At 66.2% G+C, this 230,686-nt stretch carries 189 protein-coding genes, 1 tRNA gene, 5 pseudogenes and 1 riboswitch (2 of these 196 cut by a window edge); of the genes and pseudogenes, 74 read left to right on the top strand and 121 right to left on the bottom strand.

Annotated features, from left to right (window positions below; all coding sequences use genetic code 11):
- Both C0J29_RS15100 and C0J29_RS15095 read right to left on the bottom strand, forming a co-directional pair.
- A protein-coding gene (locus C0J29_RS15100) for an iron-containing alcohol dehydrogenase (protein WP_120792816.1) crosses the window boundary here: on the bottom strand, nt 1–211 show its beginning. 962 nt of this gene lie to the left of the window's left edge; 211 of the gene's 1,173 nt are visible here — the first part of the coding sequence; it begins with the start codon at nt 209–211; its stop codon lies beyond the left edge, outside the window.
- An 84-nt stretch (nt 212–295) separates the two neighbouring features.
- Nucleotides 296–544 (bottom strand): hypothetical protein, encoded by a 249-nt coding sequence (locus tag C0J29_RS15095; RefSeq protein ID WP_065049496.1) that lies wholly within the window; start codon nt 542–544, stop codon nt 296–298.
- 135 nt (nt 545–679) lie between these two features.
- On the opposite strand from C0J29_RS15095, the gene C0J29_RS15090 reads away from it, so the two are divergent.
- The gene (locus tag C0J29_RS15090; RefSeq protein ID WP_120792815.1) at nt 680–1,498 is read left to right on the top strand and encodes a sugar phosphate isomerase/epimerase family protein; all 819 of its coding nucleotides are present in this window, start codon (nt 680–682) and stop codon (nt 1,496–1,498) included.
- 3 nt (nt 1,499–1,501) lie between these two features.
- Here the strand turns inward: C0J29_RS15090 and C0J29_RS15085 are convergent, their stop codons facing one another.
- The 4 genes from C0J29_RS15085 to C0J29_RS32850 form a co-directional block, all read right to left on the bottom strand.
- Entirely contained in the window at nt 1,502–2,500 is a 999-nt protein-coding gene (locus C0J29_RS15085) for a Gfo/Idh/MocA family protein (RefSeq protein WP_120792814.1), read from the bottom strand.
- A 9-nt stretch (nt 2,501–2,509) separates the two neighbouring features.
- Entirely contained in the window at nt 2,510–3,724 is a 1,215-nt protein-coding gene (locus C0J29_RS15080) for an FAD-dependent oxidoreductase (RefSeq protein WP_120792813.1), read from the bottom strand.
- Between the two features lie 33 nt (nt 3,725–3,757).
- The gene (locus C0J29_RS15075; protein ID WP_120792812.1) at nt 3,758–5,716 is read right to left on the bottom strand and encodes a PPE family protein; all 1,959 of its coding nucleotides are present in this window, start codon (nt 5,714–5,716) and stop codon (nt 3,758–3,760) included.
- Between the two features lie 91 nt (nt 5,717–5,807).
- The gene (locus C0J29_RS32850; RefSeq protein ID WP_162951476.1) at nt 5,808–5,978 is read right to left on the bottom strand and encodes a hypothetical protein; all 171 of its coding nucleotides are present in this window, start codon (nt 5,976–5,978) and stop codon (nt 5,808–5,810) included.
- Between the two features lie 491 nt (nt 5,979–6,469).
- Here C0J29_RS32850 and C0J29_RS15070 point away from each other — a divergent pair, with 491 nt between their 5' ends.
- From C0J29_RS15070 to C0J29_RS15060, 3 genes are read left to right on the top strand one after another with little or no spacing between them, the layout of a single operon-like run.
- Entirely contained in the window at nt 6,470–7,105 is a 636-nt protein-coding gene (locus C0J29_RS15070) for a TetR/AcrR family transcriptional regulator (protein ID WP_082994329.1), read from the top strand.
- A complete protein-coding gene (fadD1, locus tag C0J29_RS15065; protein ID WP_120792811.1) occupies nt 7,102–8,694 on the top strand; it encodes a fatty-acid--CoA ligase FadD1 in 1,593 nt (530 codons plus the stop codon). Before C0J29_RS15070 ends, fadD1 begins: the two co-directional genes overlap by 4 nt.
- A gap of 48 nt (nt 8,695–8,742) precedes the next feature.
- Complete coding sequence (locus tag C0J29_RS15060; RefSeq protein ID WP_120794743.1) at nt 8,743–9,612, top strand: NYN domain-containing protein; 870 nt, start codon at nt 8,743–8,745, stop codon at nt 9,610–9,612.
- Here the strand turns inward: C0J29_RS15060 and C0J29_RS15055 are convergent.
- Genes C0J29_RS15055 through C0J29_RS15045 form a run of 3 tightly spaced genes read right to left on the bottom strand, consistent with a single transcriptional unit; the run spans nt 9,609 to nt 11,905 of the window.
- Nucleotides 9,609–10,280, bottom strand: a complete 672-nt coding sequence (locus C0J29_RS15055; protein ID WP_120792810.1) for a hypothetical protein — start codon at nt 10,278–10,280, stop codon at nt 9,609–9,611. The genes C0J29_RS15060 and C0J29_RS15055 overlap by 4 nt on opposite strands.
- A 23-nt stretch (nt 10,281–10,303) precedes the next feature.
- Nucleotides 10,304–11,101 carry an SDR family NAD(P)-dependent oxidoreductase gene (locus tag C0J29_RS15050; protein ID WP_065049482.1) on the bottom strand — a complete coding sequence of 266 codons (798 nt, stop codon included), beginning with the start codon at nt 11,099–11,101 and terminating at the stop codon, nt 10,304–10,306.
- 27 nt (nt 11,102–11,128) lie between these two features.
- A complete protein-coding gene (locus C0J29_RS15045) occupies nt 11,129–11,905 on the bottom strand; it encodes an alpha/beta fold hydrolase (protein ID WP_371872491.1) in 777 nt (258 codons plus the stop codon).
- A 446-nt stretch (nt 11,906–12,351) separates the two neighbouring features.
- On the opposite strand from C0J29_RS15045, the gene C0J29_RS15040 reads away from it, so the two are divergent.
- Nucleotides 12,352–13,134 (top strand): SDR family oxidoreductase, encoded by a 783-nt coding sequence (locus C0J29_RS15040; RefSeq protein ID WP_065049478.1) that lies wholly within the window; start codon nt 12,352–12,354, stop codon nt 13,132–13,134.
- Here C0J29_RS15040 and C0J29_RS15035 read toward each other — a convergent pair.
- Nucleotides 13,127–14,044, bottom strand: coding sequence for an alpha/beta hydrolase (locus C0J29_RS15035; protein WP_065049477.1), 918 nt, complete (start codon nt 14,042–14,044; stop codon nt 13,127–13,129). The genes C0J29_RS15040 and C0J29_RS15035 overlap by 8 nt on opposite strands.
- A gap of 130 nt (nt 14,045–14,174) precedes the next feature.
- Here C0J29_RS15035 and C0J29_RS15030 point away from each other — a divergent pair, with 130 nt between their 5' ends.
- Complete coding sequence (locus tag C0J29_RS15030) at nt 14,175–14,591, top strand: CBS domain-containing protein (RefSeq protein WP_065049475.1); 417 nt, start codon at nt 14,175–14,177, stop codon at nt 14,589–14,591.
- Here the strand turns inward: C0J29_RS15030 and C0J29_RS15025 are convergent.
- From C0J29_RS15025 to C0J29_RS15015, 3 genes are all read right to left on the bottom strand, one after another.
- Nucleotides 14,588–15,856, bottom strand: a complete 1,269-nt coding sequence (locus tag C0J29_RS15025) for an amidohydrolase family protein (RefSeq protein ID WP_120792808.1) — start codon at nt 15,854–15,856, stop codon at nt 14,588–14,590. The genes C0J29_RS15030 and C0J29_RS15025 overlap by 4 nt on opposite strands.
- A gap of 83 nt (nt 15,857–15,939) precedes the next feature.
- Complete coding sequence (locus C0J29_RS15020; protein ID WP_120792807.1) at nt 15,940–16,713, bottom strand: class II aldolase/adducin family protein; 774 nt, start codon at nt 16,711–16,713, stop codon at nt 15,940–15,942.
- The gene (locus C0J29_RS15015) at nt 16,710–18,317 is read right to left on the bottom strand and encodes a class I adenylate-forming enzyme family protein (protein ID WP_120792806.1); all 1,608 of its coding nucleotides are present in this window, start codon (nt 18,315–18,317) and stop codon (nt 16,710–16,712) included. Before C0J29_RS15015 ends, C0J29_RS15020 begins: the two co-directional genes overlap by 4 nt.
- A 170-nt stretch (nt 18,318–18,487) precedes the next feature.
- Here C0J29_RS15015 and C0J29_RS15010 point away from each other — a divergent pair, with 170 nt between their 5' ends.
- Together C0J29_RS15010 and C0J29_RS15005 are read left to right on the top strand one after the other, a co-directional pair.
- Nucleotides 18,488–19,378, top strand: coding sequence for a M48 family metallopeptidase (locus tag C0J29_RS15010; protein ID WP_120792805.1), 891 nt, complete (start codon nt 18,488–18,490; stop codon nt 19,376–19,378).
- A 12-nt stretch (nt 19,379–19,390) separates the two neighbouring features.
- Nucleotides 19,391–19,639, top strand: a complete 249-nt coding sequence (locus C0J29_RS15005; protein ID WP_156297494.1) for a hypothetical protein — start codon at nt 19,391–19,393, stop codon at nt 19,637–19,639.
- Here the strand turns inward: C0J29_RS15005 and C0J29_RS15000 are convergent.
- Nucleotides 19,594–22,176 (bottom strand): FHA domain-containing protein, encoded by a 2,583-nt coding sequence (locus tag C0J29_RS15000; protein WP_120792804.1) that lies wholly within the window; start codon nt 22,174–22,176, stop codon nt 19,594–19,596. The genes C0J29_RS15005 and C0J29_RS15000 overlap by 46 nt on opposite strands.
- Before the next feature lie 188 nt (nt 22,177–22,364).
- On the opposite strand from C0J29_RS15000, the gene C0J29_RS14995 reads away from it, so the two are divergent.
- Nucleotides 22,365–23,672, top strand: coding sequence for a DUF1254 domain-containing protein (locus tag C0J29_RS14995; protein ID WP_120792803.1), 1,308 nt, complete (start codon nt 22,365–22,367; stop codon nt 23,670–23,672).
- Nucleotides 23,673–23,716: 44 nt separating this feature from the next.
- Complete coding sequence (locus C0J29_RS14990) at nt 23,717–24,025, top strand: hypothetical protein (protein WP_371872397.1); 309 nt, start codon at nt 23,717–23,719, stop codon at nt 24,023–24,025.
- Between the two features lie 3 nt (nt 24,026–24,028).
- On the opposite strand, the gene C0J29_RS14985 is transcribed toward C0J29_RS14990, so the two are convergent.
- Nucleotides 24,029–25,417, bottom strand: coding sequence for a serine/threonine-protein kinase (locus C0J29_RS14985; protein WP_065049459.1), 1,389 nt, complete (start codon nt 25,415–25,417; stop codon nt 24,029–24,031).
- Nucleotides 25,418–25,519: 102 nt separating this feature from the next.
- Between C0J29_RS14985 and C0J29_RS14980 the strand changes: the two genes are divergently transcribed.
- From C0J29_RS14980 to uppS, 4 genes are all read left to right on the top strand, one after another.
- Nucleotides 25,520–25,720, top strand: a complete 201-nt coding sequence (locus C0J29_RS14980) for a hypothetical protein (RefSeq protein WP_065049457.1) — start codon at nt 25,520–25,522, stop codon at nt 25,718–25,720.
- A gap of 222 nt (nt 25,721–25,942) precedes the next feature.
- On the top strand, nt 25,943–26,107 hold the full coding sequence (locus C0J29_RS32845) for a hypothetical protein (protein ID WP_162951475.1): 165 nt from the start codon (nt 25,943–25,945) through the stop codon (nt 26,105–26,107).
- Nucleotides 26,108–26,178: 71 nt separating this feature from the next.
- On the top strand, nt 26,179–27,753 hold the full coding sequence (locus C0J29_RS14975) for an MFS transporter (RefSeq protein WP_120792801.1): 1,575 nt from the start codon (nt 26,179–26,181) through the stop codon (nt 27,751–27,753).
- Nucleotides 27,754–27,813: 60 nt separating this feature from the next.
- Complete coding sequence (gene uppS, locus C0J29_RS14970) at nt 27,814–28,554, top strand: polyprenyl diphosphate synthase (protein WP_065049453.1); 741 nt, start codon at nt 27,814–27,816, stop codon at nt 28,552–28,554.
- 11 nt (nt 28,555–28,565) lie between these two features.
- Here uppS and C0J29_RS14965 read toward each other — a convergent pair whose 3' ends face one another.
- The 5 genes from C0J29_RS14965 to C0J29_RS14945 form a co-directional block, all read right to left on the bottom strand.
- Nucleotides 28,566–29,597 (bottom strand): polyprenyl synthetase family protein, encoded by a 1,032-nt coding sequence (locus C0J29_RS14965; protein WP_242460440.1) that lies wholly within the window; start codon nt 29,595–29,597, stop codon nt 28,566–28,568.
- Between the two features lie 171 nt (nt 29,598–29,768).
- On the bottom strand, nt 29,769–31,967 hold the full coding sequence (locus C0J29_RS14960; protein WP_120792800.1) for a molybdopterin-dependent oxidoreductase: 2,199 nt from the start codon (nt 31,965–31,967) through the stop codon (nt 29,769–29,771).
- A 68-nt stretch (nt 31,968–32,035) separates the two neighbouring features.
- Nucleotides 32,036–32,542, bottom strand: coding sequence for an isoprenylcysteine carboxyl methyltransferase family protein (locus C0J29_RS14955; protein ID WP_120792799.1), 507 nt, complete (start codon nt 32,540–32,542; stop codon nt 32,036–32,038).
- 10 nt (nt 32,543–32,552) lie between these two features.
- A complete protein-coding gene (locus C0J29_RS14950; RefSeq protein ID WP_120792798.1) occupies nt 32,553–33,659 on the bottom strand; it encodes a type III polyketide synthase in 1,107 nt (368 codons plus the stop codon).
- A 177-nt stretch (nt 33,660–33,836) separates the two neighbouring features.
- Complete coding sequence (locus tag C0J29_RS14945; protein ID WP_065049449.1) at nt 33,837–34,676, bottom strand: SDR family oxidoreductase; 840 nt, start codon at nt 34,674–34,676, stop codon at nt 33,837–33,839.
- Nucleotides 34,677–34,962: 286 nt separating this feature from the next.
- Between C0J29_RS14945 and C0J29_RS14940 the strand changes: the two genes are divergently transcribed.
- The gene (locus C0J29_RS14940; RefSeq protein WP_065049447.1) at nt 34,963–36,060 is read left to right on the top strand and encodes a ferredoxin reductase; all 1,098 of its coding nucleotides are present in this window, start codon (nt 34,963–34,965) and stop codon (nt 36,058–36,060) included.
- 15 nt (nt 36,061–36,075) lie between these two features.
- Entirely contained in the window at nt 36,076–37,479 is a 1,404-nt protein-coding gene (locus C0J29_RS14935) for a fatty acid desaturase family protein (protein WP_120792797.1), read from the top strand.
- A 3-nt stretch (nt 37,480–37,482) separates the two neighbouring features.
- Here C0J29_RS14935 and C0J29_RS14930 read toward each other — a convergent pair whose 3' ends face one another.
- Entirely contained in the window at nt 37,483–39,102 is a 1,620-nt protein-coding gene (locus tag C0J29_RS14930) for an arylsulfatase (RefSeq protein ID WP_120794741.1), read from the bottom strand.
- 37 nt (nt 39,103–39,139) lie between these two features.
- On the opposite strand from C0J29_RS14930, the gene C0J29_RS14925 reads away from it, so the two are divergent.
- Entirely contained in the window at nt 39,140–39,976 is an 837-nt protein-coding gene (locus C0J29_RS14925) for an SDR family NAD(P)-dependent oxidoreductase (protein WP_371872395.1), read from the top strand.
- A 21-nt stretch (nt 39,977–39,997) separates the two neighbouring features.
- Here C0J29_RS14925 and C0J29_RS14920 read toward each other — a convergent pair whose 3' ends face one another.
- Nucleotides 39,998–41,509, bottom strand: coding sequence for a DUF4185 domain-containing protein (locus C0J29_RS14920; protein WP_065164446.1), 1,512 nt, complete (start codon nt 41,507–41,509; stop codon nt 39,998–40,000).
- Between the two features lie 267 nt (nt 41,510–41,776).
- Between C0J29_RS14920 and glgX the strand changes: the two genes are divergently transcribed.
- The 6 genes from glgX (at nt 41,777) to C0J29_RS14890 (ending at nt 47,963) form a co-directional block, all read left to right on the top strand.
- Nucleotides 41,777–43,987: a glycogen debranching protein GlgX gene (glgX, locus tag C0J29_RS14915; RefSeq protein WP_082978338.1), complete on the top strand. Its 2,211-nt coding sequence runs from the start codon at nt 41,777–41,779 to the stop codon at nt 43,985–43,987.
- Nucleotides 43,988–44,111: 124 nt separating this feature from the next.
- Entirely contained in the window at nt 44,112–44,888 is a 777-nt protein-coding gene (locus C0J29_RS14910) for a sensor domain-containing protein (protein WP_065049438.1), read from the top strand.
- Between the two features lie 186 nt (nt 44,889–45,074).
- A complete protein-coding gene (locus C0J29_RS14905; RefSeq protein WP_065049436.1) occupies nt 45,075–45,350 on the top strand; it encodes a DUF4235 domain-containing protein in 276 nt (91 codons plus the stop codon).
- 142 nt (nt 45,351–45,492) lie between these two features.
- Nucleotides 45,493–46,386, top strand: coding sequence for a DUF1295 domain-containing protein (locus tag C0J29_RS14900; protein WP_162951474.1), 894 nt, complete (start codon nt 45,493–45,495; stop codon nt 46,384–46,386).
- Nucleotides 46,383–47,507, top strand: coding sequence for an FAD-dependent oxidoreductase (locus tag C0J29_RS14895; RefSeq protein ID WP_120792794.1), 1,125 nt, complete (start codon nt 46,383–46,385; stop codon nt 47,505–47,507). Before C0J29_RS14900 ends, C0J29_RS14895 begins: the two co-directional genes overlap by 4 nt.
- A gap of 12 nt (nt 47,508–47,519) precedes the next feature.
- A complete protein-coding gene (locus C0J29_RS14890) occupies nt 47,520–47,963 on the top strand; it encodes a nuclear transport factor 2 family protein (RefSeq protein ID WP_120792793.1) in 444 nt (147 codons plus the stop codon).
- On the opposite strand, the gene C0J29_RS14885 is transcribed toward C0J29_RS14890, so the two are convergent.
- The 4 genes from C0J29_RS14885 to C0J29_RS14870 are packed head-to-tail and all read right to left on the bottom strand — an operon-like array spanning nt 47,902 to nt 54,025.
- Complete coding sequence (locus C0J29_RS14885; RefSeq protein ID WP_120792792.1) at nt 47,902–49,233, bottom strand: acyltransferase family protein; 1,332 nt, start codon at nt 49,231–49,233, stop codon at nt 47,902–47,904. The two genes, C0J29_RS14890 and C0J29_RS14885, sit on opposite strands and share 62 nt — an antisense overlap.
- A 57-nt stretch (nt 49,234–49,290) precedes the next feature.
- Entirely contained in the window at nt 49,291–51,651 is a 2,361-nt protein-coding gene (locus tag C0J29_RS14880; protein ID WP_370530914.1) for a Tex family protein, read from the bottom strand.
- Between the two features lie 54 nt (nt 51,652–51,705).
- Complete coding sequence (locus C0J29_RS14875; protein ID WP_065164452.1) at nt 51,706–52,185, bottom strand: SRPBCC family protein; 480 nt, start codon at nt 52,183–52,185, stop codon at nt 51,706–51,708.
- A gap of 4 nt (nt 52,186–52,189) precedes the next feature.
- Nucleotides 52,190–54,025, bottom strand: coding sequence for a serine/threonine protein kinase PknE (locus tag C0J29_RS14870; RefSeq protein ID WP_065164453.1), 1,836 nt, complete (start codon nt 54,023–54,025; stop codon nt 52,190–52,192).
- 270 nt (nt 54,026–54,295) lie between these two features.
- Here C0J29_RS14870 and C0J29_RS14865 point away from each other — a divergent pair, with 270 nt between their 5' ends.
- Nucleotides 54,296–55,729: a PPE family protein gene (locus C0J29_RS14865; RefSeq protein WP_065164454.1), complete on the top strand. Its 1,434-nt coding sequence runs from the start codon at nt 54,296–54,298 to the stop codon at nt 55,727–55,729.
- Nucleotides 55,730–55,796: 67 nt separating this feature from the next.
- Here the strand turns inward: C0J29_RS14865 and C0J29_RS14860 are convergent, their stop codons facing one another.
- Entirely contained in the window at nt 55,797–57,974 is a 2,178-nt protein-coding gene (locus C0J29_RS14860) for a glutamine synthetase III family protein (protein WP_120792790.1), read from the bottom strand.
- A 187-nt stretch (nt 57,975–58,161) separates the two neighbouring features.
- Here C0J29_RS14860 and C0J29_RS14855 point away from each other — a divergent pair, with 187 nt between their 5' ends.
- The 4 genes from C0J29_RS14855 to C0J29_RS14840 all read left to right on the top strand — a co-directional run bounded on the left by C0J29_RS14855 (nt 58,162) and on the right by C0J29_RS14840 (nt 62,199).
- On the top strand, nt 58,162–59,598 hold the full coding sequence (locus tag C0J29_RS14855; RefSeq protein WP_065049417.1) for a WS/DGAT/MGAT family O-acyltransferase: 1,437 nt from the start codon (nt 58,162–58,164) through the stop codon (nt 59,596–59,598).
- A 9-nt stretch (nt 59,599–59,607) separates the two neighbouring features.
- The gene (locus tag C0J29_RS14850; protein ID WP_277950721.1) at nt 59,608–60,873 is read left to right on the top strand and encodes an APC family permease; all 1,266 of its coding nucleotides are present in this window, start codon (nt 59,608–59,610) and stop codon (nt 60,871–60,873) included.
- A gap of 48 nt (nt 60,874–60,921) precedes the next feature.
- Complete coding sequence (locus C0J29_RS14845; RefSeq protein WP_065164458.1) at nt 60,922–61,665, top strand: VIT1/CCC1 transporter family protein; 744 nt, start codon at nt 60,922–60,924, stop codon at nt 61,663–61,665.
- Nucleotides 61,666–61,743: 78 nt separating this feature from the next.
- Nucleotides 61,744–62,199, top strand: coding sequence for a pyridoxamine 5'-phosphate oxidase family protein (locus C0J29_RS14840; RefSeq protein ID WP_065049733.1), 456 nt, complete (start codon nt 61,744–61,746; stop codon nt 62,197–62,199).
- Between the two features lie 9 nt (nt 62,200–62,208).
- Here C0J29_RS14840 and C0J29_RS14835 read toward each other — a convergent pair whose 3' ends face one another.
- The 5 genes from C0J29_RS14835 to C0J29_RS14815 form a co-directional block, all read right to left on the bottom strand.
- Nucleotides 62,209–64,143: a serine/threonine-protein kinase gene (locus C0J29_RS14835; RefSeq protein WP_242460439.1), complete on the bottom strand. Its 1,935-nt coding sequence runs from the start codon at nt 64,141–64,143 to the stop codon at nt 62,209–62,211.
- Nucleotides 64,144–64,273: 130 nt separating this feature from the next.
- On the bottom strand, nt 64,274–66,502 hold the full coding sequence (locus C0J29_RS14830; RefSeq protein ID WP_120792789.1) for an MMPL family transporter: 2,229 nt from the start codon (nt 66,500–66,502) through the stop codon (nt 64,274–64,276).
- A gap of 21 nt (nt 66,503–66,523) precedes the next feature.
- Complete coding sequence (locus C0J29_RS14825; protein ID WP_065164461.1) at nt 66,524–68,236, bottom strand: ABC transporter ATP-binding protein; 1,713 nt, start codon at nt 68,234–68,236, stop codon at nt 66,524–66,526.
- The gene (locus C0J29_RS14820; RefSeq protein ID WP_120792788.1) at nt 68,230–89,673 is read right to left on the bottom strand and encodes a non-ribosomal peptide synthase/polyketide synthase; all 21,444 of its coding nucleotides are present in this window, start codon (nt 89,671–89,673) and stop codon (nt 68,230–68,232) included. Before C0J29_RS14820 ends, C0J29_RS14825 begins: the two co-directional genes overlap by 7 nt.
- A gap of 30 nt (nt 89,674–89,703) precedes the next feature.
- Nucleotides 89,704–89,928 (bottom strand): MbtH family protein, encoded by a 225-nt coding sequence (locus C0J29_RS14815; RefSeq protein ID WP_065049403.1) that lies wholly within the window; start codon nt 89,926–89,928, stop codon nt 89,704–89,706.
- A 430-nt stretch (nt 89,929–90,358) separates the two neighbouring features.
- Here C0J29_RS14815 and C0J29_RS14810 point away from each other — a divergent pair, with 430 nt between their 5' ends.
- The 3 genes from C0J29_RS14810 to C0J29_RS14800 all read left to right on the top strand — a co-directional run bounded on the left by C0J29_RS14810 (nt 90,359) and on the right by C0J29_RS14800 (nt 93,803).
- The gene (locus C0J29_RS14810) at nt 90,359–91,375 is read left to right on the top strand and encodes a TIGR03617 family F420-dependent LLM class oxidoreductase (RefSeq protein ID WP_120792787.1); all 1,017 of its coding nucleotides are present in this window, start codon (nt 90,359–90,361) and stop codon (nt 91,373–91,375) included.
- A gap of 100 nt (nt 91,376–91,475) precedes the next feature.
- On the top strand, nt 91,476–93,032 hold the full coding sequence (locus tag C0J29_RS14805; protein ID WP_120792786.1) for a succinic semialdehyde dehydrogenase: 1,557 nt from the start codon (nt 91,476–91,478) through the stop codon (nt 93,030–93,032).
- 81 nt (nt 93,033–93,113) lie between these two features.
- Nucleotides 93,114–93,803, top strand: a complete 690-nt coding sequence (locus tag C0J29_RS14800) for a VldE C-terminal domain-containing protein (RefSeq protein ID WP_065164465.1) — start codon at nt 93,114–93,116, stop codon at nt 93,801–93,803.
- A 17-nt stretch (nt 93,804–93,820) separates the two neighbouring features.
- Here C0J29_RS14800 and C0J29_RS34775 read toward each other — a convergent pair whose 3' ends face one another.
- Nucleotides 93,821–95,821: a cellulose binding domain-containing protein gene (locus C0J29_RS34775; RefSeq protein WP_065164466.1), complete on the bottom strand. Its 2,001-nt coding sequence runs from the start codon at nt 95,819–95,821 to the stop codon at nt 93,821–93,823.
- Nucleotides 95,822–96,257: 436 nt separating this feature from the next.
- On the opposite strand from C0J29_RS34775, the gene C0J29_RS14775 reads away from it, so the two are divergent.
- Together C0J29_RS14775 and C0J29_RS14770 are read left to right on the top strand one after the other, a co-directional pair.
- On the top strand, nt 96,258–96,692 hold the full coding sequence (locus C0J29_RS14775; RefSeq protein ID WP_065164467.1) for a DUF4383 domain-containing protein: 435 nt from the start codon (nt 96,258–96,260) through the stop codon (nt 96,690–96,692).
- Nucleotides 96,693–96,729: 37 nt separating this feature from the next.
- The gene (locus C0J29_RS14770) at nt 96,730–97,647 is read left to right on the top strand and encodes an SGNH/GDSL hydrolase family protein (protein WP_082994334.1); all 918 of its coding nucleotides are present in this window, start codon (nt 96,730–96,732) and stop codon (nt 97,645–97,647) included.
- On the opposite strand, the gene C0J29_RS14765 is transcribed toward C0J29_RS14770, so the two are convergent.
- Together C0J29_RS14765 and C0J29_RS14760 are read right to left on the bottom strand one after the other, a co-directional pair.
- Nucleotides 97,610–98,179, bottom strand: coding sequence for a dihydrofolate reductase family protein (locus C0J29_RS14765; RefSeq protein WP_065164468.1), 570 nt, complete (start codon nt 98,177–98,179; stop codon nt 97,610–97,612). The two genes, C0J29_RS14770 and C0J29_RS14765, sit on opposite strands and share 38 nt — an antisense overlap.
- Nucleotides 98,180–98,209: 30 nt before the next feature.
- A complete protein-coding gene (locus tag C0J29_RS14760; RefSeq protein ID WP_065049389.1) occupies nt 98,210–99,001 on the bottom strand; it encodes a ParA family protein in 792 nt (263 codons plus the stop codon).
- A gap of 46 nt (nt 99,002–99,047) precedes the next feature.
- Here C0J29_RS14760 and C0J29_RS34770 point away from each other — a divergent pair.
- The 3 genes and pseudogenes from C0J29_RS34770 to C0J29_RS14745 form a co-directional block, all read left to right on the top strand.
- Nucleotides 99,048–99,181 (top strand): annotated as a pseudogene (locus C0J29_RS34770) (gamma-glutamyl-gamma-aminobutyrate hydrolase family protein); the annotation flags it as partial.
- Between the two features lie 134 nt (nt 99,182–99,315).
- Complete coding sequence (locus C0J29_RS33780) at nt 99,316–99,675, top strand: DUF3253 domain-containing protein (RefSeq protein ID WP_231513381.1); 360 nt, start codon at nt 99,316–99,318, stop codon at nt 99,673–99,675.
- A gap of 42 nt (nt 99,676–99,717) precedes the next feature.
- The gene (locus C0J29_RS14745) at nt 99,718–100,266 is read left to right on the top strand and encodes a thioredoxin family protein (RefSeq protein WP_065049387.1); all 549 of its coding nucleotides are present in this window, start codon (nt 99,718–99,720) and stop codon (nt 100,264–100,266) included.
- A 9-nt stretch (nt 100,267–100,275) separates the two neighbouring features.
- Here C0J29_RS14745 and C0J29_RS14740 read toward each other — a convergent pair whose 3' ends face one another.
- Nucleotides 100,276–101,154 carry a universal stress protein gene (locus C0J29_RS14740; protein ID WP_065049385.1) on the bottom strand — a complete coding sequence of 293 codons (879 nt, stop codon included), beginning with the start codon at nt 101,152–101,154 and terminating at the stop codon, nt 100,276–100,278.
- Between the two features lie 219 nt (nt 101,155–101,373).
- On the opposite strand from C0J29_RS14740, the gene C0J29_RS14735 reads away from it, so the two are divergent.
- Nucleotides 101,374–102,216 carry a universal stress protein gene (locus tag C0J29_RS14735; protein ID WP_174814843.1) on the top strand — a complete coding sequence of 281 codons (843 nt, stop codon included), beginning with the start codon at nt 101,374–101,376 and terminating at the stop codon, nt 102,214–102,216.
- An 11-nt stretch (nt 102,217–102,227) separates the two neighbouring features.
- On the opposite strand, the gene C0J29_RS14730 is transcribed toward C0J29_RS14735, so the two are convergent.
- From C0J29_RS14730 to C0J29_RS14690, 9 genes are all read right to left on the bottom strand, one after another.
- Complete coding sequence (locus C0J29_RS14730) at nt 102,228–103,877, bottom strand: sensor histidine kinase (protein WP_174814899.1); 1,650 nt, start codon at nt 103,875–103,877, stop codon at nt 102,228–102,230.
- Nucleotides 103,878–104,112: 235 nt separating this feature from the next.
- On the bottom strand, nt 104,113–104,775 hold the full coding sequence (locus C0J29_RS14725) for a response regulator transcription factor (protein WP_065164470.1): 663 nt from the start codon (nt 104,773–104,775) through the stop codon (nt 104,113–104,115).
- Nucleotides 104,776–104,942: 167 nt separating this feature from the next.
- A complete protein-coding gene (locus tag C0J29_RS14720; RefSeq protein ID WP_242460438.1) occupies nt 104,943–105,149 on the bottom strand; it encodes a hypothetical protein in 207 nt (68 codons plus the stop codon).
- Nucleotides 105,150–105,340: 191 nt separating this feature from the next.
- Entirely contained in the window at nt 105,341–106,159 is an 819-nt protein-coding gene (locus C0J29_RS14715) for a universal stress protein (RefSeq protein ID WP_065164472.1), read from the bottom strand.
- A 4-nt stretch (nt 106,160–106,163) separates the two neighbouring features.
- Complete coding sequence (locus C0J29_RS14710) at nt 106,164–106,946, bottom strand: universal stress protein (RefSeq protein ID WP_065164473.1); 783 nt, start codon at nt 106,944–106,946, stop codon at nt 106,164–106,166.
- Between the two features lies 1 nt (nt 106,947).
- A complete protein-coding gene (locus C0J29_RS14705; RefSeq protein ID WP_065164474.1) occupies nt 106,948–108,111 on the bottom strand; it encodes a site-2 protease family protein in 1,164 nt (387 codons plus the stop codon).
- Nucleotides 108,112–108,140: 29 nt separating this feature from the next.
- Nucleotides 108,141–108,779, bottom strand: a complete 639-nt coding sequence (locus tag C0J29_RS14700; protein WP_120794733.1) for an SRPBCC family protein — start codon at nt 108,777–108,779, stop codon at nt 108,141–108,143.
- Between the two features lie 101 nt (nt 108,780–108,880).
- Nucleotides 108,881–110,287, bottom strand: a complete 1,407-nt coding sequence (locus tag C0J29_RS14695) for a wax ester/triacylglycerol synthase family O-acyltransferase (RefSeq protein WP_065164475.1) — start codon at nt 110,285–110,287, stop codon at nt 108,881–108,883.
- A 14-nt stretch (nt 110,288–110,301) separates the two neighbouring features.
- Nucleotides 110,302–111,456, bottom strand: a complete 1,155-nt coding sequence (locus C0J29_RS14690) for an alpha/beta hydrolase family protein (RefSeq protein ID WP_120794732.1) — start codon at nt 111,454–111,456, stop codon at nt 110,302–110,304.
- 315 nt (nt 111,457–111,771) lie between these two features.
- Between C0J29_RS14690 and C0J29_RS14685 the strand changes: the two genes are divergently transcribed.
- The 3 genes and pseudogenes from C0J29_RS14685 to C0J29_RS14675 all read left to right on the top strand — a co-directional run.
- Nucleotides 111,772–113,628 carry an AMP-dependent synthetase/ligase gene (locus C0J29_RS14685; RefSeq protein ID WP_371872392.1) on the top strand — a complete coding sequence of 619 codons (1,857 nt, stop codon included), beginning with the start codon at nt 111,772–111,774 and terminating at the stop codon, nt 113,626–113,628.
- A gap of 109 nt (nt 113,629–113,737) precedes the next feature.
- Nucleotides 113,738–114,871, top strand: coding sequence for an Rv2629 family ribosome hibernation factor (locus C0J29_RS14680; protein ID WP_065164478.1), 1,134 nt, complete (start codon nt 113,738–113,740; stop codon nt 114,869–114,871).
- A gap of 151 nt (nt 114,872–115,022) precedes the next feature.
- Nucleotides 115,023–115,673 (top strand): annotated as a pseudogene (locus C0J29_RS14675) (dienelactone hydrolase family protein); the annotation flags it as partial.
- On the opposite strand, the gene C0J29_RS14670 reads toward C0J29_RS14675, so the two are convergent.
- The 8 genes from C0J29_RS14670 to C0J29_RS14635 all read right to left on the bottom strand — a co-directional run bounded on the left by C0J29_RS14670 (nt 115,670) and on the right by C0J29_RS14635 (nt 122,941).
- The gene (locus C0J29_RS14670) at nt 115,670–116,140 is read right to left on the bottom strand and encodes a hydrogenase maturation protease (protein WP_065164480.1); all 471 of its coding nucleotides are present in this window, start codon (nt 116,138–116,140) and stop codon (nt 115,670–115,672) included. The pseudogene C0J29_RS14675 and the gene C0J29_RS14670 overlap by 4 nt on opposite strands.
- Nucleotides 116,137–117,429: a Ni/Fe hydrogenase subunit alpha gene (locus C0J29_RS14665; RefSeq protein ID WP_065164481.1), complete on the bottom strand. Its 1,293-nt coding sequence runs from the start codon at nt 117,427–117,429 to the stop codon at nt 116,137–116,139. Before C0J29_RS14665 ends, C0J29_RS14670 begins: the two co-directional genes overlap by 4 nt.
- Nucleotides 117,426–118,184: an NADH-quinone oxidoreductase subunit B family protein gene (locus C0J29_RS14660; protein ID WP_120792782.1), complete on the bottom strand. Its 759-nt coding sequence runs from the start codon at nt 118,182–118,184 to the stop codon at nt 117,426–117,428. Before C0J29_RS14660 ends, C0J29_RS14665 begins: the two co-directional genes overlap by 4 nt.
- Nucleotides 118,185–119,036 (bottom strand): FAD/NAD(P)-binding protein, encoded by an 852-nt coding sequence (locus C0J29_RS14655; protein WP_120792781.1) that lies wholly within the window; start codon nt 119,034–119,036, stop codon nt 118,185–118,187.
- The gene (locus C0J29_RS14650; protein ID WP_120792780.1) at nt 119,029–120,153 is read right to left on the bottom strand and encodes a 4Fe-4S dicluster domain-containing protein; all 1,125 of its coding nucleotides are present in this window, start codon (nt 120,151–120,153) and stop codon (nt 119,029–119,031) included. The genes C0J29_RS14655 and C0J29_RS14650 overlap by 8 nt, the downstream gene beginning before the upstream one ends.
- A 64-nt stretch (nt 120,154–120,217) precedes the next feature.
- Entirely contained in the window at nt 120,218–121,210 is a 993-nt protein-coding gene (locus tag C0J29_RS14645) for an Acg family FMN-binding oxidoreductase (protein ID WP_120792779.1), read from the bottom strand.
- Between the two features lie 131 nt (nt 121,211–121,341).
- Nucleotides 121,342–121,635 carry a hypothetical protein gene (locus C0J29_RS14640; RefSeq protein ID WP_371872391.1) on the bottom strand — a complete coding sequence of 98 codons (294 nt, stop codon included), beginning with the start codon at nt 121,633–121,635 and terminating at the stop codon, nt 121,342–121,344.
- A 160-nt stretch (nt 121,636–121,795) separates the two neighbouring features.
- Nucleotides 121,796–122,941, bottom strand: a complete 1,146-nt coding sequence (locus C0J29_RS14635; RefSeq protein WP_120794730.1) for a cation:proton antiporter — start codon at nt 122,939–122,941, stop codon at nt 121,796–121,798.
- Nucleotides 122,942–123,158: 217 nt separating this feature from the next.
- Between C0J29_RS14635 and C0J29_RS14630 the strand changes: the two genes are divergently transcribed.
- The 3 genes from C0J29_RS14630 to C0J29_RS14620 all read left to right on the top strand — a co-directional run bounded on the left by C0J29_RS14630 (nt 123,159) and on the right by C0J29_RS14620 (nt 125,544).
- Nucleotides 123,159–124,310, top strand: coding sequence for a sensor domain-containing diguanylate cyclase (locus tag C0J29_RS14630; RefSeq protein ID WP_065164486.1), 1,152 nt, complete (start codon nt 123,159–123,161; stop codon nt 124,308–124,310).
- Nucleotides 124,311–124,377: 67 nt separating this feature from the next.
- Entirely contained in the window at nt 124,378–124,629 is a 252-nt protein-coding gene (locus C0J29_RS14625) for a hypothetical protein (RefSeq protein WP_065164487.1), read from the top strand.
- A gap of 111 nt (nt 124,630–124,740) precedes the next feature.
- Entirely contained in the window at nt 124,741–125,544 is an 804-nt protein-coding gene (locus tag C0J29_RS14620) for an enoyl-CoA hydratase/isomerase family protein (protein WP_120792778.1), read from the top strand.
- A 39-nt stretch (nt 125,545–125,583) separates the two neighbouring features.
- Here the strand turns inward: C0J29_RS14620 and C0J29_RS14615 are convergent, their stop codons facing one another.
- Nucleotides 125,584–125,895: a WhiB family transcriptional regulator gene (locus C0J29_RS14615; protein WP_242460643.1), complete on the bottom strand. Its 312-nt coding sequence runs from the start codon at nt 125,893–125,895 to the stop codon at nt 125,584–125,586.
- 446 nt (nt 125,896–126,341) lie between these two features.
- On the opposite strand from C0J29_RS14615, the gene C0J29_RS14610 reads away from it, so the two are divergent.
- Nucleotides 126,342–126,893 (top strand): MPT63 family protein, encoded by a 552-nt coding sequence (locus tag C0J29_RS14610; RefSeq protein ID WP_240743887.1) that lies wholly within the window; start codon nt 126,342–126,344, stop codon nt 126,891–126,893.
- 106 nt (nt 126,894–126,999) lie between these two features.
- Here C0J29_RS14610 and C0J29_RS14605 read toward each other — a convergent pair whose 3' ends face one another.
- Together C0J29_RS14605 and C0J29_RS14600 are read right to left on the bottom strand one after the other, a co-directional pair.
- On the bottom strand, nt 127,000–127,479 hold the full coding sequence (locus tag C0J29_RS14605; RefSeq protein ID WP_120792776.1) for a pyridoxamine 5'-phosphate oxidase family protein: 480 nt from the start codon (nt 127,477–127,479) through the stop codon (nt 127,000–127,002).
- A gap of 115 nt (nt 127,480–127,594) precedes the next feature.
- Nucleotides 127,595–128,101 carry a hypothetical protein gene (locus C0J29_RS14600; protein WP_133436109.1) on the bottom strand — a complete coding sequence of 169 codons (507 nt, stop codon included), beginning with the start codon at nt 128,099–128,101 and terminating at the stop codon, nt 127,595–127,597.
- A gap of 479 nt (nt 128,102–128,580) precedes the next feature.
- Here C0J29_RS14600 and C0J29_RS32840 point away from each other — a divergent pair, with 479 nt between their 5' ends.
- A complete protein-coding gene (locus C0J29_RS32840) occupies nt 128,581–128,739 on the top strand; it encodes a hypothetical protein (protein ID WP_162951473.1) in 159 nt (52 codons plus the stop codon).
- Between the two features lie 42 nt (nt 128,740–128,781).
- On the opposite strand, the gene C0J29_RS14595 is transcribed toward C0J29_RS32840, so the two are convergent.
- The 4 genes from C0J29_RS14595 to C0J29_RS14580 all read right to left on the bottom strand — a co-directional run bounded on the left by C0J29_RS14595 (nt 128,782) and on the right by C0J29_RS14580 (nt 134,467).
- The gene (locus C0J29_RS14595) at nt 128,782–129,573 is read right to left on the bottom strand and encodes an SDR family oxidoreductase (RefSeq protein ID WP_120792775.1); all 792 of its coding nucleotides are present in this window, start codon (nt 129,571–129,573) and stop codon (nt 128,782–128,784) included.
- Nucleotides 129,574–129,610: 37 nt separating this feature from the next.
- Nucleotides 129,611–130,312, bottom strand: a complete 702-nt coding sequence (locus C0J29_RS33775; RefSeq protein ID WP_231513392.1) for an LmeA family phospholipid-binding protein — start codon at nt 130,310–130,312, stop codon at nt 129,611–129,613.
- Between the two features lie 457 nt (nt 130,313–130,769).
- Entirely contained in the window at nt 130,770–132,437 is a 1,668-nt protein-coding gene (locus tag C0J29_RS14585; protein WP_120792774.1) for a PE domain-containing protein, read from the bottom strand.
- A 41-nt stretch (nt 132,438–132,478) separates the two neighbouring features.
- A complete protein-coding gene (locus C0J29_RS14580) occupies nt 132,479–134,467 on the bottom strand; it encodes a glycoside hydrolase family 64 protein (protein ID WP_120792773.1) in 1,989 nt (662 codons plus the stop codon).
- Nucleotides 134,468–134,756: 289 nt separating this feature from the next.
- On the opposite strand from C0J29_RS14580, the gene C0J29_RS14575 reads away from it, so the two are divergent.
- From C0J29_RS14575 to C0J29_RS14560, 4 genes are all read left to right on the top strand, one after another.
- A complete protein-coding gene (locus tag C0J29_RS14575; RefSeq protein WP_120792772.1) occupies nt 134,757–135,095 on the top strand; it encodes an ArsR/SmtB family transcription factor in 339 nt (112 codons plus the stop codon).
- Entirely contained in the window at nt 135,095–135,781 is a 687-nt protein-coding gene (locus C0J29_RS14570; RefSeq protein ID WP_162951472.1) for a cation efflux transmembrane domain-containing protein, read from the top strand. The genes C0J29_RS14575 and C0J29_RS14570 overlap by 1 nt, the downstream gene beginning before the upstream one ends.
- Before the next feature lie 12 nt (nt 135,782–135,793).
- Nucleotides 135,794–136,153: a DUF3703 domain-containing protein gene (locus C0J29_RS14565; protein ID WP_120792770.1), complete on the top strand. Its 360-nt coding sequence runs from the start codon at nt 135,794–135,796 to the stop codon at nt 136,151–136,153.
- Between the two features lie 189 nt (nt 136,154–136,342).
- Nucleotides 136,343–138,175 carry a PE family protein gene (locus C0J29_RS14560; protein ID WP_120794727.1) on the top strand — a complete coding sequence of 611 codons (1,833 nt, stop codon included), beginning with the start codon at nt 136,343–136,345 and terminating at the stop codon, nt 138,173–138,175.
- A 127-nt stretch (nt 138,176–138,302) separates the two neighbouring features.
- Here C0J29_RS14560 and C0J29_RS14555 read toward each other — a convergent pair whose 3' ends face one another.
- A complete protein-coding gene (locus C0J29_RS14555; RefSeq protein ID WP_162951471.1) occupies nt 138,303–139,820 on the bottom strand; it encodes a serine/threonine-protein kinase in 1,518 nt (505 codons plus the stop codon).
- 234 nt (nt 139,821–140,054) lie between these two features.
- Here C0J29_RS14555 and C0J29_RS14550 point away from each other — a divergent pair, with 234 nt between their 5' ends.
- Nucleotides 140,055–142,031: a serine/threonine-protein kinase gene (locus C0J29_RS14550; protein WP_120792768.1), complete on the top strand. Its 1,977-nt coding sequence runs from the start codon at nt 140,055–140,057 to the stop codon at nt 142,029–142,031.
- A gap of 238 nt (nt 142,032–142,269) precedes the next feature.
- Nucleotides 142,270–142,617, top strand: a complete 348-nt coding sequence (locus C0J29_RS33765; RefSeq protein WP_242460437.1) for a hypothetical protein — start codon at nt 142,270–142,272, stop codon at nt 142,615–142,617.
- Between the two features lie 1,216 nt (nt 142,618–143,833).
- On the opposite strand, the gene C0J29_RS14535 is transcribed toward C0J29_RS33765, so the two are convergent.
- Together C0J29_RS14535 and C0J29_RS14530 are read right to left on the bottom strand one after the other, a co-directional pair.
- Nucleotides 143,834–144,082, bottom strand: coding sequence for a hypothetical protein (locus C0J29_RS14535; protein ID WP_120792766.1), 249 nt, complete (start codon nt 144,080–144,082; stop codon nt 143,834–143,836).
- A gap of 349 nt (nt 144,083–144,431) precedes the next feature.
- Nucleotides 144,432–144,647, bottom strand: coding sequence for a hypothetical protein (locus C0J29_RS14530; RefSeq protein ID WP_120792765.1), 216 nt, complete (start codon nt 144,645–144,647; stop codon nt 144,432–144,434).
- 230 nt (nt 144,648–144,877) lie between these two features.
- Between C0J29_RS14530 and C0J29_RS14525 the strand changes: the two genes are divergently transcribed.
- Nucleotides 144,878–146,068 (top strand): IS481 family transposase, encoded by a 1,191-nt coding sequence (locus C0J29_RS14525; protein ID WP_120792764.1) that lies wholly within the window; start codon nt 144,878–144,880, stop codon nt 146,066–146,068.
- A gap of 537 nt (nt 146,069–146,605) precedes the next feature.
- On the opposite strand, the gene C0J29_RS14520 is transcribed toward C0J29_RS14525, so the two are convergent.
- On the bottom strand, nt 146,606–148,576 hold the full coding sequence (locus C0J29_RS14520) for a hypothetical protein (protein WP_162951470.1): 1,971 nt from the start codon (nt 148,574–148,576) through the stop codon (nt 146,606–146,608).
- 651 nt (nt 148,577–149,227) lie between these two features.
- Here C0J29_RS14520 and C0J29_RS14515 point away from each other — a divergent pair.
- A complete protein-coding gene (locus C0J29_RS14515) occupies nt 149,228–149,545 on the top strand; it encodes a DUF732 domain-containing protein (protein WP_162951469.1) in 318 nt (105 codons plus the stop codon).
- A gap of 70 nt (nt 149,546–149,615) precedes the next feature.
- Here C0J29_RS14515 and C0J29_RS32835 read toward each other — a convergent pair whose 3' ends face one another.
- Nucleotides 149,616–150,155 carry a hypothetical protein gene (locus tag C0J29_RS32835; RefSeq protein ID WP_162951468.1) on the bottom strand — a complete coding sequence of 180 codons (540 nt, stop codon included), beginning with the start codon at nt 150,153–150,155 and terminating at the stop codon, nt 149,616–149,618.
- An 81-nt stretch (nt 150,156–150,236) separates the two neighbouring features.
- On the opposite strand from C0J29_RS32835, the gene C0J29_RS14510 reads away from it, so the two are divergent.
- Complete coding sequence (locus C0J29_RS14510; RefSeq protein ID WP_162951467.1) at nt 150,237–151,040, top strand: tyrosine-type recombinase/integrase; 804 nt, start codon at nt 150,237–150,239, stop codon at nt 151,038–151,040.
- A gap of 451 nt (nt 151,041–151,491) precedes the next feature.
- On the top strand, nt 151,492–152,616 hold the full coding sequence (locus C0J29_RS14505) for an IS110 family RNA-guided transposase (RefSeq protein ID WP_242460642.1): 1,125 nt from the start codon (nt 151,492–151,494) through the stop codon (nt 152,614–152,616).
- Between the two features lie 19 nt (nt 152,617–152,635).
- On the opposite strand, the gene C0J29_RS32830 is transcribed toward C0J29_RS14505, so the two are convergent.
- Complete coding sequence (locus C0J29_RS32830) at nt 152,636–153,256, bottom strand: hypothetical protein (protein ID WP_162951466.1); 621 nt, start codon at nt 153,254–153,256, stop codon at nt 152,636–152,638.
- A 119-nt stretch (nt 153,257–153,375) separates the two neighbouring features.
- Between C0J29_RS32830 and C0J29_RS14500 the strand changes: the two genes are divergently transcribed.
- From C0J29_RS14500 to C0J29_RS33760, 3 genes are read left to right on the top strand one after another with little or no spacing between them, the layout of a single operon-like run.
- Nucleotides 153,376–153,705 (top strand): hypothetical protein, encoded by a 330-nt coding sequence (locus C0J29_RS14500; protein WP_120792760.1) that lies wholly within the window; start codon nt 153,376–153,378, stop codon nt 153,703–153,705.
- Between the two features lie 15 nt (nt 153,706–153,720).
- Nucleotides 153,721–156,021, top strand: a complete 2,301-nt coding sequence (locus C0J29_RS14495; RefSeq protein ID WP_120792759.1) for a Tox-REase-5 domain-containing protein — start codon at nt 153,721–153,723, stop codon at nt 156,019–156,021.
- A complete protein-coding gene (locus C0J29_RS33760; RefSeq protein WP_242460436.1) occupies nt 156,018–156,719 on the top strand; it encodes a hypothetical protein in 702 nt (233 codons plus the stop codon). Before C0J29_RS14495 ends, C0J29_RS33760 begins: the two co-directional genes overlap by 4 nt.
- Nucleotides 156,720–157,101: 382 nt before the next feature.
- Here the strand turns inward: C0J29_RS33760 and C0J29_RS14485 are convergent.
- From C0J29_RS14485 to C0J29_RS14435, 12 genes and pseudogenes are all read right to left on the bottom strand, one after another.
- Nucleotides 157,102–157,848 (bottom strand): annotated as a pseudogene (locus C0J29_RS14485) (DUF429 domain-containing protein); the annotation flags it as partial.
- An 85-nt stretch (nt 157,849–157,933) separates the two neighbouring features.
- Nucleotides 157,934–158,830, bottom strand: a complete 897-nt coding sequence (locus tag C0J29_RS32825; RefSeq protein WP_162951465.1) for a helix-turn-helix domain-containing protein — start codon at nt 158,828–158,830, stop codon at nt 157,934–157,936.
- A 158-nt stretch (nt 158,831–158,988) separates the two neighbouring features.
- Nucleotides 158,989–159,810, bottom strand: a complete 822-nt coding sequence (locus C0J29_RS14480; RefSeq protein WP_162951464.1) for a GIY-YIG nuclease family protein — start codon at nt 159,808–159,810, stop codon at nt 158,989–158,991.
- Nucleotides 159,810–160,544: a hypothetical protein gene (locus C0J29_RS14475; protein WP_120792755.1), complete on the bottom strand. Its 735-nt coding sequence runs from the start codon at nt 160,542–160,544 to the stop codon at nt 159,810–159,812. The genes C0J29_RS14480 and C0J29_RS14475 overlap by 1 nt, the downstream gene beginning before the upstream one ends.
- Nucleotides 160,541–163,669, bottom strand: coding sequence for a type I restriction endonuclease subunit R (locus tag C0J29_RS14470; protein WP_120792754.1), 3,129 nt, complete (start codon nt 163,667–163,669; stop codon nt 160,541–160,543). The genes C0J29_RS14475 and C0J29_RS14470 overlap by 4 nt, the downstream gene beginning before the upstream one ends.
- Entirely contained in the window at nt 163,666–164,562 is an 897-nt protein-coding gene (locus C0J29_RS14465) for a GIY-YIG nuclease family protein (RefSeq protein WP_242460435.1), read from the bottom strand. The genes C0J29_RS14470 and C0J29_RS14465 overlap by 4 nt, the downstream gene beginning before the upstream one ends.
- 2 nt (nt 164,563–164,564) lie before the next feature.
- The gene (locus tag C0J29_RS14460; protein ID WP_120792753.1) at nt 164,565–165,920 is read right to left on the bottom strand and encodes a restriction endonuclease subunit S; all 1,356 of its coding nucleotides are present in this window, start codon (nt 165,918–165,920) and stop codon (nt 164,565–164,567) included.
- Complete coding sequence (locus C0J29_RS14455) at nt 165,917–167,893, bottom strand: type I restriction-modification system subunit M (protein WP_120792752.1); 1,977 nt, start codon at nt 167,891–167,893, stop codon at nt 165,917–165,919. The genes C0J29_RS14460 and C0J29_RS14455 overlap by 4 nt, the downstream gene beginning before the upstream one ends.
- A gap of 890 nt (nt 167,894–168,783) precedes the next feature.
- Nucleotides 168,784–169,155 (bottom strand): hypothetical protein, encoded by a 372-nt coding sequence (locus C0J29_RS14450; RefSeq protein WP_120792751.1) that lies wholly within the window; start codon nt 169,153–169,155, stop codon nt 168,784–168,786.
- A gap of 150 nt (nt 169,156–169,305) precedes the next feature.
- Nucleotides 169,306–169,884, bottom strand: coding sequence for a recombinase family protein (locus tag C0J29_RS14445; protein WP_120792750.1), 579 nt, complete (start codon nt 169,882–169,884; stop codon nt 169,306–169,308).
- A 255-nt stretch (nt 169,885–170,139) separates the two neighbouring features.
- A complete protein-coding gene (locus C0J29_RS14440; RefSeq protein WP_120792749.1) occupies nt 170,140–170,661 on the bottom strand; it encodes a hypothetical protein in 522 nt (173 codons plus the stop codon).
- Nucleotides 170,658–171,176 carry a hypothetical protein gene (locus C0J29_RS14435; RefSeq protein ID WP_120794725.1) on the bottom strand — a complete coding sequence of 173 codons (519 nt, stop codon included), beginning with the start codon at nt 171,174–171,176 and terminating at the stop codon, nt 170,658–170,660. Before C0J29_RS14435 ends, C0J29_RS14440 begins: the two co-directional genes overlap by 4 nt.
- A gap of 280 nt (nt 171,177–171,456) precedes the next feature.
- Between C0J29_RS14435 and C0J29_RS14430 the strand changes: the two genes are divergently transcribed.
- Nucleotides 171,457–172,524 carry a CHAT domain-containing protein gene (locus tag C0J29_RS14430; protein WP_120792748.1) on the top strand — a complete coding sequence of 356 codons (1,068 nt, stop codon included), beginning with the start codon at nt 171,457–171,459 and terminating at the stop codon, nt 172,522–172,524.
- A gap of 189 nt (nt 172,525–172,713) precedes the next feature.
- Here C0J29_RS14430 and C0J29_RS14425 read toward each other — a convergent pair whose 3' ends face one another.
- From C0J29_RS14425 to C0J29_RS14415, 4 genes and pseudogenes are all read right to left on the bottom strand, one after another.
- Nucleotides 172,714–174,153 carry a serine/threonine-protein kinase gene (locus C0J29_RS14425; RefSeq protein ID WP_120792747.1) on the bottom strand — a complete coding sequence of 480 codons (1,440 nt, stop codon included), beginning with the start codon at nt 174,151–174,153 and terminating at the stop codon, nt 172,714–172,716.
- A 553-nt stretch (nt 174,154–174,706) separates the two neighbouring features.
- The gene (locus C0J29_RS33755) at nt 174,707–174,904 is read right to left on the bottom strand and encodes a hypothetical protein (RefSeq protein ID WP_242460434.1); all 198 of its coding nucleotides are present in this window, start codon (nt 174,902–174,904) and stop codon (nt 174,707–174,709) included.
- Nucleotides 174,905–174,949: 45 nt separating this feature from the next.
- A pseudogene (locus C0J29_RS34765) lies at nt 174,950–175,084 on the bottom strand (DUF2510 domain-containing protein); the annotation flags it as partial.
- Nucleotides 175,081–175,689, bottom strand: a complete 609-nt coding sequence (locus C0J29_RS14415) for a hypothetical protein (protein WP_120792745.1) — start codon at nt 175,687–175,689, stop codon at nt 175,081–175,083. The gene C0J29_RS14415 and the pseudogene C0J29_RS34765, both read right to left, overlap by 4 nt.
- 492 nt (nt 175,690–176,181) lie before the next feature.
- Here C0J29_RS14415 and C0J29_RS14410 point away from each other — a divergent pair, with 492 nt between their 5' ends.
- The 4 genes from C0J29_RS14410 (at nt 176,182) to C0J29_RS34655 (ending at nt 177,862) form a co-directional block, all read left to right on the top strand.
- Nucleotides 176,182–176,436 carry a helix-turn-helix domain-containing protein gene (locus C0J29_RS14410; RefSeq protein ID WP_120792744.1) on the top strand — a complete coding sequence of 85 codons (255 nt, stop codon included), beginning with the start codon at nt 176,182–176,184 and terminating at the stop codon, nt 176,434–176,436.
- A gap of 237 nt (nt 176,437–176,673) precedes the next feature.
- Nucleotides 176,674–176,892, top strand: coding sequence for a hypothetical protein (locus C0J29_RS14405; protein ID WP_242460433.1), 219 nt, complete (start codon nt 176,674–176,676; stop codon nt 176,890–176,892).
- A gap of 32 nt (nt 176,893–176,924) precedes the next feature.
- Nucleotides 176,925–177,281, top strand: a complete 357-nt coding sequence (locus C0J29_RS14400) for a DNA-binding protein (protein WP_242460432.1) — start codon at nt 176,925–176,927, stop codon at nt 177,279–177,281.
- Nucleotides 177,278–177,862, top strand: coding sequence for an excisionase family DNA-binding protein (locus tag C0J29_RS34655; protein WP_308494738.1), 585 nt, complete (start codon nt 177,278–177,280; stop codon nt 177,860–177,862). Before C0J29_RS14400 ends, C0J29_RS34655 begins: the two co-directional genes overlap by 4 nt.
- 98 nt (nt 177,863–177,960) lie before the next feature.
- Here the strand turns inward: C0J29_RS34655 and C0J29_RS32820 are convergent, their stop codons facing one another.
- The 22 genes from C0J29_RS32820 to C0J29_RS14290 all read right to left on the bottom strand — a co-directional run bounded on the left by C0J29_RS32820 (nt 177,961) and on the right by C0J29_RS14290 (nt 196,110).
- Nucleotides 177,961–178,218 carry a hypothetical protein gene (locus C0J29_RS32820; RefSeq protein WP_162951462.1) on the bottom strand — a complete coding sequence of 86 codons (258 nt, stop codon included), beginning with the start codon at nt 178,216–178,218 and terminating at the stop codon, nt 177,961–177,963.
- Nucleotides 178,163–178,408, bottom strand: coding sequence for a hypothetical protein (locus C0J29_RS14390; RefSeq protein WP_120792741.1), 246 nt, complete (start codon nt 178,406–178,408; stop codon nt 178,163–178,165). Before C0J29_RS14390 ends, C0J29_RS32820 begins: the two co-directional genes overlap by 56 nt.
- 777 nt (nt 178,409–179,185) lie before the next feature.
- Nucleotides 179,186–179,857 carry a hypothetical protein gene (locus C0J29_RS14385; protein WP_120792740.1) on the bottom strand — a complete coding sequence of 224 codons (672 nt, stop codon included), beginning with the start codon at nt 179,855–179,857 and terminating at the stop codon, nt 179,186–179,188.
- 145 nt (nt 179,858–180,002) lie between these two features.
- A complete protein-coding gene (locus tag C0J29_RS14380; RefSeq protein ID WP_120792739.1) occupies nt 180,003–180,206 on the bottom strand; it encodes a hypothetical protein in 204 nt (67 codons plus the stop codon).
- A 977-nt stretch (nt 180,207–181,183) separates the two neighbouring features.
- A complete protein-coding gene (locus C0J29_RS14375; protein WP_120792738.1) occupies nt 181,184–182,557 on the bottom strand; it encodes a helix-turn-helix domain-containing protein in 1,374 nt (457 codons plus the stop codon).
- A gap of 249 nt (nt 182,558–182,806) precedes the next feature.
- On the bottom strand, nt 182,807–182,989 hold the full coding sequence (locus tag C0J29_RS14370; RefSeq protein ID WP_120792737.1) for a helix-turn-helix transcriptional regulator: 183 nt from the start codon (nt 182,987–182,989) through the stop codon (nt 182,807–182,809).
- Between the two features lie 160 nt (nt 182,990–183,149).
- Complete coding sequence (locus tag C0J29_RS14365; protein ID WP_120792736.1) at nt 183,150–184,334, bottom strand: tyrosine-type recombinase/integrase; 1,185 nt, start codon at nt 184,332–184,334, stop codon at nt 183,150–183,152.
- A gap of 92 nt (nt 184,335–184,426) precedes the next feature.
- Nucleotides 184,427–184,500, bottom strand: a tRNA-Pro gene (locus C0J29_RS14360).
- Nucleotides 184,501–184,564: 64 nt separating this feature from the next.
- Nucleotides 184,565–185,032, bottom strand: coding sequence for a lipocalin-like domain-containing protein (locus C0J29_RS14355; protein WP_120792735.1), 468 nt, complete (start codon nt 185,030–185,032; stop codon nt 184,565–184,567).
- Between the two features lie 13 nt (nt 185,033–185,045).
- Entirely contained in the window at nt 185,046–185,816 is a 771-nt protein-coding gene (locus C0J29_RS14350) for an IclR family transcriptional regulator (protein ID WP_120792734.1), read from the bottom strand.
- Nucleotides 185,816–186,646, bottom strand: a complete 831-nt coding sequence (locus C0J29_RS14345; RefSeq protein WP_120792733.1) for a beta-keto acid cleavage family enzyme — start codon at nt 186,644–186,646, stop codon at nt 185,816–185,818. The genes C0J29_RS14350 and C0J29_RS14345 overlap by 1 nt, the downstream gene beginning before the upstream one ends.
- Entirely contained in the window at nt 186,643–186,993 is a 351-nt protein-coding gene (locus C0J29_RS14340) for a beta-D-galactosidase (protein WP_120792732.1), read from the bottom strand. Before C0J29_RS14340 ends, C0J29_RS14345 begins: the two co-directional genes overlap by 4 nt.
- A 2-nt stretch (nt 186,994–186,995) precedes the next feature.
- Nucleotides 186,996–187,826 (bottom strand): cyclase family protein, encoded by an 831-nt coding sequence (locus C0J29_RS14335; protein ID WP_120792731.1) that lies wholly within the window; start codon nt 187,824–187,826, stop codon nt 186,996–186,998.
- 2 nt (nt 187,827–187,828) lie between these two features.
- Nucleotides 187,829–188,737, bottom strand: coding sequence for a 3-hydroxyacyl-CoA dehydrogenase family protein (locus C0J29_RS14330; RefSeq protein WP_120792730.1), 909 nt, complete (start codon nt 188,735–188,737; stop codon nt 187,829–187,831).
- A complete protein-coding gene (locus C0J29_RS14325) occupies nt 188,731–189,531 on the bottom strand; it encodes an SDR family NAD(P)-dependent oxidoreductase (RefSeq protein ID WP_120792729.1) in 801 nt (266 codons plus the stop codon). Before C0J29_RS14325 ends, C0J29_RS14330 begins: the two co-directional genes overlap by 7 nt.
- Before the next feature lie 161 nt (nt 189,532–189,692).
- Complete coding sequence (der, locus tag C0J29_RS14320) at nt 189,693–191,093, bottom strand: ribosome biogenesis GTPase Der (RefSeq protein ID WP_065049266.1); 1,401 nt, start codon at nt 191,091–191,093, stop codon at nt 189,693–189,695.
- Nucleotides 191,090–191,764, bottom strand: a complete 675-nt coding sequence (gene cmk / locus C0J29_RS14315) for a (d)CMP kinase (protein WP_120792728.1) — start codon at nt 191,762–191,764, stop codon at nt 191,090–191,092. Before cmk ends, der begins: the two co-directional genes overlap by 4 nt.
- Nucleotides 191,765–191,769: 5 nt before the next feature.
- Nucleotides 191,770–192,522: a pseudouridine synthase gene (locus tag C0J29_RS14310; RefSeq protein ID WP_065164265.1), complete on the bottom strand. Its 753-nt coding sequence runs from the start codon at nt 192,520–192,522 to the stop codon at nt 191,770–191,772.
- A complete protein-coding gene (gene scpB, locus C0J29_RS14305; protein ID WP_065049260.1) occupies nt 192,522–193,217 on the bottom strand; it encodes an SMC-Scp complex subunit ScpB in 696 nt (231 codons plus the stop codon). The genes C0J29_RS14310 and scpB overlap by 1 nt, the downstream gene beginning before the upstream one ends.
- Nucleotides 193,218–194,030 (bottom strand): segregation/condensation protein A, encoded by an 813-nt coding sequence (locus C0J29_RS14300; RefSeq protein ID WP_120792727.1) that lies wholly within the window; start codon nt 194,028–194,030, stop codon nt 193,218–193,220.
- Nucleotides 194,027–194,890: a ParA family protein gene (locus C0J29_RS14295; protein WP_065049257.1), complete on the bottom strand. Its 864-nt coding sequence runs from the start codon at nt 194,888–194,890 to the stop codon at nt 194,027–194,029. The genes C0J29_RS14300 and C0J29_RS14295 overlap by 4 nt, the downstream gene beginning before the upstream one ends.
- Nucleotides 194,891–195,003: 113 nt before the next feature.
- Nucleotides 195,004–196,110: a spore photoproduct lyase family protein gene (locus C0J29_RS14290; protein WP_120792725.1), complete on the bottom strand. Its 1,107-nt coding sequence runs from the start codon at nt 196,108–196,110 to the stop codon at nt 195,004–195,006.
- Nucleotides 196,111–196,165: 55 nt separating this feature from the next.
- Here C0J29_RS14290 and C0J29_RS14285 point away from each other — a divergent pair, with 55 nt between their 5' ends.
- Nucleotides 196,166–196,918 (top strand): O-methyltransferase, encoded by a 753-nt coding sequence (locus tag C0J29_RS14285; protein ID WP_120794724.1) that lies wholly within the window; start codon nt 196,166–196,168, stop codon nt 196,916–196,918.
- Here C0J29_RS14285 and xerD read toward each other — a convergent pair.
- From xerD to C0J29_RS14230, 11 genes and pseudogenes are all read right to left on the bottom strand, one after another.
- Nucleotides 196,915–197,859, bottom strand: a complete 945-nt coding sequence (gene xerD, locus C0J29_RS14280; RefSeq protein WP_065049253.1) for a site-specific tyrosine recombinase XerD — start codon at nt 197,857–197,859, stop codon at nt 196,915–196,917. The genes C0J29_RS14285 and xerD overlap by 4 nt on opposite strands.
- On the bottom strand, nt 197,856–198,479 hold the full coding sequence (locus C0J29_RS14275; protein ID WP_120792724.1) for an NUDIX domain-containing protein: 624 nt from the start codon (nt 198,477–198,479) through the stop codon (nt 197,856–197,858). The genes xerD and C0J29_RS14275 overlap by 4 nt, the downstream gene beginning before the upstream one ends.
- Nucleotides 198,472–200,247, bottom strand: coding sequence for a CTP synthase (locus C0J29_RS14270; protein WP_120792723.1), 1,776 nt, complete (start codon nt 200,245–200,247; stop codon nt 198,472–198,474). Before C0J29_RS14270 ends, C0J29_RS14275 begins: the two co-directional genes overlap by 8 nt.
- A gap of 114 nt (nt 200,248–200,361) precedes the next feature.
- Nucleotides 200,362–201,306 (bottom strand): copper transporter, encoded by a 945-nt coding sequence (locus C0J29_RS14265; protein ID WP_120792722.1) that lies wholly within the window; start codon nt 201,304–201,306, stop codon nt 200,362–200,364.
- An 11-nt stretch (nt 201,307–201,317) separates the two neighbouring features.
- Nucleotides 201,318–202,499 (bottom strand): putative cytokinetic ring protein SteA, encoded by a 1,182-nt coding sequence (gene steA / locus C0J29_RS14260; RefSeq protein WP_065045496.1) that lies wholly within the window; start codon nt 202,497–202,499, stop codon nt 201,318–201,320.
- Between the two features lie 277 nt (nt 202,500–202,776).
- A complete protein-coding gene (gene recN / locus C0J29_RS14255; RefSeq protein ID WP_120792721.1) occupies nt 202,777–204,519 on the bottom strand; it encodes a DNA repair protein RecN in 1,743 nt (580 codons plus the stop codon).
- Nucleotides 204,520–204,522: 3 nt separating this feature from the next.
- Nucleotides 204,523–205,443 (bottom strand): NAD kinase, encoded by a 921-nt coding sequence (locus C0J29_RS14250; RefSeq protein ID WP_065045498.1) that lies wholly within the window; start codon nt 205,441–205,443, stop codon nt 204,523–204,525.
- Between the two features lie 173 nt (nt 205,444–205,616).
- A pseudogene (locus C0J29_RS14245) lies at nt 205,617–206,420 on the bottom strand (TlyA family RNA methyltransferase); the annotation flags it as partial.
- 8 nt (nt 206,421–206,428) lie between these two features.
- On the bottom strand, nt 206,429–206,605 hold the full coding sequence (locus tag C0J29_RS14240; RefSeq protein ID WP_120792719.1) for a hypothetical protein: 177 nt from the start codon (nt 206,603–206,605) through the stop codon (nt 206,429–206,431).
- A gap of 23 nt (nt 206,606–206,628) precedes the next feature.
- A complete protein-coding gene (locus tag C0J29_RS14235) occupies nt 206,629–207,663 on the bottom strand; it encodes an HAD-IIA family hydrolase (RefSeq protein ID WP_120792718.1) in 1,035 nt (344 codons plus the stop codon).
- Nucleotides 207,632–208,354 (bottom strand): tetratricopeptide repeat protein, encoded by a 723-nt coding sequence (locus C0J29_RS14230; RefSeq protein ID WP_371872490.1) that lies wholly within the window; start codon nt 208,352–208,354, stop codon nt 207,632–207,634. The genes C0J29_RS14235 and C0J29_RS14230 overlap by 32 nt, the downstream gene beginning before the upstream one ends.
- A gap of 194 nt (nt 208,355–208,548) precedes the next feature.
- Here C0J29_RS14230 and C0J29_RS34405 point away from each other — a divergent pair, with 194 nt between their 5' ends.
- From C0J29_RS34405 to C0J29_RS34400, 3 genes are all read left to right on the top strand, one after another.
- Nucleotides 208,549–211,089, top strand: coding sequence for a PE family protein (locus C0J29_RS34405; protein ID WP_277950719.1), 2,541 nt, complete (start codon nt 208,549–208,551; stop codon nt 211,087–211,089).
- Nucleotides 211,090–211,097: 8 nt separating this feature from the next.
- A complete protein-coding gene (locus tag C0J29_RS14205) occupies nt 211,098–212,993 on the top strand; it encodes a PE family protein (protein ID WP_167482736.1) in 1,896 nt (631 codons plus the stop codon).
- A gap of 218 nt (nt 212,994–213,211) precedes the next feature.
- Nucleotides 213,212–215,437: a PE family protein gene (locus C0J29_RS34400; RefSeq protein WP_120792716.1), complete on the top strand. Its 2,226-nt coding sequence runs from the start codon at nt 213,212–213,214 to the stop codon at nt 215,435–215,437.
- Between the two features lie 14 nt (nt 215,438–215,451).
- Here C0J29_RS34400 and C0J29_RS14195 read toward each other — a convergent pair whose 3' ends face one another.
- Complete coding sequence (locus C0J29_RS14195) at nt 215,452–215,802, bottom strand: DUF732 domain-containing protein (RefSeq protein WP_120792715.1); 351 nt, start codon at nt 215,800–215,802, stop codon at nt 215,452–215,454.
- A 463-nt stretch (nt 215,803–216,265) separates the two neighbouring features.
- On the opposite strand from C0J29_RS14195, the gene C0J29_RS14190 reads away from it, so the two are divergent.
- Nucleotides 216,266–217,516: a YcaO-like family protein gene (locus C0J29_RS14190; RefSeq protein WP_065044943.1), complete on the top strand. Its 1,251-nt coding sequence runs from the start codon at nt 216,266–216,268 to the stop codon at nt 217,514–217,516.
- A complete protein-coding gene (locus C0J29_RS14185) occupies nt 217,513–218,979 on the top strand; it encodes a TfuA-like protein (RefSeq protein WP_120792714.1) in 1,467 nt (488 codons plus the stop codon). The genes C0J29_RS14190 and C0J29_RS14185 overlap by 4 nt, the downstream gene beginning before the upstream one ends.
- Here the strand turns inward: C0J29_RS14185 and tyrS are convergent.
- Complete coding sequence (gene tyrS / locus C0J29_RS14180; RefSeq protein ID WP_120792713.1) at nt 218,976–220,256, bottom strand: tyrosine--tRNA ligase; 1,281 nt, start codon at nt 220,254–220,256, stop codon at nt 218,976–218,978. The genes C0J29_RS14185 and tyrS overlap by 4 nt on opposite strands.
- Before the next feature lie 106 nt (nt 220,257–220,362).
- Here tyrS and C0J29_RS14175 point away from each other — a divergent pair, with 106 nt between their 5' ends.
- Nucleotides 220,363–221,241: a bile acid:sodium symporter family protein gene (locus C0J29_RS14175; protein WP_065044946.1), complete on the top strand. Its 879-nt coding sequence runs from the start codon at nt 220,363–220,365 to the stop codon at nt 221,239–221,241.
- On the opposite strand, the gene C0J29_RS14170 is transcribed toward C0J29_RS14175, so the two are convergent.
- Entirely contained in the window at nt 221,238–221,849 is a 612-nt protein-coding gene (locus tag C0J29_RS14170) for a DNA-3-methyladenine glycosylase (RefSeq protein WP_120794723.1), read from the bottom strand. The genes C0J29_RS14175 and C0J29_RS14170 overlap by 4 nt on opposite strands.
- Before the next feature lie 57 nt (nt 221,850–221,906).
- Here C0J29_RS14170 and C0J29_RS14165 point away from each other — a divergent pair, with 57 nt between their 5' ends.
- From C0J29_RS14165 to C0J29_RS14155, 3 genes are read left to right on the top strand one after another with little or no spacing between them, the layout of a single operon-like run.
- Entirely contained in the window at nt 221,907–222,659 is a 753-nt protein-coding gene (locus C0J29_RS14165) for an ABC transporter ATP-binding protein (RefSeq protein WP_120792712.1), read from the top strand.
- A gap of 2 nt (nt 222,660–222,661) precedes the next feature.
- On the top strand, nt 222,662–223,411 hold the full coding sequence (locus C0J29_RS14160; protein WP_231513401.1) for an ABC transporter permease: 750 nt from the start codon (nt 222,662–222,664) through the stop codon (nt 223,409–223,411).
- Nucleotide 223,412: 1 nt separating this feature from the next.
- A complete protein-coding gene (locus C0J29_RS14155) occupies nt 223,413–224,021 on the top strand; it encodes a TetR/AcrR family transcriptional regulator (protein WP_065161857.1) in 609 nt (202 codons plus the stop codon).
- Here the strand turns inward: C0J29_RS14155 and C0J29_RS14150 are convergent.
- The 3 genes from C0J29_RS14150 to C0J29_RS14140 form a co-directional block, all read right to left on the bottom strand.
- A complete protein-coding gene (locus C0J29_RS14150) occupies nt 224,011–224,205 on the bottom strand; it encodes a Trm112 family protein (RefSeq protein ID WP_120794722.1) in 195 nt (64 codons plus the stop codon). The genes C0J29_RS14155 and C0J29_RS14150 overlap by 11 nt on opposite strands.
- Nucleotides 224,198–227,185, bottom strand: a complete 2,988-nt coding sequence (locus tag C0J29_RS14145) for an acyl-CoA synthetase (protein ID WP_120792711.1) — start codon at nt 227,183–227,185, stop codon at nt 224,198–224,200. Before C0J29_RS14145 ends, C0J29_RS14150 begins: the two co-directional genes overlap by 8 nt.
- Before the next feature lie 119 nt (nt 227,186–227,304).
- Nucleotides 227,305–228,966, bottom strand: a complete 1,662-nt coding sequence (locus C0J29_RS14140) for a PPE family protein (RefSeq protein WP_120792710.1) — start codon at nt 228,964–228,966, stop codon at nt 227,305–227,307.
- 111 nt (nt 228,967–229,077) lie between these two features.
- Nucleotides 229,078–229,264: riboswitch (cobalamin riboswitch) on the bottom strand.
- A 226-nt stretch (nt 229,265–229,490) separates the two neighbouring features.
- On the opposite strand from C0J29_RS14140, the gene C0J29_RS34395 reads away from it, so the two are divergent.
- Nucleotides 229,491–230,686 carry the beginning of a PE family protein gene (locus C0J29_RS34395; protein WP_120792709.1) on the top strand. The gene runs 1,954 nt beyond the window's last position, so the window shows 1,196 of its 3,150 coding nt (coding positions 1–1,196); the start codon lies at nt 229,491–229,493; its stop codon lies off the right edge, out of view.

Genomic DNA, 230,686 nt, shown 5'->3' with positions numbered 1-230,686 from the left:
TGCGGTCGAACAGTGCCGGCGTTTTCCCCGCCGCGCTCAGCAGGCTCATCACCCGCTGGGCGGCACCGCTAGCGGCGAGGAAGGGGTCCGTGACCACCAGCGGCCGGTGCAGTTGCAGCACGTCGATCAATGCGCCCAGCTGTTCCAGGGCACCGCCGCCGAGATGAATGTGCCGGGGAAACGCGGCGGATGTCGGCCTGGACCACGTCATGGACCACTCCCCTGTGCTCTGGGCCGCCCTGCGCGGCCGTAGCTGAAACACTACGGCCGCGATCAGGGCGTCTCAGTCAGTGCATCAGGTGCACGGGATGCCGTGCGGGCCGCCGATCCAGTGGCCCGGGGGCGACTGCCACGGGCAGTACTGCTTGATCTGCCCGGGTGCCGGCCGCCAGCCGTTGTCGTCAATTCTCGGAATGTTCGGCCCGGGAGGACCTGGAATGTTGGGCCCCGGCTTCGCTACCGCGGTGCCCGCGCCTGCTCCCAGAGCGCCGGCTGCGAGGGCGCCCGCCATCAAGGTCGTTCCGAGCAACTTTTTCATATCCATTACGTTCGCCTCCTCTTCTCAACCCGGATGGCGCCCCTTCGGCGCCTGAACAACAGGCTGAGGAATATCAGCAATGGTGTTAATACCCGATCTCCGCGAAATTCAATCGTCGCGCCTTGTAACCTGCGACACGACATGGATCAACTCGGCATCGGCTATCTCAGCGTGTTCGGGCTACCACCCGTGGAGTTCGTCGAGGTGGCGGCCGCACTCGAGTGCCGTTTCATCTCCCTGTTTCTCCGGGGAGGCCCGCTGCTGCCGCTGGGCTATCCGCCGTTTTCGCTGCAGAAAGACCATGCGCTGCGCGACTCGCTCGGTGCGGCATTGCGGCATCACGGCGTCACCATCACACTCGCCGACGGCTTTCTGGTGGTACCCGGCGGTGATGTACGCGGGTGTGCCGCCGATCTCGACGTCGTGGCCGAACTCGGCATTCCGCGGCTCAATGTGGTCAGCCTCGATAACGACCTCGGTCGCACTTTCGACGAGTTCGCGGTGCTCACTGAGCTTGCCGCAGAACGGGGCATCAGCACGGTGGTGGAACCCGTGCCGGGCCTCGCCGTCTCCGACGTGCCGACGGCGCTGGCCGCGGCGCGGCACGTCGGCCGGCCTGATTTCCAGCTGTTGATCGACACCATGCACGTGTCGCGCACCGGGTGCACTCCGGCCGATCTGGCGGGGATCGATTCCGGGCACATCGGTTACGCCCAGCTCAACGACACGACGCGCCGGCCGCGCAGCGCCGACTACCTGGAGGAGGCCATGTACGAGCGCTTGGCTCCCGGCGACGGCGAGTTACCGCTGCGCGACATCATCCGTGCGCTGCCGACCGGCCTGGTGATCGAACTGGAAGTGCCGCAGCGATCGCTGGCGCTGGCCGGCTTCAGCCCCGCCGACCGCTTGCGACCATGTGTGGAGGCGGCGCGGCGGGTGTTGACGGAGGCCGCCGGCTGAGCATCAGCTCGGCTGGCGCAACGGCAGCCCCGCGGCGCGGTAGATCGCGTCGATCACGGTCATGTTCTCGACGGCGTCCTGTGGCGTCGTCTTGACCGGCTCCCTGTGCGTCACCGCCGCCACGAACGCGTCGAGCTGGTAGGCATACGAGGGGCGGCGCCCGAAGCGTTCCACCCTGCGGCCGTCGGCAGATCTGACGGTCAGCCGGTGAAAAAGCTGCGGCACAACAGGATTGAGAACCCGAAGCTCCCCGTCGGTGCCCGTCACCGTGGCGCTCATCCGCAAGAGGTCCCTCGACCACATCGAGGTGCGGATCCGTCCGGTGTGCCCGTCGCCGAATTTCAACTCGGCCGTCATGGCACGGTCAACCCGGGGATCGCGCAGTTTGGCGTGTGCCGACACCACCTCCGGTGTGGAACCACCGAACGTGCGCACCATGTGCACCGCGTAGCAACCGGCGTCCATCGTCGCCCCACCGGCCAGCGAGTAGTCGTAGCGGATGTCGCCGAACTTCGGTAACGGGAAGCACATCGCCGCCTCGACGTGTCGCAGCGTGCCGAGTTCGCCGGAGGCGATGATCTGTTCGACGCGCAAGGCCAGCGGATGATAGCGATAGTGGAATGCCTCCATCACTACCCGATCCGATTGCGTTGCCAGGGAGGAGATTTCGCGCGCTTCCGCGGCGTTGGCGGTGAACGGCTTCTCGCACAGCACATGCTTGCCCGCGTCCAGTGCCGCCCGCGTCCACCGGCCGTGCAAGCCATTGGGCAACGGGTTGTAGACGGCGTCGATCTCGGGATCGGCGATCAGGTCGCGGTAACTGGGATGGACGCGGGCGATGCCGTGGTCAGCCGCAAACGTTGCTGCGCGCGCCATGTCGCGGGCCGCGACGGCGGCGACGACGACCGCGCTGTTCTGCTTGGCCGGTTTGATGAGGGCCCTCGGCGCGATGCGGGCCGCACCCAGGATGCCAATGCGCAACGGCGCCGGTACGTCAGACATCGCTCGACGCTAGCGGCGGGCGAATTCGGGCGCGTGCTCGGGTAATACACCGACCCCGATGAAGTATGCGGGCACCAGCGACAGCCACGGCAACCGCTCGAGCACCCGCAGCAGGGCCGTCGGCGGCGCGGGATCCCGGCCGCGGAGCAGCGGACCCAACAGTCCCCGGTGCAGCATCCGTTGCACGAATTGCGTTACCACAGTGGGAAATAGGCGGCGGCGGCGGACGGCTGCCAGATCCCGGTCGGTGACGTGGTGACGCTGTAGGGGTTCGGCGAGAATGGTCGCCGCCGCGACGGCGTCCTGAACCGCCAGATTGATGCCGACGCCTCCCATCGGGGACATGGCGTGCGCGGCGTCGCCGATGCACAGCAGCCCGTCGCAGTGCCAGCGACGCAACCGGTTCACCTTCACGTCGAGGTGCTTGACGTCGTCCATGGACGCCAACGCTCCGACCGATCGGGCGGCTTCCGGCACCAGCGCGGCGACTTCACTGCGGAATGTCTCGATCCCGCGGCTGCGCAACTGCGCGTCGGTGCCCTTCAACCCGATGTAGGCGATCTGGAAATAACCCTTGCGCGGAATCACGGCCAGCGCCTTGCCTGGGCCGGTGCGGGGCGCGAACGAGAACTCCGCATCGTCGTCGTTGGGCAGCTTGAACCACCAGACGTCGAACTTCACCGGATAGTCGCGGGTGCGCAGACCGGCGGCCTGCCGGGCGATCGACCACCGGCCGTCGCAGGCGACGGTGAGCTCGGCGCGCAGTTCGCCCGGGCCGTCGGCGTCTTGATAGCGAACCCCGGTGACCCGGCCGCTGTTGGTGAGCAGGCCGGTCACCTCCGTGTTCATCCGCAACGTGAAAGTCGGCTCGGCAGTGGCGGCTTCGGCCAGCAGGTTGAGGAGATCCCACTGGGGCACCATCGCGATGAACGGATGGGGTTGATTGAGTCGCTCAAAATCGACGTAGGTGACCGAGCGCCCATTCGATTCGAATGCCGCTTTGCGGACCTCGTTGAAGGGCAACCGGGAGAACTGCTCCCACAAGCCCAGCTCATCGAGGAGACGCATGGTGGAGCAGTGCACGGTGTCGCCACGAAAATCGCGCAGGAAGTCACCGTGCTTTTCCAGCAGTGTGACCTCCACCCCGGCGCGGGCCAGGAGCAGCCCGAGAACCATGCCGGCCGGGCCGCCCCCGATGATTGCGCACGTTGTCTTGTCTGCCATTTGCGGTCAAGCATAGGGTCTGCGCCATATTGATCAGGCGACCAGTGCTGACAGGTCGGCACCGATTTGTTGCGCGGCGGCCGCGAGGATCAGGATCTCCAGGGCTGCCGCCATGGTGGACAGCGTGATTCCCGCCGCGAGCGGATAGCCGACCGCATTGACCAGGCCCATCGGATGGCCTTGTAAGAATTCCCTGATTCCCTGCAGGAACAGATTGGTGGTGTAGGCCGGCGCCGTGGTCAACATGGCATTGCCCAGGTCGGCCGTCGGCAGCAGGATCTCGTAGCCCGCACCGGCCGCCGCCGAAATCGTGCCGGACACTGTGAGATTGGCGGCCTGGACACCCTGGATGGCGCCGTCGATGGAGATCGCGGAATTGGTGACGCCGCCGGATGGTGTGGAGCCGGCCAGCAGACTGGACACATCGAGTGGCGGGATGGCGAGATGGGTCATGCCGTAGCCGAAATCGGTGACACCCTGCTGCGTTCCGGCCGCCAGCGCCTGCATCACCGTCAGGGGATCGACGTCCGGGAACACCCCGAACGGGGTAGGCACGTTCGGGGCCGAGGTGGAATAGCCGTGATTCGGATCGCCGTAGCCGAGATTGACGATCACCCGCAGATCCGGCTGGATGAGGTCAGCGAGCGGATTGCCGAGGACGGGCAGTGCCCGCAACGGCTCCAACAGTGGCAGGTTCTTCGTCGGGATCATGTAATACTGCGTCATCGTCGGGCCCACCGTGTTGGTCAGCGGTACGGCCGCGTCGATTTGTTCCGGCGTCAGCATCAGGTAGTTCTGGTGCAGGTAGCCCATCCCGGCCAGAGCATTCAACGTCGACACGATGTTCAGCGGATAACGCGGGAAGTCGGCAACGCCGTCGTACTCGATGGTGTACACCCGCGCCGGATACAGATTGTCCGGTGTCGCACCCGGGCTGGTGACACCGAGGCTGGGAATGGCGATCCCCGGGAAACGCGCTGCAAGCCCGCCGTTGGGATTGCCGGGATCACCGACCAGGATGAATGAAACCTGTTCGGGTGTAGGCGGATTGATGGATGCCGCAAGCTTTGTCATCTCCAGTGCGGCGACGGAAGCGCTCTGGGAGTAGCCGAAAATCGAGACGTTGTCGCCGGCGGCGAGATGTGCCCGAATCGCGCTGTCCAGGATTTTCACACCTTGGGCCACCGACGCATCGAACGTGAGGCTCTTGACACCGACGACAGGGTAGAGACCCTCCGGGGTGAAGAGTGATCGCGGAATGGCGTCGGGGGCGATGTTGCGAATGAAGAGTTCGAAGGCGCGTTGCACGTACTTGGGCGACGGGGAAGGAATTCCGCTGCTGCCCATGACTTCTGCGATCGTCTGCGCCGCGGCGACACTGCCCGGGGTGCTCGTCACGGAATCCCTTGGTGTCGCGGAATCCCTAGGTGTCGCGGAATCCCATAGTGTCAGAACGCTCAGCAGGGTCTGCAGTCGCTGTTGCCACGGCGCCAATTCTGCGCACACCGCGTTGATTCCGGCGTGATACGCCGCCATCGCGGTCACGTCCTGAGCCCACATCTCGCCGTACCGGAATTCGGCGGCCGCTATCGCGGGTGCGTTCTGACCGAACAGGTTGCAGGCCGCCAGCCAGGTTGTCTCCGAACGGTTCGCCGCGACGAGCGTGGGATGAACAGCGGCGGCGAACGCGCTCTCGAACTCTGCCGCTGCGGTCCGTGCCAGACCCGCCGTCACCTCGGCGTGCGCGGCCGCGTTGCGCAACCAGCTGAGATAGGGCGCAGCGGCGCCCCTCATCAGCAGTGCTGCGGACCCCTGCCAGGAGCCGGTCACCAACTCGGTGATGGTCGACTCGAAGGATATTGCCGCGCAGTCTATTTCGCACGCCAATGCGTCCCAGGCGGTTGCTGCCGCGAGCAGCGGAGCCGGTCCCGCACCCAGGTAGAGCCGCGTGGAATTGACCTCCGGCGGGAGCGCCGAGAAGTTCGGCAACATCTGCTGTCCTCTTGGTAGCGGAGATAGCACGCACAGCCGCGCTCCCGCCCGAATCGCGTACGTCTCAGGCGGGAGCGCGGACCCGATGGCGCTAGCCGCCGATGTGCGACCAGCCGGCGGCGGGCTGACCGACGGGCACTGCCTGCGCTCCCGGGCCTCCGTCAAATTGCTTCGTGCATCCGGCGAGGGCCGCCGCAGCGAACAGTCCCGCCGCTACCGCAGCCAGCCCGCGGGCGACACCTTTGTTACGAATTCCCCTCATGATGGTTCCTTTCTCGGTTGGGTTTTCGCGAAGTAAAGCGTGACGATGATAACCACATCACATGATCGATCAGAGTTTTTCTGAGCTTTCATATTCATTGATTTTCAAACGCCATCCCAGCGCGGTCGCGGTCCCGCCCACCAGAGCTGATCAGTCATCCATTTGCGCTGAAATCGCCTGTAGGCCTTAGCAATACGTTATTACAAACCTGATCGCGCACGAGGCCATGAAGGCGTCCCCGAGACCGTCACAACAGTACATCTATTTGACGCAAGGGCGTGAATTTAATTGACATGAACCACGGTTCAAAGCCACGCAATTGTCACTGTAAATATGTTTGACAAGTGCAATTCTCGCGACCCGGAACGACGTCAATTCGCCCGGTCCCGGCGGGTCGAACTCCGGGCGCGGCGCGGATGGCATAACCTAGCGGCTGCAATGTTTCGCCGGTGACGGCAGCGCCGCCCGGATGAGTGATAGGTGGTTTTCTGATGATGTCCGGACGAGTTGCTCCGACTCGCCCCGCCCACGGCAACCAGGTCCGGGCCGAGCGCACCAGGGCACTGGTGATCGGCGTGACCGTCCAGATCGTGCTGAGCGAAGGCATCGGCGCGGCCAGCGGCCGGCACATCGCCGATGCCGCGGGCGTCACCTGGGGAGTGATCCAGTACCACTTCGGTGATCGCGACGGTCTGCTGATGGCAGTGGTCGAGCAGGGCTTCGACGAACTCCTGGACGCGCTGAATTCGCTTCCCGCGACGACCGCCGACACCACCACGCACGACAGAGTGGAGGCCGCCGTCACCGCGGCCTGGCAGGCGATGTCGAGCCCCACCGCGCGCGCTGCGACCGAAATCCTGATCGGCACCCGTGCCACTCGCGGCGAGCCCACCACCGATCACATCCGACGGCTCGGCAAGACGTTCAACACGCTGATCGCCGCCATCGATCGTGATCTGAGTCCGACCCAGAACGCCGCCATCGGTGAGCTGCTGCTGACGACACTGCGCGGCATGGTCGCCAACCAACTGGTGTTGCAACGGCCGGTCGACACCAGCAGGGAACGCAAGTTGCTCGCCGAAATCGTCAGCAGCTACCTCGACCGGGCAGGGGCGTCGGGCTCGTGAGCCAGACGGTGCAAGCGCTGCTGCGGCAGCGCCTGTCGGATTCCGGGATCGCCGTGAAATATGGTGATTTGCAATGGACTTGGAATGAATACCTCGCTCGGGCAGCGGCGCAGGCAGCGGCCCTGCTGGCCATCGCGGACAAGGACCGCCCGCTGCATGTCGGTTCGTTGCTGGGCAACACGCCCGACATGCTGACGCAGATGGCGGCGGCCGGCCTGGGTGGCTACGTCCTGTGCGGACTGAACACCACGCGGCGCGGCGAAGCGCTGGCGGCCGACATCCGGCGTGCGGACTGCCAGATCGTCGTCACCGACGCCGAGCACCGTGGGTTGCTGGACGGATTGGACCTGCCCGGCATTCGGATCCTCGACACCTCGACATCGCAGTGGGCCGAGCTGGTCGCAGGCGCCGGCCCGCTGGTCCCCCATCGTGAAGTCGAGATGATGGACCCCTTCATGATGATCTTCACCTCGGGCACGAGCGGAAATCCCAAGGCGGTGCGGGTGGCACACCTGATGCCGGCATTCGCCGGGCTCAACCTCGCCGAACGGTTCGCCCTGACCGAGCGCGACACCTGCTATGTGTCGATGCCGCTCTTTCACTCCAACGCGGTCGTCGCCGGGTGGGCGCCCGCGGTGGTCTCCGGAGCGTCGATCGTGCCGGCGAAGTTCTCGGCCGGCAATTTCCTGGGCGATGTCCGGCGGTACGGCGTCACGTACATGAACTACGTCGGCAAGCCGCTCGCCTACATCCTCGCCACTCCGGAACGCCACGACGATGCGGACAGCCCGTTGCGGGTGGCATTCGGCAACGAGGCCAATGAGAAGGACATCGAGGAGTTCGCGCGCCGTTTCGGTGTGCAGGTCGAGGATGGCTTCGGCTCCACCGAGAACGCCGTCATGGTGATCCGTGAACCCGGGACCCCGAGCGGTTCCATCGGCAAGGGCGCTCCCGGTGTTGCCGTCTACAACAGCGAGACCGTCACCGAATGCGATGTCGCCCGGTTCGATGAGCACGGTGCGCTGATCAACGCCGATGACGCCGTCGGTGAATTGGTGAACACGACCGGGTCGGGTCTGTTCACCGGTTACTACAACGATCCGCAGGCCAACGCCGAACGTATGCGGCACGGCATGTATTGGTCAGGCGATCTCGCCTTCAAGGACGAGCAGGGCTGGATCTATCTTGCCGGGCGCACCGCGGACTGGATGCGGGTCGACGGGGAAAACCTCGCGGCGGCTCCGATCGAGCGAATTCTGCTGCGGCACAAAGCAATCAATCGCGTCGCTGTGTATGCCGTCGCCGACGAACGGGTGGGCGACCAGATCATGGCGGCTGTCGTGCTGCACCAGGGGCAGGAATTCGACCCACAGTCGCTGGAATCGTTCCTCGATGCGCAGCCCGACCTCTCCCCCAAGGCGCGACCTCGATACATCCGCATCGCCGCGGATCTGCCCAGCACCGCGACGCACAAGGTGCTCAAGCGCCAGTTGATCGCCCAGGGCACCGCCGTCGGTGCGGGCGAAGAGTTGTGGGTGCGCGAAGAACGCGGTACCGCATACCACATCGAGTCTCAACCTGGCCGCTGACTGCCCGCGGAAGTTGGCGTGGACGACCGAATGCCGGACGATGTCCGGATGACCGACTCCAGCGCCTCCAGCGCGACCCGGGTGGCCGTGTACTTCGACTTCGACAACATCGTGATCTCGCGCTACGACCAGGTGCACGGCCGCAACACCTTCCAGCGGGACAAGGCCAAGGGCCTGGATAAGGAGAAACTACGGGCGGCGACCGTCGACATCGGCGCCATCATGGATTTCGCGTCCTCGTTCGGCACGCTGGTGCTGACCCGCGCATACGCCGACTGGTCGGCCGAGGTCAACGCCGCCTACCACGGTCAACTGGTCGGCCGTGCCGTCGACCTGGTGCAGTTGTTCCCGGCTGCCGCCTACGGCAAGAACGGCGCCGACATCCGGTTGGCCGTCGACGCGGTCGAGGACATGTTCCGGCTGCCCGACCTGACGCACGTGGTGATCGTTGGCGGCGACTCCGACTACATCGCGTTGGCGCAGCGGTGCAAACGTCTGGGCCGCTACGTCGTCGGTATCGGCGTGGCCGGAGCGAGCAGCCAGTCGTTGGCCGCTGCCTGCGACGAGTTCGTCACCTACGACGCGCTGCCCGGGATCTCCACCACCACCGCGAGCCCGGCGCCCAAGAAGCGCGCACGTCGCGCAAGTTCCGGCGAGCCGGACGAGGAGCCGCCCGCGCCGGACCCGCAGGTGGCGGCCACCGGTCTGCTCGAACGCGCGCTGCGCATCGGCCAGGAGAAGGACGACGTGGACTGGCTGCACAATTCGGTGGTCAAAGCCCAGATGAAGCGGATGAACCCGTCGTTCAGCGAAAAGTCCCTGGGATTCAAGTCTTTCAGCGACTTCCTGCGCTCGCGCAGTGATGTGGTCGAACTCGACGAAAGCACCACCACGCGAATGGTGCGCCTGAAGAATTAGCGGTCTATCTCTCCGAGGATGCCGCGCTCGATGCTGCTGCGGGTGTTGTCGGGCAGCACGATGAGGCCGTCCAGTTCGGCGCGCGCCAATTGATATGCGTGCTGGCGTTCCTGGGTCGTGGCGGCGGTGTCCGCCGCGATTCGCAGCAGGCTCTGCGCCCGCGCCAGCCGCTGCCGCTCCTGCTTGGAGAAGTCGCTGCTGCGCCTGCGCGTCGCCTCGGCTTCCGCGGCGTTGAACGCGGTCACGTAATCCTCGACGGCGTCCAGATATTCGCGGGCGGCCTCGCGATCGTCGAACAGATCCTCCGCCCGCAGCGGCCTGTGCAGGTCCGCTCGCAGCTTGGCGCGGTGGAAGCGGGTGGTCAGCGGGTCACGCATGTCGGTCATCACCGGGAAGTCCAACAGCCGGGTGGCATCGAGTTCGTACTCGAGCCAGCGCGCATCGGTCTTCTCGTGCGCTTCGAGCGCACGCTTGATGGCCTGCCAGTGCGCCGCCGGGTTTCCCGCCGCGGGTGCGCGGGTCGGCGCGCCGGATATCGCGTCCGGCGAATCAGCGTTCTCCCATCTCCGCCGGTTCATCGCCGAGATCGCCCTGATGCCCGCCGCGATCAGGCCGATCAGCGGCAAGGCCAGCAGCAGCAACTCGACCAACCGGAACAGGACGCCCACGACGCCAGGATGCCACTACTTTTTCAGCGTTTGTCGATCTGCCCGGCCGCGATCTGATCGGCCGCCTTCGCGGCGACACCCCCGGCCAGGCGGGACGCCACCTCGGGGGCGTTGGCCGCGAACCGCGCCAGGGCGCGCTGCCGCAGCGGCGCCACGGTGACCTCGCCGCGATTTCGCTCGATTGCGGTCACCACCGCGGCCCCCACCTGCTCGGGCGTCCCGGTGCCGATCAGCGGCGGTGCGGAAGCCCCGGAGTCGGCGAACATCCCGGCGCCGCCGATCGCCCCGGGGCTGACCACGGACACCCCGACACCGGCGGGACGCAGGTCGTCGCGCAGACACAGGGCGAAACCGCGCAGGCCGAACTTGGTCGCCGCGTAGAGCGACGCGCGTGCCGTCGCGGTCTTCCCGGAGATCGACGAGATGTAGACGAAGTGCCCGGAGCCCCGCTCGGTGAATGCCGGGATCAGCTCGCGGGTCATCTGCACCGGCACCTCGAGATTGACGCGTAACGCGCGGTCGACCTGCTCGGCGGTGAAGCTGTCGAGTTTGCCCGAGGCCGGCAGCGCCGCGTTGGCGACCAGTACGTCGATCGGGCCCGCCTCGGCCAGCAGCGCCGCGGCGGCGCCGGGCTGTGCGAGGTCGCTGACGATCGTACGGTGCCCGCTGCCCGACAGCGATGCCACCAACTCGTCGAGTTCCTGCCGCTTGCGGGAGCTGACGATCAGCCGCGCTCCCCGTTGCGCCAGCGCCTTGGCGATCGCTCTTCCCAGCCCGCCGGTCGCGCCGGTGAGCAGAACAGTCTTGCCGCTTAACTCCATGCGTTGACGGTAGTCGAACGGCTGCGATCAGGACGCGACCGCATGGCCGGGCAGCCCGTAGCGCGCGGCCCAGGTCTGGGCCGTCCACCCGGAACGGCGGTGCAGACCCATGGCGCGGTTGATGGCCGTGGTGACACAGTGCGGAGCATCCAGCAGGAGCATGTGCCCGGCAGCGGGCTGCTGCATGTACACCGCATCGGGGATGGCCGCGACAAGATCCTGGGCATGGGCATCCGGGATGGTGATGTCTGCCCCACCACTGACGACGACCGTCTTGGCGCTGATCGATGTCAAGCTTGCGTAGACGTCGTAGTCGCAGAGGTCGCGCAGGAAGGCGGTGGCGGTCAAGGGCGACACGGCACGGGTGGATTCGGTTGCCAGCGCGGCGAAGCCGGTGTGGGCGATGTCGCGGCTGGAATACCGGGCCAGCATTGCGTGCAGTGGGCGGATCAGCGAGCGGATGGTGCGCTCGGTCGCCCGGTGCGGCATGCGGGCCGCGAGATCGAACAACACGCGCGCGGTCGGGCTGGCCAGTACGCGGCCCAATCCGCGCTCGGAGATCCGCCCGGCCGCGGCCGCGACAAGGACGAGGCTCTCCGGTTCCACCGGCCGTTCGGGGCGGCTCAGGTAGGCCAGCGCGGTCATGCCGCCCAGCGAATGCCCCGCCAGCGTCACTGGCCCGCTGACCCGCAAGGTGGTGAGGACGTCGGCGAGATCGGCGGCCAGCCGCTCGGCGCGGTAGGTGTCGGTTGGGCCGCCGGTCGAGCGGCCGTGTCCGCGGTGGTCGTAGGAGATGATGCGCAGCGCACTGCCCCAGCGGTGCCGCAGCTGGCGGATCTAGATTGCCCAGCTGTCCTGAGTCAGGCAGAGTCCGTGCAGCAGAACTACGGTATGCAGCGGCTGACGCTGACCGTAATCGCGGACTGCAAGCCGCGCCCCGTCGCCGGCAATCACCGTCCGTTCGATACATTTCGGTTGCGGCACAATGGTATTCGAGTGAGGCACGGCGTACTCCTGACCGGTGTCGATGGCGGGCGGGTCGTCGCCTGCTCTGTGTTGCGCCTGAAGTTACGGGCCGGTGGCCGTCGGTGCGCGCTTGTGCGCGATAGCCACGCAACAAGCGATCTGCGGGTTGTGCGCATTCTGCGCGGCAACGCCATACGAGTCGGTGCGCATGTATGGTGATGCGGCGTTTTCGCGGGCACCGTGGTGTGCCACCATGACAGGGCGCCCAACCGTCAGGAGATTCAATGCCGAACCGATTGACCGACAAAGTCGCCCTCATCAGTGGCGGGGCCCGCGGCATGGGCGCGTCCCATGTTCGGGCGCTGGTCGCCGAAGGAGCCAGGGTCGTGTTCGGCGACATTCTGGACGACGAGGGCAAGGCGGTCGCCGCCGACGTCGGCGACGCGGCGCGTTATGTGCACCTCGACGTCACCGACCCCGCTCACTGGGACGCGGCGGTGCAGACCGCGCTGGCCGAGTTCGGCCGTCTCGACATTCTGGTGAACAACGCCGGCATCATCAACATCGGAACCTTCGAGGACTACCAGCTTTCCGAATGGCAGCGGATCCTCGACATCAACCTCACCGGCGTCTTTCTCGGCATCCGGTCGGTGGTCAAACCGATGAAGGAAGCCGGCCGGGGGTCGATCATCAACATCTCCTCGATCGAGGGGTTGGCCGGCACGATCGCCTGTCACGGTTACACCGCAACGAAATTCGCGGTCCGGGGGCTGACCAAGTCGGCCGCCCTGGAGCTGGGTCCGAGCGGGATCCGGGTCAACTCGATCCATCCGGGCCTGATCAGGACACCCATGACCGAATGGGTGCCCGAAGACATCTTCCAAACCGCGCTGGGGCGCATCGCCGAACCGCAGGAAGTCTCGAACCTGGTGATCTACCTCGCCAGTGATGAGTCCAGCTACTCAACCGGTTCGGAGTTCGTGGTCGACGGTGGCTGCGTCGCCGGTCTGGGCCACAAAGACTTCTCCGCGGTCGACACCGCCGAGCAGCCGGAATGGGTCACCTGAGCGCGTCGCGCAAATGCCGGCACTGACTGGCGAAGAACGACAACGAAATCGGCGCGTTCGGCGCGAGCAGGTCGAAGGCGTGGAAAGCGCCGGCGGCGATGTGTTCGTGCACGGGAACGCCCGCATCGCGCAGTCGCTGCGCGTACGAGACGCACTCCTGGTGGAACAGGTCGAGGGTTCCGACTCCGATCCAGGCGGGCGGCAGGCCGGACAGGTCGGCGCGCCGCGCCGGTACCGCCTCGCCGGGGTCCGCACCGGACAGATACCACTGCCAGGCCAGCTGATTGTCCCGCTCGCTCCACATAATGCGTTTGCGTCCATCGGGTTTCGCGCCGGTCCGGTCATCGAGCATCGGGTAGACCAGCAGCTGGAACACCGGCCTGACGTCGCCGCGGTCATGGGCGCGCTGCGCCAGTGCGGCCGCGAAGTAGCCGCCGGCGCTCGCGCCTCCGACCGCGATCCGCGCGGGGTCCACCCAGGATTGGCGCTGCAACCACAACAGCGCCGCGTAGCAGTCGTCCAGCGGGGCCGGGTAAGGATGCTCCGGTGCCAGGCGGTGCTCCACCGCGACCACCGCCGCGCCGGCCAGGTAGGAGAGTTTGCGGCAGTACCGGTCCTCTTGGGCCGCACTACCCATCACGGTTCCGCCGCCGTGGATCCACAGCAGCGCCGGCGCCCGGGACGGCAATCCGGCCGGCCGGTGCACCCGGACGGTGACGTTCTCGTCGACCGCGACGACCGGCACATCACGCTCGCGTCCGGTCACACCGGCCAGTCCCATCAGGGCGCGGGGAAATTTCAGGCCGCGATGCAGCCGGTATCCCCTGGGCAGGATCCGGGCGATCGAGCGAAGCCCGGGGTCGACCGCATGCCGGGACGTGAACGCGTCGGCGGGATACTGGTTGCTCATCGTCCCCGACCATACATTCACAGATAATCGTCGGCGGGCGCGGACGGGTCGGGCACCGACAACCAAGGGCACCAGTTTTAGGGACTGAAGTCACTAGAGACGGGCAGCGTGCCCTGACGAACATGGTGGCGTGACTGCCTTCTCTTCCGTTGGGAACTTACCGATTTCCACTGTGACCGGCGACCCCGTGGCGCGGGTGGCGGCCGACGCGAGCCTCGCCGACGCCGCGCGCGCTCTGGTGTCCGAGAACGTCGGTGCGATGGTCGTCGGCGACGAGGACAATCCGGGCGCCCTGGTGAGCGAACGTGACATCGTGCGCGCGGTGGCCGGCGGGATGGACCCCGAGTCCGTCCGGGCCATCGACGTCGCCAGCACCAAGTTGGTGTGGTGTGACGCCGACGCCACCATCGACGAAGTCGCGACCCGGATGATGGACCGCTACATCCGCCACATCCTGGTCGAACGCGACGGCGCGCTGGTGGGCATCGTCTCGGCCCGCGACGTTCTCGGCGTCTACTGCTCGGAAGCCGAACTCGACTTCAGTTAGAACGCGTCGGGATCCCGCTGCACGTCAGCGGGCACCGGGTGCTGGTAGAGCCGGGACGCGTTCTCCCAGGTGATTTTCCGGATCACGTCGTCCGGCAGTCCGCCGATCTCCTCGTGGATGGTCTGCTGGGTGTGCGGCCACGTCGAATCACAGTGCGGGTAGTCGGCTTCCAGCATGATGTTGTCCACGCCGATGCGTTCGTACTGCACGAACGACGATTTGTCCTCTACGGCGCAGAACCAGAAGTTGCGCTTGAAAACCTCTGCAGGGGTGAGTGATTCACCGAGTGCACGCCAGGTTCCGTACATCTCGTGATAGCTCAGCATATGATCCAGCCGGTCCAGTAGCCCTGCCACCCAACCGATCCCGCCTTCCGACAGGCAGATCTTGAGGCCGGGGAATCTGCTGGGCAGCCCCGAGTACAGCCAGTCCACGGCGGCCGAGATCGCGTAGGCGAAGAACAGCACACCGGGCACGTCGGGCGGCGCGTCGGGGGTCGTCGAGGGTGACGAGCCCGAGGAACCGATGTGCAGATTCACCACCGTGCCGGTCTCGGCGCACGCCGCCATCATCGGCTCCCAGTGGCCCGAGTGGATGCTCGGAAATCCCAGCATTGCCGGGTTTTCGCTGAATGTCATGGCGTGGAACCCGCGTTCGGCGTTCTCGTAGATCATCTTGGCGCCCAGCTCGGGATCCAGCAGCCAGGGCAACTGACAGGGGATGATCCGGCCCGGATAGGGCCCCGCCCACGCTTCCAGATGCCAGTCGTTCCACGCCCGCACCGAAGCCAGCGCCAGCTCCCGGTCCTTGGTCACCTGCTGTAGCCGCTGGCCGGCAAAGCCCGGCAGGAACGACGGGAAGTTCAGCGAGGAAAAGATGCCGTTGAGGTCCATGTCCTTGACCCGCGCGTGGATATCCCAGGCGCCCCTGCGCATTTCGTCGAATCGGACCGGTTCGAACCCGTACTCCGACACCGGCCGGCCCACCACGGCGTTGAAGCCGACATTGGGCAGCACCTGGCCGTCGTACACCCAGGTCTGTCCGCCTTCCGGGGTGTCCACCACGGTGGGCGCCCGGTCGGCGAACTTCCGCGGCAGGCGACCGGTGAAGGTGTCCGGGGGTTCGACGATGTGGTCGTCCACCGAGATGACGGTGTAGCGGCGGTCCGCTCGGGGGGGATCCGGTAACAGCGTGACCGTGCGCTGCTCACCGGTCTTGGCGGTGGTGAAGTTCAGGTCGGCGGCCAACTCGTCAATCGATTTCACACCGGTCTCCTTTCATCGCCGAGCAGTCGCAAACTCGCACGATATCCGGGCGATTTGTGCGATTTCGCGTCTGCTCGCGGGGATCAGGTGAGCACATCGGGATCGGCTTTGATCGTCATCCGCGCCGCACCCGCCCAGTAGACGTCCGCGGCGCGCTCGATCAGCGAGGCGCGCATGCCCACCATGTCCGACCACTTCATCTGCGACGGCGCGATGCCGGTCAGCAGGACGTCGTAGGCCATCCGGCACACCCGTTCGATGGACGCGGCCCGGTACACGGCCTCGGGCAGGTTGCGGCCGGTGGCGATGACGCCGTGGTTGGCCAGCACCGTCAGGTTGGCGCTGCCGATGTGGGCCACCAGATCTGCTGCGCGAGAGGGGGTATCGATCTCGCCGTCGTAGGCTTCGATGAAGCACATGTCGTCCAGGAACAGTGATCCGGTTTGATGCACCAGCTCGGGCAGCCGGCCCAGCGCCGCCAGCACGCACACGTAGTAGGGGTGGTTGTGGATGACCACCCGGGCGTCCTCGCGGACGCGGTGCAGTTCGGTGTGAATGTGGATGGCCGGGGTGACATCCCACCGACCGCGCACCACACGGGCATCGGCGTCCACCTCGCAGATATCGGACGCGATGAGTTCCTGCCACCACAACCCCCACGGATTGACCAGCATGTCGGTCTGGCCGTCACGCTGCCAGGTGATGTGTCCGGCCATGTTCTCGGCGAAGCCGATCGAGGCGAGATGGCGGAATGCCAGCGCGAGCGCCTGCTCGTCGGACAGGTCCACCCCGATCGGCGGCACCACCGACGGCGCCCACACCTCCAGCCCGCCACGCCGTCCCTGGGGAGAGTTCATAACCCGGCCTCCATCCTGGCTCGAAGATTCTGGCGGAGCTCACCTTTGGCGACCTTGCCACCCGACGAACGGGGCAGCTCGTCGACCACGATGAGCCGCTCGGGCAGTAGTTCCTTGGAAATCCCCAGCGCCAGAAGATGATCGACGAGTTCCGGCAGCTCAAGGGTGTGCGAGTCGACGAGTTCGGCGTAGAGGCAGACCTTTTCGCCGAATACCGGATCGGGCATCGCCACCGCGGCTGCCAGCGCCAGCGCGGGATGCGTCATGGCGGAGTCTTCGACCTGCGCGGCGCTGATGTTCTTGCCGCCCCGCACGATGAAGTCGGACGTGCGCCCGGTGACGCTGAGATAGCCGTCCGCGTCAATCTCGCAGATGTCACCCATCCGCATCCACCCGTCGCGGGTGAACAACCGGTCGTGGTCGATCCCGCCCAGATAGCCGAGGCTGGTGGCCGGACCGCGGCAGGCGGGCTGGCCGCGCCCGGTCCCGGTGACGTCGCGGTCGCCGTCGTAGAGCCGGACGTTCATCTCCGGGACGATCCGGCCACCGGTACGCAGCCGGTGGTGCAGCGAGTCCTCGAGGGTGGTGGCACTGAGCAACCCGGTTTCGTTGGACCCGTAGAACTGCAGGATCTTGGCTCCGGTGAGTTCCTCGAAAGCCGCGGCCGGCCGGTACGGCAGCGCCTCGCCGCCGGTGAACACCACCCGCAGCGAACTCAGGTCACACTCGCGCACCATCGGGTCGGCCATCAGCATCGTCAATTGCGTACTGACACAACACAATACGGTGACCTTGTGCCGTACGATCGCCGCACACGCCGCCGCGGTGGAGAACCGGCGCAGCAGCACCGTGGTGGCGCCCAGGTAGATCGGGGTGGTGTGACTGGTCCACAGCCCGAACCCGAACGGCATCGGTATGACCGGCAGAAAGACGTCGTCAGGGGTCAAAAGCCCGTTGGCGACGGCCTTCTGGTGAAAATAGTGCCACCGATTCTGGGTGTGCACGACGCACTTGGGCAGGCCCGTGGTCCCGGACGTGGAGTTGATCAGGAAGACGTCGTCGGGTCCGAGTGGTGACTCGACGCCCGGCGCCGTGGCCGGCACGTCGACGTCGAGCCGCAGCGCGGCACCGGCACGATTGAGTACCAGCACCGGAACCGGGAGCTTTGCCTCCGCGGCGACCGTGCGGCGTTGCTGATCGCTGATCAGGACCCGGGGTTCGGTGACCCCCAGCAGGTGGGCGACCTCGCGGGTGCCGGCGCGGGCGCCGATGCCGACGACGACGGCGCCGCAGCGCTCGACGGCGACGAACAGCACATGGATGGCGGCAGTGTCGCCGTGCCACACCGCAACCCGGTCACCGCGGCCGATCCCGTATCCGGCCAGCTGTCCGGCCAGCGCGGTCGCCGCGGCATCGAACTCCCGCCACGTCAGGGCGCCGTCGGGATGGTCGATATAGGCGGCCCGGTCCGGTGACTGTGCCGCATTGCGGCGAACGGCGTCGGACAGTGTCGAGTCCGTCCACCAGCCGGCGGCGCGGAACGCCGCCGCATCCCCGGCCGTGAATGCCGGCGACCGCGTGATGCTCAGCGCGCCGGCGGTCATTACCGAATGATAGGAAAGCCCACAGTGAGGCAGGTCACCGGCCGCCGGGTGCACGCCCCGCTGACCAGCACTCCAAGAATCTCCCAAGAACCTTCCAAGAGCCGGCACGGAACCTGATATCGCCCGAAATCCGCCGGGCACAGACCGATGTCAGGAGTCCAGGGACCGTCATGGCCATTGTCGATTCACCGACCCACTACCACCCGCACCCGCCGACCGGCTTCCGCGAGCAACCCCGGCGCCACCCCTGGGAGATCGGGCTGCTTGTTCTGGTCATCGCGTCCAGCGTCGTGCTGTACCTGATCGCCTGCGCGGTGGTGCTGTCCGGCAAGGTCAGCCTGTTGTGGCTGTCGGTGCTGGCCACGCCGGTGCTGCTGTTCCTCGGCCGCGGGCTGAACTACGGCCGCCAGCGCACCAACGGCGTCAAGATGTCTCCGACCCAATTTCCCGAGGGCTATTGGCTGGTCGTCGAGGCGGCGCAGCGTTTCGGGCTCGCCGAGGTGCCGGACGCGTACGTCGTGCTGGGCAACGGGCAGATCAACGCCTTCGCCAGCGGCCACGGGTACCGCCGCTACGTCGTGGTCTACAGCGACCTGTTCGAAATCGGTGGCCAGGCGCGCGACCCCGAGGCGCTGGCCTTCGTCATCGGCCACGAGGTCGGCCACATCGCGGCCGGTCACGCCTCCTACTGGCGTCAGCTCAGCCAGCTGGCCATGAAGATTCCGTTCCTGGGGCAGGCGCTGTCCCGGTCGATGGAGTACACCGCCGACAACTACGGCTACGCGTTCCGCCCGGAGGGCGCCCGCCGCGCGATCGGCGTGCTGAGCGCCGGCAAGTACCTGCTGCGCTGGGTCGATTTCGACGGCATGGCCGATCGGGCCGGTGCCGAAACCGGATTCTTCGTGTGGCTGGCCAACGCCCTGGCGTCTCACCCGGTGAACACGTGGCGCGCATCGGCCCTGCGCAACCGCGCCGTCGCGGGCGCGCTGTTCTTCCGGCCCCGGCAGCCGGTGGCGGCCCCGCAGTGGCCCGCACCCGCTCCCGCCCCCTGGCCCAGGTGAGTGCGCGCGGCGATGAAGACCAAGGTCGTCGTCCTGCTGACCGGCTGGGCCGTCGCGGTGGTGCTGCTACTGCACTACGTGATGCTCAGCCGGGCCGGCCTTCCGGTCGACTGGATGCTCTACCTCGGACTGCCGGTCACCGCGGCCGGCGTGCTGTTCGCGCTGATGCTGGCCAACGTGGGCGCCGGATGGGAGACCAAGACGGTCAGCGTCGGTCAGCCGCTCTTCAGACGGATCTTCCAGCGCACAAAGCCGAGATAGAAGATGCTCAGCACCACCAGCATCGCCATGTCGAAGGTCCACGCCCCGGCCGTGTGTTTCCAGTGCGAGTCTTTGGGGACCTGTGGAACCGGACAGAGTCTGGTCAGGTCGATCGTCGACGCCGACGTCGCGAAGCCCCATCGCGCCGGGGTGACCCACGACATCTGATCCAACCCGAGACGGTTGGTGACCGGGATCATGCCGCCGGAGAACACCAGCTGCGACATGACGGCCACCACCAGCAGCGGCATGATCTGCTCGCTGGTCTTGGCCAGCGACGACAGCACCAGCCCGAGCATGGCCGAGGCGACGGTCGTCGCCGCGATGTCGGCGTACAGCTCGAGCGCCGGGCTGCCCAGCACGACGGCGCTGGCCTTCGGGCCGGGCTTGCCGACTAGCGCGATCACGGTCACGATCGCCGACTGGATGAGCGCCAGGATGGTGTAGACGCACACCTTGGCCAGCAGGTATGCGGTGGTGGACAACCCCACCGCCTGTTCTCGCAGGAAGATCGCCCGCTCACCGATGAGGTCGCGGATGGTCAGCGCCGTCCCCATGAAGACCGCGCCGACGTTGAGCAGCACCAGGATCTGGGCCGGCTCGGTGGGCGCGTCACTGGTCAGCGGCGGGGCGTTGAACCCGACGTCGCCGGGCACCGACATGGACAGCGAACCCATGATGAACGGCAGTATCGCCAGGAAGATGAAATAGCCGCGGTCGGAGATGATCAGCCGCAACTGGCGTCGGGCGATCGTGGAGAACTGCCGGACCAGGCTGGTATGCGCCGCTTCGCCGAGCTCGGCGGGTTTCTCCGTCGGCGGTACCGGCGGCGGCGGCCCGGTCTGCGCCAGATAGCGGGCCTTGGCGCCGTCCGGGTCCTCGGCCACCGAGCTGAAGATGTCGGCCCAGTTGGTGGTTCCCATCGACGGGCCGATCTGGTTGGGCGGCCCACAGAACGCCGTCTTGCCGCCGGGCGCCAGCAGCAGCACCTGGTCACACACATCGAGATAGGTCAGCGAGTGCGTGACGACCAGCACCACACGCCCGGCGTCGGCCAGCTGCCGCAGCATGGTCATGACCTGGCGGTCCAGCGCCGGGTCCAGACCGGAGGTGGGCTCGTCCAGGATCAGCAGCGACGGCCCGGTGAGCAACTCCAGCGCCACCGAGGCGCGCTTGCGCTGACCACCCGACAGCTTGTCGACGCGCGTGTCGAGGTGCTTGGTCATCTCGAGTTCCTCGAGGACCCGGGCGACCACCTGCTCGCGGTCGTCCTTGGTGGTGTCGGGCGGCAGCCGCAGTTCGGCGGCGTACATCAGCGCCTGCCGTACCGTCAGCTGGCCGTGCACCACGTCGTCCTGCGGGACCATGCCGATCCTGCTGCGCAGCGAGGCGTACTCGGCGTGCACGTTGTGTCCCTCGAACGACACCGTGCCGCTGGTCGGCTGGGTGTATCCGGCGACCAGTTTGGCGAAGGTCGACTTACCCGCGCCCGACGGACCGATGACCGCGGTGAGCATGCCCGGCCGCGCGGTGATCGAGATGTTGTCCAGCAGCGTCTTGTTGCCCTCGATCGTCCAGGTCACCCCGCGGACGTCCAGACCACCGGTCCGGGTTTCCAGCAGGCTCTCTTCGCGACGTGACAGCGCACCGTTGGCGAAGACGAGGTCGATGTTGCCGATCGTGACCACGTCGCCGTCGCGCAGGATCGCCGATTCGACGCGGGTGCCGTTGACGAACGTGCCGTTGATGCTGCGGTTGTCCCGGATCTCGGTGCCGCCCGGCGACGGGATCAGGGTGGCGTGGTGGCGGGAGGCCAGCACTTCGGGGATGACGATGTCGTTGTCGTCGGCGCGACCGATCTTGACCGCACCCGGCGGGACGTCCCCAGCCTTCCCCGGCCGCAGGATCTTCATCATCGAGGTCCGGCCGCCCGACTGCGCCGTGGGACCGATCACCGGAGGCGGCTGCTGCTGCGCGGAGGACCGGTAGATCTGTGGCGACGGCTGCTGCATCGGCTGGGGACCCGACGGATACCGCGGCTGCGGGCCCGACTGCTGGCCCGGCGGGGCCGCGGGCATCCGCGCGGTCGACGGATGTTGTTGCGGCGGGACGCCCCAGTTGCCGCCGGTCGGTGGTTGCCCGCCCTGGGCGGGGATGGGTCCACTGGGCCGGGACGGAATCGACATTGCGGTGGTCGCCGGTGGGCGCCCGACCGAGCCCTGATTACGCCGGCCGACTTCGAAGTCGAGCGCCGGTCCGTCCGGGTTGCCGATGTTGACGCGCTGACCGTCCTGGATGTCGACGACCGGCACCCGGCGGTTGTTGACGTACAACCCGTTGAGGCTGCCGTTGTCGATGGCAACCCATCGACCCTGGTCGAAGCGCAGCAAGAGGTGCACGCGCGATATCAGGGGGTGCGCCACGCGGACGTCGGCGCGCAGATCGCGCCCGATCACCACGTCGTGGCCTGCTGCAAAGGTGCGTTCGGCTCCGTCATACCGCACGGTCAGCACCGGTGGGGCGGCTGTTTGGGTCATCGCAACCAACTTTATCGGCAGGGACGCCAACTAAAGAAGCCAGACGTCGTTTGTAACCGGGGTAGGTAACCGGGCGGGGCCCGGTCAGCCGCGCGCGGTGGCCCCCGAAGCCGCTGCGAACGCTGACATTTCGATCCGTTGAGCCCTATCCTTCAAGCCTCTGGCGTATCGGGCCCCAAGGAGAGAACTTGACCACCTTATCCGACGATCTGCGCACGTTGAGCTACGAAGCGTTCGTGTATTTCTACCCGCTGGTCACCATGGACGTGACCCGCTTGCAGGCGTTCAATTCGGCGCCCGGCTCGCGCCCCGGTTTCGGGCCGCCCAACCAGTTCTCCCACCTGCGGGAGTTCCCGCCGGCGGAGTTCCGTTCGGTGGTGCGGCCGAACTTCGACACCCTCTACTCGATCGCGTGGCTCGATCTGCGCAACGGCCCGGTCCGTCTGCACGCCGACGACACCGACGATCGCTTCTACATGCTGCCGATGCTGGACATGTGGTCGGATGTGTTCGCCAACCCCGGCAAACGAACCACCGGTACCGGAGCGCTGGACCTGGTGATCACCGGTCCGGATTACCGCGGGGACCTCCCCGCGTCGGCGACGGTCGTGGAAGCGCCGACCCCCTACGTCTGGCTGATCGGCCGGACCCAGACCAACGGGCCTGACGACTACCCGGCGGTACATAAGGTGCAGGACGGCTACCGGATCACCGAGCTCGGGCCGAAGGCTGAAGTCGAGCCCGACCTGGGCCACGACGTGACCACCGAACCGCTCAAGGTCGTCAACGGCATGACCGCCATCGACTATCTGACCTATGCCGTCGAGCTGCTGCGGGTCAACCCACCCCATGCGACCGACTTCTCCATCCTTTCCCGCCTGGCTCTGCTCGGCATCGAGCGGGGCAAGCCGTTCGACGCGAGCCGGTTCAGCGCGGACCAGGTCGCGCAGATCCAGCAGGGCAAAGACGATGCCCTCGCCGACATGCTGGCGGCCGGACCGAGGCTCGCGACCAGCGTCAACGGCTGGGTCAATCTCAGCGAGGGCATGGGGGTCTACGGCAACAACTACTTCCGTCGCGCGGTGGTGGCCTTGATCGGTCTGGGTGCCAACCCTCCCGAAGACGCGGTGTATCCGCTGCTGGCGTCCGACGCCGACGGGAATGCGGTCAGCGGCGACAACGACTACGTCGTTCATTTCGATGCGGACAAATTGCCGCCCGTGGACGCGTTCTGGTCGATCACCATGTACGACGCGGACGGATTCCAGGTCGCCAACGATCTGAACCGGTTCGCGATCGGCGACCGAGATCGACTGCACTACAACGACGACGGCTCGCTCGATATCTACATCCAGCACGAGGACCCCGGCCCGGAACGCCGGAACAACTGGCTACCCGCTCCCCGCGGCCCGGTCGGAGTGACGATGCGGCTCTACGCGCCCCGGCCTGAGGTCATCACCGGCGGCTGGTCGGCGCCGCCGGTTCGCCGGGTCTGATGCACCGCGCGAATATGATGAACGACCACCGGAAGGAGATCTGCATGGCTTCCTGGAAGCGGCCCGCAGGTGCGTTCGCCATCGCGGCGCTCGCCCTCACCGGCGCGCCCGAGATGTTCGACATCGGCCGCCCGCCCGGCAAGACGATGGCCGACGTGTGCGTCAACGCAGGGCGCCGCATTTCGGTCAGCGGCTGCACCAATATCGCCGACGCCGTCGCCCCCTATGCGCCGCCCCCGACGGACTATGCGCCGTTGCCGGAGGACTACCCGCCGCCCCCGCCGCCGCCGCCGCCGAACATCAACGTCTGCGCGAATGTGGGTCGGCGCGTCACCATCAGCGGGTGCGTTTAGCCGCTAGGGCCTGCCGTTGCCGCGGCGGATTTCCTGCAGGCACTGCAGCCGGGTCTGCCCGGTCTGCTCCATGCAGACCCGGACCGGTGTCTCCTGCTCGGTGGGCGGCGGGCTCTCGTTCGGTTCCAGGGTGGCGCTGACCGTCGGGCTGGCCGCGGTGCCTTCGGTCAGAGACCAGATGCTGGTGTTGGTTCCGGCGATCGTCGAGCAGTAGGCGGTCGCTCCGGTCTTGGTGGTACCCAGGCTGCCGAGCGGAAAGCAGTCCGCTCCGATGGCGACGACGGGGATCTCGGGCGCCGATGTCGTTGGCGGCGTGGCGCCGGCCCCGGTGGTCGAGGCCGGCTGCGCACTGGTCGCGGGCGGTTGCGGAGCGGGCGTCGCGTGCTCCTCCTTGTCGGCGCGCAGATACTCCCGAAGCCCGAACACCACCGCGACGACCAGCAGGACGGCGAGCAACGCCGGCACCAGGACGGCGGGCCGCATCAGCGAACGTCGCGGCGCTGAGGCGGCCACCGCCGGCAGGGACAGGCTGGTCTCGTCGGGATCTCCGGCGCCGCCCAGGTTGTGGCTCAGGGCCCGCGCGAAATCGATGCACCGCAGGTAGCGATCCTTGGGGTCTTTGGCCAGTGCCTTGGCGAAGACCGGATCCAGATTCGACAGTTCCGGGCTGCGCTCGCTGATGGCCGGCGGCGAAGCGCTCAGGTGCTGGCTGATCACCACCGCGGGATTGGTGTGCTGAAACGGCGGCGCACCGGTGAGCAGCTGGTATGCCGACGCGGCAAGCGCGTACTGGTCCGCTCTCCCGTCGAGGTCGTTGCCCATCAGCTGTTCCGGCGCCGCGTAGGCCACGGTGCCCACCGTCATGTTGGTCGCGGTCAGTCCCGTCGATTCGCCTACCAGACCGGCGATGCCGAAGTCGGCCAACAGAATTCGCCGGTCCGGCGAATCGGGCTGGGCGATCAGGATGTTCGCCGGCTTGACGTCGCGGTGCAGCAGCTTGTTCAGGTGGGCATAGTCGAGCGCTTCGGCGACCGCGGTGACGATGTCGACGACTTCCGCGCCGGGCATGCCGTTGGGGTACCGCTCCTCCAACAACTCCCCCGCGTCGGTGCCGTCGACGTAGTCCATGTCGATCCACAACTGGCCGTCGGACTCGCCGCGGTCATGCACCGCAACGATGTGCGGGTGCCACAGCGTGGCCGCGGTGTCGGCTTCGCGGTGGAACCGCTCCCGATATTCGCTGTCGGCCGACACATCGGCTTTGAGCACCTTCAGCGCGTCCTGGCGCGGCAGTCGGGGGTGCTTGGCCAGATAGACCTCACCCATGCCGCCGGATCCCAGCCGCTTGATGACGGTGTACCCGGCAAACGTCGATCCTTCGTCGAGCGCCATGGCCGCATAGTAGCCCGCAGGACGATTACGGAAACCGACCCTGGGGCTCTGCACCGGCCCAGCCGCCGGTTTCATCGGCCCGCACGGGGTAGTTTGGCGTCCATGTCCGAGCGCGACAACATATTCCCCGACGACGTGCCCATCGCCGACGCCGCTGAACAGCTGCGGCCCACGACGGATTTCCCAGACGATGACGAATACGAGGGCGGCCCCGCCGAGTTGCCGCTCGAGGCGAGCGCTGCGGACTGGCAGGAACAGCAGGAAACGGTGGTGATCGACGACGAGCCGGAGGACTCCGACTGAGTTGCCGTCGCGGTGCGCCGTGCGGGCCGTCAGCTAATGCACGGCTGTGCGGCGAATGTCGTCGACGAAGCTTGCCCAAAGGGTACGGACTGTAAATGGCCCGTCAATCTCTCGTAAATACCGCTCCGCCGACCTCGCGGATGAGGGCGGCAACGGCATAGATTCGAGAAGGCCGGTCGATCAGAGGGGCGCCCGGGCCAGTCCCCACCGTTAGGAGGCGTCATGCCGACAATCGAGACGCGACTCCGCCAGCAGCTACGCAACTACGCAGTCGAGTTGCGTCAAGTGGCCTACACCATGCCCAACGGGGTTGGCGAGCACGATCTACTCCGGTTGTCCGACCAGATGCGCGCCGCGGCCGATCAGGTGATCAGTAGAGGGGCTTAACTGCCCGCGCGGGGGGCCATGTCCTCGATCGCTTGAAGGACTTGAGGTTTCCCCACTAACTTGGCAAATCTATGCGTTTGCCTTTGCGCCACACCGATGTGCGCGTCCGCCCCGCTGTGGCGCTGGCCGTCATGTGCCTGAGCATTTTCATCGCCGGCATCGACATCACGGTCGTCAACGTCGCGCTCCCGTCGCTCGCACGCGACTTGCACGCCGACAACGCTGAGCTGCAGTGGATCGTCGACGCATACTCGCTGACCTCGGCCGGCTTTCTGCTGTCGGCCGGCAACCTGGGAGACCGGTACGGCAGACGCGGGCTGCTGTGCTGGGGGCTGGTGCTGTTCGCCGCGATGTCTGCGCTGTCGGCAACCGCCGGCTCACCGGCAGTGCTCATCGCGGCGCGTGCCGCGATGGGACTCGGTGCGGCCAGCATCTTTCCGACCACGCTGGCACTGATCACCAACATCTTCCGAGACCCGGGTCAGCGCGCCAAGGCGATCGGGGTGTGGTCGGCGATGGGAGGACTCGGAGTCGTCGTCGGGCCGATCGCGGGCGGGTGGCTGGTGCAGCACGTCTCGGTGGGCTCGATCTTCTGGATCAACGTGCCCATCGCCGCAGTCGCCATCGCCGGGACTCTGACGTCGGTGCCCACCTCGCGCGATCCCGCTCCCCCGCCCCTGGATGTCACCGGACTGGTCACCTCATCGCTGGGCGTGGCCACCCTCACCTACACGATCATCGAGGCGCCCAACGTCGGGTGGTCCAGCGCACGGACTTTCGGCGGTTTTGTCGCGGCGGCCCTCCTGCTCGCCGGTTTCATCTGGCGGGAGAGACACACCGCGCAGCCGATGCTGCGTCCGTCGATGTTCGCCGATCGGCGATTTTCGGGCGGCTGCCTGACTGTCTCGGCGGCCTACCTGGCGCTGTTCGGGTTCGTCTTCGTGATGGCGCAGTACCTGCAGTTCATCACCGGCTACTCCCCGTTCCAGGCCGGTGCCCGACTGCTGCCGGTCGCCTTCTCCATCGCCGCCGCCAGCATTTTCGCGCCTCGGATCGACGAACGCCTTGGCACTACCGCGGCCGTGGTGGTCGGGCTGCTGAGCTTCGCCGCTGCGATGGGGTGGTCGGCCACTTTCCAGGCCGACACGCCCTACTGGGCCATCGGATCGGCGATGGCCTTGTTCGGCGGCGGACTCGGACTCACGGTCGCGTGTGCGACCGACTCGATCATGGGCTCTCTGGACGTGGCTGCCGCCGGGGTCGGATCGGCGGTGGCCAGCGCGTCGCGGCAACTCGCCGGCAGCCTCGGCGTCGCAATCGTCGGCAGTGCCTTCGCGTCCGTTTACGCAACCTCGCTGGAAACCAATCCAGCTCTGTCCCAACTGGATCCAGGCCGGCGAGGCACGATGCGCCAGTCCATGGCCGCCGCCGATCAGGTGATCGCCCAACTGCCCGCCGGGCAGGCCGGCAGCGTGCGGCACGCGGTCGAAGCCGCTTTCCTGGATGGCTTGTGGGTGGGTTGCCTGGTGTGCGCCGCCGTCGCGGTGATCGCCGCCGCTGCGGTGGCCGCCGTCCTGCCCCGGCGGGCGTCCAGCCCCGAAGAACCTATTGCACGCCAACAGGTTTCGCCCACCCCGGACGGTTGAACCACAGGCTGTCTGTAACATCGCCCGGAAGATAACGCACCCGATCGGAAAGCCGGGGATATGGAGCAGCCTGACAACCAGCCGACCGGCTTGACGGCCGGACAGCTGCCGCGCACCGTGGCGATCTGTCCCGACGGCAACGCGCGCTGGGCGGCCAAGCGCGGACTTTCCACCATGGAAGGCCACTTCGCCGGCGGGGATGTCGCCTTCCGGCGCGTTCGGGACGCCTGCGAGCTCGGCATCGAGCAGCTCTCGCTGTTTGGTTTCTCGACCGAGAACTGGACTCGATCGGCGAGTGAAATCGCCGGTCTGATGGATGTTTTCGCCGCGACGTTCGATCGCGGCATCGTCGCACTGGCCCCACTCGGGATCCGCCTGAAGGTGGTGGGGTCGCGGAGCGGCCTGCCGCAGTCGGTGCTCGACGCGGTTGATCGCGCGGAGGAGGCCACGTCGAAGAACGATCGGATGGATCTGTTCGTCGCCATCAACTACGGCGGTCGGCAGGAAATGCTGGACGCCGCGCAGCGCTACAGCGGCGGGGGCGAGGACGCTTTTCGGCAGCTGCTCTACGCGCCGGGGATGCGCGACCCCGATCTGATCATCCGCACCGGCGGCGACCGCCGGCTGTCCAACGGCTTCCTCTGGCAGTCGGCCTACTCAGAACTGCTCTTCGTCGACGAGCCGTGGCCCGACTTCAGCCGGGAGCGCTTCGAGTCGGCGCTGGCAGAGTTCGGGCAGCGGGTGCGCACGTTGGGCAGCTCACACCGGCAGCTACCCGCACAGACCCCGAACAGTCTGTGACAGTTGACCTTTCAGCACACCCGCGCCGTGACCAACTCGGCCAGCGCCCGCAGTTCAGCCAGACCTACCGGATCCGGTTCGGCGGTCGCCAGTAGCGCCAGCGCCGCCGAGCAGTGCCGCGCGGCCTCATTCTCCGCCCAGGCCCGGCCGCCGGCGCGTTCCACCAGATCGGCCGCCAGCGCCAGCTCACGCTCGCCCAGGACGGTGCCGCTGCGATACAGCGTCGCCAATTCCGCGCCGGCCGCCGTGCCCGAGGACAGGGCGGCAACCACCGGGAAGGACTTCTTTCTCGACTTCAGGTCGGAGGCAACGGGTTTGCCGGTCAGCGATTCGTGTCCCCAGATGCCGAGCACATCGTCGACCAGTTGAAACGCGACGCCCAGGTGACGCCCGAAATCCCGATAAACGTTCGCCAGACACAGATCCTGCGTCACTGACAGCGCGCCGAGCTGGCATGCCACGCCCAGCAGTGCGCCGGTCTTCTTCTCGGCCATGCCGAGGCATTCCGGCAACGTCACGGCGGCACGGTTTTCGAAGGTCAGGTCGTCAGACTGGCCGGCACACAACTCGAGCATGCTCGCCCGCAGCGCCGCGCCGGCCGGTCCGTCGTTGACGAGATCGACCGCCAGCACGAACAGCGCGTCGCCGGTCAGCAGCGCGCGGGAGACGCCGAACGCGGTCCACGCGGTAGGACGGTGTCGCCGGGTCAGGTCGCCGTCCATGATGTCGTCGTGCAGCAGCGAGAAGTTGTGCACCAACTCCACCGCGGCCGCGGCGCCGGCTGCGGCTTCCACGGGTCCGCCCGCCGCACGCGCGCAGGCGAACGCCAGGGCCGGCCGCAACGACTTGCCGCCGCCGCCGGAGATTTCGTCACCGCCGGCGTTGCGCCATCCGAAGTGAAAATCCGCGACTTCGCGAAGTTCACCTGGAAGGGTTGCCAGCACATCGCGAAGCGCCGGTTCCACGAGCCGGCGGGCATCGCTGAGGATTTCTTCGATATCCGCGCTGCCGCAGCCAAGAGTCAGATCGATCGTGTCGCTCACCGTGTCTCCAATCCACGCCTACCGAGATCGCTGCGCGGTCAAGCCCGATTGGCCGGTGCAGGACTAAGACTGGCGGGAAGCTATCAGATCCGCGTCGGTCAGCGCGGAATATTGACGAAACCGTAACCGCGGAAAAGTCCGCTGCGGCCGAGGTTGTCGCGGACATCGAACTCAGCTGACCGTGACCGGTATTCCGTTGAGAACGCCATTGCCCGACGGCTCGTCGATCAACCTCGGCGGTGACAGCACATTGGTGTTGGCGCCGGGGGCGCCGTTGGCCACCGACAACCGGGTCCCGGGCTTGTCGTGACCCCAGCCATGCGGCATCGAGACCACACCCGGTCTGATCGCCTCGGTGATCTCGACGGGCACCTTGATCTCGCCGGACTCCGACTTCACCGTGACGATGTCGTCGTCGGTGACGCGGCAACGGGCCGCGTCCGCGGGGTGCATCAGCAAGGTGCAGCGATCCCTGCCTTTCATCAGCGCGGGCACGTTGTGCAGCCAGGAGTTGTTCGACCGCAGGTGCCGGCGGTTGACCAGGACCAGCGGTTCGGCCGGGCGTTCCAGCCGGGCGGCCAGTCGCGAGAGGTCGTCGAGCAGGTACTGCGGGGCCAGCCGGATCTTCTTGTCCGCGGTGCCGAGAATGCCGGGCAGCTGCGGCACCATCGGCCCGAAGTCGATTCCGTTCGGGTTGGCCTTGAGCAGGTCCAGGGTGAGGCCACCGGGGTTGTCACCGTAGCGATCACCGAAGGGTCCGGTGCGCAGGGTCAGGTCGAGCATCCGCTCCGGGCCGCCGTGCCGGTAGTCCTGACGGAGGACGGCGCCGTCGAGGCCCTGAGTGAATGCGAGGTAGTCGAAGAAGCCGTCGTCGATCGCGGCGACGTCGACATCCTCTGCGGGCGTGCCGGTGCACAATCCGGTGAGGCGGATCAAAATCTCCCATTCGTGTGGCCGCTCACCCGGGCCGAACACCGGTGCGGAGTAGTTGGCGAAGCTGCGAATCGCGAACTGCAGCACCAGGTCATCGTGGTGCGGCTGCTCGAGGGGCGACAGACCGGGCAGGATCACATCGGCGTGGCGCGTGGTCTCGTTGAGCCAATTGTCAACGGAGATCATCGCTTCCAGCATCGGCAGCGCCTCGTCAAGCTTGTCGCCGCCGGGCGAGGAGAGCACCGGGTTGCCGGCAATCGTGATCAGCGCCTTGAGCTGCCCCTCCCCCGGAGTCGCTATCTCTTCGACCATGCAGGAGACCGGAACCTGGCCGAGCACTTCCTTGGCGCCCCGCACCCGCGTCTGCCAACGGCCGAACTCCGGCGCGCCGTCCTCCAGGCCGGGCAGCGGCTGCGTGGTGATCGACCAGGCCGCCGGCCGCGGGAACATCGCGCCACCGGGAGTGTCGAAATGCCCGATCAGGATGTTGACGACGTCGACCAGCCAGCTGGCCAGGCTGCCGAATTCCTGATTGCACAGGCCGATGCGGCCGTAGACCACCGATCTTTCGGTGCCGGCCAATTCGCGGGCCAGCGCTCGAATGCGTTCTTCGTCGATGCCCGTGACGGCACTCACCCGGCTCGGCGGCCATTCCGCCGCGACGCGGCGCATCGTGTCCACGCCAGTCACGTGCGGTCCGGGCGCCACCAGGTCTTCGGCGAACAGGGTGTGGGTCACCGCCAGCAGCAACGCCGCGTCGGTGCCGGGCACGATCGGCAGCCACTCATCGGCATGGTCGGCGGTACGGGTGCGCACCGGGTCGATCACGATCACCTTGCCGCGCTTACAAATCGCGTCGATGAGCCCCATCACGTTCGGCGCCGCCAGCAGGGAGCCCTGTGATGCCGCTGGGTTGGCGCCCATGATCACCAGCAGGTCGGTGCGTTCGATATCGGGCACCGGGAAGTCCCACCAGCCGCCGTACATCAGGTGCGACGACAGATTCTTCGGCCACTGGTCGACCGTGCCGGGCGAATAGGTGACCGGTATGCCCGACATGCCCAGTAGCACGCCCGCATAACGGGCCAGCGAGAACGAATGGGCCAGTGGGTTGCCGGTGTAGGCCGTGACGGCGCCGATTCCGTACTGTTCGATCACCGGCGTCAGCAGTTCGGTACAGCGCCGGAACGCCGCGTCCCAGCTGACCTCCTGCCACTGCCCCTCGACCTTGATCAGTGGTTGCCGAATGCGGTCCGGGTCGTCGTGCAAAACTCCGAGGGCGGCGCCCTTGGGACAGATGTGCCCGTGGCTCCAGACGTCGTCGCGATTGCCGCGAATGCCGGCGACTCTGCCGTCCTGGACCTGAATCACCAAGCCGCACATGGCTTCACACAGCGGGCAGGTATGCAGGTAGCTGCCGTCTACGGGGCTGGTCACTCCATCACTGTATTACGCTACTGCTGGTATCAAAAGGGCTATAAAGGGCTGTAAAGTGCCAGGACGCGTTAGGCGTAGCCCAGGGCGGTGTTCTCGGCGCGAATCCGGACTCTGAGCACCGCGGCATTGGCGATGGTGAACACGATGGCGGTCAAGTAGGCCGAATGCACCAGCGGCAGCGCCGCCACCTCCGCCGCGACGGCGGTGTAGTTCGGGTGGCGAACCCATCGGTACATCCCGCCGGTCACCAGCGGCGCCCCGGGGACCACGGTTAGGCGTGGGTTCCAGTGTCTGCCGAGCGTCGCCACGCAGCGCCAGCGGACGACGGTGCTGAGCCCCACGACCGCGACCATGGGCCAGCCGAGCCATGCGATGAAGGGGCGATGCAGTGCCGCGACTTCGACCAGGCACGCGAGCAGCAGCAGCGCGTGCATGCCGACCATCACCGGGTAATGACCGCGGCCGAACTCCCTGCCGCCCTGGGCCGTTGACCATGCCGCGTTGCGGCGGGCGACCACGAGCTCGACCAGCCGTTCCAGGCCGACCGCGAGGATGAACGAGTAATACCAGTACATGAGTCCGCCCTCACCAGCGCAGCAGCAGCAGTTCGAAGCTGAAGCCGGGACCCATCGCCATCATGACGCCGTAGGAGCCCTCGGAGGGTGGCTGGACGACCGTCCGGCGCAGCACATCGAGGACCGACGCCGAGGAGATGTTGCCGTTCTCCCGCATCGAGTTCCGGCTGTGCGCCACGGCCGCCGGTGGCAGCCCCAGTGCCTCTTCGATGGAGTCGAGCACCTTGGGACCGCCGGGGTGGCACACCCATGCCGCGATGTCGGCGATGGACAAACCGTTCTCGGCGAGAAAGTCGTCGACCTCCCCGCGCAGGTAGTGGTCGGCCATTTGCGGGACCTCGCGGCCCATCACCAGTCCGAAGCCGTTGGAGCTGATATCCCAACCCATCACCCCGATGGTGTCCGGAATCACCCGGCTGCGCGTTGCCACGATCTGCGGATCGCGAATTGTGTTGCTGCCGCTGGTAGTACGTTCAGCCCCGGTGGCGACGACCGCCGCAGCACCGTCTCCGAACAAGCACACTCCGATCAGCGCGGGGATGGAGACGTCGTCGCGCTGCAGCGTCAGTGAACACAGCTCCACCGACAACAAGACCGCCACGTCGCCGGGAAAGCCGCGGAGGTAGTCGTGCAAGCGAGCCATTCCCGCCGCACCCGCCACGCAACCCAGCCCGAACAACGGAATTCGTTTGACATCGGGGCGCAGTCCCACCCGCGGAATCAGACGCGCATCGAGTGTCGGTACCGCCATCCCGGTACTGGAGACCACGATGATCGCGTCCACTTCGTGCGGTTCGATATCGGCTGTGGCCAGGGCCGAAAGTATCGCTCGCTCACCGATGTCCGTGGCTACCTCGATGTAGGCGTTGTTGGCTTCGGTGAAACCGCTGAGCTCCGGGTAACGGGACAGCGGCAGGGCAAGATTGCGCTCGTCGACTCCGGCCGTACGGGCGAATCGCATGAATTCCGGACCGGTCACCCGGGTGAGTTCTCGTGCGACTTCATCCTGATTGTGCCGGTGCGGCGGGAATGCCGTTGCGATACCGGCGATTCGAGGTGATCCTCGGTGATACCGTTCGGCCTTATCGGTTGATGTGGAATACGTTGTTACGGTCATAGCAAGGGCACGACCGGCGATGGTTGATTAGTTCATCGAATTGCCGTTACCTGAAACACATTTCGTTACGTTCGAATACACATGGGATTGGCAGACTTCTCCGAGGGCATTCACAGCGATCTGCGCTATAGCGTGGCACGACCGAAAAACGTTGTATTGCATTACCGTTCGCCGTGATCAGCGGACGGTGCCGCGCACCCGCTCTTCGTAGGCGGACCGCGTTACGGCATCCAGTGTCTGCAACACCCGCTTGCGGGTGAGGCGCCCGCGCACCGTTGCGACCAGCCGGTCTGGCATGGTGGCGGCAACGGTCTCGTAGACGCGCATCCAGCCGGGCACCGAGACGATGGCACGCCGGTGGCCGCACGATTGCACCACCGCGTCCGCGATGTCTTCCGGGTCGACGGTGGGCAGCACCCCACCGAGCTTGACCCCTGCGGTCAGTTCAGTGCGCACGGCGCAGGGCAGTACGACCGATACGCTGACTCCGGACCCGGCGATCTCGTCCCGCAGCGCTTCACTGAAGCCGACGACCGCGTGCTTGCTGGCGCAGTAGGTGGCCAATCCGGCTGCAGGGACCTCGCCCAGATAAGAACTGATGTTCACGATGTGGCCGCTGCCGCGGGCCAGCATGCCGGGCAGTGCGAGTTTGGTGCCGATCAGCACTCCCCGGGTATTGATGTCGAGGATCGCGTCGGTGATCGTGTCGTCCTCGTCGGCGAATCGGCCGGCCGGCATGATGCCCGCATTGTTGACCAACACCGCCAGGGGCGCGCCGGCCGCGTCAACGGTGTCGAGGAACGCGGCGAAGGATTGCCGGGAGCGGACGTCCAGACCCGTACCGTGCCCTCCGATCCCGGCGGCGGCCGCGGCGGCCAGGTCGGCGTCGAGGTCACCGATGAAGACGCGCGAGCCGGCTCGGGCAAACGCTTGTGCGGTGGCCAGCCCGATGCCGCGGGCGCCGCCGGTGATCGCCACCGCGGCATCCTCGAGCCGGATCGGGTTGCTCGTGCGCATTCGCTACTTGTATCGGTCGATCGTGAAGGTCACGGCGCGACACGCGGACGGGGCGCCGAAGAGATCACCGCAGAGTTCACCGCCGGCCTCGTTTGGCCGGGCGACGTTTAAACCCGACGAGGGGGGTAATGCTGATCACAGGTGTGGCTGTCGCGTGCCAACCGAGCTTCTTCTAGTGAACATGCGTTCGCCATTTGGACAATCAGTTACGGCCGTTTACTTGTTGCACAGCTGCATATCTAGCTGAGAATGTTTATTTGAGTGTACACGTGTGTACTGTTAAACCATGGCCGAACGCGGTGCGCAGCCTCAAGTCCCCCGTGGTCGCAGGTTGTTCCTGCGAGCGATACGCAATCTATTTAAGCCGTTGGAACCCGACGACTACCTCGAGATGATCAACCCACTCTGGACGACGAAAGAGTTGCGGGGGAAAGTCGAGCGGGTCGAGCAGCAGGGCTCGGAAGCGGCCAGTATTTTGATCCGGCCGGGGTACGAGTGGCCGGGGCACAAGCCCGGCCAATATGTCCGGCTGGGTCTAGTGATCGACGGCGTGTACCACTGGCGCGCGTACTCCCTGACCTCGGACCCGGAGCCAGCCGACGGCCTGATCAGCGTCACGCCAAAGAAGGTGGACAGCGGCGTGGTATCGCCGTACCTGGTAGAGAAGATTCAGCCCGGGGAGTTGGTTCGGCTCGGTGAGATCGAAGGTGTATTCACCCTTCCGGACCCATTACCGACCAAGATGCTCTTCATCAGCGCCGGCAGCGGCATCACGCCGATCATGAGCATGCTGCGCAGCCTCGACAGTCGCGACGAGATGCAGGACGTGCTCCACATTCACTCAGCCCGGACACGCGAGCAGGTCATGTTCTTGGACGTCCTCGAAGAACTGGACAAACGTCACGCCGGGATGACGCTCGACGTGCGCCTGACGGGAGACCGCGGCCGGCTCAAGCCGAGCGACCTCGATGAGGTGTGCCCGGATTGGCGCGAACGTGAAGCGTTCTGCTCGGGCCCGGAGGAAATGCTCGATGCGCTGATCGAACACTGGGAGAACAACGGCGATCCGGATCGCCTGCACTACGAACGCTTTCAGCCGAAGATCGGTGGTGACGCCGGGGCCGGAGAAGGTGGTGAAGTCTGCTTCCTCAAGAGCGACAAGACCACCGAATGCGACGGCGGCACATCCATTCTGGAGGCCGGCGAGAATGCCGGGCTGGAACTAGCCTTCGGATGCCGGATCGGCATCTGCCACACCTGCGTAGGAACGCTCAAATCAGGCAAATTGCGTGACCTGCGCTCTGGTGACGTCATAGAACCCACTGGGCAGGAAGTCCGGATCTGCATCAACAGCGCCGAAGGCGACGTCGAACTCGAACTTTAACCGAAAGGAACCACAGTGACTTCTACTTTGCAGCGCTCTGAAAGCCCATTCGCCCACCTGACCGAACAGGAGCGCGAAAAAATTGGGAAAGAGCTTGACGCCATTCACGACGAGGTGTTCGCCGACCTCGGCGAGCGGGACCGCCACTACATCAAAGCGGTTATTGCGGCACAGCGACAGATCGTGGTGGTCGGCCGGGTCCTGCTGCTTGCCTCACGATCGAGGACATCGTGGGTACTCGGCACCGCATGCCTTGGTATGGCCAAGATCCTGGAGAACATGGAGATCGGCCACAATGTGATGCACGGTCAGTGGGATTGGATGAACGATCCCGACATCCATTCCTCCAAGTGGGATTGGGACACCGCCTCAACCGCCGAGTCATGGAAGCATTCGCACAACTTCATCCATCACACCTACACGAACATCCGGGGCAAGGATAAGGATCTCGGCTACGAGATCATGCGGATCGATCCGAATCAGACATGGCACCCACGGTATCTCGGACAGTTCTTTTACAACGCCTTGCTGACGGTTCTGTTCGAGTGGGGTGTGGCCGTGCACGATATGGACATCGATGCCATTCGGGCCCGTGAGAAGCCGTGGTCGGAGGTCCGCAAGGACCTCAAAGGCATTGGCGTCAAGGCGCGTTCGCAGATCATCAAGGACTACATCGGGTGGCCGCTGATCAGTGCCGGCGCGTTCACGCTAGTGCAACTGGCATCGGGCGGACGCCTCGAACAGCCGGCAAAATCCCGCCTCGGCCGGCGGCTTCGCAGGATCTCGGACAAGGGCCGAATCGGAGCGACGGCAACGTTTTTCGATAAGACATTGTCCGGCGCGGAAAGCACCTATCTGCGGACCTTGGCCGCCGACGCGCTGGCAAATGTCATCCGCAATGTGTGGGCGCACGCCATCATCTTCTGCGGGCACTTCCCCGACCAGACCTACACCTTCAGCCAGGAGGAGGTCGAGGATGAAACCCGCGGAGAGTGGTATCTGCGTCAGTTGGTCGGGGCCGCCAACATCGACGGCAGCCCGCTGTTCCATGTGATCAGCGGCAATCTTGGTTATCAGGTGGAGCATCACCTGTACCCCGATATGCCGGCCAGCCGGTACTCCGAGATCGCGCCGAAGATCAAGGACATCTGCGAACGCTATGAGCTGCCCTACAACACCGGACGATTCTCGAAGCAGTGGTTCATGGTGCACCGCACCATCTTTCGGTTGGCTTTCCCTGGCGGGAAGCCGCGGCCGAAGCCGGGCCCGTACCGTGGCGAGAACCGGTCCGACCCTGAAACCCGGTCTAGCGAGGCAGCGAAATACCGCGAGCGGGTGCCGGCCGAACACCCTGACGCCGGCCCCGAGCACGAATCCAGCGGTGTGGAGGTCCAGCCGCCGCCACGCGGAAAAGACTGAGGCTCAGCCGAACAGCGACGGGTCGGCGTCGAACACCGAGATCGGCTCGACGATCACACCGTTGTCCTCGACGTAGCGATCCCACAGCTCGATCAGTTCGGCGAGCTTCTCGGGGTGGGCGGCGGCCAGATCGTCGATCTCGCCGGGATCGGCGGACAGGTCATAGAGTTGCCAGGTGCCGGTGCCGTGCGGCGCCGGCAGATGCAGGGCCTTCCAGTCGCCCTGCCGAATTGCGCGGCGGCCGAACAGCTCCCACCCGGTGCCGGTCTCGGCGTCGTGCACGCCGTCGGCGCCGGACAGGTACGCCACCATTGAGCGGCCGCGCATCGGCTCCACCTCGCGACCGCGCCAGCTGGTACCCGGGTGCTCGACGCCGGCCAGCTCCAGCACGGTGGGCGCGATGTCCATGGCCGTGGTGAAGGCGGTGCCGATTTCGCCTTGCCGCTCGAAGCCCGGCCAGGTGGCGAAGCCGACCACCCGGATCCCGCCTTCGGTGGTGAACGCCTTGTGCAGCCGCGAGGGCGCGGTGGCGGCTTGTGCCCAGCGGGGGCCATACCAGACGTAGGAGCTGGGGCGGCCGAGGTTGTCCAGGCTGTTATCGTAGTACTTCTCGATCTGTGCGGCGATCTGCGGGCCGCGCAGCGGCATCGCCTCCACGATCGCACCCTCAGCGCCGTTGTCCGACAGGAAGATCACCACGGTGTCGTCCAGCTCGCCGGTCTCGGCAAGGTAGTCGATGACCCGGCCGATGTTCCAGTCCATCCGGTCCACCATCCCGGCATAGACCTCCATGGTGCGCGCCGAACGTGCCCGTTCCTCGTCGGTCATGTCGTCCCACTCCGGGGCGCCGTCGGCCACCACCGGATGCGGCTGCACATCGGGTGGGCACAGCCCCAGCCGCTTCAGCGCGTCCAGCCGCTCCTCGCGCAGCACGTCCGGTCCGGCGTCGTAGCGACCGCAGTAGGCCGCGACGGATTCGTCGGGTGCCTGCAGCGGCCAGTGTGGCGCCTGGAACGGCAGATAGGCGAAGAAGGGTCGCTCGTCATCGGCGGAGCGTTCGCGCAGGAAACGCAGCAAGGTGTCGGTGTAGTGGTCCGAGGAGTAGAAGTCCTCACCGACGGTGACGAAGTGGTCGTCCTCGGTGTAAAGCGTTGGAATTGACAGTAATTCGGGCCCTCCGCTGCCCCCGACGGGGCCGTAGTGGCTGGCCCCGGCCGGCAGCAGGGCGAATGAGCGGTCGAAACCGCGGGCCCACGGCGATCTTTCGATGGTGGCGCCCAGATGCCATTTGCCCGACATCAGCGTCAGATACCCGGCCTCCCGCAACAATTCCGGCAACGCGACCACCCGGTCGTTCAAGTAGCCTTCGTAGCCCGGCGCACCCTGGAAGCCGGGGACGGCCACCTCCAGCATGGTGCCGATGCCCGCGACGTGGTGGTCGGTTCCGGTGAGCAGCATCGCCCGGGTGGGCGAGCAGGCCGGTGCCGAGTGGAAGTCGGTGAACCGGATGCCCTGATAGGCCAGCCGGTCCAGATTGGGGGTTTTGATCTCACCGCCGAAGGCGCCGATATCCGAGTAGCCGAGATCATCGGCAACAATCACCAGAAAGTTGGGTCGGGTCACCTGGAGCATCCTGTCAGCTTCGGCCCAAGATATGACCATGGCGTACGCAGATGGGTTGTTGGCCGGCCACGTCGCGGTGGTCACCGGTGGAGCCGGCGGGATCGGTGCGGCGACATCGCGGCTCTTCGCCCAGCACGGCGCCCGGGTGATCATCGCGGACATCGACGCCGAACGCGCGCACCGGACTGCCGATGAGATCGCCTCGTCCGGCGCGGCGGCGCAGGCGATGGTCGCCGACGTGCGGGAGGCCGACCAGGTCGGCGCGCTCGCGGATAGCGTCCGGGCGGCGTACGGCCGCCTCGACGTGCTGGTGAACAACGTCGGGCACTGGGTGCGGCACCCGGGCAGCTTCGCCGACACCGACCCCGGCCTGTGGGACGAGCTGTACCGGGTGAACCTGCACCACGTCTTCCTCGTCACCCGGGCTTTCCTGCCCATGATGGTCGAGCGGCGGGCCGGAGCGATCGTCAACGTCTCCTCCGTCGAGGGGCTGCGCGGCTACCCCGAGGACCCGGTCTACGCCGCCTTCAAGGCGGCCGTCATCCACTTCACCCGCAGCCTGGCGGTGCAGGTGGGCAAGGACGGGATCAGGGTCAACGCGATCGGTCCGGACGTCACCGAATCCCGGCAGGTGCCCTACTCGCAGTGGCTCTCCCCCGAGGAACAGAGCCAGTGGCCGCAGTGGGTTCCGGTCGGGCGGATGGGCCTGCCGGAGGACCAGGCCCGCGTCATCCTGTTCCTGGCGTCGGACCTCTCGGCATTCGTCACCGGCCACACCATCCCGACCGACGGCGGAACCGGTGCAGCGGGCGGGTGGTTCCGTTCATCGCGGCGCGCCGGGCGGGATTGGACGAATCGGCCTGTGGACCCCTAGCCGGGCCCATAGCTAAGCCCCTTAGCCAAGCGAGGTGTGCATCAACATCACGTCGTATGCCGACCACAGCGACAGGTTGAAGTACACGTCCTTGCCTGTCGTCCACGGGTGCATCATCGGTGCGTAGACACCGCCCGGCATCTGGAAATTGGACACCAGCAGGTGCTCCGGTCCGTAAGGGCCCTGCGGAGTGGGCGCGGTCCTGGCCACCACGTCGTTGGCGCCGTTGGTATACATCACCAGGTACTGCTTGAGATAGGTGTTGTACTGGGCGGACATCTCGGCGACCGGGCCCGGGATGACCGGGGTCGCCGCCGACGGCTTGTTGGGCACCCAGGAGTTCGAATCGCCGTTCCAGTACTCGTATTTGGTGAGGTCCGGAATGAAACGCGGCTGCACTCGCGACAGGTGCGCCGCGCCGCCACGCCCGTTCGGTGTGCCGAACGAGTACAGGTAGCCGTCGCTGCCCTTGAGATAGGCCCCCATCTGGAAGTTCTCGTTGCCCTCGACGTACGGAACCCGCGCGGCGTCGGGCCCGTTGGCGCGGATCGTGCCGGGATACACCGACCAGGTCTGGCCGTTGTCGGTGGACATCGCGACGCCGGAGTAGTTCGTCCACCATTCGCCGTCACGGCCCCAGTCCTTGATGGACATGAAGTTGATGTACTGGGTTTTGCCGACGGAGATGGCAGCGGTCGGAATGATTCCGGTTTCTTCCCTGGCGTATTTGATGCTGTTGATGACCTGGCGGGAGAAGCCCGGCTGCTGGGTCGGCGAGCCCGCGTACCTGTTGCTGGGGTCGCCGGTCGCCACGTGCAGGCCGTGCGACAGGTCCTGGTCGTTGCTGCGGAACAACACGTTGTAGCGCCACTGGTCGCCCTTGACCGCGCAGTAGCCGAACGTGTCACCGAAGGCCATGAGTACCTGATGGTTGGCGGGATCGCCGTTGTCCCAGAGGATTCCGAGGTCCGTTCCGGAGATGCCGAACCGTTCGAGGGTCTTGTTCGGGCCGTCCGGGCCGGTCACCCATTCGACCAGCGAGGTGTTGGAGCCGCCTAGTGCGCCGTCGGCTTCCGGTGCCCCGGCTGGTGGCGCCGGCGCCGGCGCCGGGTTGGGGGCCGGGACGGCGGCCCCCTCCGGGGCGGGCGCCAACTGACCCGCCGCCGGCTGCTGACCGGCGGCCGGCGGAGCGGGAACCGGTGGTGCCGGGTTGGCGCCCGGGACGAGCGCCTGCTGCTGCATCGGCGCGGAGTAACGCTGGCCCGGTTGCAGCACACGCTGCAACGGACCCAACCGCGGCAGCGGTGCGCGGTCATTGGCGCCGCGGGGCCGCTTGTTCATGGGGCCGAGCACCTTGCCGCCCGGGTTGGTCACGACGGCGTTCGCCGGCGGCGGGACGTTTGCTTCGGGCGCGCTGCAGGGCAACGCGTGCGCCTGCGGGCCGAGGCCGGGCACGAGGCTGACCGGAAGGATCAATCCGACAGCGGCCGTCGCTGCCAGCGATACCGAAACGAAGCGAGGAATCGCCGACATGTCACACCTTTCCAATGGCCGGACGCCGCATTGACGTCCGCATGGGTTGATGTGACGATAGTGAGCAATGGGGTTGTTGTGACCGCTGAGCAGTCAATAGGTATGCGTCCGTGACCGTGTCGCAACCCTCTCCGGAACTCCGAAAGCATTTTTCACTGAGCACGTTTCGGGCACCCGCGCAGACTGAGAGCGATCTCATGCTTAACCCGGCCCGGCAACGGATATACAGAGCGCGACCGCCGGTGTTCCAGTTCGGTCAATCCGTCAATGTCAGGAGGCACGGTGGTTAATGTCAGCGCTGAGCAGACCGCGGCACCGGGGGTCGCAGCCGAATCGGGCCACGCCGACGATCGGCCGGAGGTGTGGCCGGGCAAGGCCTACCCGCTGGGATCGAGCTACGACGGGTCCGGCACCAATTTCGCCGTGTTCAGCGAGGTGGCCGAGCGGGTCGAGTTGTGTCTCTTCGACGATGACGGCTCGGAGACCAGGATCGCGCTCCCTGAGGTGGACGGATTCGTCTGGCACGCGTTCCTGCCCAGCGTCCAGCCGGGTCAGCGGTACGGATTCCGGGTGCACGGCCCCTACGATCCCGCCAACGGCCACCGGTGCAACCCCAACAAGTTGCTGGTGGACCCGTACTCGAAGGCGATCGACGGGTCATTCCAGTGGGACCAGTCGTTGTTCAGCTACAACTTCGGCGAGCCGGACAGCCGCAATGACGACGACTCCGCGGCCAACATGCCCAAATCGGTGGTGATCAACCCATACTTCGACTGGGGCGTGGACCGCCCGCCCGGCCACGAGTACGCCGACAGCGTGATCTACGAGGCGCACGTCAAAGGCCTCACCCAGACCCATCCCGCCATCCCCGAACGGATTCGCGGCACTTACTCCGCGATCGCGCACCCGGCGATCATCGAGCACCTGACCAGTCTGGGCGTGACGGCGATCGAGCTGATGCCGGTCCACCACTTCGCCAACGACTCGACGCTCATCGAGAAGGGTCTGTCAAACTACTGGGGCTACAACACAATCGGGTTCTTCGCGCCCGACTTCAAGTACACCGCCAGCAACACACCCGGTGGCCAGGTCCAGGAGTTCAAGGCCATGGTGCGCGCGCTGCACGAGGCCAACATCGAGGTGATCCTCGACGTCGTCTACAACCACACCGCCGAAGGGAACCACATGGGCCCCACGTTGTCGATGCGCGGCATCGACAACGCCGCCTACTACCGGTTGGTCGACGACGACAAGCAGTACTACATGGACTACACCGGCACCGGCAACAGCCTCAACGTGGGCCATCCGCACACCTTGCAGCTGATCATGGATTCGCTGCGGTACTGGGTCACCGAGATGCATGTCGACGGATTCCGCTTCGACCTGGCCTCCACCCTGGCCCGCGAATTCTATGATGTCGACCGGCTGTCGGCGTTTTTCGAACTCGTGCAACAGGATCCGATCGTCAGCCAGGTCAAGCTGATCGCCGAACCATGGGATGTCGGCCCCGGCGGCTATCAGGTGGGCAATTTTCCGCCGCAATGGACCGAGTGGAACGGGAAGTTCCGCGACAGCATCCGCGACTTCTGGCGCGGCGAGGACGCCATCCTCAGCGAATTCGCCTCCCGGATCAGCGGATCGGCCGACCTGTACGAGCACACCGCCCGGCGGCCGGTGGCCTCGATCAACTTCGTCACCGCTCATGACGGATTCACGTTGCGGGACCTGGTGTCCTACAACGAGAAACACAACGAAGCCAACGGCGAGGACAACAACGACGGCGAGTCACACAACCGGTCCTGGAACTGCGGCGCCGAGGGCCCGACCGACGACCCGGAGATCAACACGCTGCGGGCCCGGCAGCAACGCAACTTCCTGGCGACAACGATTCTGTCGCAAGGGGTTCCGATGATCTGTCACGGCGACGAGCTGGGCCGCACCCAGAACGGCAACAACAACGGCTTCTGCCAGGACAGCGAGCTCACCTGGATCGACTGGGACAACGCCGACAGCGACCTGATCGAGTTCACCCGGGCGGTGACGGCCGTCCGGGCCGCGCACCCGGTCTTCCGCAGGCGGCGTTTCTTCACCGGTGCACCGGTCCGCATCCGCGGTTCCGAAGGTTTACCCGACATCTCCTGGTTCCGGCCCGACGGTTCGGAGATGAGCGACGAGGACTGGGATTCCGGCTTCGGCAAGTCGGTGGCGGTCTTCCTGAACGGTCTGGGGATCCCGGGCACGGATTCCCGGGGACAGCGCATCACCGACGACTCGTTCGTGTTGTGCTTCAACGCTCACCACGAGCCGATCGAATTCGTGCTTCCCCCTGACGAATTCGGACCCGGCTGGCGCCCCGTGCTGGACACCGCCGCCGGCACCGGCCAGGTGGAGAACGCCGACGCGCTGCCGCCGCAGGGCAAGGTCACGGTCGAGGGACGCGCGGTGGTGTTGTTGGAGCAGACCCAGCGCGAAGAGTAGCGGGCGCTGACGAACCTGTTCCCCCCGGCGCGTCCCGGCAGTATGCTCAGGCCGCCAAATGCGGCAGACGCGCCGGGGAGTCGCGGATTGCTTGCACACCAACGACAAGCAAGAAGGACAGGTTATGCGCTCCCTCACCGCAGCCGTCTCCGTTGCCGCCGCCGGATTACTCGTCGCCGCCTGTGGTGGCGACCACGACAGCGGCACCGCGTCATCATCATCGAGTTCAGCAAGCGGCTCGGCCGCCAGCTCGCAGTCGTCCAAGCCGCCCGTCGCCCAGGCGGCACTGACCAACCTGCTGCTCACTCCGTCGGAGATCGACGCCGCCTTGGGCACCATGGGAATGGCGATCAGAGACAAGTCCGACAAACTGGCGGACGACGGCAACAAGCAGTACCCGCAGGGCTGGAAGTGGCCCGCCGAGTGCCTGTATGCCTACGGCCCAGGCGAGAACCCGGTCTACGCCGGCAGTGGCTTCACCGGGGCGACCGGGCGGGACGACAGCGCCACACCGGCGACCCCGGGATCCAAGGACATGGACCCCGAGGCCGTGCAGTACCTGGTGGTGTTCCCATCCGCGACCGAGGCCAAGGCATTCTTCGACGCCTCGTCCAAGGCCTGGCCGGCCTGCGCGGATCGCTCCCTCGTCGTCCCGGCCGACCCCGGCGGCGCCGAAATCACCTGGAAGATCGGACAGGTCGGTTCAGCCAACGGCGTGCTCACCACCACCATCTCGGTCAGCACGACCGACAACGGCACCGCGGTGGGCGGGGCCTGCCAGCGGGCCCTGACCGTGCGGAACAACGTGGTGATCGACGTCAGCGGCTGCGGGCCCAAAGACCCGGGCGACGCCGGCGTCAAGCTGGCCACGCAGATCGCCGGCAAGGTCGACAAGCAGTAGGTATCGCTACGGGCAGCGGGATGTCCACGTGGAAGCTGCCGGGCCCCGTGACCGCCGACTGGCGGTGCCCGGCGGCGACCGCGGGTTGGCCTGGGAGCGCGGTTTCGCAGGCTTCGGGCGGAAGCGTTGGATGACGGGCGGATTGGGGAACACCGGTATCAACACCCGCACAAGCAAAGGACAGTCATGAGCGCAAAGTCCAAAGCCCTGTACCTGCCGCTGTCGATGGCCACCAGTGTCACCGGCGGTCTGCTGGCCGGCGCCGTATTCAGTCAGGTGTGGAAACGCTTCAGCGACGATGACCAGGCACCGCCCGACCCGAAAGACCTGAGCAACTCCACCCGCTCCGCCCTGATCGGCGCCGGCCTGCAGGGGCTGATATTCGGCGTCGTCAAAGCCGCGGTCGACCGGGCCGGCGCCCGGGGCTACCGAGCCGTCACCCACGAGTCCCCCGCACCCTGACGGGAGACTCCGTCATCGGTAGAACGTGTTACAGTTTTGCCTACCGTAGCCGGGAGCCCGGGCCAACCGGGCCATGCGCTGAAGGAGACCCGGATGACGTGTGCTCGCCGAAAAGCGCAGTGGCAGAAATGAACTCGGCTTCATGACGGCAGCGGTGAGCAAGGCGCGATCCCTGACACTAGTCACCCTGGCGTATGTGATCGCGATCGGCGTGGCCGCCGGCTGGCTGGCGTGGGGCCCGCACACCGGACACCTGTGGCTGGACACCCTGATCGCCGATGTCCTGGCCACCCTGGTGGTGTTCGTCTTCAGCCGGGTCTACCGCAATTCCAGCTTCTACGACGCGTACTGGAGCGTCATACCGCCGCTGCTGATGTTGTATTGGTGGAGTCAGGCCGGGCCGGGAGTCGACCAGCTGCGTTGCTGGTTGGTGTTCGTGGTGATTGCGGTGTGGGCGGTGCGGCTGACCGGAAACTGGGTCTACGGTTTTCCCGGCCTGCACCACGAGGACTGGCGCTACCCGATGTTCAAACAACGTGCGGGGCGTTGGGAATTGGTCGTCGACCTGGTTGCCATCCACCTGATCCCCACCCTGCAGGTGTTTGCGGGCATGCTGCCGGTATACGTCTGCGTCACCCGCCCCGGCGCGGATATCCGCTGGCTCACCCTCGTCGCGTTCGTGACCGGGTTGGCAGCGGTCGCCCTCGAATTCGTGGCCGACGGGCAGATGCACCGTTTTGTTCGCGAGGCACGCGCCGGTGCGGCGATGGACCGCGGACTGTGGAGCTGGTCGCGGCATCCGAACTACTTCGGCGAGTTCGGTTTCTGGTTCTCCCTGGCACTGTTCGGAGTGGCGGCTGCGCCGTCGTCTTGGTGGTGGTTGTTCCTCGGAGCGGCGGCGATGCTGGCCATGTTCCTCGGCGCCAGCATCCCGATGATGGAGACCCGCAGCCTGGAGCGGCGCCCGGAATATCAGCGCGTCATCGACCGGGTGTCGCGCTTCGTGCCCCGTCCACCGCGGAAGGTGGCCGCATGAGCCGCAAGCGGGTGGTGATCGCGGGTTTGGGCGATGTGGGCGTGCTGACCGCGATCCGGCTGGCCCCGCACTTCGAGGTGGTCGGGATTTCGGCCAAACCGGGGCTGGTCAGCGGCCAGGAACTCGGCGTCCGACTCGCTCGTCCGGACGATTGGGCGCGGGATTACTGGATTCCGTTCGACAGGTTCCGCAAGTTGGACCGGGTACGGACGGTGCAGGCCGAGCTGACCGGCGTCGACCTCGCCGGACGAAAGGTGTTCGGACGTGCTGAGGACGGCACGCCGGTCGCCGAGGCGTACGACGCCCTGGTCATCTCCACCGGTGTCAGCAACGGCTTCTGGCGGGAGCCCTCGCTGCGGTCCGCAGCTGAAATCGGCGCCGGCCTCTACGCGGCACACGAGCGGATGGCAACGGCCAGATCGGTGATCGTCATCGGCGGCGGCGCGGCGGCGGTCAGTAGCGCCGTCAACATCGCCACCACGTGGCCTGATAAGCAGGTCGATCTGTACTTCCCGGGGGACCGTCCGCTGCGCGAATACCATCCGCGGATCTGGAAGCGGGTCGCCCACCGGTTGGCCGATCTCGGCGTGGGCCTGCACCCGGGCCATCGGGCCGTGATCACCGACGATTTCGCCGGCGACGAGATCACCAGCGAGCCGGTGCGCTGGAGCACCGGACAGACGCCCGCGGTGGCCGACGCCGTGCTGTGGGCGATCGGCCGGGTGCGTCCTAACACCGACTGGCTGCCGCCGGAACTGCTCGATGAGGGCGGATTCGTCCGGGTGACGCGACAACTTCAGCTACCCGGCCACCCCGAGGTGTTCGCGGTCGGTGATGTGGCGGCGACCGATCCGCTGCGCAGCTCCGCGCGAAATCGCGGAGATGGGTTGGTAGCGCGCAACATTCGCGCCGTGTTCGACGACCGCCCGCTGCGTTCCTTCAAAGCGCCGGGGCGGCGCTGGGGGTCGCTGGTCGGAGTCCAGCGCGACGGGTTGGAGGTGTTCTTCCCGACCGGGCACGCCTTCCGGTTCCCGCTGTGGTCGGTCGAGCACGTGGTGATGCCGCTGATCGTGCGCTGGGGAATGTACCGCGGCATCCGCGAGAACCGCCCCTTCGGGTGAACCGCCGCGACCGTGGAGATCTGGGAACTCGTTGCGCGCGAACAGATTCGCAACACGTTGGCACGGTACAACTGGTCGGGTGACGCCGGCCGGGTCGACGACCTCGCCGCCACGTTCTGCGTCGACGGCCTGCTCGAGATACGCGGCGCACGGTCGCTGAGCGGCAGGTCCGAGATTGCCGGTTTCCTGCGCGGCGTGACGGCCGATGTGGCCACCACCGCCGGCGCGAACAACAGGCCCGTCGTCCGGCACATCCTGTCCAACGTGCTGTTCGTTGAGCTCACTGCCCAGCGGGCGCACGTCTGGTCGTACTTCACCGTGGTCACCCGGGTCGGGCTCGACCACCTCGGCCGCTACCGCGACGTGCTCGTTCCCGCCGAAGGCACTTGGCTGATCAAGCAGCGGACGGTGTCGACCGACTGGGCGGCACCGGCATCTCAGATGGCTCGCGACTGACTACCCGCGCGATCGCCGCCGCGGCCAGGAAGCCGGCCAGGGAGGCCCATCCGTCGGCACCGGCCAGACCGTTCTTGGCCATCAGCACCAGGGCGACCCCCGCGACGCAGATCAGCCCACCGGCGACCACCGACCTGCTGCCGGCGGCTCGGACCGGCGCGTCCCACCAGGGCAGGCGCCGGTGCTCGAGCGGTGAGAGCAACCGGAACAGCAGAGCCATGACGGCGGCGAACACCACCGCGCGCAGTGCGAGCAGGGCCCAGAATCCCGGGGCGTGCACGTCGTAGGCGTCCAGGCCGACGGCGTTCAGGCCGACGGCGGCGATGGCGATCGCGGGAATGTGCCACAGATAAAGCGTCATCGCTCCCCCGTTGCCCACGGCCACGGCGCGCCAGACCCGCGGACGCTGCGCCCAGCGGCGGATCGGCGCCGCCGCGGCCACGAACGCGCAGGACATCCAGGTGCAGTGCAGCGCCAGCAACAGCGTCGGCGGCGACACGTTGGACACCTGCTCCGCGCCGGTCACCACCAGCGAAACCTCGTATGTCCCGGCGAGCGCGAGCGCCACCTGCGCGGTGAGCGCCGACACCGCGACCACCAGTGCCGCCCGGACACTGATCAGCCCGCGAGCGTAGGCAACGCCGATCACCACCGGAATCAACCAGACGACAAGGAAATTGGCGACGCCGGATTCGGGCGTTCCCGCCGCGAAACGGATCTGGTCGAAGATCTCCGCGGCCGCGAGCAGACCCGCCACCGTCACCACGACCGCACGCCCCGACCGCAGCCGGGTCAGCGCCGGAACGAACGCAAGCACCACCAGGTAGACGCCGAGAAACCACAGCAGCGCCACACATTCGCGCCCGAGCCCATCGGCGGATTCGTCCCCGACGGTGACCCGCACCACCAACAGCGCTACCGTCCACGCGGCCAGATACCAGAACACCGGCCGGCACAGGCGCTGCGCCCGGGTGACAAGCCAGGAACCCCAGGCAGCGCCGGAATGCCAGCCGTAGGCGCCCGCGGCGCCGCCGGCCAGGAAGAACAGCGGCATCACCTGAACAACCCAGGTCACCGGCGCAATCGCGGGAATAGCGCCGAGCAGGTTGCCGATCCGGACGCCGCCGGAATCGATGGTGGCCAGCAACAGCGCGCAGTGGCCGAACATCACCACCACCAACGCGGTCAGTCGTGCGACGTCGACGGCGCGGTCGCGCTTGGGGTCGGATGCGAGCACAGCAGCATCAGGCAGGGAAGTAGCGAGGGGCATTCGTCCAGCATGCCCAGCCGGTGGTGCAGCCGGATGAGTAGTACTACGCGTCGGAGTTCACCGCCCGAGGCCGGCCCCGAAGCCGGCATCGCGCAGGGCCTGCGCCATCGAATTGCCCGCCGACTCGGGTGCCTTGCGTGCGGATTTTCGCGGTTGCTGCGAAATACGTTGCGCGGGAGCGCTTTTACCTCCGGCACGGGGCGCCGATTCCCGGCCTGGCCGCTTGTCGCGCTGCGGCTGGTCACCCAGACGCAGGCTCAGCCCGATGCGCTGACGTTCGACGTCGACCTCCATGACCTTCACTCGCACCACCTGACCGGAACGGACAACCTCGTGCGGGTCTGACACGTAGCGTTCGGCCATCGCGGAGATGTGCACCAGTCCGTCCTGGTGCACACCGACGTCCACGAAGGCGCCGAACGCCGCCACGTTGGTGACCACGCCTTCCAGCACCATGCCCGGCTTGAGGTCGGCGACCTTTTCGACCCCGGCCGCGAACGTCGCCGAGGTGAAGGCCGGTCGCGGGTCGCGACCCGGCTTTTCCAGTTCGCCGAGAATGTCGGTCACGGTGGGAATGCCGAACCTGTCGTCGGCGAAATCGGCGGGGCGAAGCCTGCGCAAGGCACGCTCGTCGCCGATGATCTCGGCCAGGGTGACACCCGAGCGGTCCAGGATCCGCCGGACCACCGGGTAGGCCTCCGGGTGCACACCCGAGGCGTCGAGCGGATCGTCGCCGCCGCGAATGCGCAGGAAGCCCGCACACTGCTCAAAAGCCTTGGGCCCCAACCGGGGAACGTCCAGCAAGGCGCGCCGGTTCGCGAACGGGCCGGTGTTGTCCCGGTGAGCGACGATGGCCTCGGCCAGCGATTCGGAGATGCCCGACACCCGCGCCAGCAGCGGCACCGAGGCGGTGTTGAGATCCACGCCGACGGCGTTGACCGCGTCCTCGACCACCGCGTCCAGACTGCGGGCGAGGATTCCGGGTGTCACGTCGTGCTGGTACTGCCCGACGCCGATGGACTTCGGCTCGATCTTCACCAGTTCCGCGAGCGGATCCTGCAGGCGCCGGGCGATCGACACCGCGCCCCGCAGGGTGACGTCGAGATCGGGCAGTTCGTGCGCCGCGTAGGCCGAAGCGGAATACACCGATGCGCCCGCCTCGCTCACCATCGCTTTCGCCGGAACCTGGGAGCCGCCGGCTGCCCGGATGTCCGCGATCAATTCGCTTGCCAGCGCATCGGTCTCACGCGAGGCCGTGCCGTTTCCCACCGCGATCAGCTCGACTTTGTGGCGGGCGACCAGCGCGGCGAGGGTCGCCTTGGCGGCAGCCCATTGCCGCTGTGGCTGGTGCGGATAGATGGCGCAGGTGTCCAGCACCTTGCCGGTGCGGTCGACCACCGCCACCTTGACGCCGGTGCGGAATCCGGGATCCAGTCCCAGCGTGGTGCGGGCCCCGGCGGGCGCGGCAAGCAGCAGGTCCTTGAGGTTCTTGGCGAACACCGCCACCGCCTCCTCTTCCGCTCGCTGGCGCAACCGCATGCGGGCATCGACCGTCGCGGAGAACATCAGCCTGGCCCGCCAGGCCAGGCTGACGGTCGTGGAGAGCCACCGTTGGGCCGGCTGCGGCGCACCCGACAGGTCAACATCGAGGGTCCGCGCGATCATGGCCTCGTAGAGGTCGTCCGGCCCGCCGTCGAAGCTGAACGCCAGCGCCTTCTCCTTCTCACCGCGCAGCACCGCCAACACCCGATGGGACGGCATGCTCCCCAGCGGCTCGGAAAAGTCGAAATAGTCGCGAAACTTCTGTGCCTCAGCGCTTTTCGCCGCCTCCTCGGACCACGGTGTGGTGCGCAGCGCGGCCCGTCCCCAGAACGTCTCCCGGATCGCGCCGACCAGTTCGGCGTCCTCGGCGGCCCGTTCGATCAGGATGTGCCGGGCGCCCTCCAGCGCGGCCGCGGCATCCGCGACATCCGGGAAGTCGTCACCGGCGAAGTCCGCCGCCACCGCTTCGGGCACCAGCGCCGGATCGCTGAGCAGCCGGTCTGCCAGCGGCTCCAATCCCGCCTCGCGGGCCGCCTGCGCTTTGGTGCGGCGCTTGGGCTTGTACGGCAGATAGATGTCTTCGACGCGGGCCTTGGTGTCCGCGGACAGCAGCGCGGCCTGCAACTCGTCGGTCAGCTTGCCCTGTTCGGCGATCGACGCGAGCACGGCGGACCGCCGTTCGTCGAGCTCCCGCAGGTACCGCAGCCGCTCCTCGAGAAGGCGCAGCTGCCCGTCGTCGAGGCTTCCGGTGGCCTCTTTGCGGTAGCGGGCGATGAACGGCACGGTGGCGCCCTCGTCGAGCAGCTTGACCGCGGCGATCACCTGGGGCAGCTCAACCGCCAGTTCCTCAGCGAGACGGGCGTTTACGGTTTTGATGGCGGCTGTCGGAGTCACGCGGAGGACCCTACCGAACACCTCCGACAGCGCCCGTCAACCGGGTCCGGCGCGCCCCCGTACGGTCCGGTCCAGGATGCCCAGCGTGGCGCGGAGCGCGCCTTCGGAGATGACCGGGAAAATGCCCGCGTCGCGCCACTGCTGGTCGATGTTCGACCAGTCGTAGAACGAGGTGACCACGGTGCCGTCCTCGGTGGGTTGCAGGCGATAGCCGTAGACGTGGCCGATCTGCGGGCGGATCTGTCCGAGGATGGTCCAGGCGATCAGCCGGTCCTGCTCGAACTCGGTGATCTCGACCGTCACGTCGTACTTTCCCAGTTGCGGAAAGTCGTTCAGCGACTCGCGGTCCATGTGGACCACGAACGTGTCGCCGACGGCCGTCACCGGATCGCCTTCGGCGTCCTGCAGCATCCCCGACGAGTCGATGGCGACGTGCCCGCGCGGATCACAGAGCAGCGCGAAGATATCCGCGGCGGGCGCGGCGATGGTGCGGTCGGTTTCAATGCGTTCGGTCATCGGCTCATCCGATCAGTTTCGTCAGCCAGTTGGGATTCTGCAGGTCCACGCCGCTGCTGCCGTCCCACACGAAGGGGGTGCCGTTGGCGTTGAACCCGGCCAGCGACGTGCTGGCGTTGTCTGCCTTGGTTTGGGCAGTACCGAGGTCGGCACCCGACTTGATGCAGTTTGTCGCGGTGCTGTTGGCCCCGACGGTCTGGGCCAGGTGCGCCAGTTCCGCATCGGTGCGGTCGGCGGGCGCGTTCTCCTGCGGCTGGAACTCACTGCCGAACAGGGCAGCGTAGAAGCCGGTGTAGACCTTCGGGTCATTCTGCGCCGCAACACAATACGATGCAGCGACGGCGCGGGTCGAGTAATTCTTGGTGTGTGACTGCTCGTCGAGGAAGTTCAGCAGGTGATAGCGCACCGCGAGCTTCTTGTTGTTCACCGCGGTGTCGATGTCGCTGGCATAGGACCTGATGAACGCACCGCACGGCGGGCAGATCGGTTCGTTGAAGACGTCGATCGTCGCGACGGCCGCCGAACTGCCGATGAACACGCCGTCATTGAGGACGTTGAGTTGCACCGCATCCGGAGCCGTCGGCGCCGTCGACGATTTGGACGGCGAGGCCGACCGCTTGGGGTGGGAGAACCCGATGATCACCCCGCCCGCGACCGCCACGATCACGGCGATCGCGAGCCCCGCCCACACGTAGGGCTTACGCAGCAGACCGGTCCCGCGCGGCGGCGGTGGTTGGCCCCATGGGGGCACCCCGGTGTTGCCGCCCGGCACCGCTCCCCAGCCGTGGGTACCGGCCCATTGCGCCGGCGCGGGACCGCCCTGCCCGGCGGGTTGCGTTCCCGGCTGCGGTGTCGGAGGTCCCGGCGGTGTCGGCCAGGGTGTTCCTTGCGACATCGCAGGCGGCGCGGTGGCCGGGAAACTTCCGGGCGTCTGACCCGCGAACTGGGGCGGCAGTTCCCCGACCTGGCTGCGTTCCAGGATGTCGGCGGCCCGGTCCTGGTCGGGCGTCGCCAGCGCCGCATAGGCCGCCGCCGACAGGTCTCCGCAGGTGGGATGACGGTCGGCCGGATCCTTGGCCATGCCCCGGGCGATGACGTCGTCGAGGGCCGCGGGAATTCCCGGCCGCGCCACGCTGGGCCGCGGCACGGGCTGGTTGAGATGCGAGCCCATCACGCTGAGCTGGTCGCCCCGGTAGGGCGGGCTGCCGGCCAGGCACTCGTACAACACACAGGCCAACGCGTAGATGTCGGCCCGGTAGGTCACTTCGGCCTCGCCGAAGCGCTCCGGGGCCATGTAGTACAGGGTCCCGACCGTGCTGCCGATCTGCGTGAGCTTCTCGTCGGACCCCGCGCTGGCGATGCCGAAATCGACCAGGTACGCGAAGTCGTCGGCACTGACCAGGATGTTTTCCGGTTTGACGTCGCGGTGGGTCACTCCGGCGGCGTGTGCTGCGTCCAGGGCGGCACCGATCTGGCGAATGACCGCCACGGCGCGCGGCGGGGTGAGGGGGCCGTAGCGCTTCAAGATGGCGGCCAGGTCTTTGCCGTCGATCAGGCGCATGTCCACATACAGCTGGCCGTCGATCTCGCCGTAATCGTGGATCGGCACGACGTGCGGCTCCTGCAAGCGTCCCGCGGTGCGGGCCTCGCGTTGCATCCGGGAGCGAAAGACCGGGTCCTGTGACAGCGATTGCGACATCAGCTTCAGGGCGACGACGCGCTCACGCACGGTGTCCTCGGCCTCGTACACGTCGCCCATGCCGCCGCGCCCGACCAGCCGCCGCAACCGGTACGGCCCGAACTGCGTCCCCACCCGCGAACCCTCGGAGGTGTCACCCATCGCCGACTATTCACCCGCCTTCCGCACAGCTATCCGACCCGAGGCGCCTTCGCGCCCCCGACCATGACCTGCGCCGGACACGAGTACGCGGTGGCGTGCCAGGCATAAGGCTAATGGTTTCCGCAAGGACCAGGCGTGCTTTGCCGGGCGAACGGGACACGTCCTAGGCAGTTGATGTGAAACCCAGATAGGGCACGCTAACTTTTGTTAGGTTACCCAATGCTAACTTCTGATTTCAGATGAGCGCGTTGGCTACCGAGGAGATACCCGATGACCGTATGGATGGCAGCACCGCCCGAAGTGCACTCCAGCCTGCTGTGCAGCGGTCCGGGACCCGGATCGGTGCTGGCCGCGGCATCGGGCTGGCAGGCGCTCAGCACCGAGTTCGCCGCGGTGGCAGCCGAGTTGACGGCGCTGCTCGCCTCGGTGCAGGGCGGTACGTGGGACGGCCCGACGGCATCGCGGTACGCGGCGGCCCACCTGCCGTATCTGGACTGGCTTACCCGCGCCGGCGTCAAGAGCGCGGAGGCAGCGGCGCAGCACGAAGCGGCCGCGGCCGCCTATACCGCCGCGCTGGCGGCCATGCCGACGCTTGCCGAACTGGCCGCTAACCATGCCCTGCACGGTGTGCTGGTCGCGACGAACTTCTTCGGCCTCAACACGATTCCGATCGCGCTCAACGAAGCGGACTACGTCCGCATGTGGATTCAGGCCGCGACGACAATGACCGTGTACCAGACGTTTTCGGCATCCGCGGTGGCGGCGGTGACGCCCACGGACGCGGCTCCGCCGATCGCCACCGCGGAACCGGCCAAATTCGCGCCCACCGATCCCATCGAAGAAGCGCTGGCCTGGTCCGAACACTTTTCGAGCATGTACCGGGTGCTGAAGGGACTTGTCACCAACCCGTTCGGGACGGTGCTGCAGATCATCACCGACTTCGCCACCAACCCGGCGGCGGCGATGACCACCTGGTTGCCGCTGATCTACGTGTTCGCCTACGCCGCGACATTCGCCCTGTTGGGATCGCCGATGTACGCCGTCGTCGCGGCACCCGGGTCCGCCGCGATCCCACTCGCTCTGGGCCTTTCGGCGCTGTGCGCCTTTCCGGCAATCGCGGCGGAAACCGGCGGCGAAGCGGCTGTCGCGGTCGCCGAAGGCGTGGTGCCCGTCGCCGGACTCCCGGTGACCGCGGCGGCACCGGCGGCACCGGCACCCGGCGCTGCCCCTGTCCCGCAGGCGTCGGGCGCGTCGGCCACGACCGGTGCCCCCCCGGCCACGCCCAGCCCTGGTGTCGCCTATCTCGTCGGCTCGGGTCCCGACTCCGGTCCGACGCTCGGACCCGTCCTGCACACCCGGGCGACCGCAAGCGCCCCTGCCGCACGGATCGCCGCGCCGTCCGCGGCTGCCACCGCAGGCAATGTCCGGCACCGCCGGCGACGCCGAGGCGACCTCGGCAGCCGTGGCTACCGTGACGAGTTTCTTTCCCTGGACGATCAGGCGGACCTTGTCGAGCCTCCAGCAGAACCGTCGGCCCAACCCTCGGGCGCGGGCGCCGGATCGCTCGGATTCACCGGCACCGCAACGGTTTCCGGCATCGATAATGCCAGCGGGTTGACCACGCTCGGCGGGAATTCCGGCACCGACGCGCCGACCGTCCCGATGATGCCCACCACGTGGGTTGACCCGGGTCGCCGGGCGTGAGAGCCGGGAATCACCAGTTCCGCTGTTGCGGCCGGCCCTCACGCCCGACGAGGTCTCTGCAATCTTGTCACAAGATGAAGAGCATCTCCTGGTAGGTGGGCAATGGCCAAAGGTCATCTGCCACAATGCCTTCCAGGGCATCAGCCGCGGCCCGCACCGCCTCCATCGCCGGAAGCAGCTCCTTCTGGGCGTGTGTAGCCTCATCCATTGCGGAGCTCGCCGAGTTGCCGGACAGCGCCGCCTTCAAGGTCGTCAACGCGGTTGTCAGGTCGGCCAGCGGAGCCGAAACCGCTTCCAGCGCAGCGGTGCTGGCTTCGACACCGGCTGCTTTCAAGGTGGCGACGTTCTGGGCGAGCTCGGTCTGGTAGCGCACGGCCGCTGGCAGAATGACGGTCGTGCCCATCTCCAGCGCCAGCTTCGCCTCCACTGCGATGGTCAGCGCGTACTGCTCCAGTCGCACCTCGTAGCGGCTGTGCAACTCACGCTCGTTGAAGACGCCGTACTTTTCGAAGACAGCCACCGCCTCCGGCTTGATCAGCTCCGGGATGGCGTCCAATGTTGTTTTGAGGTTGGGTAATCCGCGCTCGGCCGCCTCGATCTGCCAGTTCTCGGAATACCCGTCACCGTTGAACACAACGGCGCCGTGCTCGGTGATGACATCGGTGAGCAATTTCTGCACCGCGGCGTCGAAATCCTCCCCGTCGGAGACCGCCTGCTCGAGGATCGTCGCCATGTAGTCGAACGAGTCGGCCATGATCGTGTTCAGGATGATCATCGGCACGGCGACCGTCTGACCGGATCCCGGTGCCCGGAACTCAAAACGGTTGCCGGTGAACGCGAACGGGCTGGTGCGGTTGCGGTCGCCGGCATCGGTGGGTAGCGGCGGCAGGGTGTCGACGCCGATGATCATGGTGCCCTTGCCCTTTGACGACGTCGCCGCGCCCTTGGCGATCTGCTCGAACACGTCGGCGAGCTGCTCGCCGAGGAAGATCGAGATGATCGCGGGCGGCGCCTCGTTGGCGCCCAGGCGGTGATCGTTGGTGGCGGAGGCCACCGACACCCGCAGCAGTCCGGCGAACTTGTGCACGGCGCGGATCACCGCGGCGCAGAACACCAGGAACTGTGCGTTCTCGTGCGGAGTGTCACCCGGCACCAGCAGCGACCCCAGCTCGGAGTTGCCCACCGAGAAGTTGACGTGCTTGCCCGACCCGTTCACTCCGGCGAACGGCTTCTCGTGGAACAGGCACTCCATGCCGTGCTTCTTGGCGATCGTCTTGAAGATCGTCATCAGCAACTGCTGATGGTCGGAGGCGATGTTGGCCCGCTCGAACATGGGCGCCACCTCGAACTGGCCCGGGGCCACCTCGTTGTGCCGGGTCTTGGCCGGGATGCCGAGTTTGAACAGCTCCCGCTCGGTGTCCATCATGAAGCCCAGGACCCGCTCGGGCACCGCGCCGAAGTAGTGGTCGTCGAATTCCTGTCCCTTGGGCGGCTTGGCGCCGAACACGGTGCGCCCGGCGTTGATCAGGTCGGGCCGCGCCAGGAAGAAGTGCCGGTCGACCAGGAAGTACTCCTGTTCGGGACCGCAGAAGGACACGACCTTGTTCAGTTCCTGGTGCCCGAACAGCTTGAGGATGCGTTCGGCGTGGATGCCCATGGCCTGCTGGCTGCGCAGCAGCGGGGTCTTGTAGTCCAGCGCCTCTCCGGTCATGGAGACGAAAACGGTGGGGATGCAGAGCGTGTTGCCGTTCGGGTTTTCCAGGATGTAGGCCGGGCTGGTGACGTCCCAACCGGTGTAGCCGCGCGCCTCGAACGTGCTGCGCAACCCGCCCGACGGGAAGCTGGACGCGTCGGGCTCGCCCTGGATCAGCGTCTTGCCGGCGAACTCGGCCAGCGTCGCGCCGTCGGAGACGGGCTCCAGGAAACTGTCGTGCTTCTCCGCGGTCAGGCCGGTCATCGGGTAGAAGACGTGCGCGTAGTGGGTGGCGCCCTTCTCCAGCGCCCAGTCCTTCATCGCCACCGCGACCGTGTCGGCGACGGCGGGGTCGAGCGGAGCGCCCTTCTCGATAGTGGCCACGATCGACTTGAAGACCGATTTCGGCAGCCGCGCCTGCATCTCGGCCTTGGTGAAGACGTTGGAGCCGAAGATCTCGCCCGGAGCTTCACCCGGTACAAAACTGATCGCCGGGGGTACATATGCCTCGACATTGTTGATCGCCTGCAGGCGGACCGCGTTTCCGCTCAATGGAGTTCCTATCGCTTCACTACCCGGCCCAAAAGCCGGCTTCAAAGGGGGGTCCGTGGCTGATCGCTTGACGGACGCTAGACCGCCTCACCGTAGGTAGGTTCGATGGCAATCCTGTTACGCAGGCGTCAACGGTGGCGCAGCATTGGTTTCGAACGTGAGACGCGAAGCATGAAGGGGGCATGACGTGCAGCAGCTGAGTTGGAGCGACGACATGATGCTGCGGGCGGAAGGCCCCGCGACGCCGTTGCAGATTCAGATGCTGCTGATCTATGACCCGTCCACCGCGCCGGGCGGGAAAGTGACCTTCAAGGGCATCTTGGAGGAGCTGGACGCCAGGCTGCATCTGGCCGATGTCTTCCGCCGGCGTCTGACCGAGCTGCCGGGCGGCCTGCACATGCCGTACTGGGTGGAGGACCCGAACTTCGACCTCGAATACCACGTGCGCCACATCGGGCTGCCGCAACCCGGGGACTGGCGGCAGCTGTGCATTCAGGTCGCCCGGCTGCATGCCCGGCAGATCGACCTGCGCCGTCCGCCGTGGGAGATCACCGTCATCGAGGGACTGAACGCCGTGCCCGGCGTGCCGAAGGGTTCCTTCGCGATGGCGCTGAAACTGCATCACTGCGCCGTCGACGGGATGGCGAGCGTCCAGATGATCGCGGCGTTGCACGACCTGGCCGCCGACAGCCCGCGGCCGCCGGGCCCGGACCGGCCCTGGCGGCCGGCTCCGCTACCGTCGACGTCAGACCTGTTGTCCCGCACCGCAGTCAACGCGGCGCTGTACCCGGTGCGGGCCGGCAAGGTGGTGCTGTCGAGTGCACCGCAATTGGTCCGCGGCCTGGCCGCATTGCCGGTCAAGCTGGTCGGTGGTCTGGTGAGCAGCGTCGCCGACGGCAACCGGCCCGCTTTCCCACCCAAGACGCGCTTCAACGAGACGGTGTCGCCGCATCGTGTTTTCGAGGCCCGGTTTCACGACCTCGCCGACTTCAAGAAGATCAAGGCCCGGGTGCCCGGCGCGACCGTCAACGACGTCGCGCTCGCCTATGTCGGGGGTGCCTTGCGCCGGTACCTGGCCGGCCACGACGAGCTTCCTGAAGAGTCGCTCGTCGCGGCGTGCCCGATCTCGCTGCGCGAGGCCGGTGATACCAGCGGCAAGGGAAACATGCTGGCCGGACGGCTGCAGACGCTGGCAACCGACATCGCCGATCCGCTCGAACGGCTGGCCGCCATCGCCGAGTCGACCGCGCAGAGCCGGTCGGAAGCCGAGCAGACGACCAGGACGCAGATGCTCGAGCTGGTGGCGACATTGCCGACGGCGCTGCTCGGGGTCACCGCCAAAGCCGCCAGCGTGCTTCCCTTCTCGGGCCCGACCGTCGCCAACACCACCGTCACCAACGTGCCGGGCCCCACCCAGCCGATCTACTTCCGCGGCGCCCGGCTGCTGCGTGCCGCCGGACTCGGGCCACTGATCGGCGGTCTGAACCTGTGCCATGTGGTCGCCAGCTACAACGGGATTCTGTCGATCAGCGCCACGGCGGACCGCGACGCGCTGCCCGACCCGGCCCGCTACGCGCAGTGCATGGACGAAGCCTTCGAGGAGTTGCTTGCCGCAGCGGGATAGCGTGGCCGGGTGACGAGCGACGGCCCGCCTCCGAATCGGCTGCGACGCAGCCTGGGTGTCGGCGACGCGGTGGTGATCGGGCTCAGTTCGATGATCGGTGCCGGGATCTTCGCCGCGCTGGCGCCGGCCGCGCGGGCCGCGGGGGCCGGTCTGCTGATCGGGTTGGCGGCCGCCGGTGTGATCGCATACTGCAACGCCTCGTCGTCGGCGCGGTTGGCCGCGCTGTACCCCGCCTCCGGCGGTACCTACGTCTACGGACGTGAGCGGTTGGGCGAGTTCTGGGGATACCTCGCGGGCTGGGGTTTCGTCGTCGGCAAGACCGCCTCCTGCGCGGCGATGGCCCTGACCGTCGGGACTTACGCCTGGCCCGCCCACGCGCACATCGTGGCGGTGATGTCGGTGCTGGCCCTGACCGTCGTCAACTACCTCGGCGTCCAGAAGTCGACGTGGCTGGCGCGGAGCATCGTCGCGACCGTGTTACTCGTGCTGATGGCCGTCATCATCGCCGCGTTCGGATCCGGACCGCCCGATCTCGTCACGAATCTCACCACGCTGCAAGGTATTTCGGCAGGCGGCGTGCTGCAGTCGGCGGGGCTGCTGTTCTTCGCGTTCGCCGGCTACGCCCGCATCGCCACCCTGGGCGAGGAGGTTCGTGACCCGGCCCGCACCATCCCGCGGGCGATTCTGGTCGCACTGGCGGTCACGCTGGCGTTGTACGCCGCCGTGGCGGTCGCCGTGCTGGCAGTGCTGGGACCGCGGCGGGTCGCCGCGACGGCCACGCCCCTGGTGGATGCGGTGCGCGTGGCGGGCGCCGGCTGGCTGGTGCCGATCGTGGCCGTCGGTGCGGTACTCGCGGCCCTGGGGTCGCTGCTGTCGCTGCTGTTGGGGGTCTCGCGGACCGCCTTGGCGATGGCCCGCGACCGCCATCTTCCGCATCAGCTCGACGCGGTGCATCCGCGGTTCGCGGTGCCGCATCGGGCCGAGATTGCGGTCGGAGTGGTGGCCGCCGCGTTGGCGGCCGCGGTCGACCTGCGCGGCGCGATCGGATTCTCGTCATTCGCGGTGCTGGCCTACTACGCGATCGCCAACGCATCCGCCTTCACGCTGCGGCCCGGGGAAGGTGCGCTGCCCAAGGTCATTCCGGTGTTGGGGGCGCTGGGCTGCGTGGTGGTGGCCTTCGCGCTGCCGGCGACGTCGGTGATCGCAGGCACCGCGTTCCTCGCCGTGGGCGCGCTGGTGTTCTGGGTGCGGCGCCGGCCGCGCCGGGGTTGGTGAGCCTGCGCTTGCTGGCGGGACTCGCGCTGGTGCGGTTGGCTTTACCCCGTGGTTGACGAACAGCAGAGCCGACAAGAACGTCAGCAGGGGCATCATCCCTCCGAGCCGCACCGCGAAGGCGCGTCCGGCCGGTTGAACTGGCTGCGCGCCGCGGTGCTCGGCGCCAACGACGGCGTGGTCTCCGTCGCCGGCATCGTGGTCGGCGTTGCCGGGGCGACGGCAGCCCGCGGTCCGATCTTCACGGCCGGATTGGCGGGCCTGGTGGCCGGCGCGGTGTCGATGGCGTTGGGCGAGTACGTCTCGGTGTCCAGTCAGCGCGACAGTGAACGGGCGCTGCTGCACAAGGAGCGCCACGAACTGCGCGACACTCCCGAGGCGGAGTTGGCGGAGCTGACCGCCATCTACCAGGCCAAGGGCCTGTCGCCCGCGACCGCGGCGAGGGTGGCGAAGGAACTGACCGCCCATGACGCGTTCGCCGCGCACGCCGAGGCCGAATTGCAGATCAATCCCGAGGAGCTGACCAATCCGTGGCATGCCGCGGCGGCATCGGCCGGTTCTTTCATCGCTGGAGCGTTGCTCCCGCTGGTGGCGATACTGCTCCCCCCCGCCGCGTGGCGGGTGCCCGTGACGTTTGTCTCGGTATTGATCGCCTTGGCCGTGGCGGGTGCGCTCAGTGCCCGGATCGGCGGTAGCAGCGTGCGCCGCGCGGTGCTGCGCGTGGTCATCGGCGGGGCCGCGGGGCTGGCATTCACCTACGGCGTCGGGCACCTTTTCGGCACCGCGGTCACCTGACGCGTACGGCTTTTGGTCACCCGCAGAAGAGGACCTTTGGCAGGCGCGGTGGCGCGTCTCGTTCAATAGGCTGTGGGCATGACGTATGAGAGCCAGGACCACGTTGGCGGCACCATTCTGTCCGCGCACGAATGCTGGCAGCTGCTGGCGAGTATGACGTTGGGCCGCTTGGTCACCGCCGTCGACGGGCGTCCCGAGATCTTCCCGGTGAACTACGTCGTGCAGCGCAAGACCATCCTGTTCCGGACCGCGGGAGGCACCAAGTTGGTCAGCACCGCGATCAACAACAACGTGGTGTTCGAAGTGGACGATCACAATGTCGCCCAGGGCTGGAGCGTGATCGTCAAAGGCACCGCCCGTTCGGTGCGCAGCGACGACGACATCGCGGAGGCCGAACGCGCCCACCTGCTGCCGTGGACGGATTCCGAGAAGTCGCACTACGTCCGGGTGATACCGGAATCGGTGACCGGCCGGCGATTCCAGTTCAGCCCGCCGGCGCAGCAGCGCATCGCGTCGACTTCCGAGACCCGCTAGCTCGCTGCCTCAGTCGCCGGTGCGCGTGAGGGTCACCTGGACGTCGGTGCTGGGGCAGCCACCGCTGAGTTCCTCGTGGCCATTGCCGCTGAGTGTCATGATCGGGTCTTGCGGTGGCTGCGGAAGGGCAAAAGGCACAACGATTCTCACATGTGTGTTGCGGCCTCGCCCACATGTGCCGTCGAATTCGCGGTCATAGTTCCAGGTTCCGTCGGCGTAAACCAAAACCATGGCGGTGGCCGGCGCGGTGTGTAGCAGGCTCACGCACCGATCACCGGCGCGCAGGCAGTCGGTCCGGACAACGTAGTCGCCCTGATCTTTGAAACCGTTCGGCTGGACCGACAAAAGGTGATACCGGCCGCGCAGCGCTGCTGCCGGCGACGTCACCCGCGGCGGCAGGGCGGCCGGATCCGGCAGGCTGTTCACGTCGGCGTCTCCGGTGCGGGTGAAGGTCACCGTCCGCTTGTTCGCGCAACCTTTGGCCATCGTCTGGGTCGCCTCACCGGCCAGCGTGCCATCCGGCCGGGCCTGCAGCGTAAACGTCTCCCACACTTCACCTTCGGCTGTACCGCAGTTGGTCGAACCGACACTGACCGCCACCCACGTCCCATCCACCTGGTCGAATACGATCTGGGGCACCTGCATGGTCTCACCGCCGTACCGGGTCGCGGTTGCCACGCATCCGGCGGTACCGCATACCGATCGCACTGACCATGTTTCGCTGGTCGGCGGCACCGGCTTCTCAGCACGCTGGCCGTCGACGCCGGTTACCACCCCGAACTCGACCTGGTAGGAGCCGGTGAACGGCCCCGTGTTGGGTGCGGGGGTTGTGGTGGTGGGCGAGGATTGGGCGACCGGGGTCCTGGCCGCAGAGTTCGAGCGGTAGTGGGAGATCAGCTTCTCCCCCGCGATGATCCCGCCGCCGATGAGCAGTGCGATGCAGAACAGAGCGGCGGCCACGACGCGCGTGCGTCTGTTGCGACCGTCGGTGGTTCGCGGCAGAGCGGGCAGTGTGTCGCTCAGCGAGGGTTGCGTCGGGTACTGCAGGACCGGACCGCCCGGAAGCTCACCGGCGTAGGCGAAGCCGGGAGCCGGATGCCCGGCCAGGTGGTTGGCGAACTCTTGGCAGCTGCCGAATCGGTGCGCCGGGTCCTTCGCCATCGCGGTGGCGAAAACCCAGTCCAGCCCGGCCAACTCGGGACGCAACGCCCCGATCGCGGGCGGCGGGGCGCCGACGTGCCGACTGATCACCACCGCGGAATTGGCGTCGTCGTAGGGTGGTGCACCCGTCAGCAGATGAAATGCGGTGCAGGCCAACGCGTACTGATCGGCACGCCCGTCGACCGGCTCGCCCCGCAGTTGCTCGGGGGCGGAGTAGTTGACCGTCCCTACCGTCATGTTCGTGGAGGTGAGTCCGATCACGTCGTCGATGCGCCGCGCGATGCCGAAGTCGGCGAGGAAAACGCCCCGCGGTTGCGGGCCGTCGTCTTCCAGCAGAATGTTGGCCGGCTTGACGTCGCGGTGCAGCAGGCCCCGCTGATGGGCATGGTCCAGCGCCGAGGCCACCGCGCCGATGATGCGGACGACCTCAGCCAAAGGCATTCCGCCGCAGAATCTTCCGCGCAGCAGGCGGGCCGCGTCGGTCCCGGCGACATAGTCCATGGAGAGCCATAACTGGCCATCGTGCTCGCCCCGATCGTGGACCTGGACGATGTGCCGATGCGAGAGGTTGGCAGCCAACTCGGCTTCCCGCTCGAAGCGGGCGCGATACACCGGGTCGCCGCCCCACTGTGCCGGCAACACCTTGAGGGCATTCTCGCGCGGCAGCCGCGGGTGGGCCGCCAGGTATACCGTGCCCATACCACCGGCGCCCAGCACCCGGATGATCCGGAATCCGGCGAATATCTGCCCGGTCGTCAACGTCAGCGGGTGAGTGGTGTCCACGATGTCTTTCCTTCTGCGTTGCGGTTAAGCCCTGCCGGGGCCGCCCGATGGGCCGGCATACCTACCCTGCCGCGCAACGCTTGCCGCATCTTGTCGCAATTCTTGCGAAATTCTTGCGGCACAAACCGCCTCAACCAGTTTGCGGAGGTTCCTCGCTCAGCCCGAAACGCTCGTGCAGGCGAACCAATGGCTTCGGTGCCCACCAGTTGAACCTGCCCAGCACACGCATGAACGCCGGCACCAACAACATGCGGACCAGAGTGGCGTCGGCAACCACCGCGACCGTCAAGCCGAATCCGAACAGCCGCATGAACGAAACCTGCGCGGCCATCAGGGCGGAAAATGAGATCGTCATGATCAGCGCCGCGGCGGTGATCACCCGCGCGGTGTGCGCCAGGCCGAGCGCTACGCTCTCCTCATTGGCGCCCGGACCCTGATCGGATGACAGCCAGTACTCCCGGATCCGCGAGATCAGGAATACCTCATAATCCATCGACAGGCCGAAAGCGATGCAGAACAACAGAACCGGCAACTCGACACCCAGTGTGCCGGTGGCCGCCGTGCCCAGGCCGCCCAGGTGTCCCTCTTGGAAAACCCACACCAGCGCCCCGAACGCGGCGGTCAGCGACAACGTGTTCATGAACAGGGCTTTGACCGGCAACACCGCACTACCGGTCAACAGGAATACCAGCACCAGGGTGATCGCGGCGATGAGCGTCAGTACCACCGGTAGCCGGGATGCGATGGCGTGCACGCTGTCCCGATTGCTCTGCGCCACACCGGTGAGCCATGCGGGTCTGCCCTTCGGTGTGGGGACGGCATGCAGCCGGTCCAGCTGGGTGGTTGAGGCGCTGGTGTACAGCGGCGCGGTGGTGCCTACGGTCAGGAAGGCGCTGCCGTTCCTGATCCCGTAGGGCGCCGAGGGCGGGCCGAACCGTCGGCCGTCGACGAACGTGCCACCCAGCCAGCCCACCCATTTCACCTCGGGCACCCGCGAGAGCTCAGCCGCATACGAATCGAGTTCGGCGGCACTGAGATTGGCTGCGTCCGGCAGCACGACGGTGATATCGGGCACGCCCCGGTCCGGGAAGTCGTTGCGCAGCAGATCGCCCACCTGGCGGGCCGAGGCCGAGGTGGGCAGGATCCGGTCGTCCGCGAAACCCCACCTCGCACGGTGAAACGGTGAGCCCAACAGCAACAGCACGGCGATGATCGCGATCCCGATGGGCAGTGCGTGGCGCATCACGGTTTTGGCCCAGTCGTACCAGGTTCGCCGCTGCCGAGCTTGGCTGCGGCCGGCGCTGCCCCAGAAGATCCGGCGCAGCAACGGGCGCACATCCCAGGAATCCAGACGGCGGTCCAGCAGCACGATCGCCGCGGGCGTCACGGTGATCGCTGCGGCCGCGGCCAGTGCCACGACCGCTGATCCGGCGTAGGCGAAGGATTTCAGGAAGTACGGCGGGAAGAACACCATCGTCGACATGGCCAGCGCCACCGTCATCGCTGAGAACACCACGGTGCGGCCGGCCGTGGCCATGGTGCGGACCAGCGCATCCTCCCGAGTCTGGCCCGCTGCCAGCTCATCCCGGAATCGGCTGAGAATCAGCAGGGTGTAGTCCACTGCCAGCGCCATGCCCATCGCGACCGAAAGGTTGAGGGCGAAGATCGACACGTCGGTGAACAGCGCGATGGTGCGCAGGCAGGCGAGTGAACCCAGGATCGCGAAGATGCCGACGGCAACCGGCAGCGCCGCCGCGACCAGGCCGCCGAACACCCAGACCAGCACGACAAAGCTCAGCGGCAGCGCCACCGATTCCATCAGGAACAAGTCCTTTTGGGTCTGCGCGTTCACCTGCCAGGAGACGGCGGCGTCACCCCCGGCACGCAACGTGACCCCATCCCGGTCGTGGACGAGTTCGTCGGACAGTCGCATGGCGTTCTGCTGGGCCTTGCCTTCACCCCCGCCGACGGCAACCACGATCAGGCCCGTCTTTCCGTCCTTGCTGAAGAAGGCCGGTGCCGCTTCCGGCGGCGCGGTCCAACCCGACTGCACTTCGCGGACGTCCGGCGAATTCTTCAGCCGCCGAACAACATCGGTGCCGACCGCTTTGGCCTGCGGTCCGTTCGCGCCGCCCGGCGAGGTCACCGCGATCACCAATGTCGTGTCGCCCCGGTCGAATTTACGGGACAGCAGCTCGGTGGCCTTGGATGATTCCGCGCCGGGGTCGAGTCCTCCCCCGCCCGAAAGTTGCTTGACCACCGGAACTCCGAAGATTGCGGCGCCGACCATGACGAGCAGGGCCACGGAGACGATCCGCCGCGGGAACGCGATGGCAAGGCGACTGATCCGGTACAGCACGGCGATACCTTCCCCGGCTCCCTAGCGCCGCACGAGTTCGTGTTCGATCAATTCCCGGTAGACGGCCGTGCCCATCAGCTCGGTATGGGTTCCGGTGGCTTGAATGCGGCCCCCCTGCAGAACGAGGATCTGCCCGGCGGTGGTGACGGTGGACAGGCGGTGGGCGACGACGAGGATGCTGCGCCGGCCGCGCGCATGCAGCAGATTGGCCATGACGTCGTACTCGTTGGCGCGGTCGAGATGTGCGGTCGGTTCGTCCATCAGGATGAGCTGCGACCGGGACAGGAATGCTCTGGCCAGGGCCAGGCGCTGGCGTTGCCCACCGGACAGGCTGCGGCCCCGTTCCAGCACGGGGCTGTCGAGTTGGTCTGGGAGACGCGCGATTTCGTCGGCGATGTTCGCTTGCCGCAGGACGCGCCACAGGTTGTCGTCGGTGGCACCGGGATCGGCGATGAGCAGGTTGTCGCGAATGGTGCCGTGCAGCACCGGCGCGTCCTGCTCGAGGAGCCCGAGCCGACCACGCAGGTCCCGCAGCGCCATGGTGCGGATGTCCTGGCCCTCCCACCGAATCGTCCCGGCGTCCGGGTCGTGAAAACGGCACAGCAGCGCGAGAATCGTCGACTTTCCGGCGCCCGACGGGCCGATCAGCGCGGTGATCTGATCTCCGCGCAGCGTGAAGGAGACATCGTCGAGCACAGGTCCGCCGGAACCGTAGGAGAACGACACGTGGTCGAATTCGACCAGCGGCGTTTCATTTTGGCGCGGCGTCGACGGCACGGCCGCGGCGTCCGGCGACACCGGAGGGTCGCTTTCGGGGAGCTCACGCAGGGTGGCGACGAGGTGCTGGTAGGCACCCGCGGAGGTGCGGAAGGTGGCGAGTGCGGCGAAGCCGGCCGTGATCGGGAAGACCGCGTACATGGCGAAGGCGAACAGGCTGACGAAGTGGCCTACGGACAAGCCTCCGTCGGCCACCCGGCGCCCGTCGATGACCATGATGGTCAGAAATGAGACGGTGACGCCCAACCGGATTGCCCCGATGTTGATGGCCGTCGATGACGCCACCCGAACGCCGGCCCGATAGGCGGCCGCCGCACTGAGGCCGATGAAGCTGACTTCGCGCGCTTCGGCGCCGAACAGCTTGACCGTGCGGGCCGCGCCGAGCGCCCGGTCCAGGCCGGCCGTGTAATCACTCAGGGCCACTTGGCGATTCAGTGAGTCACGCTGGATCCAGGACAGGAACGGGCTACCGGCGCCGAACGCAACCGTCATGACCGCCACCACCACACACAGGGTGAGCGCGTCGATCGACAGCATGAAGGCGCCCGCACCGAGCAGCGTCAGCAATCCGAACGCGATGTCGCCTACGGCGCGGGGCATGTCGCGCAACTGGCCGGCGTCGCTGGTGCCGCGGGCCAGCAGGTCACCGGTGCGGACCCGGTCGAGCAGTCCGATCGGCAGGCGCACGACATGATCGGTGAAGTCGGCGCGCAACCGCAAGACGATCCGTTCACCGGTGCGGTCCAGCCGAAAGTGCCCCAGACCTTCCAGCGCGAGCTGACACAGCAGGACGGCGAGCAGCGCGAGCGCGGCACCCAGGTGCAATGCACCTGTCGTCGCGCGATCGACGAGCCGCCCGACCAGCAGCGGTTGCCAGAGGATGAGCGCCGTCGCGGCGCTGAGCAGTGACATGCTGACGGTCATCGAGACCCAGTGCGGGCGTAACAGAGTCAGCATGGCGGCGTTTCTCCGCCGAGCAGTCCGAGCAGGTGCAGATCGGTCGCGTACTTGACGATTACCGGCGCGGAGATGTGCGGTATATCCGGATTCTTCTTGTCGGGACCGATTTTGGCCTCCTGGACGGCCGCCCGGAATCGGTCGGTCGGCGCGTACGACCCGGTGGTCGGCGGGAGCGGCTGCACGGCTGAGGTATCGCGGGACGCCAGCAGCGGCAGCACGGAATGACGGCGCTGGGACTCCGGCAGGGTCTGCAGGGCTGCCTTTAATTGCCGCACCCACTCGCCGAAGTCGCTGATGCGCTGCAGCGGGTACCCCGCCTCGACCAGCCAGTCGACGTACTCGTCGAGTCCGATGCCGTCGTCGTGCGGATTCATGACGTGATAGGTCTGGAACCCGGCCACACCGGAACCGGCGACCTGGGCGCTCAGGGTGGTGATCGCCTCGGCGACGAAAGTCACCGGCAATCCGTCGAAGTGGGCACGTTGCCGGTTGCCCTCGTGATCGGTCCGGTAGAACGATGACGGTGCGATGCCGGTCGACACCACGCTCAGCACCATCCGGCTGAACATGTCCGACAGGTTGAGTTGTCCCGCATACGTGGTGTCCGCCAGCACCATGCCGCAGCGGAACACCGCGACGGGAAGCCCACACAGGTCGTGGGCCTCACGCAGCAGCACCTCGCCGGCCCACTTGCTGTTGCCGTAGCCGTTGGCCGGTTCGGCGGACAGGATACGGCCGGGGCTGACGGCGCGGATATCCGCATCTTCGGTGAATTCGGAAGGTTCGACTTGTCTTCCCACGTCGGCAGTCGACACGAAGGCGTAGGCCTTGAGTTTGGTGGTGAGCGCCAGCCGGATGAGTTCAGCGGTGCCAACGACATTGGGCCCGAACAGCTCGCTGTAGGGCAGGGCTCCGTTGACCACCGCTGCCGAATCCACAATCAGGTCAACGGTATCGGCCAGCCGCCGCCACGCGCTCCGGTCCAGTCCCAGATCGACCTGGTCTTTGTCCCCGGCCACGACTTCGAGGTGATCGGCCGCCAACTCCCGGTAGAGCCGCAGCAGATGTGGATCACCGCTGTCGAAGACCGCGTCCAGCCGCCGTCGGGCATCCTGGTCGGACTGTCCCCGCACCAGGCAGATCAGTTTGCCGTCTTTCAGCTCCAGCTGCTGCAGCCACTCCAGGACCAGGTATCGCCCGACGAATCCGGTGGCGCCGGTCAGCAGGACAGTCCGCACTTCGGTGCCCGCACCGGGCAGGCCCGGCGCCGCGGTCAGCGTCGGAGCCTCGATGAACTTGTCCAGAGTCAGGTCTCGCGCGTATATCTTGGCGCCGGCCCGGCCGTGCACGGCCGCGTAGCGAGGATCGGCGGCGGCGCCGTCGCCCACCGCTCGGCTCAGCCCTTCGACCGTCGGTGTTTCGAACAGGCTGCGCACCGACAGCCCGACGTTGAGCGCGTTGTTGATCGCCGCGATGACCCGCATCGCCGAGATGCTGTCCCCGCCCAGGTCGAAGAAGGATTCGTCGACGCCCACCCGGTGCAGGCCAAGCACTTCGGCGTAGCTGTCCGCCAGGATCTCTTCGACCTCGGTGGCGGGCGCGCGGTAACGCGACGTGTCGTGGTAGCTCGGCGCCGGGAGGGCGCGGGTGTCGAGCTTCCCGTTCGCCGTCAACGGGATCTCGTCGATGGTTACCACCGCGGCGGGCACCAGGTACGACGGCAGGCGGCCGGCCAGCTCCGCCCGGGCGCGCGCCGGATCCGCGGTTCCGGTCAGGTAAGCCACCAGGCGCCTGTCTCCGGGGCGGTCCTCGCGGACGGTCACCACCGCGTGGTCCACGCCGTCGAGGGCAGCCAGCGCCGCCTGCACTTCGCCGGGTTCGATGCGGTAACCACGGATCTTGACCTGCTCGTCGGCGCGGCCGACGTAACGCAACTGCCCGTCGGCGTCCCAGTGGGCCAGGTCCCCGGTGCGGTACATCCGGGTTCCGCTGCCGCCGAACGGGCATGCCACAAACCGCGACGCGGTCAGTCCCGGCCGGCGCCAATATCCCACGCCGAGCCCATGTCCGGCGATGTAGAGCTCGCCGACCACACCGGCGGGTACCGGACGCATCCGCTCATCCAGCACGAACAGCGCCGCTCCCGACACGGGTGTGCCGATCGGCGGCGCGCCCGCTCGCAGCGGCGCGCTCCTCGCCGCGTCGACCGTGGTCTCGGTCGGGCCGTAGGCGTTGATCAGTAACCGGTTTCCGGCCGCCCACCGATCCACCACCGCGGCCGGGCAGGCTTCGCCACCGACCACCAGCGCCATGTCCTCCAGACCCGCCGGCGAAAGCATCTGCGCCGCAGACGGACTCAAGTCGAGGACGCTGACCCGTTCGGCAACCAGCACGTCGTGGAAGTCGGCCGGGGAGGCCATCACGTCCTCGGGTATCACCACCAGCCGGCCGCCACGCAACAGCGCACCCCAGATTTCCCACACCGAGACGTCGAAGGCGTAGGAGTGGCACTGCGCCCACACCCCGGCCCGCGGCAGCGCGTCATCCAGCGATGCCGCCAGTTGAACGACGTTGTGATGAGTCACGGCAACGCCTTTGGGGACGCCGGTGGTGCCCGAGGTGTAGATGAGATAGGCGATGTCCTGCGCTGAGGGCACCGGCAGCGCGCTGATGGGATGCGCCGCGTTGTCGGGGTCATCGATGTCGACGCTGACGTCGACGACCGTGAGTTGGTAGCCCTCGAGTCTGCCGGCCAGGGCCGTGGTGGTGACGGCGGCGACCGGTGTCGCGTCGCGGATCATGAACCCGACGCGCGGATCCGGCAGTGCCGGGTCGATCGGCAGATACGCGGCGCCGGTCTTGAGCACCGCCGTTATCGCCACTATCGCTTCGGTGGATCGGCCGAGCAGCAGCGCGACGCAGGTGCCCCGCGCCGCACCGTATCCGGCCAGCCGGTGGGCCAACCGATTTGAGGCTGCATCAAGTTCGCGGTAGGTCATCGAGCGCCCGCCGCAGGTCACTGCGTCGGCTGCCGGTGTGCGCGCGACCTGGGCGGCCAGGGCCGCCGGGATCGACGTCTCGGTGACTGCGAGGTGGTTCAACACCGGATGATTGCCCCACGCGCCGAGCCGAATCCGCTCCGCCGCATCGAGCAGCGATACCGATGACACCCGCGCGCCGGGATCGGCGGTCATGGCCTCGAGCACGCGCCGCAATCGCTGCAGGAGAATGTCGATGCTTGCCGGGTCGAACACGTCGGTGCGGAATTCCACGGATCCGCCGAGTCCGGCCGGTTCGCTTCCCCCGGTGAAGCGCTCGGCCAGTGAGAACGCCAGATCCATTCGGGCGGTGCGGGTTTCGGCGGACAAGGGCTCAACTTGCAGGTTGCCGAGGGCAGCGGCCGGCAGCACATTGTTCTGCCAGGCCATCAGCACCTGAATCAGCGGGTGATGGGTCAGCGATCTGGCCGGGTTGAGCCGTTCCACCAGCAGCTCGAAGGGCACGTCCTGGTGGTCGTACGCGGCCAGGCTGCGCTCGCGCACCTGGCTCAGCAGTTCGCCGATTGTGGGGTCACCGTCGAGGTCGACACGCAACACCAGCGTGTTGACGAAGCATCCCACCAGGTCGTCCAGCGCTGGATCACTGCGGCCGGCGATCGGAAACCCGATAGCCACATCGGAACTCGCGCTGAGCTTGGCCAGCAGCACCGCCAGGGCCGCCTGCACCACCATGAACCCCGTCGCGTTGTGCGCCCGGGCCAGATCGCGCACCCGCCGGTGCAACTGTGCCGGCCAGTCCACCGTCACACTCGCGCCGCGGTAGTCGGCGACCGCCGAGTAGGGGCGGTCGGTGGGCAGCGTAACCCGTTCGGGCAGGCCGGCCAGCGCACTCTCCCAGAATTTCAGCTGTTCGCCCAGCCGGCTGCCGGGGTCCGCCGGGTCGCCGAGGCAATGTTGTTGCCACACTGTGTAATCGGCGTACTGCACCGGCAGCTCCGCCCATTGCGGAGGCTGGTTCACGCAGCGGGCCGCGTAGGCCAGTCCCAGGTCGCGGGCCAACGGCGCCACCGACCAGCCGTCCGCCGCGATATGGTGCACCACGATCGCGAGCACATTTTCTTCCGGCGCTACCGCGAAAAGCTGTGCCCTGATCGGGATCTCGGTGGCCAGATCGAACGCATGCCGTCCCGCGGTCGCGATGGCTTCGGTGAGCTGCCGGGCCGACCACTCCGTGGCGTCGACGATGCGCCAGCCCAGGTCGGCCTGGTCCACCGGCACGACCACCTGCCGCGGTCTTCCCCGCGACATCGCGAACACGGTACGCAGGCTCTCCTGCCGGGCGAGTACTTCAAAGAGGGCCGCACCCAGCGCGTCCGCGTCCAGCTTCCCGCGCATCCGCAGGGCCATCGGGATGTTGTACACCGCTGAGGGGCCGTGGAATTGATGCAGGAACCACAACCGGCTCTGCGCGAACGACAATGGAATCTCTGCAGGTCGCTCTACCGCGATCAGCGGATCCCGCCCGGCGCCGGCCGAACCGACGCGGGCCGCCAATTGGGCGACTGTCGGCGACTCGAACACCGCACGCACCGTCAGCCCGGCGTGCAGGGCGGTATTGATCGCAGCGACCAGGCGCATCGCCGACAGCGAATCCCCGCCCAGGTCGAAGAACGACTCCTCCACGCCGACCCGCGCCAGCCCCAGTACCTGAGCCTGAATGGCGGCCAGGATCTCCTCGAGCGGATTGGCGGGGGGACGAGAAACGCCTGCGCCGTAGTCCGGCACCGGGAGGGCGCGCGGGTCGAGTTTCCCGTTGACCGTCAGCGGCAACGCATCCACCACCACGAGCGCGGCCGGCACCATATAGGCCGGCAGCCGCTGACTCAGCGCGGACCGGATCGCAACGACGTCGATGGCATCGCGGTTGGACTCGGTGAGGTATCCGACCAGCCGTTTGTCGCCGGGACGGTCCTCGCGGACGATGACCGCCGCCTGCTCGACTCCGTCCAGCCCAGCCAGGGCGGCGCGGATCTCCCCCAATTCGATGCGGTAGCCGCGGATCTTGACCTGCTGATCCGCCCGCCCCACATACATCAGCTGCCCGTCAGCGCCCCACGACGCGAGGTCCCCGGTTCGGTACATGCGCGTCCCGGGAGCACCGAACGGACAAGCCAGGAACCGCGAGGCCGTCAACCCGGGCCGTCCCACATATCCGACCCCCAGGCCCGCGCCGGCAACATAGAGCTCACCCACCACGCCCGCGGGCACCGGGCGCAGCCAACCGTCGAGCACGAAGAACGCGAGATGGTCCAACGGCACACCGACCGGGCTGCCGGTGCCGATGAGATCCTCGGCCACGATCTCCCGGATGGAGGCGTGCACCGTCGTCTCGGTGATGCCGTACAGGTTCAGCAGGTGCGGAGATCCTGGGTTACTGTCCAGCCAGGCGCAAAGGCGCTGCGGCTCAAGCGCTTCCCCACCGAACACCACCGAATGCAGCTGTGAGCGCAGTCCCGGCCCGGGGTCGAGCGCATCGGCGGTCTGCAGCGCGTAGAACGCGGAGGGGGTCTGGCTCAAAACGCTGACCTGTTCAGCCACCAGCACGGCATGCAGTTCCTGCGGTGAACGGATCACGGAGTCGGGCACCACCACCAATCGCCCACCGCTGAGCAGCGCACCGAAGATTTCCCATACCGAGAAGTCGAAGGCCAGCGAATGGCACTGCGACCACACGGCTTGCGGTGGCACGCGGTCGTTCAACGACGCCAGCATCCTGATCACGCTGCGATGCGGTATGGCCACCCCTTTGGGAACTCCGGTAGTGCCGGAGGTGTAAATGACATAGGCGATGTCTTCGGGCTTCGGCACCGGCAACTTGGCGACCGGATCTTGGCCCGGGTGTGGGTGGTCGACATCGATCACCAGGCCGGCGAACTCCTCGATCCGCCCGGCCGTCCCACCAGAAGTGATCGTGGCCACCGGTGCGGCATCGGTCAGCATGAACCGGATTCGCGAAGCCGGCAGGCCCGGATCGATCGGCAGATACGTCGCTCCGGTCTTGAGCACCGCCAGAATCGCCGCGATCGCCCGCGGGGATCTCGGAAGGAGCAGCGCCACAACCTTTCCGGGGCCGACACCGTGTCCGGCCAGCAGCCACGCCAACCGATCCGCGACGTCGTCCAGTTCCCGATACGTCATCGAGTCGCCGCCGGCGCACACCGCTGTGGCCTCGGGGGTACGCGCAACCTGGTCAGCCCACAACTCCGGAATCGACGCTGCGTCAAATCCGGTTTCACTCAACGCTTCCCGGTTACCCCATTGGGCGAGCCGAGAATGCTCATCACCGTCGAGGGCGTCTGTCGTGAGCAACCGGCGCGTTGGGTCGGCCGTCATTGCGGCTAACAGGCGTTCGAACCGCCCGATCAGCGTGTCGACATCCTCGGCGGCGAATACGGCGGCGTCGAATTGCACCCGGAGCCCCAACTCGGAGCCCGGCAGTACCCGAATCGTCAACGGGTAGTGGGTGACGTCGCGGCTGCTGCCCTCCGTGATCCGCAAGTCGTGGGAACCGAGCACCGCGGCGGCGTTAAGCGGGTAGTTCTGGTACACGAAAAGCGTGTCGAACAGCACATTCTGACCGGTGATGCGATGAATTTCGCTGAGCGCCAGGTGCTGATGCTCGAGGGTGTCGTTCTGGGCGCGTTGCAGCCGGTCGACGAGTTCGACGGTGGTGGTGGCCGCGTCGGCGGTGGCGCGCACCGGCACTGTGTTGATCAGCAACCCGACCATGGCCTCCGCGCCGGCCATATCGGACGGCCTGCCGGAAACCGTAGTGCCGAAGACGACATCGTTGCTACCGGTCAGCCACATCAGCAGCTGCGCCCACGCGCCCTGCAGCACGATGTTGACGGTGGTGTGGCAGGACCGCGCCAGATCGCTGACCGCCCGGGTTATTTCGGCCGACAACGGGAACGACGCATCACCTCGCGGTCCCGCCTGGAGTTGACTCCGGGGAGCGACCACGGTCGGGACCTCGAAACCGGCCAGCTGCTGCTGCCAGACCGCGCGGGCGGCGGGGATGTCGCGATCGGCCAACCAGGTCACGAAACGGCGGTAGGACACGGGCGCACCGAGCGGCTGCCCGTAGTAGTCGGCGAAAATTTCTTTCAGCAGGATCGGTACCGACCAGCCGTCGAGGACGATGTGGTGGTTGGTCAGCACGAACCGGTGCTCCTGCGCCCCGGTGCGGATCAGCACCGCCCGGATGGACGGCGGGTCTGTGAAGTCGCACACCGCGGCGCGTTCGGCGGCGCAGACCGCATCGACCTCATTGGCCTGGAGTTCCAGGTATTGCCATGGCACTTGGGGATCGGCGGGGATGATCTGCATCGGTTCGTCGAATTCTTCGCTGAATCGTGCGCACAGGTGGGGATGCCGCGCCACCACCGTCTGCACCGCTGCGTGCAGGCGCTCGGGATCCAGGGAGCCGCTCAGCGTGAAGTCCAGTTGCACCGCGTAGACATCATCGAAGACGTCACCGTGTGCGGTGCCGGCGTGGAAGAGCAGGCCCCGCTGCAACGGGGTTAACGGCAACACGTCGGCGACGTGGTAGTGCCGCGCCAGCTCGTCGATCTGCTGCTGGCTCAACCGGGCGGGGGTGAGGTCCGACGGGGTGAGTCCGCCTCCACCGCCTTGCACGTGCGCGCACAGGCCGGTCAGTGCCTCGAACCACAACCGGCTCAGCCGGTTGATCTGCGCCGTGTCCAGAGCTGACGTCGCCCAGGTCCAATGTGCCTGCAGACGTGGTCCTTCGGCTGTGTCGAGGGTGCTGGCGTTTACCTCCACGGTATGCAGCATCGGCACGGACACACCGGTGGACGGCAACCGGCGCTGCACCGGCCGCCATCCGTCGCCGGCCGCGTTGAGTGCGGAAGTGCCAAGTCGGCCAAGGTAATTGAATCCGATGGCGGGATCCGGGCCGGAGAGTCCGGCGTCGGCGTTCAGGTAGCGCAGCACGCCGAAAGTCATCGGATGCGGCAGGGCGCGCAGTTGTTCCTTGCCCGCTTTGATCACCGAGCCCAGCTCGGACGTGCCGGCGACCACCCGCGCCCACTCGATCTCGGGCAGCGCCAGCGCGACCGGGTACTTGGTGGTGAACCACCCGACCGTCCGCGACAGGTCGATGTCCGCGGCGAGTTCGTCGTGGCGTCCGTGCCCCTCGACCGCGATCCCGACGGGCGCACCGGTGGCGTCGCAGAACTCCGCGCATGCCAGTCCGAAGGCGAGCAACAGGATGTCTTGTACGCCGGCATGAAACGCCGCCGGCACCGCACCGAGCAGCATCCGGGTGTGCTCGGCATCCAGCGTCAGCGACAGCTGACCGGCAGTGCCGAACGTGTCCACGTCCGGGCGCACCGCCGGCAACGCCGCTGGGACGGCGAGGACCCGCCGCCAGATGTCGGCCTGCTCAACCACGTCGGGCCGGCCCGCATACTCGGCCAGCAGGGAAGCCCACCGCCGGAACGAGGTGCCGTTCTCCGGCAACGCCACCGGCTGACCGTGAGTGTGCTGGGCCCACGCGGTGATGAAGTCGCTCAACAGGATTCGCCACGACACCCCATCCACCGCGAGGTGGTGAATGATCAAGACCAGCTGTCGGGCGCCGGTGACCCACAGCGCGCTCAGCATCACCCCTGCGGCCGGCCGCAGCCGCGACCGCGCCGCGGCGACCTCGTCATCGGACCATTCGGGCACGGCCCGCAGACACGTCGTCGCGTCCACCGAACCCGGCCCGGGGACCAGCAGCGACCATTGACTGGCGTCGTCGGTGACGAGCCGCGACCGCAGCATCGGGTGGTGGTCCAGCAGCGCCTGCAGCGCCGCCGCCACGTCAGCCTCGACCGTGCCGGCCGGACCTTGCAGCACCATCGCCTGGCTGAACTGGTCGATGCAGCCGCCAAGAGTTCGCAACGTCCACATGACCGGGGTGGCAGGGACCGTCCCGGCGCCGTCGTCGGGGACCACTCCGCCGCCGGCCTGGGTGGCCACCCTGGCCACACCGGCAACCGTTTGTTCGGCGAAGATATCGCGCGGCTTACAGACCACCCCCGCCGCGCGCGCCCGCGCCACCACCTGCATCGACAGGATGCTGTCGCCGCCCAGTTCGAAGAACGACTCGTCCACCCCGACCCGCTGCAACCCCAGCACCTCGGCGTAGATGCCGGCCAGGACTTCCTCGACGGCGCCGGTCGGCGCCCGGTAGCGTTGCCCGTCCTGAAACTCCGGCGCCGGCAGCGACTTTCGGTCCAGCTTGCCCGACGAGGTGAGCGGGAACTCGTCGAGCACCACGATGTGGGCCGGCACCATGTAGGCCGGCAGTCGCGCACTCAACCGCCGGCGCACCGCACTGATGGTGCGGGTTTTGTGCGGCTCGTTGGCGTAGGCCGTGCGCCGGTGGTTCTCGGCCGGAGGCCGGTAGACGTCGGTCAGCGGTGACCCGCCGGTCAGGAAAACGGCGTCGACGGTGCCGGGTTGCGCGCCCCAGGTGACCGCGACGCGGTATCCGGCGGCTGCGCCGAGGCGGTGCAGTTGTTCGGGATCGACACCGCCGGCGTCACCGTCGACCGGAGGCCCCGTCATGGCCTCGGGCAGCGGGAATCCCGCGGCGAGAGCACGCTCGGTGTGGACGTCGGCGGCAAGTCCGGCGCGCGGAATGCCGGTGACACGAACGGCGGCAGGACGATCGGACATCAACCGGGCACTCAACCCGGCGGCGTCACTCCACGACCAGGTGGACGTGCTGGCCAGCGACCGGACCGGAGCGGGAGCTTTGTGGACGAGGATGTCGTAGCGGTACCGGTTCAGTTCGTTGTCGGCCGATCCGCGTTTGACTTGGATGTCGAGCCCGCCCACCGAGTTGTTACCGGCTGCCCAGCTGGTGAAAAACTCTGGGGCGAGCAACAATTCGGATTCACTCACCATGGCGCGACGGACCCGGCGGCGGATCTCGCCGGCATCGGCGGTGGTATCGGTGAGCGCAACCGATGTCTGGAACGCGGCCTGCAGAGTGTGGTTGCGGATGTCGCCGAGGAACAGGGCACCGCCCGGTGCCAGCAGGTCCAGGGCGCTGTCGATGACCTCGGTCAGATATCCCACGTTCGGGAAGTACTGGATGATCGAGTTCAGGATGATGGTGTCGAAATGAGTGTGCGGTAGTCCCGAGGTGACGTGGGCGGGCTGAGCCAGCAACCGGACACGGTCCCGCCACGGGACCTGCGCCTGTTCCAGCGCGCGGGCGAGGTTGCCGATGGCGACCCGGGACAGGTCGGTGGCGACGTATTCGTCGCTGTGCGGTGCGATTTGGGACAGCAGCAGCCCCGAACCGGCGCCGATCTCCAGCACCCGTCGCGGTCGTAGGGCCAGGATCCGGTCCACCGTGGCCGAACGCCACTCCTGCATCTGCTCGAGGGGAATCGGATCTCCGGTGTAGCTGCTGTTCCAGCCGCGGAAATCCATGCCGAGGCTCGGCGCCGCAGCATCTTTGCCGGATGAGCTGCCCGATGAGCTGCCGTACAAGTCGTCGTAGAGGTGTTGCCACTGTTCGACGATGTCGGTGTCGTGGGCGGCGTCTCGATCGGCTTCGGGGCTGGGTGACAGGGTGACGTAGGCGACCAGCTGGGCGCCACCGGACGCGTTGTGCTGCGTGGTCGCAACCGCCTGGTCGATCTGCGGGCAGGCCAACAACGCGTTCTGGATCTCGCCGAGTTCGATGCGGTACCCGCGGAGCTTGACCTGCTCGTCGGCCCGCCCCTCATAGCGGAGCTGGCCGTCCTCGCCCCAGCACACCAGATCTCCGGTCCGGTACATCCGGGTCCCCGCCGGCCCGAACGGGCACGCCACGAACCGCGTCGCCGTCAACGGAGCCCTGCGCCAATACCCTACTGTCACAGCGCTACCGGCCACGTACAGCTCCCCCACCACACCCGGCGGGACCGGACGCAGCCAGCCGTCCAGCACGAAAAAGGCCAGATGGTTCAGGGGCACGCCGATAGGGCTGACGGTGCGCTCGACATCTGCGGCGACGATCTGGCGCACCGAGGCGTGCACCGTCGTCTCGGTGGTGCCGTACAGGTTCAACAGGCGCGGCGCCCCGGGGTGGGTCTTCAGCCAGGCCCGAAGACGTTGGGGTTCCAGCGCTTCCCCGGCGAACAACACGGTCTGCAGTTGCAGCGGCTGCCCCTGACCGTCGACGGCCTGCAGAGCATAGAACGCCGACGGGGTCTGACTCAGCACGCTGACCTGCTCGGCGGCCAGCAGCGCGTGGAATTCCTCGGGTGCGCGGGTGACCGGTTCGGGCACCACCACCAGGCGGCCGCCGGACAACAGTGCACCGAAGATCTCGCACACCGAAACGTCGAACGCCAGCGAATGCCATTGCGACCACACCCCGGCCGGACCCGTGCTGTCGCCAAGGGAGTCGAGCAGCTGTGTGACGTTGCGATGAGTAACGGCAACGCCTTTCGGAACACCGGTGGTACCCGAGGTGTAGATGAGGTAGGCGACATCGTCGGGAGCCGCGTCGGGAGCCGCGTCGGGGGCGACGACGGGGACGGCGACGGGCAGCGCGATGTCCGGCAGGGCGGCCGGGGTGTCGGCGATGTCGAGGACCGGCAGGTCATGCCCGGCGAGTCGGCCGGCCAGCGCGGCGGTGGTCACCGCGGCGACCGGGGCGGTGTCGTCGAGCATGAAAGCGATGCGGGCCTCTGGCAATGCCGGATCGATCGGCAGATAGGCCGCTCCGGTCTTCAGGATCGCCAGAATCGCCGCGACCGCCTGCGCCGAGCGCGGAAACAGCAGCGCCACCGACGTTCCCGGCCCGGCGCCGGCGCCGGCCAACCTGTGCGCGAGCCGGTTCGCGGTGTCGTCGAGTTCGCGGTAGGTCAGCGAATCGCCCTCAAAGCGCACCGCCACCGCCTCGGGCGTGCGCGCGACCTGAGCGGCCCACAACACCGGAATCGACGCCGACGCGGGCACGGCCCGACTCAGCGCCGGTTGATTGCCCCAGTGCGTGAGGCGCCGATGCTCACCGCCATCGAGCACATCCAGCGAAGACAACCGCCGGGCCGGGTCGGCCGCCATCGCCGTCAGGATCCGCTCGAAGCGCCCCGCCAACGCGTCGATGGCGGTGTCGTCGAACACCTCGGTGTCGAATTCGACGCGCAGTCCCAGTTCGGGCCCGGGTAGGGCCTGGATCGTCAGCGGGTAGTGGTTGTAGTCGTGTCTGGACATCTCGGTGATGTCCAGGCCCTCAGCGCCCGACAGCGTGGCGAGATCCATCGGGAAGTTCTGGTACACGAACAGGGTGTCGAACAGTATGTCGTGCCCGGTGATTCGGTGAATCTCGCTGAGCGCCAGATGCTGGTGCTCGATGGTGTCGTTGTGGGCGCCGTGCAGTTGGCTGAGTAGGTCTGCGGCGGTGGTGGCGGGAGTGAGGGTCGCGCGCACCGGCACCGTATTGATGAGCAGCCCGACCAGCGAGTCGGCACCGGCCACCTCGGCCGGGCGCCCGGAGACTGTGGTGCCGAAGGCGACGTCATGGTGACCGGTCAGGCAACTCAGCAGTTGCGAAAATGCGCCCTGCAGAACGATGTTGACGGTGGTATGGCAGGAGCGCGCTAACTCGTTGAGGGCCCGCGTGGTGGTGGCGGGTACCCGGAGCAGCGTCGCGCGCCGCGGACCGGGACCCGACCGGCCCGGCGTTCCGACCAGCGTGGGGGTGTCGAAGCCGCGCAGTGTCTGCCGCCAGGCTTCCTGGGCGGCCGCATCGTCTCGGTCAGTCAGCCAGGTCACGAAGCGCCGGTAGGGCACGGCCGCCGGCAGCCGCTGCCCGTGATAAGCGGCGAAGATCTCCCGCAGGATGATCGGCATCGACCAGCCGTCGACGACGATGTGGTGATTGGTCAGCACCAGCCGGTGCCGGTGCTCGCCGGTGCGAATCAACAGCGCCCGGAAGGCCGGTGGGCTCGTGAGGTCGCATACCGCGGCGCGCTCGGCGGCACACAGCTGCTGAATCTGCTCGTCGGTGTCTTCATCGGTGTCTTCATCGGTGTCTTCGTCGGCGTCAAAGTGCAGGTACTGCCACGGCAGCGCCGGGTCGGCCGGGATGAGCTGCACCGGCTCGTGGTCACAGAAACGGGCCGCCAGATTCGGGTGCCGGGTGAGCACGGTCTGCACGGCCGCACGCAGCCGCTCGGGGTCGAGGGCACCGGCGATCGCGAATTCCATTTGTACCGCGTATACGTCGCCACCGGTGGCGGCGGCGTGAAAGTGCAATCCCTGCTGCACGGCGGTCAGCGGCAGCACATCGACGATGGCGTACTGCGACTGCAGTTCGTCGAGCGGCTGCTGACTAAGCCGGGCCGGCACGATGTCCGACGGCGTCAACCCGCCCCCGCCGCCGCGCACCTGCGCGCAGATGCCGGCCAGTGCCTCAAACCACAACCGGCTCAACCGGTTTACCTGCTCCTGGTCGAGGGCCGACGGCGCCCACATCCAGTCCGCGTGTAATTGCGGGCCCGCCTCGGTGTCGACGGTGAAGGCGTTCACCTCGATGGTGTGCATCAGCGACAACGGCAGTCCCGCGTTGCTGTCGGCAACCCGGTTCCCGACGGTCCAGATCCGGCCGTCCGACTGCGCGGGGGCGCCCAGGCGACCGAGGTAGTTGAAGCCGATTGCCGGCTCGGCGCCGGGCATATCGACATCACCGTTGAGATAGCGCAACAGGCCGTAGGTGACCGGATGCGGCACAGTGCGCAGTTGCTCCTTGAGGTCCTTGATCGCCGAACCGAGTTCCGCGCTCCCCGCCACCACCTGGGCCCAGTCCGGCGCGTCGACGGCCAGGGCCACCGGGTACCTGGTGGTGAACCAGCCCACCGTGCGCGACAGGTCCACCATGGGCGCGATGTCGTCGTGGCGCCCGTGTCCCTCCACATCGACCAGGATCGGCGCCTCGCTGCCGCCGAGAAACTCGGCCCACGCCAAGGCGAATGCGATCAGCAGAATGTCTTGCACCCCAGCGTGAAACGCCGTCGGCGCCGCGCCGAGCACCATCCGGGTGGTGTCGGTGTCCAAGGCCACCGAGACGTGCCCGGCGGTGCCCAGAGTGTCCACTTCGGGCCGCACCGGCGGCAGCACGTTGGACGCGTTCAGTACCCGGCGCCACGCACCCGCCGTGTCAACCACCGAGGGAGCGTGGGCGTGCTCATTCAGCAACGACGCCCACCGCTGAAACGACGTGCCGGCCGAAGGCAACGTCACCTCACGCCCACCGCGCAACTGGCTCCAGGCGATGTTGACGTCGTGCAGCAGGATCCGCCACGACACGCCGTCGACGGCCATGTGGTGAATGACCAATGCCAGCTGGCCGGATTCGGCGCACCACTGCGCGCTCAGCATCCGGCCGGACCCCGGGTCCAACTGAGACCGGGCCTGCGCCAACGTCTTCGGCGTGATTTCGGCCACCTGCTGGATACAGCTCCCGGCATCCGAACCCGGTTCGGGCACCCACCAGCCGTCACCGTCGCCCCTGAGGCGCAACATGGCGTGCCGGTCGATCAGAGCCTGCAGCAGCGCCCGGACATGGGTCTCGGTGACCCCGGCCGGCGCCTGCAGCACCATCGTCTGGTTGAACTGATCGACCGCGCCGCTCTGACTCTGCAGCCAGCGCATGATCGGGGTGGGCAGCAGCTCGCCGATGCCTTCGTCGACCACATCGGAGTCACCGTCGGTCAGCACCGCGACGCGGGCCACCCCGGCGACGGTCTGTTCGACGAACACGTCGCGCGCCCGGCACACCACGCCCGCATCCCGGGCGCGCGCCACAACCTGCATCGCCAGAATGCTGTCGCCGCCGAGATCGAAGAACGGCTCGTCCGCACCGACGCGGTCGAGTCCGAGGACCTCGGCGTAGATCGCGGCCAGGATCTGCTCGACGGCGCCGTCCGGTTCCCGGTAACGATCCACGTCCTGGTATTCCGGCGCGGGCAGGGCGCGGCTGTCGAGTTTGCCGTTTACGGTGAGCGGCAACGCATTCAGCGGTACCAGGGCGGCGGGCACCATGTACGACGGCAACCGCTGCGACAGCACCTCACGTACGCGCATCAGGTCGGGTGATCCGGTGAGGTAACCCACCAGACGCTTGTCGCCGGGGCGATCCTCACGCACGAGCACCACCGCCTGATCGACGCCGTCAATCGCGGCGAGCTCCGCCTGCACCTCACCCAGCTCGATGCGGTAGCCGCGGATCTTGACCTGATCGTCGGCCCGGCCCAGGTAATCCAGCTGTCCGTCGCGTCGCCAGCGCACCAGGTCTCCGGTGCGGTACATGCGGGCGCCGGGCGCGCCGAACGGGCACGCCACGAACCGGGCGGCGGTCAGCGAGGGTCGCAGCCAGTACCCGACTCCCACCCCCCGCCCCGCGACGTAGAGCTCGCCGACCACACCGGCGGGCACTGGCCGCAACCATCTGTCCAGCACGAAGAGTGCCGCGCCCGACACCGGTGCGCCGATCGGCGTGGGCCCCGAATTCGGCTGCAGCGGTCGGCTCATCGCCGCATAGACGGTGGTCTCGGTGGGGCCGTAGGCATTGATGACGACCCGGCCCGGCGCCCAGCGATCCACCAACTCCGACGGACACGCCTCGCCGCCCACCACCAGCGCTGTCGATTCGAGCCCCGCAACGTCCAACATGCCGGCCGCAGAGGGGGTTTGAGTGAGCACATCGATGTGCTCGGCGGTCAGCAGGTCGTGGAAGTCGGCGGGCGAGGCCGCCACGTCCTCCGGCACGACCACCAGCCGTCCCCCGCGCAGCAGCGTGCCCCAGATCTCCCACACCGAGACGTCGAAGGAATACGAGTGCCATTGCGTCGCTGCGAACGCGAGCGGCGCGGCGTGGTTGCGCCCGCTGAAGAAACCGGTGACCCGCAGCAGCTGCGTCACGTTGTGATGCGTGATCGCAACGCCTTTGGGCACGCCGGTGGTGCCCGATGTATAGATCAGGTAGGCGAGATGATCGGGCGCCGGCATCGGCCGGGGGGTGACCGGACAGGATCTGATGTCCGGGGCGGCGCTGTCGATCACCGGCACACCGTGCACCTCGAGTCTGTCGATCAGCTCGGTGGTGGTGACCACGGCCACCGGCGCGGCGTCGGTGAGCATGAAACCGATCCGGGCTTGCGGGAGTGCCGGATCGATCGGCAGGTAGGCGGCACCGGCTTTGAGCACTGCCAGCATCGCGACGATCGCGTCGGCCGACCGGCAGAACACCAGCGCCACCAGCGTTCCGGGATGAGCGCCGCGACGCGACAGGTGGTGCGCCAGTCGGTTTGACGCTCTGTCGAGCTCGCGGTAGGTCCACGAGCGATGCCCACACGTCAACGCCACCGCCGCCGGGGTGAGCGCCACCTGCGCCGCCCACGCCTCAGGGATCGACACGGCGGGGGGCGCGGGCTGGGTCAGCACCGCGCGGTTTCCCCAGCGATTCAGCCGGGTCTGCTCACCGGGCGCGACCAGGTCCAACGACGACAACGGTTTTCTCGGGGAGGTCGTGGCCGCGGTCACCACCGACTGCAACCAACCGCACAGCGCCTCGATGGTGTCCGCATCGAACACGTCGGAGCGGAACTGGACTGTCCCGCCGATCCCGGTGAGCTCACCGTCCTCGCCGTGCCGCTCGGCCAGCGAGAAAGTCAAATCCATTCGGGCGGTGTGGGTGTCGACCGCAACGGGCGCGACCTCGAGAGCACCCAGGTCGACGTTGAAGTCGATGTTGTTCTGCCAGGCCAGCATGACCTGGATCAATGGATGATGGGTCAGCGAACGGACCGGGTCGAGGCGCTCGACCAGCACCTCGAACGGCACGTCTAGGTGTTCATAGGCGGCCAGGCTGCGTTCCCGCACCTGAGCGAGCAGGTCTGCGAAGGTCGGATTTCCGTCCGCCACCGACCCCAGGTCGACCCGCAGCACCAGGGTGTTGACGAAGAATCCCACCAATTTGTCCAGAGCCGGGTCACCACGACCCGCGACTGGAAACCCCACCGCCACATCGCGACTGCCGCTGAGTTTGGACAGCAGCACCGCCAGTGCGGCCTGGACCACCATGAAGCTGGTCGCCCCGTGGGCTCCCGCGACTTCGCGCACCCGCCGCGCCAGCGTGGCCGGCCATTCCAGCACGACCTTGCCCCCGCGCTGTTCGGCCACCAGCGGGTAAGGCCGGTCCACCGGCAACTCCAGGCGCGGCGCCAACCCTGCCAGCGCCTGCTCCCAATACCGCAGCTGACCGGCCATCGGGCTGTCCGCATCGGCCAGATCACCGAGAGTCTGCCGCTGCCAGAGCGTGTAATCGGCGTACTGCACCGGCAATTGCGTCCAGTCCGGAGGCTGTCCGGCAGACCGCGCCAGATACGCGGTACCCAGGTCAGCCGCCAGCACGCCGACCGACCACCCGTCGCCGGCGATGTGGTGCACCACCACCACCAAGATGTGTTCCTGATCGGAAACCTTGAAGAGGGTGGCGCGGAGCGGGATTTCGGTGGCCAGGTCGAAGTGGTGTTGTGCCGCGGCTTCGATGGCCGCGGTCAACCGGTTCACCGGCCACGAAGTCGCATCCACAATGTGCCAACCGAAGTCGGCCTGCCGCAACGGAATCACTGTCTGGTGGGGCACGCCCTGGACCGCGGCGAACACTGTGCGCAGGCTCTCGTGCCGGCCTATCACGTCGGTCAGTGCGACACCCAGCGCCTCGACATCCAGCGTCCCACGCAACCGCAAGGCCGCCGGGATGTTGTAAAGCGCTGACGGACCGTGGAATTGGTCGATGATCCAAAGCCGGTTCTGGGCAAACGACAGCGGGATTACGGCGGGTCGCGGGACCGCCGCGAGCGGCTGCAACCGGTTGCCTCCCAACCCGATACGTGGGGCCAGCGCAGCGATCGACGGCGCGTCGAAGAGCGTGCGCACGGCAAGACCGGCATCCAGCGCGGTGTTGATCGCCGCGACCACCCGCATGGCCAACAGGGAATCGCCGCCGAGGTCGAAGAACGACTCGTCGACACCGACCCGCTCGAGTCCGAGCACATGGGCGTAGATGCCGGCGATAATCTCCTCGATCGGCGTGGCCGGAGCCCGGTAGTGATCGTCGTCGACGTACCTCGGCGCCGGCAGGGCTTTGGTGTCGAGTTTGCCGTTGATGGTCAGGGGCAGCCCGTCCAGGACGATCACTGCGGCGGGCACCATGTACGACGGCAGCCGCTCCGCCGCTGCCGCACGCAGCCCGTGCGGGTCCAGGCTCCCGTCGGCCGACTCGGTGACGTAAGCCACCAGGCGCTTGTCACCCGGGTGGTCCTCGCGGACCGTCACGACCGCCTGTCCCACCCCGTCGACCTCGGCCAACGCGGCGGCTACCTCACCGCTTTCAATGCGATACCCGCGAATCTTGACCTGCTCGTCGGCGCGGCCCACGTATACCAGCTGCCCGTCGGCCCCCCAGCGCACCAAATCGCCGGTGCGGTACATGCGCGTGCCCGGCTCCCCGAACGGACATGCCACGAACCGCGACGCCGTCAGACCCGCGCGACCCACATATCCGACACCCACCCCGGGGCCGGCCACATACAGCTCGCCCACCACCCCGACCGCCACCGCGCGCAGCCACCGGTCGAGCACGAACAAGGCGATATCGGGCAACGGCAGCCCGATCGGGCTGACGACGCACTCGGCGTCGGCGTTGACGATCTCCCCCGCGGAGACGTGCACGGTCGTCTCGGTGATCCCGTAGAGATTGAACAGCCGCGGCGAGTTCGGGTGATCGCGCAGCCACGTTCCGAGTCGCTGGGGCTGCAGCGCCTCCCCGCCGAAGATCACCACCTGCAGCTCGAGCTGCTCTCCCATATCGCGTTGCGCCACGTCAACGGTTGCCAGCGCATAGAACGCCGACGGGGTCTGACAGAGAACGCTGATTCGCTCGGCGGCCAGCAGGGCGTGAAAGTCGTTGGGTGAGCGCACCACCTCGTCGGGGACCACCACCAGCCGGCCGCCGTGCAGCAGCGCCCCCCAGATCTCCCACACCGAGAAGTCGAAAACCAGGGAGTGGCACTGCGTCCACACCTGCTCCGGCGTCAGTTCCAGGTCGGCGTCCAGCGACCCGATCAGCCGGGTGACGTTGTGGTGAGTGATGGCAACACCTTTGGGAACACCGGTGGTTCCTGAGGTGTACATGAGGTAGGCGACGTCGGCGGGAACCGGCGCGGACCACTCTGTTCCTGAAAATGGTTGCGGCTCAGCATAATCGAAGTCACTGCCGTCGATCGTCGGCAGTTCGTGCCTGCTCAGTGTGGCGGCGAGGCCGGCGCTGGTGACGGCTGCGCAGGGCGCGGCGTCGCCGATCATGAAATCCAGCCGGGAGCCGGGCAGCGCCGGGTCCAGCGGCAGGTAGGCGGCGCCGGTCTTGAGCACCGCCAGAATGGCGATGACGGCCTGCGCCGAGCGCTCCATCAGCAACGCCACCACCGCGCCCGGACCTGCCCCGTGACCGGACAGCAAGTGCGCCAACCGGTTCGACGACTCATCCAGCTCGCGATAGGTCCAGGACCGGTCGCGGTAGGTCAGCGCGACCGCGGCGGGGGTGCGCGTTACCTGCGCCGCCCACGCCGCCGGGATCGACACCGCGGCGGGCAACGGCCGGGTCAGCGCGGCGTGGTTGCCCCACCTGGACAACCGGGCATGCTCGCGGTCATCCAGCAGCTCCAGCGCGGACAAACGTCGTCCTGGGTGGGTGGTGACCACCGTCAGCACCGTTTGCAGTCGCGCGACCAGGGCCTCGATCGTGGCGGCCTCGAATACGTCGGTGCGGTACTCCACCCGTCCACCGATGCCGCCGAGTTCGCCACTGTCCGCGACCCGGTCGATCAGGAAGAACGCCAGATCCATCCGTGCGGTGTGCGTGTCGACCGGGATAGGGCTGATTTGCAGATCGCCCGCGACGAGACCGACGGTGGGGTCGTTGTTCTGCCAGTTCAGAATCACCTGGATCAGCGGGTGATGGGTCCGCGAACGGGGCGGGTTGAGCCGATCGACCAGCACCTCGAACGGGACGTCCTGGTGCTCGTAGGCGGCTAGGCTGCGCCGACGCACCTGGGCCAGTAGCTCGGCGAAACTCGGGTCACCGTCCAGGTCGACCCGCAGCACCAGGGTGTTGACGAAGAATCCCACCAGGGCGTCGAGCGCGGGATCTCCGCGGCCGGCGATCGGGAAACCCGCCGCCACATCGGAAGTGGCGGCCAGCCGAGACAGCAGCACGGCGAGGGCCGCCTGCACGACCATGAAGCTGGTGGCGTTGTGCTCGCGGGCCAGCTGGTGAATCTGCTGCTGCAACAGGGCCGGCCAGTCCACCCGAACCTGGTCACCGCGGTGATCGGCGACCGGCGGATAAGGACGATCGGTCGGTAGTTCGAGCCGCTGGGGCATCCCGGCCAGGGCCTCTTCCCAATAGGCCACCTGCGCCGCGAGTGGGCTCTCCCGATCGGTCAGATCCCCGAGATTGTCCCGCTGCCAGAGCGTGTAATCGATGTACTGCACCGGCAATTCGGCCCAGTCGGGCGCCCGCCTGGCACACCGGCTGATGTACGCCGCAATCAGGTCACTGGCCAGCACACTGATCGACCAGCCGTCTCCGGCGATGTGGTGGACCACGACCACCACCACGTGATTGCGCTCGTCGACCCTGAAAAGCTTTGCCCACAGCGGGATTTCAGTGGCGAGGTGGAACGGGTGACGCGCCGTGTCCTTGATGGCCGCATCCAGCCGGTCGGCCGGCCACCCGGTCGCATCCACCACCTGCCAGCCGAAGTCGGAGCGCGCGGCCGGCATGACAACCTGCCTCGGTATTCCGTCGACCGCGGAGAACACCGTGCGCAGTGCCTCATGGCGGCGCACCACATCGGTCAGCCCGACGCCCAGCGCACGCTCATCCAGGTCCCCGCACAGCCGCAACGCCACCGCCCGGTTGTACACAGGTGACGCACCCTGCAACTGGTCGATGAACCACAACCGGCTCTGGGCATACGACAACGGCACCACCGCCGGTCGCGGAAGGGCCCGCAGCGGTTTGAGCCGTCCCGTATCGCCCGCGATGCGCGACGCCAGTTGGGCTATCGTCGGCGCGTCGAAAAGCGCACCCACACGCAGGTCGGCGTTCAGGGCGGCGTTGACGGCGACGATGACCCGCATCGCCGACAGCGAATCCCCGCCGAGATCGAAAAACGAGTCGTCAACGCCCACCTGCTCGACACCGAGCACCTGGACGTAGATGTCGGTCAGGACCTGCTCGACCGAAACCCCGTCGAAATTGTTGCGCTGAAGTTCGCCCTCAAGTGTTGTCATGGCGCCGCCGAGTTGCAGACGGCTGGCGAGTCAGCGGCCCGCGTCCTGCGCCAACCTTTCGCGCAAGCTCTTGGGTCGTATGTCGGGCCAGTTCTGCTCGATGTAGTCCAGGCATGCGGACCGGTCGGACAGGCCGTACACCACCCGCCAGCCGGCCGGCACGTCGGCGAATTCCGGCCAAAGGCTGTGCTGCTCCTCGTCGTTGACGAGTACGAAGAAGCGACCATTGTCGTCGTCGAACGGGTTGGCACTCACTCGTACTCCTAACCACCGAGCGGGTATACATCAAGGGCAGAACCGACAGCGACGTCAACATAGCACCAGCAACCTTCGATTCGGGGCCAGACGGGACTGCGATATTCAGCCCGGGCCGGCCCGCTTTCCGGGTGCTCCATCGGCGTCCACCTCCGTGTACTCGGGACCGGGCTTGTTCCGGTCCATTGCGCGTCCGCCGTTCCGCTACCGATCCCAAGATCGCCCCCGCAACCGTAGAACACCACTTACGATGCGCCACAACGCTTGCCACAAGTTCGTGAACTTCTTGCGGAATTCTTGCGCCGAATTTTGCTGACGATCAGCCGTATTCGGGTGTCGTCGGCATCGGTCGAGTGGAGTGCGCCCGAAAACCGGGCCGGGTCGGCAGTGTTGGTGCGGGCGCCGGACATTCGGAGGTAGCGTTCCATCCGTGCACGTCGACGCAATGACTATCCCGCAACCGCTAACGCAGATCGGTGACACCGCCAGACGCACCCAGGAGGCCGGCTTCTCCGGCCTTCTGTTCACCGAAACCGGCCGTACCGCCTACCTGAACGCCGCCGTGGCGTCCCAGGCGGCGCCCGGCCTGCAGCTGTCGACCGGCGTCGCAGTCGCTTTTCCGCGCAGCCCGTTCGTCACCGCGGCCACGGCATGGGAACTGCAGGAGGCGACCAACGGCAACTTCCGCCTCGGTCTCGGCACCCAGGTCCGCACCCACGTGGTGCGGCGCTACGGGATGGCGTTCGAACGTCCCGGCCCCCGGCTGCGTGACTACGTACGGGCCGTCAAGGCGTGCTTCAGCGCGTTTCGGACCGGAAAACTCGATCACCACGGCGAGTTCTACGACCTCGATTTCATCACTCCACAGTGGAGCGCCGGCCCCATCGACGCACCGGATCCCAAGGTCGACATCGCCGCGGTCAACCCCTGGATGCTGCGCATGGCGGGAGAGGTCGCCGACGGCGTGCACGTCCATCCGCTCGGCGAGCCCGGCTACCTCGCGCGGCACGTGGCGCCGAACGTCGCCGCCGGGGCCGCAAAGTCGGGCCGCGACACCTCTGACATCGCGGTGATCGTGCCGGTCATGACGATCGTCGGTGACACCGACGAGGAGCGGCACAACGAGCGTGAACTGGTGCGAGCCAGTCTCAGCTTCTACGCCAGCACGCCCAACTACGCCTTCATCCTTGACGAAGCCGGGTTCGACGGCACCACGGCGCGGATCCGGGAGAAACAGAAAGCCGGCGACTTCAAAGGGATGGCAGCTCAGATCACGGATGATCACATCGCGGTGTTCGCCACCGAGGCCACCTGGGACGGACTGGCGGAGGCGCTCGTCGCCAAGTACGAAGGGACGGCCACTCGCATCGTTCTGTACAACGCCCTGAGTGATCCGGCCCGGTTCGAACGATACGGAGAGATCGCGCAACGGATTTCGACTCGTTGACATTTCTGCGCATGTCAGCGCTCAGCAGCGCGGCAAGGCCACCTTGTCCAGCCCGATAGGCTGAGGTCACAGATACCCCGCGTCCTCGAGAGGTAGCGATATGCCTGCACCGTCAGCCGAGGTCTTCGACCGCTTGCGCCGGCTTGCCGCGATCAAGGACATCGACGAACGTCCGACCAAGACGATCAACGAAGTCTTCACCGGCAAGCCACTGACCTCCATCCCGGTCGGTACTGCCGACGATGTCGCTGCCGCGTTCGCCCAGGCACGGGCGGCGCAGGTCGAATGGGCCAGGCGCCCGGTCGCCGAGCGCATCGAGATCATCCGCCGCTATCGGGACCTGGTGATCGAGAACCGCGAATTCCTGATGGACCTGCTGCAGGCCGAAGCTGGCAAAGCGCGATGGGCGGCGCAGGAGGAAATCGTCGACCTGATGGCGAACGCGAACTACTACGTGCGCGTCACCGCCAAACTGCTCAAGCCGCAGAAGGTGCAGGCGCTACTGCCGGGGATCGGCAAGACCACGGTCGGCTATCAGCCCAAGGGTGTGGTCGGGGTGATCTCGCCGTGGAACTACCCGATGACGCTCACCGCATCGGACTCCGTGCCCGCGCTGCTCGCCGGCAATGCGGTGGTGCTCAAGCCGGACAGCCAGACCCCGTACTGCGCGCTGGCCTGCGCCGAACTGCTGTACCAGGCTGGCCTGCCGCGAGCGCTGTACGCGATCGTGCCCGGGCCGGGCTCGGTGGTCGGTACCGCGATCACGGACAACTGCGACTACCTGATGTTCACCGGATCCACTCAGACCGGCAGCCACCTCGCCGAGCAGGCCGGCCGCCGCCTGATCGGTTTCTCCGCCGAACTCGGCGGCAAGAACGCCATGATCGTCACCCGCGGCGCAAATCTGGACAAGGCGGCGAAGGCGGCCACCCGGGCGTGTTTCTCCAACGCCGGCCAGCTCTGTATCTCCATCGAACGTATCTATGTCGAGAAGGACATCGCCGACGAGTTCACCCGCAAGTTCGGCGACGCGGTGCGCAACATGAAACTCGGCACCGGCTACGACTTCTCGGTCGACATGGGCAGTTTGATCTCCGAAGGCCAGCTCGAGACCGTGACCGAGCACGTCAACGACGCCACCTCCAAGGGCGCCAAGGTGATCGCGGGCGGCAAGGCCCGGCCCGATATCGGTCCCCTGTTCTACGAGCCGACCGTTCTGGCCGACGTGACGCCGGAGATGGAATGCGCGGCCAACGAGACGTTCGGCCCGCTGGTCTCGATCTACCCGGTGGCCGACGTCGATGAAGCCGTGGAGAAGGCCAACGACACCGAGTACGGCCTGAACGCGAGCGTCTGGGCGCGCACACCGGCCGAAGGCCAGCAGATCGCCGCCCGTTTGCGTTCGGGAACGGTGAACGTCGACGAGGGTTACGCATTCGCCTGGGGCAGCCTCAGCGCGCCGATGGGCGGGATGGGCCAGTCGGGTGTCGGCCGGCGCCACGGTCCCGAGGGTCTGTTGAAGTACACCGAATCGCAGACGATCGCGACTGCGCGGGTGTTCAATCTCGACCCGCCGTTCGGCCTGCCGTCGGCCCTCTGGCAGAAGTCCCTGTTACCCATCGTGCGCACCGTGATGAAGCTGCCGGGACGAAACTGATCCGGGCGAACTGCCTGAGAAAACGCCGACAACCCGGCGAAGAGTGCCACACAGGCCCCATACGACACTAGAGTGCTGTAGGTGGGCAAAGACGCCGAAGCGAAAGGCTGGGGCCGCTGGTTGGCAATCGCGGCCTCACTGGCGCTCGCCGGCGGGATGATCTACGCCCAGGACACCAAGCAGAACACCCCCTGCTGCGCTGACAGCCCCCTGGTCGCGGCGCCGCCGCAAAGTCAATCGCCGTCGCCGTCGCCGTCGGTCGCCGCGCCGCAGACCGCCAGTGCTGCGGAGGCGGCGATGCTGGCCGGCAACGCTCCCATGGCGGCCCAGGACTTTCAGATGGCGCTACCCGCGGGGATTGCCCCGGAGGGCGGCCTGCAGGTAAAGACCATCTGGGCGGCCCGGGTCATCGAGTTGCTGTTCCCGGAGATCAAGACCATCGGCGGGTTCCGTCAGGACGCCTTGCGCTGGCACCCCAGTGGTCTGGCGATCGACGTGATGATTCCCAACCATGACAGCCCTGAGGGCATCGCGCTCGGCAACCAGATCGCCGGGCTGGCCCTGGCCAACGCCAAACGCTGGGGAATCGACCACGTGATCTGGCGGCAGAAGATCTACCTCGGCCCCGCCTCGGGAAGCTGGACCGCCGACCTGGGCAATGAAACGGCCAACCACTACGACCACGTCCACATCGCCACCAACGGCGGTGGCTACCCGACCGGCCGCGAAACGTACTTCATCGGATCGATGACTCCCGCTCCGTCCAACTGAGACTGTTCGCGCACAACTCAGACTCCGTTGACGAGTGCGGAGAATCCACTCACCCCCGCGCCCACGCTTCCGCTCCACGGCTCATAACCCGCCTGAATGCTGGTTAGGTACCACGAATTGGTCACCGGCTCAACGGTTTCCGTGTGGTTGATAAATCCCATCACGTCGAAATTGTTCCAGCTGGTGATCGGCGAGTTGGCGACGTAGGACACCACGTTGTTCTGCCCGTTGCTGCCCTTCCACACCGCGAAGTTCTGCCCGTCAATGGTGGCGTTGCCGATCACCGAACCGACTGGCTGGATGGGACCGGTGTGGTTGAACCAGATCATCACTTCCTGCTGGTTGACGCCCGTCGTGATGGGAGTGGGATTGAGCCAGATGTCGTAGGACGCGTCGTAGATTCCGCTGGTCGGGTACGTGTAAGTGACGCTGCTGGTTGCCGTTTGGATCTTGCTCAATTGGATCGGCAGGTTGGTACCGGGCGAACTGGTGCCGTAGTGCACGCCGTCGAAGATCGACGGGTATCCCAGCGGAGCGCCGTTGGTGGGCGCGGAGCCGTTTTCGGTGGTGATGGTGAAACCGTTATCGGTCACAGTGATCGCCTGTCCACCGCCGTTGTTCCACGCGTTGTTCTGAACGACGTAGGCGTTGCCGATCGTCTTGGTGCCGTATTGATCCGAAATGACGGTGCCGCCGGTCGGTATGGTCGGGGGCGTAGTGGTCGGCGGCGTAGTGGTCGGCGGCGTGGTGACCGGGGGCGTGGTGGTCGGCGGCGTGGTCGTGCCGCCGGTGACGGGCTGGCCGTTCACCAACAGGTTGGTGGGCGCCGCATAGGAGCCGGTCTGCGAAGCCTGGAAGCCGACATTGACGGTGCTGCCCGGCGCGATCGAGCCGTTGTAGCTCGCCGGGGTCACCGTGTAGTGCGAACCCGTGTGCGTCACCTGTCCGTTCCACAGATTGGTGACGGATTCGTTTGCGGGAAGATCGAATTGGAGATTCCAGTTGCTCAACGGCGTGGTGCTCGAGTTCGTGATCGCGTAGTTCCCGTTGAATCCGCTGTTCCATTGCGAGGTCGCGGTGTAAGCGGCCGTCAGCCCGCCGGTGCCGGCCGGCGGCGTCGTGACGGGCGGAGTGGTCACCGGGGGTGTCGTGACCGGCGGAGTGGTTACCGGTGGCGTGGTCACCGGCGGGTTCGTCACCGGTGGAGTGGTGACCGGCGGGGTCTGACCGCCGATGACCGGCTGCCCGCCGATCGTCACGTTCGTCGGCGGCGCGTAGGAGCCGGACTGGGCGCCCTGGAAGCCCACAGTGACCGAGTTACCGGGCGCGATCGTGGCGTTGTAGCTCTGCGGGGTGACGGTGTACTGGGTCCCGGACTGGGTCACGTGTCCGTTCCACAGGTTCGCCACGGATTCGCCTGCGGGCAAATTGAATTGGAGCTGCCAGTTGGTCAGGGGTGCGGTTCCGGTGTTGGTGATCGTGTAGTTCGCGACGAATCCACTGTTCCACTGCGAAGTCGTGGCATACGAAGCCGATATGCCGGTACCGCTCGCGCTCCCGGCGGGGGTCGTCGCGCTGGACGTCGCTGCGGCTGTCTGAGTGGTGGTGCTCGCCGTACCGGTCTTGCCGGTGGTCGTACCGGTGGCCTCGGCGCTGGCGGCACCCTCCTGACCGCCGCTGCCGCCGGGCAGCTGGACTCCCAGCAGCCGCTCCGCGACACCCCGCAACAGTGCTCCGTTGGCCAGCTCGGACGCTGCATACCGCTGCGCACCGACCGACAGGGCAGTCATGAACTGTGACTGGTAGGCCGCCACCCGCGCACTGAGCGACTGATAGTCCAGCGCGTGTCCGCCGAACAGCGAAGCGACGGCCGCCGATATCTCATCGGCGCCGGCTGCCAGAATCTTGGTGGTGGGACCGACTGCCGCGGCGTTCGCGGCGTTGAGCGCCGAGCCGATCCCGGCGATATCGGTTACCGCGGCAGCGAGCGCCTCCGGGGTGGCTATCAGATATGACATGCACAATCCTCCGATCGATCACGTTCTTATTACGACCACATAACTTTCTTATTTCGACCACAGGTGGCGGCTTATAACAGTTTCATCACGGGGCATGACGGTGCCACAGATTTCGGGCACTTTCAACAGCACACGGCGATTGATCCAAATACGCAGTAGTGCAGGGCCTCCGACAATTCGCAAAGCGTTGATCACCCGTTATACAAATTGGGGCGGTTGTCCAATCTGCTACATCGTCGGTTTCCGGGAAACAGAATGCGATTCTAGGACAGCCGTACGACTATTCACTCTTGCGAATTCTTCGCGTTATTCACGGGATGCTGGATTTGACAGTGCGGGTAGCTGGCGAGTCAGCCATTTCGCGGGACCACGCTGGCGCCATCTCTACTACATCACGTAGTATTCGGTCATCCGGCTGAGCACGAGGAGGTGCAACGTGCGGTGGAATTTTGCCCAGATCGGACTGCTGATCATCTGCGCTCTACACGTCGTCCAGGCGGTAATCGGTTTCATCCTGGAACCCAGTTTTGCGACGGGTCCCGATGCCCCGACCGTCCAACTGCTCGGCATGGATTACAACGGCTGGCACGCCGTCGCCGGCTTGGCGCTGTTCGGTCCCGGGCTGGTGTTCTCCGCCCGCAAGTCGTGGGCGGTGCTCTATCTCATCCTCGCCGCGATTGCCGTTGCGGCGCCGGGCATTTGGGCCTTTTTCTCCCATCAGGTCGCGTATGTGTTCACCTTTCCGAACAACATCACCGATGCGGTGGTGCACCTGGTGACCTCGGCGGTGATGGTTGCGGTGGCAGCCGTCCAGATTCACCTGGACGGCGGATTCAGGAATTCGCTGCGCGATCTGCGCAAACCGGCGTGAGACCGCCGCCCAGACGCTTTCGCTACCCTGGCGTGAAATGGCGCGTTTTACTCGGTGGCGGTGGGGACTGACTGGTGGCGTCGCCGCCGTGCTCGCCGCGGGCGCAGTCTGCGCGATACCGTCGTCCACCGGCCTCGAACCCGCCGTCAGAGGCGTGAAAAGGTACGTGGCGCTGGGCGACTCGGCGGCAGCGGCGCCACTGGTGCCCGACGCGGCTGACCCGCCCGGCTGCTTCAAATCAACCAACGACTATCCCGCGGTGTTGGCACGCCGCATCGGCGCCGCCAATTTCGTCGACGTCAGCTGCAGCGGCGCCACCGCTGCCGATATCGCCGACCGGGAACAATCGACCAGCGGTGGAGTTGTACCGCGACAGATCGACGCGGTCACTGCCGATACCGACTTGATCACCATCACGATCGGCGGCAACGATGTCGGCCTGGCGAGCAGCGCGGCACAGTGCCGCAGAAATTCTCTCGCGCAGCCGCCCTGCTTCGCGGACTTCGTCCCACGCGGCACCGACCGGTTCAGCGTCTCGATCAGCAGACAGATACCGTTGTGGGAAGCCATGATTGGCGCCGTCCGGGCCAAAGCCCCGCGGGCACGCATCGTGCTGGTCGGTTATGCGACCTACATCCGGCCCGGGGGATGCTTCGGAGAGCAGCCGATCAACCCCGCGGATGCCGACTACTTCCAGGCCAAAGTCGACGAGATCGACGATCAGCAGCGCGCACTGGCCACCAGGTTGAAGGTCGATTTCTTCGATACCCGACCGGTGTCGGTGGGACACGACATGTGCGCCGCCCCCGGAGAAAGGTATATCGAGGGATTCGAGCTGTCACATCTCGCGGCGCCCTTGCACCCCAACGCGTTAGGAGCTGGGGCGGTCGGTAGCGCGCTGGCCGGCGAACTGAATCTCAGCGATCAGACGGCGACTTCGGGGCGGTCCAGCTAGCCAGCGTGACGCCGCCGGGAAACGTCCTGGGTGCGGCCGCGGGAACGAAGCCGGAAACGGTTGTGCCGTCCGGAAAGAGCCGCCGCCCGCCGCCTTGGACATGCGGGTAGATGAACAGCCGATATTCATCGACCAGGCCCGCGGCGATCAGGGTGTGGCACAGCGTGATGCTGCCAGTGGCGACGATATCGCCGCCAGGTGCCGTCTTGAGCATCCCGACCTGTTCCACGGGATCACCCGACAGGATCGTCGAGTTGCTCCACTGCGGGTCGGTGATCGTGGCGGACACGACGTACTTGGCGACGCCGTTGATGTAGTCGGCGACGCCGGTGGGATCGTCGGTCTGATACGGCCAGTAACTGCGGAAGTCCTGGAACGTTTGCCTGCCCAGCAGCAGGGCGTCCGCGGTTTCATCCTGACGGCGTAGTTCAGCCGCCAGTTCGTCGTCGTGTGCCTCCGGATTGAACCAGTCTCCCAGCATCTCGATCGAACCGTCGAGGGTGATGTTCTGCGTGATGATCAGTGAGCGCATACCTCTACCGACCCGGCGGAGAGGCCAGACTCATCGCCGACCCAGCAGGTCTTCCTCCAGGAATCGGCGGAAGACGGGCGCCAAGTGGCGCGCCACCACCTCGTGGCGGTCCCCGAGCCGATCTCCCAGCTGAAACACCTCGTTGATGATGGCGCGCCGGGGAACTTCTGCGCGTACCTCGTCGCCGAACTCCTTGTACACCGTTTCGCGGATCGACTGCTCGATACCGTTGCGGCTGTCGAAGCCGGACAGCACGACACCGCACCACTTGAGGGGATGAATGCGCTGAATGCGCTCGACCCTGTTGCGCGCCTCGATGGCTTTGCGCACCGCGTCGCCGGTCGGCGCGATCGGCGCATAAGCCACATCGGCCAAGTGCATGGCGAGCGCCTCGAGCGAGCCGGTGCGGCCCCCGGTGTCGATCAGAACGAGTTCGTAGCGGTCGAAGACGCCGGCCGCGGTGAAAATGCCGCGCAGCAGCCCGGTATCCGAGACGCCGACCCCGGCGACCCGGGTCAAGGATGCGCCGGCGGGTAGCAGTTCGACGTGCGGCCACTTGGTATCGATGATCTCCTCGTCGACCCGCTTGGCGGCGGTGCCGGGATCACCCCAGAAATTGATGCCGGCGTCCTCCAACACCGAGCCCAGCCCGGTCGAGTGCTGCGACACCCCGAAGTGGTTGGACAGGTTCCGCTCCGGGTCCGCGTCGACCAGCAACGTGGAGATACCGAGCCGCGACGCCTCCCCCGCCAACATCATCTGCCACAGTGTCTTGGCTGTTCCGCCCTTGCCCGAGAGCACCACGGCCGATACGGCTGCCAACTATCTCGCCTCGCCTTCCGTTCACCCTCTCGGACATCGGACCACCTCCAATGGTGGCGACCCGCAGCGCCCGGCTACGCCGCGCTTGCGATCGCCACGCCCAGCACTGGTGGCGACCCGCAGCGCCCGGCTACGCCGCGCTTGCGATCGCCACGCCCTGCACTAGTGGCGCTGACGGCCGGCCGCGGCCGGCGCTCCGCAAGCATAGCCACGCGTGGACGGGGTTGCGGTGGCGAGGAAGTGCTCCGTCCAGGCAAGAAGGCCGGCGGCCCGCCGCTCGGGCGGCAACGGCCGGTTTGGTTTTGACTGGCAACGTGGTTTTGACTGGCGACGTGGCTCAGCAACGACGGACCGAACTGCGCAGGGCCATCGACGACGGCACGCCGCAGGCACAGCACGCCGAGGTGGCCCTGGGTGACGGACCGGTCCGGCAACGACTGGAGTCCGCGATTCTCGCCCTGGCCGAGCTGCGCGGGCCGCACAGCAGCACCTGCCCCTCGGATGCGGCCCGGGCCGTCGGCGGCGAGAAGTGGCGTGGGCTGATGGACGAGGCGCGCGCGATCGCGCGGGAGCTCGCCCAAGCCGGCCGCGTGGAAATCACGCAACGCGGGGACGTCCTCGATCCCGCCAGCGAGTGGCGCGGGCCCATCCGCATCAGGGCCGTCGGGCGCTGAACGCTCGCCTCGTCGCGCCCGTGCCGGACGTAGGCTGTCGGAATGGCCATCGAATCGACAATGCTCGAGCTGGGAACTCCCGCACCGCAGTTCGCGCTGCCCGAGCCCGCGACCGGCGCCACCCTCAGCCTCGCCGACCTGACCGGGCCGGCGTTGGTCGTCACCTTCATCTGCAATCACTGCCCCTACGTCCAGCACGTCGCTGCCGGCCTCGCCGAACTGGGCCGGGACCTCATCGAACGGGGGGTGCCGATGGTCGCCATCTCCAGCAACGACGTCGTCACGTACCCACAGGACGGTCCCGATCAGATGGTCGCCGAGGCCGAACGCCACGGGTGGAGCTTCCCGTACCTGTATGACGAGACCCAGGACGTCGCGCGTGCGTTCTCGGCCGCCTGCACCCCAGACACGTTCGTGTTCGACGGTGACCGCCGACTGGTCTACCGGGGTCAGCTCGACGATTCCCGGCCCAAGAACGACCTACCGGTGACGGGGGCCGACGTGCGTGCCGCGGTCGACGCGGTCCTTGACGGACGGCCCGTCGACCCGAACCAGCGGCCGTCGATCGGCTGCGGCATCAAGTGGCGGTGAGACCGGCCATCAGGCAGGGTGCGCCACAATCACCGGCGCCCGTACCGCGTGCACGACACCGTTGCTGACCGACCCCAGGAGCATGCCGCTCAGGCCACCCCGGCCGTGGCTACCGACGACGACGAGCTGCGCGCCCTCGGATTCTTCGATCAGGGCGCGACCGGGATGGTCCAGGACGATCACCCGGTTGACTTTGACGTCGGGGTAACGCTCCTGCCAGCCCGCCAGGTACTCGGCGAGGTTGCGCTCCGCTTCCTCGCGCCATTCCAGCCAGGGCAGCTGGTAGACCGCCATGTCGCTCCACGCGTGCACGGCGGTGAGCGCGACCCCGCGACGTGATGCCTCGTCGAGGGCGATGGCCAGCGCGACCTCAGAAGTCGGCGAGCAGTCGATGCCCACCACCACCGGGGCGGTCTTGGACTGCGGCAGCCAGGAGGCTTCCTCGCGGATGATGGCGACCGGACACTTCGCACCGTGCGCCACTCCCGAGCTGACCGACCCCAGCAGCACCCGCTCGACCGCGCTGCGTCCGGTGGAACCCAGCACCACCATGTCGGCGTCGCGAGACATCTCGACCAGCGTGGGCACCGGCGCCGACGCCTTCACCTCGCTGCCGATCGCAATCGCCCGGTCCGTCGACAGCGCGTCCTCGGCGATCTTAACCGCGTGCTCCAGGAGTTCGCTGCCATCATCCTTCTGCCACAACGCAACTCCGGCCGACGTCGGCACTTGCGGGTACGCCGGCACCACCGGGTTGTACATGTGGACCAAGGTCAGTGGGACGTGCCGCATCGCTGCCTCATGCGCGGCCCAGAACACAGCGGCATTCGACGCGGCTGATCCGTCGACGCCGACGACGACGCCATAACGTGTCACGGTGGTAGACATGATGTCCTCCCTCAGGCGCCTGACGTGACGCCCTGACTATGACGCTATTGCCCCGGAGGTCTCCGGTCTCGGGCCTTAAGTCCTCTACCGCACAGTCGTGAGACCTTCGTCGGGTGACCCAAGCCCGCTGTGCCCCAGGCCCGCTCGGGACCAAATCCGCCCCACCAGATGCCAAACGGCCCTGCCGGCAATCCCACATCGCCGAATAGCGTCTGCGCTATGGACCACACCGAATCCCCGGGGTCGATTTCCCAGGGGTCGATTTCCCCGGGGTCGATAATCGTGGGAATCGACGGGTCGGAGGCGGCGATCAATGCCGCCCGATGGGCCGTTCCCGAGGCCTGCGCCCTCGATGTCCCACTGCGTCTGGTCTATGCCGTCACGCCGCCGCCGCCAGACGCACCGCCGGGTGAGACCGATCTGGACACCGAGTACGGCGAGACAGCACTGCGCGCGGCCTGCGCCGCGGCGCATGCGACCGGACAGCCGGTGAAGATCGAGACCGACCTGGTGATCGGGTCACCGGCCCGGGTCCTGATCGACGAATCACGCAGTGCGGCAATGGTTTGCGTCGGTTCGGTGGGTATCGGACGGCTCGCTCGCCGGGTGCTGGGTTCCACCGCCGAAGAGGTTGCGCGCGGCGCGCGGTGCCCTGCAGCCGTCATCCGGACGAACCGCGGCGCCGCGACACCCGACGCCGGGTCGATCGCCGTCGTCGTCGACGAGTCCCCGGACAACGATCTGGTGCTCCAGCACGGCTTCCGAGAGGCAGCGCTGCGGGCGGCACCGATCCTGGCACTAGGTGTGTGGCGCTGGGGATTTGGCGAGATTCCCTACTCCCAGCTGGAGCATCGGCTGGGCAGGTGGGTGCAGCAGCACCCCGATGTGCATGTCCACCCGGCCGCCGCCCGAGACGGCGTCGCTGAATTCCTCAGCGAAACACAAGAACCCGTGCACCTTGCGGTGATCGGCGCGGCCGACGCGAGCAAGGTCGCCAGGATGGTGGGACCCCTCGACCCGCATTTCGGGCACGCCGGACGCTCGGTGCTTGTGGTGCGCTGACTGCAGACGAATCAGTCCACGGGCAGTGGCACCGTCCAGTGGACCCGGGTGCCGTCGCCCGGCGAACTCGTGACTTCGCAACTGCCACCTAGCTGTTCGGCGCGATGCTCGAGATTTGCCAAACCACTGCGCCGGTGGTTGTCGACAGGAACTCCGCGGCCGTTGTCGCTGATCGTCATGGCGAACATATCGGCGGCGCTGACCTCGACCGTCAGTCTCGACGCACCGGCATGCCGGATGACATTGCTGATCGCTTCTGTGGCAACGGCTTCCGCGTGTTCGGCAAGCTCACCGTCGACGGCGGCCATGGGGCCGTCCAGGTGCACTGTGGTGTAGATGTCCCGGTCGTCGGTGAGATCCGCGACGATTCGCTGCATGCGGTGCCGGAAACCGCCCTCGGCGCCCACGGGCAGTTTCAGCTGGAAGATCGTGGTGCGGATCTCCTCGATGATCTTCTGTAAGTCATCGAGCGTGCGATTGAGCCGGTCGGCGACTTCGGGTGAGCGGGCCCGGGCCAGGGTGCCCTGCAGATCCATTCCGGCGGCGAAGAGTCGCTGGATTACGTGATCATGCAGGTCATGGGCGATCCGTTCCCGCTCCGCCAGGATGGTCAGCTGCCGCGCGTTCTCCCGGCCCGACGCCAGCATCAGCGCGATCGCGGCGTGCGTGGCGAACTGACCCACCAGGTCGAGGTCGCTGTGATCGAACGGCGGCTGGTAGGCGTCGCGGGCCAGGGCCAGCACCCCCGCCGTCTGATCGTGGGCCCGCAACGGCATGACGATCGCCGATCGCTGCCCGACGTCGGTGAACGCCTGGATCGGGTAGCTCAGCGATTCGGTGATCAGCGGTTCGCCCGAGCGGAACACGGCCCCACTGGTGGAGCCGTCCACCGGAACCCGCTGCCCAAGCACCTCATCGGCGTGCTTGCCGACGGCGGCAGAAACCACCAGCGTCTCTACTTCGTCGAGCGGCAGATCGCTGTCGGTCGGCACCAGCACGATCCCCTGCTCCGATCCGGTGAGCGTGCGGGCGCGCTCCGCGATCAGTTGCAGCGGGTGCCGATGTGATTTGTCGCCGGACAACAGGGCGGTGGTGATCTCGCGACTCGCCTCCATCCACTTGACCGAGGTCCGCTCGCGTTCGAACACCTGCGCGTTGTCGATGGCCACCGCCGCGGCGAATGCCAGTGCGCGAGCGGCGAATTCGTCAGATTCGGTGAACACCCGGCCCGGGTCGACGTGGGTCAGGTAGAGGCTGCCGAACACCACCCCCCGGATCGTGATCGGCACCCCCAGGAAGGCGCGCATCGGAGGATGATGCTCGGGGAATCCGACGGCCGCCGGATGGTGGGTCAGGTCCTCGAGCCGGAGCGCCGGTGTCTCGACGAGAGAAACACCCAGAACCCCTTTGCCCACCGGCAGATGCCCGATCCGGTGGGCGTTTTCATTGTCGATGCCGGAGTGCACGAACCTGAGCAACGTTCCCTCGGGATCGCGGACCGCGAGCGCGCCGTACGGCGCCGACGTCAGTTCTCGGGCGGCCTGGATGATCCGGCCCAACGTGGCGTCGAGGTCGAGATCGGAACCGATCTCGACGATGACACGGAGCAGCTGTTCCATCTGGTCGCGCGCCGCCAACAACTCGTCGAGTTGCTGATGCATCCTGGTCACCAGACCAGGCTGACCGAGCCCAGCAAATGCGGACCCATGCTCGTCTTTGCCCACCCGAGCAGAACCTCCAAGAGGATTCTTGGCCTCCGGCGGTGCACAACACGCCCGATACCGCTGATTAGCTTAATCGCCTCGGCGTCAGGCAGCCACCGCTCCGTCAGCCTGTCAGACTACGGCCTTGGACCTTGTCCAGGAGGCGCAATGGAGGGTCGAAAAACGAAGATTTCTAGCGGCCGTGCGGCGGTGTTCTCGGACCGGCCTCGGTGCCCAATTTGGAGGCGAACACCGCTGCCTGGGTGCGCCGCTCCATGCCGAGTTTGGACAGCAAACGCGAGACGTAGTTCTTCACGGTCTTCTCGGCGAGATACATCCGGTCCGCGATCTGCCTGTTGGTCAGACCTTCACCGAGGAGGCCGAGGAGCGTCCGCTCCTGCTCGGTCAGGGCGGCCAGCGGATCCTTCTTCTCTTCACCGCCGCGCAGCTTCGCCATCAGCGCCGCAGCGGCGCGGTTGTCGAGCAGCGACTTGCCCGCCCCGACTTCTTTGATCGCCCGGGCCAACTCCAGACCCTTGATGTCTTTGACGACATAACCGCTGGCACCGGCCAGAATCGCTTCGAGCATCGCTTCATCGGAGGTGAATGAGGTCAGCATCAGGCAGCGCAACTCCGGAACGGCGGAGAGCAGGTCACGGCAGAGTTCAATGCCGTTTCCGTCCGGAAGTCGCACGTCCAGGACAGCCACATCGGGCTGCAACGCCGGGATCCTGGCCATGGCTTCAGACACCGACCCCGCTTCGCCGATCACTTCGAGCTCAGGGTCGCTGCCAAGAAGGTCGACCAGGCCCCGCCGAACGACTTCGTGGTCATCGACCAAGAAAACCTTCACCATTTTGCGAATTCCTCCCTGGCTACCCGTGCGAAATCACGCTGAAAAGCAGCAGGTCAGCTTCTCTCATCATGGCTCGCGCATCGCCAGTTTAAATCCAATGGCACCGCATACGCGCTTTCCGGCGCGCCGACTGGGCGCCGGTGGCCGAATAGCGTTTCAGGCGTCGCTCAATTAGCCGGTGTTCGCCGGCCCGGCGCATTGGCCAGACCCGAGCGGGCAGCGTTGCCGATGTGGACCATTACCCGGTCCAGGACCAGGTCGTAGGCGTCACCGTCTTCGACCAGGCAGTCGAGCCCCCGGCGATGCAGGAAGCCTTCCAGACGTCGATCGAGCGTCCAATCGATGTACGCGCTGTCGGCGTATGCCGATCTCATGAATTGGCGCGCAAGTTCATCCGCGCTGGACGCAGTCACCAACGACCGACCTCCAGTTTTGGCAGCCATTTTCACTCTCCTGCGGGCCCCGACACCCCTCGACAGCAACAGGCATACTCATCCTCACGATGATTGCGCCGCCCGCATAGGGTCCGAAGTCCCCTCGTTGGTCTCGAAGCGGTCGCCGTCTTTCACAGGTTCGGACGATCCACGATCAACAGCGAACAGTCCGCGTGGTGCAGCACCGCACTACCGGCCGGCCCCAGAAGTCGGGTCACCTCGTCGTGGTTGCGGTGCCCGATGACCACCATCCGCACGTGTCGGCCGTGACCGGCCAGGTAATCGATGAGACTCCCGGTCGACACCGCGGCTTCGACGTCGACATCCGGGTAGTGGCGTCGCCACCGTTCCAGTCGGCGGTCGGGATAGTCGCATCCGGCGCGCTGCCCATGGGTGATGGCGCGAAGCGGCAGGTCGCGTAGCCGGGCCTCTTCCAGGGCGGTCCGCATTACTGCGTCGGAGTCGGCGGACGCGTGGGAGTCCACGGCGATCCAGTGCTCCTCGCGTCGGGCCCGGTCACCGTGACGGCGGATCACGGCCACCGGGCAGTGTGCCGACTGGGCCACCGCCGCCGCGGTGGAGCCGGCCCGCTCCGGACGGAAGTGGTGCAGACCCACGGCACCGACGCACACCATGGCCGCCGACGCCGATGCTCGCGTCAGGGCGACGATCGGCCGTTCCTGGGCGATCTCGATCTCGATCCGGACGGGCTGCTCCGCCGCCTCGGCGGTCATGCTCGCATAGCGGACGGCGTTTTCTGCGATCGCGAGTTTGCGGGCCGCCCGGTCCGGTGGAACCTCCGCGAAGTCGTCCGGTTCTATCGCGTACAGCAGACGCAACGGGATATCCCGCGCGACCGCTTCATCGACCGCCCACAGCGCGGCATCGATTGCCGCCCTCGAGCCATCGATCCCGACGACGACGGACGGGTGGCCGGCCGGCACATACATTGCGTTACCCGCGGACGACGAGCACCGAGCACTGGGGGTGTGCGAACAGCGCATGGCCGGAGGGGCCGACCAGCCGCGCCAGCTGATCGGCTTCGTCGCTGCCGATCACCGCCAGCTGCACACGCTCGTCGTTGGCGCTCAAGAACTTCGCGATGCCGGATCGTGTCGTGATCGGGTAGACGCGCACCTCGGGATTGATCTGCTGCCAGGCGTGCACCCGGCGTTCGAACTCTCCGTCGGTGTGCTCGGTCAGTTCCTCTGGGCGGCCGCCCAGCACGAGCAGAGGCGCCTGGCGCAGCTTTGCCTCCCAGGCCGCGTATTCGACGACGGCGTCGTCGTCCCGGGTCATTCGGACGATGATCCAGTTGATCGGTGGTTGTTCGGTATCTGTCCGCACGACCGCGACCGGGCAGTAGGCCTTCTCCGCGAGATCGGCTGCGGTCGAACCCAAGAGAGCGCGGGCGTAACGGCCGATGCCCACCGACCCGACGCAGATCATCTCGGCATCACGTGATGCCTCGAGCAGAACAGTTGCCGCCGGCCCACGTTGGATGTCGGTCGTGACCTCAACGGGTTTCGCGCCGGCCTCGATCGCTGATTGTGCTGATTTGAGCGACTTTTCGGCGTGACCGAGGTCGCGGGCGTAGTCGTCCGCCGATAAGTGAGTCTGGCTGATCACGGCGACCAGGTGCAGCTGCCGGCCGCGGCCTACGGCCTCATCGACACTCCACAGCGCGGCCGCGATCGCGGCCTCGGATCCGTCGATCCCGACGATGATCGGCTTCATCTCATATCTCCCTCGACTCGACCGGTGTTGGAACAGGTTCGGGACTGGCGATCCGGTACACGTCGATCAGCCGGGCGACGTCTCCCGCTGTGACGATGCCGACCGCTTTGTCTCCCTCCATCACGAGGGCACGACTGCGCGGGCCGACCGGTGTCATCCTCTGCAACAACGCATTCAGCGACTCACCCGGTGCTGCGACGGGAACGTTGCCCAGCGGCAGGGCGAATTCGCGCACCCTCGTCGTCGCGCGGAGGCCGGGCGCGACATCGCGCAATTGCCGCAGCGTGACCAGCCCTACGGTCGTCCCCTGTCGATCGGTGATCGGGTATGCGGAATGACGATCCCCGAGCACGTAGCACTGGATGAAATCCTCGACGGAGATCCAGTCCGGCGCGGTGTGCGGTTTCGGTGTCATCGCGTCGGCCACGCACATTCCGCCGAACATCTGCTGGTTAGTTGCCTGCACTTCTTCTTCACGTGCGGCGGCGAGGATGAACCAACCGATGAACGCCAGCCAGACCCCGCTGATGAGACCGCCCACCACAAACTCGGCCAGGCCCAAGGTGATCAGGACGATGGCCACGATTCGCCCGGCATGCGCCGCTCCCACCGCAGCGCGCACCCGGTCGCCGTGGCGCTGCCACAGGAAGGCACGCACCAACCGTCCGCCGTCCAGCGGAGCTCCCGGAAGCAGATTGAACAGGCCCAGCATCAGGTTGACCGCGGACAGCCACCACGCGACGCTCACCACAATCACCGCAATGTGGGCTGATTCCAACGTGATTGCCAGTCCCGCGAACGCTACTGACAGCGCCAGACTGGTTGCGGGACCGGCGACCGCGATCCGGAAAGCAGCCTTGGGTGTGGGCGCCTCGCCGCGCAACGTCGTCACACCGCCGAACAGCCACAGCGTCACGCTGTCGGTCGCCACGCCCACCCGCCGGGCGACCACCGCATGCGCCAGTTCGTGCGCGAGCAGCGAACCCAACAACACCAGCGCTCCGCACGCGCCTGCGGCCCAGTACGCCCCACGCGGATAACCCCCCACATCGTGGGGCAAGGTGGTGGCCAGGCTCCAGGTGAACAACCACAGGATGACGATGACGCTCCAATGAGCGTTCACCCGCAATCCTGCAATCCGTCCGAGCGGAATGGTGTCACGCACGGCAGACCTCCCAGGATCTACGTTGGGGCTCAGGACTTTTCAGACGCCTCTTCAAAGGCAGGGCTTTCCGCACTGACCGACGTCGCTGTGGCGCGTTCCGCGCGGTGCTTGGCGCCGAGCAACCATCCCCTGGTCCCCATCGCGATCACCGGCCTGGCCAGTTCCATCGCGAACACCTCCCCGGGGTGGCGTAACGCGATCCTGGCTCGGGCGAGCAGCCGCACCCGGTCCTCCCAGTGCGGCTGGACGTGAAACGACAACACCGCATTCCAGCTCGGGCGGGATTGCTCGGTTCGGAAGACCACGTGTTGCCCGGCAACGACTTCCTCCACCGTCAGGGTTACGCCGTCGGGCAATCCCAGCCAGCCCGCCGGCGCCAGGCGGAGCTGGTCGCCCACCGCGAGCTGCCGGTCCGATGGCTGCGATTGGTCGGCGTCATCAGCGGAACCGAACGGATTCTTCTGCAATTGCGGCCAGACCGCAGACGCCGGTGCATCGATGTAGACCGCCTCGGTCACCTGGATCGCCGGATCCCCAACCAGCGCGTCGCCGGGCAATCGCATCTGAGATTCCGCTTTGGTGGTGCCCCAATTCCGGTAGTAGCGCCGCGCACAGTAGAGCGCGCCAAGCAACGCAGTCGCCTCGGCGATATGCCTCATCTTGGTCATGAGGTCAGTTTGCGCCGATGACAGGTCATCGACGAGGGTCATTGGTCCTCGTCGGGGCCGCCAAAATGCTCCGGGTCCGTCCGGCGAACCGCGCTGAGGACTCACCCGGGGCAGGCACCCACGGCCACTTCGAGTTCGCTCAGACACGCCTCGGTCAACGGCAGGAGTTTCTCGATGTCGGGTATCACGTCAGCTCCAGCGACGAAGCCGAATCCGACCCGGTCGGCGTAGGAGCACGTTGTCACGTTGAATGCCTGGCCGTCATAGACGGTCGACACCGGGTAGATCTCGTCGACGTGGGCACCGTTGAAGTACATCTCGTCAGGTGGACCGGGCACATGCGAGATCGGCAGGTTGTATCCGGTGCGGCTCGGACGCACCAATGGCAGTAGCGGCGGAATCACCGTCGCGGCAACACTTCCCGCGTTGGTCAGTAACGAGGCCGCCGATCCACGGTCGGCCACCCAGCGTTTTCCCGCCGCCATGGAGCGGTGAATCAGCTGCAGGCGGGCGGCCGGACCATCCAGATCGGTGCCCAGCGGGCACAGCCAGAGGCCAAACATGTTGCCGGCAGCCTGCTTTGCAGCGCCGCGGCTGCGCACGGTGATGGGACACACCGCCACCAACGACCGATCCGGCAGTTCCCCGTACTCGCGCAGCCACTGACGCACCCCACCCGCCACCATCGCCGTGATCACATCGTTGGCGCTGACTCCGGCCGCTTGCTGAACGGCCTGAATGCGATTTCGCGGCCAACTGCCCGCGCAGACCGCCCGCGTGGTCCCCAGCCGACTGTTGAAGCGCGTATACGGCGCACCGAACGGCAGTGCCGTGACGTGCGAGACCAGACTGTCCACGACGGTCGCCACAGCCCCTGTCACCACGCTCTCGGCCAACCCCGCACCGGATGCGACCGTGCCGCCGAACCATCGCAGCGGCGCCGCCAGTGTCGTCACTGCCGGGCCGCTCGATGTGTCGGGTGGCGGCGCCACCGCACCGCGGTCGGCATAGAAAGGTGGCATCGAACGTTGCTCCGGGTCGGCGCTCAGTGCCTCGGCGATCATGCGCAGGCCGGCAACGCCGTCGACGACGGTGTGATGGACCTTGACATAGAAGGCGAAGCGACCGTCGGCCAGCCCGTCGATCAGATACGACATCCACATCGGCCGCGACCGGTCGAGGCGCTCCGCGTCCAGTTCGCCGATCAACCGCCATAAGCCGCGGGTGCCGTCAGACGACGTTCGGCGCTGGCAATGTTGGCTCAGATCAACGTCTTTCAGGACACGCCATACCCACATGCCCGCGGTCTCCACACCGCGGTGCGGATACCGGCGAAGCCGCCAATCGATCGGTTGGGTACCCGCGAGCGCCGACGCATACACGTCGTCGACGTAGCCGGCACCGGCGTCCGGCGGAGGCGACAGAATCAGCACCACACCGACGTGCATCGGGCTCGCCAGCAGTTCCGCGGCCATCATCGCGGTGTCCAGCGGGCTGAGCAGGTTCACATCGGCTCGGACGACTAGGCCGGTCGGGCACGCAGCTGTGCAGGTCCCTCCAGCAGACCCGACTGCTGCAGCGCCTCCCACACGAACCGCTGCACCGGTTGCGAGCGGAAGAAACCCGTGTGACCGCCGGGATACCAGACGATTTCGGGTCTACCCCAGTGCTTCCAGAGCCGATTGACCTGCTCGCGCGGATGCACCAGGCGGTCGGCGACGCCGGCATAGATGAAGCGTCCCTGCATCGGCACGCGCGGGGTCAGCGACAACGGCGACGCCATCCGCCCGATGGGTTCGGCCAGCTGCATCGTGTGACGGCGTGGGTCATCGTGGCTGAGGCCGGAGTGCCGGCCCAGCACGTCGACCAGGTCGGCCACCGGGACCCCGAGAATGGCGCACGTGAGGCCATCTTCCAGGCTGGCCACCAACGATGCGATGTAACCGCCGAGCGACAGGCTGTTCAGGCCGATCCGGGAATCGGGCTCCTGCAGCCGGATCCATGACAGCAGCCGGCGGATGTCCCAGACGGCCTGAGCCGTCGCGTGGACGTCATCGAGCACATCTTCGCCAGGAAACACCGCGCCCTTCGGCAGGCCACGCGCCCGTGGGCCGTGCATGGGCAGGACGGGCATCACGACATTGAGGCCAAGCTCGTCGTGCAGCTTCCAGGCGCGAAAGAGCGCTAAATCCAGTGCGGCACGACCCATTTCGGTCCCGTGCACACACACCAGCCAGGGTCGTGGTTGCGAATGACGGAGCAGCAGCGCGTACTCACGGGCGTTTGCGGTGTAGCTCTGCCACCGCTGCACACCGGGCTCCCCCGGGTGCGGCGCGTACTCGCTGCTGAAGAACATGCGGTAGAACGAACGCCTGCGGCCCTTCACCTTTCGGACGGTGACATCCGAGGGCGCCGGCGGTTTGACGAAGAATCCTTCCGGTGCGTCCAACCATCCCCGTTCGCCGTAGAACTCGAGTCCCGCCAGGACCTCGCGCGTGATGCGGTCGAACACGTCGGGCCGGCTGACGGGGCGACGTGCTTTCAGGCCCATCAAGACGACTTCGTCGCGAAAAGCCTGCGCCGCCAACGCTACGGTGGGCCGGGCGATGGGAAGCTCATCGGGAGGCTGGCCGAGGTAGTCGCGCCATGATTGGGCCAGATACTGCCCGGTGTGCATGAACGGCGTGGCGGCGCCTGCCAGACCGCTGACGGCTGGTACGGCCCATCCAGAAGCGCCGGGACGCTTCTGGTCGCTACTGGTGGGCATCGTCATGGCGGCACGCTAACACCTCGTCAAGACGGGGCGTAGGGACCTAGGGCCCTGCCGGGGCAGCGAAAGTCCTTGACCCGCAGGCCGATTTTCGATGTCGATATATGGGCCCGGAGTCGGGACGGATGACCAGGCCGGAAAGGACTTAAGTCACTCGCGCCGTCGGTATGGGCGTCGTAGCGTCGAAACACGGTATCGGCTCGGAAAGCACGGATGAGCGCAATGAACACACCGCTAGCCTCAATGGAGAGGCCGGACCTCAGCAAGATCGAGCAGCGTGCCCAGTCGGTGGCACACCTGTTTCGCAACCGCGTCGCAGCGACCCCGGATGCGGAGGCTTTTCGCTACCCACGCGACGACAGGTGGGAGAGCGTGACCTGGCAGCAGGTCGGCGAGCGCGTGCAGAAAATCGCCGCGGGCCTGATCGCGTTGGGAATCGCCCCGGAAGATCGCGTCGCGCTGGCATCCTCGACGCGTTACGAGTGGGTGCTTGTCGACTTCGCGGTGATGTGTGCGGGAGCGGCCACCACCACCGTGTATCCGACCACGAATGCCACCGATGTGGCGTACATCGTCGCCAACTCGGGCAGTCGCGTGGTGGTCGCTGAAAACCAGGCGCAGGTCGACAAATTGCTCGAACATCGTGGCGAGTTAACGGAGGTCAGCAACGTCGTGATCATCGACGGCGACGGTGACAGGGACTGGGTCCTGACCCTGGACGAACTCGAGCAGCGGGGCCGGCAATTGCTCGTCGACTCCCCCGACGCCGTCGATGCGCGTATCGCGGACGTGGGCCCGAGCCGGCTCGCCAGCCTGATCTACACCTCTGGCACCACCGGACGGCCCAAGGGCGTACGACTGACGCATGAGGCCTGGACCTACACCGCCGCGGCCATAGACGCGCTGAATGTGCTTGGCCCAGAGGATCTCAACTTCCTGTGGTTGCCGCTGGCGCATTCCTTCGGCAAGGTGATGCTGTCGCTGCCGCTGCAGATCGGCTTTCCCACCGCCATCGACGGCCGGGTCGAGCGCATCGTCGATAATCTCGCGGCCGTGCGCCCTACCGTCATGGGCGCGGCGCCGCGCATCTTCGAGAAGGCGCACGCCCGCATCGTCAGCATGGTCGGCGAGCAGGGCGGGCTGAAGAAGAAGATTTTCGACTGGGCCATCGCGGTCGGACTGAAGGTGTCCGAAGCCAGGCAGGCCGGCGAGAAACCGTCGTGGGGTTCTTCGCTGGCCTACCGCCTGGCGGATCGGTTGGTATTCACCACGATTCGCGAGCGATTCGGTGGACGAGTGCGCTTCTTCGTCTCCGCCGCCGCCAAACTGGATCGTAACGTCGCCCAGTGGTTCGACGCGGTCGGCATCGTGGTGCTCGAGGGTTACGGGCTGACCGAGACGGCGGCGGCCTCATTCATCAACCGGCCCAGCGCATACCGTTTCGGAACGGTCGGCTGGCCGTTCCCGGCCACTGAGGTGAAGATCGCCGATGACGGCGAGATTCTGCTCCGCGGGCCGGGAGTGATGACGTCCTACCACGATCTGCCGGACGCGACCGCCGAGGCACTCGAACAGGACGGCTGGTTCCACACCGGCGACATCGGCGAGATCGACCCCGACGGATTCCTGCGCATCACCGACCGCAAGAAGGACATGTTCAAAACCTCGCAGGGCAAGTACGTGGCGCCCTCAGCGATCGAAGTGCGATTCAAGGGCCTCTGCCCGTACGCGGGTGAGCTCATCGTCATCGGGGAGGCCAAGCCGTACTGCGTGGCGCTGGTGACGCTGGACGGTGAAGCCATCACCGACTGGGCCGCCAAGCATGGCCTGGCCGGCAAGTCCTTTGCCGAAATCGCGCGCGACGAGAAGACCCGCGACCTGATCGCGGGCTATGTCGACGAGCTGAACTCGGAGCTCAATCGCTGGGAGCAGATCAAGAAGTTCGCCATCCTGGACCGCGAACTGTCGATCGAAGCCGGCGACCTGACGCCGAGCATGAAACTTCGCCGCAAGGTGGTCATCGACAAGTTCGCCGATTGCCTCACCGATCTTTATGAGCCGGTCACGGCAGGGACTTAAGACCCCTATCGGAGGGCTTACGACTCTGCCACCGCCGGTTCGCCTTTCCTACCGTTCATACCGTCGGCGGGTGAACACGTGCTCAGCCGCACTAGTAGAAGGGGATCTCATGCTCTCAGAACACCTCCGGTGGCTGACAAAAGCAGCGGGCCCGTTTGCCTCGGTGTATTTCGACGACTCCCACGACGCCGCGGACGCGGCCGGACAACTGGACGCCAAGTGGCGCGACATCCGGGCGCACCTCGAGAATCTGGGCGCCGGTGCGGGCATGCTCGAGCGGCTCGAGGAAGCCATCCTGCACCATCAGCCGGCCGTGGGACGTCGCGGCCGCGCGGTGATCGTCACCCGTGCCCAGGTGCTCATCAACGAGCAATTGATCAGCCCTCCCCCGGCTCCGATAATCCGCGTATCGGACTACCCCTATGTGCTGCCGTTGATCGACCACGAGATGCGGCGACCGACGTACGTGTTCGCCGCTGTCGACCACACCGGCGCCGATGTCACCTTGTACAAGGGACGCACGACGAGTTCGACCATCGTCGAAGGTTCCGGCTATCCGGTGCACAAACCGGCCACCGCAGGGTGGAACGGCTACGGCGACATGCAGCACACCACCGAGGAAGCCGTCCGGATGAATTGCCGCGCGATCGCCGACAACCTGACCCATCTGGTCGACGAGGCGGACCCCGAGGTGGTGTTTGTCAGTGGTGAGGTCCGTTCCCGCGCCGGTGTGCTGGCCGAACTTCCGAAGCGGGTGACGCAGCGGGTGACGCAGTTGCATGCCGAAGGTCACCGTGGCGACGTCAATTACGCGGAGATCTTCCGGCTGACCGCACCGGAGTTCGCCCGGCGCCACGACGTGGAGATGGCCGAGATCGCGGAACGGTTCGACGCCGAGATCGGCCGTGGATCCGGGTTGGCTGCCGGCGGTGTCGCCGCCGTCTGCGCGGCGCTGCGCGAAGGCGACGTCGAAACGCTGATCGTTGGTGAGCTGGGCGATTCGACGGTAGTCACCGGTGCGGCACTGACCGCGGTGGCGCCCGACGCCGACGTGCTCTCCGATTTCGGTGAACCGGTGGTGCGGGTCGCGAGGGCCGACGAGGCGCTGCCGTTCAGCGCTATTGCGGTGGGAGCCAGGCTGGTTCGTGCGGATAATCGGCTGACACCGGCCGACGGCGTCGCCGCACTGTTGCGTTACGTGGCGACCGACCGGCTTGCCAGCACCTCCGACGCGCGGCAGTGAACCACACGACGCCGGGGCGGTGTGTCGCGTCGTGTGGTTCACACTGGGCCGCTGCGCAAGTGGGGAACTTCGTCGCTGAGCGAAGGGACTTGTGGCCATATCGTGGTGCGGGACCGCGAATCACACTCGACCTATGAACGAGTTCAACGCGCCACCGCTGCGCGACGAGGAAATCGTGGCGCCTGCCGGGCGGGTTTCGATAGCGGGCCATCTGACCATCCCCCAGCATCCGAAGGGTGTCGTGGCGTTCGCACACGGTAGCGGAAGCAGCCGGCACAGTCCGCGCAACCAGTATGTGGCGCGGGTGCTCAACGAGGCGGGTTTCGCGACGGTGCTTTTCGACCTGCTGACACCGGACGAGGAACGTGACCGCGCCAACGTCTTCGACATTCCGTTGTTGGCATCCCGGCTGGTCGACATCACCGGCTGGCTCGCCAGCCAGCCCGACACCGCATCACTGGCCATCGGATATTTCGGCGCCAGCACCGGAGCGGGAGCGGCGCTGGCCGCTGTCGCCCATCCCGGCGTCAAGGTGGCGGCGGTCGTGTCTCGCGGCGGCCGGCCTGATCTTGCGGGTGAGTCGTTACGCCACGTGCATTCGCCCACCCTGTTGATCGTCGGCGGATTAGACGAGGTGGTTCTGGATCTCAACCGCCGAGCCCGCGCGGCGATCCCCGCCGAGTGCAAGATCGCCATCGTGCCCGGCGCAACCCACCTGTTCGAGGAGCCCGGCACTCTCGAACAAGTGGCCATGCTGGCCCGCAGCTGGTTCGCCGGCCACCTCAACCCAGCTCGCAATTAAGCCGAAAAGCTTGTCACACGGTTAATTTCGGCCGCGGCCAACGCGACCACCCGCGGCAGAGCCTGCTCGACCTGCGCGGTGAAACCGATGCCGTGGTCGGTGTCGGCGACGTCGACGGCGTAGATCTGCAGCGCCTCGGGTACTCGTCCGAGTGCCTGGCCCAGCTCATAGGTGCGGCCGACGTCGATACTGTGCGAGCTCAGCGGCTTTGCGGAACTGAGCAGTTCGTCGAGGTCGCAGCAGCGGATGTGACCCGCGGCCGATCCGGTCGTCACCGCGGCGTCGATGATGACGGCTAACCGGGCTCCCGACCAAACATCAAGCAGGGTAAGCGGATCGACGATGTCGGTCACAATCTCAACGCCTGGCAGCGCTAAGTCGCCGAGTGCCCTGGCGGAGGTGACGCCCAGCGCATCGTCGCGCCGATAGCGGTTGCCGAGGCCGATCACGACAACTCTGCCGGTCACGTGTGGTGGACCGTCAACGTCAGGAAATGGGTCGAGCAGGAAATGCACGGGTCGTAATTGCGAATCACCCTCTCGCACAACGTGGTGAGAGCCGCGTCCTCGAGGTCGAGGTTCTCCGAGATCACCCGGCTGAGATCCGCTTCGATAGCCGCCTGGTTCTGCGAGGTGGGTGGGATGATCGTCGCCGCGGCTACCTGGCCGTCCGCGCTGATGTGGTACCGGTGATAAAGCAGGCCACGGGGAGCTTCGCTGACGCCGTGCCCGACGCCGGCGCGGGCCGGTACCTCGACGAATGGGCGGGACGGACGCTGATACTCGTCGATGAGCCGCAGCGCCTCGTCGATCGCGTAAACCACCTCGACGGCCCGGACGACGATGCTGCGGAACGGGTTTCGGCACTGCGCTGACAGCCCGGCCCGTACGGCGGCCTGGGCGGCGACCGGCGAGAGGGCCGATGAGTTCAGTGAATACCGTGCCAGCGGTCCGGTCAGGTGGCGACCGCCGTCCAGGGTCGCGTGCAGCGCCGTCGAATGCGGCACTTGCGACTCGACGACGTGCTGCATGAAATCGGCTACCGGAAATGGAGGCCCGGGACTGCGCGCGATGACGCCGTTTTCGATCGCGTACTGACCCGATGCGGTGAGCGCCAACATCTCATGGTCCAGCTCGAGGTCGGGGAATTCGAAACCGGCCACCCATTCGACGGTCGCCAGCGCGTGGTCCAGCGCGACGCGCAGTTCCTGCGCGATAGGTTCGAGGTCGAAACGGGTTGGCACAGAGTAGAACCCACCGAGGCGCAGGTTGATCGGATGGATCGCCCGGCCGCCGACGAATTCCATCAGGCGGTTGCCCGCCTTCTTCAGTTCCAGCCCGCGTTCGACAATTTTGCGGTGGTCACGGGCCATGCTGACGATATCGGGATAACCCAGAAAGTCCGGGGCGTGCAACAAATAGATGTGCAGAACGTGGCTGTGGATCCACTCGCCGCAGTACAGCAATCGCCGCAACGCGACGATCTCGTCGTCTATCTCGACGCCGCAGGCATCTTCGATCGCGTTGCAGGCGCTGAGCTGATAGGCCACCGGACAGATGCCGCAGATCCGCGCGGTCAGGTCCGGCGGTTCGGTGTGCGCCCGCCCCCGCAGGAACGCCTCGAAAAACCTTGGCGGCTCGTAGATATTGAGCTCAACGGATTCCAGTGCGCCGTCTTTGAGCGTGACGTTCAGCGCCCCTTCGCCTTCCACGCGGGTGAGTGTTCCCACCCGCAGCGTCCGGTCAGCCGATGTCACTGCTTGCTCCGTTCCGCGGCGAACCGCGCGACGTTGAATGTCGAGAACACCCGGTCCACGTCGGTATCCGACATTCCGTCGCGACTCAGCAGCGGAATCAGCGTCGCGGTTCTGGGTGCGGCAGAAGGACCGAAGCAGCCGAAACACCCGCGATGGTGTCGCGGGCACAGCGCCCCGCAGCCGGCGTGCGTGACCGGGCCCAGACAGGGTATGCCGTCGGCCACCATCACACAGGTGACGCCGCGCAGCTTGCACTCGGTGCACACCGTCTTCGCCGGCAACCGCGGCTTACGTCCGACCAGCAGGGCCGCCAGGGTGTCGAGGAGCTGACCCCGGTCGATCGGACAGCCCTGCAGCTGATAGTCGACCTTGACGTGGGCGGAGGCAGGCGTGGATGTCGCCAGCGTGTCGATGTATTCCGGTTTGGCGTAGACGACCGACGCGAACTCCGCCACGTCGGCGAAGTTGCGCAGGGCCTGCACTCCTCCTGATGTTGCGCAGGCACCGATGGTGACCAAGATCTTCGACTGCTCCCGAATATCCCGGATGCGACGTTTGTCATGGGCTGTCGTGACCGAGCCCTCGACCAGCGAAACATCGTATGGCCCCGCCGTTGTCGCGCTGGAAGCCTCCGCGAAGTTCGCGATCTCCACGTGTTCGGCGAGGGTCAGCAATTCGTCCTCGCAGTCCAGGAGAGTCAGCTGGCAACCATCGCACGACGCGAACTTCCACACCGCCAATTTGACCGGGCTCATCTACAGCTCCTTCACCTGCATCAGCGGACCCGCCACGTCGTAGCCGACCACCGGCCCGTCGCGGCACAGCAGCAGCGGACCGAGCTGGCAGTGACCGCACCAGCCGATCCCGCATTGCATATTGCGCTCCAGCGACACCCGAATATCGTGCGCGGACATGCCTTTGGCGATCAGCTCCGCCGCGCCGAAACGCATCATCGGCTCCGGTCCGCAGAGAAAGGCACTGGTGTGCCCGGCGTCCAGGGTCAGCCGGCGCAGCGGTTCGGTCACCAGGCCGACTTCTCCTTCCCAACCCTGGGTCGCCGCGTCGACGACCAGGTGCAACTCGATGCGCGGGTCGTCCGCCCACGTTTTGAGCTGGTCGACGAACACGAAGTCGGCCCGCGAGCGGGCCCCGACGATCAACATGACCTTGCCGTAACGCTCACGGTGGGCCAACGCGCCCAGGATCGCCGGCCGCAACGGACACAGACCCACCCCGCCGGCAACCATGACGAGATCACGGCCCTCGGCCTGGGCCAGTCCCCAGCTGGTGCCGTACGGACCCCGAACTCCCACAATGGTTCCCGGTTGGGCATCGTGCAGGGCGCGGCTGACCGCACCGACGGCGCGCACCGTGTGCGTGATCGATCCATCCTGCACGGTCGGGTCCCCGCTGATCGAGATCGCCGCCTCACCGACGCCGAATGCGTACAGCATCATGAACTCGCCGGGCTCCGGCGACCGCACCGCCGAATCCACCGGCTCCAGGCACAGGGTGGCCGAATCCGGGCTCTCCACAACGCGACTGCGGACCCGGTACGGCAACGGGTCCATCGCCGACACGTGCGGCGTGGTTATCCAGTCACTCATCGCCGGCCATCTTGTTCATCTCGGCGGTGATGTCGATTCCGGTGGGGCACCAGGCGATGCACCGTCCGCAGCCGACGCACCCGGACATACCGAACTGGTCGTGCCAGGTGCCCAACTTGTGGGTCAGCCAGTGCCGGTAGCGCGATGCGCCCGACTGACGGACGCTGCCACCCCCGTGAATGAAGGTGAAATCGAACTCGAAACAGGAGGCCCACTCCCGCCACCGTTCGGCGTGGTCGCCGGTCAGGTCGGTGACGTCTTCGGTGCTGGTGCAGAAGCAGGTCGGGCACACCATCGTGCAGTTGCCACAGGTCAGGCAGCGGCTGGCCACCTCATCCCACTGCGGCGAGTCGCGCGCGTCAAGCAGCAGGTTCCGCAGATCACCCTCCGGCATCTGCCGACCCATCCGCTGGGCGGCGTTCGCGACATCGGAACGGGCGCAGTCAGTTTCGTCGTCCGTCGCCGCCCGGTGCGGCACTTCCGCCAACAGCTCGGCGCCTTCGGGGGTACCCACCTCGACGAGGTAAGAGGCTTCGCTGTCGCCGTCGGTGCGCTCGGTGAGCGCGAGGTCGTATTCCGGTCCCACCGCCGGTCCGGTGGCCATCGACGCACAGAAACACAACCCGCCGGGTTCCGTGCAGTTCACCGCGATCACGAAAATCTGCCGGCGGCGGCTGACGAACGAGTTGTCCGGATACGCGCCGCCGCCCAGCACCCGGCCGAGAGTCGCGATCGCGGCGAGGTCGCAGCCGCGCACTCCCAGGAAGGCATAGCGCGGCGGCTCCTCGGGTTCGGTGACCGCGCTGCCGTCCCGGGCACCCGCCCAGATCCGCTGCCGGGGCGGGTGCAGGAATTGCTTCCAGGATTGCGGTCCGGCCGAATGCCCGAACGCCGCGTCGTCCTCGCGCCGGCGCAGTCGGTAGTGCCCGGGGCTCGCGTCAACACCCCAGCCACGGGGAAGCTCGCCGGCAGATTGCAATTCCGCCAATACGATTGCGTTGTCGCGCATGGTCGGACCGATTACGCGATAGCCGCGTTCGATCAGCACCTCGACAAGGCGATGCAATCCGGCGGTATCCAGGAGTCCAGCGCTGACGTCTCCCCCATCTCGGGTCATCAGCCCATCATCCGTCCGCGTCGGCGGGGGCTGTCAACCGTAGACAGCGGTAATTCGCCGTCACCTATTGGACTTCCGCATCAACCAACCACTCCACCGTGTCCGCGAGCGCACGTCGCGGCGTCGCCGGCAGGGGGTCAGCGTTGATGGGAGCCCAGCCCACCCGGACCAGCATCTGGGGATGGCTCCTGTTGCCGAATACATCGGCGCGCACCGCGGCCCGGGTTTCCGCGATCTCGAGCGGTTCGGTAACCGGGCAACTCGCCAACCCCATCGCCGTGGCGGTCAGCAACACGACGCTGGTGGCCTCGCCGGCGCGCAGTTGCGCCAGGGGGTCGTCATTGCGGGTGCCTAGTGCCAGGACTACACCGTTGTCGTCTTCGGCGTAGACGTCGGGGGGCATGGCCAGTGCGGCACCGGCGAATCGGCGGCTGGGTATGGCCGCGGCGGGGTCCGGTGCCGGCGCATTGCGCGCCGGGACGCCGGCGGACGACGCGTGCCGACCGCTCCAGGCGGTGAGTTCGGCCAGGTAGTCGGGGTCCGCTGCGTGCGCCGACACTGACTGCAGCACAACGGCATTCAACATGTCCATGGCTTCGACTCGATGCAGCGCCACCCCCATCCGAGCCGCACGGGCCGTCATCAATGCCACATCGCCGATTGCCACCGGCCAGAAGCTGTAGTGCCGCCGGTCGGTCCGCCGGCGAGGCATCGCGGCAGCCAGCATGATGTCCAGCTGATCGGGCAACTGCGGCACCAGCTCGATGGCGGCAAGGTGACTGGGCTCGGCCGGGTTGGGCAGCCGGGACACTTTGGCCTGCCACCCGACGGCCGCCAGGGCGACGACGCAATGATTCAGCGCGGCACCGCAACTGAGCATCAGGTCACGACCGTCCGGATCCGTATGAGGCAGTTGCCTGCTCGTGTCGGAGTAGAGATGAAGGCTGGACGTGTCCACCCGCCACCGCCACGGCTGGGTGTTGTGCACTGACGGCGCCCGCGACGCCAGCGTGAGGACGGTCCGGATTGTGCCGTCGTCCGGGAAGTGTGCGCTCATTCCCTGCGTTCCTTTCTCCACCTAGGTCCTGGTTCAACCAAAGCGTGATCAAGCCCCCGATACGAGGGCATGGCGTCCTTTGTCGGCGGGACTTTGTGCCTTTCGGCGGACACCGCGTGCCTACCCGGTACTCACGCAGCAGCGGCGAGGGTGACCTCGACGGAGAGGTGCTCGCCGACGGCGTAGACCGCCGGCCAGTCGCCCGCCTGCGCGGCCCGCGCCAGCTCGTCCACCAGCGGGCTGTCGACGCCCAATTCGGCCAGCCACGCCGAGACCGTGGGGGCGATCTGGTGACCCAGCACGTCGACCGCCCGTCCGTCGTGCAGCCGGTCGGTGACGTGGTAGCAGATGAGGGCCGTGACGGCCGGCCGATTCATCCGGCCCAACGTCAGATGGTCGGTGGCCAGTAACCAGAACTTCGTCATGATGGCCTCCTCGATCAGCCTTGGGTCAATCTGACCAGGAGCGCACGACGGCTGATAGGGCCCAACGAAATCGTCTCGCAGTGCTTCGGTCGCCTCCCGGACGTGCCGAAGTCCCGGGCGCGGAGGCCCTAGGTCATGGCCATCGGAGGGCCGAACGTCCCTAGCCCGGCACTCCCGGCCTGCGCGTCGCCAAGCGGCCCGCGATCGACGTGCCGCCGATCGTGATCAGCGCGCCGAAAATTAACGCGGCGGCCTCACCTGCGGCGAACAGGTGACGTTCGGTGCCGATCGTCGCCGCCGCGACCGGCACGCCGAGTTGCGCCGCAGAGATCACCGCAAGTGGCAGCGGCTGCCCCAATATTCTTGCCGCGCAGTGGGCTAACACCGCTCCCCCTCCGAGGCCGATTCCGAGTAGCACGAACTTCGGGTTGGCCATGAGCTCACCGACCTGCAGGGAGGCACCCAGCCAGACGAAGAACAGCGGACTGAAGAACCCCTCGGTGATGCCGAACAGTTGTCTGGCCAGCCGGCGGGGCTCGCCGACGGCCGCGACCGCCAGGCCTAAGGCGAAGCCTGCCAACATGATCGAGACGCGGGTGGTGACGGCGACAGCCGCCAGCGCGAAGAGCAACAAGAGACTGGTCCGCAACTCCAGCGCCAGCCGGTCCTTTTTGGAGTGGGTGTGCAGGCGGCGCAGCAGTCCCCGGCGATCGAATTCCCGGAGCACTACGAAGATGACCACCGCGCAGCCCGCGATCGAGAGTGCGCTGAGCGCCGCGACCAGCGCCCGGTCCGGCTCAATAGCCAACGGCAACAGGACAATGCACGCGCAATCGGCAACCGCGATCTGCGCGGAGACCAGGAGTACCGCAGACGCCTGCGATTGCAGTGACTGGATGATCGGCAATGCCAGGGCCGCTGACGACGAGGCCATCAGCACCGCGTAGAGCGCCGCGTGGCCGTTGTGGAACTCGTAGGCGAGCACCAAACCGAGAGCCGCAGCGACGGCGCCCACCAGGGCGGCGCGCGCACCGGCCAGTGGGAACGCCGAGCGCATCTGCAGGCCACGGCCCGGAATCTGGGTACCGACGACGAACATCACCAGGGCAAAGCCGATGTTGGCGATCAACTGCAGCGTTTCGTTGCCGACATCGATGATCCCGAAACCCGAGTGGCCGACGACGAGCCCGGCGAGCAGTTCACCGATGACCACCGGAATTCGCAGCCGCGGCACGGCAGCGAGCAAGGGACCGGCGAAACCGATGGCGGTCACCAACGCCAAAGTGGCGAAGCCGAACCCGTGCATGTTCACCCGACCTTCAGCAGGACCCGCGACACGAGGTTATTTTGCACTCCTCTGCAGCCGGTACGGCGTCGGGCGGCCGGGTGAGTCAAATGGTGGCGGTCGCGTGATGGGCTTAGCTGAAGGCGAAAACGGGAGCCAGAATCCGATCGACCGGTGTAACGTCTGCCCTGACTTGGCGGCCGAGTTTCACAGCGGCCGGGCTCGTACGGAGGTGCGTATGTACGCCGAGTTGTCTGACCCGGCGCCCTCCCACACGTCCACTCAAGGCCCAGCGGCGTCGGATTACATCCACGGTATGGAGCGTCTGTTGCGGGCGGTTCAGGAACTGTCGTTGGCCCGTAGCCTGGCCGATATCCAGCGAATCGTCCGGACGTCAGCCCGCGAGCTCACCGGGTGTGACGGCGCCACATTTGTGCTGCGCGACGACGACAAGTGCTACTACGCCGATGAAGAGGCCATCGCCCCGTTGTGGAAGGGCAACCGCTTTCCGATCGAGGCCTGCATCAGCGGGTGGGCCATGATCAACCGCGATGCTGCGGTGATCCCCGACATCTATGTCGATCCGCGCATTCCGCAGGGCATCTACCGGCCTACCTTCGTCAAGAGCCTGGTGATGGTGCCCATCCGCCGACTGGACCCCATCGGCGCCATCGGCAATTACTGGGCTCACCAGCACCACCCCTCTGACCAGGAGGTGCGCCTGTTGCAGGCCCTGGCCGACTCGACCTCGATCGCCATGGAGAACGTGCAGGTCTCGGCCGAATTGGAGCAACGGGTACGCGACCGCACCGCCGAATTGGAGAAGGCGAACGAGGAGATCCGCCGGCTTTCGGTCACCGACGAACTCACCGGGCTGAACAACCGCCGGGGTTTTTACCTGCTCGCCCAGCAGGCGCTGCGGGGCGCACGCCGTCACCGTCGCGACTGCGTGCTCGCCTTCCTGGATCTGGACGGCCTCAAGAGCGTCAACGACGAGCAGGGCCACGACGTCGGCGACATGCTGATTTGCGATGTGGCCCAGGTCTTGCGCGCCACCCTGCGCGAGTCGGACATCGTCGCGCGCATCGGGGGCGACGAATTCCTGGTCCTGACCACCGAAAACGAGGGCGACCCGGGTCGGCTGAAAGAACGGCTGGTCGAGGCGTTCCGCGGTTTCAACAAGACCGGGCACCGGCCCTATCGGCTAGCGGCCAGTATCGGCCTGGTGCAGGCCCCCGCCGCGGACACCGCGTCCGTCGACGAATTGCTGGCCCGCGCCGACGAATTGATGTACGCCGAAAAGAAGGCGGGCATCAACGCGCGGCTGGCGGGATTGATCGGACCCGATGCCACGTCTGCGATACTGCCGGAGCTCACCCGGCCGAGTTAGTCTTTGGCCGCCGAATATAAAGCGCGCAATTTCGAATCGCCGGTTGAAAAGTCAGTACGATCATTCGATGGTGAAAATGTTGTTCGCGGCGCTGGTGGTGGTCGGTGCTGTTGCCGTCGCACCCGCGCCGGCCGCACATGCTGACGTGTGTGGTGATGTCGGGGGCCGACACGTTTCAGTCGGTGGCTGCACCGATCCCGCAGCGAGGGTGGCGACGGCCAGCGATGTCGAGGCTGCCAGCCAGGCCGCCAACGGCCAGCCGCCGTGCTATACCGCCGAGGGTGTGCCGTACTACACGCCCAACGGCGACCCCTGCTAGGCGGCTCCGGAAACACGCCGCGCGGTCGCAGGCGAACTCGGCGCTAAGCCGGCGATCGTCCGTGTCCACGGCCGGCGCCTGAAACGGCTCTGCAACGAAGGGTGACGGCTCATGGTCGAGCACCAGAGACTCGATGGTTTGCGCGCCGAACTGCGGCCCGACGGAGTCGGCGTCATAGCTTTCGACCGCCCGGAGCGACTCAACCCGCTCACCATGCAGACGTTGTGCGACCTGGAACGAGTTCTGCGGCAACTGGGTGAGGACCCCGCCTGCGGCGCCGTGGTGATCACGGGCGGTGACAAAGCCTTTTGCACCGGAATGGATCTCAAGGCAACCGAGCCGACCGGCGCCGGCGGCGAACCGGTCGAGGAGGTCTACGCGGTGATGCGGCGTGCGGTCAGCTCGGTGCTGACGATGCGGGAGATCGGGCAACCGGTGATCGCCGCCGTTCGTGGTCCCGCCGTCGGCGGCGGGTTCGCCATCGCGACCGCAGCCGACATCCGATTCTGTTCTCCGGACGCGGTTTTCATCGCACCCTTCCTCAAGCTCGGGGTCTCTATCGGCGACATGGGACTCTCGTGGATGCTGCCGAGGTTGATCGGAGCAGGTGCCGCGGCCGAGCTGTTCTACAGCGGGTCCCCGCTGGGTGCGGCCGAGGGCCAGCGACTCGGGCTGGTCCAGCGAATCGTCGACGACCCGCTGCAGGCCGCGATCGAACTGGCCGCAACGATCGCCGCACGCCCTCGGTTGGCGGTCCAGATGTCGAAGGAACTGCTGAACGCGAGCATCGGCGCCGGCGGTTTGCGCGAACATCTCGAGTTGGAGATGCGGTCGCAGGTGATCGGGCTGGCGACCGAAGACCACCGACAAGCCCTGCGCGATTTCGCCGCTCGCCGTCGATCGAACGGGCCGTGAGCCGTTGAGATTCGCCGGCCGCTTACACCGCCGGGGTGCTTAACCCGCGAACCGGGCGTTCTGCTTGGTGAAGAAGTCGGCCCACGACATGACTTCGGGGTGCTGCTTGAGCAGCGCCCGGCGCCGACGCTCGGTCAGGCCGCCCCAAACGCCGTACTCAACCTTGTTGTCGAGTGCGTCCGCGCCACATTCCCGCTTCACCGGGCAGTTGCGGCAGATATTCGCAGCCTTGCGTTGGGCCGCCCCACGCACGAAGAGTTCGTCAGGATCTGTGTTCCGGCACAGAGCGTCGATAACCCACGTGCGATCCTCGGAGTTCAGTGCACGCGGATTGGTGTTGGCAGCCGCCAAGCCTAATTGCCGCGGGGTCGATCGCGCTTCTGACAACAATGTGTTCCCTTCCTACTCGCCGCAATGTGGCCAACCTGGCCTCGATGAATCGATTCGAGTTACCCGAATTGCTGGTGTTCAGGACCGCCGCCTGCGCTGACAGCAAACTACGGCCGAGCGGCCGCTTGCACATCGTGACCGGCTGCCAATGTTGCAAAGCCTCGTTGTGCGGACGCCACAAAACGGTGCCGCTACCTTCGACTGCCCGCGCCCCGATCACGTTTTGGTCTATCGCGCTCAGCGCGCAAATCGTTAGCACGAATAAGCCTCAAGTACTGAGCCGGTCATTCGTCCGGCCAATCGGCCGCGTTTTGACGGCCCTGTGGTGGGGTACGGCGGTTAAGTGCGGTGTTCCTGCGGGATCGGGTCATCGCATGACGGAAATTGATCGAACGAAGGAGCCCATCGTGAGGTTCACAAAGACAACTCTCAAGGCCGCCATTGGTGCCGCAGCAATTGCGGGAACCGTTTTCGGCGGCGGAATTGCCGCCGCGGCGCCCCCGAGCATCGAGGGATTCGGAACCAGCCAGCAGCTGATCGACGGGCCGATGATCACCACCTATACGGTCAGCAACTTGCAGCAGAGCACCGTCGCGATTCCCGGTTACACGCCCAAAGGGACCATTTACCAGGCCAATATCACCGCCCGGTCCGACGGCGGCACCGTCACCCCGATGGTGAAGGACTTCAGCGCCCGCGGGCCCAACGGTCAGACCTACAAACTGATCGACAAGGCGTCGGTTCCCAATGGCCTCAATCCGGCACCCATTCCGCAAGGCAGCGAATCGACCGGCATGCTGTATTTCGATGTGACTGGCGCAGCGCCGAACGGTGTGGTCTACAACGACGGGCTTCAGGACATCTTGATCTGGACCTCGAACGTTTCTGGCTCATCCGTACCTGGTGAGATGCCGAATTCCAGCCCGGCACCCGGTGCGCTTCCCGCTCCGGCGACCTAAACACCTGGCTAGACACCCAGCTGTACACCTGGGCACGCCTCCCTGGGCCACGCCGCCTCGTGGCTCAGGGAGGTTTCGCCTTTTGCCGGAGCCGAAAGAAGGCTGACTAGCCGCCGAGGGCGGCGAGAAATTCCGGCAGCCGGCCGGCGCCGAAGTCATAGAACCGTGCCCACAGCGGCTCGATGGAAATTCGCACCATCTGCCTGTATGTCGATCGCACATTGCGTTCGAACTCGGCGAGTTCGGGTCCGTCCATGTCTTTTCTGGCCGACGCGAGGTATTCCTCAGTGACGCCGTCGACGGTCTCCAGCGTGGCGAGACCGCGGATCAACAGGGCCTTCGCCTCCTCGGGCGTCGAGCCGCCGTCGATCGTCAGCGCGACTTGCGGGCGGGAAGCGAGCGCGCGGGCCTTGGGCGCGGTCGACGCCGTAGAGACGACGACGCGTTCACCGGTCCAGTAGAACCCGACGGGAACCACCCGCGGGAAACCGTCGTGGCCGTTGTAGGCGAGGCGAGCCATCGAACCCGAGAGCAGATGCTGGGCGCCGGGGTGGCCGAGCTCGCGGGCCACCTCCTCAGTGGTCATCACATTGCTACTTGTACCCGGTCGCGCCGCGGACCATCGGCTCACTGCGCGCGTGGGACGGCTGAGATTCGACAGAGCGTTCCCGGAAGGCCGTGTCCCAGCGACGCGTGTGGCCTTACGGGTTCTCCGTCGTCACCGGGTTGGGGGTTACCGGATTGGTGACGGCGGGAAGGTGCCCCGGCCAGCCCGGCAAATCCGTATTCGGTTCTGCGATCGGCGATACTTCCACCGGAACGCACTTCTTCGGGGTAAGCCCGTTTTTCCACGCGCCGGGCGGATTCGGCGCGGCCGACAGCGAGCCGTCCGGGCAGCGGAACGAGCACGAGCCCTCCAGCGCACCCAGCGGAGTGATGACCTGGGCGGTCAGGAAGAAGATATTTACGCCACCGACACCCTGTACGGCGCCGCCGCCGTACTCGCAGTGCCAGCGACTGCCATTTTCCTCAGTGGGGAAATCGCACCAGTAGTGATAGGCGCCCATCTCCATCCCAGATCCCCCGACCCCTGGATAGTCACACAAACCGGGCCCAGGCACGTTGCCGCCGATATCCGCTTGTGCCACAGGGACACCTGAAATTAGCCACGCAGTTGCCGCAATGCCGAAAATGGCGAATTTCTTCACTCATTCTCCTCTTCGAACGAGAACCGCCGCGTGATGGACAATCGTCCCTTTCGGCACATTGACCATGACGCCTGTAGTCATACGCCTCTCAGTGTTGCGCTTGGCAACTCATCCCGTTGCCATTACCGGGAAGAATCCCAGATCGCCCAGCGGCATCTTCGGCTTGCGCCCACGGATTTCCGGTTGCGGCCATATCGACGAGCGGAAATCCGCGCGAGCAGAGCTGATTTCGTCACGGGGCAGCAGGCGGGCCGGGTGCGGACGCCCGCACTTCCCGGCTGGGTCGTTAACCCGGGTCTGCGCGAATTGCTCTGATGACCAAAGTGATTGCAATGCAGCATAATTCGCACCTGCAACGGTGCCATTGGGGCACCGCCCCGGCGACCACCGTGCCGTTTTCGCGGAGAACCTGCGACGATGTAGAAGAGCCCCACGATCCGCCGAGCGGGCCGTGCCATCGAGACAGGAAGAATCGCTTCATGCCCGCCGAACCCCCACAACCACCAGCCGCGACGCCCAGACGCCCGCGGGTACACGTCACGCCCGAGGAGCTGGAGCGGTTCGGCGAAGAGGAGCAGGTGCGCACTGCGTGGGACGAGAGTCGGCTCCGCGACGAGCAGCCGCCGCATCACCGCTGATCGACCACGGCACGCGGTGCCTGTGGGCAGCTCCGTCGGCCGCTACTGCAGAGTGCGTTGAAAGCGGCGCATCCCGGCGATCCACCGGTCGTAGTCGGCGCCCTTCTGCCGATACATGGTCAGGACCTCCGGGTGCGGCAGAACCAGAAACTTGCGGTCGGCGATGGCCTGGACGACGAGCGCCGCTACGGCCTCCGGGGCGACCACCTCGCCGGAACTGGTGACGGCGGCGCCGGCCATCCGCATCTCCGCATCGGGCGACTCGGTCATACCGTGCAGCATGGGAGTGTCGACACCCATAGGGCACACGCAGCTCACACCGATTCCCTGGTCGCCGTATCTGATGGCCAACCACTCGGCGAACCCGACTGCGGCGTGCTTGGTCACGCTGTAGGGCGCGGCACCGAGCTGGGTCAGCAGGCCGGCCGCAGAGGCGACCGCCACGAAATGTCCACTGCCACGCTCAAGCCATTGCGGCACAACAGCTTTAGCCGCTCGGATGTGGGCGCGTAGGTTGATGTCGATGATCCGGTCCCAGGCGGCTTCGTCGTCGCCGAGGCCGAGTTGGCCGTTGATGCCTGCATTTGCGACGTAGATGTCCACTGGGCCGAACGCCTGGCGCGCGGTGTCGAGCAGGGTCGCGATGCCGTCGGTGCTCGCGGCGTCCGCGGCGGCCGCGACACCACCGATCATCGCCGCGGTGTCGTTCGCCGAAGCCGCGTCGATATCCGCGGCCACCACCGCAGCGCCAGCTGAAGCCAGTGCCGCGGCGATAGCCCTGCCGATGCCCGAGCCCGCTCCGGTGACCACCGCGACCGATCCGTCGACCTTCATCGGCACATGTCTACCGCATCAGTTGCGCGGGGCCGGATCAGAGTCCGCTGAAACAGTCCTGACCGTTCTTCGACGACGATGACGCGGGGATGGTCGCGTTTGTGGTGGCGAATGTCGCCTCCAGGCCGGTGTCGGTGACTTTCACGGTCTCGGCGTGGATGCCCAGCGGATAGTTCTGTGTCGCTTTCGACGTGAGACTGTCCAGGTTCGATTGCACCGTATCCGTCGACAGTTTGGACCCCAACGCGGTCAGGTTGACCACCTGCAGTGACAGGCCGTTGTTAACGATCTGGGGCTTGAGGGTGACGCTGTCGAGCATCCCCTTCAGTTCGATGGTTCCGTCACTGGGCTTCGTAGTGACCTTGCTGGTCACGAAACTGCCGAGGACCGGGATGGCATCCTCGATCGATTTCTTGATGCCGTCCGATGACCAGGTGATGGTGCCGTTCACCGCGCCGATGGTGCCCTTGGAGTCGTTGCCGTCGCTCAGCCGGAGATCCTTGATATCGATGGTGACTTTCATGCCCTTGGCGCTGCGCACCTGGTTGCCGGCGGTTTCCACCGAGATGTGCGGGTAGGAGCTGCTGATGTACTGCCACAGCATCGGCGGCATGGCGGCGAACGATACTGTGGCGCTGTCCTCAACCTCGCACGCCACGGCGCTGGCCACCTTGTTCCCGGCCAGGTGGCGGATGAGGAACTCCGCGCCGACCACCAGGGCCAGGACGACAGCCAACACGATGGCCAGGATCAACGGTGTCTTCCGTCGTCGGCGTGGTGTTTTCGCCGGCGCACTGTTGGCCGGCGGCTGTGTGGGCAGCCGGGTCGTGGCCTGCTCCGGTGGCCCGGGTTGATCCGGCCCCGGAGCGGGCGGACGGGCCGGCGGGTAGGGGCGGGCGGCCGGCGGACGGCCTGGCGGTTGCGGCGGACCCGGCGGCCGGCCGGGCGGTTGCGGTGGTGGATAAGGCCGACCGCCATGCGCAATCCGCTCGGTCGGTGATCCGGACGGGGGCGGCGGAGGTGGCGGGGGGCCCGGCCTCCTGGCGGGGTTCGGGCCGGGCTCGGTGGGGCGATGCCATTCCGGCGGGTTCCCGCGGGACGGCCCTTGCGGAGTTGTCACCAACCCCATGCTGCCCTATGAAGCGGAAAGTGTCTGCGGCGTCTGTGGTGGCGCGCTACCTGCGACCAGCCATCGTTCAGCCCTTGGTGGACACCGAGACGTAATCGACCAGCATCGGTTGCCCGGAAAGCGTTGCGACGGTGGGGCCGCCGCCGAATGCGTTCGGGAAGCCGCCGCCCATCGCCACGTTCAAGATGACGAAGAACCCGTGGTGGGTGGCGTTGTTCCAGTCGGCCGCGGGGACCTGGTTGGCGTTGACGGTGAAATAGTTGTTGCCGTCCAGGTACCAGCGCAACTGTTCGACGCTGGTGCTGCGGTCCAGTTCGATGGCGTAGGTGTGGAAGCTGGTTTGCGCGCCCGTCACCGGTCGTTCGCCGGAACCGATTCCGTTGAACTCGTTGAACGGGCCGCCCGGAGCGGTGCCACCGTGGACGGTGCCGAACACCGAGCTGCGGCCGTTGATGCTCTCCATGATGTCCAGCTCGCCGATGCTGGGCCAGTTGCTGGCGCCGACGGGCCGGGCGGCGTCACCGAGCGCCCAGAAGGCCGGCCAGTAGCCCTTCCCGTTGGTGGTGTTGACGTCGGGTTGCTGGATCGATGCCTCGATGCGCAGCACGCCGCCGGTGGGTGCCGCGAAGTCGGTGCGCTGCGTCTCGATCCGGCCCGATGTCCAGTTACCGGAGGCGTCTCTGATCGGCTTGATGGCGAGGTGGCCGTTGCCGTCGAGATAGACGTTGTTGGTGCTGTTGGTCATCGACTCGATCTCGCCGGTGCCCCAGTTCGAGGCTCCGCCGGGATAGCCGTGGCCAAGGTCGTACAGCCAGTTCGAGCCGTTGACCGGGGAGCCGGCCGAGCCGGTGAAGTCGTCGCGCCAAATTGTGGTGAAGCCGCCGCCTCCGCCGCCTCCGCCGCTTCCGGTGCCCCCGGTAGCGCCGTGGGTGCCGTCGACGCCCGCGTGACCGGCAGTGCCGAACAATCCGGGCGCGCCACCCGCACCCCCGAGGCCGCCGGCACCGCCCGGACCGCCCGCACCCACCACGCCCGCGGCGTTGACCGGGCCACCCGTCCCACCGGTGCCGCCGACGCCGCCGACGCCTCCGGTCCCGCCGTTGCCCCACAACAGCCCGCCGCGACCGCCGGCCCCGCCCGCCCCGCCGGTGCCACCGATACCACCGATCTGACCCGCCGGGCCGGTCGTGCCCGTTACCCCGGCTCCGCCGGCCCCACCGGCGCCACCGTTACCGATCAACCCCGCCGCGCCGCCGGCACCACCGGTCTGCCCCGGCGCCCCGGATCCGCCGGCGCCGCCGTTACCCCACAACATCCCGCCCGGCCCTCCGGCCTGGCCGGTCCCCGGCGCCCCATTGGTGCCGTCACCGATTAGCGGACGCCCTAACACGGCGTTCGTCGGCGCATTGATCACGTCCAACGCGCCCTGCATCAGGGTCTGCACCAGCGAGGCGTTCGCCGCCTCCGCCGCCGCATAAGCACCTGCCCCGACGTTGAGAGCCTGCACAAACCGCTGATGAAACGACGCGACCTGCGCGCTGATCACCTGATAGGCCTGCCCATGCTCACCCAACAACGCCGCAATCGCCGCCGACACCTCATCCGAACCCGCCGCCAACAACTGCGTCGTCGACACCCGCGCCGCCGCATTGGCCGCACCGATCACCGACCCCAACCTGACCAAATCACCCGCCGCGACCCCCACCCGCTGCGGTCCCACATATACGTACGCCATCAGACAGCTCCTTGATCTCGTCTCACCGGGTTCGGAAGGCGTCAGTTTCTGAGGTCGAACGACAATTGAGTCGGCGGCCGCGAGTTGCCGAGGATCACCACCGAACTCTGGCTGTTGACGTCGTCATAGGGGAAGCCGTAGGCGAGGTGGTTGATGCTGTTGACGTGGAAGAACTGTGCCCAGTTGTTCCACCGCCCGCCCGTCGGATAGTAGGCAGCGACGTTGGCCCATTGACCCGGCGTAGTCGCCACGCCGCGGTTGAACGCCGCGTCGAGTTCGGCGAGGAACGCCCCCTGCTGGCCGGTGCCGACGAACGGGCCATCGGCGGCAAAGGTTTGCGCTGTAGTGGGTTTCGTCATCGTGCACGTCGTCGTGCTGCCCGTGGTGGAGGTCACGCTGTAGACGAAGTGATCGCTGGCGTCGACGCTGCCATGCACCGTGTAACCGGGGCCCTGATAGTTGAACTGGTTGTTGTGATACGTCGTCCAGAAGTCATTGATCGCCGGATCAAGCCAGGTGGACAGAGCTCCGGGCTGGATGGTCCGCGGGGCCACGATCCGCAGCGGGTTGCCGCTGGCATCGTGCATGACCAGTCCCTGGAACTCCGCCGGGACCGTGGTCGCGAACTGTTGGAAAATCTGATTCCGGGACATGGTCAGGCCGCCGGTGCCCGAGAAGCCGCTGGAGTCCTGCGTCACCGTGAATGAGAACGGGAAGCCGAACTGGTCCACCTGAGTTGTGTTGCCGCCGAACGGAACTGCGCCGTTCTTGAAGGTCATCTCATACCAGTCGTAGACCGTGTTGTAGTTCGGATCGGAAGGATTCGTCGGGTTCGGACCGGCCCAGCCCGAGTTGTCGGAGCTGATGGCGAGATAGAGCGGCTGCTTCATCGACAGAAATATCCGGCCCCCTTCGAATTCGGAAGGCATCGAGAGGTTGCCCGCCTGGGCGAGCGTGAACGACATATTGGCGTAGTTCACGCCGTTCTTCGTGAGGTGGCCGGCGGCATTCGCGGCGTTGTGGTCGATCGGGTGGGCGATGCCATTCTGGTCGATCCAAGACCAGTGGCCGGGAGTCGTCTGACCGATCTCGGTCACGTAGATCTCGTTGTCGCTCAAACCGGTGTTGTTGGTGAAGTATTCGCGGAAAGTCCCGGGAAGGACGCCGCCTCCCCCGCCCCCGCCCCCGCCTCCGCCGCTTCCGGTGCCCCCGGTAGCACCGTGGGTGCCGTCGGCGCCCGCGTGACCGGCAGTGCCGAACATCCCGGCCGCGCCACCCGCACCCCCGAGGCCGCCGGCCCCACCGGGACCGCCCGCACCCACCACGCCCGCGGCGTTCGCCGGTCCACCGACGCCTCCCGTGCCGCCTATCCCGCCGACACCTCCGGTCCCGCCACTGCCCCACAACAGCCCGCCGCGACCGCCGGCCCCGCCCGCCCCGCCGGTGCCACCGATACCACCGATCTGACCCGCCGGGCCGGTCGTGCCCGTCACCCCGACCCCACCGGCCCCACCAGCGCCACCGTTACCGATCAACCCCGCCGCGCCGCCGGCACCACCGGTCTGCCCCGGTCCCCCGAATCCGCCGGCACCACCGTTACCCCACAACATCCCGCCCGGCCCTCCGGCCTGCCCGGTCCCCGGCGCCCCATTGCTGCCGTCACCGATCAGCGGACGCCCCAACACGGCGTTCGTCGGCGCATTGATCACGTCCAACGCACCCTGAACCAGCGTCTGCACCAGCGAGACGTTCGCCGCCTCCGCCGCCGCATAAGCACCCGCCCCGGCGCTGAGAGCCTGCACAAACCGCTGATGAAACGACGAGACCTGCGCGCTGATCACCTGATAGGCCTGCCCATGCTCACCCAACAACGCCGCAATCGCCGCCGACACCTCATCCGAACCCGCCGCCAACAACCGCGTCGTCGACACCCGCGCCGCCGCATTGGCCGCACCGATCACCGACCCCAACCTGACCAAATCACCCGCCGCGACCCCCACCCGCTGCGGTCCCACACTTACGTACGCCATCCGACGACTCCCTGATCGCAGGACCGATCTCCGATACCGCAGGCAGCCGACCGTCCTCACAACGCTGTGATCCCGGCCACAGCGGCCGCCGCCCGAGCACCGTAACATACTTTTGAGTATGGTCACGGAACCATCACGGATTGGTCACGGCAGGATCATGAGGCTAGGACTCGTTGGCGAGGCGTTCGATCCGGGATCGATGTGAGACGCGAACTTGTCGGTGTTCGATCCAAAGGCAAGTTCGTGATACAGCTTTTCGTGAATACACGTTTCCGTGTACTCTGGGACGATGCAGACACTCGCCCACACGGATGCGCTGGCGCGTTTCGGCCACGCGCTATCGGACGTGACGCGGACCCGCGTTCTGCTCAGCCTCAACGCCGGTCCGAGCTACCCCGCCGACCTGGCCGACCGCATCGGCGTCTCCCGGCAGACCCTTTCCAACCACCTGGCGTGCTTACGCGGCTGCGGCCTGGTGGTGGCAGTGCCGGAAGGCCGCCGCACGCGGTACGAACTGGCCGACGCACGTATCGGTCACGCTCTCGATGACCTCATGGGCTTGGTCCTCGCCGTCGACCCCGATTGCCAGTGCGTCGGACCCGACGGCACCGGATGTGGTTGCGGCTGATGACCTCCGCCGCAAACCGGACAACGCTCACTGATGCTCGGCGCGCCTTGCTGGCCCGCCGCATCCGGTTGCTCGTCGCCGCCACCATCTCGTACAACGTCATCGAGGCCCTCGTGGCGATCTCAGAAGGCACTCGGGTGTCGTCCACCGCCCTCATGGGGTTCGGCCTCGATTCGGTGATCGAGGTGTCCTCCGCGGCGGCGGTCGCGTGGCAATTCGCGGGGCGCGACCCCGAGGCTCGCGAGAAGATCGCACTACGCATCATCGCGTTCTCGTTCTTCGGGCTCGCCACCTATGTGACGGTGGACGCCGTTCGCGCCTTTCTCGGTGTCGGAGAGGCCGAACACTCCCCAATCGGCATCGTCCTTGCGGCGCTCAGCCTGATCATCATGCCGGTGCTGTCCTACGCGCAGCGTCGGGCCGGACGGGAGTTCGGATCGCTATCCGCCGTCGCGGATTCCAAACAGACTCTGCTGTGCACCTACCTGTCGGCGGTGCTGCTCGTCGGACTTGTGCTCAACAGCACGTTCGGGTGGTCGTGGGCCGACCCCATCGCCGGTCTTGTCATCGCAGCCATCGCAGTGCGCGAGGGAATCAACGCCTGGAAGGGCGACACCTGCTGTCCGGCGCCCCTGGCCGCCGCGTCCGAGCCGGCATGCTCGGGCTGCGACTGCTGCGACGACTAGGGAGGATCACCGATGAGCCGCATCAGCGACCAGGGGCGCGCCGTCTATCGCCGCGAGATGGCTGCAGCCGCAAGCGCTGCCACCGACGACGCCCGATGGACCCACCTCGAACGCGCTCACATCGTGTCGCAACCGGACCCGTGGCTGCACACCGGCAATCACGTCGCCATGTTCATGCTGGCCGTACGCCAGCGCGACCGTCGGGAAGCCGTCGGACAGGTGGTGCGCATCATCGTCGCCGCGCCCGGCTCGATCACCGGCCGCTATCCCGAGGGCAATACCGGGCGCACGGCGGCGGGTCTGACCACGCCGATGCCGATTCCGAATGACCTGCAGACTGCGTTGGCGCCTACGCCGCGGCTCACCCGCTGAACCGTCACAGCTATTCGGGCGGTTCGGTCACACAACCCTCGGGCGCGTCGCGCGACGTCGAATGACGAGGCGGAATGGGTAGAAATCCCCCTGGACCACTGCCGCAAGCGAAATGAAGTATCGGGTTGGCCTGGTTCGCTCCGCGGTCGGGTGCGAATCGATTCGCTCTGATCAGTGGAGGACGGCGGAATGTCATTTCTTCTTGCGGCGCCGGAGGCGATGTCGGCGACAGCCACGACTCTGGCCGGCATCGGCTCGTCGTTGGCGGAGGCCAATATGGCGGCCGCAGCCAACACTATTGAGGTGCTGCCAGCAGCCTTCGACGAAGTGTCGGCGGCCGTCGCAGCGTTCTTCGGTGCCCGTGCCGAGACCTACCAAACGGTCCAGGCGCAGGCCGAGGCATTTCACGCGCAATTCGTGCAGGCCCTCCACGCGGGCGCGGGTGCCTACGGGGCCGCGGAGTCAACCAACGTCGGGCAGCTTGTGTTGGATGCGATCAACGCGCCGACCCAGGTGTTGCTCGGGCGCCCGCTGATCGGCGACGGCGCCAGTGGCGCACCGGGCAGCGGCGCAAACGGCGGCGCCGGCGGGCTGCTGTGGGGCAACGGCGGCAACGGCGGGTCGGGCGCGCCCGGCCAGGCCGGTGGCAAAGGCGGCAGCGCGGGATTGATCGGCAACGGCGGATTCGGCGGGGCGGGCGGGGCCGGCGCGCTCGGCGGCGGGGGCGGCTCCGGTGGGTGGCTGAACGGCAATGGCGGCACCGGGGGCCACGGCGGCGCCGCCACGGCGGGCATCAACGGCGGCCTGCCCGGGCGCGGCGGTGATGGCGGCAGCGCGATGATCTTCGGTGCCGGCGGCGCCGGCGGCCAGGGCGGAACCGGTCTGGCCGGCGCCAATGGCGTCAACCCGGTAGTCAGCGGCACAGGCGCCACGGGCAGCTTTGGCGGCAGCACCTTCAACCCGGGCACCGGCGATGCCTTCGGCTTTACCGGTGGCGACGGCGCGGACGGTGGTCTCGGCGCCACCGGAGGCACCGGTGGCGCGGGCAGCACGGTGTACGCGCCGTTGAGCGGCAACGCATACGGCGGCAATGGTGGCACCGGTGGCTCCGGCGGCAGCGGGGGCGCGGGCGGTGCCGGCGGCGGCGCCGTCGCGCAAGGCAGCGGTATGGCCTTCGGCGGCAACGGGGGCAACGGGACTAACGCATCGGCCCCCGGTGGTGCGGGCGGCGACGGGGGAAGCGGCGGCGGGGCCCTGGCCGACGGGGCAAATTCCCAGGGCTTCTCCGGGTTCGGCGGTAATGGCGGCAGCGGCGCCACAGGAATTGCCGGCGGTGCCGGCGGCATGGGAGGCGCAGGCGGCAACGGTGGTCATGGCGGGCTACTGGCCGGCACTGGCGGAGCCGGCGGTGTCGGCGGCACCGGCGGCATTGGCGGGATTGGAGCCGATGGCGGCGCCGGTGGCGCCGGCGGCAAGTCAAACTTGGCCGGCGGGGCGAGCGGGGCTCTCGTTGCTCAAGGCGGTCAGGGTGGCCACGGCGGTGCCGGTGGCTCCGGAGGCCAGGGTGGCGTCGGCGGTGCCGGCGGACCGGGTGGCAACGGCGGCGCCGGCGGGCTGCTGTTCGGCCACGGCGGCACCGGGGGCAACGCCGGCGTAGGCGGCCACGGCGGCCTGGGCGGCGATGGCGGTTTGGGCGGTGGCGGCGGCAATGGCGGTGACGCGGCCGCCTTCGCCCCGAGCACGTTCACCCAAGGTGGTGACGCCGGCGATGGCGGCACCGGTGGTGCCGGCGGCAACGGCGGCAACGGCGGCGGCAGCGGTACCGGGGGCTTGGGCGGTGATGGTGGCTGGTTCGGTCAGGCCGGCATCGCCGGCAGCGCCGGACCGGGCGGAACGGGCGGCGGCGGAGGCAGCGGGGTCAGCGGCGGAGGAGCCGGCACGGCCGGGACCGGGTCATCGCCTGGGGGGTCGGCTACGCCTGGCGGTAAGGGCGCTGACGGATTGGTTGGGCAGGACGGTTGAGCCGATTGTGCGATCCGACATCTATGGGGGTGACAGGACTTAACCCGCGACCACTGACCCCCAGGTAGAAAATTGGCGTGTCTGGTCGTCGTGCCGCCCTGCCCACAGCGCGTCCGTCTAGAACGTCCTAGGGGCCGGTCCTGGTGCCGACACCGGTGCCATCACCTCCGACACCGCACGAACCCGGCGTCAGTATCGTCGAGATCTGGCTGAACGTCTGCACGATGCCATCAACGATGCTCGTGGGCGTAAGCACGTGTCGCATCACGCACGCCCCGCCTTCCGTGTGCTCCCATCCGGTGCCGTTCCACGTCACGGTGGCGCTCTTACCGTTCGCCGTCAGCGTCGCGTCACACATAGCGCAGTCCGATGCGAAGCTGATGACGGATGTCACCGTCGCAGTCCGGAACGTCGCTGTGATCGAGTAAGTCCCATTCAGCCTCGGCCCGGCCGGCGGTGGCGGTGGCGGCGGTGCCAGCGGCGCCAACGCTGCGGCAGGTGTCGTCGTAGTGGTCGTCGTTGTCTGAGAGGCAGTTGACTCTGTTGAATGGGGCAGCAGCAGAATAATTGCCGTGATGGCGGCGACGACCGTGGCCAGGACGCCTGCGCCGAGCAGTATCTTCCCCTTGCCAGCCCCGGCAGCCGAACCGATGCTCAGCGGTGTCGCGGTTCCAGACCCAGCCCCGGCAACAGACCCGATGCCCAGCGGTGTCGCGGTTCCCGACCCAGTCGCGGCAACCGACCCAATACCCAGCGGTGTCGCGGTCCCCGCCGCAGCCCCGGCAACCGACCCGATACCCAGCGGCGCCGCGGTCCCCGCCCCAGCCCCGGCAACCGACCCGAAGCCCGCCAACGCCTTCGCCGCAACTGCCGCCGCCGTCGACCCGAGCGAACCAAGGCTTACTGTCGCCAGCCAGCCCTTGCCATGGGCCGTGTCGGCCGCCTCGTCGAGACGTGCCAGCAGCACGGAAGCGTCGGCCGGACGGTGTCTCGGGTCGACGTGAAGCCCACTTGCCAGCACTGCGGCAATGGGCGCCCCGATGCCTGACAGGTCAGGCGCCGTGCGCTCCGCAGGGAGCGGGTCGGCGACAAGCTTTTGACCACTCAGCAATTCGACCAGCACCATGCAGACGCTGTAAACGTCGGAGCGCTCATCGGCTGCTCCACCCGCCGCGACATCGGGCGAGGTGTACAGCGCGCCCTCTGCGCCGGTCTGCGTCGCTCCGAAACCCCCGAGCAGCGGTGTCCCTGATTCGTCGATCATGATGCTGGCCGGCGATATTCGGCCGTGAACCACACCGCGGTCATGTGCGTGAGCCAACCCGGTGAGTACACCGCGTACCAACGCCAACGCATCGACCGCGAGAAGCGTGGGCGTCCGCGACAGCACCGAGGGCAATGGCGCTCCCGACACCCATTGCTCCACCAACCACGTTCCCGCGTCGTCATCGAAGGCGTCGTAAACGGACACGATGTTCGGATGCCGCAGAACCGACAGCGCCTCGGCGGTGCGCCGAGCATCGGCCACCGTTGTTGAACCGTTCACGCCTTTGAGGGCCACGTCACGGCGCAGACCGGGGTCGAAACCTTTCCACACCGTCGTGCCTGCGCCATGAACGAGACTGAGCCTCTGGTAATCCCCCACCGTTCGATCCCTCCGCCGTTCACTGAGGGTATTCAATCAGTAAGCCAGTGCGTTTGCCGCGGAAACCAGTCGCGCAGGGATGGGGCCGGTCTGCGATCTGTTTCGGTCGTGTAATTCCCCACTGGGATTTGCCCTGACTGAAGATCTTGCCGCCGCTGCGCGACGATAACGGTTGCTGGATTCCGCGAATTGTTAACATCCTGGTACTTCTGCCCGAGGTCATCAGGGGGAAACGTGGCGGGATCTCCGTTCGGGCGGTATGCGCTGATCTCGTTGTTGGGTCGCGGCGGGATGGGTGAGGTCTGGCGGGCCCACGACACGGTGACCGACCGCATGGTGGCGATCAAAACTCTTCTCGCCCAATACTCTGACGACCCCAAGTTTCAGAAGCGATTCCGACGAGAAGCTCAAACAGCCGCGCGACTGAACAGTCCGCACGTCATCCCCATATACGACTACGGCGAAATTGAGGGACGGCTATACGTCAGCATGCGGTTGATTGACGGTCGCGACCTCCAAGCAGTGCTGGCCGAGGGGCCTCTGCGAGCGGATCGCGCGGTGCGCATAATCGAACAGGTCGCGAAGGCATTGCACGCCGCCCATGACATTGGATTCGTACATCGAGATGTTAAGCCCTCCAACGTATTGCTCGACAAGGACGACTTCGCCTACCTAATCGACTTCGGTATCGCCCGCGCGACCGACGACACCCGTCTGACGGGGACCGGCAATGCAATAGGCACGTTCCAATACATGGCCCCGGAACGGATGACCGACAACACCGACGACCCTCGCGCCGACATCTACGCCCTGACCTGTGTGCTCTACGAATGTCTGACCGGCAGGCCGCCCTTCGCCGGGTCCACTACGGCCAGCTTGATTTATGCCCACCTGCACGCACCACCCCCGCAACCCTCGACCACCCGACCCGACGTGCCCGCCACACTCGACGCTGTGATCGCCACTGGGATGGCCAAGGAGCCCGATCATCGCTACGCCACCACCGTCGAACTCGCCGCCGCCGCACACCACGCCACGACGACGCCGATTAGTCGAGCCGATGTACCCGCAAAACCAATAATCCCGTCCGCCCCGAACCTTGCCATCCCGGGCGGACCGACCAATGGCGCACCAGCGCGGCGGGTGATTAATTCCCTTCCCAGCGCCCCGCCCACCAACCAGCCCAGCACGATCCCGCCACCTGCCAGACGGCTGGGGTCCACGCCGCCCGACCCACATCGCGCGTCATCAGCGAAGAAACCGCGGCCAAATCGCAGCGTCTTCGTCTTAGCCGCCGTGATCGTTGTAGTGGTTGCGACGCTGATCATCGCGAAGCGCGAAGATAACCCGACGTCAGCCACCGCCAATCCCACTGGTCCTTTTACGGGCACGTTTAGCGTCGTGTTCGGTCCTCTGCTGCCCACCTCGGGTGGCGAAATCGCAGCGGCGGCAACGGGGATGTACGCAATCCGCAGCACTTGCCCGTCCACAGGCTGCGTGGCCACCGCTAAATTGACCGGCCCCGATCCCGGGAAGTCGCTCGTGTTGGACCAGATCAGCGCTCAGTGGGTTGGTGTGGACATCATCGACAAGACGTCAGCGCCGCAAAGCTTTCGAACTGCCTGTCCAGAGACTGCTACATCAGAACTCTGGGAAGTCCTCCGGCTAACCCCAAGTCTCAACGGCACGGCCTTTTCCGGTGACGAAACCATCATCGATGCCCACACTGGCTGCCAAGCCAAGCGGTCCGTATCTCTGACCAGGATCGCGGTAGCAGAAGAGGCGAGCGTGCCGGATCCGGCGAGTCAACCGCCGCGCACCGGATCACCGGCAGATGCGCTCCATGGCCGATACCGGGTGACATACAACCGCGGCACCGGCATACCAGCCGTGCATGAAGGGCCGGTCTTGACCTCTTGCCTGCGTGCACAGGCACGCTGCATAAGCTCTTTGGTCAGCGACCCCGGCGGCCAGACTCAGGTTCTACGGTGGGTGGACAGTAAATGGTTGTGGAACCTCGATTATAAGGTGGGCTGCGACCTCGACGAGAAGCAAGTGCAGCTAAAAGCGTCGGCGGAATTTCCCCTTCCCGACCCGCCACAAAATCCCATTACCTTACTCACGGGTCGCGGCTGGGACACTGCAACGGGCGGTACCGAGTGCGATGGACAAACTGGTACAACGACCACTTACCAACGCCTCGGGGACTGAGTCACTGTACGGCGGCAAGGGTACGGCAAGCTCCACGAAGCCGAAGGCATCAAGCAGTTTAAGGCAGACAACGAAAGCCGCTGAGTCACAAGAGAACAACGCAAGGCCACCGTCATCGGTGCGGATAACGGTCGATTCTACGATGGTTGGCCCGGGCGCCTGACGGCACTACGAGGCAATCGAAGTCAAACCCGAAACCGCCGGGGTCGACGGCCAGCAGAGGCACTTCGACGCTGTTGTGACCGAGCACAACCCCGCGCACGTCACCATCACGAACGAACGAGGAGTAGTCGAAACCGTGGAGATCACAAGCGTTCGCGTTGAAAAAGGTGCCGAGCGAATGAAACTTACACGACCCACACACGTGCGTAAGTCGAATCGCTCCTCCGGCTGGATGAGCGAGTTCACGGAGGAAATACCGAGCCAGATCGCGGCTGGAATCAAGCGCCTGGGAAACGGCGAGTACACCTTTTACTCCATCGACCCGCTTCCGCCAGATGCCGAGTATGACGAGACTGTCTTCCCCGACGAGTGGATACAGACGATGGGGATCGCCCCAGACCACCTCACCGTTGAGATCCGCTAACTCGACAGCGACAACATGTACCGCGTCTACACAGTCGGGCACTCCGAAGCGTCGAATGAGTCGTCGTAAACCGAACCGATCCGCAACGGCGACAACACCTACCTGGTTCGGCGGCCGAAGTGCTGATCACCACTGAGGCCATCGAACTCTTCCAGCACTACTACGACCATCGCGCCGTCCCCACGGGGTGGCATCTGCGCGAGCACGCGGAGTTCACAACGCCGGCCGCCGGTGACGTGGCTTATAGGAAACCGACAGCCGTTGTGTCGCAGCAATCTCCGACTGCGTCTCCCCTATCAGCCGAGGCCCGCAATGCATACCCAGCCGACGCGACGGCAGACAATCCGAAGTGGACCCGCAAGCAGAGCGGCGACGGTAAATGGTCCAGGTGCATCCAAGCTGATGTCGTACGACATTTTCGCCATTGATCCCGCTGCAGCGCCCGGCAACGGCGCAGGGATGACAACGCGAGCCGAACTTGGCTACGAGTTTATCAAGAGTGCTGCGAGGACCGCGTGAACCCATCCGGCGGATCGGGCGCTATTGCATCCACTTGCTGGCGGTCGGGGCGGGGTGCCTCTGCGTCCTTAGTTGTTGATAGTTAATTGGAACTTCGTCGAGGTCCCGTCGGGACAATTCTGCGAACCGGCAAGTGACCCGTTGTCGATCGTATATGCGCACCCATTGAAGGAACCGGTTCCGGTCCAAGCATTGCCTTGCAGATGCACATCCATTGTTTCCCCATTTGAAAAATGGATCGTCATGCACTTCTGATCACATGAGTTAAGCACCCAATTACTGTGCAGACCCACAGGACCCCCTCCGGTAATGGTCCAGGTGTAGCTACCCTCGCCCAGTTGAGCCGATGCCGGGCTGGCGAATCCGACAGCCGCGCAGACTAAGACAGCGCTAATGGCCAGGCCACTAGTCGTTGCTCGCCGCTGCGGCGCATCTCTCAGACGGCGTGTGGCGTGCCAGGCTTGTCGCGATCGCCAATCGTTCCACCGGGTCCATTGATACCTGGGTTTCCGGCGCCGCGAGCCGCAGAGTGGTTCTGCGGATGCCGGATTAGCTAGGCCGATAGACGCGCCTGTGGGAGAAACGTCTGCCGCGAAGAGTCGCGCAAGAATCATCTGGTGTCCTTATCGAGGCTGCGGACTGGCTGGCTGACTGTAACAATCATCCTCGCCGTCGGATAGAGGGATTTCCCTTGTTATCACCAGCTGACTGCAGCCGAGCGCCCCCGGGCAATCGTAAGCTCTCTCAAAGTGACCACGGCCGGCTCGTCCCCCTCCTCGTCTTCGTTGACACCGGCGGTAATGAACACCTCATTGAATTGCTGGATGAGGAAGTCAGCGTTCTCGCCGAAGACCTCGCCAAATTGCGTAAAGCCGACCGCGATCAGCGCGAGTTGTGGAAGTTGGAACTCGGGAACGCGATATGACCACGCTGTTGGATTGCACAAGCACCGCTATTAGACATCACCGACGGGTTCAGCCTCCGAGCTTCCAGCAAAAAACCCCGGTTCTATCCGCCAGGCCCATGCGGCGACCCCGAGTCGCCGCGTCGCGATGCGTACGGGATCTGGGGAGTTGTACAAGTTTCGAGATTCGAGAACAGTGCTCTGACCAGCACAAACGTGCTGCGGGTTTTTTGGCCAGGCGTCGAGCGGCGACTGCCGCTCGCCACTGATCTATCTGCCACGATTCTTTTCCACCCAAAACCCCTTATCCAGCAAACATAATTCCCAGGTGGGTTATTAGACAGGGGATTTCGGGCTATTAGATGGCCCAGCGAGGACTAAAGGAGGCTGTTCATCGCACCGTCAGCTTGTGAGGGCGAGCGACGTCAGGCATGAGTCGCAACACCGGCGCTGCTGCTGCATTCACCCGCTGGTCGGTCACCTCCAAGATGGCGAGTATCCCCAAGGCCTCGAGCGTGGTCAGGTCCGAGAGGAAGATCCGCTCTGTCAGGTCAGAGAGCCTGTCGATGGCTGACGGGTGCAACGTGGACAGCACACCCTCGGACATGCCGCTACTCATCGTTTGACGACGTACGGGCGGAAATGCGGTTGGATGGGGTGGTGGTCATGTGAGAAGACTCCAATCATTCGGAGCCACGCCGAGACCCTTTCGCACGAATCTTGCACGGAATTACATCTGCGCTGGTAGAAACGTCGGGCTGACAGTGTGTGATTCCAGGACATAGTTGGCAGCTGTCTCGCGACATAGTTGACACTCTGCAAGCCAGGAGGTCAGCCATGTCGAAGGCGCAGCTCGTGATCACCGCCGTGGTCCTGGAAGGTCGCAGCAAAAGCGATGTCGCCCGTGATTACGACGTCTCCCGGCAACGGGTGCAACAACTGTGCAAACGCTACGACACCGAAGGTGCCGCCGCCTTCCTGCCCCACTCACGCCGGCCACACCACAGCCCGCACGCCGTCGCCCTCGATGTCGAGGATCGCATCGTGCGACTGCGCAAGACCCTGACCAAACGTGGCCTCGACGCCGGCGCCGACACCATCGCCTCTCACCTGGCCACCGACCCCACCATCACCAACGTGCCTGCCATCTCCACAATCTGGCGCATCCTGCAGCGCCGCGGCTTCATCACACCCCAACCCCACAAGCGCCCCCGCTCCTCCTGGAAACGCTTTGCCGCAGAACTACCCAACCAATGCTGGCAAGCCGACACCACCCACTGGCACCTCGCTCACGGCGGCGGTGCGGAAATCCTCAACATCATCGACGACCACTCCCGCCTAGACATCGCCAGCGTGGCTCGCCGCACCATCAGCGGCCCCGACGTCACCGCGACCTTCACCACCGCCTTCACCCGCTGGGGCACACCAGCCTCGGTGCTCACCGACAACGGCGCCATCTTCACCGGCGCGCCCCGCCGCGGCGGACGCACCTACCCAGAAATCACCCTCGGCGAACTAGGCGTGCGCTACCTCAACTCCCGGCCCTACCATCCCCAGACCTGCGGCAAAGTCGAGCGCTTCCACCAAACCCAAAAGCAATGGCTCACAGCCCATCCCGCCACCACACTGGCCCAACTCCAACAACAACTCGACGAATTCACCAATTACTACAACACCGAGCGCCCCCACCGGGCGATCAACAGAACCACCCCCCAACAGGCGTTCAACGCCCGCCTCAAGGCCACCCCGAGCGGCTACCTCATCCCGGCCCACTGCCGCATCCGAACCGACGTCATCGACGCCGCCGGCGTCATCACCCTGCGCCACAACAGCCGCCTACACCACATCGGCCTCGGCAAACGACGCACCGGCACCAAAGTCACCGTCCTCATCGACGACCTCGACATCCGCGTCCTGGACCGCAGCACCGGCCACCTCATCCGCAAACTCACCCTCGACCCCAACCGCGACTACCAACCACGCGGCGTGAAATGCGGAAACAGCCCAGAAAACCGGCACGAGGTGTAAACCATGTCTCGGGACACCTGTCAACGATGTCCCGAGACAGGACATGCGTCGGGCTGACAGGATTTGAACCTGCGACCACTTGACCCCCAGGCATGATTTCGGCGTGTCGAGCCGTGCACAGGAATGCATCCGTGCAGGTCAAGGCATGTGGGCACGCCGTTGCACACCCCTGCACGGGAGCCGGTTGGCGTCATGATTGGCGTCAATTGGCGTCAGAAATTCTGTTTGCTGGCGCAGTGTTTGCCCAGTTCGGCACCAAAGCGACCACTTGACCCAGACCTCACGTGGTCGTCAGCAGCCCCTCCGGGAGAAGAAGTCGTGGTTCTCGGCAGGCAACTGGTCAGAGCGGCGCAATCGGCTCTCACCTGCAAAAATACCCACCTCCTGGCACCTGCTGATACCTGTTGCTACCGGCAAAATGTGGGCAAAATGTGGGCACGGATCGTCGGCCAGGAAGATCCCTTCTCCGTCTTCGATGGGATCGTTAGCGAATCCGAGCTCAGTCAATATTGCCCTGGGATACAGCAGACTTCGGAGCTACGGTTCTGAGACGACGAACAGGGCATCTATGTCCCCGCTCGTGCGCACCCGCTCGTACCGGTCGTAATGGTCTTGCCGATAATTGTCCATGTGCGATCTGACATCGCTGCCGGTCAAAAGAGCTACGAATGCCTCGTTGAGGACTTGATGTCCGAGGTTGTACGCGAAGGTCTCGACCGATCTGCAGCCTGCTGCTGAGACGGGTCCTCCATGAATGGCGGCATTCCGCAGCCTCTTTAGCCGACGTAGGTGGCGTTCGAAGCGGCGACCCAGTTCGTCGAGTCGGGCAAACATCGCCGGGGGACTCGCCAATACCGTCTCCAATTCGCCAAGCCCGCGATTTAGCCAGTGGTCGGCATAGATTCCCTTGAGCGTAGAGACGTGGTCAGCAGCTCCGCGCACGTCGAAAGCACCGTGGCCGTAGGAACTGGTGATCGACAGCTTGTCCCGCAGTTCAGCCAGATCGGGGATCGAGGGGGCACCTGGTCGGTGGTCAGGCACCCTCTCAACTGCGTTTCGGGTGAAGTAGCCGATGAACTCGACCATGCGGACACGTGCTTGCGCCTTCTTGAAGTAAGAACTCGCGAAGTCTGCCCAGTGCTTCTCGCCCGCTGATGTCCAGACGTTGACGTGCTCGATGGCTCTCACGGCAGCCATGACTGTGGCAATTGGACCCTCATCGGATGCTGCCTTGAGTGCGGCGGTTAGGTCGATGGCGTCCTGCAGGGCGTGGACGGACTTCGCTGTCAGATTGCTGAAGCGGCGGTTCATGCGCTCGATATCGCGACCCAGGCGGTCGTTCTGGGGATAGTAAGGGTCCTTCACGTCCTCCGCCGGGCCCCATGAGAAGCTGGTCCGCCGACCGTCAACGAATTTGATGCAGCCCCGCTTCAGTTGCCACGTGCCGGGCTCCGCGTGGTTGACCACCTTCAGTGTTTCGATGAGCGTTCGCGCTTGCGCCTCCGCTTCATGAACTTCCGTATCGAGTAAGACCACTCGTGCGTAGGCCATGTTCCAGTCGTCTTCCCATTCGACCTCACCTGGCCGGAGCAACGGTAAGTCCTCGGAAAGAGCAAGGACTTCCATCGGTGGGACCTTGAAGTTGTCGGCGAGTTCTGGATGCCCGACGTGACCGCTCAGGTAGCTGGCGTTATAGAAGGTGACATCACCGTGGTTGACCTCGTATTGAGGTAAGTGGGTTGGGGCAAGCCGAAGCCACACGATGCAGTCGGCTTTGGTCGGCGGGCGAATCAAGATCTGTTCGCATAGTGGTAATCGCTGCCAAGCCTCCAAGCCGCTCGGCTCCCAGTCGGGGATGCCCTGGTGATACTCAGTGCCAGCCGCGCGGCACTGCTCCCGCTTGACCGCGTCCGCTACGTCCGTGAGTACCGAATCCACGTCCCGAAATATGCCGAATCTGCCGCTGTCGAGGTTCCGGACGGAGGCAATTGCCCAGAGCGTATCTCGTCGAAATGAAACTTCTTCGACCTGCCGGTTTCGCTTCTCACAGGTCTTCACGAGATCTCGCCATGAAGCGATGATCGCTTCGTCGGACGAGAGAGTCGTCGCCAGCTGCTGCAGGACGACTTGCAGGTCGGTTCGCACCGCGCCGTCCATTGTGCGTCGGATCGAGCCGTCGGCATCGGTTGACGACGAAATGAGGTTAGGGAGAAGAACGTCAATAGCGGTGGTCTGAGTCGCCACCACTGCAAGGAGTTTCGGACCGGAGTTCTTGAGGCTGTCGCTGTAATCGCCGATCACTTGTTGCCAGTCGTCATGCTGCACTGGTAGGAAGACCCGCTGATCGCCTACCCAGCCCAATAGATCTGCGGTCGCGGCAGGCAGCGTGAGCACAGAGCCATTGCCGGTAATGAGTTCCTCGAACTGAAGCTGCACGCTCAGCTCTTCGACCCACGGCTCGTGCTGACGGATTAGCAAGAGCGCACCCCCATCTTCGGGCTCGGTCAAGCTGGTTGACGACTTAGCCATTCTCGGTCGTCCGACGCGATCCTATTCAAGGCGTGCGACAGCCACCCGATTCACGTGCGGGCGCGGCAAGGAATCGGTCCGGTGCTCGCCCAGACAGGTTGTGTGATCCCCAGCCGAGTGGGCGCACGTAGGCGTCACGGGTGGACCGACTGTGCGTTTCAGCGGCAGCGTCGTTGCCCGACTGACGGCCCACGGGGGCGCGGTTTCAGTCGAACTCGAACCGATACTTGGCGGATTTTAAGTCCGTTCTTCTCGGCGTTTGGTGGTTCAAGCTGTGTTGGGTACGTTGGGAATCTGCTGGTCAGCGGGTTGGTTCCGTTGGCTAATGAAAGCTGTTGTTAGCTCTACTGCGGACGATCTGCGGACGGTCAGACGCTTGATGCACCCCGACGCGGACGGCTGAACAGTTGTAGGTAGGCCGGGATCCGAAAACTTCGCGGGCGCGTGGCTCGTCCGCCCAGCAGGCTGACGGCGGCTGGGTGGCTGCCGCGCCGCGCCTAAGAGGCAGCGAGGCTCACCTCCGGACTTACAAGGGAGCGCAACCCGGTCGAGGCAAATCTAGGGCCTGGAATCGTGGCTCGGCGTAAATTGCGATGCGAGCATCACCTCCGGCGGCGACGAGAGGGCAACGTGAAAACAGCCATTGCCACGCTTCTTGCGGCTTCAGCCTTGCTCCCTACGGCTCCTGCGGCGCAGGCTGATCCAAACACCGTCGCCTTCTGCGCGGACCTGAACCGCCAACTCTCGCCCCCTAACGTCACCAATCCCCAGCAGATCTGCGACAACACCCTCCCAACAGTGCAGAATCTCTGCATCAAGCTCTATCAAGGTTGGACCTATCAACAACTTATGGACTACAGGCTTGGTGAGACAACGGACAAGACGCAGGCCGCGTATATCGCGTTGGCGGTCAAGCACTTCTGTCCAGAGTTTGCAGGAAAGGTCTGATTGTGCCCGTTATCGTGCGATGCTGAATCAGTCCTCGGCCTGAGCGAGCACGGGACATAACGACAACTGTTCACGAGCTAATTCGCACCCATACACAACCGCTCCCAAATCTGATGGTCCCGCCCGGAGTAATTCGGTATGTCAGCGGTTGGCCAAAGTCCGACATCAGCGCGTCAACTAACGCACCTTCGCCCGAGTACTGCGGCGGATAATCGCGGAATTTCACGATGGTGCAGTTGCCGGGGTAGCTGTATCCCTCGACGTTGGTACCAACCCAGAGCCCCGGCATAACACCGACACCGACCTGCAGATCCGGTGAAGCGCCGTCTCGCGCATCCACTCGGGTAGCAGGTTCAGCTCGTGCGGCAGGGCAGCCAATGAAGCTGCCCGAGATAATGGTAGAGATGATGGCGAAGCCGGTGGTCCATTTCAACAGTGCGTGAATGTTATGAACTGAACTCACACCCTTTTTGGCTCTGCACCTTTCGAACTCATCAGGACATTGAGCGTTGCCGCGCAAGTGCCGGGCATCGTACCGGCTGGCGATACTCAATGCGCACAGGAGAGACAACGCACGCCTTGGCAGAATCGACGAAATTGCACTCGCCACGGACCCAGCTTATGGCACAGGATGGCCGCCGGTGGCGATGAACATCAAGTCCTATGGGCGAGAGCGCTAGCCTCTCACCGCATGGGGCCACAGCACGCCTCCGAAGCCGTCCGGTTCGGCGAGTACGCCGAGACGTGGCTGGCGTGGCGCAGCATCTCGGGCCGCACCCGGGAGCACTATTGCAGGTTGCTGGAAAGGCACCTTCTGCCGACCTTCGCTTCCACCGATCTTCGTGACATCAGTCCCACTGCTGTGAATGCCTGGTACGCCGAGGTAGCGACCACCACACCCTCGGTTCGAGCCCAGGCCTACTCCTTGCTGCGCTCGATCATGGAGGCTGCAGTGACTGACCAGCTGATCGAGGCCAATCCTTGCCAGATCAGCGGTGTATCGACCTCGCGACGGATCGACAGCGTCCGGCCCGTAACGCGCAGCGAAGTCGAAGCCATTTCGGCGGCCATGCCACCGGCCTACCGGGCCCTCGTTCTTATGGCCGCAGTGCTGGGTATGCCGGTCAGTGAACTCAGCGAGCTGCGGCGCAAAGACGTCGATCTGATCAACGGGGTCGTGCAGGTGCGTCGGGCGGTGGCACTGGTTAACCGTGTCTTTCGAGTGACGAGCCCGACGAGTACGGAGGGGATCAGGGATCTTGCGCTGCCGCCATCTCTTGTGCCGATGATCGAGGCGCACCTTCGCCAGCACGTTCAGCCAGGGCGCGATTCACTGCTCTTTCCGTCAGTTCGGGACCCGGATCGTCATCTGTCGCCTTCGGTGGTGCAACAGATGTTCGTAAGGGCTTGCGCCGCGGCTGGGCGACCTGACCCACGGATGACGGACCTGCGGCGCTCCGGGGTCAAGCTAACAGCGGTCGACAAGCCAGTGTGATACCCGGCCTGGCCGCTAGGTCGCGAACAGCCACCCACTACCGGTAGGGAGTTCCATTTCCTGAGTTTGGTCACGGGTGATTTATGATCGTCCGCCTTAAAATGAGGTGATCCTGATCGCCGTGCGCCTGGCTTTCCGGAGTTATGCCGGTGGGGGGCCAGCTCCACGCCGCAGTGTCGACGTTCGGCGGGAGGGGTGGGTCCGGTGACGGCAAATGAGTCCCTGGGCTCGTCGGGTAATGCCCCACCGGGGCTTTGGCCGACACCCGTTATACCCGGGGCTTGGGCTGTTGAGGAGTAGTGCCGCACTGTGCTGGCTTCTGGGCGTAGTGCTCGCTGAGCATGTTGTCCGGTCCTGGGCGTAACGGGCTGTACGCATCCCCCGCACGCTGACGTTCGGGTCTGTGCACTTGGCCGTCGCTGGGTGGATTAAGGCACGAGGGGCGACGGTGATGTTTGTTGTTGGAGTCGATACCCACAAGACCACCCACACATTCGTCGCGGTGGACAGTGTGGGTCAACAGCTCGGCGAGCTGACGGTAAAAGCTGTTACCGGTGGTCACTTGAGCGCGCTGTCGTGGGCTCGCCAGAAGTTCGGCGCAGATTTGGTGTGGGGCATCGAAGATTGCCGCAACCTCTCGGGGCGTTTGGAGCGCGACCTGCTGGACGCCGGGCAGCACGTGGTGCGGGTGCCGCCACACCTGATGGCCTACACCCGGGCCTCAGCGCGGGCACGAGGCAAGTCCGATTCCATGGATGCATTGGCCGTGGCGCGCGCGGTGTTGCGCGAACCGGACCTGCCAGTGGCCAGCCACGACGAAGTTTCCCGCGAACTGAAGCTGCTCGTGGATCGACGTGAAGACCTGATCAAACACCGATCCTCAACGATGTACCGCTTGCTGTGGCGCGTTCATGAACTGGACCCCGCGCACGCACCCAAACCCGGGTCACTCAGCCGGGCCAAGACCGTCAATGAACTCAGGACCTGGCTGGCCTGTCAGCCCGGTATGGTCGCCGAGCTGGCAAGAGACGAACTCGCCGACATCATCGCCCTCACCGCCGAGATCGATGCCCTCGAAAGACGCATTGCCGTACGAGTTCGGGCCGTCGCCCCCTCGTTGCTGGCACTGTACGGCTGCGGTGAATTGACGGCGGCCAAGATCGTCGGCGAGGCCGCCGCCGTGTCCAGGTTCCGCAGCGAAGCCGCGTTCGCCTCCTACGCCGGGCTCGCGCCTATCCCACGATCCTCGGGCGGCACCCGGGTGCGGATGAAGGGCCAACGATCAGGGAATCGTCAGCTCAACAGCGCTCTATATCGCATCGCTATCGTGCAGATCAGTCATCCCAGTCCAGGCCAGTCGTATTACCGGAAGCGTTGCGACGCCCAGGATTCGCCCGTAGTGGCGCTGCGTCGCTTGAAACGACGAATTTCGCGCACCGTCTTCGCCAGGCTGCGGGCTGATGATGCGAACAGATCCACTACGCCCGCCCCGCCGTTGTCTTTGCCTGAGCTGGAACGCATTAACACGCAGTGGGCCGCTGCCTTGGCAGACCTTGGAGTGGACGCACCCTGCTAGCTCGTAGCGATCCAGGGTGTTAGCTGTCGGCGCGCAACCGGTGCTTGGCAGCGTCCTCAGCCACCGTTTCTCGTTCTGCGCCGCCTGGCTGCGGTTCCTGGTGCCGGTCATCGAGCACTGGTGCTGGGTATTGAGGTTGTCCATCCTTCACAGCGGGGATGACCTGAGTCTTATCTATATCAACCGCTTGTGTCGCTCCTAGGGCGGCAGATTGAAGTTGCGCGGTTTTGCGGTCGGCGGGCTCGTCACCCTTCGGGACTGGATGACCCGTATCGGGCCGGGGACGCTGCCCCATCTGCCGGAGTTGACGCATCGTGGACTCCACCCGGCGCACCGCACGATCGCGGGCTTGGTCGATCACTCGGGCCTCGGTGTCACGCCTGACCGCATAGTCCAACCCTGCTCGGCTAATGGCTCGAAGATCGTCGTTTGCCGAGCCTGCGATTCGCTGCAGGTCAACCTTGAGATACTGCGCGAGCGTTGCAGTCTCAGGACTGCCGTGCGATAACTCCTCCGGCCACAGGTCGCCGATCACCCAAGGTGTGCAATCGGGCGGCGCGCTGAAGGTGGGCACCGACAGCGATTCCTGGGTCGCCCTGCGCAGCCGCTGACGCGCCGAAATCCGACCGAGAATCCCCACAGGGGTAAGAGTAGTGGCAGTTGCCCCTCAGACCCCCGGCCATCGCATTCGGGAACTGACGTGCCAGCTTGGTCGGTAGGCTCGGGTCTTCACTAAGGCCTGACCTTGAAGGGGAAGCGGTGACCGATCCGGTACTAGAGGCCGACCTGGATGCGCTGGGCCGGTTAAAGCCCCAGCTGCAAACGCTGGTCTGGCGAGTGACGCAAGGCCTGCCACACGAGATCCCCGCTGCTGGCACCGTGGACGCTGGGGCCGCCCCGTCGCTGACCGCTGCCCAGGAGATGTCGACACGAACACTGCCGACGATCAACGCGGCAGTGGCCGGTCGGTTCTCCAAGCTCGCCGACATGATTGATCTGGCACACCAAGGATTTGTCGCCAGCGAGGAACAGCTGCTGACGGCGGTCAACACCATGCCAACCTTGCAGCGAGCGCCGACTACCGATTAAGTCCGAGGCGCGCCGATGCCGACCAAGTCGCAGATTCTGGGTGCTAACCCGCACACAGTGCTCGACCTGATCGACGGCTGGAAGACCACCGTAGCGGCCTTGGAACGGCACGCAGAGACCTACCTGGGGTACGTTCAGCGCCCCGGAGGTTCCACCTGGGAAGGGCGAACCGCTGAAGCCGCGCAGGCGCGCGCCCGACAAGACTACGTAGCAGTCAGCCGCGTCCGAGACGCCGTCGACACAGCCGCCCGTCAGATCAGCAACACCATCAATTCCACGTTGATGCCGCCGCTGGCTAACGCCAAGCAGATCATCGAGAACGCTGACGCCAGCCCCGGGGTGCACGTCAACGAGGACTTGTCGATCAGCTACACCCCGCCACAGGGCACGAGCAAAGAAACCGCTGACGCCAACACGAAAACCGTCGCTGCCGCCGAAGCCGAACTGAAATCCGAGTCCGCCAAGTGGTGGGCCGCCGAACTGGATGTGGCACAACAGATCCGGGACGCAGAATCCACCGTCGTAAAGGATCTCAACTTCGGGGCCACCCTGTATGACCCGCACAGGGCGATGCCGACTTCCCCCAAGGTTCGCCAACCGCCTGGCGCGCAGCAGGCTGTCTTCCCGCCCGCGCCCACCCAGACCCCATCCGGGCTCAGAGACCTGCTCGGAGCCGGGGAAGGCGAACCCGCAGGCGGTCCACCCGGGCTCCAAGAGATGCTGTTCCCCGGGACAGGAACCCATGCGCCGGGCAAGAATGACGGTGCACACCAGCCCGGCAGCCTCACCGAGATGCTCAATCAACTCTCGCAACCCGGCCCGGCTCCGGCAGGCCCCCTGGTACCGATCCCCCCGGCGGATGTTGAGGCCTTCAAGGCCATGGCACGCGACCTGCTCAGGCGAGACGGAGTGCCCCCCGAGCAGATCGAGCAACGACTCAACACCTTCGTCACCCGCGCTCAAGAAGGTTACGGCCTCATGGGCAACCGGGTCCCCCAAGCCGAGGGCCGAGGTCCGGGACCGGGTTTTGGCGATGGCTTCGCTGACACCTGGTTTGGCTTCGAGGACATGGTTCACAACCTCACCGGACAAGGTGGCCCAGGAGCCCCTGGCGTTCTGGAATCCTGGGCGGGACTGGCCGAGGGCGCGGCAGAAGCCATCGTCAAGCCGCCCATCGCCGGGATCGTCGAAGATGCCCTCAACTCACCCAATCCGGCCTACTTCCTCGGGGGGAAGACCGCTGAGGCTGCCATCACCGCACCCTCGATGATGTTCGGCCCGGAGGCTTTGGCAGCAAGAGGGGGCCTCGTCGAAGCCGAGGGAGCAGGAGGATTCGGGGCCACCGGAGGCCTGCATCTGCCACACGAGACGCCGCCGATCGCAAACGGCCCACATCTACCCCATGAGATACCGCCTGCGCGCGAGCATGGACCGGCGGAGCTTGTGCCACACAGTGTTGGCCACACAACTACACCGACGGGTGAAATGTCAGGGCACCCCCCGCAGTTCGTCGGAGCACACCCACCGGCACCGGCGGATACTGCGCTTTCACGACACGCTTCACCGGCACCAGCCGAAGTTCCCGCTCCTGCCGGGGGTGGGTATCAAGCGCCGGGACACCTGCCCGATGGCGGGGGCGGCCATGAACACGGCGGAGCTGCCGATCACCATGTCACTCCACCAGACCACCCGCACACACCGGTGCCGGATCACCACCCGTCACCGCCGGAAGGACCTTCAGGCCACAGCGGTCATCCAGGAACTGGTGTTTATCAACCTCCTGAGCCCGCCACCTTCGACCCCGGCATCGCTGATCACTATCAGTACAACTCCGGCGACCCGCATTTCCCCGGTGAATATCCACCTCGCGTCCCAGAACCCACCTTCACCCGAGGCGACACCGAGCCCGGCTGGGCGCATATCAACCGAGGCCCCGACCGAGAGTGGATGCCCTACCAAGGGCAGATCTCGGGCACGGAGCGGCCACCCAGCGGCTACCTTCCGGAGTACGTAGAAATCAACCCCGAGACCGGGTCACCAGTCGACTACGACGGTCATACCTACCGGGGGGCTCAAGAAGTGTTTCTCGAAGCCAAGGACGGGTTCAGAGGCATGGCGTTCCAACCTGGTAACAGTTACTGGTTGAGCCGAGCGGAAGGGGCCTTTGGGCAGGCACAGCGTCAGCTCGACGCCCTACCAGAGGGTGCGATCTTGGAGTGGCATGTCTCGGATCCGTACGGGGCGGCAGCCCTCCGCCAGCTGTTTGAGCGGCGACGGTTGTTTGACGTAACCGTCATCTACACTCCGAAACTGTGACCCTCTCGCAAGTGCGGCCTATCTGGGCTGCCGACTTTTCATTGAATGCGATTTGGGTCGCTACCGGAGAGTCGCCAGAATGGATCGCCCGCCGCACCGACGCACTCTTGTCCACATTGGCGTATGCGCTGTCGATACCTAGCTGGGAAACACCACAGCATCAAGAATGGCGGGGAACGCCAGAAGCGTTGGCGGACATCGTAAGAAGCCACGTCACAACTGGAACATTCGGCGATCCGGAACCGGAGAGCGGCTATCTGTTCACGGTCTCAGGGAAAGGCCCTGCGGCTGCGCTTCATGTGCAAGTTTCAGCGGGATCGCGATCACAGGGACGACGTGTTCCCCTTCACGCCATCGCCATTGATGTACGTGAGATAGCGCCCGGCGGGGTCACAGCGGAGATGGGTGACGCGCTCTGCGCCGCTGTTGCCGAGGCTTGGACGCCTGCCGCCCTGAGTTTGTCCGACCTGCTGGTGACCCGCACGGCCCGCCGTGGCGGATGGAAGATCCCCGTCGGCTACCGAACGTGGGTCAACACAGAATTGGGAACGATAAGCCAGCTAGAAGAAGGACTGACGTCCACGGAGCTGGCCGGAGGAATGCTCATTTCCGCACCAGACGAGTGGCCCGCTGACCGGGTCGTCGCCGCGATGACCGCAACTCTAGCCGCCAACGGCCTAGAGGAGATCCCTCACTAAGTAACCGCGCCCCCAGCACGCTGTGTTTCTCCGTTCAGGCGCAGAGCGGGTGCCGCGCCGCCGGTGGGTCTCGCGTTGCCGATCACCAATAAGGGCCACACGGTAGTCAAGGGCTGCATCACCACTTGGACTGCTTCACTCTCCGGCGCGGGGAGATCTATAGCGCAACGACGGTCTAGCTGAAGCGCCGCCTGGCTTCGTCCTCCGGCAGCCCTAACGCATCGCCAATCACGGTCCAGGAGCCACCTCGCAGTCGAAGCTGCGCGACTGCCTCCTGCAGAGCCGCCTGAGCAACTTCGAGACTTGCGGCAGCCCGACGAACCCCTTCGAGTTGCGGGTCGGCAACTCGTGCCCCGTCAACAGGTTCGTCGATAAGCTGACGTGGCGTCGGACGCAGATCAGATGGCAGCGTGGGTGTGATGATGTAGCCGGTCTCGAAGTCACCGTAGATCGTGACGTCGTCTGGCCGCTCGGTGGCGTAGTGTCCGATGTAGGCACATAGCACCGCGTCGACAGGGTCTTCGGCCCTGCGCAGTTCGGCTTTGGTGGTGGCCGTCTCAACCATTCGACGTAGCCGTGCCCAGTCTGAGTTCTCCGCCACACGCATGCCCACATCGGCACCGACTAGGTCCTCGATCAGCATGATCAGCCGGAGCTGCTCGGACTGCAGCTGCCCGAAGCTGCGGTTCGGCTTGTGCTTGTACTTCAGGGTGCGGCCTAAGCGAAACAGAGCGATGGTGGCCGGGTGGGGATATACCTCGATGGCCCGACGGGCCGCTGTCGAGGAAGGGTTCATGTCTAGGCCGAGGGCCTCCGCGATGCGGGCACCACGTATACCTGACGAGAAGACAGGAATACCGGTGTTCGCCGAGTGTGCCCCGGCGTCGAAGCGGCTGAAATCTGCGTTGAGTGCACGTTCGGCGGCCCGTTGCCCAGTTGGATTGGCGACGATGAGTGGGGCGTCGATGGCCACCAGACACTCACCTTGAACGTAGGGTGCCACCGAGTCGATGATCGCGTCGTCTTGCAGCGCGGCTCCCACGAACATCAGCTCACCGTCGGCATCGAGAACCGCAACACCGGTCGGTCTCTTCTCACCCCACGCCAAATCCACCCCGACGAAAAACACCCCACCACAATGCCGCATCGGGACGGGGCTGCGGCCCTGAAGGGTCGTGATCGAGGCGGCAAGACCAGCGCTCCGCGCCGGATTACTATCGGCGAAAGTTGCCACGGCGCTGAGTCAGGCGGGTCCGCGCCTGCGAGGGACGGCAGTGCTCAAGATTGAGCGGCGGATCTAGTTGCGCAACAACTCCTTTCTCTACCTGACCCAGCGCGTCCCGGTCGTCAAACGGGGCGATCACAACCCGAAGATGGTCAGCGATCCAGGCCGAAACCTGCGCGTTGCTATCCGGATCGAGCTTCCCGCCCTTGACCGGCACCAGGGACAGGCGATCAGCTAGCAGGCTAGAGACTGTGAGCCGGAACGTGGATGACCTCGCGTTGCCCCTGATGTGCTGTGTGCCAATCCTGCTCAGAAGGGTGGCTGCCGATTTTGCGCCGGAAGGCCATCTCGTGGCACCGGCTTGCCCGACGTACAGAAGGGGGGGCAGGTGCATCCCGACCGCCTCGCCTAAGACATTGCATGCTTCGTCATCGCCCCACCACGAGTACATCCCGGGGCGCGCAGCTTGAAGAGTGTCGGCGGGAAATAGAGCTGGTTTGGTCGCAGCGTCCTGGCGAGTGAGTTGCCACACAAGCGCGGAAATCTCGGATGACAAGTCGACCGATGACCTGCCTAGCCGAAGTTGATGTTCGGGAGTCGGACGAGTCGTGTGCCCTGCGAGTTCAGCAGCGGCAGAGCCAATTTGACCTGACTTCGGTCGCTTAGACTGTGGGTTGCCTGCTGCCTTATCACTGGCCGACAGCCGTCGGTTATCGGATTTTGACCGCTTCTGCTTGAGCGCAGACAACGTTTCCGCGACGACATAGCCACGACCGTCGATAAGTACACGGTCAAGCCGACCCTGCGCGATCCAATCGCCGAGCGTCGACCGATGGACACCCAGATAGGCTGCCGCGTCGTCGTAGCTTACGTAGGTTTCAGCCATCAAACCGCCTTATTCAGGGTTCGCCACGTCAATAGACATGCTCAGCGCTGGACCACCCAACCGAATAGACGCAAGATGCACCTGAGCACCCTCAATGCCCGAAATCGGGGTCATGCCGCGATTATCACACCCGAGTGCGGGCTGTCGGCGATGACCGCCTAATTCTTGTTGAGGCCGAACTGTCGGGTTAGAAGAACGTCCTTCCAGTACGACTCCCGGTCCAGGACTTCTTTATCGCGGGTACGCATAGACCAAAACTCAAGGAGCGCGAACCTGAGGTTGGACCGAGCGTAAGCAGGTCCTTTCTGCCCGACCAGTTCCTTGAGAGCGACGTTGTTACCGTGCAAGCCATCGACATACTGACGCAGCCTTGCCCAGATCCCGGTATCCCCATAAGCAGCGCCGACGTAAGCCTCGCCGGTCGCGATGTCATGGATGACGTACACACCCTTCATGTACTGCAAGGCCCCGCGCCAGTCATTCCACTCCTGGGTTACCGCCGTCTCTAAGACACCGAGGGTGTGGTTAATCTGGTCGTGCCCAGGAAACGGCTCACCTGTATACGGCAGCTTCGAGATGGACACGACCTCGATGTCGTCAAGGTAGGTGTCCATGTTGAGTCGGATAGCGCGGCCTCTCGGGCGGAACTTCACCCATAGCCGTTTGATGAACGCACCCATCAGGTCGTCACGCAAGGCGATCTTGTAGGAATGGGCATTCGGCTTACCGCGAGCCTTGACTTCGAAGATCCCTCCAAAGAGCCAGAGTGACGGGTCGTTTCGGTCACGAGCCAGCGCGAAGATGTACCGCCGGTTGAACTCATTGCGAGCGGGCCGCCACCGGCTCCACCTGACCCACTCGTCCCATGAGCGCGTCAGGACGTCAATTGGGTGGTCTTCACCGTTCCAGACCGCGCAGTGCAATTTGCACTCCGTCGGGTCAAGGTCGCCAATCAAGCTCCTCAGCGGGATTGCAGCCATCATTCCTGACCTTTCGTGGAGGCTTGCCGGGAAGTGACAGGGACGTCCTCGTTGTCTAGCCACCACAGCAGTTGGTCGAGAACGAGTCGTGATACGCCGATCTCATCCGCAGCAGCTCGGGCCACCAGGAGCGCCGCGTGCGGATCGTCGGGTATCGAGAAGCCAAGTGAGCGTAATGCTTTCACCACGCGGGTGTCGGGCTTGATGGCATCGGCACCTGAACGCATCCGGGCGTAGGCGAACAGGGCCAACCCGATCCCTTTGACTGAGCCGACGACTGGGTCGAGTTTCGGTGCATGCTCAAACGCTCCGCAGCGGTCAGCCCACACCCGGCAAAGTTGGTCTTCCGCGTCTGCGGCGGTGAGCCCTTGCTCAGAGGCGAAGGCGCACAGTCTGTTCGCCACATCATGGATCGTTGTGACTTCGTTGTCGGAAAGGCCGTATTTCTCTCGTTGCAGCGGGCGGGAGGCAAGCCAAGCGATGGTGTGTTCGGCGTTGCGGGATTTCCAGTCGGCCACGATGTTGCGCACCCGCGTCGTATACCGGCGTTGCCGCGACGCAACGACGTCGACAATCATTGCGCCTCGCGAGTTCTCGTACTCTGAGGCATAGTTGAGCGCCCTGGTATGGGCTTCCGTGCCGTGAGCGCGGTTGAGGTCGCGCAAGTTCTTGACCGCCAGCTTCCAGTGGGGATTACTGCGCAGCAGCAGGGCTGCGGGTGAGGAGTCGGTCACGCCGTCGGCTTCAAGCCCTGGTAGATGATGGGCACAAGTTCCCCGAGCAGCTTCGATGACAGCTGGGGGTTGTTGAGGATCTGCGTGGACAAGTCCTCGGAGGAGGCCATTGCCCCAATCACGGCGGTGACGAACTCGTTCTTCAGGTCTGGGCTGGCAGAGAACTGAGCCAGGCTGTTGTTCTGGGCCTGCTGTTGCAGGGTCTCGCTTTCTTCGAGCCGGTCTTTGATGTGGGTGACGACGTTGCGAACGCTTGAGTCGGGGTGCTCGCCGGAGAAGAGATCGTTGATCTGGGCGATGACCTGTTCCAGGGCGACCAGTTCGGGATCGCGGGCCGTTCCGGTCCCCCCGGCTTTCGCTGGTTCGAGCATCACACCACCGGATAGCTTTCCGTCGGTGGACTGCCCGGCGTGCTGGGCTAGGTAGTCAAAGTCGACTCCGGAAAGATCGATTTCGTGGTGGAGTTGGTCGCTGGCGATCATAGGCGCGAGGTGGCGTAGGTAGATCGAGAGCTTCTCGATAGCGGGGTCTTCGTAGTTGACGATCTGGGACAGGAAGTCGTACTGGCGCAAGAACGTACCGATGTCCTTGCGGAAGATGTCCAGCTCCTCCAAAGCCAGGCTGTCGCCGTGGTCGCGAGCTTGGAGTTCCCGGTCCCGGAACACATCTCGTGCTGGCTTGATCCACTTGTTGAGCGCTTCGTGGCCCTTACCGGGCTGTTGGGCGTACTTCAGGTAGTCAGCGACCAGACCGTTGACCTCGGACTCTTGGTAGATCCCGGCAGCATCAAGCTTGTTGACCGTCTGGTGCACAATGTTGGGATCGGTGACATCGGCCAGAGTGGTGGCCTCGTAGTAGGGTTCGAAAGCCTCCACGATGTCCTCGGCGGCGTTGGCGAAGTCCAGGACGAAGGTCTGATCCTTGCCCGGCGCGGTCCGGTTGAGCCGCGACAGCGTCTGCACCGCCGCCACCCCCGATAGCCGTTTGTCGACGTACATCGCGACCAGCAGCGGTTGATCGAAGCCAGTCTGGAACTTGTTGGCCACCAACATCACCTGAAATTCGTCTGTGGCGAACGCATCGCGCAGATCGCGGCCTTTCAAGCCAGGATTCATCAAGGCAGAGGCCTCGGTGACCTTCTCCAACCCCGAGTCGGGGTCGGTGACTTCGCCGGAGAACGCCACCAGCGCCGCGATGTTTGTGTACTTGCGCTCATCGATGTACTTGTCGAAGGCCAGCTTGTAGCGCACTGCCGCCTTGCGCGACGACGTCACAACCATCGCCTTGGCCCTGCCGTCGAGCCGCCACGCCACGTTGTCGCGAAAGTGCTCGACGATGATCGCGACCTTCTGGCTGATGTTGGTGGGGTGAAGCTTGACCCAGTTCATCACCGACCTGATGGCTGCACTCTTGTCCACTAGGTCCCCGTCGCGTTCACCGGAGACCTGGACGGTGCCGGAGGCGGCGGTTTCTTCAGTCTGGAATGTCTGGCCGTGGTGGGTGAGCCGGAAGGCGGTCTTGTACGGGGTGTAGTTGCGCAGGACGTCCAGGATGAAGCCCTCGTCGATGGCCTGCTGCATCGAGTACAGGTGGAACGGGTGCGGGTTGTCGTTGACGCTGGACTTATGACCGAACAGCTCTAGGGTCTTGGCCTTGGGGGTAGCGGTAAATGCGAAGAACGACAGATTCTTTGATTCGGCCCGTGCGGCCATCTCTGCCGCTAAGACGTCTTCTGCGTCTACTGTGCCGCCGTCGGCGAGTTCGTCCAGCTCTGTGGCCGTCAGGGCCGCTTTGAGCCGCTTGGATGCTTCCCCTGCCTGCGACGAATGGGCTTCGTCGGCGATGATCGCGAAATTCTTGCCTTTAAGGTCGGCTTGCTCCTGGATCAGCTGCAGGGCGTAGGGGAAGGTCTGGATCGTGACGATAATGATTTTCGTGCCCCCGGTCAGCGCCTCCGCCAGCTCCTGAGATTTGGGCCCACCCAAACCGGCGATATGCGCGACAACCCCAGGGGTGCGGTCGATTTGGCGGATCGCCTCCTGCAACTGGGCATCTAGCACGTTGCGGTCGGTGATCACGATGACGGAGTCGAAGACCGGCGTGTTGGCGTCGTCGTGCAGCACCGAAAGCCGGTGCGCCAACCATGAAATGGAGTTGGTCTTGCCTGATCCGGCAGAGTGCTGAATGAGGTACCGCTGCCCCGGCCCCTTGCTTCGGGCGTCGGCCACCAAACGGGTGACCACGTCCCACTGGTGGTAGCGCGGGAACAGCATGGTCTGCGTGCGGACCTTCTTGTTGGAGGCGGGGTCGATCTTCTCGTCGATCTGCAGGTGCAGGAACCGCCCGAGGATGTCCAGCCAGGTGTCACGGTCCAGGATCTGCTGCCACAGATAGGCCGTCGGCGAGCCGTGCGGGTTCGGTGGGTTCCCGGCATGGCCGTGGTCGCCACGGTTGAACGGTAGGAATATCGTGTCCTTGCCCGTCAGCTTCGTGGTCATCTGCATCTCGGAGTTCGACACCGCGAAATGCACCACCGCCCGAGACCCGAACGCCAACAGGGGTTCTCCCTTGGGCAACCGGTGATTCTTGTACTGCAGCACCGCATCGGTGATGTTCTGGGTGAAGTCGGTCTTCAACTCCGTTGTCGCGACGGGAATGCCGTTAACGAAAAACACCAAGTCGATGCTGTTGGCGTTCTTCGTGGAGTAGTGCACCTGTCGCATCACCCGTAGGCGCACCGCGTCGTACTTCTTGGCCGTCGTGTCGTTCAGCGACGTATTCGGGCGGAACTGGCACATCGAGAACTGGGCGTTGAGGTCCTTGAATCCCCGCCGCAGCACCGAGAGCGTGCCGCCGTTGGCCTTCGGATCGGCCCCCAGCGCCTTCACCAGAGTTGCCAGCACACCGCGCTGCGCCTTGGCCAGCGCCTCGCCCGTCAGGCCAGGCTTAACTCGCTTGGCTAACTGCTCAGGCTGAGTGTCAGCTAGCCACCCGAAGACGTCGTCGGGGAACAGTGCCAGTTCACGGTCATAACCCTGGTCCGTGGGCGAGTACAGCCAGCCGTGCCCGGCCAAGTGCTCGCAGATCTCGGTCTCGAACGAGGACTCATGGTGCTGCTGGGTCATTGCGGCTTCGCCTCGGCGCTCCTCGGTGCAATGGCGAGCTGTTCCAGGTCACTAATGGATTGCCCCTTACCGTTTCGCCAGCTCGTCCGCCCGTTGTTCTCGCCCCCCACAAGAGCACACCCTGCCGCCGACGGAGAACCGAACAGGTGATCTCTGAGGAAGACCAGGTCATGCTCGCCGACCTTGATCACGCCCTCTGCTTCCAGAGCTGCGCGCTGCACCGTGATGCCTGGCCGGGCGGACTTGCGGATGTCGGGACGCCCCTTGGACCCTGCGAGAACCAGCAGCCCTTCCGGGGTCTGAAACCCGGTTGCCTCGCATCCTGCTTCACGGAAGAACAGGCTCTCCGGCTCGCCAGTGTCCGTCTTCGTCGGCAGAAACGCAGCGGGCTTCACGGCGTCGAGCACAGGTGCACCCAGAGTCGCTAACAGCACGGCGATGGTGTCGATGAACTCCTGACAATCAGCCTCAAGGGGCTCGGGGGTGAACGGGTTCGATGCCTGGTTCCCGTTGACCAGGTTGTAGCGCCCTGCGGCCCTAGCCCGCCCCAGTGACAGCCATTCAAGGTAGGCCGCATGGGTGGAGGTCCACTCATTGGTTAGTGATACCGCGACCATGGCTCTGGTCCAGAAATCCTTGGCAGAAGTGTGCTGCTGCAGCCTCACACCGACATTCCCGGATTGGCCGATGTAGCACTGCGGCGCTTCATCGTCGTTCGAGCCGAACAAGTAGTAGACACCGACTTGCCCAGACTCTGGACGCTGCAGGAACTGCGGGAGCAGCGAGCGAGGTACCTCGAAGACCCGGACGGTGCGTGTCGTCAGGTTGGCCACCCGCATCCCGGCGGGGTCGCCGAACGGCAGGTAAATCTGGATCGTCTGCGCCCGTGCCACGGCTAGGCCACCGCCCCACGCACGTCGATCTTGCCGGTGACCGCATCAGTAATGAGCGCGGCGCGGTACTCACGCAGTACCGTAATGACCGCGTTTGCCTTTACGACGAGCGCATCGAGACCGGCGCAGCGTTCGTTGAGATGGCCGACAATCTCGTCCTGCTCAGCGCGAGGGGGAAGGGAGAACGTGAACGCCCCCAGGATCGTGCTGTTGGTCGACGCGAGGTTTGTTGTCTTCTTGGCGGTCATGAAGAAATAGTTGCGACCCACTGCGGTGTCTAGCAGGTACACCAGGAAGTCACCGGAAAGTGCATCCGTGCAGCGCACGGCGAAGACATGGTTCTGGTGAATACAGGGCGCGATCTCGCCGGACCAGACGCACCCTCGTCCAAGCTTGTCGATGTCCCCGCCCTCGGTCATGAGAACATCGCCGTCCCTCAGCAGGTACCGTTTCAGCTCCGATCGGTGAACTGCCACCGTCTTCACCTCGTCGAGGTTGACGCCACTGGTCTGAACGTTAGCGACACGCAGATAGGGCACGTCCACCGCTTCGGCGGGATCTATTGACTTTCCGAGGGTGAGGCCCGTCTGAACTTCTGCCAACCGCTTCAAGCTGATCTGCACTGTCCAGTGTTTTGGACAGGCGGGAAGCTCGGAGTTGTGGGGCTGCACCATGTCGACTGTCGGGTCGAGCCCTTTGGTAACGGCGTGGGTGATGGTGGCGGTGCGGTCCTCGCGCAGGGTGGCGATGAGATGGTCCTGCTTGGCGATCAGCGCATCAATCTTCGCCGTCTCAGCTTCCAGGAAGTCCGCAATTTGCAGCTGTTCGTCCGGCGGAGGGAGGGGGATGTTGAGGTTGTCGATCGCGTACTGGCCGAGTCCGACACGTGTCAGCCCGTTCGCGCTCACTTCCATTGAGGCCTTGAGATAGTGGCTGTCAAAGAGCCTCTTGACGAACCTCCCGTCAAGTCCCGGCAGAGGTCGAACCACGGACAAGTGATAGCCGCATAGAACGTCGGGAAGGGTCTCCTCAACGTAGGCACTAATCCCGATATCATCCGCCGTCTCGGAGTCCTTGGTGATTATCGTGTCTCCCTGCTTGAGGGTGAACTTCTTGATCTCTCCGGGAGTGGCTGTCGCTTTCATGAAATCCAGTGCGCCAGAGATGCGCTCGTTCTTGTAGACGTCCGTGTAGTTGCAAAGCTGGACAGGTATCTCGTTGTCATGTGAATGCTTGTCTACGCTGCTCGGAAATACGGTTGCGACATTCTTGAGCGGCGACACAGCCCAGCCCGAAGGAACGCGACCTAGCCACTCCACGCCGGAATCGTTGTATCGCGGGTAACTCGGCCAGCTCATGCGCCTACCTCGGCGAGCATGGCTTGGATTTCTCCCACGAGGACGCGGAGGTCTTTCTGAATTTCTTCAAGGGGTCGCGGTGGTACATAGCGGTAGAAGTGGCGGGTGAAGGGGATCTCGTAGCCAATCTTGGTCTTGTTGTGGTCGATCCAGGCGTCCGGAACATGGGGCAGTACTTCACGGGCGAAGTACTCCTCGATGCCTTCGGCTAGCGGCACGTTTTCGGTGTCACGCAACGCAGGGTCTGGTTCTGGGTTGCCTTTGGAGTCCGTAACGATCACAGCATCATAGTCGTGCTCTCCGAGAGTCGACCAGATCGACTTTACCAGTGGCGCAGGAGGTTTCGGCCAACCCGCCTTCTTGAGTGCGTCATTAAGTTCGGTGATGAACTCATCACGATCCTTCCACTCCCACCCGATCAAACCAGTAAGCGCCTTACGGATCGCGGACTTCTCACCCTCCTTGAGCTTGTCGATGCTCTTCTGCGCGAGGACTTCCTCCACCTTTTCGTCGGTCGGGGTGAACTGCAGTTGCAGGGGGCGTTCGACGGTGATCGTGGAGTAGCCGAACTCTTCGCCCTTGAAGATCTTCGAGTGCGCGTCGTGTTCGTCGGTCGCATGCTGGTTGCAGAAGCTGTCGTAGAGGTCGCAGATCTTCTCGATGTCGTTGGAGCGCAGCTCTTTCCGCTTGGATCCAAGTGACTTCCGCATCTTGCCGTACATGTCGACGGCGTTGATGAGCTGAATCTTGCCCTTGCGCTTGGAGGGCTTGTTGTTATCCAAGATCCAGATGTAGGTTGCGATCCCGGTGTTGTAGAACATGTCGGTCGGCAGGGCGATGATCGCATCCAGGAGGTCGTTCTCAATTATCCACTGCCTGATGTTGGATTCTCCGGACCCCGCACCACCGGTGAATAGGGGTGATCCGTTGAGAACGATGGCCAGTCGGCTGCCGCCTTCGCCCTTCGTTACGGGCTGCATCTTGGAGATCAGGTGTAGCAGGAACAGCAGCGACCCGTCAGAGACGCGGGGTAGGCCTGGGCCGAACCGTCCGGCGAATCCGCGCTGCTCGTATTCGTCGGTGACCTTCTTCTGCTGGGTGTTCCAGGCCACCCCGAACGGGGGGTTAGACAGTAGGAAGTCGAAATGGTCGGTGCGGAAGCCGTCGTCGGTCAGGGTGTCGCCGAGGTAGATGTTGTCGACGTCCTGGCCCTTGACGATCATGTCGGACTTACAGAGGGCATAAGAGCGAGGATTGATGTCCTGGCCGTACAGCACCGGTCGCGCTTTGGGATTCATTTCGACGAGGTGGTCGAAGGCGGTAGAAAGCATTCCGCCGGTCCCGGCAGCAGGGTCGTAGATCGTCCGCACGACACCAGGTTTGGTGAGCGCGTCGTCTTGGGTCGAGAACAAGATGTCGACCATCAAGGCGATGACTTCACGGGGGGTGAAGTGATCACCCGCCTGGGTGGAGTTGGACTCGGCGAACTTACGGATGAGTTCTTCGAAGATGTAGCCCATGTCGTGCTGGGTGACGACCTTGGGATGCAGATCGACGGCAGCGAATGCCTTGACGATCAGGTAGAGACGGTCGGACTTGGCGAGGTTGGCGATCTCGTCGAGCATCTTGTAGCCGTCGAAAACATCACGCACATTCGGGGAGAAGTGCTCGATGTAGTCGACCAGGTTGTCGGCCACGCCCTCGGGGTCGCCGATCAGGGAGGCGAAGCTCCACTTCGAGGTGTTGTAGAACGGCAGCTTGAACTTGGCCTTCAACAACACCGCTGGATCGACCTTGGTCGCTGAGATCTTCTTGTACTCGGCGAGTACCTCGTCCTTCGTCGGCTCAAGGATGCAGTCCAGGCGGCGCAAAATGGTGAACGGCAGGATCACGTCGCCGTATTGGTTGGGCTGATACGGCCCCCGTAGCAGGTCGGCAATCTTCCAGATCAGGTTTGCGTTGGTGTGCGCCATGTTGAGGTTGGTCTCCTCGCCTATCCGTCTGACACGGCGAAGTTACCCCGAAGACCTGACAGCCGAAAGGAGGTCGGGCCCGTGCAGCCGAGGTGGCTTCTGCCAGGAGTGGCCGTCAACATCCGACGCAAAGCCAGGCATTCCGCGCTGAGAGGAAGCGACCGGTGAATGATAGCGGAAGGCATTCTCGCGATTTGGACAACGAGAGTCGCCCAGGGAGACTGCATTGACGCTAGATGGGGCACCCGTCATGTCAAGCAATGCAAGAACAATGTTGTGAAAGATCGACGGAAGTGCGCGAGTGCAGACTGGGAGGGACCGAGTGAATACTTCCGGGTGGGAGATCAGCAGCGTCCGCTGCGATTCCTGTGACCATCCTCAGTACATCAGATGTCATCGCACCGTAGACAGGCGCAGCACTGAAGAGATAGTCACCCGGTTTGAGCTTCGTTGCCGAAATAGCGATTGCGAAACGGGCCAGTCGTTTTCTCTCCTTGAGCCCCGGCGCTGCGAAGCTCAGGTTCTCTACTCGCCTTGGTACCCAAGCCTTCCCATCTTGTTGCGCGTTGATGGAGACTCTGATGATCCTGAAACCTGGCACTTAATTACAACGATCCGTTATGAACCTTGCAGCATGGATAGGCCCCCCTATCGCACAGGCATCGACGAGATGGCGTTCATATTCCTTGATGGGACGCCAATGGTGGTTGTTAACAAGACCGATCTTGTCGAGTTCGCCATTCCTCGCCACGTCGGTAGTTAGGTGTTTGAGGAGGTCGCGCACCTCTAAAGACAAAAACATGAAGTCGCCTCGCTGACGCTGCTGTTAGCGAGGCCGAGGTGAATGAGGCTCGCCACGCCCACGCGCTCGCCGCTTCATGTCATCCGGCCTAGACGGGCCAACTGGCCGGTGCCTGTTTTCGATACCAGTTCAGGTGCGCGCCGGTGCGACACTCCGCTACCGCGTACCGAATACAGCCTTTCGGAACCGTCGACTCGCTGACCAAGCGCTCGATCGCGGCGTGATCGTTGGGGTCTAGGTCGGGCTCTCCGACGGCCTCCTGGACCAGCGCGTAGTGCGCCCAGATTGCGCGTCGGGCCGCTCCGCGTTCAACGGTTGCGCCGTCCCGCACGCTGACTACCTCGTCGGGGTAGCGTGCCAGCACGCTCGCCAACGACATTCCTCCGGCGAACAGGCGAGCTGCCTCAGCGCGCGTCACTGCGTTGGGCCAGTATCCCAATCGTTTCTGAACGAGGTTCATCACTCTCCTTCCCCGTCGGCGCATCTCCGCCAACCCCTGCTGTCCTTCAGGGACAGGGACTCTCAGTTTTTATCCAGGACGGCGTCATTGCGGGGGTTTCATTGATTATCGCCGACATGTTTTGGTCAAAGTTCAGACTCTGCCTGGGTTTTACGTCAATGGCATCGACGAAAGCGGCACTTCGCCGAAGTAGCGGTACACCGTGGCACGCGAGACTCCCAACATTTTGGCGATGTCATTGGCGTTGATGCCCTTATCGCGCAGGTTGCGCGCCTTGGCGGCAGCAGCGTCGTCAACCTTGCGGGGGCGTCCTCCCTTGCGCCCGTTGGCCGCAGCCGCCGCGAGTCCGGCGCGGGTGCGCTCGATCATGGTGTCTCGCTCAAGCTGCGCGAAGGCGGCCATGATGGTGAGCATGGCTTTGCCCATCGGGCCGTCGGTGTGGAGCCCCTCGGTCAGGCTCCGGAACCCAATCCCGCGAGACATCAGATCGTCGACGATGTTGAGAACATTCTGGGTGTTGCGCCCGAGGCGGTCGAGCTTCCAGACGGTGAGGACGTCGCCCTCGCGGAGGTGGTCCACGCAGGCGTCGAGCTGCGGGCGGCTAGCCTTCGCCCCACTCACGCCGTGGTCGGTGAAGATGCGCACAGCACCGGCTTGTTTGAGTGCGTCGAGTTGGAGCTTCGGATTCTGATCGCTCGTGCTAACTCGCGCGTACCCAATGATGGCCAAGCCCGCTCCTGTCCAGAATCCCGTCAGTCTACAGGTTTTGAGAATAATGGTTATGAGACGAGTTTTCAAGACAGAGCATCCAGACATCGAACCAGGACGCAGCCGTGGCGAGGCGGTGCCGTCTCAGTCGCATCAACCCATCGTTTTCGAGACACGGGGATAGCGGCATTTTGTCGCCTTCGGGCCGAGTCACGCCGCCGCCCGCAACGGCGGCACCGCGTCCCAGTGGGCGTCGATGCGACGGCGGACGACGCTCTAGAGGCCGCGATTCTCCGCTGCTGCCTTGTGAATGGCGGTCTTGAGTCCTTCGTAGGCACATTCACACGGACTGAGGGCTCTCAACGGTCCGAGCCCAATCGTCTTCTGCTCGGGGAGTTTGCTGGTAGGCAGCACATAGAAGGTCCATTGTGCGACATCGAGCGGGTTGATGGCATCACGGTCCTCACCTTCGAGCAGACAGAAGACGTACACGTCGGCGCTTCGCCCCACACTCTCCGCGAAGGTGTCGGTGCGGGCGTCCCAGCCCATTGCGGGGCGGACGCCGAACACGATCTTTGATAGCTGGGTTTGCTTCCACGTCTGCACGTACGCAGCCGACTTCACCTCGACACCGATATCACCGATGACAAGGTCGTACCGGTCCCATTCCACGCGCTGCGTGTCGTGAATGCCGAGTGCTGTAGCCACGATGTACTCGGCCAGCACGCCGCGATTGGTGTTAGACAGCAGGTCGCCGTACGCCCACTCCCAGAATCCCTGTTTGTTCGGGTGAGTCATCGTCGAGTCCTCATCGCTTGAGCAGTTCCCTTTCCCAGTACGGTCGTCACTTTGTGCCGGTCGATGCCATCGAGGGTCAGCACCGCTTCAGGTCGGGTGATCCGCTTTATATCCTCGGCAGTCGGCTGCGGCACCAGCAGCGCCAGTTCTCGTGCCTCGTAAACGTCGATGTTGGTGTGTATCCACTGGTTCTGTTCGGTCAGTTCGTGGTCGACGCTCACGAACCAGTTCGCCACAAAGTCCTGCAGGTGCGGGATGAGAGTCCAGACCTTGCGCCGGGCGAGTGCCGACCGCGCATCAGGCCGGGTGAATGCGAGCCAGGTGAGTTCTCCACTGTCGGCCTCGGTGAGCTTCCAGAACGCCCGACCATTGTGCGTCAGGACATTCGGCGGCCTCGTGGCGGCGATCTCTTGTCCGATCTCGCGGGCCAGCCTTCGGTAATCGGGCAGCGTGTCGGTCCAGTTGGGCGCGCTGTCGAAGTAGTCGTGTGGCCACTTGCCACGAACGTCGTCCATCAATCGCATCCCCTCACGGCGGCGGAACCACTGCGCCTGGCCTCGCTCCGTTCACGACACCCGTTCCCCGGTTGCCTCCAACACCCTCAGCCATCGTATGTCGGCAGATGTCTTTGGCCATTTCGAAAGAGAGGATCGTTTTCGAGACGCACTGCCTTCCTGCGTGTGAGCAGCCTCGCCACGCGGGTGCGTCATGGGGTGGGCCGTCGGGGGTGCCCGGTAGCTTCGGGGCCGTGCGTTGAAACAGCGAGGCATCGCTGCCTAAATCCTGGGAGTTGGAATGAGTGCAAGCCAGTATCAGCGCGACGTGGAGCGCAAACGGGGACAGAGAGCAGACGCAGAGAAGAAAGCTGGCGAATACCGAAACAAGGAATCCAAGTGCCGCGCTGAGGCGGCGAAGGCGAGGCACGCCGCAACTAAGACCAAGAGCGAGTCGACTGTTCGAAGTAAGTTGCGTGAGGCAGAACGCGCTGAGGAAAAAGCCGCCTCAGCGGGCAGAGAGGCGTCCCGATGGCAGGACCGAGCGGCGGGTTACGCCAAGGACGAAATTGCTGCCAGCTCGAAGCTCAGCCGCGCTCAACGGTCGGAGGCTGACGCTGCTGAGCGCCAGCGCAAGCGTGACGAGCAACGACGAGTTCAAAAGTCGCCTCCCGACGGCGCGGCGATCGAATCCCGGATTCGTCGGGTCGAGTCGGCGGTTCAGCACGTAGTTCATCAGATGCGGACACCGTTGCCAGAGAAGCTTCGTGTCCTGATACTGGGCGCATCATCTGAGGGAGATCTTCGAGTTGGACGCGAGCAGAAGCGGATTCGCGCCGCCGTGCAATCGGCGCTCCACCGCGACCTTATTGAAATCGACGCTCGCCCGGCAGCGACAGCTAATGACCTCCTTGACGGACTCTCCGGGTTCCGCCCACACGTCCTACATTTCTCCGGCCATAGCAACCAGTCTCTGATCGTCTTCGAGGATGAACGCGACGAGCCGCACGAAGGAGTCATCGTCACGGCGAGAGCTTTCATGCGCGCGATGCGCGCAACCGATGGTCCCCCGGTACTAGTCGTCTTGAATGCGTGCAATTCAGCCGCGCAGATCGACGAGCTGGTCGCCCAAGTCGTCCCGTTCGCTATCGGTATGGCCGACAGCATCGACGACAGCGATGCCATTAACTACGCCGCCCACCTCTACGCTTCAATCGCTGACGGGCAGTCAATCCGCTCATCGCACCTTCGAGCGCAGTCTGCACTCGAACTAGCAGGGTTGGAAGGTGCCGACCTACCGATGCTTGCGTGCTCCGAACAGGCCGACCCGGCCAACACTGTGTTGGTGCGTCCGCCAAGCGCGGAATAGCCGTAGGCAGACCGTTCGTACACCGCCACCCAAAGAGCTATAAACGCCGACCTTCATTGCGTCGCAATAGACTCGGCTGAGCCTAAGTAACCGTCTTGCGCCATCGGTCCGCTTGAAGTGACCATGCTAGACGGCGTCCATCTATTACACGCCGACCTCATTTGCCTCGATCTGTGCGTCGGTGATTATTCAGAATTGCGCCCACATGTTCGCGTGCTCGCGGCACAGGTAGTCGGCGGCGTAGATCATCAGCAGCGCCTGGTCGTAGGAAGATCCAGAAGGATAGTTGGGATAAACCACCCTGGTCGCCGCCACGCTGTCATTTGGGTAGCGGTCCATCGCCCGGCACGCCTGAGCACCCAGGGCCAGCACGTTGTCGTCGGTGGCGCATGCCGCCGCAGTCGGCGCATTCGAACAGTCCGAATACCTCGACACCAGAACGGCGGACGGCAGGGTGCGCGCCTGTGCGAGAAAGGCCGCCTGGTCCCCTTTCGGCTTCGGGCGATCCGCGGTCACCGTCACCGTCGGAGCGGGCGCTGCCGAAGTGGGGACAGCCATCGGAGGCGGCGGAGGCGGAGCAACACTTGTCGTGGTCGGCGTCGTCGGAACAGGCGTGGTAGTACCAGCCGAGTTGGATTGTTGGCTTTCCCAGGGCCGGAACGCTAAGGCGAGGACGGCGATCAACAGAATGATCGCGGCGATACTGGCCGGGATCGTCCAGGCATGCCGAGATCCGACGGCAGGTGATTCGGCAGTTGGTCTCGTAGCGATTGCTGACGCGGCTCCCGATCCCGGTGACTCATCACGCAGGGCCTTCGCGAACGCCGAGCAGGATGGGAATCGGTCTGCGGGGTTCTTGGCCAATGCTATTTGAAGTACGTCGTCGAAGCGTGCAGAGTCGGGGCAGTGGTGCCTTAGCTTGGGCGGGGTTGAGTTCAGGTGACGGCTGATGACGACAGCGGGGTTTGAGTGCGGAAACAGTTGCGCGCCGGTCAGCAGGTGGTAAGTGGTTGCAGCCAGCGCATATTCGTCGGCTCGCCCGTCCATGGCTTCGCCCATGAGTTGTTCTGGTGCTGCGTAGGCGACGGTGCCGACCGTTATATTGGTGGTCGTAAGTCCGCCGGTGTCATCGAGAGGTCGGGCGATGCCGAAGTCGGCGAGCAAAATGCCTGGGTCATCGGTGTCGAGGTTAGCGACCATGATGTTGCCCGGCTTGACGTCGCGGTGCAGTACCCCTTTCTTGTGGGCGTAGTCGAGCGCACGGGCGACGGCGGTAACGACCATTTCAGCTAGGTCGATTGGCATGCCTGCCGAATAGCGTTGCTCCAAAAGGTGATTCGCGTCAGTGCCTTCGATATAGTCCATCGCAATCCACAGCTGGCCCTCATGCTCGCCTCGGTCATGGACGCCGACGATGTGTGGGTGGCGTAGCCCGGAAGCCAAATCAGCTTCACGAATAAATCGCTCTCGAAACGACGGGTTGCTAGAGACGTCTGGTCGAAGAACCTTCAATGCGTCCCGGCGAGGAAGCCGAGGATGCTGAGCCAGATACACCTCGCCCATGCCCCCGGAGCCCAGCAGGCGGACGATTTTGTATCCGGCGAAGGTCTCACCGTTCGTCAACGGCATAGGCGGATAGTACCGAGGTGCCGGGGACTTGTATCGATCCCCGAGAGGTACTCCAACACCCCGGGAGGTCGCCGATCGAGCCCGAACTGACCCGCGTCTCGGCCAAGCTGAAAATTCTGTCGCGGCCTTCTGCACGACTCAAGGCCGATCAATCGGCCTCGAAAATCAGTTCTTCCGTAAGACGCCGAACCCGTCGTGGCAGCCCTGCATGTAGTCACCCGCACTGGCGGGCATCGGGCTGTTGAGGCCATTTTGATAGCGGGACAGGAACATTCGGCACCAATCGTTGACGACGTAGTCGGGCAACCCAGATTGGGATCCTGGCTGCTGAACGTAGTTCTTCCGAGCCCAGTTCGCTCCGTCGTTGTAGCCCTGTTGATATGAGCTACTCGGACCGCTAGACGTCTCAGCGGACGAATGACTCGATGACCCGGCGCACGCCGACACCGACACCGTCGCCGCACTAGCCACGGCGCAGAGCAGCAAGGAGAAACATCGCGGTAGCCGCGCTTTTGTGCCGACCTGATCCACCCCTCGGTTCACGCCATACCGCCTATAAGTTGCCCGTGTCGACGCAAAATTTGATGGCCGAGTCGCGCTGCGCTCCCCTGTACCCCTCGCGGTCAGCTGCCGCCCTGCAATCCTTGTACCTTTGGCTGTGCCACGGCTCGGACTGAATGACAAGAATCACGACGATCAGCAGCACGATGCCCACGACGCCCGCGATTACCGCCTTCGACGTGCTGCTCATACGTTGCCAGAATTGGACGAAGGGGTCTCCCCCTGGCGGCGGCCTGTAGCCGGTCCATTGTTGGCCGTCCCAGAACCGCTGCCGAGGCGATCCGTCGGGGTCCGGATACCACCCTGGGGTTCCGCCGCGACTTGGCTCGCCAGGCTGTGGGGGTTGCTTGGGTTCGCTCACAATCCTCATCTCTGATCTTCTAGTGGGCCGAGCCGGTCGAACCGCGAATCCTTCTGCCAGCCGGAACCGAAGAGCCCGTAGGCAATCCACAAGGCCAACACGGGCGCGGGTGGGCCGGTGAGACGCAGTGGCGCTACGTCGCCGGTGAACTCCAACATGGTGTTCCAGTTGTCGAAATCGACGTGGAACGCACTGACTCGCGATAAAGCGAAGTCAAGGGTCCGTTCCGGGAGAGCAGTGATTACGCGCTGTGAGGTGATGTAGACGACGGCTGTCGCTTCGTCTCGCCACCGCACTTGGGCGTTCTGCTGCGCCTTTTCCTTCGCGTACTGATTCGCCAGAAGTGCAGCGCCCCAAGCCCCCACGACGAACCCTGTCGATCCCGCCACGAAGGGGTTGATAGTGCGGTAGCGGCCACTGCCACCGTACAGCCGGTCATAGCGCACGTGCGGAACGGCAATCCGGCCCTGCTCACCCTGCTGCATGATTGGACCTTCAAGGTTCATCGGGGGCGGCACATTGCCTTCGCTGCGCAGCCATCGGGCCATCTCGCAGGCCACGTTCCAATAGAACGTAGGCGACTTGAGGTCGACATCCTCGACGCCGCCGCTCATTCAACGATCTCGGCAGACGCAACATCCTGGTAGGCAGTTACACCGCGCCGAGCGTCGTCGTTTGAGTCAATCCTAAAGACGGTCAAGGGGTCTGGGCTCACGCTCACTCCCAGTCGCTGCCGTAGCACCCCAAGAAGCCGTCGGGCGTATAGGGGTTGCAGCCCGACCCAGGGACAGGGCGACTGTAGATAGGCTGACACATCTTCGTCGCAGGGTCGTAAGAGTAGTTGACCGGACAACCAGAATTAGCGGTTGCCAATGCCGGGTTGACCCACGCACCGAACAATGCACTCGCGAGGAGTGCAAGCGAATACAGACGAAGTCTCAAGGTCGTTCCTCCTTCGGTGCAAAATCGCGTCCCGACCTCCGGTGTGCATTTCCGTCCAGCGGTTGTTCCTGATCGGTTGGATTGTCCAAGTGCCAGCGCAGGCCTGATCAGTGTACTACTAGTAGGGCAGACACCCGATCGGTTTTGGCCGATTACTAGGACCCGTGCCCACTCGCCCGAGTCAGAATGATCCCGACCGGGTCGCAGCATGGGAACTCCGTCGTCGCCAAGTTGGGGGCAGAATCCGAAAGCTTCGCGCCGAGAGGAACCTCACGCAAGAAACCCTCGCTTTGCGGTCCGGCGTCACGAGGAATGTCTTGATCGACGTGGAGCTGGGACGACGCGGCCTGCTGTACGAACGCCTATTCGACATCGCCGATGCGCTTGGTGTAGAAGCAGCCCAGCTCCTGGGCGAGTAGCTAGAACTCGGGCAAGCCCTAGGATTGGACGCAGAGCAAGTTCTTCTGCCGTCACCAACAAAGTTGTCAGCTCTGAGTTCAAATGTTCTTTCCGCGCGGGGCGATTAACGTCTCGCCGGTGGGAGCCGGACGACAGCGCGGAAGGCGCGGAGCATGCGCGGACGGATCGGTGCATATGAGTCCTGGGCCAGGACACCGGACAGGGCGGCACGGACTTGGCCAGCTAGGAAAGCAGCGTTGGAGCGATTCGAGCGCGACGTGGCCCCCAGGGGAATTGACGCCCAGGAGCGCGCAAAGCGTGCCGAGTGGGCGCGCAAGGCCCACATGCAACGGATGGCGCTCAAGTCGGCGGCGGCACGGCAGCGGCGAAAACTCATTTGTCAGACCTGCGGTCAACCGAAGGATTCTGCAGCGGCGCTGTGCCCTGAGTGCCTCGACAAGATTCGCGAGCCGTGACCGTACTTCCTCCATGGCTTACCGTCGCGCAGGTGGCAGAGCACTGCGGTGTCGACCGCGCTGAGGCTTACCAGCGCCTGCTGCCGAAGTTGGATGTCCGTCGAATCGGCGTCCGGGGCGGGGCTACGCCGTGGGGTCGGCTGATCCGCGTCGAACGGGGATCGTTACTTCGGCTGTGCGGTCAACCCGATGTCGCTGCAGAAGTGGTGCCGCGTTGGGTGACGCTCACGCAGGCCGCGAACTACTACCAGGTCAGCAGCCACCTCATCCACCAGCTCATCGCCCATGAGCAACTCGACGCCCGGCGTATCGGCTCTGGAAGGGCTATCCGTATCAACCGGGACTCGCTGTTGCAGCTAGGTCGCATCCGCATCTGGGAGCCACCGTGAAGCGTCGCTACATCACCGTTGCCGAGACCGCCGAGTACCTTCAGGCCAGCCCGAAAACGGTGCGGCGCTTGATCACTGACGGCGAGTTGACCCGTTACCGGATGGGCAGTTCGCGGCGCACGATCCGGGTCGACCTCAACGAGGTCGACGAACAGCTGATGCGCCCCCTGCACGGTCCGCCGCGAGTGCGGAAGCGGCGAACGTGTTCAGCGGCAACCAGGAATCCATTGGGTCATAGCTCTCCGCAGGTCGCGGTTCGTGTGTGTACCTTAGGGTGCCGATCGTCGCCCGGGTCGTTGCCACATCATATGGAAGTTGCCCTCACCGGCCAGCGCTCTCTGCTGGGGAATAGACCGATGCTGGGAGCAAAGACCGCTCTATTGGAGAAGCTCGGCCAAGGGCTGCCGAGAAGCTTCACGGACGATTTGGTCAACAAGCGCAATAAGGCTGTCCACAGAGGCTGGGAACCGACGTCTGATGAGTGCGAATCCGCGATTCGGGAAGCTCTAGCTCAGGTCGAGCGAGTGTTCCGACTCCCCACGCCGCCAGGGGCCGACAGCGCACTGGTGTGCCGATGGTAGGTCGGCCCCCTCGTTGGGGCGCTGAGTTGCGGCCCTACCCGCTAAAGCCTGAAATCACCGGCGACCTACTACCAAAAGTGGCACTGACGAGTTGTTAATTAGCCCGTCAGGTCCTGAGGGCTGCCGCCAAGTTGGCGCAGCGCATCGATTGCCGCCGGGTCGTGCCGCGCGTCGGGGCGGGGCCTGCCGATGGGGTTGGGGCGCTTGGCGTGCAGCGCCCGGTCCCACACCTCGTCAGCATCAACGGCGCGCTCTTCCTCGGTGCGCATGACACGCGACAAAGCGTCGTCACCGGCGTCGTCAGGCTCGGCGCTGCGGCCCTGCGCATAGCCGCGCTTCGTAGAGCACGTCTTCATCAAACGCCTCGCACGGGCAGTCCGCGTCTACGCACTTGCCGACGTTCTCACCGTCGTCGGTGTTCCAGTGAAAGCCCTGCGGATGATTGCACAGGCACATGTGCTTCGTGGACAGCATGATGTCAAAGACCTTCGAATCGATCTGCCGCTGTCGCTTGTAATAGCCCTCGTAGGGGCTGCGCTTCGCCATCCCGCTAGCTCTCGTCGCCTCTGCGCCCGGTGTGGACGCGCGGTTTAGCCTGGCGCTGCACCGCCAAGTTCATGGTGGCTGATGACAGCCGTAAATGGGGTGCGCCACGCCGCAACTGCCCAGAGCTTCGCGGACGTCAGCACGGCTTTTGGTCAACACGCTTGACGTGCCCACTCACCAACGAGTCCGACAACCAGGGCTCAAACACAAACTCGCCATCGAGCCACTGCTCCGGCGCAATCCAGCGGCCTCCGCTTCCACCTCAGCGCGCAACTCGTCATAGGTGAGTACACGACCCCCTACACGTACCTTGTGCTGCGCCGCCAGGCGCTTGCTTGTCCCGTTGATGACCCGCTCGCCCATCCGTTCATTGTCGTTCAAGACGACACGTGAGATCGGCCAAACCAAAGTGTGAGCCCATGGTCAGTCGCGTGTGGCCATCGAAACTCATGGAGGAAAGGACAGCCCACGCTTGTCAATCACGTGCAGAACACTGCAGGCATACCACAGGCCCAGCAGATTTAAAGACCAGCAGGTATCACGCACCAGATTGCCAATCGGACAATGGCAATGCGAAGCCGCGTCCGCGCTGCGCGACTCCACGACCAGTCTGCCTTGATCGCCTTCGAGGAAATTCCGCTCTGGGATGGCCGTAACCGGGGCCGTCTTAGTATTAAGAGGCCGCGCCCACCTGCTTGGTGGCACGCGCTTACGGGCCGCGTGTTGCAAGCGATCCCGAATAGGGCCGAGTCCTCTTCGAGACACCGGTGGCGGCAGTCACGACGACACGTCTCTGTCCGAAAACTGGTCGCGGATTCTGTCGAGCCGGTCGCCAAGCCGCAAGAGTCGCTTGTGATGCTTGCTACGGCAGTCTGGTGCGACGGCATAGGCATCCGCGAAGCATTTCTTCGCGCAACGCCACTCCAATATGTCAAGCGCGGTTTCAATCTGGTCGATGTTGCGATTCACACCGTCGCGGAGCTTGTCGTTCTTCTCCGCAGGCGTCGATTCACGCTTCGGTCGCTGGTTGCGCCGGTATTTCTTGCCATCCAACCCAATCGTCGGAAGAGGATCGGTGTTAGGAACGTCTTCGGCCTCGCGCGACCGCTCCCCAGGTGTATGAGTTTCAGACACCTGAGCAAGATCGGCTTGCACCGTGTTCTTGTCGAAGCCCGTCGCTGCGGCGATAGCTCGAATACTCAGGCCAGCGTCTCTCAGCGAAGCAACTACTCCGGATCGCTCTTCCCGAGGCAGCCGCAGCCTCAAGCTTCTGAACTCCTCATGGGTGTAGGCGTCCCACGACGCATAGCCGAGTGCGGCCCACGCCCGCTGCTGGTAGGCCTGAACGATCAGGCCCCAGACCGCCTCTACGTCGGCTTTAATCCGGTCTGTGAGGTCGCGCGCCTCCTGGTGGTCCAGAGCGTCGCAGCGCAGCTCTGGGGCGCTCATGAGGCCCCGACCAGGATCTTCGCGGCAGGCCTCAGCAGAAGTTGACATAGTTGCGCGTTCTGAGCGCGCGTTGGCTGCGGGTCCACAGCGGTGAACCGGGCGATATGTATGCCGTAGGACGAGACCCCTGCGTCGTCCTGGGTCCTCACGAGGCACCCCGCAGTACGGCAAGGATCGAATTGATCTGCTTCTCGTTAAGCGGCCCTGTATCGGCCAGGAGTTCGCGTGCAAACGCGCGAATGCGGGCAACTCGGTGATCGACCCGGGCCGCGACGGTGTCGGGGTGGTCAGGGCCGAAGCGCTGCTGAAGATAGCCGTAGCGTCCGCCCAAAACGGAGATGTCGTTCAAGAGATTCCTCGCATTCCAAAACCAGGCCACCGTTTCTTTGGTTCGAACGGCGGCGTTGTGTTTGGAGCAAGGACATCGCCCCTTCCTGACGGCATGACGACGATCAGGGGACGAGTCTACCCAATCTCCGGGAGTATCGCACATCAAATACGTTGGGGTGCAACCAATCCTATAGCTATCCTGTAGACACGATGGTGTTTGCAGAACCATCGGCGGAGCTGCATTCGACCGACGCAATTCGCCTGGCATCGGTTGATCGGCTTCGCGCGGCCCGGATACCCCGACACGCCAGGTATGACGTCTTGGCGCAGTCGGTTCAAGCAATCGAAGCCAGCGTCCTCATCCGAGGTCGCTGCCAATGCGTCCTTGAGGTACTGATGGCGACACTCGTACTGATGCAGAATGATCTGCTGCGCACTCAGAAAGGCCCCGGGAATGGATGAAACCCGAGAGGGCCACGAATCAGATACGGAGAGCAGGCATCCAGCGCTAAGAAGCCGCGTGCGCGCCCGCGACTCCACAACCGGCCCGCCGCTTGCGGTCCTGCGCCTTCCAGTGACCGTGCAGTCAAGCGAGTTCGGTGCTGCCGGAGAACATTCCCGCGCAGCACTATTGCCTTGAAGCTCGAATCCGCGCCGAGGCTCCTACTACCGCTTCGCCATGCCCGCAAGTGACTCCGCTGGCGCAAGGCTGCTCCTGCAAGTAACTCCGCTGGAAGCGTGCGATCTGATCAAGTTGTTGACCGACAGACTACCTCACAGTAGGCAAGTCGCATACTCGCAAACAAGGCTATAGAACACTTTCCGTGCTTCGGGCTAGGAGTTCACGGCGGCTGCAGCTACCGTCCTCCCGGTCTTCGGCATATTCACTCGATAGTCGCTTCAGGTGGTGGTGCCGAGAACAGCACAGCGCTCCTCGCGCCAGATCTCCGACGTTGTGCACCGCCACCTGAGAGAAGGCGCTTTGCCGCAACGCATTCAGACAGAGCCGACTGGGCGATCATTGTGCACCGCGAGACGGTTCTTTTCTGCCCGCTCCTCGTAACGCCGCTGGCGGCGTTCAATACTTTCGTGGGATCCCATGTCGGACGACCCCCGGGCGCACTCATCCCTCGCCGGTGAGCAGTAGTCAAGTTCTTCCCAATCCCAGCTGCGAACAGCAGCCAGAGGTTCTGGCCGAGACTTCTCGTCCTGATCGGCCCACGTGCTGGCGCATTGGATCTGGCTGACGAGGTCGTCGTACTCTCTGCTGCGGATGTCAAATGGGGTGTTGTAGCGGCTGACGTCAATCCAGCGCCACAAACGTTGGTCACTTAGTCCGGTAACGACGCGGAGCACTTCATCGAAAGAGCGGCGGTCTCCGCGCAGCATAATCTCGAAGGTCTTGGTCCAGTTGTTCCGTCGCCACTCGTCGAGTCGGTCGAGAGGCACTCGTCTAAACCCCGCGAAGGCGGTGATCAGTTCATTCACTTGATCGTCGATCTCTTCGCGTGAAAGAGGCGTGACGTTGTCGACCTCCGAGCGAGATGACCTCGCCTCGTCGGACATGAAGGCTACCTTCGTAGCGAGGTCGCCGACCTCCTCGACTGCCTGAGAAGGCCCGTCGCTCATCGCTTTAACGAGGTCATCCCAGTGCTCGACGACCTGGTAAAGCCGAGTGACCTTGAACTCTTTGGCGTTCTTCCACTTGCACAAAAACCACGAGGGGAGAACGCCTTGTTGTCGATCGAAGATCCAGGCGAGGATCTGACGCACTTGATCGAGGGAACGTCGATCGACGAATAGCAGGCGCTCCGCTGCGATGTACCACCCTTGGCGTCGCTTCGAGGTGATAGCCCTCTCGGACCGAGGAGCGACGTATCGCTCAAACTCCTCGACTAGCGAGGTGATTCGCCCATCGAGGATCGAGGGTCGCCTTGGCCTTGAGGTATTGATACGTCTATTTGTATTGGCAAGAAAAGAAGAGTCTATTGAATCTTCTTCTCTACCAACCAATACATCCTCTTGTAGGTCATTACCTTTAAGGCCAAGGATTTTTGACCGATCTTCGTGACATGGGGATTCGCTAGAAACGCCCAGGTTGGCGCGTTCGGTCACTTCTTCGCCCGGAACTCGGTAGAAGAGAGCATTTCTTAGCGTGTGCGGACCGAGATCCCATACGATCTCGCCTTGCTCACGAAGTCGTCGCAGGGATCGCTGGACGGTGCTGACGCTTACCCCCAGCTCCTCAGCGATGGCCGAGTGAGAAGCTGCTCCTTGGTCATGGCTGAGCTTCAGGGCGACCTCGCAAACCTGCATTGCAGTCCTCTCGGACTTTTTCGGCTGCAGAGCAACGCTGTTCGCGGTAATCACTTGACGCGCCTCCCGTCGGATGCCGCGTCTTTGATTTGGCCCTTCGTCGGTGAGGGCAGATTCAAAGTGGCAATGCGATCGTTGATGGCCTCGCGTTGTGGGCGCGCCTCGGTTCCTTCAGCTGCCAAGCACATCTCGCTATTCCACGGGCGAAGGTAGCTGCAGATTGAGGAGCGCTCGGGATCCGTAGCTGATCGCTCTTGATAGACCACGATTAGGACTTCGAGGATCTGAGTAGCCAACGCTATTTCAGGAAGCGGTAGCGGTCAGTCGGTCGACGTAGTCACGAACACTCGACGACGTCACCAGCGCACGAGTACCAATCTTGACCCGTGTCAGCTCACCCTCGTTGATCAAGCGATACACCGCGCGGCGCGAGACGCCCAGGGCGTCCGTAACCCCCGGCGCAATCGATATAAGAAGTTGGTCCATCTTCAACTCCGCGCGTGACTAGACGTGCACTTTCATGCCTCACAGTAACTACATGTCCGTTTGCTGTGCAAGCTGATCACACTGCGCGACTTGTACATTCACTCGCTTCGTAGTTTGCCATCGTGTAGAGCAGTTATAGTCATAACGACATCGCTACTGGTCAGAGGCCTAGACGCTCCTCAAGTGCCAGAACAGCCGCCTTGGCACCTTCGTCGGAGCCGTGTCCGTAGACGTCGCCGGTAATCGCAATACTGCTGTGTCCGAGCAGATCGGCCACCTGTCGAATGTGGATGCCGTTTTCCAGCCACGCGACAGCAGCGGAATGCCGCAGGGTGTGCACTCCGACTCCCTCTAACCCGGCCTTGGCCGAGGCGATCTCGATGGTCCGCAAGATATTGCGAGGCTCGACAAAATGACCGGCTTCGGTGGCGAATACGAGATTGCGGTCGTTCCAGACGTTGGCGGCGCGCACTCGCTCTTCGATCTGTTTCTTGCGATGAGTCCTGAGCATGGCCACCATGGCCGGAGACAGCGGGATCGTCCGACGAGAGCGCTCGGTCTTAGGGTCTGAGCTTTCGAGCTTGCCCCCGACCCGGCTCATTGTCGCGGCCACTCTGAAAAATCCTGCGTCGAGGTCAACTCGATCCCAGGTAAGGCCCAGAGCCTCGCCGCGACGAATGCCAGTAGATGCGATCAGCTTCAGAACGGGCGCATAGCGCAGGCCCTCAGCTGCCGCCAGAAGGTCCGCTACGGTCGCGGTATCGAGATGCCGGGCCTCGACACGTTCAACGCCAGGACGCTTCACCAGGGCCGCAGGATTGCGGCCCAAGAGGCCGTCGCGAACCGCACCGTCAAGAGCCTGCCGAAGTACAGCGTAGGCGCTGCGGATGGTGCTATCGGAGAATGCGCGGATCTGTTCGGCGTCCTCTCCCCTACCCCGAGTCCTGGTCTTGGCTCGCATGTCGAGGATGAGCTTTTCGATGTGCGCGGGCCGCAGCCTATCCAACGACATCATCCCGAAGGGAGCGGGCTCCAAGTGTTTGCGGCTGAGGTTGGAGTACAACTCCCGAGTCGCTGGCTTGCGGTCGCTGGCTGCGAGCGTGGTCTCGCGCCAGTGCTTGAGCCAGGCCTCAATTGTGGTGGTGGCGTCCTTCGGAGGCTTGCCTTCTTCCAGGCGGTCGCGGATCTTGCCGAGTTCAGCGAGAACGGCCTTCTGCGTCGCCCCGTAGGCGCTTACACGCTTGCGGCTTCCCGTGGCCGGGTCGATGTAACTCAGGCGGCCTTCCCACCGGCCATCGGCGCGTTGGTAGATGTTGCCCTCGGAGTTTGCTCGGCGCTTCGCCATGGAGCAATTTTACGCCTCTGTTGGCGTCACAATTGGCGTCAATGGGCTTTTGGAACCTAAACCCAGGGAATAAAAATCGCCTCTGACCTCTGTCGGGCTGACAGGATTTGAACCTGCGACCACTTGACCCCCAGTCAAGTGCGCTACCAAACTGCGCCACAGCCCGGTGCTGCCGATCCGTGAACCAACAGCAGGTCGACAGCCTACCGCAGCGGCCCGGCGCTCCCGACCTAGGCCACCTGAGCGTCGCCGGCCACAGCCCGCCGCCACAGCAGCGACGAGTACACCGTGCGCCCGTCGGGCAACGCCAACTCCGAGGTCAGCGTCAGGCGGTCGCCGTCCAGGTCACTGTGCCGCAGATGGAACTGGCCCAGGTAATTCGGCACCAGGGACAGCGTCGCCTGGTGGCGGATATCGCCGGTCTCTTCGTCGACGAAGTACCGGCCGCTGTAGGCCAGGTATCCCAGGGCCGCGGCGGCCGCCTGCTCCGGCGTGCCGCCACTGGCCACCGGACGGTCATAGTCCGGCCGGCCCGAGGACTGGATCTGCGCCGACATGTACCCGTCCGGCGTGTACATGATCAGGCCCTGGGCGTCCTCACCGTGCGGGTATCTGGGCGGACCGTCGGGGCTGTCCCGCTCCACGTAGGAAACCAGCCGCCAGGCTCCAACCAGACTGTCTTGCAATGACTTTGACATATCGGCAAGCTCCTCAATATCGGGTGCGGGAGCGGGTGTCGACCTTGGCGACCCACGCCCGCAGTACCTGGGCGAGTTCGGCCTCGCGGCCGTAGAAACGCTGCGCCGGAACCGGCACACTGACCGCCACCAACACATCGCTGACGCCGTGCAGCACCGCTCCCACCGCGCAGATGCCTTCGGTCTGCTCTTCGCGGTCATAGGCGACGCCGTCGGCCCGGATCCGGTCCAGCTCGTCGCGCAGCGCCGCCTGATCCGCGATGGTGTTCGGGGTCAGCTGAACCAGCCGTTTGGGCATGGCCTGGGCCAGCTGGTCGGCGGGTAGCGCCGCCAGCAGCGCCTTGCCGTTGGCGCTGCAGTACAGCGGGAAGGACTCCCCTACCGCGCTCACCGCCTGCAGGCGGTGCGGCGCGACGACCTGGTCGATGAAGTCTGCGCGGTCGCCGTCGAGGATCGACAGGTCCACCGTCTCGTTCAGTCTGCGGGACAGGTCGGTCAGGAACGGGTGCATGTCGGTGACGACCCCGAGGCGCACCGTGTTGGCCATCCGCGCGATCTCCGGACCCAACCGGTAGGGCCCGCGGGCTCCCCGGCGCGACGCGACCAGGCCTTCGTCTTCCAGTGCGTTCAATATCCGGCTCACCGTCGACCGCGCCATCCCGACCCGCTCGCAGATCTCGGCCTGATTCAGGCCGCCCGGATGCGACTGCAGCAGCCGCAGTATCTCGGCGGCCCGGGCGATGACCTGGATGCCGCCGCTGCGGGAGTCGGAGGTTTCCGGCATTACTGGTGAACTCCTATCCTGGCCGGCAGGTGCAGCACGGCCTCGGCTTCGTCGACCGAGGCGAGCGGGAGGTCCAAGGCGTGGGCCAGCCGCACAGTGCGGGACACCAGCGCCAGATTGCTCGGCGCCAGCTCACCCTTGCGCAGGTAGAGAGTGTCCTCAAGTCCCACGCGCGCGTTGCCGCCCAGCGCAAGGCCCATCGCGGTGAGTTCCAGGTTGGCCTTGCCGATCGCGATTACTTGCCAGATCGCCCCGGCGGGTAGCCGGCGCACCATGGTGAGCAGGTTATCGGCGGTCGCCGCCATGCCGCCCTGCACCCCGAGCACGATGCTGAACTGCAGCGGTTCAGCCAGCAGCCCTTCGGCCCACAGCCGCAGGCAGGCTTCCAGATGGCCGGTGTCGTAGATCTCCAGCTCCGGCTTGATGTCCAGCTCGGTCATGCGTCCGGCCAGCCGACGCACCGCACCCGGTGGGTTGCGAAACTCCCCGGCGCCGAAGCTCATTGAGCACGGGTTGAGCGTGGCCATCCGCGGCCGCAGCTCCACCAGCTTCGCCCGTTCTTCGAACGGCACGCTGAGGCCGACGCCGGTGGACAGCTGGATCAGGATCGGGCAGCGTTCGCCGATCAGATCCATCGTGCGTCGCGCGATATCCAGATCGGCTGTGGGCCTTTCGTATTCGTCGCGCAGGTGGATGTGGGCGACCGAGGCGCCGGCATGGTAGGCCTGCTCGACGGCGGTCGCGATTTCCTCGGGAGTGGTGGGCAGGGCCGGGTTGTCGGCCTTGGTCGCGATGGGCCCGGTCGGCGCGACCGTCAACAGGACGCTCATGACTCGCCTCCTTCGGGGTAGGCGATGGTGACCAGCAGCAGGGCTTCCTGATCCGAACGGTTGAGGATCGACCTCGTCTCCCCTGTGGCCAGGTGCACGCTGTCCAGCCGGCCCAGCATCGTCTCGCCTTCGTCGGTGCGGATCACCAACTCGCCGTCGAGGACGACATAGACGGTTTCCGCTGGGGCAGCTGCCTTTTCGGCCGAGCCGCCGGGCTGGTAGAGGGACACCCCGACCCAGAACCGCTCGGTGGGCCCGGCTTCCAGACCCTGCAAGCGTGCGGTGGACACCCGATGGTGCGCCGGGGCTGCATACGCCGGGGCATCGCTGGCGCGAGTCAGGTTCATGCTCAGGCCGCCTCACCCGTCTCGATGCGGTAGCTCCCGGTCGGGTCGACGATGGCGACCAGCCGCACGATGCAGCCGTCCCCGCCGACCCAGCGCCACGGGAACGCGGCGAAGGTGACCCGCTTCCCGGTGACCTTGTCCAGGTCGCCGCCGACATTCTCGAAGCCGTAAATGCCTTTGGATAGGATTGCCCGGTGGCAGGGCTCCCAGTCGGGGAAGTCGTCGAGCACCTTGCGTCCGGTCAGCTGTTCGTATTCCTTGGCGGCCCAGGGCAATAGACCGCCCTGCGCCTCAGCCGGGCCGTGCGGGGCGATCGCGGTGGCCAGCGGATGGTCCAGCGCCTGGGTGTCGGTGCCGACGGCCTTGACGCCTTTGGCCGCGAACCATTCGCCGGCTTCTTTGTAGAAACCCGGTGAGTAGGCGTAGTACTCGGCACTGTCGGCGTATTTGTGGTGCCAGCCGGTGTTGACGATGACGATGTCGCCGGGCCGGATCTCCGGTGTGGCGTTCTCCAAGTCCTCGGCGGTCACGACGCCCCATTTGTCCTTGGGAATCGAGACGACGACGCCGGTGCCGAAGAAGGCGCTCAGCGGGATCTCTTCGAGGAACGGCGTGCCCTCCACCACGTGCGCCGGTGCGTCGATGTGCGTCCCGGAATGCATGACGGTGGTGATCTTCTGGGTCAGCACGCGGCTTTTCGCCATCCCGTGCAGCCGTTCGATCTTGACGTCTTCAAAGTACGGCCACGCGGGCACCCCGTGTCCCCAGGGGTGTGAGAGGTCGTAGAACTCCAGTGCTGACTCGGCTTTACCGAGGGGCCAGGTGAATTCCATGGCTATGACGTCCTTTCTGTGTTGAGTTGCCGACTGATGTGCCCGGCCAACCGGGCGGCCGTTTCTTCCCGGGCGCCTTCGGGCCAGTCGAGGAATCCGCGGCCCGTGCGTGGCCCGAGGTGGCCCGCCTCGACCAGCTCGCGCAGCAGCGGGCTGGGATGCGGGTCGCTGTTGATGTTCGGGATCACCGCTTCGTGGATGGCCAGCGTCAAGTCCAGGCCGATGTAGTCGGCGTTCTCCAGGGGACCGAGGGCGGCCAGCCGCAGGCCAATCGTGTTGCGTACCACCAGGTCCACCGTCTGGGCATCGCAGATGCCCTCGGCCACCAGCGCCATGGCCTCGCGCCACAGCGCGTGCTGCAGGCGGTTGCCGATGAACCCGGCGACGTCGCGACCGACCCGCACCGGCATCTTGCCGGCCTCGGTCAGTAAAGCCAGGACCCGCTCCACGGTGTCCGGGCTGGTCCGCTCGCTGGGGATCACCTCGACCACCGGGATGAGGTCCGGCGGATTCCAGAAGTGCGTCCCGATGACCCGGGCGCCGTCCTCGACCCGCTCGGTGACGGCGCCGATGGGGAGCACGGAGGTGTTGGTGGCCAGGACTGCACCAGCCGGCGCCAGCCCGGCCAGGCGCTCGAAGAGTTCCTGCTTGACAACGAGGTTTTCGATGATGGCCTCGACAACGAGGTCCGTATTGGCCACCGCCGCAGCCAGATCGGCGGTGGCTGACACCGAACCGCTTGCCGCCCCGGTTACTTCGCGCGCCTCCGCGGCCGCGGCATCGAGGATCTCAGCGTTGGTGTCGGTGATGACGACGTCGAGTCCCGCCGATGCCAGCACACCGGCGATGCGGCGGCCCATCAGGCCGGCGCCGACGACGGTCGCCCGGGAGAAGTGATGAGAGGTCAGCATGCCGTGTAGCCCCCGTCCAGATACATCACCTGGCCGGTGTAGAAGCTGGACGCGTCGCTGAGCAGATAGATCAGGGCGCCGACGAAGTCTTCCGGTTCGGCGAAGCGGCCCAACGGAATCCGGGCGAACATGGCTTCGCGGGTGCGGCGTCCTTTTTCGTCGTCGGCATACATCCACTCGGTCAGTTCAGACCGGAAAACCGTTGGGGCCAGGGCGTTTACCCGGATACCGTCGGCACCCCACTCGGCGGCCAGCGACTTGGCCAGCAGATCGGTTCCCGCTTTGGAGGGACAGTAGGCGCTGTAGCCCGCGCTGTGTCCCAGCGCTCCGCGCACGGAGGACACCAGCACGACGCTGCCGCCCAGTCCCTGCTCGAGCATGACCCGCCCGGCGGCCTGGCTGACCAGCCAAGCGCCTCGCACGTTGGCACCCATGACCTTGTCGAAGTCCTCGACGTCCATTTCGGTGATGGGTTGGACTTGGTTCATGCCGGAGGCGACCAGCACTCCGTCCAGCCGGCCGTGACGAGCGACGGCGGCATCGACCATGGCTTGTGCGTCGGCGGGAGTTTCGGGACGGCACGGAACCAGGACGGCATCGTCGATGCCGGCGTCGCCGACCAGTTCGTCCAACCCGGCCGCGTTGCCACCGGCCAGGGTCAACCGGGCGCCCGCGTCGGCAAGCGCGCGCGCTGCGACTCGGCCGAGCGAACCGGTGGCGCCGGTGATCAAAATCGATTTGTCGCGCACGCTGAAGCGCGTCTGAATTCTGCTGATTTCCTGCTGCGTCGTCATCCGGGATCCTCACTAATTCCCACAATGCGGTTATATCTTTCCGCTATATGAGAAATAGTAAGAAGTGTTATCCGCGCATGTCAACGGCACATTCTTGTGATGTAGCTTTCTATGCCCGCATCGCGGGAGTTGACGCCTTGAAAGGGCCCAGCAGGTGTGCGTCAGCGGCGCTGAGCGGAGCGCTTCTCGCGCATGCGCACGTTGATCCGGATCGGGCTGCCTTCGAACCCGAACGTCTCGCGCAGCCGCCGCTCCAGGAACCTGCGGTAGCCGGCTTCCAGAAATCCCGTGGTGAACAGCACGAACGTGGGCGGACGGGCGGTGGCTTGAGTGGCGAACAGAATGCGGGGCTGCTTGCCGCCGCGCACCGGCGGCGGCGTTGCGGCCACCACTTCCTTGATCCAGCTGTTCAGCGGGCCGGTGGGGATGCGGGTGTCCCACGACGCCAGCGCGGTCTCCATCGCCGGCACCAGCTTCTGCACCGCTCGGCCGGTTTTCGCGGAGATGTTCACCCGCTGCGCCCAGCGCACCTGCACCAACTCGCGATCGATCTCGCGGTCGAGTAGGTCGCGCCGGTCCTCGTCGACGAGGTCCCACTTGTTGTAGGCGATCACCAGCGCGCGCCCGGCCTCGATCACCATCGACAGCACCCGCAGGTCCTGTTCGGTGAGTGGCTGCGAGGCGTCGATCAGGATGATCACCACCTCCGCGACGTCGATGGCGCCCCGGGTTCGCACCGAGGCGTAGAACTCATGACCGCTGGCCTGTCCAACCTTGCGCCGCAGACCCGCGGTGTCGACGAACCGCCACACCTTGCCGCCCAGCTCGATCAGCGAGTCCACCGGATCGACCGTGGTTCCGGCGACGTCGTGAACCACCGACCGCTGATCACCGGCCAGCTTGTTCAGCAGTGAGCTCTTGCCGACGTTGGGCTTACCGACCAGGGCGACCCGGCGCGGACCCCCGCCGCTCGAGGCCACTTCGGAAACCTCGGGCACCGCGGCCAGCACCGCGTCGAGGAGCTCGCCCACGCCGCGCCCGTGCATGGCACTGATCGCATACGGCTCGCCCAGACCCAGCGACCAGAGCTCGGCGGCGTCGGATTCGGCCCGCTCACTGTCAACCTTGTTGGCGGCCAGGAACACCGGCTTGCCGGAGCGCAGCAAAATGCGGGCGGCGGCCTCATCGGCCGCGGTGGCACCGACGGTGGCGTCGACCACCAGGATCACCGCATCGGCGGTGCGCATGGCCACCGAGGCCTGCTCGGCCACCAGCTGCTGCAGCCCCTTGGCGTCGGGTTCCCAGCCCCCGGTGTCCTGCACGACGAACCGGCGGCCGGTCCACAACGCGTCGTAGGACACCCGGTCCCGGGTGACGCCCGGGACGTCCTGTACCACCGCCTCGCGCCGTCCGATGATCCGGTTGACCAGGGTCGACTTACCGACGTTGGGCCGCCCGACGATCGCCACGACCGGCGCCGGGCCGGCCTCCGTCAGGTCATCGGAGTCGAAATCTGTTAATTCCCAGTCGCTTTCGTCGGACCAGGTACCGTCCTCGGTCATCGCACCGCCCCACTTCGCTGTGTGACCAGCTCCTGCAGGTGAGCGATCACCTCGGCTTCGGTCATGTCGCTGGTGTCGACGACAATCGCATCCGGTGCGGCACGCAGCGGCGACACCGCACGGGTCGAGTCGAGGTGGTCGCGGCGGCGCACATCGGCCAGGACGGCCTCGTAGTCATCGGCCAGTCCCGCCCGGATGTTCTGAGCGTTGCGGCGATGCGCGCGCGTCTCGGCGGAGGCGGTGAGGAAGATCTTGACCGGCGCGTCGGGGAAGACCACCGTCCCGATGTCACGCCCCTCGACGACGATTGTGCCCGGGCCGTCGGCCATCTGGCGCTGGATGTCGACCAGGCGGGTACGCACCGACGGTACCGCCGACACGGCGGACACCGCCCGGGTGACGTCATCGCCGCGGATCTCGGCGGAAACGTCTTGTCCGGCAAGTGAAAAGCTGCTCGCGTCGGGGTCATAGCCCACCGACAGCTCAACCGTGGCAGCGGCCTCGCTCACCGACGCGGCGTCGGCGGGGTCGATTCCGGCGCGCAGCACCGCCAGCGTCACCATCCGGTACATCGCCCCCGTGTCCAGAAACCGAGCCGCCAGTCCGCGCGCCAATCCCCTTGATACCGAGGACTTTCCGGTGCCCGCGGGACCGTCGATCGCCACAACCATCCCGCTCACAACCCCACCGCCTTGTACAGTTGCCCGATCTCGTCGTGCCGCAGGGCCCGCACCGAGCCCGGGCGCTGCTTGCCCAGGGTGACCGCGCCAATGTCGGTGCGCACCAACGCTTCGACGGGAAAGCCGACCGCCGCGAGCAGCCGGCGGACGATCCGGTTGCGGCCCTCGTGCAATGTCACCCGCACCAACGATTTGCCGGGAATCGAGTCCACCACCGCGAAATCGTCCAGCCGTACCGGGCCGTCGTCCAATTCGATCCCGGCCCGCAGCTGCTTACCCAGGCCGCGCGGCACCGCACCGGTCACGGTGGCGAGGTAGGTCTTGGGCACCTCGTGGGAAGGGTGCATCAACCGGTGCGCCAATTCCCCGTCGTTGGTCAGCAGGATCAGCCCCTCGGTGTCGGCGTCCAGCCGGCCCACGTGGAATAACTTCTTGTTACCGCGGACTTTCCGCTCGATCAGGTCCCCGATGCACGGCCGGCCACGATCGTCGGACATGGTCGAATGCATGCCGCGCGGCTTGTTCAGCGCCAAATAGACCAACGAATCGTCCAGCACCACCCGGGCCCCGTCGACGCGGATCACCGACACGTCCGGGTCGACCCGGGTGCCCAGCTCGGTCACCACCTGACCGTCGACCTCGACGCGGCCCTCGATGATCAACTTCTCCGCTGCCCGGCGCGAAGCAATCCCGGCCTGCGACAACACCTTCTGCAGCCGGGTCCCCCGCTGCTCGTCGGATTCGACCATCAGTCGTGATCCACGTCGAAGGTCAGTGGCTGATCGGAGACCCGGCCCCCGTTGAGTTTGATGAAACGTGGCTCGCTGTCCAGGGTTTCGCTGAGGTCGTCGATCGTGTCCACATCGGGCAACAGCGGCGCGATGTCGGGCAATTCGGAGAGCGACGTCAATCCCAGCCGCTCCAGGAAAAGCTCGGTGGTGGCGAAAGTGACTGCGCCGCTGTCCTCGTCGTTACCGACCTCCGTGATCAGCCCGCGCGCCAACAGGGTTCGCATCACGGCGTCCACGTTGACACCTCGGACCGCACTCACCCGTGCCCGCGTCACCGGCTGGCGGTAGGCCACCACCGCGAGCGTTTCCAGCGCGGCCCGGGTGAGCTTGCTTCGCGCACCGTCCAACAACAGTTTCTCGACGTAGGGCGCGAATCGCGCCCGGGTGTACAGCCGCCAACCTTCGCTTGTCTGGCGCAAGTCGATGCCGCTGTCGCGCTCGGTCAGTTCGTCGGCCATCAGGCGCAGCTTGGCCGCGACCCGGTAGACCGGCTGCTCGGTGGCCGACGCCAGCGCCTCCGCGGTCACCGGGGTGTCCACCACCAGCAGCAGCGATTCGAGCACGCGGCCGAGCTCGTCGGGCTCCATCTCGGCGGGTTCGGCGATATCCGGGATGCCAGCATCCAGCTCGCCCTCGGGCGGCAGTTGGGTCATCTACTGATCTCGCACTTCTAGCAACGATTCGCTCGCTGGCCGTTCCCCGGTCCATGAAACCTGGAGCACGCCAAGGGGCTCGGACTGGTCGAATGCTACAGCCCGGGACCGATACAGTTCGAGCAGCGCAAGGAAGCGCCCGACGATCTCGACCGGCACGGTGCAGTCGGCCACCAGCTCCGAGAACGAGGCCCACTGGCCGCTGCCCCGCCCTTCCAGCATCCGCAGGATGTGCCGGGCCTGCTCGGGCACCGACACCGGCTCGACGTGCAGGTGCCCGAGGCCGACCGTGGGAACCGGGCGCGGGGTGAAGGCGATCGCGGCGATCTCGGCGAACCGCTGGGCGTCGACCCCGATCATCACCTCGGGCAGCAGGCCCTCGAAGCGCTCCTCCAACGCGACCGAGCGGGGATAGCTGCGCAGCGCGGTGGCCTCGAGCTCGGCGAACATCTCGGCGACGTGCTTGAAGGCCCGGTATTGCAGCAGCCGCGCAAACAGCAGGTCGCGCACCTCGAGCAGTGCCAGGTCCTCCTCGTCGTCGACCTGGCCGGTGGGCAGCAGGCGGGCGGCCTTGAGGTCCAGCAAGGTGGCCGCGACCACCAGGAAGGCCGTGGTCTCCTCCAGGTCCAATTGCGCGCCGATGGCTTTCGTATAGGCGATGAAGTCATCGGTTACCTGGTGCAACGCCACCTCGGTGACGTCGAGCCGATGGGCGAAGATGAGCTGCAGGAGCAGGTCGAACGGTCCCTCGAAGTTGGTCAGCCGGACCTGAAACCCGTTCTCGGATGCCGCCGGACTCTCGGGGCCGCTCACACGCCGAATCGGTCGATGAACTCGCGCGCCAGTGAGCGGTACGCGAGCGCTCCCGCGGACCGGGGCGCCCACGTGGTGATGGGTTCGCCGGCGACGCTGGTCTCCGGGAAGCGGACGGTGCGGGTGATCACGGTGTCGAACACTAAATCACCGAAGCGTTCGACGACGCGGGCCATCACCTCACGCGAGTTCACGGTGCGCGGGTCGTACCGGGTGATCAGGATGCCGCTGATGTCCAGTTTGGGGTTCAAGCGGTCGCGCACCTTGTCGACCGTGTCGGTGAGCAGCGCCAGGCCGCGCAGCGAGAAGAACTCGCACTCGGTGGGAATGACGACGCCCTCGGCGCAGGCCAGGCCGTTGACGGTGAGCAGTCCGAGCGACGGCTGGCAGTCGATCAGCACGTAGTCGTAGCGGTCCAGCACCGGATACAGGGCCCGGGCCAGCGTCTGCTCGCGCCCGACCTCGTTCACCAGCTGGATCTCCGCCGCCGACAGGTCGATGTTGCTGGGCACCAGATCCAGATTCTTGACCCGGGTGTGCAGCAGCACGTCGTCGATCGATACCCGCGACTCCACCAGCACGTTGTGGATCGTCTTTTCCAGCTCGTAGTGCGGGACGCCGAGGCCGGCGGACAGCGCGCCCTGGGGGTCCATATCGACCAGCAACACCCGCCGGCCGTACTCGGCCAGCGCGGCGCCCAGGTTGATCGTCGACGTGGTCTTGCCGACCCCACCCTTCTGGTTGCACATCGCGACGACCTTGGCCGGGCCGTGGCTCGACAGTGGCTTGGGTTCGGGAATCGCCCGCGGCGGCCGGCCGGTCAGGCCGATCTCTGGACCGGTGCCGGGAGGGTCGGTCATGCCCGGTCGCGGTGGGTGGTGACGGGCGTCAGCGTGGACATTGCAGGAAAGTCTAACGGCTCGCCTTGCCTGGACCGGGAGACCCGCGGGCAACGTTTCCGGGCGACGTCGGCTCAGGTCCAGTAGAGGGTGCGGGCCGCAGGCAGCGTCGCGGTGAGTTCGGCCTCGAACCAGGACCGCAGCTCGGCCATGGTCTCTTTGGGGTAGACGTACTTCGCCGACCCGAACTTGCCGAATTTACGGGTCCGCGCGGATTCGTCCATCTCGAGCTTGGTCCGCGGATACCAGCCCAGCAACACGTCGCGGCTGCCTGCGGTGAAGCGGTGGGTGATGCATTCCACGGTGAGGTCGAGGTCGGGTATGTCGGCCACCGCGTCGGCGACGTCCCGCAGCAGGCGTCCGTAGCCGTCTCGCCACCCCGGAATCGGCATGATCGGGGCAATGGTCAGGCCGACCCGGTATCCGGCTGACGCCAGCGCGCGCAACGCGCCGATGCGCCGTGGCAGCCGCGCGGTGCCGCCCTCGAACCGGCCGGCGACGTCGTCGGCGTTCACCGAGACCCGCACCCGGGTGGCGCCGTGGTGGGGCAATGTGAGTAGCGGTGCGACGTCGTCGAACTTGGTGGTGAAGCGCAGCCCGACCGGCGCGGGCCAGTCATGGGTGCCGACGTGGGCGATCGTGGCGGACAGCGAGCCGGTCAGATGCTCGATGGCCAGCGGATCGGTGTAGCAGGAGGCCTCGAAGGTGGTGCCCTCGTCGGCCCGCGCGGCCGATGCCGAGGTGATGGTGCCACGGCCGACATGGTCGTCCATCCCCGCCAAGATCTCGGGCAGGTTCGCATACACGCGGGTGATGGGCGGCCCGGACAGCGAGCCGGCGAGGTAGCAGTACTGGCAGTGGGCGGGGCAGCCTTCGGCGAGATCGATCCGCCAGTCGGCGCTGGGCGGAATCGGCTGCAGCCGGCGCTTGCTCGGCGGCGCGATCACGACGGCGAGGGTGCGCTTGGCCAGTGCGTAGGACGCGCGGTCGTTGTCGGCACGCAGCGGCGGGAGCCGGTCGCCTTTGAGGATCTCGATGTCGGCGACTCCGGCAGCTTCGCAGCGCGTCACAATGTTTGCGCCATGTGGCTGTTCGGCTGCCGAGCGGGTGACCAACACCCGCGACGGTGTCCAAAGTGTCGGTGATTCAACCGCATTCGATGTTTTCGCCAGAGCTGTCATCGTCTTGTTCAACACCCTGCCGGAGCGCGCGATTCCCCGGGCCTATGGTGTGGACATGGATCTGAAGCGACGCATACCCCTGCTGCGGTGGTCGGTGTGGCGGATGGCCACCGGGGCGCGCAACATCACCAAGACCGGCCAGATCGGTGACGGACGCGAGGCGGCGGCTGTCGACTACGTGGTGAAGCACGCGCGGGCCGGTGACATCGACGACGTGCTGGCCACCATCGACAAGTTCGCGTACGAGAAGTCGATGCTGATCAACGTCGGCGACGAGAAGGGCCGGCTCCTCGACGCCGCGGTGCGGCGCGCCGATCCGTCGCTCGCGCTGGAGCTCGGAACCTACGTCGGTTACGGCGCCCTGCGGATTGCGCGGGCCGCTCCGAATGCCAAGGTGTTCTCCGTCGAGCTCGCCGAGGCGAACGCCGTCAATGCCCGGCGGATCTGGAGTCATGCGGGTGTGGCCGACCGCGTGACGTGTGTGGTCGGCACCATCGGCGACGGCGGCCGCACCTTGGACGCGTTGGCAAGTGATCACGGATTCGCCTCTGGCGCAGTCGATTTCCTTTTTCTGGATCACGACAAAGACGCCTATCTGGACGATTTGAAGAGCATCTTGGACCGCGGGTGGCTGCGCCGGGGTTCGATCGCCGTCGCCGACAATGTCCGGGTGCCGGGCGCGCCGCAGTACCGCGCTTATATGCGCGAGCACCAGGGCGCGACGTGGAACACGGTCGAGCACAAGACGCATCTCGAGTACCAGTCGATGGTGTCCGACCTGGTGCTGGAGTCGGAGTACCTGGGCTAGGTGGCCCGCGGGTGGGCGCCGGCCCAGACCTCGCGCAGGGCGTGCACGGTGACCAGGGTGTAGATCTGCGTGGTGGTCACCGAGGCGTGACCCAGCAACTCCTGCACCACCCGCACGTCGGCGCCGCCCTCCAGCAGGTGCGTGGCGAAGGAGTGCCGCAGCATGTGCGGTGACACCCCCGAAGTGATGCCGGCGCGTTCGGCCGCGTCCTGCAGCACCTGCCAGGCGCTCTGGCGCGACAGGCGACCGCCCCGGGCATTGAGGAAGATCGCGGGCGTGCCACGGCCCCGTCGGGCCAGGTCCGGACGGCCGCGGACCAGGTAGGCATCGAGCGCCTGGACGGCGGGGCGTCCGATGGGCACCAGGCGTTGCTTACCGCCCTTGCCGCGCAGCAACACCGACCGCGCATGGGTGTCGATGTCGTCGACGTCGAGCCCGACGGCTTCCGAGATCCGCGACCCGGTCGAGTACAACAGCTCCAGCAGGGCCCGGTTGCGCAGCGTCAGCGGACCGTCGGAGGCATCCTCGCCGCCGGCGGCCTCCAGCAGCGCCAGCACCTGGTCGACGGTCAGGCTCTTGGGCAACCGTCGGCCCGGCGTGGGCGGCCTGACCGCCCGCGCCACGTCCAGCTCGGCCAGCCCTTCGGCGGCGGCGAACCGGTGCAATCCGCGCACCGCGATCAGCGCCCGCGCCGCCGAGACCGCCGACAGCGCCACCGCACCGGATTCGGGGTCGCCGCGGCGCAGTGCCACCAGGAACTCGCTGACGTCGTTCTCACCGACCTTGGCCAGATCGTGAATTCCGCGTTCTTCCAGATGTTTTGAGTAGCGGCGCAGGTCACGGCGATAGGAGCTCAGGGTGTTGGCCGCCACGCCGCGCTCGATCGTCAAGTGGTCGAGGTAGCCCTGCAGCTGGGCGTCGAGCGTCAACGCCGCCGTCATTGCGACGCCTTACGCTTGGCGAAGGCGGTCGGCTTGTCGAGCCACGGCGTGTCCAGCGGACGCGGCACGGCGATGCCGGTGGCGACCGCGTGGGCAGCGAAAATACCGGCTATCGCAATGGAATTGACGATCTCTCCGCTGAGCGCCTTGGCTACCGCCTGGTCGAGAGGAAACCACTGCATCGTCATGTCGGCTTCTTCGTCGTGCGCCTCGGGCCGCCCGATGTCAGTGAGTCCGGTGGCCAGATAGATCCGCACCGACTCGTCGCTGTAACCGGGGGCGGTGTTGACATCCAGCAGTAGCTGCCAGGTGCGGGCGTGCAGCCCGACCTCCTCTTCGAGCTCGCGTTCGGCGGTGCGGTACGGCGCTTCGTCCGGGTCGTCCAGCAGGCCCGCCGGCAACTCCCATATCCGGCGCCGGTACGTGTGGCGATACTGGTAGACCAGTGCGATTTCGCCGTCCTCGTTCATCGCGACCACCGCCACCGCACCGTAGTGCTCGAGGACCTCCCGCTTCGCGATGTTGCCGCCCGGCATCCGGACCTCGTCCCGGCGTAACGCGAAAATCGCTCCCTGGTAGAAGGTTTCCGACGATACCTTCTCGAAATCGTGCTCAGCCACGGGTGGCGGGTTCGGCTAGCGATTGCCCTACCGCCGAGCCGTCTGCGTCGCGACGGTCGTTGCCATTGGAAGCGTGGTGCTCCGGAATTTCGGGGATTTCGACGGGCAGCAGTTCACCCGCCTTGTAGTCGATGGCCGCCTTGACGAAGGCCACGAACAACGGATGCGGCCGGGTGGGCCGGCTCTTGAGCTCGGGGTGCGCCTGGGTTCCGACGATGAACGGGTGCTGATCGGGCGGGTATTCGACGAACTCGACCAGGTGCCCGTCGGGTGACGTCCCGCTGAACCGCAGGCCGCTGGCGGCGATCCGCTCCCTGTAGGAGTTGTTGACCTCGTACCGGTGCCGATGGCGTTCGGACACCTGGGTCGCTTGATATGCCTGGGCCACAATGGAATCAGGCTCCAAGACGGCCGGATAGGCGCCCAGCCGCATCGTCCCGCCGAGATCCGCCTCGCCGGCGACGGCCTGTTCCTGGTCGGCCATGGTGGAGATGACCGGATCCGGTGTGTCCGGTTCGAACTCGGCGGAGTTCGCCTCGGTGAGGCCGACCGAGCGGGCCGCTTCGATCACGATGCACTGCAGACCGAGACACAGCCCCAGCACGGGCAGCCCACGCGCCCGCGCGTAGCGGATGGCGCCGATCTTGCCCTCGATGCCGCGGATGCCGAACCCGCCGGGGATCAGCACCGCGTGCACGTCGCCCAGCGTGTGTGCAGCACCACTGGGGGTCTCACAGTCATCCGATGCCACCCAGACGATTTCGACCTTTGCCCGGTGCTTGAAACCGCCGGCGCGCAACGCCTCACTGACTGAGAGGTAGGCATCGGATAGCTCAACATACTTGCCCACCAACGCGATTCGCACGGTGTCGTGCGGTTCGTGCACCCGGCGCAGCAGGTCGTCCCATTCGGTCCAGTCGACGTCGCGGAACGGCAGGTTGAGCCGGCGCACCACGAAGGCGTCGAGTTCCTCGCGATGCAACACCTTGGGGATGTCGTAGATCGAGGGCGCATCCGGAGTGGAGATGACGCCGTCGATGTCGACGTCGCACATCAGCGCGATTTTGTTCTTCAGCGCTTCGGGGACCTCACGATCGCAGCGCAGGATCAGCGCGTCCGGGCTGATACCGATGCTGCGCAGCGCAGCCACCGAGTGCTGGGTGGGCTTGGTCTTGAGTTCGCCGGACGGCGCCAGGTAGGGCACCAGCGAAACGTGCAGAAAGAAGACGTCCTCGCGACCCACGTAGTGGCGGACCTGGCGCGCCGCCTCCAGGAACGGCTGCGATTCGATATCGCCGACAGTGCCGCCGATCTCGGTGATGACGACGTCGGGACGGTGGCCGCTGGCGTCCGGTTCGGCCATCGCCAGGATGCGCCGCCTAATCTCGTCGGTGATGTGCGGGATCACCTGGACGGTGTCGCCCAGATACTCACCCCGGCGCTCCTTGGCGATCACCGTCGAATACACCTGTCCGGTCGTGACATTGGCTGACCCGGACAGGTCGCGGTCGAGGAAGCGCTCGTAGTGGCCGACGTCGAGGTCCGTTTCGGCGCCGTCCTCGGTGACGAAAACCTCACCGTGCTGGAACGGATTCATGGTGCCGGGGTCGACGTTCAGGTAGGGGTCGAGCTTCTGCATCGTGACGTGCAAACCGCGTGCGGTGAGCAACTGGCCGAGGCTGCTCGCCGTCAGCCCCTTGCCCAGTGATGAAGCGACCCCACCGCTGACGAAGAGGTGCTTGGTGGCGATTTGCGAATGCTTACGCAACGGGCGACCTCCGTGATGGGCAGGGCATGATGCAGGAAAATCGAACGTGCTGGGCCTGCCGACCCACGGAAACTCACCCTAACATCCACGGCGTCCCGCCGCGTCGAACACGCCCTATTGCGGAACGGTCACTGCTGTCGCCCCGTGCCCGATGCCGTAGTGACCGGGGTGTCCGCCGCCGGCCAGGTCGTGCAGGGCCAGGATCGCCGTGATCCGTCCGGGTTCGACGTCGACGTCGTCCACGGTGCTGATGGCGGCCGCCATGCCGGCATCGGCGCGGGCCACCGCGACCGCTGCGCTACCGCCGGCCGACCCGTCGCGGCCGGCCAGCACGGTGCCGGAGCCGTGGGGTGCCAGTGCGGCGGCGAATCGCGCCACGGTGACCCCCTGGTTGCCGGCGTCCGCAGGCACCGCGCCGCCGGTGACCACGATGGCGGCGTTGGCGCCCGCCAGGTGGCTGTTGGGCTGGTAGGTGATGAAGCCGGTTTCGCGCAGGGCACCCAGCACGGTGTCGCGCGCGGTGTCGTCGACGGCCGGTGCTTGAGGATTCGTGTTGACCAGCAGGGCGATGCCGAGCAGATCACCGGCCTGCGAACCCTGGTCGACCAGTTTGGTGCTCAGCTGGGTTCCGGCGGGCAGGATCGAGGAGTTGACCACTGAGCGTAGTTTTTCGCCTGAGTTGGCTTCGACGAATTCGTGCGTCAGTGACACCGTGCCGGTGACCGAGCCGCCGGCCTGCCCGACGATTTTGGACACCGCGGCCACGTCGTCGTCTCTGGCATCCGGGGTGCGGAACAGGACCACCGTCTTGCCCGCCAATGCCTCGTGCACGATGCGGCCGAGCACCTGCGCATCGAAAGTGTTTGAGGCACTGAGTTTCTCGTTCAGCTGATTGCGCTGGTCGTTGAGATTGTTGACTTGACCGGCCAGATCGCGCTTCTCATTACGCAGGCTGGACAACACGGTGTCGGAGAAGAAGCCGGAGCCCAGCACCACCCCGATGGCCAGCGCAAGGAAGACGGCGGCCAGCGAGATGGCGTGTTGGCGTAACGAGATCATCAGGGCACTTCCTAGGAGATCAGGTGCTGGATCCAGAGGGTGAAGCGGTTCCAGTACTCGACGAGCCAGTGCACTACCACGCCGTCGGTGCGGGACACCCACAGCACGACGATGATCGCGATCAGCATGGTCAGCGCGAGCAGCGCGATGGCACCGGCGGAGATGTGGTTGCGGTACAGGGTGGCAACCGCCTTGGCGTCCACCAGCTTCTCCCCCACCCGCAGCCGGGTGAGGAACGTGGACGGGTTGCTCTGCGAACGCGTCCGGTCGAAGAACGTCTCGATGTTGGCGGTGTGGCCCGCGGTGACCAGCAGCGCGGCGCCGTGATGATCGGCCAGCAACAGTGCCAGGTCGGTGGCGGAGCCGGCGGCCGGGAAAGTCATGGCCCCCACGCCGAGGTCCTGGATCCGTTCCAGACCGGCGGCGTGGCCGTCGGCGTCGGCGGGCAGCACGACCTGTGCGCCGCACTTGAGGACCTCGGCGCTGATCTGGTCGGGGTCACCGACGATCAGTTGTGGGCGGTAGCCCGCCTTGCGCAGCACGTCGGCTCCCTGGCCGACACCGACGAGGACGGGCTGATACTCCTTGATGAACGGCTTGAGGGATTTCAGATCCTCCTCGGCGCTGGGCTCCTCGGAGACGATCACCACGTGCCGGCGGCGCATGTCGACGTCGATGTCGGGGATGCCGATGCCGTCGATCAGCAGCGGGCTTTCGCTGCGGATGAACTCAATGGTGTTGCCCGCGAACGCTTCCAGGTGAGCGGCCAGCCCGCTCTTGGCCTCGCGCATCAGGTCGGCGATGTCGTGGTCGGTGCGCTCGGTGCCCCGGATCAGGCGGCGGTCCCCGGAGTAGACGCCGCCCTCGTACAGGCGGATCTTGGATCCGTCCTTGACCTTCTTGAAGATCTCGGGCCCGGTCTCGTCGATGAGGGTGACCCCGTTGTTGACCAGGACCTCAGGGCCCAGATTGGGGTAGCGGCCCGAAACCGACGGCGATGCGTTGACGACGGCGGCGATGTCAGCTTCCACCAGAGCGTCGGCGGTGATGCGGTCGAGGTCCAGGATGTCGAGGACGACGATGTCGCCGGGGCACACCCTGCGCAGCAGTCGGTCGATGTTCCGATCGACGCGGGCGGTGCCCACCAGGCCGGGCCGGACGGTGTTGCGAGTTAGAAGCGCTGACATCTTCATGGGAGCCGATTCTGTCGGCGATAGAAGGCCGAGGCGGGGAGGCGCGCCGTAACATCTGCCTCAGAAGTTATAAAGCGTCACATCTGTCACATTTGTATCGCGGGGTGATTGCGGGGGTTTGGCGCCCGCTGGGCACGACAGTGCGCAGATGTACGGGGACACGCCGGCGCGGCCGGCATTCTGTGCACGCTCGCGCCGGAAGGCGAGCGCCCGCGTTTGTACAGCGACACGCCGCTGCGAACGGCATTTTGCGGTCGCTCGCGGTAACCGAAGAGGCTCAGGCGCGATCGTTCTGCGCGGTCTCCAGCAGTTCACGCGCATGCGCGCGTCCGCTGTCGGATTCCCCCAGCCCCGCCAGCATCCGGGCCAGCTCGGCCACCCTGTCGTCGCTGGTCAGGCGCGTTACGCCGCTGGTGCCCTTAGGCCCCTGGCTGTGCACCACCAGGTGCACGTCGGCGTAGGCCGCGACCTGTGGCAGGTGCGTGACGACGATGACCTGGTGTGTGCGGGCCAGCCGGGCCAGCCGTCTGCCGATCTGCACCGCCGCATATCCGCCCACGCCGGCGTCGACCTCGTCGAACACCATCGTGGTGCCGGTGGCAGACGCGGAGAGCACCACTTCCAGCGCCAGCATCACCCGCGACAACTCGCCGCCCGAGGCGCTCTTGGCCAGCGGCAGCACCGACATGCCGCGGTGCGCGGCGAAGCCGAATTCCACCACGTCGATGCCGTCGACGCCGATCCGCGCCGATTCACCGTCCGGCAGAACCAGCGCCGACGGGTCGTGCGGATCGGCCACATCAGTGGTGACGCCGATAGTGAAATCGGCGTTGTTCATGGCGAGGCCGGCGAGCTCCGCGGTGACCTCTTTGGCCAGTTTCTTGGCGGCCTTGCGCCTGATCTTGCTGAGATCGATTGCGGCCTGGCCTAATTGGGTGCCAAGTTCATCGACCCGGCGTTCCAGCGCGGCGAGTCCTTCTTCGGACACGTCGAGTTGGGCCAGCCGGTCGCGCGAATCCTGCGCCCACTGCAGCACGCCGTCGATATCGGCGGCGTACTTGCGGGTCAGCGTGCGCAGCTGAGCCTGGCGGGCCAGTTTGGCGTCCAGCGCACTGGCATCGGTGGGCAGTGCGTCCAGGTAATCGCCCAGTTCGCCGACGGCGTCGACGACGACCGTCAGTGCGCCACCGATCTGGTCGGCCAGGGCTCGCAGCCGGGCGTCGCCCGTGGATTCCAATGCGCCCCGGGCACGCCCGAGCGCGTCGGCGGCACCGAAACCCTCGTCGGAGGAACTGGACAGCACCTCGCGCGCCGACGCTGCGGCCTCGCGCAGGGTGTCCAGTTCGGAGAGCCGGACGATGTCGGCGACCAACGCCCCGTCTTCTCCGGGCTGTGGGTCGACGGTGTCAATCTCGTTGAGCGCGAACTTGAGTCGATCGGCCTCCTGCGCGAGTTCGCGGGTCCGGTCGCGGCGGTCGGTGAGGTCACGCCGCGCCGACAGCCACGCTTCCCGCAGCTTGCGGTAGCGCTCCAGCGCGGGACCGGTTCCGGCGAACCGGTCCAGTGCGCCGCGCTGCTCGTCGGGGCGCATGAGGCGCAGCTGGTCGTTCTGGCCGTGCAGCGCGAGCAGTTGAGTAGTGAAGCCGCTCAACGACTTTGCCGGCACGCTGCGGCCGCCGAGGTAGGCGCGCGACGGCCCGTCGCGGCTGACGGTGCGCAAGGCGATCACGCTGCCGTCTTCGTCGCGCTCTGCGCCGGAGGCATCCAGGATCTCGTCTAATCCCGCGGTGACGGCGTCGTCGACATCGGAAGTGGTGAATCGACCTTCGACGACGGCACGCTCGGAGCCCGACCGTACCCGGGTCGCGTCGGCACGCGCGCCGCCGAGTAGATGCAGGCCGGTGACCACCATGGTCTTGCCGGTGCCGGTTTCACCCGTCAGCACTGTCAGGCCGCGATCGAACTCGGCCGTCGCAACGCTGATTGCCCCCAGCGCCTCGATGCGAATCTCGTTGAGCACCGGCTACTTCCCGCGCCAGCCCGTCACCGGCAACCGGAACTTGGTCACCAACCGGTCGGTGAACGGTGCGCTGTCCAGGCGCACCCACTTCACCGGTGTGACAGAACGGGTGACCTCGAGCCGACTGCCCGCCGGCACCCGCATGTCCCGACGGCCGTCGCAGAACACCAGCGCGTCATGACCATCCGCCTCGATCTCGATGGCGATGGCGGCATCGGGGCTGGTGACCATGGGCCGTCCGAATAAGGCGTGAGCGTTGTTGGGCACCACCAGAATTGCTTCCAAGTCGGGCCACAGCACCGGACCACCCGCGGAGAACGCATACGCGGTGGACCCGGTCGGCGTGGAAACCAGCACACCGTCGCAGCCGAATGTGGAGACCGGCCGGCCGTCGATTTCGACGACGACGCCGAGAACGCCGAGGCGGGGGCCTTTTTCCAGGCTGGCTTCGTTGAGCGCCCAACCCCGGTCGATGACTTCGCCGCCCTGGCGCACCACCACATCGAGGACCAGCCGGTCCTCCACCCGATAGTTCTGCGCGACAACGTGTTCGAGCACCGTGTCAATGGCCTCGGCCTCGGCTTCGGCGAGGAAGCCGATGCGGCCCAGGTTGACACCCAGCACCGGAATACCGGCGTTGCGGGCCAGCTCTGCCGCCCGCAGGAAGGTGCCGTCGCCACCCAGCACGAGTACCAGTTCGCAACCGTCCGCGGCCATCGGGTCGGCGTCGACGACCTCGATATCGACGCCCAGCACCCGCATATCGTTGGGACTCAGCCGCAACGAGCCCTTGTCGACGGCTTCGGCAGAAAGTGCCCGTAGCGCAATCCCCTTGTCTTCCAACACCTTCTCGACGCGTCGGGCGGTTTCGGTGGCTTCGTCACGGCCGGAGTGGACGACCAGCAGGATGGTACGTTCGGTCACTTCGGGCCCCCACCTGATTGCCCGACTCCTTCTCGGGGCGTGCCGCCCCGCATCGTCGTCGGGCCCCCACCTGATTGCCCGACTCCTTCTCGGGGCGTGCCGCCCCGCATCGTCGTCGGGCCCCCACCTGATTGCCCGACTCCTTCTCGGGGCGTGCCGCCCCGCATCGTCGTCGGGCCTTCACTCACTGCGCGGCGCGCCGCTTCGACAAGCTCGTCGCCGGCCAGCGCACGATCGGTCCGGGCACGCAGCCACAGAAAGTATTCGACATTGCCCGAAGGACCCGGCAGCGGGCTGGCCGTCACGTCGAGGGTGTGCCAGCCCAACTCGGCGGCACGCCGCGACACTGCGAGCACCGAATCGATGCGCAGTTGCGGGTCCTGCACCACCCCGCCGGCACCGACCTGGCCCTTCCCCACCTCAAACTGCGGCTTCACCATGGGAACGATATCGGCGTCGGGCGAAGCGCAACCAACCAGCGCGGGCAACACCGTCGCCAACGAGATGAATGACAGGTCGGCGACCACCAGGTCCACTGGGCCGCCGATCGCCTCTGGTGACAGGTCACGCACGTTGGTGCGCTCCACGACGACCACCCGCGGGTCACTGCGCAACGACCACGCCAACTGCCCGTAGCCGACGTCGGCGGCCACCACTTGGGCGGCGCCCCGATCCAACAAGACTTCGGTGAAACCGCCGGTCGAGGCTCCCGCGTCCAGGCAGCGCCGGCCCTCGACGGTGATCCCGAAGGCGTCCAGAGCGCCGATGAGTTTGTGCGCTCCCCGCGACACCCAGGAGCGTTGGCCGTCGTCGGCCACGGTGAGCGCGGCGGTGACGGCAACGGCGGTGGCCGGCTTGAGCGCCGGCAGTCCGTCGATCCGCACCCGGCCGGCCCCGATCAACTCCGCGGCCTGTTGACGGGAGCGTGCCAGGCCCCGCCGCACCAACTCGGCGTCGACGCGGGCACGCCGGGGCATGCGGGCACTCAGCCCTTCTCCGCCGACTCCAGCGCCTGCAACAGCACGTCGTGCGCCTCCGAAAGGCGGCGGGCGATGTCTTCGAGCTCCTCGAGGGACGGCCCGGTAGCGGCGTCAGCATCGTCGGGCAGCTGGGCCATCAGGGATTGGATTTCGGCGCGGATCTGCTCAGGATCGATAGTCATTGCGCTCCTACGGTAGTCACCGGCTACTCGCCGTGCATCAGGGACCAGCGGTCCAGGGCCTCGCGGGCCTGGTCGTCGCCGGCTTCGACCTGCACCGGGACGGGCGCCTCCCAGAGGGCACTCGCAACAGCGCGGACGATCGCGAGGTCGTCATCCTGGTGGTTGTCGCTCCCGGTGACCGTCGCCACCTCGTCGCGAACCTCCACCCGCCAGCCCCGCTGCGGACCCACCTTCAGCCGCGCAGCGTCCACGTGCAGCGACCTCAAGTCGTGGCCGATATAGGTGGGCCGCTGCGCGGGCTCGGCGAACACCGCATCACGCGCCGAATTCACCCCGGTGAGCACCATCAGGCTGGGCAGCTCCGCGGCGTTGGCGCCTTCGATGTCGGTATCGAGCCGGTCACCGACAACCAGCGGCGACGCGAAGTCGCCACGGCCTACGGCGTCTTTCATCAACTGCGACCCCGGCTTGCCGGCCACCTGCGGCTGCTCACCGGTGGCCGCACGCAACGCCGCGACCAGAGATCCGTTGCCCGGCAACAGACCTCGCTCGGTCGGCAGCGTCAGGTCGACATTGGCCGCAACCCACAACGCGCCGGCCCGGATGGCCAGTGCGGCCTCGGCCAGTTCGGGCCAGCTGATGGTCATGGAAAGGCCCTGAACGACGGCGTCCGGCTCGTCGTCGAACCGGCGGACCGGTTGCAGACCTGCCGCCTCGATCTCGGCGGCCAAAGCGTCGGTGCCGACAATCAGCACCTTCGCCCCCGACGGCAGTTGCGCGGCGAGCAGGTGTGCTGCGCTCTGCGCGCTGGTGACGATGTCGTCACTGTCGGCGGTGAAGCCGAGTTCGCGCAGGTGTTCGGCGACTTCGTCGGCGCTGCGCGAGGCGTTGTTGGTGACGAATAGCTTGCGGCTGTCTATCCCGTCCAGCGACTCCACCGCACCCTCGGTGGGCCGATGACCGCGAAATACCGTTCCGTCCAGGTCGAGCAGAAGGCAATCATATTGCTGCGCAATACTTTTCGACTCAGCCAAGTTCGCTGACCCGATCTTCGGCATCGGTGATGCCGTCGGTGTCGGCCGCCGCCGAACGCAGGAACCACTGCAGCGCCTCTTCGCCGCGTCCGAGTGCGAGCAGCGTTTCGGCGTAGGCATAGAACAACCGCGCGGCCGTCGAGCCGGTACGCGCCGGGTCAAGCTGCGGGGTGGACAGGATGGTCAGGGCCTGTTCGAGTTGCCCGAGGTCGGCGCGGGCGCCGGCGGCGACGATGCGCAGCTCGTCGGCGTCGTCACCGCTGAGTTCGGCCGCTTCGGGTCCGCGTGCCAGGTCGATGGCCCGCTGCGGGCGGCCGAGTCCGCGCTCACAGTCGGCGATCAATGCCAGCAACGGAGACTTGCTGCCCATCCGTCGGGCGGCACGGAATTCCGCCAGCGCCTGACCCCAGTCGCCGCAGTGATACGCGGCGATACCGACGGCCTCGCGAACCGCCGCAATCCGGCTGGCCCGAGCACGGGCCGCCCGGGCATGGCTGAGCGCTGCTTCCGGGTCTTCGTCGAGCAGGCCACCCGCGGCGACCAAATGGCGGGCGACGGCGTCGGCGGTGGCCCGGTCCAGCGTGCTCAGCTCGCGTCGCACGTCGGGCGCCAGTTGACGGGCCTCGACGTCGGCGGGAATCGGCGGTCCAACGGAGGCGGCGTCGGCGTGAGGTTGAGCCGGTCGCGCCCGGCCCGGGCCGGAGTGCCGCGGCATGCCGTTGGAGCCAGATCGCGGCCGCCGCTCGTTGCTGCGACTGCGCCTGTCATCGACCACCCGCTAGAGGTTACGGGTACCGCGTCCGCGCTCATAATCTGCGGTACCCCGGGCCTTGCCCCGAGCAGGGCCGCTACCAGCGCATTTCACGACTGTTCATACATCGCCCAACGCTCACTGCACAGCATGAGCCCATGGCTTTCGTGAACGTGCTTCCTGAATTGGTGGCGACGGCCGCCTCGGATCTGGCCGGCATCGGCTCGGCGGTTGGTGCCGCCAACCTCGCCGCCGTCTTGCCGACGACGGCGCTGGCGGCGGCAGGCACCGATGAGGTGTCGGCGGCGATTGCGGCGTTGTTCGGCGCCCATGCCCGCGACTATCAGGCGATCGGTGCGCGGGTGGCGGGCCTGCAGGAGCAGTTCGTGGCCTCGTTGCAGGCGGCCGGGAGCGCCTATGCCGCCGCCGAAGCCGCTGCCGCCCACCCTCTGCAATCGCTGCTGGATGCCGTCAACGCCCCCTCGGTTGCGCTGACCGGACGCGCCCTGATCGGCGACGGCGCCGACGCCACCACCCCCGGCGGCAACGGCGGCAGTGGCGGCTGGCTCTACGGCAACGGCGGCAACGGCGCCCCCGGAGCTCTAGGACAAACCGGCGGTAACGGCGGAGCCGCCGGCTTGATCGGCAACGGCGGCGCCGGAGCGTCCGGCGGCACCTCGGCAACCGGCGGCAACGGCGGAGCCGGCGGCTGGCTCTCGGGCAACGGCGGCGCCGGCGGCAACGGGGGCAGCGGCAGCGACTCCAGCGCTCTCGGTGGCCACGGCGGCGCCGGCGGGAGCGGCGGCAACGGCGGGGCGGCCGGCTTCTTCGGCAGCGGCGGAGTGGGAGGTGACGGCGGCACCGGTGGCCACACCACCGGTCTGGCCGGACAAGGCGGTGCCGGTGGCGCGGCCGGCAATGGCGGAAACGCCGGCTACCTGGGCAGCGGCGGCGTCGGCGGAAACGGCGGGACCGGCGGCACCGGCAGCACCGGCGGCAACGGAGGCACCGCCGGCAACGGTGGCACCGGCGGCAGCCTTTACGGCAACGGCGGCAGCGGCGGCCTCGGCGGCGACGGGGGCAGTGGCTTCGGCATAGGCGGCACTGGCGGCAGCGGTGGCCAAGGCGGCGCGACTGGACTGCTGGGCAACGGCGGCAACGGCGGAAACGCCGGCAGCGGCGCCAACGGGCTCGAAGCCAACACCGGCGGCACCGGCGGCAGCGGCGGTACCGGCGGCATCCTCTACGGCGACGGCGGCAACGGCGGAAACGGCGGTGGTGCAACACTTTTCGGCGGACACGGTGGCCAGGGCGGCAGCGGCGGATCAGCACGCGCCATCGGCAACGGCGGTGGCGGCGGCAGCGCCGGCACCGGCGCCACCGGCGGCTCCGGTGGCAACGGCGGCCAACTCTTCGGCAACGGCGGCTCGGGTGGACAAGGCGGCGCGGCCTTAGCCGCCACCAACTTCATCACCACCACTCCCGCCATCGACCCCGGCCAGGGCGGCAACGGCGGCAATGCCCCAGGGCTGATCGGCAACGGCGGCAACGGCGGCCAGGGCGGCGCCGGCTGGAGCGCGGCAAACGGCGTCAACGTGACACCGGCATTCCCGAACGATTCGGTGCAACCGAACGGCAGTGGACTCACCGGGACCGCCGGTGGACCCGGCCAGAACGGCGGCACCGGCGGCAGCGGCGCCGATGGCACCAACGGCAACGGTTTCACCGTCAACGCCGGCCGAGGCGGCGACGGCGGGGCGGCCGGGCCAGGCGGCGCCAACGGCGGCGACGGCGGGAACGGTGGGAACGTCAATAACCCCGACGACCCGCTGGCCTACAGCACTTATGCGGGCGACGGCGGCAATGGAGCACCAGGCAGCGGACCCGGCGGCTCGGGCGGCAACGGCGGTAACGGCGGCTTCGCGGTGGGAGACGAGACCAACAACTACGGCGGTAGCGGTGGCCGGGGCGGTGACGGCGCTTCCGGCGAGACCCCGCCAGTCAACGGCGGCGCGGGCGGCGCCGGCGGCAATGGCGGTAATGCAGGGCTGTTGATCGGCAACGGCGGAGCCGGTGGCCAGGGCGGTATCGGAGGCCTCGGTGGTGCCGGTGACCACGGCGGCAACGGCGGTAACGGAGGCGCCGGCGGCCATTCGGACAGCGCCCATTTCGGCAGCATCTCCGGTTCGGGAGGTGACGGCGGAACCGGCGGAAGCGGAGGTTTCGGCGGCACCGGCGGGCAGGGCGGCGTCGGCGGCAACGGTGGCGCCGGCGGGAAACTCATCGGCTTCGGCGGTGCCGGTGGCGACGCCGGTACGGGCGGAGCAGGTGGCGCCGGCGGTGACGGCGGCGCGGGCGGACACGGCGGCAACGGTGCCACCGCTACCGGTGGCTCGGACAACACCGCCGGCAACGGCGGGGACGGTGGCGACGGCGGCCAGGGCGGCCAGGGCGGCAAGGGTGGCGCCGGGGGTCAGCAGGGCGGCGCCGGTGGGGCCGGCGGGCTATTCGGCGGTGCCGGCCGAAACGGTGGTGCGGGTGCGGGAGGAGTGGGAGGCCAGGGCGGTGCCGGCGGTACCACGGTCGGCAACGGCGGCGCCCGCGGCGAGGCCTCGGGCGGCAACATCGACAACGTGCCCGGCACCCCTGGCAATGCCGGCAAGGCCGGTGGCGCGGGAATCGCCGGGATCAACGGATGACCGGTCCGATGACCGAACTGATCGCGGCACCGCAGCTCATATCCGCCGCCGCAACGGATTTGACGAGAATCGGTTCGATTGTCAACGACGCCAACGCTTTTGCCGCGACCCGGACGACGGCGCTGGCGGCTGCGGGCACCGATGAGGTGTCGGTGGCGGTGGCGGCGTTGTTCGGCAGCCATGCGCGGGACTATCAGGTGATCGGTGCGCGGGTGGCGGGCCTGCAGGAGCAGTTCGTCGCGTCGTTGCAGGCGGCCGGGAGCGCCTATGCCGCCGCCGAAGCCACCGCGGCCAACCCCCTGCAATCGCTGCTCGATGCCGTCAACGCCCCCTCGCTGGCGCTGACCGGCCGCGCCCTGATCGGCGACGGCGCCGACGCCACCACCCCCGGCGGCAACGGCGCCAGTGGCGGCTGGCTCTACGGCAACGGCGGCAACGGCGCCCCCGGCATCGCCGGGCAAGCCGGCGGCAACGGCGGAGCCGCCGGACTGATCGGCACCGGCGGCACCGGCGGAGCCTCGGCCAGCGGCGGCAACGGCGGCGCCGGCGGCTGGCTCTACGGCAACGGCGGCACCGGCGGCGCGGGCGGCAACGGCCTCCTCGACCCCAACTACGGCATCGTCGGCCCCGGCGGCACCGGCGGCGCCGGCGGCAACGCCGGACTCATCGGCACCGGCGGGGCCGGCGGCAGCGGCGGCACCACCGCGGGCTTCTTGTTTCCCGCCGGCAACGGCGGCACCGGCGGCACCGGCGGCAGCCTCTACGGCGACGGCGGCACCGGCGGCCAAGGCGGCCACGGCCTCTACGCCTCCCCCAACCCCGGCGGGCTCTACGACTTCCCCCACATCACCCCCGGCCAGGGCGGCACCGGCGGCAACGCCCCAGGACTCATCGGCAACGGCGGCAACGGCGGCCAAGGCGGCACCGGCTGGCACGGCACCGACGCCGTCGCACGCACGACGACCGACGCCGCACCGGCCGGCACCTCGATCAGTCCCGTCACGACCACTTCGGCGACGCCCCTCACCGGAGCCAACGGCGGCCCCGGCGGGATGGGCTCTCCGACACTCAATGGTGGCGACGGCGGCAGTGGCGGCTCGGTGACATCCACGTCGGCGGGCCCGACCGGAGGCGCCGGCGGCACCGGCGGCAACGGCTCCAGCGGCGGTGCCGGCGGTAACGGCGGGTCTGCTACCGGCACGGATGCCGGCAGCTACGCGTTCGGCGGCAGAGGCGGTAACGGCGGTGACGCGGTCGGTGCGAGCGGCACCGGCGGAAACGGCGGAGCGGGCGGCGGGGCCGACGCTTCCAGTGCGGGCTTCGCGTACGCGGGCGTCGGAGGAAACGGTGGTCACGGCGGCGTCGGGTCGGCGGGCGGTGACGGTGGCGCGGGCGGTGTCGGGGGTAACGGTGGTAACGCCGGCCTGATCTTCGGTAGCGGTGGGCACGGCGGCATCGGCGGTACCGGCGGCCTCGGCGGATCAGGTACTCCCGGCGGCGCGGGCGGTGGCGGCGGCAATGGCGGAAATGCCCACGGCGGCTTCGGATCTCAGGGATATCCCGTCGGGAGCGGCAGCAGCACCTCGGGTGGGGACGGCGGCGACGGCGGCGACGGCGGCGCATCCGGCAGGGGCGGTGTCGGCGGCACCGGCGGCAACGGTGGCAATGGGGCCAAGTTCATCGGCTTCGGCGGCAATGCGGCGATGCGGGCACCGGGGGCGGCGGCGGAGTCGGCGCCGCGGGCGGTGCCGGCGGTGACGCCGGACACGGCGGCAACGCCAACGGCGGGTTCTCGGTCCTGGGCGGCTCCGGCGGAACCGGCGGTGACGGAGGAGCCGGCAGCGACGGCGGTGCAGGCGGTCACGGCGGAACGGCAGGTGGCGCTGGCGGTCAGGGCGGGCTGATCGGCAGCGCGGGCAATGCGGGCGGCGCCGGGGCCGGCGGGCAGGGCGGTGCCGGCGGCTCGGGCGGCGCCGGAGGCAACGCAGGGGCAAGCGGCTCGGGTCTGGGCGGCTCCATCGGACGCCTCGGGCAGGCCGGCAATAACGGACTCCCCGGAGACGACGGCTAGCGGTTACCGCAGCCGACGCGAGACATGTCCTGACCAGTAGGAGGAATTTCAGTGCTTTTCGTGAGCGTGCTTCCCGATCTGGTGTCGGTGGCTGCCGCTGATCTGGCCGGAATCGGTGTATCGATCAGTTCCGCCAATTCGGCCGCCGTCGTGCCGACGACGGCGCTGGCGGCGGCGGGCACTGATGAGGTGTCGGCGGCGGTGGCGGCGTTGTTCGATAGCCATGCGCGGGACTATCAGGTGATCGGTGCGCGGGTGGCGGGTCTGCAGGAGCAGTTCGTCGCGTCGTTGCAGGCGGGCGGGGGCGCCTTTGCCGCCGCCGAAGCTGCCGCCGCCAACCCCCTGCAATCGCTGCTTGATGCCGTCAACGCCCCGTCGGTGGCGCTGACCGGCCGCGCCCTGATCGGCGACGGCGCCGACGCCAACAACCCCGGCGGCAACGGCGCCAGCGGCGGCTGGCTCTACGGCAACGGCGGCAACGGCGCCCCCGGCATCGCCGGGCAAGCCGGCGGCAACGGCGGAGCCGCCGGACTGATCGGCACCGGCGGCGCCGGGGGCACCGGCGGCGCCTCGGCCAGCGGCGGCACCGGCGGCGCCGGCGGCTGGCTCTACGGCACCGGCGGCAGCGGCGGCGCTGGCGGCAACGGCCTCCTCGACCCCAACTACGGCATCGTCGGCCCCGGCGGCACCGGCGGCGCCGGCGGCAACGCCGGACTCATCGGCACCGGCGGAACCGGCGGCAGCGGCGGCACCACCGCGGGCTTCTTGTTCTCCGCCGGCAACGGCGGCACCGGCGGCACCGGCGGCAGCCTCTACGGCGACGGCGGCACCGGCGGCGCCGGCGGCGACGGCGGCACCCTGCTACGCGGCGGGGCTGCCGGCACCGGCGGCGCGGCCGGCCTGATCGGCAACGGCGGCACCGGCGGACTCGGCGGCCCCGGCAGCACCGGTGGCACCGGCGGCCAGGGCGGCCACCTCTACGGCGACGGCGGCACCGGCGGCCAAGGCGGCCACGGCCTCTACGCCTCCCCCAACCCCGGCGGGCTCTACGACTTCCCCCACATCACCCCCGGCCAGGGCGGCACCGGCGGCAACGCCCCAGGACTCATCGGCAACGGCGGCAACGGCGGCCAAGGAGGCACCGGCTGGCACGGCACCGACGCCGTCGGCGCCCATGCCACGGGCTCGGCAACCAGCGGCGCTCCGGGCAGCGGACAACCGGGCGAGACAGGCGGTTCCGGTCTGAATGGCGGCGCCGGCGGCTCGGGCGCGAACCTGCATACCGACAATGGCACCGCCCCCGGCGGCGGCAACGGCGGTGACGGCGCCAACGGCGGTGATGGCGGCGACGGCGGCGGTGCCAGCGGCGCGCCCGCGATCACTGCGACCGTGCAGGGCGGCAACGGCGGTACCGGAGGAAATGCGCTGGGCAATGGCGGTAGCGGCGGTCATGGCGGTGACGGCGGATCGGCGACGGATGTCGATGGCCACGGCACCGCGGCCGCGGGCCTGGGAGGTAGAGGCGGTAACGGCGCCAACGGCATCGGGTCTGGCGCCGACGGCGGAAACGGTGGCCTCGGCGGAAACGGCGGGAACGCCGCTCAACTCTTCGGCAACGGGGGTCGCGGCGGTGCCGGCGGTACCGGCGGCGGCGGCGGAGCCGCACTCTCCGGTGGCAACGGCGGCAGCGGCGGCAACGGCGGTACGGCAACCGGCGACTGGGTCGCCCAGGGATGGCCCAACCATCAGACGAACGTTTCCGGTGGTGCCGGCGGCGACGGAGGTGACGCCTCTGGCACCGGCGGTCATGGCGGCAACGGGGGTAACGGCGGCAATGGGGGCAACGGCGCGAAATTCATCGGGTCCGGCGGTGCCGGCGGAAACGCGGGCACCGGAGGCGTCGGTGGTGCGGGCGGCCAGGGCGGCAACGGTGGAACGGGCGGCCATGGCGGCAACGCCGTCGGCGATCCCAGCTCTTCACCCTTCATCTTCGGCGGCGATGGCGGTGATGGCGGCAACGGCGGCAGCGGCAGCGACGGGGGCGACGGCGGCGCCGGTGGCACCAACGGCGGGACCGGCGGCCTGGGTGGCATGTTCGGCGGCAAGGGTGCACAGGGGACCGCGGGCGTAGGAGGGGCGGCCGGTGCAGCGGGCGCGGCCGGAACGCCCGGAGCCGGGGGGCTCGCGGGAACCGACAACGGTGCACATGCTTCGTTCGCCGTCAGTGGAGATCCGGGCGTGTCCGGGACTGCCGGGCAGGCCGGCGATCCTGGCTAGCCCCGGCTAACCCGTCAGGCCTGTAGCCGGTGCGGCAGCATCGGCGCGATCAACGCCGGACAGTACGTCGCGATCGCGACGATGGTGAACGCGGCGGCCCGATCCCGCGGCAGGCCGTTGAGCTGCGCCATCTCCGAGACGATGGCGTCGAAAGATCCACCGGGCGACAGCGCCTTGGGACATACCGTGCGGCCAAGAGCTACCGCAGTGGAGGGCTCGCTGTAGGTAACACCCGCATTGTTCAGCGCATTGAGAAATGCGTTGCCCAACATGTCGGCATGGATCGGCGCCGCCACCGTGGCCGACACTCCGAACACGCCTGCGGCCAGAGCCAGCAGTCTGAAGGCGATCGCGGGTGCGGTCATCGTGACAACAGTGCTCAACGACTGTCACAACCGCAACACGGTGAGATAAAGGTTTGCCCACTAGCGCGTTTCGATCCCGGCTCCCGGCAGCGAGCGGGCTAGCGCGGCCGCTGTCCCCCGTTCGGTGGACAGGACGCTCGTGCCGACAGCGGAAACGGATCTCCGCCGTCGATCGGCCGGCAGTGGGATACCGCGGTGGGCGCGCACAACCAAGAATTGTTCACGTACGAAATCACAACTACGAGAGGAACGTCGCATGGCCTATGAGACCCTGTTCTGCGAGACCGAGTGCGCCTACACCATTCCGTTGTTCGCAGTGAGCGACGCCGGCGAGTGACTGACTACCAGCGGGGTCTCATCGCCCTCCCCTCCCCCTCCCCTCGCGGTGAGATCCCGCTGGATTTTCATGCCCAACGCGACCGAATGCCCTCCATTGATGCCCTTACTCAGTAGCGTGAAGCCCATGCCGGAAATGCCGGGCCGCGGCACTGCACAAATCAGTGGCCCAGATTGGTCACATTGGCCCACACGGGTATTGGGTCACGCTGACCCGCTCAAGATCGGCCACCACGCGGGTACCCACCGCATCATCTCGCCGGACCAGACGTGGTCGGCCATTCAGCCGCTGCTCACCGCGGCCGGCATCACCCGCGTCGCCGATCTCACCTGGCTCGACGACCTCGGAATCCCGACGGTGCAAGCGGTGCGCCCCGCATCGCTGACGTTGTCGGTGAGCCAGGGCAAAGCCACCACCTATCGGGCCGCTCAGGTGTCCGCCGCCATGGAATCCCTGGAGAATTGGCACGTCGAGAACATCTCTCCCGACCTATTGTCAACGCCCACAACGGAACTCAACGATGCATTAACGTACGACCCGGCCGATCTCAACCGGCCGGCCGGTAGTTTCTATCACCCGGGAGCCAAGCTCGACTGGATGGTCGCAACAACCCTGCTGACCGGCCGCCGCACTTGGGTGCCCTGGCTGGCCACCGTGGTGAACATCTCGGTGAACGACGCCTGGGGGCCACCGATCTTCGGCATGGACACAACGGGATTGGCCTCGGGCAACAGCTACCACGAAGCCACCCTGCACGGCCTCTACGAGATCATGGAGCGGTACGGCATGGCAGCCGCGAAGCCGGGTTCCACCCTATTCGAGGTGCCGATCGACGACGTCGTCCGCTCGGATTGCGCGGGTCTGGTCGAGATGATCCACGGTGCCGGAAGCGAACTGCAGGTCGCCCGGATGGACGTCTGGGACGACTTCTACTGCTTCGCCGCCGAGATCACCTCGCCTATGATGGAGATCCCGTTCAGCGGCAGCGGTCTACACCACGATCCGAATGTCGCTCTGTCCCGGGCCATTACCGAAGCCGCACAATCGCGCCTGACCGCGATCAGCGGAGCGCGCGAGGATCTGCCCTCAGCTATCTACCAGAGATTCGCGCGCGTGCACACCTTCGCTCCGGCCAGGAAGTCCTTGCAGCCCATGCCCGAAGCGGACCCCACGCCGTGGCACATCTCGAGTACCGACTCGCTGGGGGAACTGCTCGCCACGGCGGCGACGGCCGTGGCCACGGTGGCCGGCACCGAACCGCTCGCGGTGGTGTGCGACTTTCCCGAAGCCTGTGTACCCGTCGTCAAGGTGATCGCACCCGGCATGTCCGCGACGGTGCAGTCCCCCTTGCGCACCCCGCTGCAGGAGCACTCATGACCGCCGACGCTCGCATCGTCGTGACCGCCGGGCCCACGATCGGCACCCAGGACATTCATGCGGTGATCCCGCATGCGCAAGTGGTAACACCGATTTCATTCGGCGACGCGCTGCGCTACGGGTTGCGTCGCGGGGACACGCTGCTCATAGTCGACGGCCTCTTCTTCCAGAGCGCGTCGGTCCGGCACAAAGAACTGCTCACCCTGATGGACGACGGAGTGCGGGTAGTCGGTTCATCGAGCATGGGTGCGCTGCGGGCGGCGGAACTGCATCCGTTCGGCATGGAGGGCTACGGCTGGGTGTTCGAGGGGTACCGCGACGGCATCATCGACGCCGACGACGAAGTCGGCATGGTGCACGGCGACCCCGACGATGGCTACCCGGTCTTCGTGGACGCCCTGGTCAATATCCGCCAGACAGTCACGCAGGCAGTGAAATCCGGCGTGCTGCCGTCGGCAACGGGCGACCAGCTCATTGAGACCGCCCGCCGCACCCCTTTCACCCAGCGCACCTGGAACCGTCTGCTGGAGTCCGCCGGCGTCCCGGAAAGCGCAAGCCTGGCAAGACAATTGAAGGCCATGCGGATCGACATCAAGCACGCCGACGCGGTGCTGGCACTGCGCGAGGTGATCAGCGGCCCGAGAAGCGTGGCGGTGCGTCCCAGCCCTCCGCCCACCGTATGGTCGGAGCGTTGGCGGCAACGGTGGGCTCCGCCGACGCCTGTCGAGGTGACGCCGGGGGGAGCCGAGGTCGTCGACATCCTTGACGTCGACGTGCTTTCGCTGTTGAGCGTGTGCGCCACCGACCGGTGGGCCTACCGCCCGGCCCTGGAGCAGGTGGCCGCCTGGTACAGGAACGTGACACATCCCGGCGACGCGGGCAGCGTTCGCGACCGCGCATCCCGGGCCATCGACAGCGAACCCGACACAGGCACCTACGACGGCATCGGCGCCTACGAACGCGCCCTGGAAACCATCGCCCACCGCTACGCGATCGCCTCGGGAATCATCGATGCCTCGGGTTTCCCCGAAAGCGTTCGCGCGCACTGGCTTACCAAGGAGGAAAGCCGAGAGTTCGGCAACGACCCCATTTCGGTTTCAGCGCGCTTGACCACCCGCACCCTGTTCTTCACCCGGTCACTGCCCGCGATCCAGCACTTCCTGGAACTGCTGCGCACGGATCCCCGATTGCCCGAGTGGCGCACGATGGCCGCCCAGGCGCTGGCCCGTCGCGACGAATTGGCCAGGCAGAAACCGAATCTGAACTTGCGACGGCCCGACCCGACTCAGCTGAAGCGGTTGTTCGCCATGCGCTGGGGCACCGAAGTCGACCACATCGAACTCGCACAGCGGGGCTTGATGACCAACGACGCGTTCTACAACGCGGCCAGCCTTTTTGCCGTGGCGGCCGCGGACGACCAGCTGCCCTCGATTCAGGTCGGCATCCTGGGCGGCGCAGGCTAGACCTTTTCCACACCCGCGACGTTCCGCTTGCCGCGACGCAACACCAGCCATCGCCCGTGCAGGAAATCGGTTGGTTGTGGCGACCATTCGTCGCTGCCGACCCGATTGTTGTTGACCGACACCCCACCTTCACCGATGGTGCGCCGCGCGGCCTTCCGGCTCTCCGAAAGACCAGTGGCCACCAGCAGGTCCACGATCCCGTCGGGCTCACCGGGTTTGAGTTCCGCCACCGACGTCTCGCGCAACGCCGACGACAATGTCGCCTCGTCCAGCCGGTCCAGCTCCCCCTGCCCGAACAACGCCCCGCTGGCATGCTGGACGGCCTCGGTGGCTGCCTCGCCGTGCACCAGAGTGGTGAGTTCGGCGGCGAGCCGGCGCTGTGCGGCGCGCTGGTGGGGGCGCTCCGCGGTGGCCTGTTCCAGCTCGGCGAGTTCGTCGGCGGACAGAAAGGTGAACCAGCGCAGGTAGCGGATGACGTCCGCGTCCGCGGTGTTGACGAAGTACTGGTACCACGCGTACGGACTGGTCATCTGCGGGTCCAGCCACAGGCTGCCGCCACCGGTTGACTTGCCGAACTTCTTGCCGTCGGCAGATGTCACCAGCGGCACCGTGAGCGCATGCACTGCGGCACCGAGCTTTTGGCGCACCAGGCGGACCCCGGCGATGATGTTGCCCCACTGATCCGACCCGCCGATCTGCAGCGAGCAGCCATGCCGGCGGCGCAACTCGACGAAGTCGTTGGCCTGCAGCAGCATGTAGCTGAATTCGGTGTAGGAGATGCCCTCCCCTTCCAGGCGACGCCGCACGGTGTCGCGATCCAGCATCACGTTGACCGAGAAGTGCTTGCCGATGTCGCGCAGGAACTCGATGGCCGACAGCTCGCTGGTCCATTCCAGGTTGTTCTCGACGATCGCGCCGGTCGGCGAATCGTCGAAATCGACGAAGCGCTCCAATTGCCCGCGGATCCGCTCGGACCATTCGGCGACCGTGTCCGCTTCCTGCAGACTGCGCTCACCGACCTCGCGCGGGTCGCCGATCATGCCGGTGGCGCCGCCGGCCAGCACGATCGGGCGATGCCCGGCACGCTGGAACCGACGCAGCGCCAGCAGTGGCACCAGGTGGCCGGCGTGCAGACTCGCTGCCGTGGGGTCGAAGCCGGCGTACACGGTCATCGGTCCCTGCTGCGCCTCGGCGGCCAGCGCGTCGAGGTCGGTGGACTGCGCGATCAGTCCACGCCAGCCCAACTCGTCGAGAATCCCGGACGACTCGTTACCCATGCCTGCGATCCTTCCAGGACGGTGGACCCCCGGTACGCGCCGGATGCGTTCAGGCTGATTCCAGCCGGTTGCCCGGACCCGGCCATCGGGTAGTTTGCGGAGGGTTATGGACAACCGCTTGTTCCCGTTGGTCGTGGTGGCGATCATGCTCGCCCTGGGCCTGACGCTCACCGTGGCGGACTTTCGGCGGGCCGCCACGCTGCGCCGCCCACTGCTGGTGGCCCTGCTGTGCCAGTGCGTCCTGCTCCCGCTGCTGTGCCTGCTGGTCGCCGAGGCTCTTGACCTGGAGCCGAACCTGGCGGTCGGGCTGATGTTGATGGCGGCCACGCCCGGTGGGCTGCTCGCCAACGTGCTGAGCCACCTGGCCGACGGGGATCTGGCCCTCAACCTCACGCTGACCGCGGTAAACGCCGTGCTGTCGATCTTCGCGATACCGGCGATCCTGGCGTTGTCGATGACCTGGTTCCTCGGCGACGGCCGCTTCATCCCACTGCAGTTCGACAAGTTCCTCGGGGTGTTCGCGGTGGTGCTGATCCCCACCGCCATCGGCGTGGCGATCCGGCACCGCTTTCCCGATCTCGCGCAGCGACTGCACAAGCCGGTCCGGATCGCCGCCGCGGTGCTGCTGGTGGTCGCCGTGGCGGCGGGAATCGCCGGCGGCCGCACGACGCTGATGAAGAACTTCGGCGTGCTCAGCGTCGCCGTGGTCTCGTTCTGCGCGATCAGCTTGACGGTCGGCTACCTGGCGCCGCGGTGGATGCGGCTGGCCCCCCGCCAGGCCATCGCCGTGAGTCTGGAAATCGGTTTGCACAATGCCGTGGTGGCGATCGGCATCGCCGTGAGCCCGCAACTGCTCAACAATTCCGAAATGGCCACACCCGCGGCGGTATACGGCGTTCTTGCACCGTTGGTGGCGCTGACGTTCCTGTTCGTCGTCCGCCGGCTCGATCCCGTCTATCGGGCGGCGTCCCGCCGCGAAACCTAATCGCTGGCACCCGGGGCCGGCGCCCGCGGACTCCGCCGGTAGGCGGACACCTCCGGCCGCCCCGCCAGCCACAGCCGCCACGGCCGGTCCGCGGCCTGGCTGACCCCCACCCGCGGGCCCGCGGTCGCGGTCAGCGGTGCGCCGAGCTGCAAGGTCACCGGCCCGCGCCGGTCGAACAGGTCGATCCCGTTGTCGTCCATGGTGATTCCCAGTGCCGCGCACAGGTTTCCCGGGCCGCGCGCCAGTGCGCTGCCACGTACCGCCGCCCCGCGCCGGGCCCGCGCCGCGTCGGCACCGTCCTCGATCGCGCACGCCCGCAACAGGACGGCGGCGGCCGTGCCGTCCGGACCGCACGCGACATTGGCGCAGACGTGAATCCCGTGGCTGCGGTAGGTGTAGAGCCGCCCAGGAGGACCGAACATGACGGCGTTTCGATCCCTCATTCCCCGGTAGGAATGTGCCGCGGCATCCGGCCAGGGCCCGTCGGGGACTCCGCCGTATGCCTCCACCTCCACGACCAGCGCCGTGACGCCCCTGGCTCGCAGGGTGGCACCGAGTAGCCGATGGGCGGCCTCGACCGGATCCACCAGCAGCTCAGAAGCGCTCACCGAACCGATTCTGCCGGGCGCTTGACAACCATCGACCATCGGGCGGATATTCATCACATGATGACTTCATCGCATGATGAATTAACCGGCCCGGCCGTCAGCATCGACCACCTGCGGGTCAACCGCGGCAAACGAACTGCGCTGCATGACTTCTCCGTGCAGATCGGCCGGGGCAGCATCACCGGCCTGCTCGGCCCGTCCGGATGCGGCAAGACCACGCTGATGCGCAGCATCGTCGGCACGCAGATCGTGACGGCCGGCACCGTCACCGTGCTGGGCCACCCGGCCGGTTCGGCCGCGTTGCGCCGACGTGTCGGCTACGTGCCACAGGACCCGACCATCTACAACGACCTGCGGGTCGTCGACAACGTCCGCTATTTCGCCGCCCTGTACGGCTACGACGCGGAGGCCGCCGACTACGCCATCGAGCGGGTCGGCATGACCGATCACCGCACCGCATACTGCGGCAACGTGTCCGGCGGCCAGCGCACCCGCGTGTCCCTGGCCTGCGCGCTGGTCTGCGGACCCGAGCTGCTGATCCTCGACGAACCCACCGTCGGCCTGGATCCCGTTCTTCGCGTTGACCTTTGGTCTCAGTTCAGCGAGCTGGCGAAGAGCGGAACCACGCTGCTGGTGTCCAGTCACGTGATGGACGAAGCCAATCACTGCGGTGATCTGTTGCTGATGCGCGAAGGCCGTCTGGTCGCCCACACCACCCCGACCCAACTACGAGAGGACACGTCGTGCACGTCACTGGAGGAAGCGTTTCTGTCCATCATCCGGCGCAGCACCGAGCTCCGAGCCGGCTAGGCATCAAGGGCTTCACCGCCACCACGACGCGAATCCTGCGCCAGCTGGCCGCCGATCACCGCAGTGTGGCGATGATTCTCGTGGTGCCCGTGGTGGTGATCACGTTGATGTACTTCATGTTTCAGAACGTCCCGCACCGCCCCGGCATGCCGACGCCGTTCAACAACACCTGCCTGATCCTGCTGGGGCTCTTCCCGTTGTTCGTCATGTTCATCATCACCTCGATCACCATGCAGCGCGAACGCGCCTCCGGGACCCTGGAACGAATCCTCACCACCCCCCTGCGCCGGCTCGATCTGCTGTTGGCCTACGGCACCGCCTTCTCGGTTGCCGCGGCGGCCCAAGCCGTGGTGGCGTGCGTCGTGTCGTTCTGGTTCCTGGGGTTCCACACCGAGGGAAGTCCGTTGTGGGTCTTCGTGATTGCCGTCATCAACGCGATTCTGGGGGTGGGCCTGGGGTTGTTGTTCAGCGCCTTCGCACGCACCGAATTCCAGGCCGTGCAGTTCATCCCGCTGGTGATGGTTCCGCAGTTGCTACTGGCCGGGGTGATCGTGCCGCGCAGCGCGATGCCGACCTGGCTGCATTGGATCAGCGACGCCATGCCGGCCAGCTATGCCCTCGAGGCGCTACAGCAGGTGGGTGCGCACACCGGACTGACGGCGGTTACCGTGCGTGACATGGTTGTCGTGCTGAGCTTCGCCCTGGCGTCCCTGTGCCTGGCCGCCGTGACACTGCGACGGAGGACCCCCTGACGTGGCCGCCCGGCGTCCGGGACGGCCCGCGGGGAACTCCGACAGCCGGGACCGCATTCTGACCAGTGCCCGAGAGTTGTTCGCGGTCAACGGCTTCGACCGAACCTCGATCCGGGCCGTGGCCAAGGAAGCCGGAGTCGACGCCGCCCTGGTGCACCACTATTTCGGCACCAAGGAGCAATTGTTCGCCGCTGCGATCCACATCCCGATCGACCCGATGCAGGTGATCGGACCGTTGCTGGAAGTCCCGGTCGAAGAACTGGGGCACAAGCTGCCGTCGCTGTTGCTGCCGCTGTGGGACTCCGAACTGGGCGCCGGGCTGATCGCCACGCTGCGCTCGCTGATCTCCGGTGACGACGTAGGACTGGCGCGCTCGTTTCTGCAGGAAATCGTCGGCGGCGCGGTGGGATCGCGCGTCGACCACCCACCGGGAACGGGCAAGCTGCGCACCCAGTTCGTCGCGTCGCAGCTGATGGGCGTGGTGATGGCGCGTTACATCGTCAAGGTTGAGCCGTTCGCGTCGCTGCCCACCGAGCAGATCGTGGAGACCATCGCGCCGAACCTGCAGCGCTACCTCACCGGGGACCTGCCGGACGGCCTCACGCCGTAAGCCGGGAGTGCTCCTCGTCGTCGACGTCACGGGCCTCGTCGACCAGCAGCACCGGGATGCCGTCGTCGATGCGGTAGGCGCGGCGCAGCCTGGGGTTGTAGAGCTCCCGGCCGTCGTTCACCAGCAGAAGCGGGCCGCGGTCGGCCGGGCACACCAGGATGTTCAGCAGGGTGTCGTCAAGCATCGGCATTTACTTGCTTTCCGCTGAGCTCGGCACGGGCCGCCGGGGTCAGCTTGCGAAATTCGTGGGTGGCGGCGTCGAAGTACCATGCCTGACGCCCGGATTTCGGAATCCCGGCCGCCCGCAGGGCGCTGACGGTGGGCCGGAATGTCGCGCTCAGCGTCATCTTAGGCACCACATGCACGATGTCGGGGCCAAGCCCAACCGGCATGCCGTCGATGGCTTCGGTGAGGTCGGCCGCGGTGATCGTCGCGCCGGGCCGCAGCGTCACCGCGGACACCGCCAGCTGCCGGTCACCAACCGAAACCCCGTAGGTCACGGCCAGATCGACCGCGCTGATCAGCCCGAGCGCGTCGACGACCGGTTCCGCGTACACCATGCCCCGCACCGTGCGGATCACCGCGCCGCGGCGCCCGGCCAGCCAGAAGTCGCCGTCTTCGTCGCGGCGGAACAGGTACTCGGTGGAGATCCAGGTGTCGGCCGGAGCGAAGACCCCACGCTTGACCGATGCCGTCGGGTCGATCGGTCCGCGCGACTGGGCGAGCAGGACGCCGATCTGGTTGGTCGCCGCCACCTGCACGAAGCCGTCGTCGTTCTCCAGGATCAGGTCGTTCTCGGGGTCGTACGCGCCGAGTTCAACCCGCCCCGCGCCGGGCAGTGGCCGGCCCTTGCTGCCGACCTTGGCGCCCGAGACGTTGGCGAGCACCGCCTGCCCGTCGGTGGTGGCGAAGAACTCGACGACGTGGGCCGGCGCGAACGCGTCAACGACCCGCTCCCAGAGCCCGGTCGGCATACCCGAACCGATGAACAACCGGACCGGGTGGTTGCCGTGCAGCCCGAACTCCGGGTCGTCCACCACGTCGCGCAGCATGGCCCACGTGTAGGACACCACCGTGACCCCGTACTGGCGGATCTCGGCGACGAACCGGTCCGGGCGCAGGCTGCGGGACAGCGCGATGCGGGTGCCGCCGACCACCGCCCCACCCAGGCTGACCAGCAATGCGGACTCGTGGTGCAGCGGCGTCAGGCAGTACACGGTGTCCTTGCGGTCCAGCGCGGCCGTCGAGGCGGTACCGAACGCCGACAGCGCCCACCGGAAGTTGGTGATCTGCTTGGCGACCAGTTCACCGCCGGCGGCGTTGAACGCGATGAACGCCAGGTCGCGCGCGAATCCGGGGTTGGCGCGGTACCAGGCGGGCAGCTGCACCGCATCGGGGTCGATCTGCTCCATGTCGATGACGTCCGCGTCGTCGGGCAGATGCAGATCACGTGACTCGCCGCCGCCCAGCACCAGAATCTGGCCCGGGAGTTGGCGTGCGGCTTCGAGGTTGGTGGGGTCGGTCAGGATTTCGCTGACTGCCCCGAGCCGGACCTGCGCGGCCAGGTCGACGTCCTCGCGCATCAGCACGGCCACGCCGCCCAGCCGGGACAGCGCGGCGATCGCGACCAGCGCACTGGGCCGGGTGGCCATCAGGACGCCCACCCGGTCGCCCTGGCGCACCCCGACCTCGATCAGTCCGCGGACGACGTTGTTGATGCGCCTGTTGACCGCTTCGTAGGTGTGCACGCGACCGTCGAACAACAGGAACTCGCCCTGGGGGGCGTCATGGGCCTGCTCATCGATGATGCGGCCCAACGAGATTCGGGTGTGGTCGTTGAGCTGTCCCAGCCGCGCCAGCCGCGGCAGGGTGCGTACGGTCTCCACGGCAAGGGTGCGCATGGAGCGGTTGGCCGCGACGACGGCGTCGGCCGCCCCCCGGGCCAGCGCCAGCGCCGCCTCGGACACTTCACCGAGGCCGTGCGCGATGCGGGAGCTGAATGCCACACCGCTGTCGTTGTGCTCCTCGGGTTGCTCGACCATCAGGCTGATGCTGGCCGGCTTGTCGCCGTTGCTGGAGATCCAGCGCACCCACTCGGCGACGGTGGGCCAGCTCTGCAGGGCGGCGCGGGATCCCACCACCAAGCCGAAATGCCCTGTGCGGATCAGACATTCGTACACTTCGGTGTTCGGGGCCGCCCGCCGGATGCCGCGCACGGAGGCGGGCTGGCCGATGTCGTCGACCTCACCGACGAAAGCCAGGATCGGACAGGTGATGTCGGTCAGGGTCACCATCTGACCGTTGATGGCGAATCCGCCCGTCATCATGCGGTTGTGGGCGATGAACTGCTTGAGCAGTTCCGAGATGGCCGGGCCGGACCAGGCGATCCATCCCTCGCGTTCGAGGAACCGGCGCTGCTGTTCCCGCGGCAGCAGTGCCTCGCGGTCGTGCAACTGGCGCACGAAGTCGATGCGGGCCTGGGCCGTCTTGATCGGGTCCATCATCTGAAAACCGGTGCGCGCCATCCAACTTGGGATGTTCAGCCGGTTGAACACGTGGTCGGCCATGAAGTCGGCGACGCCGGCGCCCATGTTCGCCGGGATGCCCATGGGCAATGCGGCCAGGGTGTCGACCGGTGAGCCGAACGCCACAATGCTGGCCAGGTTCTTCGACCGTCGATAGGCCGCGACCTGGTAGCACCACATGCCGCCCTGGGAGTACCCGACCAGGTGCACGTCCTGGCCGGCGGCGTTCCTAACGGTGTCGATGGCCTGATCCAGCGCGACGATGTGGTCGGCCAGGGTGCGCCGCATGCCGCCCTCGACCTTGTCCGGTGACCCGAAGTCGATCACCCACGGGTCCAGCCCGCTGGCATGCAGGATGCCCACCGCGCCGTCTTCCCGGGTGACGTCCCACATGTCGGCCGACATCATCATCGGGTGCACCATCAGCACCGGCGGACCCACCGACGGCTGGCCGGGGCGGTTGTCCGGCGGAAAGTAGCGGCGCAGCTTGTACATCGGCACGCTCTCGACGACCTGGGACGGCGACGGGATGCTGCCGGTTTCCAGACCGCCCAGCCGGAGCACTTCCAGACCGTTCTGAGCGGTGGCTACCAGCCGCTCGACCGGACGCGTGACCATCGAAAAATTGAGATCCACCACTGCTCCTCAATGCTCCTGACGTCGGCCTTGACCAGCGAGGACATCATGGCACATCGGCCTTGACGTGTGGTCTGGGTCACGGTGTTTGCGGCCGGAGGGGCTCGCACGACCAGAGATCCTCACCGCTCGCCGTGCTCGCCTTCCCACGTTCCCGGCAGCATCGGAATCCGCGGCCCGCCACCGAATTCGTGGTCGGCCAGCGTGGTCAGACCCGTTGCACGGGCGCCCCGGCCGGCCGCAGTGCCGGCGAACCCCATGCTCGTCGCGCCCGTTTCCGACGCGGTCACCTCGGGCTCCAAATCCATGTACTCGTAGCCCCGGCCGAGCTGAGCGACCTTCGCCCGCCGGCGCCGAGGCGTGCCCGCCGGTTCCTCGGGAGCCGGCGCGGCGGTGGGCTCCTGCGCGCTGTCGGGGTCCGGCGCCTTCTTCCGTGCAGCCGCTACCGCGGCCTTTCTGGTGACCGAGCCGAGATCACCCACCAGGTAGCCGAAGTTCTCCATACCGGCACCCAGGCCCATGCCGACGCCGGTGCCGGTGAAGGTCGGCGGCGCCGCGGTCGGTGGAAGTGCCGGTGGTGCGGGAGCCGATCCGGTCACCTCAGCCGGCGCCGGCGCGGGTGACGAGGTGGAGGTCGGAACGGACGGGGCGAGGGCAGCAAGCGGCGGGCTGACCGGTGGCGCCACCGGGGGTGCCGGGGGCGCCACCGCCAACGCCGCCAGGCCCTTGATGCCGATCGGGGCCAGCACCGCGCCGGCGGCCAGTGGCACCAACGGCGCGGTCAGCAACGGCACCACCACCGCGAGCAGCACGATGGTCTGCTCGAGCAGCGTCTTGAGCAGCGCGATGGTGTCGGTGATGACCGTGCCGATGATCTCCACGGTGACGAACAGGATGGTGAAACCGATGGTCGTCGGATTGCCCGAGGCGAAAGCCGCCGTGAGATCCAGGGCCACGAACGAGAACATCTGCGACAAGAACAACACGTAGGTGCCGATATCCATCGGGTAACCCAGGGCGAACGCGACGTTGAACGGGCTGAAATAAGTCAGCGGATTGCCGAGGATGACCAGATAGGGATCGAATCCCGAGAACAGCGCCTGGAAGAACGGCAGGTTGGACAACGCGTCGATCAACGGCTGAATGTAGTTGTCGTAGAAGTCGATATAGCCGATGTCCGTCAACCACTGGTAGAAGTCGGTCTGCCGGTCCGGAGGGAGATCGTCGGCGGCCGCCAGTGCGCCGGTGGTGACGATATCCGGCGCTGCGGTGGTCTGTGGCGCGGTGTCCACCACCGCCGTGGCAATGCCCTGATAGGTGGTCATTACGGTGGCGGCCTGGATCCACATCCGCACGTAGTCGGCCTCGTTCAGCGCGATCGGAATCGTGTTGATGCCAAAGAAATTCGTGGCCACCAGCACGGCGTGCGTGACGTGATTGGCGGCCAGTTCCGCCAGCGTGGGCATGGCGGCCAGTGCGGCCGTCCAGGCGGTGGCCGCGGTCTCCTGCCGGGCAGCCATCGCCGCGCTGTCGGCCCCGGCCTGGATCAGCCACCCCAGATACGGCAGGTGGGCGGCCACGTAGGTCTGGGCGGTCGGACCGTCCCAGCCGCCGGCCTGCACGGCCGCCAGCACCGCCGCCAGGTCCTGGGCCGTCTCGGCGTAGGACGTGCTCAGCGAACTCCATGCGGCAGCGGCGGCCAGTAGTGGCCCGGCGCCGGGACCGCTACTGAGTAGCGCCGAATGTACCTCCGGCGGCGCGGCCGCCCAGATCGGGGCGGTCACTGCGCGACCACTTGGCAGGATACGGAAAACGTTGTCCGCGAACAGAAATGACCAAAAACAAACCGGATATGCATCGGACGGCGATCGCTCTCTCGGGGTACACCGCCCCGGGTCGCAGGACGCGATGACGCGAGTATCCTGGCTCTCGGATCGTTGCTCGCCTCGCCTTCCAGCTAATCGCCGTGGCGTATGAGGGTCGCTCCCCGATTACAGTGGCGGGACCGCGCCGGTTTCACACCGGCTTCCTGCATCGTCATTGCCTTACCGGTGCATTGTCGCATCAAGCCAGCCCAACCGATAGCGGACACCGGTGGCCTCGGTCCCCCGAATCAGGCCAAGTCGTGCAATGCAGCGGTTTACGCAATGGGGCCGGCGCAGCACTCCCGCTCGACTGGTTTGTCGGCGCTAGGGCATGGCCGGTTGAGGCCTGCTGGCGGGGCGAATGAGGGCGAAAGTCCCTAGGGGTGGCGGCGCCGTTGCGCGACCGTGTTCGTCGAGGACCCCGATCGGGCGGGAGAATAACGATGTCGTATGTGGTCGCGTCGCACGAAATGTTCTCGGCGGCGGCAACGGATTTGGGCAGTATCGGCTCGTCGCTGAGCGAGGCACATGCGGCTGCGGTCGCCCGAACCACCGGGATAGTGGCCGCGGCCCAGGATGAGGTGTCGGCGGCGATCGCGGCGCTTTTCGGCGGTTACGCCCAGGAATATCAGGCGTTCAGCGCGCAGGCGGCGGCGTTTCACGCCGACTTTGTGCGCACGTTGCAGTCCGGTGCCGCGGCGTATGCGGGCGCCGAAGCCGCCAACGCCGTGCCGCTGTCGGCCCAGTCGATAGCGGATGACCTGCTCGGGCTGATCAACGGTCCCAGCCAGGCGCTGACCGGTCGCCCGCTGTTCGGCGACGGCGCCGACGGGGCGCCCGGCACCGGGCAGAACGGCGGCGAGGGTGGATGGCTGTGGGGCAACGGCGGCAATGGTGGGTCGGGCGCGGCCGGCGGTAACGGCGGCTCCGGCGGGTCCGCTGCCTTTTGGGGTCGCGGCGGCAATGGTGGCGCGGGCGGAACCGGGGTGGCCGGCGGTAGCGGTGGTAACGGAGGTGCCGGCGGCGCCAACGGTCTGATCGGCGGCGGGTTAGGACCGTTCGGCGGCGCTACCGGCGGGTCCGGCGGGGCAGGCGGTGCAGGCGGAGTCGGCGTGGCGGGTGGGCCCGGCGGTAACGGCGGGTCTGGCGGGGCCGGCGGGGCAAATAGTCAGCTGTTGTCGCTGTGGGGTCATGGCGGGGCCGGCGGGGCCGGTGGCGCCGGCGGCGCCGGGGAGGCCGGTACGGACGGATCGGCCGGCGGCATCGGTGCTACCGGTGGGCAGGGTGGAATGGGTGGCGTCGGTGGGGTCGGCGGCGCCAACAAGGCATGGCTGGGCGGCACCGCCGGCGACGGCGGAGCCGGCGGGGCGGGTGGCGCCGGTGGCCTTGGCGGTAACGGCGGCAGCGGCGTCGGGCTCGGCATGGACGGCGGAACCGCGGGCGACGGCGGGATGGGTGGTACTGCCGGTACGGCCGGTGCCGCCGGTGCCGCAGGAGGCCTATTCGGGGCCGCTGGCCACGCGGGCAGCGCAGGCGTCGGCGGCGCCGGCGGCACGGGCGGCGCCGGCGGTGCAGGCGACGCGGGCGCTTCGGGCAGCGATGGCTTTTTCGGCGGCCATGGTGGCCGCGGCGGCGACGG

Origin of the sequence: Mycobacterium paragordonae (assembly GCF_003614435.1) — a bacterium.
Taxonomy (GTDB): Bacteria; Actinomycetota; Actinomycetes; order Mycobacteriales; family Mycobacteriaceae; genus Mycobacterium; species Mycobacterium paragordonae.
The sequence above is the reverse complement of the archived record's forward strand: the minus strand, read 5'-3'. Positions and strand labels throughout refer to the sequence as shown.

Coding starts and splice junctions, on each gene's coding strand:
- C0J29_RS14585 (WP_120792774.1), bottom strand. CDS start 132,437: ATGGCGTACGTATATGTGGGACCGCAGCGGGTGGGGGTCGCGGCGGGT.
- C0J29_RS15080 (WP_120792813.1), bottom strand. CDS start 3,724: ATGGCAGACAAGACAACGTGCGCAATCATCGGGGGCGGCCCGGCCGGC.
- C0J29_RS15090 (WP_120792815.1), top strand. CDS start 680: ATGGATCAACTCGGCATCGGCTATCTCAGCGTGTTCGGGCTACCACCC.
- C0J29_RS14575 (WP_120792772.1), top strand. CDS start 134,757: ATGCAGACACTCGCCCACACGGATGCGCTGGCGCGTTTCGGCCACGCG.
- scpB (WP_065049260.1), bottom strand. CDS start 193,217: ATGACCCAACTGCCGCCCGAGGGCGAGCTGGATGCTGGCATCCCGGAT.
- C0J29_RS14560 (WP_120794727.1), top strand. CDS start 136,343: ATGTCATTTCTTCTTGCGGCGCCGGAGGCGATGTCGGCGACAGCCACG.
- C0J29_RS14345 (WP_120792733.1), bottom strand. CDS start 186,646: ATGAGCGTCCTGTTGACGGTCGCGCCGACCGGGCCCATCGCGACCAAG.
- C0J29_RS14505 (WP_242460642.1), top strand. CDS start 151,492: ATGTTTGTTGTTGGAGTCGATACCCACAAGACCACCCACACATTCGTC.
- C0J29_RS14595 (WP_120792775.1), bottom strand. CDS start 129,573: ATGAAGGTCGACGGATCGGTCGCGGTGGTCACCGGAGCGGGCTCGGGC.
- C0J29_RS14940 (WP_065049447.1), top strand. CDS start 34,963: ATGGCCGAACGCGGTGCGCAGCCTCAAGTCCCCCGTGGTCGCAGGTTG.
- C0J29_RS15085 (WP_120792814.1), bottom strand. CDS start 2,500: ATGTCTGACGTACCGGCGCCGTTGCGCATTGGCATCCTGGGTGCGGCC.
- C0J29_RS14680 (WP_065164478.1), top strand. CDS start 113,738: ATGCTCTCAGAACACCTCCGGTGGCTGACAAAAGCAGCGGGCCCGTTT.
- C0J29_RS14390 (WP_120792741.1), bottom strand. CDS start 178,408: ATGGCGAAGCGCAGCCCCTACGAGGGCTATTACAAGCGACAGCGGCAG.
- C0J29_RS14825 (WP_065164461.1), bottom strand. CDS start 68,236: ATGCTGACTCTGTTACGCCCGCACTGGGTCTCGATGACCGTCAGCATG.
- C0J29_RS14440 (WP_120792749.1), bottom strand. CDS start 170,661: ATGACTCACCCGAACAAACAGGGATTCTGGGAGTGGGCGTACGGCGAC.
- cmk (WP_120792728.1), bottom strand. CDS start 191,764: ATGGTTGTGGCGATCGACGGTCCCGCGGGCACCGGAAAGTCCTCGGTA.
- C0J29_RS14425 (WP_120792747.1), bottom strand. CDS start 174,153: ATGCCGTTGACGAACGGTGAGACCTTCGCCGGATACAAAATCGTCCGC.
- der (WP_065049266.1), bottom strand. CDS start 191,093: ATGACCGAGGACGGTACCTGGTCCGACGAAAGCGACTGGGAATTAACA.
- C0J29_RS14985 (WP_065049459.1), bottom strand. CDS start 25,417: ATGGCGCTCGACGAAGGATCGACGTTTGCCGGGTACACCGTCATCAAG.
- C0J29_RS15095 (WP_065049496.1), bottom strand. CDS start 544: ATGGATATGAAAAAGTTGCTCGGAACGACCTTGATGGCGGGCGCCCTC.
- C0J29_RS14605 (WP_120792776.1), bottom strand. CDS start 127,479: ATGACCACTGAGGAGGTGGCCCGCGAGCTCGGCCACCCCGGCGCCCAG.
- C0J29_RS14745 (WP_065049387.1), top strand. CDS start 99,718: ATGGCCATCGAATCGACAATGCTCGAGCTGGGAACTCCCGCACCGCAG.
- xerD (WP_065049253.1), bottom strand. CDS start 197,859: ATGACGGCGGCGTTGACGCTCGACGCCCAGCTGCAGGGCTACCTCGAC.
- C0J29_RS34405 (WP_277950719.1), top strand. CDS start 208,549: ATGGCTTTCGTGAACGTGCTTCCTGAATTGGTGGCGACGGCCGCCTCG.
- C0J29_RS14920 (WP_065164446.1), bottom strand. CDS start 41,509: ATGTCGGCGATTCCTCGCTTCGTTTCGGTATCGCTGGCAGCGACGGCC.
- C0J29_RS14725 (WP_065164470.1), bottom strand. CDS start 104,775: ATGGTGAAGGTTTTCTTGGTCGATGACCACGAAGTCGTTCGGCGGGGC.
- C0J29_RS14295 (WP_065049257.1), bottom strand. CDS start 194,890: ATGACCGACCCTCCCGGCACCGGTCCAGAGATCGGCCTGACCGGCCGG.
- C0J29_RS14690 (WP_120794732.1), bottom strand. CDS start 111,456: ATGCACACCGGGCAGTATCTGGCCCAATCATGGCGCGACTACCTCGGC.
- C0J29_RS15015 (WP_120792806.1), bottom strand. CDS start 18,317: ATGACCGCCGGCGCGCTGAGCATCACGCGGTCGCCGGCATTCACGGCC.
- C0J29_RS15070 (WP_082994329.1), top strand. CDS start 6,470: ATGATGTCCGGACGAGTTGCTCCGACTCGCCCCGCCCACGGCAACCAG.
- C0J29_RS14720 (WP_242460438.1), bottom strand. CDS start 105,149: ATGAGATCGGCATACGCCGACAGCGCGTACATCGATTGGACGCTCGAT.
- C0J29_RS14355 (WP_120792735.1), bottom strand. CDS start 185,032: ATGTCAAAGTCATTGCAAGACAGTCTGGTTGGAGCCTGGCGGCTGGTT.
- C0J29_RS14570 (WP_162951472.1), top strand. CDS start 135,095: ATGACCTCCGCCGCAAACCGGACAACGCTCACTGATGCTCGGCGCGCC.
- C0J29_RS14565 (WP_120792770.1), top strand. CDS start 135,794: ATGAGCCGCATCAGCGACCAGGGGCGCGCCGTCTATCGCCGCGAGATG.
- glgX (WP_082978338.1), top strand. CDS start 41,777: ATGTCAGGAGGCACGGTGGTTAATGTCAGCGCTGAGCAGACCGCGGCA.
- C0J29_RS33755 (WP_242460434.1), bottom strand. CDS start 174,904: ATGAGCAGCACGTCGAAGGCGGTAATCGCGGGCGTCGTGGGCATCGTG.
- C0J29_RS14820 (WP_120792788.1), bottom strand. CDS start 89,673: ATGACAACACTTGAGGGCGAACTTCAGCGCAACAATTTCGACGGGGTT.
- C0J29_RS14230 (WP_371872490.1), bottom strand. CDS start 208,354: ATGCCGCGGCACTCCGGCCCGGGCCGGGCGCGACCGGCTCAACCTCAC.
- C0J29_RS14685 (WP_371872392.1), top strand. CDS start 111,772: ATGAACACACCGCTAGCCTCAATGGAGAGGCCGGACCTCAGCAAGATC.
- C0J29_RS14770 (WP_082994334.1), top strand. CDS start 96,730: ATGGCGCGTTTTACTCGGTGGCGGTGGGGACTGACTGGTGGCGTCGCC.
- C0J29_RS14190 (WP_065044943.1), top strand. CDS start 216,266: ATGCCGGAAATGCCGGGCCGCGGCACTGCACAAATCAGTGGCCCAGAT.
- C0J29_RS15075 (WP_120792812.1), bottom strand. CDS start 5,716: ATGTTGCCGAACTTCTCGGCGCTCCCGCCGGAGGTCAATTCCACGCGG.
- tyrS (WP_120792713.1), bottom strand. CDS start 220,256: ATGGGTAACGAGTCGTCCGGGATTCTCGACGAGTTGGGCTGGCGTGGA.
- C0J29_RS14335 (WP_120792731.1), bottom strand. CDS start 187,826: ATGGAATTCACCTGGCCCCTCGGTAAAGCCGAGTCAGCACTGGAGTTC.
- C0J29_RS15010 (WP_120792805.1), top strand. CDS start 18,488: ATGGCCATTGTCGATTCACCGACCCACTACCACCCGCACCCGCCGACC.
- C0J29_RS14195 (WP_120792715.1), bottom strand. CDS start 215,802: ATGACCGCACCCGCGATCGCCTTCAGACTGCTGGCTCTGGCCGCAGGC.
- C0J29_RS14325 (WP_120792729.1), bottom strand. CDS start 189,531: ATGACGACGCAGCAGGAAATCAGCAGAATTCAGACGCGCTTCAGCGTG.
- C0J29_RS15060 (WP_120794743.1), top strand. CDS start 8,743: ATGACCGACTCCAGCGCCTCCAGCGCGACCCGGGTGGCCGTGTACTTC.
- C0J29_RS14530 (WP_120792765.1), bottom strand. CDS start 144,647: ATGTCCGAGGGTGTGCTGTCCACGTTGCACCCGTCAGCCATCGACAGG.
- C0J29_RS14980 (WP_065049457.1), top strand. CDS start 25,520: ATGTCCGAGCGCGACAACATATTCCCCGACGACGTGCCCATCGCCGAC.
- C0J29_RS14905 (WP_065049436.1), top strand. CDS start 45,075: ATGAGCGCAAAGTCCAAAGCCCTGTACCTGCCGCTGTCGATGGCCACC.
- C0J29_RS15020 (WP_120792807.1), bottom strand. CDS start 16,713: ATGAACTCTCCCCAGGGACGGCGTGGCGGGCTGGAGGTGTGGGCGCCG.
- C0J29_RS14455 (WP_120792752.1), bottom strand. CDS start 167,893: ATGGCGCACACCAACGCAAACCTGATCTGGAAGATTGCCGACCTGCTA.
- C0J29_RS14700 (WP_120794733.1), bottom strand. CDS start 108,779: ATGACCAAGATGAGGCATATCGCCGAGGCGACTGCGTTGCTTGGCGCG.
- C0J29_RS32845 (WP_162951475.1), top strand. CDS start 25,943: ATGCCGACAATCGAGACGCGACTCCGCCAGCAGCTACGCAACTACGCA.
- C0J29_RS14900 (WP_162951474.1), top strand. CDS start 45,493: ATGACGGCAGCGGTGAGCAAGGCGCGATCCCTGACACTAGTCACCCTG.
- C0J29_RS32820 (WP_162951462.1), bottom strand. CDS start 178,218: ATGAAGACGTGCTCTACGAAGCGCGGCTATGCGCAGGGCCGCAGCGCC.
- C0J29_RS14735 (WP_174814843.1), top strand. CDS start 101,374: ATGGACCACACCGAATCCCCGGGGTCGATTTCCCAGGGGTCGATTTCC.
- C0J29_RS14885 (WP_120792792.1), bottom strand. CDS start 49,233: ATGCCCCTCGCTACTTCCCTGCCTGATGCTGCTGTGCTCGCATCCGAC.
- uppS (WP_065049453.1), top strand. CDS start 27,814: ATGGAGCAGCCTGACAACCAGCCGACCGGCTTGACGGCCGGACAGCTG.
- C0J29_RS14805 (WP_120792786.1), top strand. CDS start 91,476: ATGCCTGCACCGTCAGCCGAGGTCTTCGACCGCTTGCGCCGGCTTGCC.
- C0J29_RS14655 (WP_120792781.1), bottom strand. CDS start 119,036: ATGAGTGACTGGATAACCACGCCGCACGTGTCGGCGATGGACCCGTTG.
- C0J29_RS14950 (WP_120792798.1), bottom strand. CDS start 33,659: ATGACCGTAACAACGTATTCCACATCAACCGATAAGGCCGAACGGTAT.
- C0J29_RS14340 (WP_120792732.1), bottom strand. CDS start 186,993: ATGAACCTGACTCGCGCCAGCGATGCCCCGGCGTATGCAGCCCCGGCG.
- C0J29_RS14350 (WP_120792734.1), bottom strand. CDS start 185,816: ATGCCGGAAACCTCCGACTCCCGCAGCGGCGGCATCCAGGTCATCGCC.
- C0J29_RS14945 (WP_065049449.1), bottom strand. CDS start 34,676: ATGCGCACGAGCAACCCGATCCGGCTCGAGGATGCCGCGGTGGCGATC.
- C0J29_RS14730 (WP_174814899.1), bottom strand. CDS start 103,877: ATGCATCAGCAACTCGACGAGTTGTTGGCGGCGCGCGACCAGATGGAA.
- C0J29_RS14925 (WP_371872395.1), top strand. CDS start 39,140: ATGGCGTACGCAGATGGGTTGTTGGCCGGCCACGTCGCGGTGGTCACC.
- C0J29_RS15040 (WP_065049478.1), top strand. CDS start 12,352: ATGCCGAACCGATTGACCGACAAAGTCGCCCTCATCAGTGGCGGGGCC.
- C0J29_RS14460 (WP_120792753.1), bottom strand. CDS start 165,920: ATGAGCTGGCCGAGTTACCCGCGATACAACGATTCCGGCGTGGAGTGG.
- C0J29_RS34775 (WP_065164466.1), bottom strand. CDS start 95,821: ATGTCATATCTGATAGCCACCCCGGAGGCGCTCGCTGCCGCGGTAACC.
- C0J29_RS14290 (WP_120792725.1), bottom strand. CDS start 196,110: ATGACAGCTCTGGCGAAAACATCGAATGCGGTTGAATCACCGACACTT.
- C0J29_RS14740 (WP_065049385.1), bottom strand. CDS start 101,154: ATGTCTACCACCGTGACACGTTATGGCGTCGTCGTCGGCGTCGACGGA.
- C0J29_RS14310 (WP_065164265.1), bottom strand. CDS start 192,522: ATGGTCGAATCCGACGAGCAGCGGGGGACCCGGCTGCAGAAGGTGTTG.
- C0J29_RS32840 (WP_162951473.1), top strand. CDS start 128,581: ATGCCCGCCGAACCCCCACAACCACCAGCCGCGACGCCCAGACGCCCG.
- C0J29_RS14480 (WP_162951464.1), bottom strand. CDS start 159,810: ATGGCTGCAATCCCGCTGAGGAGCTTGATTGGCGACCTTGACCCGACG.
- C0J29_RS14630 (WP_065164486.1), top strand. CDS start 123,159: ATGTACGCCGAGTTGTCTGACCCGGCGCCCTCCCACACGTCCACTCAA.
- C0J29_RS14510 (WP_162951467.1), top strand. CDS start 150,237: ATGGGGCCACAGCACGCCTCCGAAGCCGTCCGGTTCGGCGAGTACGCC.
- C0J29_RS14990 (WP_371872397.1), top strand. CDS start 23,717: ATGGCTTCCTGGAAGCGGCCCGCAGGTGCGTTCGCCATCGCGGCGCTC.
- C0J29_RS14470 (WP_120792754.1), bottom strand. CDS start 163,669: ATGACCCAGCAGCACCATGAGTCCTCGTTCGAGACCGAGATCTGCGAG.
- C0J29_RS14365 (WP_120792736.1), bottom strand. CDS start 184,334: ATGGCGAAGCGCCGAGCAAACTCCGAGGGCAACATCTACCAACGCGCC.
- C0J29_RS14625 (WP_065164487.1), top strand. CDS start 124,378: ATGGTGAAAATGTTGTTCGCGGCGCTGGTGGTGGTCGGTGCTGTTGCC.
- C0J29_RS14955 (WP_120792799.1), bottom strand. CDS start 32,542: ATGTACTGGTATTACTCGTTCATCCTCGCGGTCGGCCTGGAACGGCTG.
- C0J29_RS14650 (WP_120792780.1), bottom strand. CDS start 120,153: ATGACCCGAGATGGGGGAGACGTCAGCGCTGGACTCCTGGATACCGCC.
- C0J29_RS14660 (WP_120792782.1), bottom strand. CDS start 118,184: ATGAGCCCGGTCAAATTGGCGGTGTGGAAGTTCGCGTCGTGCGATGGT.
- C0J29_RS14265 (WP_120792722.1), bottom strand. CDS start 201,306: ATGATCTCGTTACGCCAACACGCCATCTCGCTGGCCGCCGTCTTCCTT.
- C0J29_RS14865 (WP_065164454.1), top strand. CDS start 54,296: ATGACCGTATGGATGGCAGCACCGCCCGAAGTGCACTCCAGCCTGCTG.
- C0J29_RS14765 (WP_065164468.1), bottom strand. CDS start 98,179: ATGCGCTCACTGATCATCACGCAGAACATCACCCTCGACGGTTCGATC.
- C0J29_RS14840 (WP_065049733.1), top strand. CDS start 61,744: ATGACGTATGAGAGCCAGGACCACGTTGGCGGCACCATTCTGTCCGCG.
- C0J29_RS14875 (WP_065164452.1), bottom strand. CDS start 52,185: ATGACCGAACGCATTGAAACCGACCGCACCATCGCCGCGCCCGCCGCG.
- C0J29_RS14165 (WP_120792712.1), top strand. CDS start 221,907: ATGATGACTTCATCGCATGATGAATTAACCGGCCCGGCCGTCAGCATC.
- C0J29_RS14435 (WP_120794725.1), bottom strand. CDS start 171,176: ATGGACGACGTTCGTGGCAAGTGGCCACACGACTACTTCGACAGCGCG.
- steA (WP_065045496.1), bottom strand. CDS start 202,499: ATGAAGATGTCAGCGCTTCTAACTCGCAACACCGTCCGGCCCGGCCTG.
- C0J29_RS15005 (WP_156297494.1), top strand. CDS start 19,391: ATGAAGACCAAGGTCGTCGTCCTGCTGACCGGCTGGGCCGTCGCGGTG.
- C0J29_RS14710 (WP_065164473.1), bottom strand. CDS start 106,946: ATGAAGCCGATCATCGTCGGGATCGACGGATCCGAGGCCGCGATCGCG.
- C0J29_RS32825 (WP_162951465.1), bottom strand. CDS start 158,830: ATGGCTGAAACCTACGTAAGCTACGACGACGCGGCAGCCTATCTGGGT.
- C0J29_RS14635 (WP_120794730.1), bottom strand. CDS start 122,941: ATGCACGGGTTCGGCTTCGCCACTTTGGCGTTGGTGACCGCCATCGGT.
- C0J29_RS14715 (WP_065164472.1), bottom strand. CDS start 106,159: ATGTATGTGCCGGCCGGCCACCCGTCCGTCGTCGTCGGGATCGATGGC.
- C0J29_RS15035 (WP_065049477.1), bottom strand. CDS start 14,044: ATGAGCAACCAGTATCCCGCCGACGCGTTCACGTCCCGGCATGCGGTC.
- C0J29_RS14895 (WP_120792794.1), top strand. CDS start 46,383: ATGAGCCGCAAGCGGGTGGTGATCGCGGGTTTGGGCGATGTGGGCGTG.
- C0J29_RS14450 (WP_120792751.1), bottom strand. CDS start 169,155: ATGAACCTCGTTCAGAAACGATTGGGATACTGGCCCAACGCAGTGACG.
- C0J29_RS14175 (WP_065044946.1), top strand. CDS start 220,363: ATGGACAACCGCTTGTTCCCGTTGGTCGTGGTGGCGATCATGCTCGCC.
- C0J29_RS14330 (WP_120792730.1), bottom strand. CDS start 188,737: ATGCTGACCTCTCATCACTTCTCCCGGGCGACCGTCGTCGGCGCCGGC.
- C0J29_RS14285 (WP_120794724.1), top strand. CDS start 196,166: ATGGATCTGAAGCGACGCATACCCCTGCTGCGGTGGTCGGTGTGGCGG.
- C0J29_RS14620 (WP_120792778.1), top strand. CDS start 124,741: ATGGTCGAGCACCAGAGACTCGATGGTTTGCGCGCCGAACTGCGGCCC.
- C0J29_RS14870 (WP_065164453.1), bottom strand. CDS start 54,025: ATGGGTGACACCTCCGAGGGTTCGCGGGTGGGGACGCAGTTCGGGCCG.
- C0J29_RS15050 (WP_065049482.1), bottom strand. CDS start 11,101: ATGGAGTTAAGCGGCAAGACTGTTCTGCTCACCGGCGCGACCGGCGGG.
- C0J29_RS14640 (WP_371872391.1), bottom strand. CDS start 121,635: ATGACGAAGTTCTGGTTACTGGCCACCGACCATCTGACGTTGGGCCGG.
- C0J29_RS14525 (WP_120792764.1), top strand. CDS start 144,878: ATGTCGAAGGCGCAGCTCGTGATCACCGCCGTGGTCCTGGAAGGTCGC.
- C0J29_RS14150 (WP_120794722.1), bottom strand. CDS start 224,205: ATGCTTGACGACACCCTGCTGAACATCCTGGTGTGCCCGGCCGACCGC.
- C0J29_RS14385 (WP_120792740.1), bottom strand. CDS start 179,857: ATGAGCGCCCCAGAGCTGCGCTGCGACGCTCTGGACCACCAGGAGGCG.
- C0J29_RS14645 (WP_120792779.1), bottom strand. CDS start 121,210: ATGAGCGCACACTTCCCGGACGACGGCACAATCCGGACCGTCCTCACG.
- C0J29_RS14240 (WP_120792719.1), bottom strand. CDS start 206,605: ATGACTATCGATCCTGAGCAGATCCGCGCCGAAATCCAATCCCTGATG.
- C0J29_RS14975 (WP_120792801.1), top strand. CDS start 26,179: ATGCGTTTGCCTTTGCGCCACACCGATGTGCGCGTCCGCCCCGCTGTG.
- C0J29_RS14580 (WP_120792773.1), bottom strand. CDS start 134,467: ATGGCGTACGTAAGTGTGGGACCGCAGCGGGTGGGGGTCGCGGCGGGT.
- C0J29_RS14430 (WP_120792748.1), top strand. CDS start 171,457: ATGAGTGCAAGCCAGTATCAGCGCGACGTGGAGCGCAAACGGGGACAG.
- C0J29_RS14235 (WP_120792718.1), bottom strand. CDS start 207,663: ATGCCGAAGATCGGGTCAGCGAACTTGGCTGAGTCGAAAAGTATTGCG.
- C0J29_RS32850 (WP_162951476.1), bottom strand. CDS start 5,978: ATGAGGGGAATTCGTAACAAAGGTGTCGCCCGCGGGCTGGCTGCGGTA.
- C0J29_RS14415 (WP_120792745.1), bottom strand. CDS start 175,689: ATGAGCGGCGGCGTCGAGGATGTCGACCTCAAGTCGCCTACGTTCTAT.
- C0J29_RS14495 (WP_120792759.1), top strand. CDS start 153,721: ATGCCGACCAAGTCGCAGATTCTGGGTGCTAACCCGCACACAGTGCTC.
- C0J29_RS14370 (WP_120792737.1), bottom strand. CDS start 182,989: ATGGACCAACTTCTTATATCGATTGCGCCGGGGGTTACGGACGCCCTG.
- C0J29_RS14910 (WP_065049438.1), top strand. CDS start 44,112: ATGCGCTCCCTCACCGCAGCCGTCTCCGTTGCCGCCGCCGGATTACTC.
- C0J29_RS15000 (WP_120792804.1), bottom strand. CDS start 22,176: ATGACCCAAACAGCCGCCCCACCGGTGCTGACCGTGCGGTATGACGGA.
- C0J29_RS14205 (WP_167482736.1), top strand. CDS start 211,098: ATGACCGAACTGATCGCGGCACCGCAGCTCATATCCGCCGCCGCAACG.
- C0J29_RS14185 (WP_120792714.1), top strand. CDS start 217,513: ATGACCGCCGACGCTCGCATCGTCGTGACCGCCGGGCCCACGATCGGC.